Genomic DNA, 230,686 nt, shown 5'->3' with positions numbered 1-230,686 from the left:
GCGTGCCTGCGGAACAGCTTCGCTGGGTTCGATTTCGTCCCGGCAGTGCGGCTACCGACCCCACGTGGTTGGGCTGGTTGGAGGAACCTCGCCGAGCAGATCGCTTGGTCGTCCGCCGCAACGACAAGGCCCTCGACTCCATCGACGGCACGGTGCTGGGGATTGGCAGCGACGCGGTGGATTTCGAGATGCGCGGAAACGCAATTAGCGCCCCGCTGGCAAAATTGGAGGGGATCTTGCTCTCGGGCGCTGACGCCCTTCCTGCTTCCTCGGCGATTCGAATCACCGACACATCGGGATCGGCGTGGCTGGCGGAGTCCATTGAGTTCCCGGCCGGCAGCGACTCCGTCGAGGCCGTTTTGATGGGCGGCAGCAAGCACGCCATCCCGATCGACCAAGTGCTTTCGATCCAGTTCTCAGGCGGGATCCTCGCTTTATCCGATGTCGAGGTCGCCACCGCTTCATACGGTGCTCAAGGCAACCCGGCGACGAGAACTCCCCACTCCGATCGCATGGATAATTGGTTCGCCCCACAGTCCAAAGATGGCAACCTCCACACCAATGCCCCCGGTGAGATCACCTTGCGAATTCCCGACGGTTACCAAAAACTCATTGTCGCGGCCCGGCGTAGTCGTGATGTGAGCCAGTTCACGGCGTTGCAACTCGACGTGATCGTCGACGGAGAATCGCGTTGGACGGCCACGTTGCAAGATCGAGAATCACTCGGATTGGAATTGCCCATTTCGGGTGCCCGGCAAATCACCCTTCGCGCATCACCCATGTCTCCACCGACAGAATCATCCTCGCCCGTTTCGGCCGCCCTCGGCGGCAGGGTCGAATGGTTCTCAGGAAGGTTGCTTAAATGAATCAACGGATTCCGCCCCCCGCGCAGCTTCGCCCCGCTTCGCCCGCGATATCATCACTGTCCAGGCACGTGTCAATCGTCTCGATGTGCCTGGCACTCGCCATGTCGATGACTGCCGCCTCGGCTGAGGCCCCCCCTTCGCTTTGGGATCGAGAGACGCAACGGATCGAATCGATCGAGCGAGCAACCGCCTCGACAGTTTGCGTCTTCGTGCCAGGGGGTGCTGGCGGCGGGTCGGCCGTCCTGATCTCTCCAGACGGATTGGCACTGACGAATTTTCACGTCACCAGCCCCGCGGGCACTTACATGCGCTGCGGGCTCAGCGATGGCAATATCTACGATGCCGTGATCGTCGGCATTGATCCGGTAGGTGACCTGGCATTGATCCAACTACTCGGTCGCGACGACTTCCCCACCGCCGAGTTCGTCCCCAGCCGCCAGGTACAGATCGGCGACGCCTGTTACGCCATCGGCAACCCTTTTCTGTTAGCAACCAATCTGCAGCCCACCGTCACCGCGGGCATCATCAGTGGCACACGGCGATATCAGTATCCATCGGGAACGTTGCTCGAGTATGGCAATTGCTTCCAAACCGACGCCTCGATTAACCCGGGCAATTCGGGGGGCCCGTTGTACGATGCCGCCGGTGACCTGATCGGCATCATTGGTCGCTGCTCCTTTGAAAAACGGGGGCGTGTCAATGTCGGCGTGGGCTATGCGATTTCGGGCGACCAGGCCCAGAACTTTCGCGGATCGCTCGCCAGCGGCCGGATTCTCGACCATGCCACGCTCGGTGCCACCGTGGGCACCGATGAGGACGGTAGCGTCCGGGTGACCAATATCCTGCAATCCAGTGACGCGTTTCGCCGCGGACTGCGATACGGCGATGAAATCCTCGAAGTTGAGAACCGAGTCGTGCAGACGGCCAACGACGTCCAAAACCTGCTGGCTACCTACCCCGCCCAGTGGCGGATACCACTGACCTATCGCCAGGACGGCGAAGTCATCCATACGGTGGTGCGGTTGGCGAGCGTCCATCGCGGCGACGAATTGCTCGAAAAGATGAAGTCGGCATTGCCACCCCCACCTCCCGCGCCCCCGAAAGAGCCGTCACCATCCCCCGATGACGAAACCCCCGGCGATGGCGATCCCGATGCTGCGACGCCGCCCGCCCCGGCTGAAACAGAAGACGTGATGAAGGATGCTGGCGGCGAGCCGATCCCGAGCGAGGCGGTCGCGCGGATTGAGGAACGCAAAGGGTTTGCCAACTATTTCTACAATCGACAACGCCAGGACCAGTTCATTGAGCGACTTCGCAAGCAGTTTGATGGGTTGCCCGCAAAGGAGGATGGTTGGGAAATCCAAGGTACCGCTGAGATCGCTGGTGAACAGGACTCGATGCCGTTCACGCTTGTGGTGAGCGGCGAAGTGTGCGAGTTGACTCTCGGCCAGAGAACCGAACGGCTGACGAGCCCCGATAGGTACATCGACTCAGTCGATCGTGGAACCGCAGGTGGGATCCTGGCCGCCATGCAGCACTGGCAACGGATGATGCAAACGGGCCTGGATCGATTTGGCGAAACCTATGCCTGGGGCACCGCACCGCTGCTCGGACAGCGGCCGTTGCGTGATTGCACGGTCGGCATCCATGGCGGATTGGAATCGCGTTTTTACCAACATCCTGAATCCGGTCGACTCGAGGTGATCGAAGCGTTCGCCGATCGCGATGGAGACCCTGCCGAATTATGGATCGATCCGCCGCAGTGGCTACTGACCACCAATGCAGACAACCTCGCCGATGCCGGTGTCCTGGCCAACTCCAGCGACGCCGAATCCGCAGCCGCCGAATCCGCAGCCGCCGACTCACCGGACGCCCCCGGCGACCTGCCCGAGGTGCTGCATCTACGTTACGGGGTCGAACCGCTGGTCACGCTGAGAATCGAACAGTGGACCGCTGCGACGCAGGATGCGAATGCCCCGAATGCAACGACTCAGGGATTGCCCGAAAGCGAGGATGACGATGCGAAGTAACGTCCCTGGACCGATTCCATTGTTGTGCCGCGTGCTGTCATTGTCGATGATTCTACTGATCGGCAGCCCCGTTCAGGGGCAACCCTCACTCGCCCGCGCCAGTTCCCAGGTGCAAGACCGCGTGGTCAAGATCTATGGCGCCGGGGGCGTCGGCGGACTGGATGCTTATCAAAGTGGATTCATCGTCTCATCGATCGGCCATGTGGCGACGGCATGGAGCAGCGTGCTGGACGTGGATCCGATCGTGGTCCTCAACGATGGGCGGCGGTTCGAGAGCAAGGTGGTTGGTTTCGAACCCTCGCTCGAACTCGCGGTTTTGAAACTCGACGTCTCCGATCTCCCCTATTTCGAGGTTCCCGCAGGAACCACCGAGGCCCCCATCGCTCGCTGGGGGGACCCCGTTCTCGCGGTCAGTAATCTGTTCAATATCGCGACCGGCAATGAGCCTGAGAGCGTGATGCTCGGCCGCATTGCCGCCCGCAGCCAACTCGACGCCCGACGCGGCACCTTCGAGACGGCGTACCAAGGCGAGGTATGGCTACTGGATCTCGTGGCCAACAATCCAGGTGCTGCTGGCGGCGCCCTCGTCGATCTGCAGGGCCGGTTAGTGGGCATGCTCGGCAAAGAACTACGCGATCGCCGCACGGGCGTGTGGTTGAACTACGCGATTCCCTCCGACGTGTTGCGTGCTCCCATCGGTGATATCATCGCAGGACGAAAAACGGTGGCACCGGTGGAGCAGGATCCGCTGCTGGCGCGTGAAAAATCCCACAACGCGAACACTCTCGGGTTTCAACTGATCCCCGATGTTTTAGAAACGACGCCGGTGTACGTCGACACAGTGAGCGTGAATGAGCCCGCCTCGCGAGCGGACCTCCGCCCCGATGACTTGATCCTGCTGGTCAATGGACGGCGGGTGCCGCATCAACGTGCTTTCCGCGATCAGCTCCGCCGAATCGATCGCCGTGACGATGCCATTCTCACCGTCCAGCGTGACAACGAAATCCTTGAACTGACGATTCGCCCATGATGCCGCGACGCTCACTCTTCACCGTCCTGCTAGCCAACTTGATCCTGGTGACAACCGTCCCTGGACTCGTCGCCGACGAAACCGGGGGAGGATCGGCTGCCGTCTCGGCGACTGACTATCAGACCGCCGTTGCGGCGCAGATCCGCCGCGTCACCGATGAGGTGTTGCCATCGGTCGTCAGCATCGAAGTCATCGGTACTTTGCAAAGCGACGGCGAAGTTCGTCAGGACGCCCCCACCTCTGGAATCGTGATCGATACCGACGGCTACGTGCTGGCGTCGTCTTGGGTCACCCGCGTCCCGTCGGCGAGCATCATCGTCACGCTGGGCAGCGGTGAGCGTTTTCCCGCGCGGGTCAGCGCCGAGGACAAGCATCGCGAATTGGCACTGCTCAAGATCGACCCCCAAGAAACCGTGCTGCAACCCATTGAGTTGGAACCGGTCAGCCCGCCAAGCGATAACTCTGGCCGCGAGGCCCCTACCCGCGATGACTCTGGCCACGATGACTCTGGCCGCGGGATGCCTGCCATCGGTTCGACCCTGATCGCGATCGCGCGGTACGGCGAGGCGGGAGTACCGAGAATCAGCACGGGCATTCTGTCGGCCATCGATCGCCTCGATGGCACGGCCGTCCAGACCGATGCACGCGTTTCCCCAGTCTTTTACGGCGGACCACTGGTCGACCTGCATGGGAACTTGGTGGGCGTGTTGATCCCGGCAGTGGGTGAGGCGGGTGCGGACGACCCTACCGAATGGTACGACTCGGGGGTCGCCTTCGCGGTTCCCGGTAGTGTGATCGCGAATAAATTGCCGCGTCTGCGATCCGGTGAAACGATCCGTTCGGGATTGCTCGGCTTGGTTGTCGGCGGTTCGGATCCCTACGGCCCTGGAACGGAACTAGCAACAGTCCGGAAACGCTCGCCAGCGGACCGAGCCGGCCTCCAGTCCGGAGACCGTCTATTGAGCGTAGGCGGGCGAACGGTACGGCGTCGACAAGAGGTCCAGCTCGCCTTGGGCCGCTTTGACGCGGGCGACGATGTTGCGATCGAGTACGAACGCGACGGGCAATCGCAATCAACAACGGCAACCCTCGCCGCTTCCATCGAGCCGCTGCAACCTCAATACCTCGGCATTACTTCGTCCGGACTCCGGGTCACCTCGGTGTTGCCGGGATCACCAGCAGAAGGGATCTTGCAGGTCGGTGACCAATGGCTGTCGCTCGATGCCAAGGCGGTGGAGGATCCTGAGGTGCTGCGACAGCGGATGTGGTCGGCCGATCCAGGCACTCCGCTGGCCATTGAGTTCCAGCGCACCGACGAATCCGGGAATCCGGAAACGATGGCAGAAGAGATTCAACCTGTCCCTTGGGCGGGACCTCTCGATCGCCTGCTGCTCCAACCACCCCGCCAAGAGACCGCTCGCGATGGAAAGTCGACGCCGGTGGATTGGCAGACCACACCGGTGCGGCTACCCGATATCGCGAACGAGGCCTTGCTGTGGCATCCGGTAAGCGACCCGCAGGCCAGCCCACAGGATTCGGCCGAGGCGGCTACCGCACTCGCCGTCTGTTTGATGCCACCGACGCAGCGTGATCTCCCCGCCCAGATGAAACGCTGGAAGGAGATCGCACAGCGTTACCGGGTGGCGATTTTATTGATCGCCAGCGCCGACAATCAACGCTGGCAGCTCGCCGAAATCGATGCGATCAGCAAATTGACGCTGCCTGCGATCCAACAATCTGGAGCTGACCCGAACGCCGTCTCGATCTGCAGCCTCGGGGTGATGGCGTCCGATGACGCTCAAACGGCGAACCCTGCCGATGCAATGGCGTTAGCGGTTTCGCTCTCGACCGATAATATCTTCCATGGTCTGGCCATCCCCACGAACACCCAACCCCCGCCTATCCGGCTCCGCCGCGACGCTCCCATGCGTCTCTTGCGGGTCCTGATGTCGACGGGAGAGAACGGAAAATTGCCCTCGTGGTCGGAAACTCTCGACCGACTTGGCTGCCCCGTGCAATCGACGCCGTCCGTCGATCGAGAGAAACTGCTACAATGGTGCCGGTCGCTGTTGATTTACTAAGCAACACACGATGAATAAGTGTCGGTTTTAGTAGTGGACGAGGCGACGAGTCCCGCGGCTTTGGACTCGTCGCCTCGTCCACTACGACAGAAATCGATCGTGCGTTACTAACCACAGCGTCTTTCCCCCCGCCTCCTTCCCTCCCCCCCATCCCGCCTCCCATGCCTCCCGCACTGCTCGGGCGCGCCTGCCTCCTCCTGTGCGCCCTGATCGCGACTCCCACGTGGGCCCACCCGGCTGACGTGGATGAAGCGTACTTCGAGACCCACATCCGGCCCCTGCTGATCGAGCACTGCTACGATTGTCACTCACAATCGGCGGGAGAGTCGATGGGCGAACTGCGCCTCGATACCGCTCCGGCCATGAAACGCGGTGGGGCCGGCGGCCCGGTTCTTGTTGCAGGCGACGCCGGTGCGAGCCTGTTGATCAAGGCGGTGTCCTATACGGACCTCGACTTGCAGATGCCACCGGAGGGAAAACTCACCGACGAACAGATCGAACATCTGCAGACATGGATTGACGGCGGCGCCCCCGATCCTCGCGATGCCGCGATGGAGGAACACGAGGCGGCCCCCACGCCACTGGACCGTGACCCGAGTACCCATTGGGCGTTCGTGCCACCGCGGCGGCTCAATGGGAATGACTTTGCTTCGCTTGTTCAGTCGGAGCGTGATGCCGCCGGTGACCGGGATCCGATCGATGAGATCGCCCGCCTCAGCGCCGCAGCAGAAAACCTCTCACCCGCCCCCTCGGTAGATCGCCCCACGCTGCACCGGAGATGGAGCGAGGACTTGCACGGTTTACCAGCCACCACCGAAGACATCACCAGCCTCGAGTCTGACCCTCGCCCGGACGCCGAAACGCGTCAAATCGACCGGATGTTGGCTGACCCACGATTCTCTGAAAGATTCACCCGGCATTGGCTCGACGTCGCCCGCTATGCCGATACCGTCGGATACGCACTCGGCGGTAAGGATCGGAATATCAAACAGGCCTACCGCTACCGCGATTGGTTGCTCGCAGCGATCGCTGACGACATGCCATACGATGAGATGATTCGACATCAGATCGCCGGTGACAAAACCGCAGATCCCGACAGCAACGATGCAGACGCGATGGGTTTCCTCACCGTGGGGCGGCGATTCCTCCGTCATGACGACACCATCGACGATCGGATTGATGTCATCACCCGTGGCCTGCTCGGTTTAACCGTGAGCTGCGCCCGCTGCCACGATCACAAATTCGATCCGATTCCAACGATCGATTACTACTCCCTATACAACGTGCTCGACAACAGTGTGCCGCCAAAAGATCTCGAGGCAGCCGCGAGTCCCCTGCTGCTGGTCGATCGTGAGAAGGTCCGCAACACGCGTGTTTTCGTCCGCGGCAATCGCGCGCGACAAGGCGACGTGGCCCCCCGTCGCTACCTGACGGCGTTTCGCGACAACGAGACTGAGGTGTTTTCAGATGGCAGCGGACGACTCGAACTCGCTGAGGTGATCGCTGATCCCACCAATCCGTTGACCGCCCGGGTGATGGTCAATCGCGTCTGGGCTCACCTGCTCGGCCGGCCCTTGGTGGATTCGCCAAGCGATTTTGGATACCGCACCAATGCCCCCGCCCTGCAGAGCGTCCTCGACGAGCTGGCCACCGATTTTGCTAGCCACTGGAGTCTCAAACGGCTCGTCCGCCGCATCGTGCACACGCGTATCTACCGTCAGTCCGCTCGTGCGAGTGAGGAGGCAGCGGTTCAAGATCCCGACAATGCCTTGTGGACCCACGCTCTGCGCAGTCGACTCGATTTCGAATCGATGCGTGACGGTCTGTTAGTGGGCAGTGGCTATCTCGACAACCAAATCGGTGGCCCCTCGGTGGAGGTCACCAATTCTGAATTAACGCCGCGCCGCACCCTCTATGCGCGCATCGATCGACAAAACCTGCCGGGACTTTTTCGCACCTTTGACTTCGCCAGTCCCGATATGCACTCACCGGGCCGGTACTACACTACGGTTCCACAGCAACCCCTGTTTCTGCTCAATCATCCCCAGCTCAGCGAGGCGTCACGCTTGGCGGTGAAACAGGCTCGCCAGGCGACGCCAGGCGGTGAAGATGAAGTGATCATCGGTTCGTTGTTTCAGCAAATTTTGGCCCGTGAGCCAACGCCGGACGAGTGGAAGGACGCAGTCGGCTTTGTCTCCCAGTCGCCGGCGGAGAATGCCCGTGCGGTCGACCCCCGCGATGCCTGGCAATACGGTACCGCGACGTGGGAGAATGAAGCGGTCACGAAGTTCCAGCCACTGCGTGTTTTCAAGAAAAAACGCTGGCAGTTTGAGGATACCTTCCCCAGCCCCGGGCCGATGTCGTACGCCTCGCTGTCCCGCGATAGCGGTCACCCCGCACGAGGGGATACAGGGATCATCGTCCGGCGTTGGACCAGCCATGCCGATGGCAAGGTACAAATCAGCGGCACGGTTGCCAGGCCGAGTGACAAGGGTGACAAAATCATTGCCACGATCCAGGCACAGGGAACGATCCTCTGGCAGCAGTCGATTCCAACCGGGCCACGGAGCTACGATTCGATCGATCTCGACGTCCGTGCCGGCGACACGATCGATTTCATCGTCCACAGTGGCCCCAGTTTGAGCTTCGACGGCTTCCAGTGGCAAACGAAACTGAACCTTGAAACGTCAGCCGGCTCGATCGCGTTTGACTCCTCAGCCGACTTCAGCGGTCCTCATTCACCCGCCTCCATCGAATCGTTAGATCGCTTGGAACAGCTAGCTCAAGTCCTCTTTCTCAGCAACGAATTCTTCTTCGTCGATTAACTGCCATGCCTTTCCACATCAACCGACGCGACGCGCTCCGCCAATCCGGCATCGGACTTGGTGCGATCGCTCTGGGGAACCTACTTCAAGGTGACGCCAACGCCGGATCTCCCGCGACTGGCTTTACAGGGAATGTCCCCACCCACTTCCCACCGACAGCCAAGCGGGTCATCCATCTCTTCATGAATGGCGGGCCAAGCCAGGTCGATTCCTTCGATCATAAACCGGCCCTGGAGCAATTCGACGGCAAAACGGCGGGGTTGGACGAACTCAAGACCGAGCGGCCGACTGGCAACGTGATGCGTTCTCCGTTCGCGTTCCAAAAATATGGCGAGCGAGGCCTCCCCGTCAGCGAACTGTTTCAACGTACCGCTGCTCACGCGGATGATTTGTGCGTGATTCACTCGATGTACGCCGACGTCCCCAATCATGAGCCCTCGCTGCTGCTAATGAATTGTGGCGAAGCCCGATTGATCCGGCCGGCGTTGGGTTCGTGGGTGACCTACGGGCTCGGCTCGGCCAATGAGAATCTACCGGCATTCGTAGCAATGTGCCCTGGGGGCTACCCCATTAAAGAATCCCAAAACTGGCAGAACGGTTTTTTGCCTGGAAAGTATCAAGGCACCCATGTCGACCCACGTCACGCCTCGGTCGAGCGTTTGGTTGAGAACATCCGCGGTCGATCGGTCGCCCCCGCGGACCAACGCGAACAGCTCGACCTGTTGATGAAATGGAACCAAGCCCATGCGCTCGAGCGAGCAGACTCTCCACGACTGGAATCTCGGATCGAGTCCTTTGAACTGGCCTACCGTATGCAAAGCGAAGCATCGGAGGCATTCGATGTATCCCGTGAATCGAAAGAGACGCTGGACCTCTACGGTGAGGGCGAGTTCGCCCGGGGAGCACTGATCGCGCGGCGATTGGTCGAACGAGACGTCCGGTTCGTGCAGCTTTATACCGGTGCTGGCCAACCGTGGGATTCGCATGATGATATCCACATTGCTCACCGCAGGGTGGCTGGCCAGGTCGACCAAGCGATTGCAGCGTTGTTAAGCGACCTTAAACGCACGGGCTTGCTCGAGGACACGCTCGTCATCTGGGGCGGTGAGTTCGGCCGCACACCCGTCGTGGAACTTCCCAAAGAAGGTGCCAACCAAGGCAAAATGAACGGGCGTGACCACAATCACTACGGCTTCACCATGTGGATGGCCGGTGGCGGTGTGGCCGCCGGTACCACGGTCGGTTCAACCGATGAGCTCGGCTTCAAGGCTGTCGAGAACCGTGTGCATGTGCACGACCTGCATGCTACCGTCTTGCGATTGCTCGGATACGACCACCAACGGCTGACGTATCCCTATGCCGGGCGCGACTTCCGGTTAACGGATGTCCATGGCCGAATTATCGAAGAAATGATCGCCTGACCTCGACGATGGCTGGCCTGTATACTGCTGCCACGACCACTTTGTGAATTCCCCACTTCAACGGAGTTATTGAAATATGCTGAATAAGATATGGACCGTCACCGCGATGCTAGTGTGCATGGTGGCAACCTCTGGCCAGACCTTCGCCGCCGAGCGTCCCAACGTGATCCTCGTCTTCATTGACGACATGGGCTGGGGCGACTTTTCTTGTTTCGGTAACCCCGATGCATCCACGCCAAACATCGATGCGATGGCCGCCGAGGGGATCCGATTTGAGCAGTTTTACGTCAATTCACCGATCTGCTCGCCCTCGCGTGTCGCGATCTCGACCGGCCAGTACCCGCAACGGCATCGGATCACCTCGTATTTGAATAACCGGCGGAGCAACCGCCAGCGTGGTGTCGCGGATTGGCTCTCACCGGAAGCTCCGATGCTCGCACGATCGCTCCAGGATGCTGGCTACGCGACGGCGCACTGCGGGAAATGGCACATGGGTGGCCAACGCGACGTCGATGACGCACCACCGATTTCCGACTACGGATTCGATACCTCTCTGACGAACTTTGAAGGCATGGGAGCGAAGTTGCTGCCGTTGACCGAAACACCGACAAAGGATGGTGGTGTCAAGAAAGGGCGAATTTGGGAAGACGCCGAGCGGTTGGGTGAACCAGTGACATGGATGCTCAGGTCCAAGATCACGGGCGGCTTCACCGACAAGGCGATTGAGTTCATCGATCAAGCTCAGGCTGCCGACCAACCGTTCTACATCAATGTTTGGCCCGATGACGTTCACGCTCCGTTTTTCCCGTCCATCGAGGGCTGGAAAGACGGCCGGCGAGGACTCTACCTATCCGTCCTCGAAGAAATGGACGCTCAGTTCGGACGACTCTTCGAGCGAATCAAAGATGACGAGCAACTGCGTGAGAACACCTTGGTTCTGATCTGCTCGGACAATGGCCCCGATCCAGGTGCGGGATCGGCCGGGCCGCTCCGAGGCAATAAAGCCACGTTGTTCGAAGGTGGTGTGCGTTCACCGCTCGTCGTTTGGGGACCGAGTTTGATGGATGCCGACGCGCAAGGCACTCTCAACGATACATCGGTCTTTTCAGCCATCGATCTGGTCCCCTCGCTGTTGACGTTGACGGATGTTGCGCCGCCATCAGGGGTGGAATTTGATGGCGAAGATTTGGCGTCGGTTCTCGTTGGGAAATCAACCGAGTCACGTGAGCAGGCACTGTTCTTCCGCCGACCGCCCGACCGGAAAGCATTTGCCCGGTTCAAGAACCTTCCCGATCTGGCCGTCCGGGATGGTGAGTGGAAACTGTTGTGCGACTACGACGGTGGACGGCAAAGACTATTCAATGTTGAAAAAGATCCCGGCGAATCAACAAACGTCGCCACCGGGCACCCCGAGGTTACCGAGCGACTGACCAAGGCTGTCTTGAGTTGGAATAGCAAGATGCCGGCTGACGCAGGCGATCCGAACTACGTCGCTGCAACAGACGAGCAACGCTAGACGCTGCGGCCATTCTGGGCCGAAATGCCCATCGGTTCACGCCACTCTGCCTATCGGCGGGGTGGCGCCGACACCGAAATCGCCGAAGAGGACCACGAACCAATCCTGGATCGACCAACGTCGACCAAAAAAACGCTCCGGCGCGCCCCCGCCGGACAGCTTTCTGGCCAGGATTGTTTGGTGGTTTTGGATGATCGACTACACTCGGTGATTCTTCACCACGCCAGTAGTCTGCAGATCCTTCTTCCTAGCGAGCTTACAACATGATCTTCTCTTGGTTCTTACTCGGCCTGGCTGTGTACGCTGCCTTTCGGATTTTGCCGGGGTGTCTGTACACCGTGGCGCCTAACCAGCGGGCGGTGAAGACGCGATTTGGAGCGGCTGAGTTGCTGCCGATGGTGGCCGAGTCGCCCGATATCGCCCCCCCGCTCGATCCCTCCCTGAGCGAGGATGAACAGCAGCGATACTCCTACCCGCAAGTACGTGTGATCGGACCGGGCGGCCCCTATTTCAAACTGCCTTGGGAAACCGTCCACCGCGTCGACGTGGCGACTCAAGCCGTCGATCTTTCCTGGGACCCCTCCAAACGCCAGGAAACGATTGAAGCGGTAACGAAAGACAATCTCACCACCGGCGTTAACGGCCAAATCCGCTACCGCGTCAGCGAAAACAATCTCTACCCATTTCTCTTTGGTGTGATGAGCCCGCTCGAGCACGTGATGGGCTTCTTTGTCTCGGTAATGCGAGAACGGATCGCGAACTTTGTCGACCCCAAAGGTGCCAACCTGCTCAGCACCGACGTCGAGGGAGAAGACGATGGCAAGAACAATCCCAAGAGCTCCGAAGACTTATCGGACGGAGTTTCGATCAATGACCTGCGCAAGAACTTGCCCCTACTCAACCAATACATGGAAGAACAGTGTCGTTCGACGACGGGACGCTACGGGATCGAACTCGACGCAGCGCTGATTACCGAGATCGACCCGCCTCAAGAAGTCGATCGGGCTTTGTCGGCGATCAATAGCACACGAAACCAAGTCGCAGCGGACATCAGTACGGCACGCGCCGATTCCGAGCAACAAATCACGATGAGTGCACGGGCCGTTGAGATCGCGACGAACAACGCGCACGCCGAGGTTGCGCCGCTACAGGAACTCGCCGGAACGCTCGCTTCGATCAAAAAAGAGGGTGGGTCGCAGTGCCTCCAATCCTACCTGCGGAACTCCAGGGTGCCGCTGCACGGTCTCGCTACACGCGTGATCCTGAGCAAGCAGCAGAACGCATAGGCTCCTCGTCGCAACCTGATCTATCATCTCTCACTCGGTCATTCTCATGCATATTTTTCTGTTCGTACTCGGTCTCGTCGTCGTCCCGATCCTCCTCTTGCTCGCGCGTGCGTTTGGGATCTACACCTGTGTGCAAGAGTGTGAGGCACAGGTCTTCACCCTCTTCGGGAAAGTCATCGGCACACTCACCCGGCCTGGCCTGCATTTCCCCATTACAACCTTCGGTCCGCGCGCCATGCTGATTCCCTTTTTCGGGAAACGCTACGTCGTCAGCACCGCGCTGCGACAACACTACCTGCGCAGCCAAATGGTCAACTCCGAAGAAGGCACTCCGATGGGCGTCGGTATCTGGTACGAAATGCAGGTCGCCGATCCCGTCTCTTACCTATTCATCAATTCCAACCCCGATGGATCGCTGCAAGCCAACGTGACGAGTTCGACCATTTCGACGCTCAGCAATCTGGAAATGGAGACGATGCTGGAGAATCGGCACAGCCTCAGCCGCACTGTGCGTCAAGCGGTCTCGCCGCTGTCGGAAAAGTGGGGCTATCGCTTGGGATCGGTCTACATTCGCAAGGTCGAGTTCACCGACATGCAAATGGTTCACAACATCACCGAGAAGGTGGTCAAGCGATTGGTGCAGGTCACCAGCGCGATGAAGCAGGATGGCGAGAACCGGGTCGGTTTGATCAAGAGCGAGACGGCATTCAAGGTCAGCCAAAAGATGGCCGAAGCCGCTGCCGCACGACCTGAAATCGTCGGAAAGAAGCTCAACGAGATCGCCAAAAAGGATCCTGAAGTACTCGACACCGTTCTCGAAGTGATGGAGATCAATCAACTCGTCGAATCCGGCGCCTCCGTGGACGTCATCCCAAACTCCGGCAACGTGCTCCTGCAACTCGGAGAAAAGTAGCCAGACGGCTCCGCCCGTCTGAGCTAAATAGAAAGTTGCGAGACGGCTCCGCCCGTCTGAGCTAGCGGCACCCAAATCCCGCAATCCCCCGCCCCCCGCCCACTGCCCAACACATTCCTTCTCCGCCCGCCTACGACAGCAAGCAGATGTGCCTAAACAGTTCGGTGCGCTGGGTGACACCGAATTACTTCCCCCTATCTGCTTAGCATCGCGTGATCAACAAGCACCGCGTGGTCAATAAGTGTCAAATTTTGCGGAAGTTTTTTTGTACTGGACGAGGCGACGAACTGTTCAGCCCCGCAAGTCTTCCTACGCCGGAGGCGTTGAAGAAAATAGCCGTAGGTAACAGCGCCACCTACGGTTGTTCGTTGAAGATGGAACGTCGACCCCAAAGTGGGTCGCAGATCCCGGCATGAATGATCTTCCACCCCGTTCGGGGTTGGCTCTTGAGTCTCGCGTCTAATTCGGTGGTGTTTGCTTACGCTCAAACCACCGGCTATTTTCTATCATCCCTAACGGGATACTTCTCGATATTGCGCAGCTCGTTGGTTCGTCCAATACGACACTTTTTAGTCCCCCGTTCCCTGGCACCGGGTGCACAACAACGCAGGCGTTTCAGAGGGGCGGAAGCTTCCAGGGCAGTTCGAGTACGAACGCGTTGCCATCACGATCAGCGACATGATACAACCGCCCCCTCAAGGACGCGGCCATTCGCTGGCAGAGAGCGAGCCCGAGCCCCACCCCAGGTGCCGAGTTGGCTGCTTCCTGATCTGATTTGCAGAACGGTTGGAACATTCGGCCGCGAACATGCGGTGCCACACCAGGGCCGTGGTCGCGGACTACAATCCGCCAACAACGGGAGTGAGCGGTGATCACGATTTCAATTTGTTCGCTCGTCGATGGAACGCCATGCTTGCACGCGTTGTCGACGAGATTAAACAGAATCTGCTCGACGGTTAGCACTTGTGTGTTGACTTCAGTGAGACCGACCTGTTCGGGGAACTCGACGGCCAACTGCAGGCCTGCAGAGTTTGCCCGATCATTCAATCGATCCGAGAAGCGTGCCATCAAATCTGCGATTGCGATGGTTTCCGTCTCCAATTTGCCGCCCTGTCGTTCGAGTCGAGCGAACTGCAAGACGTTTTCAACCAAGTCAGACAATCGATCCGCTTGGGACTTCAATGTTGAGAGGTAGTGCGATTGTTTTTCAGGCGGCACCATATTCTCAGCCAGCATTTCGGTGTACATCCGGAATGTGGTTAGGGGAGTGCGAAGTTCATGAGTGACCGCGGATGCAAATGTCGCCCTCCGCTCGCTCAACCGCATGACACCTCGCAACAACCATGCGATCGCGAGCACAGCGACTCCCAACCCGCACCACGCCAAAGTCAAGGCGAGAGGCAAACCCGAATGAACGTCTTCTGAGTACTCATTCAGGTCCAATGCAGCGAGCATGCGTTCCTTGTCGAGTGATAACTGAATAGGCAATGTCGTTAGCGCCGCAGAGAGATTGAGATCCGATTCTGAACGCACCGGCTCCAGTACAACGTCAGGCAACAGATCGACAACCTCGTCTCGCAAGGCCACCTGGATTGCCTGCCAGTCCAACCATGAGATTTGGATCTGCAAGCCATCTTGATCTCGGACTCGTCGTGCCAAAACCAGTTCCTGCCCTATCCAAACAGGCTGCATGATGCCGATCTCGCTGGGATGCGACGGTGGCTGATCGTCGGCACCTTTACTCGCCGACAGCGAAATGGAATTCCCATAGTTCATGCCTGCATTGAGCTGGTTTCGCCGCGTAAACTCTTGGACAGAACGATCGAGACCGCGTGATTGCTGGATAGCCAGTTTGCCAGTGGCGGGCAGCGATGGGGGCGAGGAGCGGGAAGGATGTAGCGAGGAATCATCACGTTGGTGTTGCACGGCCGCGATATCACTGACGGCTTGATCGACGATCGGGACTTGATAGTTGTTGCTAGTCGACCCCGTGTCGGCCGGCGGAGTCGTGTCGATGGGAGGCACTCGATCCAGTAGATGGGCAAAGTCAAATGTCTGGTCGGCTACCGCGGCGACTGCACCGCTCGGTTCAGCGGAGGGCATCGTTGTCGACCGCGGTGGGGCGAGCACTTGATTGTTGGAAGCGAGGAAAAAGGATAGTTTGACAAGCGGACTCGGTGGCCGCGAAACATCCAGTCGTGCAGATTGCTGCGCAACCAAGGGCAGCAGCTTCAAGTCCATTCGGTACAGCGAGCTGTTGATCCGTTCCTGGAGTTCGGCTTCCTGCCGCGCCAATTCGGTCTCAGCTCGATCTCGCTGGTGGCGTGCATCGAGTTCGATCGCGTGAAGGCTGAGCCATCCCAATGCCGCTGACGCGGCAGCAACGCAGAGACCAAAAACCAACCAAGTTCGATCCGGCTTCTTCATCGGTTCGACTGCTTCTCGTCATACGAATCGCTTGCTGCCATGGCGGGGCGGGACCACTTATAACCCTTTCCACGCACGGTCTGCACGAGCTGTCTCTGGGAACCGCTATCCCGCAGCTTTTCTCGCAATCGGGCGACGTGCATGTCGATTGTGCGTGTCGTGATACCTTGTGGAGCCAGCCCCCAGACGCCCCGGAGTAGTTCGTCGCGAGACACCGCCCGTCCCTCATTGGCGACCAGGTAACGGATCAGCTCGGTTTCCTTCTCAGAAAGGTCCACGATCTGACCATCGAGGAACTGCAATTCTCGCCGTGCGAGACAAATCGTACCACTGGGGAATTCGATCTCGTGGCCCACACTGGTGCGTTCCGGTGAGCGTCGCAAGACAGCCTGCACCCGGGCAACCAGTTCCTTCACACTGAAGGGCTTGACCACATAGTCGTCAGCCCCCAATCGCAGTCCCGTCACCCGATCGGATTCCTGGCCTTTGGCGGTCAAGATGATGACGGCTTGGCTCGGACGAACCCTGCGCACTTCCCGGAGGATCTCCAGTCCCGGCGTTCCGGGCAGCGCCAGGTCCAGCAAGAGGAGGTCGTAGCGGGTGGTCGTCGCTTTCTTCAATCCGTCGGTTCCATCACTGGACTGAAGCACACGGTAACCGGAGAACTCCAGTGCATCGACGAGCCCACCACGGATCGCAGCATCATCTTCAATCGTCAGGATGGTCAGCGAGTTCATGGGTCAATATGTACGCTCGGCCTGTTGGTTGGATCCGTCGGATGAGCCAGTTAATATCGAAGCCAGAATGCATACTGGACGTTCGGTTGGAAGCACTCGCCCGGTAAGATTTTGGTTCGCCATTTCACTTGGCTGCTGTTGTTGATCGCGTCACCTTTTTGATTGTACCAATCCTCGGCATGGAAGGGCCGCAGCACAATCTTGCCGTCATCCGAGCTCTCCTCGGCCTCCCCGCCGAAACGTAGATTGATTTCGGCATCGACATCAGTCTGTTTCTGATTTTCCAGATCCAGCTTTATCTCGCCGCTGACACGAGCATAGTGACTGCCGCGCCAAACCAGTTTTTGCAGCTCACGCCCTGTCTCGGCATCCTCGGCGCGTCCCTTGAGGTCGATTGCGATCGTAACAGGAACACGGCATACGCTACCGGGTGAAGTGTACGTCAAGAGCTCTTGAGCGAGAGGTTGAATTCCGTCAACGAACATGGCTGCGCCAGTCGTCCAGGGCATTTCTGTGTTGTTGACCAGTTCGATCTGTCGCCACACCTTGTTCTCGGTGAGTAGCAAGGGCGACGTCGTGCTCGTTCCACCAGCCGCATAGGTCTCGGCGTGCGGCAGTTCCACATCCCAGGTGTACACGTCCCGGTAGGGCACCTCGGTGCGAAGGATTGGCATTGTGGCGCGTTCGCCCTTGGCGAGCGACATCGCACCGAGCTTGTATACGAACAGGTCATTGCCGCCGGAGCTCGTCAATTCTTCAGGGATGTCCACATTCGCGGTGGCTGCGTTGATTGATCGCTGCCTGCCGCCTCCATATTCGCTCGCTCGTTGAGTAAACATCGCATTGGATAACTGACTTTGGTTCCCCATGATTTGAGGTGCGGCTTGCGCGAGGGCGTTTCGCATCGTCGACTCCAGCACCATCGGGCTGGGGGTGTTGCGAAAGCGAAAATTCGGCACACCGACGACAAGGTGGAACGGCACATCCACAAAATCCTCGGCCTCGTTGAGCAGTTCCCCTTGCATGAAGATCTCGGCGATCTTCTCAGTTTTATCAGCGACTGACTGCGTCTGGCGTTCTGCCAGTTCGTCAGTGAGGTCGATGCGGTACGTGGGGATCCACCGCACATCAGGGCGAAAGTACATTAGGTTCATCTTCACCGGTTTGTCGGGAGTGCCTGTGTCGATCGTGATGCGTTTGTGAGTGGACTTGCGGTGCACGGTCTGCTCGATCGTGCTCTGCATGCCATCGATCGTGAGGTTTTGCACCGAGGAGATGGGAAGAACCACCTCCCCGGCGCCGGTGGACAAGATGAAGAAAGTCGCGGCGGTGGGAGCGACGGAGATGGTCTCTTGCACCTCCGTCACAGCCACCCCGGGCCTCGAGTGGAGACGACCGTCATTCGCCCGCAACAACTCCTCGTGGCTGGTTTTCGCGTCGCGGTGATGCAGCATCTTGGAAATGGTGCCGCGATAGGCCTGCGAACCGATCGTGAACGAGCAGGGGCGACCAAGATTACTGGCGATGATTTCCGCGAGGTTGGAACAATCGGTTTCGATCTTGGACTGCGTTTCCGAGTGGACCCAGCCTGCGACGAGAGAGCGGATCTTTCCCGATGTAGGGACCGCCCAAAACGAGCCCAGCACCGCAGAGTCGGGAACTTCGTCGGTATAAACGCAACCCGCGGCATCCGTGGTCGCGAGGCCCTCTTTCACGACTAAGCAGTATCCGTCCTTGAACACGACAACTCGCTGGGTCGTTAGCTTGAGGCGCGAAGCGTCCGATTCCGACGCCTCAGTGCTAACGAATGTTTCCATGCGACGGTCAGGCCATTTGGGTATCGGATCACCCGCCGTGGAAACGTCGGTCAATCGGCTCGATCGCAGGGGCCTGGATTCATCTGCCAAACCGTTTCCAGAGAGTGTCGGAACGATCGCTTCACTGGGTTGATTGGTGACCAAGCTCCACAGCAAGGCACAGGCCATTCCAGACACGCAGAGCAGCTTGGGGGAGAAGACAGACATGTTTCGCCTCTGTTTGATTATTGAGTTTCGATCCAAGACACATCAATGCAACGATGTGCCTGCGGATTCACTATAGAAAGTGAATGTAGGGGCGAACGTAACGCGTTGGTAACATTCAATCGCCTCGCCGGTCTTCCCAGCGACCCATCGCGAAGAGCTCCCCGCCACCGAAGAATCAGAACAGGTTGGCAGGTTCAGCCTTGAGAAGTTTGCGCAGTGCCAAAATGCCAGCCGCGTTGCACATCACCAACGACAAGGCGAATACCAAAGCGATTCGCGCCCAAGTCATCTCAATAAGAATCCCCGAGACGGCTGAACTGATCGAGTAGAGAATGAGGGAAGCCAACAGAGCGACGGGGAATGCGAGCAGTGCGAGCAGGGAAGATTGGCTGAGCAACGTCTTGACGAGGAAGCGGTTGCTATAACCCATTGCCTTGAGTGTCGCGTATTCACTCAGGTGCGCCGTCACGTCGGCGGCCAGAACCATGTAGCCGATCACGCCTCCGACCAGTACGGCCAGGGCAACCCCGATACCAAAGATCATCCCGATCGGTGTTTGTGTGTACCACATCTGTTGTTCAGCGATTTTGGCTTGATCGAGCGTGATCGCATCGGCGTGAGCGGCTGGACCGCCGAGAGATCTCAAACGACGGCGGACGGCATCGAGCCCCGCATCGGCCGAGAGGGAATCGGCCAGTTCAATGAGTACGAGCGAAACACGGTCGTTGTGTCCGCCCGGAGTCAGAGCAGCAAAGGTCTCTCGCGATGCCAACAATGCACCGTTGGCGGCGAGCCCCGTGCCCATCGCGAATGTTCCTTTGAGCGTTGCATTGCTACCGGCCACATCGGTGGTCACGCCAACATCGGCCTCGGTGAAGTGATCACCTTGCCGCGGTCCAAAATCCGATGCACTGGCGTCATCGATCAACACCGCCCCGGTGGAGCGGAGCGCGGCCCGCATCGACGGACTCAGCTCGGGCAGATCGAAGGCGGGATTGTCTAAGTCAACGCCCATCAGGGCGATCGCGCGGAAGGAATGATCGCTGGGATTCTGCCACTGGGTCACACCAATATCCAGAGGTATCGTGCGACTCACCTCAGGGAGCCCTGCCAGCCATCCGGGCAGCTCATCGGGCAGCGACGCGGTATCGTACACGTGCAGGTACTCCTTCGACCGCACGAGGAGATCGCCTTGCATGCGCGAGTACACCACCGTGGCGGTATCGCCCACGCTGCCGAGAAACCCGAGTTGCATGAACATCAACAGGATGGCAAAACCGATTCCGCCGAGCGACACCATCGTGCGGACGGGCGTGTCGGCCAAGTTCTGCCACGCCAGCCGAGTGCGTTTCGCGGGCGTCGCTGGGCTATTCTCTGGGCTATGAGGAACCATCATGCGGCTCCTTTTCCGCCTCCATCCAAACTCGCACCTCCACCTGCATCTCGATTCGCTCTGCAGCGGCAGCGGTATCTTCGGGTGCGATTTTGATAATGGCTTTGGCCGTGTAGCGATCCACCGGCGCCATCGGAAAGGGGCTCGGCATGGCTGGCGTGCTGATCATAGGGTCGATCCGCTGCACCGTGCCATGCAGGGTCCTCGCCAGCCCCGGGCTGGAGATCTCGGCGGACTGCCCCGGATGAACGCGGCCGAGATCGGCAACATTGATCTCGGCGATACAGACCATCGTGCTGGTATCGGCCAGGTGCATCAATGGCATCGACGTGGTGGCTTGTCCGGGCATGGTTTCAATGGACAGAATCCGTCCGGCCGTGGGGCTGACCAACTGTGCCGTCTCGACCTTCAATCGCAGCAGATCGATCTGTTTTTCGAGGGAGCCGAGCGCGCCCGATGCTTCTGCGGCAAGCATCGATTTCTCTGCGGCAACGATCTCCTGCTTGGCGGCCGCGACGGACAACTCGGCCGTCTCAATCGCGTCCTGAGCGTCGATGCGAGCGGCTTCGTACTGCGCACGCGTTTCACTGATCTTGAGCGATTCCTCTTCGAGCTTATTTTCGGAAACGAGCCGCGCCGTTGCTGGGTCGTTCGATGCAGACCGCAGCTGGTCGAGTTTTCGTTGGCCGATCTCGGCGGCCCGACGCAGCAAATCGAGGCGGCCACCGGTGCCTTCGGCGATCTTCAACTTCCCCCGCGACTGCTGGACCTCCGTCTGAGCCTGATGCAACTTGGCCTGCGCGACCTGCAACCGGGCCGTCGCTGAGGCTTGCTCGGCTTGCAACTGCGCCCGTCCTTCCTCCAACTTCGTCTCAGCAACGTCGAGCTCAATGCGTTTCGCTCGCAAACTCTCGAGCTCGACCAACAAATCGCCCACCGCTACCGGGGCCCCCTCCTGGACAGCGATCTTGGCGACCCGGTCCCCCGGCGGCGCCATCACCGCCAATACACCATCGTGAGGTGCGAGCTGACCTTGAGCTCCAACAAAAGCCATTCTCGCTTCGTCCCCATTCACCGCGGACCGGTCGTCGGACGTCTTGCCGGAGAAAAAGCGCGAGACTCCGCCATCGCAACCAGCCATCGTTATCGCGGAGAGCAAACTCGCCGATACCACGAAGGACAGCTTGGCTGACCACCAAGAGACAGCTGGCAGTGGAGTGAGAAGAAAGCGAAACCGCATCGAATCATCGTGAATGTGAGGGAATCGAGCAGGACGCAAAAACAGGCCTGCGATAAAAAGCTTGGTCACTTCGAGAGCCAATCGGGAACGTTTGCTTCTCAGCACACGCAACGCATTGCCGGGTCAAAGCCCTCCGCGTCAACCACTCAAACCGTTCCCGCTGGAGTCAACCACGCGGAGGACGTACAATGGTCAAATCACGAGCCTGTCGATGACAATTGGCGTTGACCTGCCCATCGAAGCGGTCCCAGTGTACCGCCGTTTTCAACTTCTTACTGCGCGAAAAAAGTGTGAGCCACGAAAACGCCTCAGCGGACGATGGTGCGAACTCGACGGAGGCCTCTGCGGCGGCATCCGGCAAGCTATTCCAGCGTTTTCGCTCCAAGAGTGTCCAGGCCGATCGCAGTTTCGACGGCTCGGCACTCATCGATGTCAGCGGCGTCAATCATTTTTTCGGATCCGGCGACGCCCGAAAACAAGTGCTTTACGATAACAATCTGCAAGTCCAACCAGGCGAGATTGTGATCATGACCGGCCAAAGTGGGTCTGGCAAAACGACCCTGTTGACCTTGATCGGAACCATTCGCCAAATCCAGCAAGGCGAAATTCACATTCTTGGCCAACCGCTCCGCCAAGCGGCCACCACCGAAATCAATGCGATTCGCAAACGGCTGGGGTTCATCTTCCAAGCCCATAATCTGTTTGGATCGCTGACCGCCCTGCAGAATGTCCGGATGGCGTTGGAACTCCAACCAGCGGGGGTTTCGCGCCGAGAACAAAATCGTCGCTGCGGCGAGATGCTCACCGCCGTCGGTCTCGGTGAGCGGATCCACTACAAACCCAAGAGTCTCTCGGGGGGCCAGAAACAGCGGGTAGCCGTCGCCCGCGGACTCGTCCACCAACCCGAAATCGTGCTCGCCGACGAACCGACTGCCGCACTGGACAAAGATTCCGTGCGGCAAGTCGTGGAATTGTTCCAACGCGAAGCGCGTGAGCGAGGTACCGCTATTGTGATCGTCACGCACGACAACCGCATTCTCGATGTTGCCGACCGGATCGTGAAGATGGACTTCGGAAATATCGCGCAAGATACGAACCTCGACGAGGCAGCCCTGCTCGGTAGGATGCTCAAAGGCTGCGACGTCTTTTCGCTGGTTTCCGTCAGCACGCTGACCACGATCGCCCGTAAGATGAAGCGGGAAGAACACTCCCCGGGCGATCGAATCGTCACCTATGGCGATGTCGGCGATCGGTTTTACCTGATCCGAGAGGGAGAGGTTGCCGTCCGCCAGCCCCACGGCGACACCGATCGGGCTACCGCCGAGTTTCGCGAGGTCGCACGGCTCGGCGAAGGAGATTTCTTTGGCGAAACGGCATTGCTGACCGGCGACACGCGAAACGCTCACGTCGATGCACTCGCCGACACCGTCACCTACAGCCTCGATGCGGCGACGTTCAACGAAGTCATCGCGGGCCAGAAGTCGCTCGAGGAGGAAGTCCGCAGTACCGTGTTTTCAGAGTAGCCACCCGGCTTGACGATCAGCGCCAGATCGTCAGAATGGACGAAAATCGGTGACCGCCGAAAAGGTCGCCGCGAGGAGGATAAGCGAATTGGCAAGCAGGTTGATTCGAAATCAATTGCTCCGTAAGGAGTTGCGGGTTCGAGTCCCGTGTCCTCCGCATTTCATAAAAACACCGCCTGAAACATCCAGTTTTAGGCGGTGTTTTTTTCATCATGAGTCGCCACTGGCAGGCGATGCACAAGTAATCCTGGGAAGGGCGAAGCCGGGCGTCGTCAAAATTCTGTTCTCTACCCGCCTCGACAACCGCTCCGCCAGGGTGAGTTCTTGATTGCGTTGACTAAGCAACACAAGATGAATAAGTGTCGGTTTTAGTAGTGGACGAGGCGACGAGTCCTGCGGCTTTGGACTCGTCGCCTCGTCCATTACGACAAAAACTGATCGTGCGTTGCTAAGGGACGGTCGTCGCTAGCGGCACGCTACTACTGTTTATCGAACAGCCCCCAACGCGTCACAGCGAGCCTGGGCTCTGCTAGCTAGCGAAGGAAATTTGTGCACTGGGTTTAGCCGACGCCGTACCGACTGAGAAACATTTCAACGGTCCGCTCGACGATCAGGTTGCGTTTGCGACGCGAGGGGGTGGGCTCGCCGTGACAAATCGAGGGCCAGAACGCAAACGCGCGCAATAAGCCGACGAATTGCATCGCTGCGAACTCGGGATCCGCTTCGAGAAGGCAGCCCGAAGCCTGGGCCTTGTTCATCCATGTTGTCACTCGCCACATCAAATGTCGCGGGTCGACCTGTTGGCCTACATCCGGCTCGCCCAACACGCGCGACAAGCCGGCACGAGAAAATGCTTGCACCTCTTCCGACGTGAAAAAATCAATTTCCGAGTGCGCAAGCTCCGCCAACTGCTCAGCAAGGTCGCGTGATTCGTCGAACTCGCACGCGGGAAGTTGCTCGATGCGGAACTCCAACTCCTCGATGATCGCATCAAACAGCGCCTCCTTGCTGTCGAAATGGTTATACAGCGTTCGCTTGCTGACCGACGCGGCGTCCGCGATGCCGTTCATGCTGGCAGCGAAATATCCGTATCTCTGAAAAGTCTCTACCGCAGCCTGCACGATCGAGGCGCGCTTGCGATCAGTCAGCCGCTCTCGCGGGCTCGATTCACACATTGCACTCGAGGGTTTACTTTTATTCGCCATGAGCTAAGGTACACCCTTCAGTTTACTTTTCTGCGAGTTTCAGTTTGCGTTTCTGCAAGCTGCGACGAAAGCCATTCTGGCCGACGATCAATGCTACTTACAATACGAGACTTCGGCGCCATTGTCTTGACAATTGGCTCCTTCTGTGGATTCGGCCTTTGCGGTTGCGCGCAGAAACAGGAGGAAAGCGTCCCGCCTGAAAAGCCTGCTCTGCCGGTCACGATGACGACGTTACGAGAGTCCTCACCGACAAACACCCAATTCATAACAGGTTCGGTTGTGCCATGGAAAGCCGAGCAGATTGGATTCGAAGTCGCCGGACGTGTCGCGGAAGTCATCGAGCCCAACGAATCGGTGACGCCTCAAATCGGCGATGCGACCGACGAGCTGCCGACCGGGGCTACCCCGCTGGCCCGACTGGATGACGAGGCATTTAAGATTGCCGCGGAGTCGGCTCACGCCAGCGTCGAAGTCGCGAAGCTCAACCGCGATGCCAACCTTGTGACGATTGAGAGGCAATTGCCCGCTCAGATTGAAACCGCCAGGGCCGAGGCGGACCTAGCCGCTCTCGAGTGGAAACGCGCCCTCAAGCTTTCGAAACAGAATGCGATTTCACGCTCGGAACTCGACGCCGCTCAAACCAGTGCCTCCACGACGAAATCGCGTCTCGCCAGTTCTCAGGCTGAGTTGGCTCAGGCGAAAGCCCGCCAGCTCGCACTCGATGCCCAGGTCCTGCAGGCTAGCCAACAGCTTTCCGAAGCCCAACGGAACCTTCGAAACACGGTTCTCTTCAGCCCCTTTCCCGGTCAGATTTCACAGATTCATGCCGTTCCTGGCACGTACGTTAAGGCAGGCGATCCGGTGGTGACCGTGCAGATGATGGATCCGATGGCCGTTGAATTCGAGGTCACCGCCCGCGCCTCGCGCCGCTACCGTCGCGGCGACATGTTGTCGGTTCAGGTGACCGATGGCAATGGAATGTCGCGGCAACTTAGCGGTATGGTGTACCGGGTCGATACGGTGGCGGACCCTGCCGCGCGAACGTTTACGGTGACGATGCATGTGCGAAACGAGATCGACGAATCGGGGTTCGAGTCGCTAGCCACCGACGATCCGATCGCGTGGACCGATAAGATCACCCCCCTGAACGTCGGCCCGATCATTACCGGCGACCAGCGGCTGTTGGTGGTTCGCGAAGCGGTTCACACGATCGGCGGCGAGACGTTTGTCTGGAAAGTGACCAATCGTCGTTGGGGAAGTCCGTCGCCGCCAGGCGAGCGTCTGCTTTCAGTCACCAAAGTTCCCGTCCGCATCACCAGCGACGTGATCCCCTATCTCGGTCGGTGGAAGTTTGTCGCGATCGAGTTCACTGACCCAAGTGTGGAGATGGATGTCGAGCACGATTTGATTACCGGTGCACTGCACCTCAAACCCCAAGATTCGCAATCGCCCGGCGGCTCCACAAACAAACGTCCAAGTCTGGAAACCTGGAACGGCTCCCAAGTCATGCTCGACGAACAGCGTTGGCTGTTGCGATCGGGAGATGTTGTACAAATTTCGTTGACTTCAAACAAACCGACCGGTGGCTACTACGTCCCGATGAAGGCTGTTCGCCAAGAACGGGGGCTGACCTTTATCCATTTGATCGACAGCACCGAGAGCCAAGCGATCGCGCGGCGTGTCATGGTCGATGTCGCCGACGGAGAGTCGGTCATTGGGGAAAGAGTATTCCTTCGGATCGCGTCGACTTCGCAGGAAGAGCTACACGAGGGAATGCAGGTCGTTATCGAAGGGACTCACTACTTGAACGATGGAGACCGCGTGATGGTTTCCCCGCTCGTCGGAGTGCAGCCATGAGAAACCTTCCCGAATTTGCTGTGCGTCGGCCGACGATTACGATCACGCTGGTGTTACTGCTCGTCGTTTGGGGGTGCGTCAGCTTCTTCACCATGCCGCGTCGCGAAGATCCTGAATTCACGATCAAGATCGCCGTGGTGACCACGCGTTGGCAAGGCGCGTCGGCGGAACAGATCGAAAAACTGGTGACCGATCCGCTGGAGGATGCAATCGACGGATTGGAAGAAGTCCGGTTAATTCGATCGACCTCCAGCAGCGAACAGTCGGTTATCTTCGTCGAACTCGAGGACAGCGTACCAGGTGCCAGGGTAGACGACGCCTGGGATCGCGTCCGCGCCCGGATTCGCAACGTGTCGATGCCTCACGAGAGCATCTCGCCACATCTGTTCGACGAGTTTTCGGATACCAGCGTTTTGCTGTACGCGGTCCACCAGCGACCGCTCGACGGGGATTCAGTCATCGCTCCGAAATATGCCTACTCGCCACGGCAGCTCGATCTTTTTTCTGAACGCATACGCGATTCGCTTCGGCTGCTACCCGGTGTCTCGCTAGTCAGTCGCTTCGGAGTGCAGGAAGAGGCGATCTACATCGAGACAGACGAAGGGAATTGGTCGGCGCTCGAATTGACGACAGATCAAATCGAAGGACTCGCCCAGTCGCAAAATATCGTGGCACCAGGTGGAAAAATCGACGGCGAAGACGGACGTTTTTTTGTCAAGCCCAGCGGTGATGCCAGTGCGGTGGAGGCGTTTGACTCGTTGGTCGTTGGTGTCGTGGCGACCAGAGACGAAGTGGGCGATGCAGCGGTCAATCAAGTGCAGCTCAGAAACATGGGGTTAAACGTTCGGCGTGGCTACATCGACCCGCCCCAGCAGATTTGCCGCTACGGAACACCCGATCTGGAGACGCCCACGATCATCCTTGCTGTATCGATGAAGTCAGGCGCCAACATCATTGACATCTGCGACCGTTCCAAGGAAAGCGTCGCCCAGTTGCAAAGCACCGGGGTGTTGCCACCCGATCTGGCGGTGTCGATCATTTCCGATCAATCGGACAGTGTGAAGCAACGTATTCGCGAAGTTGGCGAGAACATCGCCCAGGCGATTCTGGTTGTGGTTGTCCTGGTGTATCTGGTTGTCGGCTTTCGCACGGCTGCCGTCATGGCGGCCAACATCCCGTTTGTTGTCATCGCGTCGCTGGCGATCATCACCCTTTTTGATGTCCAGCTAGAACAGATGTCATTGGCGTCGATGATCATCTCGCTCGGCTTGTTGGTCGACAATGCGGTTCAGGTATGCGACCAGAGTCGCACGAACCAAATCGCCGGCATGAGTCCTCGCGATGCATCGGTCGCCGGTGCGAAAATGCTTGGCCCGTCGATGCTCAGCGGAACCGCAACGACGGTTGCCGCCTTTATCCCAATGTTGATTGCGATGGATGGTGCCAACCGCGAATTCATCTACAGTCTGCCAATCACATTGTCCATCACCCTGGCTGTCAGCTGGGTACTGGCCATGACCTTTTGCGTCATTCTTGCCGCCTGGTTCATTCGGCCACCGCGTGACCCGTCTCGCCCATCCGCGCCGCTGCCGTGGCTGATGGATAGGCTTGGAACCGCGTGGCGCGGTCTTCGCAGGAAGAAAGCGGGAGCTTCGCCTGTGCAAACGGGAGCAGCTCGCGGCTTCTATCGGATCTACGGCAGCGCAGTCGCTTGGGCGCTGCGCCATCGGCTTGTCACCATCCTTGCCTCCTTCGGCACATTGGTGCTTGCGATTCAGCTTCCCGTTTCGAGCGAGTTTTTTCCACTGACGCAGCGCGACCAATTTGCCGTTGAGATCTATTTGCCCGAATCGGCTTCGATTGAACAAACCAACCGCGTTGCTCGCAAAGTGGAAGAGATGATCCGCGCGCTCAGCCCGCATGTCGATGCCGAAGGAAATTCGCATCAACGATTGCTCAACATGCGTACCATCGTCGGCGGAGGTGGATCGCGCTGGTACCTGACATGGGAACCGGAAGCGCTGAAGCCCAACTACGCCGAAATCCTGATCCACACGACCAAGGGAGAGTTCACCCACGATTTTTCCGAGAAACTGCGTGTCGTTGCGCGGCGGGGAGACGAAGCCTTGGGGCTTTCCCCGATCGCTGGCGCCCGAGTGGTACCGGTCGAGTTGGCTCTAGGCCCACCGGCGGACCCTGTCGTGTTGCGGGTCGTTGGTAACGGACTTGCAGACGCACGCGAACTCCGACGCATCGCCAACCGCGTCAAGTCGATCGTGGATGCCGAACCGGACACCTGGGACGTCAACGATTCGTGGGGCGTCTCTGGCCAGCAGCTGTTCGTCGATGTCGATTCCGATCGAGCGAGCCTTTCAGGAATTCGCAACGCGGAGGTTGCCTCAACGCTCGACGCCTATTACTCGGGAAAACTACTGACGATGTATCGCGAGGGAGACCGGCAAATCCCGGTCTACTTTCGATTGAAACCTGAAAGCCGCCAGTCGCTTGGTGCCGTCAACAACTCTCACATCGAAAGCCGAGTCGGCAAGGTTTCACTGGCAGCGATTGCAAACGTCGAACCGCAATGGCGTTTGGAGACGATCGATCGACGCGACGGAAACCGAACAATCGAAGTCCGATCGCAGATTAACTACGGCGCGTCCGGAAACGACATTACCAATCGAGTCTTCCATTGCGAGGCGATGGAGCAGGTGAAAGCCGAATTGCCTCCCGGATTTCGCATCGAGATCGGCGGCGCTCTCGAAGAGTCGATGAAGGCGCAAGGGAAGATGTTTCGTTCGTTTGGCATGTCATTTATTGCAATCGTTCTGCTATTGATTTTTCAATTCAACAGTCTCTCCCGCACTTCAATCATCATGGTGACCTTGCCGCTCGCCCTTGTGGGATCTTTGTTTGGTCTATGGGTGACCGACAATGCGTTTGGTTTCATGCCGCAGCTTGGCGTGTTGGCATTGTTCGGAATCGTATTGAATTCGGCCATCCTGTTCGTTGAATTTGCTGACATCGTCGTGGAGAAAACATCAGCCGAGACAGCGCGGCCTCTGACACGCAACGAATATCATGCTGCCATCGTCTACGCTGCTCGGCAACGCCTGATGCCGATCTTTCTGACAACCGCGACCACCGTGGGCGGCCTCATTCCCCTCGCCCTTGCCGGCGGCCCGCTGTGGCAAGGTTTAGCTTGGTTGCTCATCTGTGGTCTTACGTTTGCGACCGCACTGACGCTTATTGTCATCCCCGTCCTCTACTCCTTCCAGTCCCCCTCATCTCGGCTTCGCGAGAACAACAATCCTCCTTCAACGTCCACCGGTATGACCGATGACCGGCATCGAATTGCACTCCCATAAGACACCCTGAATTCGGAGCTTGAACTTTGACCACTGCGTTAGCCCACGACTGGCGAACGTTCACCGCAGAATTCAAGCGCACGATGATTCCTATCCCATCTCCGTGATGGAGCATTCCTTCAGGTCTCTGAAACAGGTGTGGGTCAAGGAACGAGGCGTTCGCCGATTTCAATGAAACAGTACCAAGCGTGTTTGAATACATCGGAATGTTCTGCAACACACCACGCATCCACCCAACCCTCAGCTACCAGACGCCCGAGGGGTTCGCAGCCCTTCACGGGAGCAATCCAGCAAGCTAAAAAAGGGGTTCCAGGTATCCGCCAGCCCTGCGCCAACGCAAATCGGAACGAATCAATGTTGAAATCATGTTGCCTATCTCCTGGCTTGTATGCTGCAATGTTGCTCATTGCCATTTCGGGCTCATCGTTCGCCGCAGATCGGCCCAATATCCTGTTCATCGCTGTTGACGATCTGCGTCCCGAACTGGGCTGCTACGGGCACGAAGCGATCACCCCCAATCTTGATCGGCTAGCGGCCAGCGGCATGCGGTTCGACCGCGCGTACTGCAACCAAGCGGTCTGCGGTGCCTCACGTATCTCGCTGATGACCGGTCTGTATCCCGAATCAACCGGCTTGCGAAGCTTTCACGTCAATGGATGGCGAAAAAAACTCGCTGGCGTGACAACGCTCAACGCGCACCTCCGGGAGCACGGCTACCTCACACTCGGCCTCGGAAAGATCTATCACGGGGCTTCCGGTCACGATGCGGTCGATGGCGACAACTGGGATCGATGGTTTGATGTGAAACAAAGAACCCATTGGGTCGCCCCAGAAAACATCGCGATTCAAGATCGCAATGCGAAGGCGCATCAGGAGACGGGCAAGGGACCCAAACGAGGTCCGGTGACCGAATCGATCGACGTTGCCGACGACGCCTACGTCGACGGCAGACGAGCCGACCTTGCCGTCGGGTTGATCAACCAGCTCGGTGGTCGGCCGGAGAGCTCCGCCAAAACACCGCTCGAGGAGAACATGCTTGATGAGCAGAAACCATTCTTTCTCGCCGTTGGCTTTACCAAGCCGCACCTGCCGTTTGTCGCCCCACAGAAATACTGGGATCTGTATCAACGAGAGGATTTTCACATGCCGCCGAACTCTGAAATCCCCCCCGGGTATCCGCGTGGGGCTGCCAACCTGAACCCAGGTGAAATCACTTACTATGGCGGCATCCCGGCCGGCAAGGCTCCAACGGCTTGGCCCGATCCTCTGAATAAGCGACTGCTACACGGATACCATGCCTGCGTGTCCTACACCGACGCCCACATTGGACGCTTGCTCGACGCCTTGGAAAGCAACGGTCTAGCCGACGACACGATCGTCATTCTGTGGGGCGACCATGGCTGGAAACTTGGCGATCATTCCTCGTGGTGCAAGCATACGAATTTCGAAGTCGATACCCGTGTGCCACTCATCATGCGTACTCCAGGGATGGAAAGCTCCCATGGAACGCACACGTCCTCACTCGTCGAGTTGATCGATCTCTATCCCACCCTCTGTGAACTTGTCGACGTTCCACTGCCATCGCATCTCCAAGGAGAATCGTTCGCGAAAACCCTTGGGGATCCTTCTGTCGAAGCCCGCAGTAGCGCTTACTCGTCCTATCCGGCCCGCGTCGACAAGGTCAGTACGATTGGCCATTCGATCCGTACCGCGGATCATCGTTACACGCAGTGGTGGGAAAAGAACGACGCGGGATCCGTGGCCGCAGCGGTTGCAACCAATCTTTCAGAGGACGCTGGCGAAACCACCGCCCTATCGGACGACGACCCATTGCTGGCGGAACTGGCCGAGCAGCTCCGGTCGCGGGTCATGGCTGCACGCGAGTCCTCGGCCCCCATCACCGACTAGGGTTTGCAAGCCGATTTCAACTACGCAGGAAAAGCCAAACGGGCTGGTGAGATGGAATCAGCGATTCGGCTCCTTTCCCCCGATTGCGTTTGACGCAATCAGATTCCCATGACGCGGGTGTTCGATCGCTCCTCGCCTTTGGCAGACAACATCGCAATCCGTTGGCTGACGCGGAGAATCTATTTCTTCTTGAGCGAGATCGACATGCCGCCGCGAACGACGGTATCCAGGTTCGGATTGGTCGTGATCGCTTCCATGAACGGCGGATGAGCCATGCGTGGGTTGATGTTGTGGGCCAAGATAAGTCCACCTGGACGCAGTTTGGGCATCAGCGTGTTGAGGTAGTCGATGTAGCCTTCCTTGTCTGCATCCAGAAACACCATGTCGACGGTTCCTTCGTACGACTTCAAGTTCTCATGAGCATCGCCTTGGACGATCGTGATCACATCACTCAATCCGGCTCGTTCAAAATTATCGCGAGCCTTCGCGGCACGATCCGCGTCAATCTCGTAGGTCGTCAACTTGCCGCCGGTCTCTTTCAGCGCCAATCCGATCCAGATCCCTGAGATGCCGGTTGACGTTCCCAGTTCGACAACGTTTTTGGCTCCCATGGATTGTGCCATGATCCGCAACAGTCGACCGTCGTTCTCAGGAACATTGCGAAAGGGCTGGTTAGCGGCGATGTCGTCGAGCACCTTTAACGCATTCTCTTCAAAGTCATTGTGTGGGACCGGCGGCTTTTCGAGTTCGAGGTCGCCGGAGTTACGATCACCTCGCGGGCCGCCCCCGCGTTGAGCAGAAACGACGGAGGTGGCCAAGCATAGCGTCGCCGTTGCCAGTGCAAGGACGTAGGGACGGTACTGAAGTGACATGCGTTGGATTCCTTTTTGAGGCTTTGGTGGTCAATCGGTTAACCGTGTGGGCAATTCCCGTCGCCATCGCCGAGAAAATACGCAGCGAGGAGCGCGCGGTTCAACGAGTCTTCCTACCAGTATGGTCTCTTCGCACCCGATACACAACGTTGCAGAACCCTGCTGCCGATCAGGAACACAGGAGGTAGGAAGTGCCTCATTTCCGTTCACCCCCCCGCCTGACAGGGCCGAGCGAAGCGAGTGGCGGGGTACGCTGACTTTCTCTGCTTGCCCTCCCCGGCCTGACGCGTGCACAGGCCCTAAATCCCGGTTTCCTTGGCTCATCCGACCGAAGCGTACTTTTTGCGTGTGGGGACTCTTTGGCCTCACGCAGCTTATCCAACCCATTGATGCCTCCTTCCGTCGGAGGGTCCCACCATGTTCGGCCCGGCATCGACCTGGCTGATATCGCCCCCCCGGCAGTGAGAAGCGTCAGTTCTCCAGCCCAAGCGATGCAGTTGGCGGCGATATTCTAAAGGGGCGTATACAACGCCAGCAGCTAGTCCAAGACATAGGCCGCAGCGAATTCTGAAGTTACGCCGTTGGAGTCACATCAGCGTCAACAGCAAAACACGCTTCCTGATGTTGCCCCTATCCCGACTTTGGTTCGAAACTTGCACGCGTAGCTGCGGACTGAGACCAGCTGTGACGTGCTACCGTCGCTTCGACATCTGAAGATTTGGGAAACGGCGAGGACTGCGTCCTGGACTTCCGGCGCCGTCATGACTCTGATTACCCAGATTATGTCGTCGCCATTCCCAGATTTTGGCGTGACAATCTAGAGCAAACTATGTCCATCGGCATAGCATTCTATAAATCCCCGCCAAGCAAACCACCAATAAGGAGTATGATTGACCAGCCCAAACAACTCCGAGTATGCTCGAGTCGATAACTTGCTCCAATCCGCCCGAATGGGCGATGCGACCGCTCTGGGTACGCTTTTCGGGCTCTACCAAAACTACATTCGCTTATTGGCCGCTTCACAGATCCGGGCACGTCTGCGTGTGCGTGCGAGTGAGTCCGACGTAGTCCAGGAAACCCTGCTGAATGCAACTCGCGGTTTCTCCGAATTTCGAGGCACTACCGGAGGCGAGTTTGTGACTTGGCTGAAGGCCATCCTGACGCGAAGGATCCAAACCTTGATCCAGACGCACGTGGATGCTCAGGCTCGTGATGTTCGAAGAGAAGTCTCGCTTGAGACCGTCGGCAAGTGGCTAGACCAGTCCTCGGTCCGTCTCGAGAATTTTCTGATAGCATCTGACCGCTCACCCGGCTCGCAATTGGCCAACCATGAACGTAGCGTTCGCGTCGCCAATGCGCTGGCGCAGTTGAGAGAAGACCATCGCGAAGTACTGATGCTGCGGAGCATCGAAGGCCTGGGCTTCCCTGAAGTCGCGGAGCAGATGGAGCGATCCCACGGTGCAGTGCGGATGTTGTGGTTGCGGGCCATTGAAGCACTGCGTGACATACTCGACGTAGAGAACGAAAGATGATCCTGGACCAAGCCACGACGGATGAAAGGCTGTTAGTCATTCTCGATGAGTATGTGGAGCGTCGTTCGACTGGCTCGATCGCACACGGCGACTTCCTTGCGGACTGTGAGCGTCGTTACCCCGACGGATCGATTGCTGAACGCTTACCTGGATTACTCGCCAGCTTGGACGCCCTTCACGGATTTGCACCCGAAAGCGAGTGTCCGCCCGCCAATGCGAGTTGGGAAAGTCTGGTCGCTAAGAAAATAGGCGACTTTGAAATCCAGCGTGAGATCGGTCGTGGCGGAATGGGAATCGTTTACGAAGCACGACAGATTTCGCTCGAACGAATTGTTGCCTTGAAAGTTCTGCCGACTTCGGCCACGTTGGATCAGCAACAGATCGCACGGTTCATAATCGAAGCACAGGCCGCCGGTGGACTGCACCATCCGAACATCGTGCCAATTTACGGGGCGGGTATCGAAGAGGGAGTTCACTGCTACAGCATGCAGTTGATTCACGGCCGCTCGCTCGATGAGTTCATTTATGACGAACCGCCCGAGATCCCACGTGCGATCCGCTGGACCCTACAGGCTGCCGAGGCGATCGACCATGCACATCGTTGCGGCGTGATCCATCGGGATATCAAACCCTCGAACTTGATCGTTGACCGCGACAGCAAAGTCTGGGTAACCGACTTCGGTTTGGCTCGCTGTCGTCGAACCAGCGGAGGCGATCGAGAAGGGATTACCGGAAGTGGTGCGGTCGTGGGCACACTTCGCTACATGAGCCCAGAACAGGCGATGGGTAACCCCGCGCTCGTTGATCATCGCAGCGACATCTATTCAATTGGCATCACGCTCTGTGAGATGTTGCGGGGAGAACGCTTCAGCGAGGGCGATCACGTCCATGTTCGACGCGTGAATCCACTTGTCTCGCGTGACATCGAAACGGTGCTGATGAAATCAGTGGCGGCCGAACCGGGAGAGCGTTACCTCACCGCGGGCGACCTCGCCGAAGACCTACGCCGTGTACTGGCGGCTCGCCCCATTCTCGCCCGGCGACCGTCGCTCGCTGACCGCATGACGAAATGGACGCTACGGCACCGACGTAGCGTTGCTATTTCCGCTATCACGGTGCTAATCGCTTTGATGACGTCACTGCTGGCGATGACAAAGTTCGCACAGCAGAAGACGGCCCTGCAGGCTGCCTTACTGCAATCTGATCAAAACCTGATTGCTGCGGATCGAAATCTCAAGCAGGCCAATGCCAATTTTCAACAAACACGTGAAGTACTCGACCACTTCGGTTTGATGGCGGCTGAACGACTGCGGGGCGTAGCAGGCGCAGAATCACTTCGTGAAGAACTCGTGCGTGACCTGTTGACGTATTACGAGCGTTTTGCAGACGAAGTCGAATCGGCTGCTGAACTTCAAAATGAACTTGCCCAAACCCATCTTCGAGCAGCAAAGATCATTGAAGAAGTTGGTGCGACTCGGCGAGCCCTGGCCGCCTACGAGCGGGCAGCCACGATCTTAGCTAAGCTGCCTTCGTCCCCGTCGAACGATCACGAGATCGCACTCTGCCAAAACAGCATCGCGATCTTGCACGCCCAGCACGGCAAGACTGCCAAAGCCGAAGCAGTTTATCAGGAGGCGATCAAACGACTCACCGCGATAAATCAGCCCGCAACTTTGGCGACCGTGCGTGGCAACCTCGGTTTGCTGCTCACATCCATGAACCGTGATAAAGAGGCGAGTCGCGAATTTGAACTCGCGACCGAGGAACTCTCGAACGGAAAGGATCGTGGCCCCCTGGAAACACTGACCGCGGCACTGATTTGGAACAACCTGAGTCATCTTCTCCAAGCCGATGATCTTGAACAGTCTCTCGCGTTGAATTACAAGGCGATCGAGGCCCTCCGCGGTCTCACCGTCCAGGTCGCAAACCAGAAACCCATGCAAACTGAAAACACACCTCACGAAAATATGCGCGCCTTGGCGATGAGTCTGAGCAACCAAGCTTCGCTCCTGACGCGTTTGGATCGCCCCGACGATGCGATCGCCGCCTACCAGGAATCAATCACGCATTTTCGTGAACTCATTGAAATCATGCCTATGAACGTTCACTACACCGAGGAACTTGCCATCACCTACAACAACTTTGGTCGCTTGCTGTATCGGCAAGCAGGTAACGAAGAAGCTCGTCACGCCATGACCCAAGCGCGCAACCTAATGCAGTCGCTTGCTCGACGTCGTCCAAGTGAGCCTCGTTATCTGAAGGCTTTGGCGAGCATGCAGCAGAATCTAGAAAGGTTCCCAAAATGAGTCACATACGTATCCTACGTTTCGAGGTGATGGAGCCTCGTATCGCGCTGTCCGCCAACCCGTTCGAACTGCTTGCGCAACTGCAAGCCGACATCGCGGCTAACAAGTTTGACCCACGGCAGGCCGAAGAAATATTGGAGCAAATCGTCCAGTCTCGCGAGGATTCGCTCGTCAGTCTACCGCCAGTTCCCTCGCTGAATAGTTTGGGCGATAGCCAGAACACCGGTGGTCAGATTGACATTCGCGATGTGCAAGGCCAACACGCTGTGGTTGTGCAGGCCGGAGTCGAGTATCTCGCGGATCCCCAAACGAACACCGCCGCCGATGAGCTCGATGCGCACCGGGATAGGGAGATGCCAGAGCGAATCCCCCCATTTCGAGCCAATTTCCCTGCCAAACGACCAACGGTTCCGCCGACGATGGAGTTGAATGATACGCCCATCGTTCGCTTCCGCGTTGACATACGCGACCTGCAGGGCCGGCCTGTCGATGCCGTGGAAGCGGGAGGCACGTACCTTGCCAAGGTTTTCGTGCAAGATCTGCGTGATCCGAAGGCCGTCAATCCAGCCGACAACGGGAAAGGCGGGTTGTACCAAGCCTGGGTGGATCTGGAGTTTAGCGAGAACCTTCACCCGACAGGAAGCGTTCGAGTAAATGAGACTTTTTCTAGCTGGGAATTCGACCCGAAGATTGATGGATCATGCCTACGAAACCTGGGCGGAGTCGCGAGCAGCGGAACCGCATTCGGAGGTGCCGAGCAATTTTTGCTAGAAGCTCCTTTCGTCGTGGACAGCACGGACGCGCCAAGCCGTATCCAGGTCGCGCCGTCCACCTTGCAACATGATCCGGTGTTGCTATTTGGCTCTGGCGACGCGGTCCCCGTTCAAAGCATCCATTCGCCGACATTCGATCTGCCGAGTCCAACAAATGACGATCCGAGTGATAACACAAGCACTCCCGTGATTAATCCATCCAACGACTCAGCTACTGATCCCCCACCTCCTGCACCGCCCGCGACTGTAGTGTCGAATTCGGGAGATGCTTCCCACGAGGCTTCGGGTGAGAATTCCTTTACGCTAGTTTCATACATCCCTTCGTTTCGAGACGACTACCCAGACTCACATTCGAAATGGCGAGATGAGGATGACTGGTGGGGGCCGGAACGGCGTGAAGACGGAGAAAGTTATAGTGACCACTGGAGTGAACTCGACGGACCGAACGAGGACACGAATCCAGTGAACCAAGCAGACTCACTGTCCACCAATGACAGCGAGTCTGAGAAAGAGGAAACAGAAAACGAGCGTCGCAAGCGACAATCAAAGCACGCTGGATTGTTCTACGATGACGCACTGTTCTTGGAAGGCGCGCTCGTGGAAACATTCCAATCAAGGTTTCGGCTGCATCTTCAAGTTATCTCCCCGCAGCGGCACGCAAACGGAGGCACAGCGGAGTCTATTGCCAATGAGCACGCCACACCTCAGCGAGACGGTTTCATCGACATCGCTGAGATCTTGACGCCCAATCACAGTGCAAAACCGTGGCAGGATAACGTTGACGAAGCCATTGCTAGCAACGAGGAAACCTCATCGCCAGAACACCACAGACCGGCTATCGACTGGGGAGCAATTGTTCCCTCGACAGAAAATGCCGCTCCACATCACGAAAGAAAGCAAGCGGAAGCCGACCAGAAACTTCCCGATCAACGGACCCCCTTTGCGATGAACCAATCAGTCGAAAATTCACCAGGGACAGGACTCCCACCGACCGATCGATAGCGGAGCGACACCGAAAACGCGTGGTAGCCCGGTTAGACCACCACGCCTAAAGCTGCCTAATTCCTCAGGGATTCAAGTCGGTTCAGCTCATTGATCACTGCGAGGTAATCAGAATACGTAAGTACTTCATCGCCATCGACATCAACATAACTATCGCTGCACTTTTCAAACACAAGAAAGTCCGTTGGTGGTGGATACCCGCCGTTGGTGTACAATGAAATAAGGTTGTACACGTGTAGAGCATCCAACCCCGATACGTATCCATCACCGTTACAATCAAACCGATTGCCATCGCGTTGGAACAAATTGCGATTTGCTGCGTTGATGATCAGCAATGCATCCAACGCTGTGACGGTTCCGTCACCGTTAACATCTGCCTGCGGATCACTGGTGCCAATCTTCGCAAAGACAGCGTTGACGTCGTCTTGCACGTTGAAAAAGTAATCGCCATCGGCGTCATACCCATGGCCTGGGCCGCAATCAATACCGTCCCCAAACGCTGAACCGCAGCAGACCAGCAATGTCAAAACACAACTAAAAACCTTCATACCTTTACTCCTTTTCTGGGATTGCAAACGATGAGCTAGCTGAACCTCTCAGCCTCTCAAGTAAACTTACTAGTTCGTCACCACGAGTCTCCAACTTATCGATCTCGTGCTTGGTCGCTGCATCGCAGGTTGATGTCAAGCGACGCGTTAATTCTTGCGCTAAAGCGACTGTAGACTGGCCATCCAGCTCCGGAACTGGTACGGGTAACAACGGATCGTTAACCGCGAAATATTCGTTCAAAAAGCGGTTCCGCTCTTCTTCGATGTCCGCACGCTCTTTTTTGGAACAACTGACATGTGACTGAAACGCCGGATCGATAAAAACCTCCGCCCCAAGCAATACAAATTGGATTGCGAGCAGATCGCTTCGAGGTCTTTCTGGAACGATGGATTCCACTTGAATGTCAATCTCTTTCATCCATCCTTCCACAAGTTTCGTGACCGTCAAGACGTCGGCTTCCGTGAGCTCTCGCTGGCGGCCTGACGAACCTCCTGACAGCTGGACTAGTTCTTGGTGTGATTTCTCTTGGAGCATTTTCACCATCTCTGCGAGATGCTCATGAGTTTGCTTGCTGACACCAACAGCGTTGCGAACTTCGTCGAATGCTAGCAGCGACACGCGTCCAATCGTTCCAGGTTGGCACCGAAGCTGCTGCCTGAGCAACAGTTTCCTGACATCCTCAACGGTGACTTCGCGTTCGCCTGCATCCTTTACTGCGGACACCCGCTTTAGGTCCGGGCTACCTGCCGACACGCTGTGCGACAAACATACGACGACAAAGACAACCTGTAATATCTGATGCAACATTGTATTGTGCTCTAGGTAAAAGCCGGGGTAATTCTCAAGTGCGATCTGTCTAAAAGAGGGCTCATCCGACGGAAGCGTGCGGCCGAGGTTTTCAAGGCATGGCTCCAGTATGCAAGGATTTATTTGTGGGATGTGATTATCAATGTTAGACTGGCACTGCCGGGAGAAACGGAGCCGAGCTCTGCAGAGGTGCTGGCTTGGCAAGGGATATCTCGGTCGCCAGCGTTTCCCTGCAAAAGCGGTACGCCAATGGTGTTGTCGGTCCCTGGCGAGAGTTTGTTCGTCAGGGACGCATTTCTGAACGATCATTGGATACGAGAGCCATGCCTCAAAAAACCTTCCGCTGTGTTCTGTGCACGCTTCCGTCGGATGAACCTAAAAGAGCCGGTCCAACCTTTGCTCATCATCTGGATCGCCCTGGTTGGCAAACAAACGATCGACCGACCCCGACGGCAGCACCGGGAAAGTCGCTCTATGAGCGGTGGTGTCTTGCCCTAGTATGTTGATGATCATCAACGCGTCCAACGCCGTAACCTTACCGTCACTGTTGACATCGTTCGCCAGATGGTGCCCTGACAGATCAGCCACCACCTTGAGACCGGACGTGGTACTCGAACTGCTTTCGGCGAGTGAATTGATAACCTGGAGAGCGTCCAAGGCTGTGATTTCCCCATTGCCGTCCACGTCGGCAGAACGCTTGAATCGAGCTGCAGTCGCAACCACTTGAGGAGTAATCTCGCCAGCGTCGCTTTGCAGTCGCCAACTGATGGATGGCTCAAGTCGAATTGCTGGATCACCTTCTGCTATCCTCTCCCACTGTAACTCGCCAATTTTCCCATCCCCTTGACCGTAGACAGAACTACCATTGAGTTCGATCGCAGCTAGCTCCGCACCGGGAACGCTGGGAACCTCTCTGTGTTCGGACAACGTCTCGTATGCATCGCCGATGGTTACCTCAACAAGACGAACGACCGCAGGATCGTATGCGACAGCCAAACTGAAACTATCTGGCGTGTCCGGCTCTGAGATTGCCGAAAAATCAATCACTGTTGTGATTTCGCCATTGAGCTCGCGAGAATCGGTCGACAGATCGCCAAGGACCTTATCATTCACTGATACGTGAATCGACGCGACAAGCAGCCGCCCATCCGTCGCACGGGCGACAATTGAAACCTCATCCGTCCCTGATACGCCCTCAGGACTTCGGTAATAGATACGTTCGTTTTTCGCGTCGCCCTCAATCGTGAGGAGCCGCAATGTCGAACCCAACGAAGACTCACCGCCCAAAATTTCAGCACTTGACCAATGACCACCAAGGGATCGCAGATCAAGACTTGCATTGAACCCGCTGTACTCCATCGAAATCGCGTGACCAGACGCGCCACGCTCCGGAGATTGGATTGCTTTCCAGACGCTAAACTGTTCAGAAAGTGATCTAAGGTACTCAGCGCTCTCCAAGCTAACCGAGTCGTCTGTCGGCCGCAACACCTCGCTGCTCCACCCGTCGGCAGCCAGCAAGACGCGATCACTCAATCGCTCCACACCCAACCCAACCCTTCTTCCTCTCGTCATTTTTTCACCTTTTTCCGGACCCGCAGATTACGAGAAGCCTGCACGCGAACTGAGGGTTCCGCCAAGACGCTGATCAGTTCTTTCCTCTTCACCTAGACAGTCTCCCTGGCAAAACGCAAAGCTTTAACGACAAAACTACGTAAACTCTCAACGGCGATGCAAAGAATCGCGACAAACGACCCTCATCAGTGAGATGACTTCAATACGGCATCGACATCGGCCATTTAGGCCATCGGCTCAATGCACTTGGGTGATCTCATGCTCCGCTCCTAGCGATATAGACGGGGAGACCCCAAAACTGCCACGCAAAAGTCTAAAACTTTTTGTGAGCTGACTGAAAACGCGCTCGTTCCTCGGCCAAAACCGCTACGATTTTTGCAAAATCTAGCGGCAAGTTTGCTAGCTCTGTGCAAGTTTTCGCTCATCCAGGCTACTCACCGGAACTCACCACGTACCCGGCGGGCGTATCCTCGGATTCCAGATACGCCTATTTTGGCGGTGCCCTAGCTTGCGGTAGCCGTTGCGGTTGTCCAAACGATCCCCAACGCAGGAAGGCGGCCGACGCTGCCAACTGTCGCCCACCGCCGAAAGGCAGCCCTTGCTGTCGCGAGCCCCTCTGAACAGCACCTAATCGAAAACCAACAAACGCACGCATTTCACGGTCAGTAGCGTAGACACGGCAAATACCGCCGGAAAAGGACGGTGCGCCGCGTGCTGCAATGCTCACTTCTTCTACAGACTTCAACACTAATCCTCGTCGCTCCGCATGCCGACGCGTCTCTCGTGCACACCACAGACTGCTTACCCCTTGTTCTCACAGGACTGTGGCCGATTGCTATGCCCTGATGCTCGGCCCAACGGAACCTGGTGAACCCAGCAGACTATCACTAGGCAGATTTGTTCTCGACTCCTTGCTCAGCCATATCGGCAACCCAGTCGGCTCGTTGCGATGAGACATGGTCGGTGGAGACAGTCGCGAGTGCAGAATCCTTCACTTTTCGGTACCACGATGTTTTCCGCGTGACACGCAGATCGCGACCATGTCTCTCGAAATAGGAAACTACTCGACGGACGACGCAGGAGAGAACCGAAAAAAGCGACATCGCAATGTAAATCCCCATGAGACCGATCATCGTCATTGACAATCGGTTCCTTAGGCATGAGGCCGTTCGCTTCTCGCCTACATTCACGAACCGTCGGTACTTGATGTATCTGGATACCCTATTGGCATCATCTCTCCAGAACCTAAAGGGACGCTTAAACCCAATGAAGTCAACCCCTGACTGGGACGACGACTCATGCTTTCATCGAGACAAACTTATGATCAATTGTACACGCATCGCTAATGCGGATGTTTTCGGCCTCGATGCACAACACCAGGGCACGAAAAATGAACGGCTCGCCAACTCCATCAATGCAGGGGCGGGGCACCTCTCGCATTATCAAGTTAGCTTGTCCGCCGGACACATTGACTCCAACGCGTCTGAACTGTGCGTACTTGCTAGGCCAGATCATGAGCTCACCACTGGACATGTTGCCTTGAGCGATGGAAACCAATGGGAAAAATGTTCATCGCACGCCGCGCCATCATCACTGTGCCGAGAAGACTCATCACTGACGCATAGCTGTACTACTCGGATGAGTCTAAAGCCGACTCCGAAGAGTTCATGGTTGTGCATCATGCCGCGCTGCTCTGTCCTAATCCTGCTCAGACGAGAAACAATGGGTTTACCCCGAGCACATAGCAAGCGACTGAGCTCCTCCCGTTCAGATCTTTCTGATCTCCAGCAGCGAGCGATCCTCGATCCCGAACTTGGCAAACACGGGAAAAACTTTGCGCTCACCTTAACCTAAACCTCCACACTAGGACGAACTGATTCAGCTAGATCGACAAAAAGAAGGGTATCGGGATGCGAAAGATTGGGGACCTGCTAATGCAACACAAAACATAACAGTGCGCTCCAACATATCGTTGCCTGATTCGCATCAAGCGAGCGTTTCCAGCAGGGCCGAATTTCGATCCGCCTGCTTCATAACCAGCCACCCAATCTTCAGGCCATCATCTGCATGTTTTGTTCCACTGCGTTCTCATTGACAGCTGTCTTCCAGCCATATTGAATCCACCTATTTACTTATTTCGCTCGTATATATTGTCGCCGAAGAATGTTCGGGGACCGATAGTATTCGACATATTCAGTTACGTTTTCTTTGCGTTTCAACACACACCAACTTAACTTCACGAGGAAGTAATGTTTAGATTCTGGTCTTGCTACACCCTTCTCACACTGGCATTTTCAGGGACGGTTACTGGCGAGGTCACCACCTATTTGGGCGAGGCTGACTCGCCAGAAACTGGCCTGCTGCCGTCGGCTGAAATGGAAGGTTCAGCTAAATCGCAGACGGTGGACTCAAGAGTGGCATCGCGGACTGCGTTCGTACCGAAGAAAGCTTCGAAGTCGCAAGCGAACGTCGGCGTCGACGCAGCACTTGCTACGACCGACACCGCAAGGAGCGATGAAGCTTCTTCGCCGGCATCATCTAAGGCGGGACCAATAGCCGGCATAAGCTTGGAGCGGAGCGATCGAGTGATGGAAGGCCTAGACCTCTCCCACACAGATGTACTGATGGATCCAGATCACATTTTAGTTACCGGCGATGAATTCAAATCCAGCACCAGCATTCTAACTGGCGACGAGTTTCTTGATTCACAACAGATTGCAAATCCCGTGTTCTCGCTGTCTGATGCTTTGATTCTTCCTATGAGAGAGTCGACCAAGACAGACAAGCCGAAAACCGCGTCGGCATCACCTGAGGGAGAAGCGGGGAGAATCAATCGGCGTGATATTGTCGACTATAGTGTCGATGAATCGATGCTTGCGAGCGATTCCATATACTTCGATCTGTCACGAGCCGAGAGCTCTGATCTGGGATTTCGTAGTGGACCTGGCTCGAGTGACACATCCTCCAATCTCGTTCGTGACGAGTCGCTAGCCAATCCTTCCTCGTTCGGTCTCCTTGGAGCATCGAGGCGATGGATTTCTATTGCAGGTTTTGCGTTGATTTTCACAGTGACAACTGCTGGCGCAGTTTTCCTAATCTCACGCGCCCCCATTTTGGAGTTCGACGATCCGCTAAGCTATAGCGTCGAGGGTCCTGGGCCAACCAAGCTCGATCGTGGATCTGAGAGCAGGCGCCACCACTCGGAACACCGACAGAAAACACGCAGAGATACCCGTGAACACGTGCAAGTTGTAAACCAGGGTGCCGAACTTCTGCCCAGCGATCAACTGGAAACGATTGAGGATGCCGCCTATTATCTGGTGAGCGGACTGACAGAGGCCGAGCGTGATCTATTGAGAGACGCTCCTGACGACATGCTGTGCGCCGGAATAAGAATAGGAATCCGTCAAAACTGGCAAGTATGCAATCCAAAGTCTTCAGTTTGCGTTGACGCGGCGGATAACTACAGCGTGTACGTCGCCGACGAGGTCTGCGATGCTATCATTGAAACTGCCCAGGAATTGATCAGCATCAAATCGAGCAGCGACAGATAGAAACCTCACCCTTACAGGTTCTTTGCGGATTCTGGTCGCTGGAGTCCAAGATGTTGGGTTTTGCAGGCATCTACTCCGGCGTCTATTGAGCAAAAAGGAATTTCTCGACGAGAGTATTCCCTTCGAGAACTGGTTCTTCTCGGAATTTAGTGGCAGGCATCCAGGATGTTGGATTTTTGAGGCATAGGCTCCTGCGTCCAGTGAGCGAAAAACGGATGCCCGGCAAGCGTGAACTTGCCGAGCATCAACCGCACCGCTGGCGCGCTATCGACCGAAATATCCCTTCCCCGGCCCGCGTCCCCACAATTGCCCAAGTCCGTTTGTCTCTGCGTAAGTCAATGTATCGTCTACTCTCAGATGATGCCAAAACACCATAGGACGCAGGAGTAAATGCCTCGAAAATCCACCACACTGTGGAGGTCATTCAGGAATCAAACAGCGCGTTCGGCGCCACTAAATCCCGAGAAGAAACATCCGGTTTTTGAGAGTTATGCTTTCGAACCCTCCCGTCCGCGTTATCTCTGGACCGACTCAACCGCTTGACTCGGTACTGAGTATCTCGATCAGGTTCTGCTGGGCTCTACGCTTCGTGGGGATAGGTTCCATAAGACTTCAGCACGCGGGTTAATTTCTTGGGTTCGATTTCGCCGACGACCACAACGACGTTTTGATCAATCATCGAAGAGACCATGCGACTTCCACCTTCGACCTGCTCGCTCACGTGGCCTTGATTCAACTTTTTACGTTGCTTCGGAAACACCGCCAGGCTTTCGCGAGGCAATACGAATATCGAGACCGGAGAATCGTCGACCGAACCGACAACGTAGGCGGCCGGTTGGCCCGCGAACTGACATAGGCCCGCTCCACCGACGGCGAAGCCCGAATCTTTGCGTGGCGGGCAACGTACAGGAAACGAGACGCGAGCGACCAAGTATTGATCGACCGCGATATCTGAATCGCTTTCAAAATCAGGACGCAATCCACCGCTGGCGACGTGTCCATGTACTTCGGCTGAAAGACGGGCTAGATCAGGAACATCGCGCAGAATCGCACCCGGACCATCCGCATTGGGCAGATATAAGCTGATGAGCAACAGGACGCTGGCGGCCAACGCGGCGACAGTCGAGCCGAGCACCAACCACGCGCGCGATGACTTGTTCGGAACGGCTTCGACCTGAGATAGGATCGCTGGCCAGTCAACTGGCGTTGTACCATTGTCCGGATCGGGAGGGATGGTCGCTAGGCCATCAGCGCTCTTGAGACGCTGTTGGATGAGCGACTCAAGACGAGATTGTTGCCCGAACCATTGTCGACAGGACGCGCATTGATCCAAGTGCTCGTTCAACCGCAGATGCAGTTCTGGGTCGCCTTCGGAGTCATGGTAGAGATCCCAATGCCGGCGTGTTTCTTGGCAATTCATGCTCGCTCACCTCGGTTGAATAGTCCGTTCTGCCTGGCGTATTCCATCAAATGCTCTCGCAATTGGATTCTCGCTCTGGAAAGTAATCCCATCACGGTGCCCATGGGAATGTTGAGCATCTCAGCGATCTCGCGATACTTGAAGTCACCGATTGCCCGCAGCAGGAAAATTTCACGCTGCTGCTGCGGCAATTCATTGACGCCTTGCATGACCAACGAATCGCAATGATCCAAGACCGTGGTTGGAGCGTCCAACAATCGGCTCAGGTCAAACTGATCGATCAGCAGCGTTTCGACCGAAACTTGGTGCGGAGGATCGTGGTCGCGCAGTTCCAGCGGTGATCGGTCAAAGGCTCGGTTGCGATTGAGCGTTTCGAGTGTCACGTAGCGATACATCCAGGCACGAAAATTGGTTCCCTCGGCGTACTTATCGAAGTCGCGAAACGCAACCGCTACCGCCGATTGCAGGACATCGGACGCCTCGTCAGGTTGGCGCAGCAGGCGACGACAGTACACCGTCAACTGCTGTTGAATCGGTACCAAATGCTCGATGAATCGGTCGGCTTTTCGCTGTTTCGGGTCACTCAAGGGAAATGGTCCCGTGCCAAAGGCGAGTCTCCATGAGGGGAAGTTGTCCACTGACACTCGTAAATGTCCCCACGGACGCATTCTATTACAAGCAAACGAACAAATACGAAAAAGAAACTTTTCTCTCAACGGCTGTAATAGATCTGGCCAGTGGGAACATTCACAGAGTAGCCACTACCTCATGCTCGCACCGACTGGGCAGCGAGCGAGCCCAATCATTTTGACTAACTCAACGTCCGATATCGACCAACGGAATGACTCTCGTGCGAAACGATATTCCTTCGACCACTCCACGCCCTTCAGTCCGCCGAGCGAGATTCCACCCGTCGGTTCCGCTTCGCGGCGCACAGGCAGTGCGAGCCTCGGTGCTGTCGATGCTACTGGGATGTCTATGGATCTCGACACCTGGTTTGGCGCAAGAGCGACTGGTCGATCACTTTCCCGAGGCTGCCAAATCGGGGTGCATGACCTGTCACGGAGAGATCGAACCGATTCGCGAGATTGGTTCGGAAATGCTTAACCAAATCATGGCTCGCGGGGAATCGATGGGCGATCCAGCGGGCTGCATTGTTTGCCACAATGGCGACGCAACGGAGACGGAAGATAAAGCGATCGCTCACGGCGGCGACGACTTTTATCCCGATCCGGGCAGTCCTTGGGTGAACGACGAAACCTGTGGGCAATGCCACCAGGAACAGGTCAAGATTCAGTGGCAGAGTTTGATGATGACCGAAGCCGGCAAAATCCAAGGCACGTGCTGGTCCTTTGGAGCGATGACCGGTTACGAACACAAGTATGGAAACTACGCCGTCGAAAACCCCAAGGATCCGAAGGAGCGACTGGGAACCGACACGTATCTCGCCTACATGCAGCGACTGCGTGAGCTTGAACCCAACGTCTTCGTCGACCGACACGAGCCACTGCCCGAAGCGGTCGGCTTCGATGAACTCGACAAACTGCAGGACAATCCTGAACTGGCCGCCTTCACCTACATCCGCCAAGAATGCAATCGCTGCCACCATGCCGTCAAAGGACGTTCCAAGCGGGGTGACTTTCGCGGCATGGGCTGTTCCTCATGCCACATCCCGTACAGCAACGAAGGCTTCTACGAAGGCAACGACCCGTCGATCCCGACCGATGAACCGACGCACCCGCTGACGCACCAAATCCAAGGGACTCGCGGAGCGACCGTGACGATTCATGAGACCAGCTATCACGGCCTGTCCGTCGAAACCTGTACCACGTGTCACAACCGTGGCAAACGCGTGGGCGTGTCGTTTCAGGGTTTGATGGAGAGTCCCTACACATCGCCCTCGACCGAGTCCGGCGGTGAGCAACCCAGCCTGCACTCGAAACACTACATCGCCATGGAACAGGACATTCACTATCAGAAAGGAATGAAGTGCCAGGATTGCCATACGTCGATCGACGTTCATGGCGATGGATTCCTCAACCCCACCACGTTGGCCGCCGTGCAAATTGAATGCTCCGATTGCCACGGCACACCCGACAAATATCCGTGGGAACTGCCGATCGGGTTTATGGATGAGTTTGAGATGACGCCAGCCAGCGGCGAGCCACGCGGTGTTACCGACCAACAACTTCCGCACACCTGGGCCGGTTACCAGCACGACAAGAAAGACGGATTTCTACTGACCGCACGGGGAAACCCGTACGAGAACACCGTGCGAGACGGCGACGAGGTGATTGTCTACACGGCCGAAGGAAAAGACCTGCGACTGACGCCGCTGAAGAAACTCATCGAAGAAGACAAGGTCAGCACGCGTGGCTTGGTCGCAATGCAAGGCGTTTCCAAACATTTGGATCGCATGGAATGCTATACCTGTCACTCCAGTTGGACACCGCAATGCTACGGCTGTCATGTCAAAGTGGATTACAGCCAAAAGGATCAGTGCCCCCAGTGCGACGAATCACAGACCGGTTTCGACTGGATTGCCGCCGGGCGCAAGCACATGCAAGATGAGTTTCGCACGACCGACGGCGAGGAACAGTTCGACACGGTGATTCCCGGTAAAGTCACTGAAAGCCGAAGTTATCTGCGTTGGGAGGAGCCGATGATGGGCGTCAACGGCGAAGGGCGAGTGACACCGCTTGCGCCCGGTTGCCAGCCCTCGGTGACGATTGTCGGTGCGGATGGAAAAACGATCCTGACGAACCACATTTTCAAAACGCCGGCGGGCATCGAAGGCAGCGGCGAAGGCGGTCAATTGGCGATCGACATGAGCCCGACACAGCCGCACACGATGACGAAAAACGCGCGGAGCTGCGAATCGTGTCACTCCTCCGACAAGGCGCTCGGGTTAGGAATCTCAGGCACGCGGCCCTGGAACGAGACTCACTTTGCCGACATCGAGACCACCGACGGCACGATTCTTTCCAAACGCGCCCAACCGCAGCAGCCGGCGATCGAAAACCTGGATCACGATTGGTCCCAAATCGTCGATCGCGACGGTAACCAACTCGCCACGGTGGGCCATCACTGGAAGCTCTCGCGAGCATTCAATAAAGAGGAAATCGACCACATGCAGCGAGAAGGAACCTGTATCGCCTGCCATCGAGAGATCCCACAGAATTCCATGGCGATCAATCTGTTGCATCATGTTGCCAAGTATACCGGGCAGCTTCCCAAGACCAATGAGCAGCACATGGGACTTGTTAACAAGATCGTGTTGTTGTCTGCATGGGTGCAAGTGGCTGCCGCCGGCGGCGGTGCGATCGCCGGCATCGCGGGCGTGTTCTGGTGGCGACGCAAACGAGCGATTGGCCGAACTGAGTCGTCTGGACTGTGATTCACTTCGGTGCGGGCGAGACGCCCGCGAACCAGCGTGCGGGTGTCCCGCCCGTAGACGCTGTATGCACGCCTATTGATCCTTCGATCAAAACGCATCGATCGGGTCGAGAGGGAGTTCGGCTCCGGGCTCGTCTTGATAGATGACGTTTTTGGCCAAGGGGAACTGGTGCGAGCGACTTTCGAGAAAGTGCATTAGATAGCCAGCCGTATTGGGGAAGACGACCAAGTCCCCCCGCTGGATGCCGTTGGGAAAATGCAGGCGGCGTAGCGACAACAGCTCCGATTCCGTGCAATAGGCGCCCACCAGATAGCCGCTCATCGGCTCACCTCCAGCATCCCTCGTGGGCACGACGATCGGATCGACTAAAAAGTCGTCACTGGAGGTTCGGCACTGCGTGCGGTTCATCGACAGACCAATCAACCAATCGCCGTTGGCGGATCGTTTTCGGAATTCAACGCGAGCGGCAGTGACGCCGCATCCGTCCATCAGACTCCGGCCCGGTTCGCATCGAAGCTGCAAGCCGGCGGTACGAATTTTCTGTGCGATCGACGTTCCATCCACTTCGGCATCCAGGATCGCGGCGAACCATTCGTCGCGAACGGGTGATTGAAAATAGGGATAGCTCTTCGGGCTGCCATGAACGGTACCGTCGACAACGATTCGTCCCAGACCATGGTTTCGATAGGTGATCGGGTCGCGTTTGCCGCGCAATGCGAGTTCATGCTCATGCCAAAAATCCGTCCACTCTTGCTCGCTCTCGAGATAGCTGATTGGGAATCCTCCTCCCATGTCGATGAACGTCGGCGACTGACCACTGCGCCTCAACCGTTCGATCCAGTCGCATGCGGTACGGATTCCAGTCACACGCTGCGCCGCGTCGTAGCCGTCGAGGTGAAAATGGATCCCGTCGATTCTCAGCGACGATTCCGAAAAACGATCCACGATACCGCGGTCACGATCGACATCGAAGCCGAAGCGGGTTACGAGCTTTGCCCCCTCATGCTCAAACCCGCCGATCCGCAGTGCGATGGAGGCCACGCATCCCAACCGATCCGCTTCATATTCCACCAACGACAATTCATCCTCGTTGTCGATGCAAATACAGACGCCATGACGCAGACAATTGTGGATGAGCGATTCACTCTTCACCGCTGCCGTGCAGATGATTCGGTGAGGATCCATGCCGCAGTCGATGCACTGCTGAACTTCGTTCTGGCTGGCCGTATCAATTCCCGCGCCGCACTGTGCCGCTTGATCGACAAAGGTCAGACACCTGTTCGATTTCCTAGCAAAGAACACTTGAAAATCGACGTCTCGGTCCTTCGCGACCTGGGTCAACTGCGAGATGTTCTGGCCCATCGGTAACGGATTGACGATGTTCAGCGGCGATCCGTGCAAACGGATCAAATCGTCGAGTTCAGCGTTGACCAGAAGCTGTTGCATCCATGGCTCGATTCGAGCGCGAAGCGGGGGTTCCCCAACGCATCGTTGTCGCTGCTCGACCGGATCGGGCTGCAGCGTGGTTGCGAAAGGGGAACGAATTGCTTGAAGAGGCTTGTTCAAGGATCTGCCTTATCACTCTTGAGTTGATCGGATGGGCTCTAAATCAGCGATTGCGATTCGGACGGTTTCTGCCCAATTTTCGATATGGTTGTGCAGAGTCCGCGTCAACGTGTCGTTGCCAACGATCCACCCCTCGGTAGCACGGCCGAAAACTGCCAGTCCTCTCGCTGCACCGATCGCAGTGCCATTCTCATCTACTTTCACCCCACCACTGTCGGGGTCAATCTGTACGTCACCCGATTGAATCAGAGAACGGAGCGGCCCATGCTCGAAATGTTCGTGAGGCCCGGCAATGACAGCGTTAATGACGGCATCGAATTGTGACTGGTCTTCGTGTTGCGTGCCGATCGTTAACACTCCATCACGCATCAAAGTGAGCATTCGCCCCACACTTTCCGCTGGCGGGCCAAAGGCAATTCGCTCCATTTCTCTTGCCGTCGTCGCGAAGGAGTTCCAGGAAGCTGCGGCCAATCCCCCATGACTGATCAGCCGCACCAGCTCGGGATACAGACTTCGCCAAGCATCACCGAGCGCGAACGCGATATCGATCGGACGCTCGCCGACCGCAACAGCATAGGACCGCAACATCGCTTGCACTGCGGATTGCGAGTCCATCTTGCCGCGAGACCAAGAGCGGAAAAACGCCTGGACCTCTCGCTGCGATGATGGGCAGCCGCTCTGAATCAACCTTTCAGCGGCTGCGCCGGTAATGAACGGCCAGATGTCCTCGCGAAAGTGCAGATCGCCATGGCGTTTTAGCTTCTCGAGCATTCGTTCTCGGAAAGCATCCCAAAACGAGTTGCAAATGGGTTCCATCGCGGATGTCGGTTTTGCCAGCATGGGGCGACCTGATCGCGACTGGATCTCAATCCTCCGGGGCTCCTCAAGACTGTGGATATAGCACGGCAAGAAACGATCGCTGACGAACCTACCACCCCGGCTCTCGGTAAGAGACAGTACCGTATCGATCGCCGTCAATCCAAACCCATGAACCAGGACGCGGCTCTTCGCGGGCACAGCTGCGACGGAGAGATTGGCATTGGACGGCAACGCGGGGATGATTGTATCGTTCGCCGGCACAGTGGCGGAACTCCGCAATCCCTCGTGCCCGGTAGTGACAACCACTCGATCGAAGGCAAGACAGCTCGAACGCGTGTTGACGCGAAACTCCGTTTGTTCGCGAACGATGCTGAAAACGTGCTCAGGCTGGACAGCCCATTCACTGCTGCCGATGAAGCGTTCTCGCACCTCGGCGAAACAGTCACGAAGATACTCACCGAGAACGGCGCGTGGGATGTATTGATTTGTCTGTGCTAGATCCGGGTACCGCGTTGCCAGCCAACCCAGCAGCGAGGTCGCGCGGGAAGTCTGCTGGTCACGTGTCGACTTCCAGAAATCGATATGCTGTGTGGCAAAGTTCATCCGCAAACATTGCGATTGGCAGGGATCGTAAACGCTCCCCGCGCCGAGCGTTTCGGCGGGCTCGTAGACGGTGACCTGCAACCGGGATAGCTGGTCGTCGTCCAAACGCCTTGAGAGAGCTTCTAAGCACTGCATCCCCCGCGGCCCGCAACCGACGACGGCGAGGCGAAGGCGCCCGGATCGACCGGCAGTGAGAGCATCGTCATGGTCTGATCTCGCTCGGTCAACCACTTTCATGCTTGCGGCTCCACGAGCGGTTGCTCAAAACCTCGCTGGACCAATTCAGCCAAATGGGTCTGGCTACAACCGAGCACCGAGTCAACCCAGTCGTCATTGAAGATGGTATCGAGGTACCGCTTCCCCGAGTCGTGAAGCACTGCGACACAACGCTTTCCCGAGAGAACATTTCGTCTCTGACTGACCGTCATCAGCACACCGCCGGCCGACCCACCGACCAAAATGGCTTCCCGTTCTGCGGCGCGGCGGCAACCGACCACACATTCCAGATCGGTGACTCGAGCGACCGAATCGAATGACTGCCCCGCCGCCAGATCAGGTTCTTTGCCGGCACCCAAGCCCGGGATCATGCGTGGGCCAGCGACCCCGCCGAACAGCACGCTACCCACCGAATCCACAGCGACCACCTCGACGTCGCGGCCCCGTGAGCGAAGGTAGTCGCGACATCCTTGCGCGGTTCCCGTGCTGCTCGTCGCGACGAACAAGACATCAAAGTCGCCATCGAGCGCGTCGTCGATTTCACGGATCGTGCCCTGGAAGTGAGCGCGTGGATTGTCAAGATTGGCATATTGATTCGGCCAGTAGCTTTCCGGTGTGCAGGCGAGCAATTGGCGAACTCTGTTAATTCGAGCGGCGAGGAAGTCGCCTTGGATCGGCTCATCAACCAACTCGATCTGGCCACCGAGGGCTGCGATGATGGCGAGATTCTGTGGCTGGGCGCGGGGATCGACGACACAGACGAACTTCAGTCCGTGATACCGGCAAACCTGAGCCAGCCCGATGCCCATATTCCCAGACGACGATTCAATGATTGTCGACCCACCGTGGATATCACCACGTTTCAGGGCAGCCTCGAGCATCTGTTTCGCGGGCCGATCCTTCGCAGATCCACCAGGGTTCGCAGACTCGAGCTTGACGAGTAGCTCGATCGAATCATCATCGAGAAAACGGCTCAGCCGAATGAGCGGCGTGCGACCAATCGACTGCAACACCCCATCGGCGACAGGGCATGCAAAGTCGGCAACGGATGGCAGTGTCTTCATGGGTGCGGCTCAGGAGTGATGAGAAATCTCTCCCGACCCAGAGCAATTGATGTGCCACTGGGCGGCACGGATCTCCGATCCCCGATGTTTGAGCGATCGGTGAGACCGTCCCAACGATTGCGGCTACTCGATGGCCGAGCGAAGCAGTTGGCTCATGTGATCAGCGACCTCTGGCTTCTCCAACGCGAGATTCGTCGTCTCGCCGGGATCGGATTCTAAATCGAACAATTGGCCCGGCGCGCTCGGCGCGGTATTGGGCAGGGCATACTCTTTGAGCATGGGGTGCGTTTCGTAGTTGTTGCCACCGGACCCTTGATGGGCCAAGTACTTCCATTTGCCCTGACGGATGGCGAGCCATTTTTTGCCCGCGAAACCTTGCATCAGTAGATAGGGACGAATGGGGGTGTCGTCGTCGCTGCCCGTCATCGCCGGCCACATGCTGTAGCTATCTTCGGCATCGCCTGACGGGACCGTCGCGCCGGTAATCTCGGCGACCGTTGCCACCACATCAGTCAACGACGTGAGCTGATCCGAAGTGGAACCGGCAGCGATTTTTCCTGGCCACCGTGCGATCAACGGAACTCGGTGCCCACCTTCGTAGTTGTCACGCTTGACTCCCCGCCAGGGCCGAGCTCCATCGTGCCCGTGGTCATGTCGCATGTGGTAGACGGCAGGGACTTCCGGCCCATTGTCGCTTGAGAACATGACGATCGTGTTGTCGTCAACGCCGAGTTCCTCAAGCGTTTTCAAGAGTTCGCCGACGACATAGTCCAATTCAAAGATGAAATCGCCGTGCGGCCCCGACTGCGTCGCCCCCTTGAATTTTCGGCCGGGGAAGGAGGGCAGGTGGACCGCTTGGGTGGAATGCAACAGAAAGAATGGCTGATCGGGCGATTCTTTCACTTGCGTCCGCAGGAACTGTTGGCTTTTCTCCAAGAATTTGATATCGACCTCTTCCAAATCGAAGTCGGGGGCGACTTCGCCGGGCCGGTTGTCGTTGGCATAGGGATGCTTGGGCAACGTCGACTTGTCCAGTGTTCCGGTCGGCGGCACGGGAATTTGCTTGCCGTCCATGTAGGCGTACAACCAATCCGTGGTCGGGCAACATGCGGTACCGAAGAACTCGTCGAAACCACAATCGAGCGGCCCACCATCGATATCGCGTGAATAGTCGATTCGCGAAACCCCGTCCGGGCCGCCCTTGTGAATCGGTTCGCCATCAGCGTCATAGAACGTTAAACCAATGTGCCACTTGCCGAAGCACGCCGTTTTGTAGCCTTGATCACGGAGCATTCCCGGCAGCGTGAATTTGTCCGGCGCGATCAGCGACGGACCGCCTGCGCCACTGAAGACGCGTCCGCCATTGGGAACACGAAACGCCATCTGGCCCGTCATCAGACTGAACCGGGTCGGCGTGCAAACGGTGCAGGGGCTGTGGGCGTCGGTGAAGCGGATGCCTTCCGCTGCCATCCGATCGAGATTGGGTGTTGGGATCTCGGATTCAGGGTTATAGCAAGCGAGATCGCCGTAACCGAGATCGTCAGCGAGGATAAAGACGATGTTTGGTTGCCCGGCCGTCGCCAGGTTGCCTGCGAGCAAGCCAAGACACACGGCGGCTGCGCAAAGGGTCAAGATTTTCTTCATGCTGAGTATTCGAAAGCCTGGGTAACTTCCGCATTGCAAATGGGTATCGTTCACGGTCGGTTTTCTCTCGATGGAAGCCGACCGTAAGACTTGGAAAAGGTGGAATGACAAGAGCATACTTGCGGTCAGTCGTCAAGCGACGACATTCCTGCGGACCGCCCTTCCGGAGGGATCTCTGCTCGCATCACAAGGGGCGCGATCGTGAGTTCATTGGCCGGTTCCCCACTGTTTATTGGGCTGCGGGCCCAGACTCAGTTCGAGCACGCCGCCAGCGATGAGTTCACTATGCGGGAGGAGAGATGAGTGCAGTGGTTTGCCGTCCCACGTCGCCGACTGGATATAGACGTTCTCGGGAGCTTGGTTCTTCGCGATGATCGTCAAGACATTCCCACCGTAGTACTCTTCACTCAGTTGAATCTCCACCTTGTCGAAAACGGGGGCGGTGATGTCGTAGCTCGAGTCCAATCCCGAGCCGCCGTCGAACTGAAAGAGTCCCATCGCCATCAGCGCGCTGACGGATCCCATCTGCCCCTGGTCTTCGTCCCCGTTGTATCCGCTATACGGATCGGTGCCACCGAACGCAGCGTCTTGCACCGCTCGCACCCATTTCTGGCTGAGCCAGGGGAAACCGATTCGGTTGAAGTAGTGTGCGGCCCCTGTGCCGTCCTGGTTGGCGTAGTCGATCCACGCGGCTCCATGTTCGCGTCCTTTGAGGTGAAACTTATCTTTCACGGCGGCTTGAAACTGCTCATTGAGTTTCTCCGCAGCGGCCTCCGGCCCGTCCAACATCTCGGCTAACCCCATCGGATCATGCGGCACGAAAAACGTTGAGACCGAAGCACTTGTTTCGCAAAATCCTTCCTGCTCAAACGCTTTTTCATTCGGCTGAAAATCGTCCATCCAGCCACCGTCGGCCGTCCGCACCCACGCCGACTGTTTCTCAGGCCAGATGACGTTCTGATAGTTTGCAGCGCCACTGACGAACCGCTTGTAGATCTCATCGTCTCCCAAACCTTTCGCCATCTGGGCAATGCACCAGTCATGGTAGGCGTTGTAGAGCGTTAGGCTAGTAACGGCCTTGCCGTGCCCACCGGAAAGTCGATTGCCTTGCGAGACGTATCCTTTCTCATGATATTCATCGTAAACGGCTGGGGTCGCTGATTTAGCATATCCACCGTAGTAGCGTCCCCCGTCCCTCTGCGTATTTCGGACAAGTCCTTCGAGGGCCTTTTCGAGGTCGAAATCTCGGATCCCCTTCGCATAGGCTGCCGTGAGCGCCGGAGCTGCGGTATCTCCGATCATGACAAACGTGTAGTTGCCCCCCGAGGGCCCGCGGGGAATGAGCCCACCGTGTTGGTACATTTCAACCGACGTGTTGCAGATGTCACTGTATTGTTCCGGGCACAGCAATGGCCAGAGAATATTGAGACTCCAGTGGCTTCCCCACCAGCTGTCGAAGTTATGGACCGCGAATTTCGGTTGGCCGTTTTCGCCGCGGGGTACGTGGCGGATGACCTGTTTCTCTCCCGTCATGTCGCTATAGGCACCGTCTGCGTCACTGACGATGCGGCGTCCCAGCATCGACCGCCACAAATCCGTATAGAACTTCGTCTTCTGAGCATCGCTCCCACCTTCGACCGCGATACGGGAGAGGCGATCGTTCCAATCCTGTTTGGATTCCTGAACCACTCGATCGAAATCCCAGTCGGGCAATTCGGTCTCCAGGTTACGACGCGCCCCTTCGATCGAGGTGTAGCTGACACCGACCTTCATCAGTACGGGTGTTTGTGCGGTCGTCTGCAAACGAACATAGGCCCCACTGTCTTCTCCCTCGATCCGTGTGGACGAGTCCAAGAGCTGCCCATCTCGCCAACCACCAAAGTCGGTCACGGGCTGGCTGAACTGGGCCACAAAGTAAACCGGCGTTCGTTTTCGACGTCTCCCGGTTTTCTCCTGCAGGCTCATGCCCTCGATTTCCGTATCGCTTACCTTGTGGACCATTGCGTTGGCCATGGGGCCATGCCCCAGATACGCCCCCACATCGAAAAGGATGTACGCATCTTTGGTTTCAGGGTAGGTATAGCGATGAAAACCGGTCCTGACGGTCGAGGTCAATTCAGCCGTGATGCCGTACTTCTTCAGCCGCACCTTGTGGTAGCCTGGCTGAACGGTCTCATCCTCGTGGGAGAACCTGGACTGATACGCGTCCATCCCCTGATGGCCGGTCATCTCACCGACAATGGGCATCACGGGAATGCCTGAGAGCTGCCAGGCGTGGATATGGCTGAAACAGCGTATATGCTCGGAGTCGTACAGATACCCTGAATCCCAGGTACCATCGGTGTTCGTATCTGGGCTGAGGTTGACCAGTCCAAAGGGTCTCGAAGCTGAGTTGAAGTAAAACCACCGCGACGCATGGGTGTCGATCAGCGGGTTGACCCACTCCACAGGTGATTGCCCATGGAGGCCGCCCGAGGCCATCGCCAGCGACAAGCCGATGATAAAAACGAAAGAGTGCAGGAACTTCATGATGTATCTCTCACTTTCTTCAGCGTCGCGACCCACGCTGGTCAGGGTATTTTAGAAGAGGACGCGTCCTCCCAGCCAACATCAGCCGGCGGAGGGGCAGTCGACGATCAGTGTAAGCCCCCGTAGCGGCGCACACAAATGTACCAGCTTGTAGCGAAGCGACGCCAACGACGCAGCATCGAGCTACATTGAGGCGGTATCGATCATTTTTCAAGCAGAGACAGCATTTCACTTCGAGACATTTCGTGACCCACCACTTACTGCTTGTCGAGGACGACCTCTCTCTGGCGAAGATGGTCCGTGATTTCCTCATAGAACACGACTTTGAAATCACGACCGAGTCCAATGGAGTCGCGGCGATCACTCGAATAACGCAAGGATCGTACGACGCCGTGATCCTCGATATCGGTTTGCCCGGAGCGGATGGTTTTCAGGTCTGCCGCACGGTCCGGCCGAACTACCCTGGGCCGATCATTGTCTTGACGGCGCGCGGCGGAGAAGTCGACGAGGTCATCGCCCTGGAGGCGGGAGCGGACGACTTCATGGCGAAACCAGTCCGTCCGCGAGCGCTTCTGGCGAGGCTGAAAGTCCATCTCAAACGCGGCGATGCGACCCCGGCCTCGAGTAGCCCGCCCATCGTCATTGGTGACCTGCAGGTCGATGAGTCCAGCCGCAACGTCTCGATTGCAGGGTCCAGGGTCGAATTGACAACCGCCGAATTCGAGCTACTCGTCTATCTTGCCAAGCGAGCTGGAACGGTGGTACCGAGAAAGGATGTCTACATCGATCTGTTGGAGCTACCCTACGATGGGCTGGACCGATCGATCGATCTACGGGTTTCGAGATTGCGCAGAAAACTCAACGACGATCCCGCTCAGCCAACACGTATCAAATCGGTGCGCGGTGTCGGCTACCTGATGGCGAAAACAAAATGACGCGACTGTTCCTTCGCTTTTATATCGGCGTGATCTTGATCATGTTCATTGCTTGGTGCATCCAGGTATACGTTTATCGCAGGGCAACGGAATCAGAGAACATCGCGGTGATTGAAGATGCACTGAGTGGCGGAACACTCTTGGCACGCGACGAGCTCCTTGACGGCGGAACAGAACATTTCGGAGAAACGCTCGGCTCACTTCAAAAACGTTTCAACTATCCCGTCAGCACGATGGAACGATCAGCACGCTCCCTGTCGACAATGCAAACCGGGCGTCTTGATAGCGGTGAAGCGATTCTGCATGGCGGTGCGATGGTAGCATCGATCACCGGCACAGACCTGTTGGTCCAACTCGGGCCGTTGCCGCAGTTCGTGGGTCCGAGCCGCCGCAACGTGCTCCTAGGCCTTGGCAGTATTTTTCTGTTAGCCGCTGCTGCCATCACCATCTTGCTGCGGCCCATCGTGAAGCAGTTTCGCACCGTTGAGCAGACCGCTCTGGCGATCGCCGACGGAGATCTGTCGGCGAGAATTGCTGGCGGCGAAAACCGGCGATCGCTACCGATCGCCGACGCCTTCAACGCGATGGCCGATCGGGTCGAGTCATTGCTACGAAATCAGAAGGAACTTTTACAAGCTGTCTCGCACGAGCTTCGCACACCGCTATCTCGAATCCAATTCGCAACCGAATTGGTTCGCTCAGCCAGTAGCGAGGAGAAACGCAACCAACGCATTGATTCCATCGATGACGCAACCAACCAACTCGATGATTTGGTGGGTGAGCTACTGGACTACACACGCCACGATGCCGGATGCGAAACAGCGCCCTATGAAACGGTGATGCTGCAGGAACTTATCGAAGACGCTGTCGAGCCCCAGGCTCTGATACACCCTCGCATCCACTTTCATATCACCCAGGCCGAACCTCAGCTGCGTCTGAATACCTACCGAGCAGGCCTGCAGCGAGCGATTGGCAACCTCGTCAGCAATGCCGCCAAGTACGCTCGGTCTCGAGTCAGCATCGGTGTTCACGAGCACGCAGACGGGATCGTGATTGCCGTTGAAGATGACGGACTGGGAATCGCCGCGGCAGACCGAGACGTGATCTTCGAGCCGTTCAAGCGTTTGGAGGCGGCAGCGCAGCCGGGAACGGGCCTGGGTCTCGCTCTCGTTCGCCGGATCTGCCAGAGACTCGGCGGCGATGTTACTGTCAGCACCAGTTCACTTGGAGGCGCAAAGTTTGCCATGAGTGTGCCCCATGCGGTCAATGACGCTGATTGATCCAGTGCAACCTTGATAGACCCAACGTCTTCAGACCGGCAGAGCGAAAGAGGTCGCGGCAATGGCATGCCGAGAACGGGTGTGACACCCGGTGGCTAGGAGTCGAGGATCCGCCGCAGATCCACGAGTTCAACCGGTTTGACGAGATGGTGATCAAAACCAGCTTCTTGAGTTTTCCGTTTATCGTCCTCCTGCCCCCATCCGGTCAACGCGACGAGTGTCATCTGCTGTCCCCACGGTTGTTGCCGGATATGCCGCGCCGCCTCGAACCCATTCAGCTGAGGCATCCCGATATCCATCAGCACCGTCTCGGGGCGGAATACGGAGGCAATCTCGACACCCTCCTGTCCATTGCAGGCTACGCGGACGTCGTGGCCGAGGGTCTTAACGACGATCCGGAGCATGTCTGCGGCCGCCTGGTTGTCATCGACAATCAAGACACGGCACTTCGCCAACGAGCCCGTTTCCTCCGTAGGCGTTTCGGGCGCTGGCGAAACCGGATTAGCAGGACCAAGAGGCAACCGCACCAGAAACTCACATCCTTGGCCCGTTGGATTGCTACGCACTTCGATGCTTCCAGCGTGCAGTTCGACCAGCGATTTCACCAATGTCAAGCCGATGCCGAGACCGGAGTACTCGGCATCGAGGGGATGTTTGATCTGAGCAAACATTTCAAAGACACGCTCGATCTTGTCAGGTGGGATGCCCATCCCATTGTCTTTCACGCTTACGATCACCTCGCTCTCTTGCCGCTCTACTGCAAGTGAGATGCGGCCTCCGTCGGGCGTGTACTTCGCCGCATTGTTGAGCAGATTGGAAAAAACTTGGGTCAACCGATTGGGGTCGGCCTCCAGCTCGATCCCGCGAGAGGGGAGCGTGACACTGAGCTCATGACCGACTTCGTCCATCAACGGACGAGTGGCCTCGACGGCGCTGCGGACCACGTCAGCGAGCATCACGCGGCATTTCCGCAGCTCCAACTTCCCTTGCGTGATCCGGGACATCTCCAACAGGTCATCAATCAGTCGCACCATCTGTTGAGCCTGTCGCTCCATCGTCTCTCGGATCTCCTCCATTTGGTCAGGGTCGTCCTGAAGCAGTTTCATGGCCGAAAGTCCAGTGCGAATCGGCGCCAGCGGATTGCGAAGTTCGTGAGCCAGAGTCGCCAAAAACTCGTCTTTGCGGCGATCCGCTTCCGAAAGTTCCGTGGCGATTCGGCGAAGCTCGTCCTCCATCTGCTTTTGCTTCGTTTGATCCCGCATGACCTTCATGAATCCCAGCAGGTTCCCTGATTCGTCCTGCAACCCGGTGGTCACACCAGCCGCCCAAAACGGTGTACCATCTTTGCGTTTCATCCATCGGTCGTTGCTGGCGCTGCCTGACTCGGCCGCTTCGGCCAATTCCGCCTGGGGCACTCCTTTCGCCACGTCGGAACTGCGGAAGATCGACCGCACGATGTCTTTCCCAACGAACTCTGCTTCTTCAAAGCCCAGTACCCGCAACACGCCTTCGTTCCAACTGGTCGCACGCCCCGCGGTATCGGTCACGAAGATCGCGTAGTCCTCTACCTGCTCGACAAAGGTGCGGAACCGCTGCTCATGCTCACGCAAAACCTCCTGCGTGCGTTTGCGCTCACTGATGTCCCTGGCGATCTTGGAAGCGCCAATGATTTGCCCTTCTGCGTTCTTAATCGGTGAGATCGTCAGCGAAACGAAGACCAATCTCCCGTCACTACGCAGACGCACCGTTTCAAAATGCTCCACACGCTCGCCAGCGCGAATGCGGGCGATAATGTGGTCCTCTTCCTCGATCCGTTCCGCCGGAATGAGCATGCTAATGTGACGCCCGATAGCTTGCTCTTCGGTGTATCCAAAGATTCGCTCCGCAGCCGCATTCCAACTCCGGATCGTCCCGTCGAGCGACTTGCTGATAATGGCGTCGTCGGAGGAGGTGACGATTGCGCCCAGGAGCCGCGCATGGTGATCACCCTCGGCGTGATCGCGTTCAAGTTGGCGTCGTTTGGTCACATCGCGAAATACCAGAACGCACCCGGTCACCTCGCCATTATCCGAACGGATGGGCGCAGCACTGCTGTCGATTGATCGCTCGGTTCCATCGCTGGCAATCAGGATCGTGTGGCCTGCTGGCTCGACGATGGCGCCGTCTCGGAGCGTCTGGGCTGCCGGACATTCAACTCGCTCGCCGCTCTGCTCACTGACCGCCTGGAATACTTTTTCAAACGGTTCACCCATCGCGGTTGACTTGGTCCAACCTGTCAGATTCTCCGCGATTTCATTGAGTGTCGTGACCCTGCCCTGCAGGTCTGTCGCGATGACGGCATCGCCGATGCTGGCGAGGGCAACACAAAGAAGTTCAGCGCGTTCGTTTGCGGCGGGCGGTGAGGGCGTGGACTTTGTTGACTTGGGCATACGCTCGATAGCACCTCGGTGTCGATTTGCGGCTGATCAAACTGAGAGAGTTTCAGTGGGGAGATGGATCGCGGGCGAGTGGACCCTCTAGGCTGTACGGGCAACCGCCCAAAATGGCAGCGACGCTCTCGTATGTCACCTAGGCAAGCATACCTCCCTGGCAGACGTTTGCACACTGGCCCTGACCCTGTTTCGGCTGCCCCGGGGCCGCGTCTTGCTTGCTTCGGTAGGTGCTTCGGTACGCGTTTCTCGGCGCGTTCGCCCGCAGGAGCAACAGCACCAGCGAGACTCGCGGCAACCCGACCAAACAGACGACTGCACGCTTGATCAGTGCTGTGTGTCGATCCAGTTCGCGTAGACGCGGGCGACGTCTGCCATGTAGTGCGTCAACTCGGATTGGGACGCTTTCCTGAGATGCTCGCTCGCTACCTCGGCATTTCCTTCCGCATCAGCAATCAGCCCAATGTAGAGATTGCCGTAGAACTCCGCCGACGCGTAGGATGGTGTGCCGCGATTCTTCTCAACGGCTGCATCGATCGCCTCAAAATCTCCTCCCTGCAGTCGCTGCAAAACCGCTTTCATGGGGGCACGGGAATCGCCGGGTGCCGGCAACAAAATCTCCCGAGCCTTCGAGACAGAATCTGCTTTGGCGACGCAGACGAAATGCCACGCCGCGTTCTCGACGTCGTGCGGATTGACGACTCGATGCTTTTCAAACAGCGAGCGAGCCTCGTCGTAACGGCCAGCAAAGAACAGGGCGATACCGTATTGCCACAAATACGGTTCGGACTGAGGATCTCGCTCAATCGCGCGCTCGAAACTGGTGACGGCTTCGTCATATTGACCGCCCCGCAGCAACGCATCGGCCAAGCCAACCAAAGAACCCGCTGGAGGCGCCGGCTGTCCAGCGACCAAGGCCCGCGCTGTTTGGATCGCGGCGCGATGACGCTCTTGGTGCAGATCGGTCTCCTCCGCCCAAACGGGGAAACAGAACACTCCGCTGAGCAAGAGAAATGCATAGAACTGCAGTGTTGTGAAGGGAGCTTGCGCGGCGTTCATGATCGTGTTCCGTCCTGAGTCCATGATGGAGATGTCTGCTGTGATTGTACCGGATTCGCTCCAGTTCCTTTTCGGGTACGGGGGAGCGTGATCGATTGGCTTAAGGGCTCGTCGCCTCGTGCACTACAGAAAAGATCTCGCAGAAATCGCTACTTAATGATCACGCGATGCTAACTATTTTCCGAGGCACCCTCTTAGCCGTGAGAACCTGGTACACTCGGAACCACTGCTAATGGACTGCCGCCCCTCCGCATCCCGACGCGGATCCCACCCCCGATGATGCCGCCTCTGATGATACTGATTTTCAACCGTCGACAGATGTGTCACCCAGGGCCCGACGGCTCTCGCAGGTGGGCTGTCCGGCTCTTGGCCTTGCTGCTGGGAGCATTCTTGTCCGGAAACAATCGACTCTCGGGGTCAGACGCGGGTTCTGAACAGGACGCCGCACCGACGATTCAAAACGTCTTGCTGATCGTCTCGGACGACCTGCGGGCCAGCGCCCTGGGGTGCTATGGAGATCCAATCTGCAAGACACCCAACATCGATAAGCTGGCGGGCCAGGGATTGCTCTTTACCCACAGCTACTGCCAGGGGACCTGGTGCGCTCCCTCGCGTACCTCATTCATGTTCAGTCGCTATCAAGGTCGCGGCAAGCGCACGCTCGGCGAACATTTCCAAAACCATGGGCTATACTCCGCCCGAGTCGGCAAGATATTTCACATGCGCGTCCCCGGCGACATCATTGCTGGAACCGACGGTCAAGATGTCCCCGAGTGCTGGACGGAACGATTCAATTCGCAAGGTGACGAAGCGCACACCCCCGGGGACTACGCCTGCCTGAATCTCAATATCTTCACCGACGATTTGGAAGGTCGACAATCCACGAAGATGCCCCACCGCATGTTCGTCTCGGTGAGTATCGACGGCGACGGGTCTGATCAACCAGACCATAAAACCGCCAGCAAAACGATTGAGTTGCTACAAGAGCACCGAGACGAGCGTTTTTTCATTGCTGCAGGATTCGTCCGCCCCCATTACCCAATGGTCGCTCCACGAGAGTATTTTGAGCCCTACCCGTGGCAGGACATGTCATTGCCACCGCAGGTCCAGAACGATCTCGCAGACATCCCGAAACTGGGGCAATCCCCAAGCCGCTCGGCAAAGAACGGGATCGACGAGTACCCCGACAACCAACGGCGGATGTGGACAGCCTACTATGCGTCGATCTCGTTCATGGATGCCCAGGTTGGCCGCATCCTAGAAGAGCTCGATCGACTCGGTCTGCGTGAGAGCACGGCTGTGGTTTTCACCAGCGACCACGGCTATCATCTAGGCGACCACACCTTTTGGCAAAAATCCAATGTCCACGTGGAAGTCACCCGTGTGCCGCTGATTATTTCGGCTCCCGGATACGAATCCGGCCGAACCGACTCGATCGTCGAACTCGTCGATCTGTACCCAACGGTCTCGGAGCTCGCCGGATTGCCGATCCCTGAGCAGGTTCAGGGCCTCAGCCTCGTACCTGTTTTGGAAGATCCCAGCGTGGGGATCAAAGACGGGGCTCTGTCATTCTCCAACGGACATTCCTGGCGAACCAAAAACTGGGCTTACATGCGGTACAATGACGGTTCCGCAGAACTCTATGACATGCGCCGAGACCCTGGGCAAATCACCAACCTCGCCGACGATCCACAGTACAATGCCACCTTGAAACGCATGCATGCCGGGCTCTCCGCTCGACTGGAGAGCACAGGGCTCACCATCGCCCAGCCAAAATCAATCGCCCCCACCCCCGCTCCCTGATGAACCGGCACGGACGCCATTCTGCTTGACACGACAACCTTCTTTTCAAACCCGCACCGATGATTATGCTCGCCAACCGAATACTCCCTCTGCTGTTGCTCCTCACGCCTCACTTCGCGACAGCCCCAACCGCCATTGCTGACGAGCAACGCCCTAATATTGTCTTCCTCTTCAGCGATGACTTAACGACCCAAGCCATCTCGGCTTACCAATACGGTTTGGATCTGCCTCCGACCCCCAACTTCGATCGCTTGGCCAAAGAGGGCATGCTGTTCGAGAACAGTTTCTGCGGGAACAGTATCTGCACGCCGTCGCGGGCAACCGTGATGACGGGGCTGCACAGCCACAAGAATGGGATCGTCCATCTCCGCGGAGCCCTCGACCCCCAGCGTCCCACATGGCCTAAGAAGCTCCACCAGAGCGGCTATGCGACTGCCGTATTTGGAAAATGGCATATGAAAACCAAACCAAACGGTTTCGATGACTGGGAGGTTTTCGGTGGCCAGGGGAGCTACTACAACCCGGACCTCTATGGTCCTGAGGGCAAGCGGCGTGTGGAAGGACACTCAACTGATATTGTGACCGATATCGCGTTGGATTGGCTCGACAACCGAGACCAGAACAAGCCCTTCGCTCTATTGATTCAGCACAAAGCGCCGCACCGAAACTGGAAGCCAAGCATCCAGGAACTGGAGCTTTACAGGGACATCACATTCTCCGAACCGCCTTCCCTGTTTGACAATTACGAGAGTCGCGTTGCCGCATCGAACCACAAGATGGGAATCGATGAGCACATGACCATGGCGTCGGACCTGATGCTGTTCCAAGGCGACGAAGATAAACAAATCAACCGGGTTCTAGGTCGCCTCACGCCTGACCAACGCAAAGCCTATCTCGCTGCTTTTGAGAGCGAAAACGCAGCATTCATCGCCGATCCACCGACGGGCAAAGATCTCGTCCGCTGGAAATACCAGCGTTACATGCAGAACTATCTCCGGTGTGTCGCGGGTGTCGACCGCAACGTAGGCAAGGTCCTCGACAGGCTAGACGCACTGAATCTGAGCGAGAACACCATTGTGGTTTACTGCGCCGACCAGGGCTTCTATCTCGGAGAACATGGCTGGTTCGACAAGCGGTGGGCCTATGAAGAATCACTCAAAATGCCCCTGATCGTTCGTTGGCCCGGGAAGGTCGAACCCGGTACTCGGTCCCAGGCGATGGTGCAAAACATTGACTACGCACCGACACTCCTCGATGCCGCCGGCGTGAAGACGGACTGGGACGTCGATGGGATCAGCCTGATGCCACTACTGAGCAACGGTGGCGCCACGCCCGACGACTGGCGGAAAACGATCTACTACCGTTACATCGATGGAGGCCATGGCGTCGCGCAGCACAGTGCTATCCGAACCAACACTCACAAACTTCTCCACTTCGATCAGCCACGAAATGAGGCTGAGAAGGCGAGCATCTGGGAACTCTACGACCTCCAGAATGACCCTCAAGAGATGACAAATCTCGCTGGGGATCCCGCTCACGCAGAGAAGCTCGAATCCATGAAGAAACTTTTTTGGCAGACGCGGAAGTATTATGATGACACGGACGAAGAGGTTTGGACCAACCAGACAACAGAGCGTTATGCACCGGAGGACTACATTCGGTAGTCGAGCAAGACTCGCCCCCATCGTGCGAATGAAAGTTGTCGTTTGTATTCTCCTCTTCGCGGCCCTCGCTGCCGCCCAAGAGCGTCCAAATGTGCTGTTTATCGTGGCCGATGATCTCAACTGCGCGATCGGCCCCTACGGCGACGATGCTGCGATCACACCCAATCTGGACCAACTCGCTCAGCGGGGACTCGTGTTCGATAAAGCCTACTGCCAACAGGCGGTGTGCAATCCATCGCGATCCTCCTTCTTAACCGGGCTGCGTCCGGACACGGTTGGAGTAGACGACCTGCGCAAAGGTTTCCGCGACACGACCGATGGCGGTTCGACATTGGTCACACTGCCGCAGCACTTCAAGAATCACGGGTACTTCTGCCAGGACATCGGCAAGATCTTTCACAACATGGGTGAAACACAGGATCGCCAGTCCTGGTCAATCGATGAGGTCCTCTACAAGGGAACGCATGGCAGTGACACGGTATACAACAATACGCCGCCGAAGCTGCGGCAAACCAGCGTGAAGAAGGCGCCTGTTACCGAAGCTCACGATGTACCCGACACAGCCTATCGCGATGGACAGATCGCCAATCTCGCGGCGATGATGCTGCATGATCACCCCGCCGACGGACAACCCTTTTTCCTAGCGGTTGGATTCTGGCGTCCCCATCTGCCGTTTGTGGCACCGAAGAAATACTGGGACATGTACGCGCCCGATCAGATCCCGCTACCAGACCCTGCGGAACCACCGATCGATGCGCCATCGATCGCCATGCATGATTCACGGGAAATCCGTAGTTACGGTGGCACACCCAAGGACCGAGCTTTTTCAGAACAAGAGGTCCGTCATTTCCGGCATGGCTACTATGCATCGATCAGTTTCATGGATTCGCAAATTGGCGAGATTCTCAACGCTCTCGAAAAGGCAGGACATGCTGACGACACGATCGTCGTCTTCCTATCCGATCACGGATTTCACATTGGCGAGCAATCCTTATGGGGCAAAACAACGAACTTCGAACTCGACGCCCGCGTGCCGTTGATCGTGGCCGATCCCGCCCGAGAGGCGGGGCATGGCGAACACACAGCCGCCCTCGCTGAGCTAGTCGATCTCTATCCCACGCTCGCGTCGCTGGCGGGGATCGACCGCGATCTTAGCGAGCGACTCGAAGGCGTCGATCTATCATCCGTCATCGACGACCCTGCTCGTTCTGTGAAAGACGCTGCCTTCACCCAACACCAACAGCCGTTCTACGGTGCACCGAAGAACTGGGAGGCTTGGGGCTACTCGGTTCGCACTGCCCAATGGCGCTACACCCAGTGGCATGCCATCGATGGCGGTGAGATCATCGCTCGAGAGCTTTACGACCACGCCAACGACCCGCGGGAATCTCGCAACGTTGTCGAGGCGCACCCGACTGTGGTCGAGACACACGCCAAGTTACTCACCGCACAATTTCAGCTGTGAATCCAATGCCATCGAATTCCATTTTTCAGTTCCTATTGCTGATCTTGCTGATCACGTCGACGACCTGCCTGGTCGCGGACGCGGCGAAACCCCAAGCCCCCAATGTGATCTTGGTGCTTGCGGACGATCTCGCGATCGGTGATTTTTCCTGTGTCAATGGTGGGATTTCGCGGACACCTCGCCTGGACCAGCTCCGGCAAGAAAGCATTTACTTTGAGCATGCGTATTCAGGGTCGCCCGTCTGCGCGCCTTCACGCGCCGCACTGCTGACCGGACGGTATCCACATCGCACGGGTTCGGTGACGCTCAATCAGCGTAAGTACCCCGATCTCACGCGTCTTCATTCGGACGAAATTACAATCGCCGATCGGTTCTCCGCGAGCGGCTACGCGACCGGCCTGGTCGGCAAATGGCATTCGGGCAAAGGTGTTGACTATCACCCGCTCAAACGCGGCTTCGACGAGTTCACTGGCTTCCTCGACAGCCAGGACGTGCCCAGCTATTACCGGTACCAACTCGACGTCCAAGGCGAGTACCAGGACTTTGAAGAAACCTATTTGACCGATGAGTTGACCGACCGGGCGATTGATTTTGTGCGGCGTCACCAACGCGAACCATTTTTCTTGCATTTGGCGCACTACGCGCCGCATCGCCCGTTGGGAGCCCCACCGGAATTGGTCGCCCGCTACACTGCCGCGGGACTCGACGCGAAAACCGCCAAGGTTTATGCCATGATCGAAGTGATGGATGCTGGCGTTGGTGCGTTACTGGACGAACTCGACGAGTTAGAGATTGCCGAGAACACGATCGTCATTTTCGCTAGCGACAATGGGCCCGACCCCGTCGTTGGCACGCGTTTCAACGGTGAGAATCGCGGGACAAAGTATATGGTCAACGAGGGCGGCATCCACGTTCCGTTCATGATCCGCTGGAAAGGCGTGCTGGAACCGGCCCACCGAGAGGAAATCATTCACTTCACCGATGCCGTTCCCACGCTAATCGAACTCTGCCAACTCAAGGCTCCTCAAGCGGACAAGCCACTCGACGGTGCGAGCTTTGCGGGTTTGCTTTCGCAACGTTTCGCGACACCGGAATTGCCTGAGCAGCGGTTTTGGCAGTGGAATCGAATCACACCGCTCTACACTCACAACGCAGCGGTTCGCGATGGTGATTGGAAACTGGTTCGCCCCTTCGTGACCCGCAATGTCCCCAAAGGAGAATCGAATGCCGCTCCACGTCTCTATGACCTTAGCAAGGACCGTCTAGAGAGCGTGGATCTCGCCGACGAACATCCCGCGATCCGCGACCGGCTCACCGAAGACCTCAATCGCTGGTCGAAAGAGGTCGAGCAAGATCGCGTGCGTTGAAGGAAGAGCATGAAACGTGAACAGTTTCATCCGAACCAGCAGCTGTTATCAACCTGAATAAAGATGGCTCAAGGCAGGGGCGTGAGCGGCGGAAACCTCCATCGCCAACCCGAACTGCAGGTGGAAGCATCCTGGAAATCCTGGACGCGGAACTGCAATTTTTGGCTCATCCGACGGCAGCGTGTGCCCGAGGTTTTCAAGGCATGGCTCCCGTATCGAAGGATTTATTTGTGGGATGTGATTATCAATGTTAGACTGGCACTGCCGGGAGAAACGGAGCCGAGCTTTGCAGAGGTGCTGGCTTGGCAAGGGATATCTCGGTCGCCAGCGTTTCCCTGCAAAAGCGGTACGCCAATGGTGTTGCCGGTCCCTGGCGAGCGTTTGTTCATCAGGGACGCATTTTTGAACGATCATTGGATACGAGAGCCATGCCTCAAAAAAACTTCCGCTGTGCTCTGCGCACGCTTCCGTCGGATGAACCCAATTTTTCCACCCAGAGAAGATTTGGGTGCCGCACCGGGTTCCTGAACATTGTCGTTGGACACGTCGGCGCCGCGAATGATACAATGCCACGATGTCCAATTCAATGAAATTCAGTCGGCGTCGCTTTGTTCTACAGTCCGTGGGTGGTTCGCTCGCTCTGCCTGGATTGCCATCGCTCATGGCCGCTTCGGTCGGTAGCAGATCGGCCGTCCAGGCTACCAGTGGGGCCGGCGTCGGTGCTCGCCGGTTCGTCGCGGTCGGAAACTTGCTCGGCTTTCAGCAAAAGCATTTTTTCCCGGAGACGACTGGCCGTGATTTCGAGGAGACGACGCTCCTCAAGCCGCTGGCTGCCAACCGCGACCAATTGACGATTTACCGCGGCCTCGACCATGGGTTGCGAGGCGGACACTTCGCCGTCCACACGTTTCTCTCGGGAGTCCTCCACCACGAATCCAAGAACCGACGCAATGGCAATGTGACCATTGACCAGTTCATCGCAGACGAGGTCGGGACCCAGACCCGTTTCCCATCCCTGACCGTTGGCTCCGAAGGAGGCATTCACGGGGGCTGCCAGATGTCGTGGACCAAGTCGGGTGTCCGCGTGCCGCCGATCACCGGCCCCGCCGAGTTGTTCGAGAGACTCTTTGTGACCGAGTCAAAAGAGCGACAGGCCCAGCGAGCCAAAGATAACTCGCTGCACGCTTCCGTTCTCGACTCGATGCTGGAAGAAGCGAAGTCGCTGTCGGCACGGGTCAACCATGAGGATCGGGACAAGCTAGACGAGTACTTCACTTCGATCCGCGACGTGGAAAAAAGACTCGAAGTCCGTCGACGTTGGGCCGATCAACCCAAACCAGAACCCCCGTTTGAGAAACCCGCCGATACCAATACAGTCGATGACCTGCCGATGCTCTACGAGCTTATCGCGTTGGCGTTGCAAACAGACTCGACAAGGGTCGCCACCCTTGAAATCGGCGGTAGCTTCTTGCCGCAGAACCTCGGGATCGACAAGTCCTATCACAGCCTCTCGCATCACGGCAACGATGAGGAGGCGATCGGGAACCTGCTCACGCTCGAGTCCTACCAGCTGGAACAGTTTGGGAAGTTCCTCACGCGGCTCGCGGGAGTCCAGGATGGCGAGCAAACCCTGCTCGATTCGACGTCGGTGCTCTTCGGTAGCGGGATGGGCAACGGTAGTTCACACACCAACAGTGACCTGCCGATCCTGGTAGCGGGCGGCGGGTACGGTCGGGGTGAGTTCAAGAAGGTCAACTCGAAGCGTTCCGGCAGTGTACCGCTTTGCAACCTGTTCGTTGACATCGCTCAACGGATGGGAGTCGAGAAGGATTCGTTTGGAACGAGCACGGGCACTTTCTCCTAGTCACCACTGCCATGCATCTGAGAAGGTATTTTTCGTTGAAAGCATTTCCTGCAGCCTGGGTTTTTGGCTTCTTTCTAGGAACAGCTTCGGTCGTCGTTGCTGAGGAACACGATCCCCAATCTCCATCGACAGCGGCTGCGTTTGTTCAGGCGTACTGCATCGAGTGTCATGGCTCCGATTCGGCCGAGGGAGAACGTGAGTTTGACTCTTTTTCTCTTCCTCTGACAACCGAGCAACAGCTGATCTCGGCCGACGAAATGATCGACCAGGTGACACTGAAGATCATGCCGCCAGAGGACGCCGAGCAACCGACCGACGAAGAACGCGTGGATTTTGTCAGTCAACTACGGCAGGAGATCGAGCACACTCGTGACAGGTTTGAAAGTTCGGGTGGCAGGACGGTGATGCGTCGTCTTTCCAATCGGGAATACGAAAACACCTTGGCGACGCTTTTCGACCGTCGTGTCGATACCTTAGGTCTGACCGCCGATTTTCCCAAGGACACCACCAGTCACCACATGGATACGATCGGTGAGTCACTCGTGACGTCCGGCTTCCTCCTGGACCAGCACTTTCAAGCCGCATCCCGGCTCGTCGAAGCACGCCTGGGCAAACCGGCGGTGGAGCCGCAGTCGTGGCACTTCACCGATAACTTCCGACAGTACGAAGAGCTGACTGGCGCTCACCGAACCGTTTTCAAATTCGAGTTCCTCTGTCTCTACGAGCAGCCCAATACGGACACCCGGCAAGGGGGCTACGGACACATTGAAGACTTCCTAGAAGGTGTGCCTGTGTCGGGTCTCTACGATATCGAGGTCAACGCGCAGGCAATGCACCGCGACACGCACTACGCGGCCGAGATCTTTCGCATCGATTTCTCTGAGCCTTTCCAGCTCGCCGTCGTGCCAGGCGACGCGACCAAGGGGCACATCCATTACCCGCAAGCAATTGAACCGATCCTGGGAACCGCGATCGTGCCCGATGACCAACCCGAGTGGTTGAGTTTTCGTGTGTGGTTGGAAGCCGGCCAGACGCCTCGGTTCATCTTCCCGAATGGTCCCTACGAATCACGGGCTTCGGTGATCGAGACCAATCGGAAATACAAGGATGAATTCGAGAACCCCAAGGTCGGCGTGAGTCGAACATCGCTACTTCGTGAAGGCGAACTGCCCCATATTAAAATCGGCGAGATCAAAGTCCGCGGCCCGCTCGCTGAACCGGGCGGCAGCAAAGAGGAGGTTGCCGTTTTCGGTAAGGATGGGTTTCAGGAAGACAATGCACTCGAACAGCTCTTTGCGTTTGGTCAACGAGCCTTCCGGCGGCCTCTCAACGACGCCGATCGTGCGCGGATCGAGGCAATCTATCAAACGCGTCTATCCGAGCAAGCTGCGCCGCGTCAGGCCGCCTTGGATACGCTCAAGATGATGCTTTGCTCTCCCTCGTTTCTGTACCTGAGCGAGATCACCGCCGAGGACGATCATGAATTGTTGCCGTACGATCTTGCCGCACGCCTTTCCTATGCTCTGTGGGCAGCTCCTCCCGACGAGAGGCTTGTCGAAGCCGCTGAGTCAGGTCGCTTGACGGATCCCGCTGAATTGAGATCGCAGATTCAGCGGCTCCTCGCCGATGAACGATCGAGTGAGTTCGTCAACGGATTTCTCGACAGTTGGCTGAACCTACGCGACATCGGTAACTTGCCTCCTCCTCGCAAAGCGGCTTCCGAATACTATGCCGAGAATCTGCCCGAGTCGATGAAGGAAGAAACCCGGCTCTTCTTTCGAGACCTGCTCCGAGAGAACGGATCGGCAACGAATTTTCTCGACTCCGATTACACCTTCGTCGACAAGAAGCTAGCCAAACTCTATCAACTGCCCGAACGTGATAGCTTGCGTTTGGCTGATGGATTCCAGCGCGTCAGCTTGACCGATAACAAACAACGAGGTGGTTTGCTGGGGATGGCGAGCGTGTTGACAGTCAGCGCCAACGGCGTGGATACCTCGCCGGTGACTCGCGGTGTGTGGGTCCTCGAAAACGTGCTTGGGATCACACCTCCCCCGCCGCCTGATGAAGTACCGGCGCTCGACAGCAATGTAAGCGGGGCGAAAACGATCCGAGAAAAGCTCGAGAAGCACCGCGAAGACAAGACATGTGCTGTCTGTCATCGAAACATTGATCCACTCGGCTTCGCTCTCGAAACGTTTGACCCCATCGGACGCTGGCGAACAAAATATCCCAAATCGAAATTCAAAAACGTGGCGGCCAAGGTTGACCCGTCCGGGAGCCTTCCATCAGGAGAAACCTACCAAGATTTCTCGGGCTTCAAGGCAGTGTTGTTCGAGAACCGTCGAGAGCCGTTTGTTCGCAATTTGATCGAGACGCTGCTCACGTACGCGACCGGGCGCCACATGGAACCACTCGATCAAAGTGAAATTGATCGCATTTTGGATCGAGTCAAAGCGGACGATTACGGGCTGCAAAGCATCGTCGAGGAGGTTCTCGCCAGCGATATTTTCCGGTCTCGCTAGACGCATCGACCGAGATATCCCTTGCCAAGCCAGCACCTCTGCAGAGCTCGGCTCCGTTTCTCCCGGCAGCTCCAGTCTAACATCCACTATCACCTCCGACAAATCAATCATTGGATACTGGAGCCATGACTCCAAAACCTCCAGCGCACGCTTCCGTCGGATGAGCCAGTTTTTTAGCCCTAGCTCCGGCGCACCCTTCCCTCGGGCGTGCCGGTTGCGCAGCTCGCCCTTTTCCCCGGCTGAGATGTGGTTGCCGACCGCGACCTTCACTTGCTTTGTGCTTGTTTCAACATCGCTTGCACACGCTGCTGTTCCTTCGCCAAAGCGGCTGGAGGAATCGCCATGGGAGTGAAATCGGCAGACGGCTGGAGAGACTCCCCGTTTGGAATTTCTCGCCATCGCAGGTTTCGATACCAAACGGGTTGGCCGTGATCCTGCAACCACAGCCTGCCGCCGCGGCCGCTGAGATCACCGCCTCGGATTGTTAGTAGCTTCACCATCTCAGCCCACTTGGGATCCGTGTAGTCAAAGTCGAGTACCTTCTCGCCATTGAGCCAGTGTTGGGTGACGGTTCCTTTGCAGACGACCCTGCCGGTGTTCCATTGGCCCACTCGACGCGTTGCGTCTTTCGATGGTGCCATGCAGAAGAACAGGGACGCAGCTGATTGCCGGGGATTCTCGCCATAGGGACTGTTCACGTTGTCGAGGACCTGATATTCGACCTGCCCCGGTCGATAGTACACGCCGCTGTTGCAGCCCTTGGAGACCTTCCACTCAAAGCGGAGTTCAAAGTCATCGGGAATGGTTTTTCGTTGGTAGGTGAGCGGTCCCCCATCGGCGAAGCGAAAGAACGCGTTCTCCTCAATTCGCCAATTGCCGTTCTGTTCCCAACCGTCGAAGGTGTCGCCATCAAAAAGTTCGACGAAGCCTCGGCGACTTTCAGCTTCAGTCATCTTCGCGGTCTTATCGGCGAGCGGACGACTGATCAACATGCGGAGTTTGGCGGGCTCGCTGACGATTTTTTTGGCCAACACATCCTGTTCCCGAAACCGAGCCATTAAGATCTCACCATCCGTAGCCCGGTTGCGGTCATAGGAAATAAAGATCGTACCATCCTCTGACTGGAAGCCGTCGGGATAGCTAATTCCCCTGCGGTCGTCCAAGACCAAGCCTCCGGTCCATGTTTCTCCCTCGTCTTCGGACAGCCAGGCACTCAGCTGCACGCGGCCGTGGTGAGAATCGATTTCGTCGCCGTGTTTAATCAGCAGGATACGTCCCGAGGCCAACCGACGAACGAAAAAACGCGCATTGGGTTGACGGATATTCGCAGGCTGTGTTGGCGTGGCCCAAGAGCGACCGCCGTCCGTTGAAGTGGTCTGCATGATCCCTTTCCGGGTACGGGCGAGCATCCATAGCGACCCATCGGTCCGCTCGACGATCATGTGTTCGTGCCAGTCCGGGCTGGAAAACCGAGCAGCTCCGCGACGTTGCCAGGTAGTGCCTTGATCGGTGCTCACGTGGACGCTCGCGCCTCGCAACGGATCGAGTTCGGTAAAACAACCACGAAAAGGACCAAAACCGCTTCGCTGGTCCAGCGAGATGGGCAGCATCCACTCACCACTGGATAGCACAGTTGGCTTGTTCAGCATCACGCCATCGGCGATACGCTGCGGGGACGACCACGTCGGTTCGTCGGCGTCAGGATGATCACAACGCGTGGCCCACACGCCTGCGCGGCCGTCAAACATGTCCATCGACTGATCGAAAAACAGCCACAAACGGCCCAGCGGGTCGGTCCAGAGATTCCCAACCAAGATACTGCGGGGGCGGGGCAGGTCTTTGTCATGCGAATCAACGACCAAGCGTGGTGGCGACCACGATTCCCCCTCATCATCGCTGGTCGCCAACACGAAGAATGCTTCTGGGCTGTCGCCACCGGCTACCCAGCAAGCCCAGAGGCGACCCTTCGGCGTGCGTTCGATACCAATCGTCATTCCGTAGTCGAGTTGGTCGTAGTCGTATTGCGGCAGCGGTGAAGTGTTGAGAACCGGCGGGACAAGAGCATGGTCAGCGATCTTCTCCATCTTCTTGATTCGCGCCGCAGCCTGCTGCGGTGTTTCGGCTTGCGCTGTAATTCCGGCGATGCTAAGCAACGAGCAGGCGAAAATGCCTCCCGCGCAGAGTAGTGAATGAACAGACATCTGTGATCGATGAAATGAGGTAGGAAACGACACGGCAAAACCGAAGCTGTCATGGAGCCTGGGCTGCCGAGGAGGGGAAACGAGTTTGCGTACCATCCTAAGCGACAGAGAAGCCGGAAGGGAAACATCTCATGCAAAAAGGCGTGGTAACCAACGCAAACCTTCCATTCGCCCTGTATTTCGAGTCGCATGGGTGGACGTGGACGGACGACGCGATCTGGCTTAGAGTGGACGAGTCTTCTTCCAGAAATCTCGGTTCTCAGATCTCGTTTTATTCCTAACGCCATTTCGAATACCATGAAGTCCCAAGTTTTAACTTTGATTTTCGCGATCCTGCCGTTGTTCAGCAACGGCGTTCACGCTGAGGACGGACCCGTGGTGCTAGGCCACGGCGAAGGCCTGTTTCGTGTGGGAAGCCTGCTGGCAGAGGACGATTTTGAGAACTTGGACCGTTGGGATGTGCAGATTCAACAGCGGTCCGGGTACCCACCAGCAAAAGTCGTGACCCGTGAGAATTCACTCGACTGCCTGGTTCCTGGGCGCGGCTGTACTGCGTGGTTCAAGCAAAAGTTCGATACGCGTGTGGTGATTACCTACGAGGTAATCTGCCCGACGCCCCAGCCGGAGATGAAGGGAGTTCAACCACGCGACATCAACAACTTCTGGATGGCGACCGATCCGAGTAACGTCGCGACGGGATTGTTTGACGCCGATCGGTATACGGGAAAGTTCTCATCCTACGACAAGATCCATGGCTACTACGCCAGCACAGGTGGTGGAGGAGCGATCGCGAATCGAACGACCCGTATGCGACGTTATCCGCGTGAAGTCGAGGGCAAACCCGAAGCACATCTGGCGCTCAAAGATAAAGACGAGCGGCCTGGCTATCTCATCACACCCGACAAAGTGATGAAGATCCAGCTCGTCGCCTATGATGATGTCGTGCAGTACATCGTCGATGGCAAGCTCGTTTACGAGATCGCCCAGGGGGATCTCATTCGGGTCGAGGGCACCGACGACGATGGCGATTCCGTCGTGCGTGAATCGACCTACGACCTCGATCGCTTCCCTGTCTACCGAGAAGGTTTTTTTGGATTCCGGATGGTCGGTACCCATCATATCTACACAAACTTCCGAGCTTACGCGCTGGAACCGGTCCAAGACAACGAAGCTGACAGCGATGATGACAACGCGAGTGCGGAGGGCAGCATCGAGGTGTCGACTCTCGCCGATCTACGAAACGTGATGCAGCAGAGCAACCAAAACATCACGATGAAACCGGGGCGTTATCTGCTCACCGATCTCCCCGAGGAAGATCGCAAGCTTTCCTGCTCGGGGTCCAATAACACCATCGATCTATCCGGCGTCCATATCGTTGCACCGGTGGGATCTGCGAACAGAGGCTACTTCAACATTTCGGGGTCCGACAATGTCCTGCATGATGGCACCTTGGAAGACGTCTATGAAAGCGGACTGCAGGAAGTCGCGGACTTCAGCACCTACAACCGGAATCGATCCACTTTGGCCAAGGGGCTGCGTGGTGATGCCGTCTTGTCAGTCACGGGAGATGACAACGTCGTTCGCGACACCAAGTTGACGATCCGAGGATCGTTTCCCTACGGCTACGGCAGTCTCTATGGCATCGGGTCCGACAATGTCTACGGATTGGACAAGCGGTGTGGAATCCTGATCCGGGGCAAACGGAATATCATCGACGGCTGCGAAGTCCAGCAGAAGGCGTTTGGGCATGGAATCTACATGCAAAAACCGGCTGACCAGACGGTTATCAAGAACTGTCTCGTCGCAGGGATCATGCGTCCTAGCAATGACCTGTACCTGGAAACAGACCCGAGCGATTTACCTGTTCGATCCGAATACAAGATCCCGCAAAAACGAAGCCGTGGCCGGAGCCAGCGACGAGATCGACGGCGAGGGCGGGACCGGGACCGAACCAGAAATGCCACAGTGAACAGGGAAGTGGACGAAAATCCGCCTGCGCCCCTTCCACGCGATACCATGCTGCCGCTTTCCGAAGATGGAATCCGAGTGTACAGCGGTGGCGGCAGTGTCACGGTGGAGAACTGTACCGTCAAACGGATGCGCGGCGGGATCCGGCTCTATCTCGCCAGTCACGCGGCGGTGACCAATTCGACTGCGATCGATTGTGGGCACACCAATTTCAATATGCCCAAGGGCGGAACGATCACGGGCTCGAAAGGAAATTTTGCCTACGCCCCACTGAGTGATTTCAGGCTATCGAAATCGAATCAAAAGATCGAGCTAACGATCATGCCATCGCCGCACGCTGTCGGCCCCCATCATCTCGCTGATGTCTTGGGCAACAACCACCACATCATTCTCCATCGCACCCCTGGTCCACTCGACACCAGTCCACGCCCGATCGTGATTGCCGGCTCCGGCTCGACGATCAGAAATGAAACGGAGTATCCCGTCAAACTGTTGCCGTCATCGAGTGGAAACACTGTTGTCAGCGCGGGTCCAGTCACGGATCAGGGCAGCAATAACACCGTCTCGCAGCGATCGCTCGATTAGAACCTCGCCGAAAACCCTTTTGGATTTAACCGTAGCAATACCACACAAAGTGAAAAAAAACGGGTGCGGTAAAGATCAAACTATCGATGCGGTCGAGCACGCCTCCATGCCCTGGCAACGTCGCTCCGGCATCCTTCACGCCAAGATCGCGTTTGATCGCCGAGATATTCAAATCGCCGAGCAGTCCGGTCACGCCGACGATCAGTCCCGCGATCATCGATCGGGGAAAATCCAACATCGTCAGCCACGGGCCGAGAATAAGCGCTAACACAATCGTTGTGCCGAGGCCCCCTATGAAACCGACCCACGTCTTTCCAGGGCTAACCGAAGGGATCAGCTTTTTTCGCCCCAAGGATTTGCCCCAGAAGTATTGGCCAACGTCATTGCACTGCGTCAGCACGAGCAAGAGCAACAGCAAGCCCGGGCCGGGGTGTCTCTCCGCATCGGCACTGCTCCAGATCGGTTCGACACGTGGGTTCGCCGCAATCTCGACGACGAGTAAGTAGGCAGCATGTGAGAGGAAGAAAAGAGTCCCCATGACGCCCCACTGCACCGTCGCGACGGCGCGCAAAAATCCTTTTGTGTCGCCGGTCATGATCAACCGTGTCGGCAAGAACAAGAATAGGTAGACCGGGATGAAGACAATGAACATTCCATACCAATGTTGGGCCACCCACGCGTATTGAACTGGGATTGCCGCATACGCCCAAAACATGACTCGACGGTCGGTGCGACGCGACGGGATCAGCGAAAAGAACTCTTTGAGCGCCAGGAAACTGACCAGAGCAAAGAACCACACCGCCGCGGAGGGTGACAACAATAGACTGCCTGCCACCAAACCCGCGATCACCCACCAGGTCCGAATCCGGGCCCGCAATTCGCGCCAATCTCGATCCGGTTTAGTCCATGCCAACGCAATCGACACGACGCTGGCGATCAGCAGAGCGGCGAACACGGCCAGTAAAACGACACGGACTTCGTGGGACAAATGGGTTGCGGACATCACGTGTTCTCAGGGGTTGCCGGTGGAGCCTCATGGCGAGTCCGGAGGAAGCTCCCCGCAACACTCAAACGTCGAGCCACCGTCACGACACAACCTAGCGTGATCAGCCACAACGCGATCTCTACCAAGCCGACGGGCCAATCCCCAACATTCCAAACCAACCAATCCGAAGGCAGCAACACACCCGCAATCGCCACTGCAGTCAAAACAGCCATACGTTGCGGTTTCGCCATCGGTCCGAGGAATAGCTGTCCGACCCCAACACTCGCAGCGATGGCACGGACGTAAGCAACCATTAACGCGGCGGAGGCCGCGGCCCAGCCCGCTGTCGGATTCGAGGCGATCGCGTACCCGGCGGCCACCAACAGAATGGGATCACTGATCCGGTCGGGCACCTCGTTGTAAAGCGGCCCCGTCGCGGAAGCCCGACCACCTTCCACCGCGACCATGCCGTCGAGCAGATTCGCGATCAGACGCAGCTGAATGCCGACAGCCGCCATAAACCAAGCTGCCCGAACAGCCCAGCTCGACTCGAACCAAGCCGTCAATACGAAGCCAACCGCTCCCGCCACAGCGAAGAGAATGCTCGATACCGAGATCGCGTTGGGACTGACCCCCGATCGCGCCAACCACGCCGCGATGCGTTGAAAAACCGACCATGAACGAGTCTTCAGCGGACGACGGTCCTCGGCGAGAGAATCATCCCGTGCATCAGGTATCTCTGTATTGCTACTCAACATGTTTGCCAACCGCCTCCTCGACTCCCGATTCGTCATGCGCCGGTGCGACGTCCGGACCGACGGTCGCTGCGTTCGCAGTCTGCCATCCCATCAAGCACATCCCACCAATCAACAACAGCCATCCGAGCACGTGGATTGGCAAGATCGGCTGCCCATATGCGAACTTTGCGATGATGGCTGCAAAAATGAATGTGCTGGCATAGACCGGATACAATACGGCCATCGATCCTCCTACTTTGAAGGCAGCCACAAAGAGCACCATCACCGCGACGTAGCACAGCACTCCTAACAGCAGGCGAGGATTCCAGAGATACCCCGCAACCCCACCGTTCGCAGCATCAGCACCGGATTTATAAAAAAACTGACCGACAGCACCGAGGATCGCCGCAACGAGAAAAAGTCCGATCGAGAGCGGAGGCGTCGGCGTCATCGGGCAACCTCACTCGGATTGGGATCGGTGGAGCATGAGAGTGACATGCATTGTAGCAGATCGCGTTCACAATGCCGGACTGGTCCGCGATCAGCAGTGGTTCAGGGACTCGCTGCCTCCTGTCCTCTACCCGCGAACTGTTGTACGCCAACGACGTTGAAGAAAGTAGCCGGTGGTCGAGCGCAGCGAACACCACCGGAAACGCCGAGAAACACGCTTGCCAACCCCAAATGGAGTGGAAGATCATTTACTGCGAGGTCCGCGCCCCACTCCGGGGTCGACGCTCCATCTTCAATTCCCGGTGAGTAACTGAGGGCTGATTTTCGTGGCTCATCCGACGGAAGCGTGCGCCCGAGGTTTTCAAGGCATGGCTCCAGTATCCAAGGATTTATTTGTGGGATGTGATTATCGATGTTAGACTGGCGCTGCCGGGAGAAACGGAGCCGAGCTCTGCAGAGGTGCTGGCTTGGCAAGGGATATCTCGGTCGCCAGCGTTTCCCTGCGAAAGCGGTACGCCAATGGTGTCGTCGGTCCCTGGCGGACATTCGTTCGTCGGGCACCCATTTTTGTAAGATTATTGGAAACTAGAGCCATGCCTAGAAAAACCTTTCTCCTGTGCTCCGCGCACGCTTCCGTCGGACGAACCGAAAAACTTCGCTTTGCGAGTTTTCGAGTCGAAAAGGCAGCAGAGGGAGTTGAAGTTCCCGAGGTCAAATGCAAGAATTCTCATCGATCGTCTGATCCACGTGTTTGGTGGGTGGAGTGAATGTGACCGGCAGCCGCACGCTGCCGTGATCACGGGTTTGAGTCGCCAGTTTTTTAACGAATAGCTCCCACCCGTCAAACCTTGGACTTACATGGATTCTTTATGCCCCAAAGAGAGCAGTTCTCAGATGACGTTTTGGACGCTCTTCGCAGATCAAGCACTGGCCTTGGCGGCGGCGATCGAAGAGGGCGATGCACACTCCCTATCTGGCATTGTCGATCAACTCGCAACCAAACTTGTCGCTGAGCACCCTGAACTGAACCTCAACATCGGGGGCGATCCACCACGCCTCTCGATACTCTCACTTCCCGGCGCTGAAACTTTGGCTGAAAAGTTCGTCGAGGATGCGCCGGAAATATCGGGCTGGCTCATCGCGACGCAGCTTCCTTCATACGACCCGCTTGAGTCCGTGCACGTTTCAGATGATTCAGGCGGCGCATTAGACGTTCGATACGCCGATCTGGACGCAACCGTCTTGCCACTCAGGGACGATGGTGTGACAGTCGTTCTGTCGCTGGATTCGCACTTCGACCCGGTCGGCCCGGAATCCCACTTATATTACGCGGTCGCTGAGAATGTCGTGTTCACAATTCTCGGCGGTTGGCCGCACGCTCTGTCCAAAGTTGTTTTGTTGCCACGGAGTCAGACAGGTAAACTTAGACCGCTTGATACACTTCGTCACCAATGGGTCGAAGTCGTCGGCCCAACGCGTTCGGCATAACAATGCGTTGCACACGGAGCCGCGGGGCCGCGCGGATTCCGAATTCCAATTCGTTCGCCGCGGCCCTCGGTGAACGCGGTCATTCTGTGCATGGAGTAGTGCATGCGCAAGCCGACGGTTCGCTACTTTCTGTTTGCAACTGGAGTGTTAGCTGTCTGTATCGCGGTACATCAAATCCCGTTCCCACCGGCAACCGTCGTCTATGCAAACGATGCCGATCCGAAGATTCCGCCCTTCCGATGGCATTACGTGTTGTCTTGGTGGCCTGTCCAAGCATTGACCTTGGTTGTCGGTGTTGCAACGCTGATGCACGTGCTGACCTCGCTTGCGGGGCTCTATGGATGGCGACAATGGTTGGCGGCGATCCTTGTGCCAACGCTTAGTTTCACCGCTTGGCATTGGTTTTCAGTTAACTTCTTAGGTTATCACCCTGGCTCAACGGACGAGTGGGGCTGCATCCAGGGTGGGCTTGTGGGATTCACAATCGGGTTTGCTATAGTATCGTGGGTGGTTGCGTTGCCGGAACTCCTCGCAAACGCACGCACTGGCGAGACGGAGGAAAACACACAACCATGAATTGCACGGGAGAACGGATGGTCCGTCTTCTCGTCTGCTTGCAAGTCGTTCGCCTGTTCCCCATGATTTCCATCGTTACCCGATATTTTGGGTTCATCCGAGGGAAGCGTGCGCAGAGCACAACGAAAGGTTTTTTGAGTACTGTCATATCCAGAACGAAAATTTGCAGTGCGCGCGTACGCTCAGCGGCACCACCAATAGGGTAGCTTTTTCGACACTCAAAGTCCACTGTTTGTCGGCCAGCCAGCACGGCTCGGTTAGCTTTGGTGGTTCAGTCTCGCCACCCTGGTAGATATCCGAAGCTCTGAGAGCCCCACACTGTCTCATCCGGCGTTTGAACCGCTAACAGAGCATCTCACTCGAGCACGGGCTTGCTCAGCAGAGCTACGCTCCACCGATACCCTCGGCATGCGACGACGTTGTTAGTGTGCTTGGCAGCACGACAATTCAGCCTAAGGCTTCAGAGCTTCGGACGGTTTCGATTCTACAGTGTTTTCCTGGTTCACTCCAAGACGAATTAGTAAGCCGATCAGCAAGTCGCCGATCGATTGAGGGCCTCGACGCTTCTTGACAGCGAGAAGCTGCGAATGGCGTGGACTTAGGGCGAATCTGGCGTGAAACAATTTTGAGCTAGCGAAGAACGGCATCCTTGTTGCATCGTGGTTTTTCTTCACAAAAATCTCAACACAAGCAAGGATGCCGTCGATGATTCTGCCACCTCGTGGAACCCCTGTCGATACCAATCGCAGATCCGAATTGCGTCAGGCACTCAATCCGCAGGAGGTGGTCCAGCGGATTGATAAGCTGATTGACCGGGAGCAAGTGCGGCTTACCGAAATCTTCAGTGACGATGATGTCCATCAACTATGTGATGAACTCGATATCGAATTTCGCGAGCGTGACTTCACGCCAGCGATTACCCTCGGCCTGTTCGTCTCACAGTGCCTCAGTCGTGGCGATGCCTGCTCGACGGTCGTTACCAAGTTCAATCGTGAGCGAAAACGACGAGGCCAGCAGCCATGCAGTGAGGATGCCTCGGCCTACTGCAAGGCAAGGGCAAAGCTCTCCATCGAGTTGATTGATCGACTTGGCAAACGCATTGTTGATCTGCTACGCACCAAAGCGCAGTCACAATGGAAATGGCATGGACTGAACGTCTACTTGGTCGATGGCTTGGTATTCCGCGCACCTGACACGCAGGCCAATCAAGAAGTCTACCCACAGCCTTCGACTCAGAAAGAAGGTCTCGGGTTTCCTCAGGTGCGCTGCGTGGTAACGACTTGCTTGGCTACCGGTTGTATCGTCAACTACAACACCGCTGCGATGAAAGGAAAGTTGACCGGTGAAGTCAGTCTTTTCCGCGAAAAGCACGGTGATTTCGTCGCGGGTGATGTTGTCGTTGCTGATAGCAACTTTGAATCTTTTTATGATTCAGTGCTGTTAAATCGTCGGGGAGTTGAACTGGTTTGCGGGATCAAGGGTTGCCGGAATTCGCCATTTGAAGGCGTGTGCGAAGTACTCGACGAGAAGATTATCACACTGGAGAAACCCAAGAACAACAAAAACCGATTTACACCCGAGCAGTGGCAGCAACTACCTGAGTCGATACAGTATCGCTGTATTCGCTATCGAATCACTGGACGATCCGAAGTGCTCACGATCGTTACCACTCTGATCGACACGAAACGATTTTCGGCTGAAGAGATCGCAGAGCTATACGGCTTGCGATGGGATGTTGAAACGGACATTGCCTGCTGGAAAACGACGATGGGTTTTTGTGATCTCCGCTGTCATACTCCCGAGAATCTGAAACGCGAAATCGCTGTCGGAGTGTTGGCCTACAACTTGGTTCGCTCGCTCATGAATGATGCCGCAGCGGTGTTGGAAATCCACCCGCGCGAAATCAGTTTTTCACGCTCGCGAGATGCCTGGATCTACTTCAGTGACGAGCTTGAAACGTCCAACGATTTAATGTGGATCGTGCTGTCGGCAACTTCCCGGCTGGTCCGAGATCGCCCCGGTCGCCAGGAACCTCGCGAGCTCAAACGCCGAAATCAATCAAAATATCCCAAGCTGAAAAAGCCTCGACCCAGTCGAGCCAAGCGGATCACGGTCGAGCCCGTGAAACCACCAGATTCGCCCTAAGTCCACGCCATTAGAGCCGAGCTCTGCAGAGGTGCTGGCTTGGCAAGGGATATCTCGGTCGCCAGCGTTTCCCTGCAAAAGCGGTACGCCAATGGTGTTGTCGGTCCCTGGCGAGCGTTTGTTCGTCAGGGACGCATTTTTGAACGATCATTGGATACGAGAGCCATGTCTCAAAAAACCTTCCGCGGTGCTCTGCGCACGCTTCCGTCGGATGAACCAGAAAGGTTTCCTCTTGACCCGATCGTAAGAAGGAGGAAGGATAGGGACGTGTGTCATCGATAGGGGACTGCCTCTCTCCAGACCGGTTCCACACGCCCGTCGGACATGTTTCATAGGATAGTGAATCGGTGATTGTCCAGTTTCTCCAACGCTTGACGCTGATCGCGTTCACCGCTCATGCGGTGTTGGGTTGCTGCTGGCATCACGGTCATGTTCTCGGTGAGGACACCTGTCACCGACACACTCATTCGGTGGAATCCGGGCAGGCCCAGCATCACCCCAGTTCTCCGCACCACCACGACACGCAGTGCGGTTCAGGGGCAACTCGCTCCTGCCAGCACGATGTGACCTCGACCGACGAGTCGTCGCAGCGTGGCGAAACTGCGTTAGCTTCCACATGGCGTGACGCTCCCTGTGAACATACGCACGGATGCGACGAGGGATCTTGTCACTACGTGCCTCGCCAAGCCGACCCGCTGACCGAGGACTTCGCTGCACACGCCATCGACTTAGTGCCCAACACTGGCGGACTGCTGACCTGGACCGGCAACCGTTGCCGCTGGCTCCATCCTGAACGCACTGACGGGCTCCCCGTCGATTCTGCGCCGCAGCGCTGCATCCATCTGCAATCGTGGCAGATCTGAGCTTCTTTCGCATTTCTTTCGCGAATTAACGTGTCTGCGGTTAATCGATCCGCCGTTTCCTCAGAAACGGCGTCTTAGAAGATCGTCCAACGACACTGCCATGACTCCCCGACGGGGTGGTTGCTGCGCCGAGATTGAGCTCGGGCGGCGGCCCCACCGCGCCGCTCCTTCGTTTCAGTTGAGTTTCAGTGATGCATTCTCACCCATCCAATTTACCCTGGCCAGCGATCCGGATCGCGAGCGGCCTGATTGTAGTTGTCGCTGCGATGGCGACGTTCTCGATGTGGTGGCCGTCGCTCTCCCGCTGGGTCGATGCGACGCTCGCTTCGCAGCGAGGGGCCGACACGAGCGACCATGCGGAAGCCGATGCGCATGCGGGTCATGACGACGACGCCGCCTCTCTCGTGCTGTCGCCTCAAGCTCAGAGAAACCTGGGCCTGAGCGACGAGTTTCTGCGTCCCATCGAGCTTTCAGACTACCGGCGGTCGATAACCGTTCCCGCCATCATCGTGCCCAAACCGGGGCGATCCTCGATCATCGTCTCGTCACCACTCAACGGCGTCGTCACGCACGTCCACGCCGTTACCGGGGAAGCCGTGATGCCCGGAGACCTGCTCTTCGAGGTGCGATTGACGTATGAGGACCTCGTCGAAACGCAGACAGCTTATTTAAAAACGATGAGTGAGATCGCCGTTGAGGACCGCGAGATCGAACGGCTCGAGGAGGTGACCCGTTCGGGGGCTGTTTCCGGGAAGCTGTTGCTCGAGCGCCGCTACGCCAAAGAGAAACTCGAAGCGTTTGCCAAATCGCAGCGGGAGGCCCTGCGGATGCACGGGCTCTCCGACCGCCAAGTCCAAGAGATTGGTGAGAACGGAAAGCTACTGCATAACCTGAAGATCGTCGCCCCCGACGTGGACACCCACGAACACGACGATGAGCTCCAGCTCACCCAAATATCCACCCGCCAAGTTTCTTTCGCCCAGCCCGCCCCCACCACTTCGCAACCTGCTAGCGATCTCGGCGTGAACCACGATCCGCTCGTCATCGACGACCTGCGAATTCATAAGGGCCAGGCCATCACGGCGGGCGAGACACTCTGCGCTCTGTCGGACTACAGCCAATTGTTCATTGAGGGCAAGGCGTTCGAGAACGATGCTGCGGCAATCTCCAACGCCACCCAACAGGGCTGGAGAGTCGACGCGGTATTGAGCAACACCTCGCCCCGGGAGGTCGTGCGTGACCTGAAACTCGTGTTCGTTTCCAATTCGATCGACCCTCAGTCACGGACACTCTCTCTTTTTGTCGAACTGCCCAACGAAGTCATCCGGGATGAAACGAATCGCGACGGACAGCGTTTTTTGGCGTGGAAATATCGAGTCGGACAACGTCTCGAACTCCGTGTACCAGTTGAACAGTGGGAACAACAGATCGTGTTACCGGTCGATGCCGTCGTCGAGTCAGGCGCCGATTGGTTTGTGTTCCTGCAGAATGGACGCAATTTCACCCGGGTGCCCGTCCATGTGCGCTACCGCGGTCAGAACTCCGTGGTCATCGCGAATGACGGCTCCATCTACCCCGGCGATGTCGTGGCGATGAAGTCCGCTCACCGAATGCAAATGGCCATCACCAATCAATCCGGTGGCGCCGTCGATCCTCATGCTGGGCACAATCACTAATGCTTGATGCAATTATCCGCTTCGCGCTGCGACAACGTTTACTCGTCATCGCCCTCGCCCTGTTCCTCATCGCCGCCGGGACTTGGCAAGCGATGGTGATGCCAATCGATGTCTTTCCAGACCTGAACCGACCGCGCGTCGTGATCATGACCGAAGCACCGGGGATGGCTCCCGAGGAAGTCGAGTCGCTGATCACGTTCCCGATCGAAACCACCATGAACGGGGCCAACGGTGTCGCTGCAGTGCGGAGTTCGTCCGGGGTCGGCATTTCCGTGATTTACGTCGAGTTCGAGTACGGCACCGATGTCTATACCGACCGGCAGATCGTCGCCGAACGAATGCAAATGGTCCAAGACCGAATCCCCGAGGGTATCACACCTCAGCTGGCGCCGATCTCGTCGATCATGGGACAAATCTTGATGCTCGGTATGTGGAGCGAAGATCCTGAGGTCAGCCCGATGGAAGTCCGTACCGCCGCCGATTGGGTCGTGCGCCAGCGATTGTTGACGATACCCGGGGTCTCGCAGGTGTTCACGATGGGCGGCGAGCGAAAACAATTTCAAGTCTTGGTCGACCCGGACGCAATGCTGCGATTCGGTGTTACGTTGGATGAAATCGAGACCGCCGTCGCGGGCAGCAACGAGAATGGAACCGGCGGCTATCTCGACCGCCAAGGCCCCAATGAGCTGCTCGTTCGGGCTCTCGGACGAATCCAAAGCATCGACGATCTCAAGAAGGTACCGGTCATCATCCGCAATGGCCGCCCGGTTCTGCTCTCCCAAGTGGCCGACGTTGTCGAAGGGACACAGGTCAAACGCGGCGACTCCTCCGCGTTCGTCCGCATCGATCCCCCCGCACCGGGCTCCTCGTCTGCCGATGGGCCGCCTGCCGATGGGCCGCCTGCTGACACGTCGTCTGCCAACGGGTCATGGACCGGCGGCCCAGCCGTGGTGCTGACGGTCAACAAGCAACCAGGCGCCGACACCCGCGCCGTCACCGACGAAGTCCTCCGCGCGATCGAAGAGTTGCGCCCCACACTCCCCGCAGGAACGCAGCTGTCGACGGTCTATTCGCAAGACGCGTTCATCAACCGAGCCATCGAGAACGTGATCGAGGCGCTGCGTGATGGCGGCATTCTCGTGGTGATTGTGCTTTTCCTCTTCCTATTGAATATCCGCACCACGTTCATCACGCTCACGGCGATCCCACTCTCTCTGGTGATGACGTCAGTCGTCTTCGCGGCCTTCGGACTCTCCATTAACACCATGACCCTCGGTGGGATCGCCGTTGCGATGGGGGAACTGGTCGATGACGCAATCGTCGATGTGGAGAATATTTTCCGGCGATTGAAGGAGAACCGGGCCGCCGCCGAACCGCTCGATCCACTGCTGGTGGTCTACCGAGCGAGTACCGAGGTTCGCCGCTCGATTGTGTTCGGCACCATGATCGTCATCCTGGCGTTTCTGCCCTTGTTCGCACTTGGCGGGATGGAAGGCAAGCTGTTCGCACCGATGGGGGTGGCATACATCGTTTCCATTCTCTCGTCGTTGCTCGTATCGCTCACGGTCACCCCCGTGCTGTCGTACTGGTTGCTCGGCTTGAGCAAGCGTGGCGGACACGAACAGGATGGCCGTGTGCTAGGCGGCTTGAAACGAGTCGCTGACAAGATCATCCGCTTCAGTCTCGCTTTCCCTCGGTTCAATCTCGGCGTGACGCTGGGCATGGTCGCGATCGCAGCCATTTTCGCGATGCGATTGGAAAGAGACTTCCTGCCTCCCTTCAACGAAGGCACGATCCAACTCAACGTCGTCCTGCCGCCGGGCACGTCCTTGGCTCAGTCGGAACGAATCGCCACCACCGTCGAAGAATCACTGATGCGGATCGAGGATGTGCAACGGTTCGCGCGGCGAACCGGACGCGCTGAACTCGACGAACACGCCGAAGGTGTGAACATGTCCGAAATCATCATTGAACTCGATCCCACGTCGCCTCGGTCGCGTGAAGAACAGCTCGCCGAGATACGCGATTCAATGAGTGAGATCCCTGATATCGTGACGGCAGTCGAACAGCCTATCGCGCACTTGATTTCTCACATGCTCTCGGGCGTCAAAGCGCAAGTCGGCATCAAAATCTACGGTGATGATCTCGATCTGCTGCGTCAGAAAGCAGATCAGGTGAAAAGGAAAATGAGCCAGGTGCCCGGTGTGACCGATGCATTGCTCGAACCCCAAGCACTCGTGCCACAACTTCGTATCGAGTGGGACCGCAATCAATTGCTGCGGTACGGCCTGAGCACTTCCGAACTGAATGAGTATGTCCAAACGGCGATGAATGGCCGCGTCGTCTCGCAGGTTCTCGATGGAATGCGTACGTTCGACTTGGTCGTCCGCATGAACGAGGATTACCGCGAAGACATCGAGCAACTCAAGCGGTTATCGATTCAACTGCCCGAAGGCGGCACACAGCCACTGTCGGGACTCGCCCGAGTCTATCAAGCTCGCGGGCCGAACGCAGTCAAACGCGAGGACGTCCGCCGCCGAGTGGTGATCCAGTGCAATGTGGCCGACCGCGGTGTGGTCGATGTCGTCAATGACATCCAAACGGCGATCCAGCCCATCGTTGCCGAATTGCCAGCGGGGTATTTTGTTGAGTACGGGGGCCAGTTCCAAAGCCAGAAATCCGCCAGCCGTGTGATTTCGGCACTGTTCGTCGTATCGATGGTAGGCGTGTTTTTGGTTCTGTTCACCCTCTTCCGTAGCGTGAACCTGTCTTTGCAGGTCATGGCGGCGCTCCCCATGGCATTCATCGGTTCCGTCGCGGCCCTCGTGCTGACCGGCCAAACCCTGACGATCGCCGCCATGGTCGGGTTTATCTCGCTCGCGGGAATCGCCTCGCGAAATGGGATCCTCCTGCTGCAGCACTACCTGCATTTGGTGCAGCACGAAGGCGAGCAGTTCACGACCTCCATGATCATCCGAGCAGGATTGGAGCGACTCGCACCTGTACTGATGACGGCGCTGACATCCGGCATCGGATTGGTGCCGCTGGTACTCTCCTCGGGCGAAGCAGGAAAGGAAATCCTGTACCCCGTGGCGACCGTGATCCTCGGGGGACTGATCAGCTCGACAGCACTGGACTTCTTCGTCCACCCAGCACTGTTTTACCTATACGGCATGAAGTCAGCCGCGGGTGTCGTGAAGGAGTCCACCCACGCGGTCTCACTCGACGATTGATTTGGCTTCGTCCAGCCTGTATCCGTTCCATTTCCTCGAGGAGCCAGTCCATGTAGCGACGCAACTTCACTTCCACATTTCCGCACTGTTGTCCACTCAGAAACCTATTCCTCCAAGCCAAATTCCATGCGTATTTTCCAGTTTACGATCACTGCTTTGCTGACCATTTGCACCATCTCATTCACCGGATGCGGCTCTCGACCGACCGCCGACTCGACCTCCGAATCCGCTCCCGGGTCGAGTGATCCCCACGACCATGACCACCCGAGCGAAGGACCACATCACGGCACACTCGTTGAACTCGGCGACGAAGAGTACCACGCTGAAGTCGTCCACGATGCGGACTCCGTCACGATCTACATGCTCGGAGCGTCCGCGAAAGCAGCAGTGCCCATCGCTGCCCCGGAACTGACGATCAACCTGGTCCATGACGGCACACCGGAGCAGTTCACTCTCAGCGCCCGCCCGCAAGAGAACGAGCCAGAAGGAAAATCATCTCGCTTCACGATCGAGGATGCTGAACTCGTCAGCCACTTGGATGACGAGTCGGCAGCGCCCAGGCTGAGCGTGACGATCGAAGGCACGTCATTTCAAGGTGCGATCGAGCATGATCATGACCACGCCGGTCACGATCACGCGCACTGACGCCGGCTTCATCCTGGACAGGGTTCCGCTGCGGCATGTGACGGCCTCGAAACCCGCTCAGTGGTGATGACGACCGAGAATATGCACACCGTTGATGTCCAAGTGCACTCCGCTTCGGTTTCCGTAGGAAGGGTAGTGACCATGGTGACGCGACGGACGGTAGCCGTAGGGCCGCGAACTATACCCAGAGCGGTAGCGATAGTTGCTCGAGTACGGCCGGATGACGACTGGGCGATAGCGGCTTCCGAAACCGTATCTGCCATGGTAGGAATTGCCGTGATGGCGTTGGTGAGTTTGGTGACCGTGGCCACGGCGAGAATGGTCCGAAGCGGAAGCCGAGGAGGCTGGGATCAAGAAACTCAGTGTTGCCGCGACAGCAGCGATTGCAATAAGGCGTTTCATCAGTTTGTCCTGCGGGGGGAAAAGAAACGATCGGCGAAAGTTTAACGCCGAACGAAGTGACTTTAATGCATGTCCCGTGCCAAACAGAAAAGCTCCGTGTTTCACGACTTGCGACCACACTTTACGATATCACATCGACGACACTCGCGCAGTCGAATCGACTACACATTGCAATTTACAGTGCAGCCGCAGTGGGTGGTGGCGGCGGAATCCCAACTTCAACGGAAGCTCAACCCTGATGGAAACGATTCAGCTCGCGTTCAACTCGGCCGTGCCGGTAACCCCTGATCTTGGCTCGACCTGTTTCGCGTCGCTGGAGCGATCCGGTGAGGCGACCACGGTCCACCGAGCGAGTTCGGACCAGGGGTCAGGCAGCGGGTGGGACTCCGGGTGCTGTTCCGGCAATCATCATGGTGGCGTTTTCGGGCCTCGCAGTGAGTTGATCTTCGCGATCCTCTGCGGCATCTTCTTGATCGTGGGTTGGCTGACGAAAACGTTCACCGACAGCCCCGATTGGGTTTCGTTGGGATGCTATCTCGCGGCGTATTTCTTTGGTGGCTACTACACGATCAGCGAAGCCATTGAGAAGGTTCGGGAGGGCAGGTTAGAGATTGATTTCTTGATGATCGTGGCGGCAGCTGGCGCGGCGTCGCTGGGGGCTTGGGCGGAAGGAGCGCTGCTGCTGTTCCTCTTTAGCATCGGTCATTCGCTCGAAGGGTACGCGATGGGCCGCGCCAAACGGGCAATCGAAGCGCTCTCGGAAATGACTCCGACCACAGCGCGACTTCGCCGCGACGGGACCGAGCGACATGTAAGCGTGGACGAACTCGTCGTCGGCGATATTGTGATTGTGGCGCCTGATGAGCGTGTTGCCGCTGACGGCTTTGTGGTCGCCGGCGAGACCAGCATCGACCAAGCCCCGATCACGGGCGAGAGCGTGCCGGTGGACAAACGGCCTGTTGAAGATGTCGAGGCGGCCGCGGCAGCCCCCGAATCGCTCGACGCGGACCACCGCGTCTTCGCCGGTACGCTCAATCAATCGGGGGCGATCGAGATCCAGGTCACCAAGATCGCTGCGGACAATACTTTGGCGAGAGTCGTCACGATGGTCCGAGAAGCAGAAACACGGATTTCGCCAACTCAAAAGTTCACGAAGAAGTTTGAGCGGTACTTTGTCCCGGCCGTGGTCGCGACTGTGGTGCTGCTGCTATTCGCGCCGCTCGTTCGCGATGAACCTTTCCACGCTTCGTTCTACCGAGCGATGGCGGTTCTCGTCTCGGCGAGCCCTTGTGCCCTCGCGATTGCGACACCGAGCGCCGTCCTCAGTGGCATCGCGCGAGCTGCCCGCGGCGGCATCCTGATCAAGGGCGGCGGGCCACTGGAAAGCCTCGGCGGCCTGAACTCGATTGCCTTTGACAAGACCGGCACACTGACGACGGGGCACCCGAAGGTTACCGACATTCGGGTCGCAGACGGGGTGGATGAACGCGAGCTGCTGCGATTTGCGGTGGCGGTGGAAAGCCTCAGCAATCACCCGCTCGCCCAAGCGGTCACCCGCGATGCCCAGGAACGCTTGGACGCGATTGCCGACGAAGACGCCAGCGTGCGTTCCCCGGCGACAGATTTGAACAGCATCACCGGTCGGGGCGTGCGAGCGACGGTCCAGGGCGATCTCGTGTACATCGGCAATGCCAAGTTATTCACCGAAGTCGATGGCCCATCGCTGCCCGAGACAATCCAAGCGGACGACGAGTCTCTGCAACGCGATGGTCGCACGACGATGATCGTGCGAGCGGCGGATCGCTACCTCGGCGTGATCGGACTGATGGATACGGCCCGCCCCGCGTCTGCCAAAACAATCTCCAAACTACGAGAACTGGGTATCACCGAAATGATCATGATTTCGGGTGACAACCAAAGGGTAGCCGATGCCATCGCGGCCGAAGTGGGACTCGACGTGGCACGCGGTGGACTAATGCCGGAGGACAAGGTCCGGGAGATTGAGAAACGCCGCAGCGAGGGAGGCATCGCGATGGTCGGCGATGGCGTCAACGATGCACCCGCGATGGCAGCGGCGTCGGTGGGGATCGCGATGGGGGCGGCGGGCAGCGCCGTGGCACTGGAGACCGCCGATGTCGCATTGATGTCCGATGAGCTGGCGAATCTTCCGCTGGCGATCGGCCTGAGTCGCGCCACCCGCCGGATCATTCGCCAGAACGTCTGGATCAGTTTGGGGATGGTTGTCTTCCTCGTTCCCGCTACCATTCTAGGGCTAAACATTGGCCCTGCTGTTATCCTGCATGAAGGCAGCACGTTGGTGGTCGTCTTCAATGCGCTACGGTTGCTGGCATATCAAGAATGAGACTGTCACGATCTGAAAACCTGCTCCTGATTGCCGGGATCCTAGCGGTGGCCGTCAACCTCCGGCCCGCATTAGCGAGCGTTGGCCCCTTGATCGACGACATCCGATTGACCACGGGGCTGTCCAATTCCACGCTGGGGCTGTTGACGACATTGCCGTTGATCGCTTTCGGGGTTATCTCGACATTGACTCCGCTGCTGACCCGTCGCTTTGGAATCGGCGGCACTCTGCTCGGCGCGATGGCGTTGCTGGCAACGGGCGCAGCGATGCGCGCGATCGCATCGGTCCCTGCTCTCTATCTCGGTACGCTCTTGATAGGGATTGCGATTGCATTGGGGAACGTATTGTTACCCAGCCTTGCTAAACGCAACTTTGCGGCGCATTCGGGATGGATCACCAGCCTTTACTCGGGCGCCATGGGTTTGGGTGCGTCTTTGGCAGCCGGCTTGAGTGTGCCCTTGGCCGATCATTTCCAACTTGGCTGGCGTGGCGCCCTGGGATTCTGGGCCATCCCAGCCGTGTTGGCATGCCTCGTTTGGCTGCCCCAATTGAGTCGCTTAAAAAGATCTGAGCCGAAGCGTAGTTTCCAGAAGGCGCTCCATGACTTGGGCAGGTCGGCGCTGGCGTGGAAGGTCGCGCTGTTCATGGGGCTGCAGTCGCTCACCTTCTATGTGGTCCTGGCGTGGTTGCCTGCGATCTTGATCGACCGCGCGCACGATGCAGAGTTCTCCGGATGGATGCTCTCGCTGTCGCAGGCCACTGGGATCGCGGGGTCCTTGATCGTGCCAGTCCTAGCGGGAAAGCAAACAGATCAGCGAGCTGTCGTGCTGACCCTTGGAGTTCTCGAATTGATCGGATTGGCTGGTCTCCTATTCGCGCCAGAGTCCTGGATCGCACTCTGGGTGTCGCTCATCGGCTTTGTCCTGGGCGGTTCGTTTGGGCTGGCGCTGCTGTTTCTCGTGGTCCGCTCCCGCGAAGCCGAAACCGCAGTCGAACTCTCAGGCATGGCCCAGTCGATCGGGTATCTCGTCGCGGCGACGGGCCCGATCGTCTTCGGCAGCCTCTTTGATCTAACGGGAGGTTGGACGGTTTCACTTGTATTTCTGTTCGCGGTTTCACTCCTCAAACTCACCGTCGGGCTCGGTGCCGGAGCTCCCGCAACGGTGGATTAGCCCCTCGACTGGGCTACGCAAATCCCCAGATTTGCCCCATCGATACTGACTTGATTGCCCTCCCAAATGTCAATGTCAGTTGACGCTGGTCTCCGCCAGTTGGCGGTGGCAGCCCCCCAGGCCAAAAACGCCAAAATAGTTATTTCCCCGCAAATCACGGGGTAAAAACGCGCGAGCGAGTCCTCCGGGACGCCATGGCATAGCGGTTGCTTTCTCAGATGACATGCAATCCACGGATGAGGTCACTGTCTTGTCTCCTTGAAAGGAACCCAGTCATGTTGATGCGAAATATCGATTACCCAGCCGATGTCGAAACCGAACAAGAACTCCAACTGGCGAGCTCAGTCTACTCGTCGCGTGAAGTCCTACTCGGTCAAATCGCCGTATTGTTGTTACTCGTGATCGGCGTGTTGTTACGCTGGCATGGTAGCTAAGCAACGCATCCATTGTTCTTGGTGGTCCCGCCGAACACCTGTGCTCGAAATCCGTTTCTCCGTCACTGAGGTTTTCGTTTCGTGAACCTTTCCAACCTGAGTCCAAACTCTCCAATGACCACTCGTATCATTGCCGTTACTCGTACCGACCTTCAGCGACTCGAACAGTTCCTTGATAGCGAACTGATGCTTGTCATGGGCGGCCAACGCCCCCACTTGAAGGCGCTCCGTGAGAAGCTGCAGCGTGCCACCGTTGTCGAGTCCCCGGAGATGCTACCGGACATCGTGACGATGAACTCAACGATCTATTTGCACGACCTCGACCGAGGCGAACCCGACATCTACACGCTCGTCTATCCTGATGAAGCATGTATCGCCGAAGGCAAACTTTCGATTTTCTCTCCATTGGGAGCGGAAATCTTTGGCCGCCGGGTCGGGGAGACGTTGCAGTTTCAAGTTGGTGAGCGAGATTCGCACAAACGAATCGACAAGCTATCGTTCCAGCCCGAGCGAGTCGGCGCGTTCAATCTCTAATAGCGCGTTCGATCTCAAAAAGAACGAGCGGTTTGGGCGTTAGCACCAGGTGATCCGTAACTGCTGCGGATACTCGCTGTCAGACGCGTTACGGGTTGTCGATTTATTCGTTGTCAGTGAATTAGCGTGAAAGTCATAACCCGGCGATTCAACGAGGGATCACATCGAACCCCTCGCTAAGCAACGCACGATCAATTTCTGTCGCAGTGGACGAGGCGACGAGTCCAAAGCCGCAGGACTCGTCGTCTCGTCCACTACGAAAACCGACACTGATTCATCGTGTGTTGCTAACTCGTCGGGTTATCCAATTGACAGCCCGGTACGCGGCTGGGTGAATGGCTATACCCGGTGACCTCGGACACTTGGCTCACCATTGCGGCGCCGACGTCGATTCAAGGCAGCCCACGATCGCCGAAACGGCTGACAGAAACGCTTAACAGCGTTGTCCGCAGGGGCGGAAGAAAACCTGTTTCTCGGCCCGGCTCGCTCGACAGGGAGCCGAGCCGGCAGACTCCGCCAATGCGTATCAGGCATCTGGAGGCGCTGCGTCCGTTTCGGGTGTTTGCTTCGGCAGCGTCCATAACAGCAAGCTAATCCCGGCAACGGCGCTGACGGCTGACCCCACTAACACACCCGTCTTGGCTGTGTCGGGCCCGTCGGCGCCGAATGCCAATCCCTCAATGAACAATGCCATCGTGAAACCGATCCCTGCCAAGCAACTGCCTGAGAAGAGCACAGGCCAACTGATTCTGGCGGGCAACTGAGCGACGCCGGCTCGAACCACCAGCCAACTGAACAGCACAATGCCGAGCGGCTTGCCCACCACTAATCCGAGCATGACCGCGACAGCGACTGAGTCGATCAGGTTGGCTGGTTCAATCAACACGCCTGCGTTCGCAAGCGCGAAGACCGGCATGATGACGTAGGCCGTCCAGGGATGCAGCGTCACTTCCAAGTACTCTAGTGGCGAAACAGTTTCACGCGAGAGCCGTTGAACTTCCTTGATGACCTCGGCACGATGGCTTCGCGTCGTCCACCGCTGGTCTTGGAACTCACCCTGTTTCTCGAGCAGATAGTCTCCAAACCGCTCGGGGACCAAAGTCGACTTAGCGGGAGTCATCAGACCTAAGATCACACCGATCAAAGTGGCGTGAATCCCCGATTCATGCAAGGCGACCCAAGCAACCGCACCCACCGCGATATAGGGAAGAAAGCGACGAACGCCGATTCGCGAAAACAGGTGGACGACTGCAATCGCACACGCCGCCAATGCCAGATACCGGCCGTCCAAAGAATCGGTATACCCGATGGCGATGACCAAGATGGCACCGATGTCATCGACAATGGCCAATGAAAGGAGCAAGATTCGCAGACTATGTGGCACGCGTGAGCCAAGGACTGCCAAACAGCCGACGACGAACGCAATATCCGTCGCCATCGGGATACCCCAGCCGCGCATTCCAGGTTCGCCATACTGGATGGAGAGATAGAGCCCAGCAGGAACAATCATCCCACCAATCGCGGCAGCAATCGGGAGCGAGGCCTGCTTAAAATTAGACAGTGAACCATGCGCTAATTCGCGTTTGACCTCCAATCCAATCACAAAGAAGAAGATCGCCATCAGCCCGTCGTTGATGACGTGGTGCAGAGAATGACTAAAGACAAACTCGCCGAAGCCGAGCGTGACATTCGTCTGCCAAAACGAGAGGTAGGATGCGGACCAAGGAGAATTCGCCGCAATCAATGCGATCGCCGCGCAGAACATCAGCAGGATTCCGCTGGTGGCCTCAATATGCAAGAACCGAGCCAGGGGCCGCAGCCATCGGTCGATAGGTTGGACAGGCAGCAGGGTTTGGGATTCAGGATGTTTCATCGGACCTCGAGAATTCTGGTAGACCGCTCACCCTCGTCGATAGAAAGTGAGAAACGACGCCGTGCACTGTCGCACCACGGTAGGCTCCCCATCGGTTGGCAGCGAACGCTTTACCGTGGGGAGCGAGAGCAGGCAAACCAACGCAAGGGATGGGCCAATCAGGCAATCCACGCCTGGTGAAGCCACGACACCACAATCTCACGCCCAGAGCGTCAATGTCAATGCCACCGCGCCAACTCAAGTTGACGATGCGTGATAGAAATCGCTGGCAATTCTTGAGTGAGATACGCGCATTCGGCCCAGCATCAGCGGCCGATCGACCTTCGCAGGCATCGCATTGCCTCACTCGTCGGTCCGGAGTTTGCGGTAACGTTTGACGTGCCATTCCGACGTGAAAAAGTTTTATGAGTCTCACACGGAGGTGCCCTAACGCGACGGGAATGCCATTCTGGTTAAAATGAACTCTATGAAATCAGCCTCCAAATCTACGCCCCAGCGCGGCGACCCGATCCCCGAGCGTTTCTTCCGTATGATCGGCGAATTCACGTTCGACTGGGAGAGTTGGTTTTCGTGCGACGGCGAGGTTCTCTGGGTCAATCAAGCCGTCGAGCGATTCACGGGCTACACGCCCCGCGAATGCGTGGCAATGGCCGACTACCCCTTGAAGCTGATCGCACCAGAAGACCGTGACAGGATGGCTCGCTGTTTCGAAGAAGGACGCACCGGAAGCACAGCAAACAATGTCGAATTTCGCGCTTTACACCGTGATCAATCGCAATGCTGGTGCGCTGTTTCCTGGCAACCGATGATGGATGCGACGGGCCGCTCGCTAGGGTTTCGGGCCAGCGTCCGTGACGTTTCGGAGAAGCGTCAACTGAGAGAGCAACTGCGTTTGCACAATGAACATCTCGAACAACTCGTCCAGGAACGCACCGCTCAGATCGCCAAGCTTGAGAAGCATCGGCTTCAAGTCGAGAAACTTGCCGCACTGGGTGAACTTGCCGCCGGGGTCGCTCATGAGATCAACAATCCCTTGGCGGGCATCCGCAATGCATTTGCGCTGCTCAAACGACACCTCCCTCAAGATGTCAAACACTATGACAAATTGGAGTTGATCGATGGCGAGATTGAACGCATCAGCGGTATCACCCACCAGATGTATCAGCTCTATCGACCGAGCCAGCAGAACGTGGCTCCGTTTTCCGTCCGGCAGGCGGTCGCCGAGGTCATTGCGCTCACCCTTCCGTTATCACGCAAGACGAATGTAGAGGTGGTGTCTGAGTTTCAAGCTCTCCAGCCATCAGGGTCTCTCGGCGACGACGAGGTGATACTGCGTTCGGGTGAAGTCAAGCAGGTGTTACTGAACCTCGTTCGCAATGCGATCCAGGCGTCGCAACCGGGACAACAGGTCACGATTATCGTTTCCACCGACCGCGACGGCGTCACCATCACGGTCGCCGATCAGGGGCACGGCATCGCCGCCTCGGTGATCAGCAAGGTTTTCGATCCATTCTTCAGCACCAAGACAGAAGCCATCGGCCAAGGAATGGGACTGGGGCTATCGGTCTCCCATGGCATCGTTGAGGCGATGGAAGGAACGATTAACGCAACGAGCACGCCGGGGGAGGACACGAAGTTCACCGTGAGACTCCCCCGACGCCTACAGTCGCTCGAAAAAGGGGGATGAGCCTCCAATGGCGTGGACTTAGCAACGCACGATCAATTTCTGTCGCAATGGGCGAGGCGACGAGTCCAAAGCCGCAGGACTCGTCGCCTCGTCCACTACGAAAACCGACACGTATTCATCGTATTCTGCTTAGTGAGCCGACGGCGCTAGCCGCGGGTTCTTCATACCGCTATTTCTTAACACCCCTATCGATTGACTCGCCTTCCATGGGCCCGCCCCTTGATGGCAGGCCTTTCTTCCAGGCCCTTCCCAATTCTTCTTATGAATCAACCACGACGCATCCTGATCGCCGACGACGAACCGCTCTATCGCAACACGACCGCTGAACTACTGCGAGATGAAGGCTTTGAATGCGTCTGCGTTGAGGACGCAGCCGACGCCATCAGTGTGCTCAATGAACATCATTTCGACCTGATTCTTTCCGACCTCAATATGCCGGGCAATCTCAAGCTCGAACTGCTCCGAGAGGGCCGAGCGAAGCATTCGCATGTTCCGATGATCGTTGTTACGGGCGTCCCGTCCATTCCATCGGCCATCGAAAGTGTCCGGCTTGGGATCGCCGACTATTTGCTCAAACCGGTCAGGTTCGAAGAATTACTGGCGTCGGTGCAGCGAGCCTTGCAGCATCCACCGACTCCAGCTCAGACCGCCCCGGAGCCTTCTCCCAACGTTCGCTTGCATGAAACGTTTCCCGAGATCATTGGTGAGAGCCCAGCAATGCTCGAACTACTCGACATTGTCGAGCGGGTCGCATCGAGCAATACCAATGTCCTGATCACGGGCGAGAGCGGAACAGGCAAAGAGGTGATTGCCCGAGCAATCCATCACCACAGCCCACGTCGCGATTGTGCAATACAGGTAATTGACTGCACCTCCATCCCTGAACCACTGTTTGAATCCGTGCTCTTTGGCCATATCAAAGGTTCATTCACCGGAGCAATTAAAGACCAGATAGGGTTGCTCCGGGCCTGCGATGGCGGCACTGCGTTCTTTGATGAATTGGGAGAACTGCCTGCTGCATCTCAAGCGAAGCTTCTGCGAGTTATCCAAGAGCAAACCTTCACCCCCGTCGGTGACCACAAACCCATCAAGGTAGACACTCGATTCATTTGCGCTACCAACCTGGATTTACAAGCCGAGGTCGATGCGGGGCGTTTCCGTCAAGACTTGTTCTACCGCCTCGCTGTCATCCATATTGAATTGCCGCCGCTGCGCGATCGAGGAGACGATGTGATCCTCTTGGCCGAAGCTTTTCGAAAACACTTGCGACCAACCAATTCCACGATCAGCGGTTTCTCGCCCGAGGCCCTTGAGTGTTTTCGGCAGTACCGATGGCCGGGCAATATTCGCGAAATGCGAAACGTGATCGAGCGGGCGTTTACTTTGGCGCGTGGAGACACGATCGAGCCCGCGGACCTGCCCGCACCGCTCTGCGACCCCACCATGAAGCCCGATGCGGAGCGACCGGGACTGGCAGATGCTTCTCGCGACGAGGCTCTTGATACTGCCGACCGAGCATACCTCACCGAGCTGCTCGAAAAACACCAAGGAGTGATCGCCAGTGCCGCGCGCCAAGCAGGTCTCTCAAGGCAGGGCATGAACAAACTGCTCAAACGCCATGGCATCCATGCAGATGACTACCGATAGATGAGTCGCCCCAGAAACTTCAGGCCGCTGGTGGCGCGCTGCGATATTGGCTCAGCTTGTTCAAAGACCCTGTGCACCGGAAATCCTGGTCCATCAGGAATTATTGTGGGTTTCGCTGCGGTGAGCCGAGTGAGCGGGATTTCCAAGGCATGGCTCCCGTATCGAAGGATTTATTTGTGGGATGTGATTATCAATGTTAGACTGGCACTGCCGGGAGAAACGGAGCCGAGCTCTGCAGAGATGCTGGCTTGGCAAGGGATATCTCGGTCGCCAGCGTTTCCCTGCAAAAGCGGTACGCCAATGGTGTTGTCGGTCCCTGGCGTGCGTTTGTTCGTCAGGGACGCATTTTTGAACGATCATGGGATACGAGAGCCATGCCTAGAAAAACCTTCCCCCTGGGCTCCGCGCACGCTTCCGTCGGATGAGCCATTAAAAGGCGCTCGGGTTCCAAGCAACGTAGAGTAGCATCAAGAAAGCGGGCAAGATAAGGACGAACAGCATGAACAATACAAGCTTGATTATGTACCTGTCCTCCTCAACCCGGGCACTATCAACATCATTCGTCCCCCCCCGTCGGGATCGATCGCCCTGGGACGATCTCGATACCTTCGAGGCCGGTCGGTAGGGCGTTCTCGGTTGCCGGAGCTCGACCGTCTCGTTGCGAAATAAAGCGGTGGGTGTCGTCTTCAACGAGAGCATGCCGAGTATCTCCGATTATACCGAAAACGCCGAGAATGAGGCTGGAATCCCAAGCGGGTATTCTGAGCGACTGCCTTCTCGACTGAGTAAGTTGGGACAACTCAATAATCAATGCAACGCTCGCGCCAATCGTGTAGAGTACGTGTTTTGAGGTTTTTCAGCCTCATTTCAATGTGATGGCGTCACCACCGATTGCCTTCCGTCAACTCAAGTTGACACATCGTCATCTATTCCTGATCAAAGAATCCATATGCTCCCGCCCCTTGCTAGAACGCCAAGTCACAACCCATGCCGGGCCAATGATTGCTGGATGTCTTCACATTCCCGGATGCGAGGGCTCGTGACATTCACCCTTCTAATCTGCACTGTAGTTATCCTACCAATCCGCAATGCAGCTTCCGTGCATGCAGCGGACAATGATCGTCCAAACGTGGTAGTGATCCTAGCAGACGACTTGGGGTGGAATAGTGTGGGGTACCACAACAAGCAATTCCGAACGCCTCACATCGATCAACTGGTGCGCGAAGGCGTCGAGCTGGACCGATTCTATGTCGCGCCGATGTGTTCACCGACACGGGCGGGATTGATGACGGGACGTTATCCCATTCGCTTTGGTGCCGCCCGGGCGGTCATCCCACCGTACCGCGATTTCGGTCTTCCAAACAACGAACTGACGCTGCCGGAGCGTCTGGCTGAACTGGGTTATTCGCGTCGCGGTGTCTTTGGCAAATGGCATCTCGGACACCGACGTTCGAAATGGCATCCCTTGAACCACGGGTTCACACATTTTCATGGGCATTTCAACGGCGCGATCGACTATTTTGAATTGACTCGCGATGAGGTCCGAGATTGGCACGTTGATGCCGAGCCCTCGGACGAGCAAGGCTATTCGACTCACCTCATCGCTGCTGCTGCTGCCCAATGGATCACTGACTCGGCAGCCTCAGACGCACCGTATTTTTGCTATGTCCCGTTCAATGCCCCACACTCTCCCTTTCAAGCGCCCGAGGAAACTGTTGCCCGGTTCACGAACGACAAGACCAAGAACGAACAAGGGCGAAAGCGAGTAAAGGCGAAAAACCGAGCGACCCTCCACGCCATGATCTGGGAAATGGACCAGGGCATCGGGCAGATTCTCCAGTCGATCGCTGACTCAGGCGAGGCGGACAATACCATTGTTTGGTTTTTCAGCGACAACGGTGGCATTGGATCGCTACCGCGGCTGAATTCACCGCTGCGGGGCAGCAAGCTATCGGTGTACGAGGGAGGCATCCGCGTACCTGCGTGCGTCCGCTGGCCGAACCGATTGCCCGCAGGAACGAAGAACCAACGGATATGCGGATACATCGACGTACTACCGACAATTGTCGAAGCCGCCGGCGGGGTGGTTGCCGTTGAAAACGACCGACCCATCGACGGTATCTCACTGCTAAGCGGACTGGCAAGCGAAACATCGGCCACATCCGGCTCGACAACCGACGCCGCGGCAACATCCCTCGACAGTGATCAGGCTGCATCGTCCGCGCGGTCGAATCAACGCCCATGGTTTTCCTATCACGGACAATCCGGAATCGACAATGAACATCTTGCGGTCCTGCACAATGGTTGGAAATTGAAAGTGAACGGCCCTCGACTGATGTCGAAAAAGCAGCTCACCGACGCCAACCATCGCATCGAACTGTTCCACTTGAGCGTGGATCCCAATGAAACAACTAACCTCGCCGACAAGCACCCCAGCCGGGTCAATCAACTCGGCCAGATGCTGTTGGATTATCGCAAACTGCAACCCCACGACGCGGTACCTCCCTATTCCGTTGGCAGAGATGGATTTATCCCACCGCCTCAATGGCGAGTCGATCTCGACGAACCCGATGCATTGATTGGCACCTATGCCGATGAAGCCAACCAAGAATAGTTCGATATGCATCGCATCGGCTGCTCATTGACAGCGTGCGCCGTGATCGCGCACATTGCCCTGGGGGTCGATTACAAACTTTGACTCATCATCGAGTCGAAAGATCGCTCGCTGCTGATAATCCGTCGCCATCTGCAAGACCTCCTGTTCTGCCAGCCCCGCTACGAGGAAACTATCCTCCTTCCAATCACCGCAAGGCGACTGCCCCACCACCGCTCGGATTTGATCGGTTTGATCTTGCAGACGGTTCCACAATTCCTCATTGCGAGCAAGATTGTCCGCTTCACCGGTTGGCTCGGACATGGGATTCCAAGCCGTGATCACAAAGCACGGAGCTCGAAAGGGCAAATCGTCGGCGTGCGGCCCCGCGTACACCCGTTCCATCCGCTCGTCGACAATCAACGACTCGCCATAGGTACGCCAAAGAGATTTGGGAGTGAGGTCCATCCCTGATGAGTGATGCGGATTGGGAAGCGTAGACATAGGACGCGGAACAGGTTTAACGGAAAGGTTCAATCGTTGGGATCGCTGAGCATGGTTTGCAGTGCGTGATACCCGAGGCCTGACGGCCTACGGCTCAAGGTTGGGGACGATTTCAAAATGCTTGGCGGTCGCTTGGAACTGGGATATCTGTTGGTCTTGCCAGGCCTGGTCACGGCCGAGTTCATCGGCCATCAGACGAGCAACTTCCGGGGCAATGGACTTGGCGGCTTCGATATGGAGGAACATCGCTCGGGTGCGACGGGCGAGGACGTCTTCGACTGTCAGCGCCATCTCGTGGCGGACGGCCCAGACGACGTCAGCAGGGCGAATCGAGAGCTCGCGGTGGAGTGGCTCCCCCAGCTCCGGTGTGACGGCGATCAGTTGATCGATGAGATCGGCGTCCGTGCCGTAAACCGAATCGCTCGGCGTTTGGGTCGCCGCGTGCAGCCGTAGCTCCTTTGTCGACTTGCCATTGGTTTTCAAATCCGTCTGCTCGACGGCGCGGTCGATGCAATCTTCCGCCATCTGACGAACCGTGGTCCATTTCCCTCCCGTGATCGTGATCATGCCACTCTTGGACGTCAGGATGGTATGGTCCCTCGAAATAGATTTGGTATCTCCTCGGGTACCACTCCCGCGACTTGGGGGACGGACCAACGGGCGGATTCCGACGAAGACGCTCAGGCAATCCTCGCGCGTCGGCGTGCGGGTCAGGTAGTCGCCAGCGGTGCGGAGCAGGAAGTCAATTTCCTCCTGTTGGGCGGTGGGCTCCAACGTCGCTTGCTCGATCGGCGTATCGGTCGTGCCCACGACAACATGGCCGTGCCACGGGATCAAGAACAAGACACGGCCATCGGATGTTTTAGGGACAATGATCGCTGTCTCGTCGGGCAAGAATTCCCGTGGCAATACGACGTGAACGCCCTGGCTCGGAGCGATGATCGGTTCAGCGGTCGCATCGTCGTTGCGGCGAAGCTCGTCACAGAAGGGCCCCGTCGCATTGATCACGCACCGTGCCTGGACATCGTGCCGTGCTTGCGTGAGCTGGTCTTCCACGGTCACTCCACAAACCTGGCCGTCCTCGCCATGGAGCAAATCCACCGCCTTAGCAGCATTGAGCACACAGGCGCCGTGCTCCGCCGCGGTCATGGCCATGTGAATGAGCAGGCGTGCGTCGTCAAACTGGCCGTCGTGATAGACAACGCCACCCCAGTGCACTCGCCGCGACTGGATCGTGCTGGCCGCCTGTTTGGCCCGCTCGGGCGAAGCGCCGTATGCGCGTGGAAAATGGCTTTTGCCTGCGAGCAAATCGTAGAGCACGAATCCAACTCGCATCATGAACCGCTGCCAGAGTGATTCACAGGGCACGAGAAACGGCAGGGGATGCACCAGGTGTGGAGCATTGGCCTGCAACCGTGCCCGCTCGCGCAACGATTCCCGCACCAAGGAAACATTGCCTTGCTGTAGGTACCGCACGCCCCCATGGATCAGTTTCGTGCTGCGGCTCGATGTGCCTTTGCCAAAATCGCTCTGCTCGATCAAAAGGACGGACAGCCCGCGGACCGCGCCGTCCAAGGCAACTCCCACACCCGTCGCACCGCCACCAATAACGACAAGATCAAAGGGATCGCGTTGGCCGCGAACCTGATTGAGATAACTTTCGCGATTCATGATGTCTGCCATCCCATGCTTCGTTTCACAGCTTCCTGCCATCGGGCTCGACGTTGCTGTACTTCGGCGAGCGGCATAGAGGGTTCGAAAACGCGTTCACTTTTGCGAATGGATTCCACTTCGCCAAGGTTCTTCCAAAAACCGACAGCCAGCCCCGCGAGGAAGGCCGCGCCGAGGGCAGTGGTTTCAATCACTCGCGGTCTTTCGACAGGGACCTGCAAGATATCAGCTTGAAATTGCATCAGAAAATCATTCGCACTGGCGCCACCGTCGACCCGCAACTCTTTCACAGCGATGCCCGTATCCGCATTCATGGCATCGAGTACATCGGCAACCTGAAATGCGATACTTTCGATCGCTGCGCGAGCCAGGTGCGCCGATGTGGTGCCACGAGAGATACCAACGATCGTTCCTCGAGCGTACGGGTCCCAGTGAGGCGCACCGAGTCCGGCGAAGGCGGGCACGAGGTAACAATCTCCACTGTCAGGGACGGTCGAAGCAAGATCAGCGACTCCACAGGTCGTTTCCGCTATGCGAAGTTCGTCCCTCAGCCACTGCACCACCGCACCGCCGATGAAGATACTGCCTTCGAGTGCGAACTCCGGACGATCGCCTCCGGTGCACGCGATCGTGGTTAGTAATTTGCATTTAGACGCGAGAGGTTCGGTCCCGATGTTCATCAAAACGAAGCAGCCCGTTCCATAGGTACACTTCGCCATCGCATTCTCGGTGCAATTCTGTCCGAACAACGCGGCGTGCTGGTCTCCGGCGCAACCTGCGATGGGGATCGGTTGCCCTAGGAAGTCCGAAGTCGATTGGGTGTACGTTTCACTGGAGGGACGCACCTCCGGCAAGACTGCTCGGGGGATGTCGAGGAGGTCGAGCAGCGCTGGATCCCAGTCGAGTGTTTCCAAGTTCAACAACATCGTTCGGGCCGCGTTGCTGACGTCGGTCACATGTGTTTGGCCACCACTGAGATTCCACAGCAACCAACTGTCGACTGTGCCAAACGCCAGCTCACCACGTTCGGCTCGGCGTCGGGCATCGGGAACGTGATCGAGCAGCCATCGCAGCTTTGTGCCGCTGAAATACGGGTCGATCACGAGACCTGTTTTCTCGGCGATAGTTTCCGCATGGCCGTCCCGACGCAACCCATCGCAGAAATCGGCTGTCCGTCGATCTTGCCAAACGATTGCCTTGTGCAGCGGTTGTCCCGTCTGGCGATCCCATAGCACCACCGTTTCGCGTTGGTTAGTGATTCCGATCGCGGCGATGTCGGTCGCTGCGATCTCATTGCTGCGCAACACCTCGCGAGCGACGTCGCGTTGCGACTCCCAAATCTCGGTGGCATCGTGTTCGACCCAGCCTGATTGCGGGTAGTGCTGGGTCAGTTCCTGGGATTGGATGCCACAAATTTCTCCTTCGCGATCGAATAGGATCGCCCGCGAACTGGTTGTGCCTTGATCAAGCGCCAAGATGTATTTCATGAGGTTGTCTCCGGGAGCCGCGGTGGGTCGCAATCGCGATCCGGCGGCCGATATTCTGGGTTTGGTTTACTGGGTGATGCTAATAGCTGAGCGACGTTAGACGTTATTGCTGGGCCTGTTCGTGGTCGCAGTTCGGGTCCAGCGGCACGGCGTCGCCGACTCGATCGACGTCGTGGGTGAAAAGGTACTTCCAAACGGATTCATGAATAAGCTCGCCGCTTTTTTTGTCTTTGATGGCCGATCGCCCAGGTTGGACGCTACCGTGGGCACGCCCGGGATTGCCACCCACGTCTGCGTCTGTGATCAGCCGGCGGGTGTTTTTGTAGGGAGGTGCGACTTGGTCGACGTTGACGATGGGGCCGAACTCATTCAATCCGAGCATCTCCCAGCTGCGGCAATAATGATCCTCGGTCCAGCCTTGGTCGAGGACGTGTGAGAACGCAAAGTAGCGGTTAGCGGGCGTTGCCGAGGGGAGGGCCTGCCACGTTTGGTGTTGATCTCGCGGGCCGCACAACGCGACGACGCGGGCCACCTTCTGCTGCTTCGCAAACCGCGCCGCAGTCGTGCTGCCGTGCGACGCGCCCGCCACGATCACTTTGTCCCAATCCAAGTCGGTACTGTCGGAATTCAAGAACTGCCCCCAATTACCGGGCGTTTTCTGATCAGCAAGCCACTTGACCAACCGAAAGGCGCGCTCGTTCATCGCATCGGGTTTCGCGATTGCCACCTCGTCGCTGGCGTCGATTCCCGTCGACGCTTCGAGCCGCATGTTGCCACGGCATTCCGGACCAACGGGCCGTTCTTGGCAACACTTGGAAAACCATTGGCGTGCGTACTGGACGTGGATGGCATGCAGCCCATAACTGGTCAGACGCTCGAACAGGGCTGGGTTGTGGCCCATCAACCAAATCACCACGCGTCCCCGCTCGGGGACGTTGGGGTCGAACCAGGCGTGCTCGACGTCGGCAGGTTTCCCATCTGGAGTCTCTACCAGATAGCCGATCTCGGGGTAAGATTTCACTCGTGGATCGACTTCACTGGCACGAACCTCTACCTCGACTCTCGTTGCGTTAGCTGATCCCGGTGGATCTTCCGCCGACGCGGGTGACACCGTCAGGCAAACGGCGAGAGAGAGCAACAACCAAGAGTGAGCCAGGGGAGCTAATGTCATGTGTAACGATGGAGAGGTGGGGAGGGAATTCAATTCGCTGCAAAGCAGACGAATATCTTACCCGACCACACCGGGCCCGTGGGCGATCTGGACTTCTGCCTGTGAAGCCAGCCAATCGTTCAACCGCGCTAAGAAGTGATGCGGATCGATGCCAACCGTCTCGACTCGAACGTCGCCGCACGAGAGGACTTTCATCAGATCGGCCGTGCTTGTCGCGAGACACTGCATCACCCGGGTCTGCTCCTCGCTGCCGAGTGGCTGCTGGGTATGGCTCATCGGTCCCGCCTGATCACTCGAACGGACCAGACGCACCAATCGCCGTGCTTCGGCGGCCAACTTCTGACCGTCGAGAAAAACACGGCGCAGCTCCCCGGCCGTGTTGAACTGAAAGACCGGGTCCGCCCCGTCGAACAAACTGATCGCGGTATCGTTTCGCCAACCGACGACCCATTGATGATCGTCCGACGTGCGTGAAACGCGTCCTCGCTGGGGAAGATTGACACCCTCGGCCAACAAATCCTCGCGATCGGAAACATCCCGTGCCATCGGTTAACCGCATTGCGATCCGCCTCGCGACTTGAGGGGCTTCTTCTTGCCAGCGGTGCTGCGAGACTTGCTTACACCTTTAGTCGTTTTGCTTGGCGCTTGCTGCGGCGTGCGACTGACCCTGTACTCCAGGCCGTGAACAGTTTGAACCAAGGAGGGGACATCGGCGGGAACGAACATCGAAAAATCTCGCTGGGTGGTGGAAGTGCGATTAATTGTGAGCAGCGTGTCTGATCATTAGTGATTTCGACGCTTCTGGTATTTCAACGCAACTTCGATGCCAGTAGTTCGCACAAACCGCCTGACCATGGTCCGATTATAGCGAATAATTCCCAGCAGCGTCCCCAGAGGGCACCCCACCACTTCCTAAAGCGACAATCTGTACCTTTACCGATCAAGATCTTCTGGATCCGCCAGCAGCCGATCCGCACTCCGGACCGCATCGGCATAATCCTGCATAGCGGCTGCTACTCGAGTGAGCGTCGGTGCCAAATGATTGAGCGATTCCTGCTCAAACTTGCGTGCGGGTTCGTCACGCCAACTGGCACGTGTCTGCTGCCACTGCTGAGCGAACTCGAGAAAATCCTGGTGAACTCTTGTCTGGCTCTCCAGGAGCGGTCCGAGGGGGAACGGATTCATGCGTTGATCAGATGCCTTGCGGGTTGAAGGTCCGCAACATCTTTCGGCCTTTGTAGAGATGGAAAAGGTCTGCAGGCGTCGCCGGTCGCATCCGGCCCGCCGTAGGCAAATCCATGATTTCGAGTCCATCGGTGACCGCGACGCAGGCGACACCGGCCCGGGAGGCGGTGAACACCGCGGCGGTTTCTTCGAGGAAGAACCCCAATAGCGCGGCTTTGACGTCTTCGTAATCATGGCGCTGCAGAAACGACTGCAGCGGTTCGATCAATCGTCGCTGGGCTTCGTTGAGCTCACTCGCTGGCACGGTAAAGATGTCCTCATGTTCCGCGTGCCACCCAGCATAGATCGCATAGATGTCTTCGGGCGGCAGATCGGCTACATCGGCGCTGAGGGAAAAGACAGTGGGGCCGGCAATGCCAATGTTGCTATAGCTGCGGTCACCGAAATCGTACTGATAGCGGACTAGGAACACATCAACAGGATCATGAAAACTAGGCCACAGTAGCCGGCGGGAGTCCACGACCTCGACGGATGTGGGCGGCACCCCCATCTGTTGAGGCTGGGATAGCCACAAGGCCATTTCGGCTTGAGCGGTCGCCTCGGGGCTGCGGTGGGAGACATCGATTTGATCACCAATGCCGAGTTCGTCGGCGTAAGCGATCGCGCGCAATCGTGCCGATGGCTCTTGCGCCAGCGCGATGAGTTGTTCTACGCCAGCGGGATTGCCAAAACGCGCCAGCGCGCCGGCCGCTTCACATTGCACGCGGCGATGTCGCAGATGGCCGGCTTTGTTGAGTGGGGCAATGGAACTTTCGTCGCCGATCAAACCCACCGCATCGCAGAGAGACACCGCCAGCGCCACAGCTTCACTCAGGATTGCTTGGACCTGTTCGACATCACTTCCAAAGCTACGTGGGTCCTCTTCAAATTTGGCCAGCCGATCGGAGACTTGGCTGAGCAAAGCGTTGAGCGCGGTGATCCGTTCGGCCGCGGGATGTTGGGGTTCACAATCGCGGTCTTGGGTTCGCCCACTGCGGACCAAATGCCCGGCGAGATCGAGGATGGGGGCGGCCATCGAGGGTTCCCCCAGACAATCGAGCAATCCCGGAAAGACACGGTCGATTGGCCAATCGTCGTGCTGCATCAAGGGGCTCAGAATTTGTCCGGCCGCCATCCAGCCGCGCGGCGGCGAATCCGATAATGTCTGCACGAGCGCAGTCAATGACTCCGGGGTCCTCATCAGCGCCAGTAGCTGTAACAACAGGTGCCGGTTGGCGACCTCCGGCGACAACGCCGTCAGGATTCGGACCAAGGAATCGACAGGCAATCCAGAGAGTTGCTTGTCGTCACCAGCGGCCTGGGCATGCAGTACGCGGGTATGAATCAAACGCAACAAACCCCCGAGCACGGCGGGATCAGCATCGGGCAGCCGATCCGCCGCTGCCGCCAGGAGGGAGACCAAACGAGGGCCGGTCATCGTCGCGTCGTCAACAAGCTGTTTCAACGCCAACCCCGCCTCGACATCGTCCGCATCGGGAACGAGCATCCCGTCGAGCCGCTCGTCAGACTGCTGCTCGGCTGCTGCAGCGGCCAGCGTTTCGGCTGGCGGAGTGGACAGAGTCAGGGAAGCATCGATTTGGGCCGACCATCCCAACGCAGCGACGTCATCGCCAGTCGCCCAGCGACTGTGCTCGGGGTCAAATAACGGCTGGCCGCTGACCGGGCTCTGCGGCGACTCAGCATCGGGATAGACATGGGCACTGCGAAGGTCCGGTTGAGTCCAGATCGCGTCGCATTCATCGCACACGACCAAACCATGAGTTAATTGGCCCTGCTCATTCAAGTAAACGCGGACCGCACACAGACCGTCGTGGCAGATCGGACATTTCCCAACACACAGGCGAGTGGCCTCGCCGGCCTGGGAAGATGACGCCTCGGGGACGGAGCTGTCGGAGTCGGGTCGAAGTCGTGTCACGTCAGTGGGATCCTGGAAAGATGGATTTTTGGGGAGAACCGCGTCGCTGGCGTCGTCGCCAGCGTGACCTGAGAGCAGCACCAGATCAATGGACCGATTCTCTAGCGTGGGAAAGCGGTGATAACCCGATTGCCTTCGAGCACGATCTGGACGCGGCGGGCCATGGGTTTGTGTCTCTGATTCCCTTCTCGCCCACCGACGTACCCGACCCGGCGGCCCATGTCGGAGGTATAAATCGTGCGGTCACGATCGGTCCGTTTCGTGGTACGTTTGCCAATCTTCGCATTCTCGTAGGCTTGGTCAATCGTCTTCAACGCCCCCTCCATCCCGCCATCGAAGACCCCGTGACTGCCGGGCCGGTTGGGTTGGTCTTCAGTATGACGGCGAAGGTGCTCGAGCCGGTGACCTTCGGCACTGCCGGGCGTGTAGAGCAGGCCCGCAGGAGAGACGTATCGCTCAGTCCCAATCTCTTTGAGCAGGCCATACTTCAGCGACGGGTCCGCTACCGAGCCGGCATCCGTCGGGCTGGGGTTCGCTGTGGGATCGACCCGAGGATCGTCCGTATTCGCTGGAGAGGACGGTGCTCTCGCCCCCGGGACTGCTGCGGGAACATCGGTCCCCGACGCCGACTGGAGCGAGTCCGACTTTGGCGGAGCAGAGCGATGCTGGGCAGAGGGATCCGTCGTCCCGTTGGACTCGCTTTGGCTCGGCGCAGACGAACTCTGCGACTGCGCGATCGCTGGCAGACTCCACCCGGTCGCATCATTGATGCTAGGGCGAACCAGGCTGTACAACGCAATCAAGATCGCGATCGCGACACCCGCCGCCGTCGTTTTCTTTTTGCCGGAAGAGTAGGAAAGGGCCATGACGGGTGATGTCAGCGGAAGCGGTCGTGAAGAGATCGATGCACTACCAAAGTAGCACTTTCGGATGCCGCAAGCCAACCCGCGAGGATTCCACGCCCGACCTAGCCAGAAAAACGACTCGCTGCCTAAAATGCCAGGCCATTGACGAGTTGCACTCTTCGAGAATCCCCAGAACGTTTTGAATCAGAAACCCCGTAGTCCCGAACTCACATCGCCGCTCCCCCCCGGTCCGGAAGCCCCGGCGCGGGCGAAACGCAGCGATCGCGATCCGGTCACACTCGATTTTCCCGATGACCTGCCGATCTCGGAGCATCGCGATCAGATCGTATCGCTGCTCCGCGAGCACCAAGCCCTCGTCATCTGCGGCGAAACCGGTAGCGGCAAGAGCACGCAGCTCCCCAAGATGTGCTTGGAGGCGGGATTTGGTCGCGATCGGATGATCGGCCATACCCAGCCCCGGCGTCTGGCCGCCCGCAGCATCGCGGCCCGGTTGGCGGAGGAAACCGGCACCGTGCTCGGCAATGAGATCGGCTACCAGGTTCGCTTTGGTGATAAGACGAGCGAACGCACGCAGATCAAACTCATGACCGACGGGATCCTGTTAGCCGAAACCGGATCGGACCCGGACCTCAATGCCTACGATGTGATCATCATCGATGAGGCGCACGAACGCTCCCTCAACATCGACTTTCTGCTCGGACTGTTGCGGCGGATGATGGACCGCCGCCCCGAACTGCGGATCATCATCACGTCGGCAACGATCGATGCAGAGCGATTTGCAGAGCACTTCGGGAACACCGACGCCGACTCCGGGGAGCTCGTCCCAGCACCCATCCTACGCGTAGAGGGCCGGGGTTATCCCGTGGAACTGCGGTACTTGCCGTGGGAAGATGTCGATACCGGTGCGACGCGTGGTTACGATCTAGCAGCCCACGTGGTCTCGGCAATCGAGTCGCTGCGCCGTGACGGGACAGGCGACACGCTGGTGTTCCTGCCGACCGAACGTGACATCCGTGATGTCTCGCACCAAGTCGGCGGCCATTTCAAACGACTTGGGATCGAGAACCGTGTGGAATTGCTACCGCTCTATGCGCGGTTGCCGCAATCGGCTCAGCAAGCGATTTTCCATCCCAGTGGCGGAAAACAACGCATCATCTTCGCGACCAATGTCGCAGAATCTTCGTTGACAGTCCCCGGCATTCGCTATGTAATCGATTCGGGGACCGCCCGGATCAGTCGCTACAGCGTCCGCAGCAAGGTGCAGCGACTGCCGATCGAACCGGTCAGCCGCGCCAGCGCAAACCAACGCAGCGGCCGGTGCGGTCGTATCGGTCCAGGGATCGCCGTGCGATTGTACGATGCGGAGGATTTTGAAAGCCGCGATGCGTTCACCACCCCAGAAATTCGCCGCACGAACCTGGCCAGTGTCGTCCTGCAAAGCAAGATCCTGCGATTAGGCAAGATCGAAGATTTTCCACTGATCGATCCGCCGCGAATCGAAGCGGTTCGCGAAGGCTTCCGAACACTGAGAGAACTCGGCGCCGTCGATGAGGATGGAGACCTAACCGAGATTGGCTGGCAACTCGGCCGAATGCCCGTCGACCCGCGTGTCGGACGTATCCTGATCGGGGCTGCCGAGCACGGCGTCTTGCCCGAAGTCCTGCCGATCGCGGCGGCCATGGAGATCCCTGATCCGCGCGACCGGCCGCCTGAGAAACGTGCCGCAGCGGACCAAGCCCACGCGCCTTTCACCGACCCGGAAAGCGACTTCCTGAGCCTGCTGCGGTTGTGGCGTTTCTACGACGAGATGAGCTCCAAGTACGGCCGGGGGAAAATGACCCGCGTGCTGCGGCAAAACTTTCTATCGCCCACACGGATGCGAGAGTGGTCCGACGTCTATCGCCAACTCAAGGAACTCGCCGCGAGCAGTTTGGGAAACTCGGATCCCGATGCCAACCACCGTCGCTCCGCCAAACGCTCCCGCCGATCGAAACAACGAGTGTCTATCGGACCGATTCGGTACAGCGATGCGGCGCCGGAACGAAACGATAAGATCGCCCCGATCGTTGACAGCGATCGGTACGCGTCGATCCACCAGGCGCTGCTTACCGGGTTGCTGTCCGGGGTCGCGATGGCAGGCGACAAGAACGAGTACACCGGAGCGGGAGGACTGAAGCTGTTCCTGTGGCCCGGCAGTGGCGTGTTCGAATCCAAACCCAAGTGGATTGTAGCGGCCGAGCTCGTCGAAACGACTCGCCAATACGCGCGAAACGTGGCTAAGATTCAACCGGGATGGATCGAAGCGGCTGGCGATCACATGCTCAAGTCGTCCTTCAGCGATCCGCACTGGAGCCGCAAAGCGGGTGGCGCGTTCTGCTATGAGCGGCGTTCTCTCTTCGGGCTGCCCGTCGTCCTTCGACGACGCGTGCCGCTGGCCCCGATCGACCCCGTCGAAGCTCGCAATCTGATGATCGGCAATGGATTGATCGACGGTGAACTGCCCACGACGGCCAAGTTCGTACGTCACAACCGCCAACTGCTCGAGTCGATCGAAAAACTAGCAGCAAAAACTCGGCGGCGAGATCTGGTCGTCGATGACTATGCCCTGCAGGCGTTCTATCATTCTCGGCTGCCCGATGAGGTATGCGACCGAGCTCGATTGGAGAAGTTCGACCGCAACTGCGAAACACCACCCTGGGCCAACCAACTGCGCGACGACGTGGACCTCGCTGCCTGGCTCGCCGACCCACCGAGTTCGCCCAGCGGAGCTGAAGTTCCAAACCGTGAGCAGGAGATCGACACTCCCTACCTGCGACCAGAAGATCTGCTCGAAACCTCCGCAGCAGATATCGGACAAGAGGCGTTCCCCGATGAATTGATCGCAGGTGCCACACGACTGCCGCTTGAGTACCATTTCCGACCGGGGACCGATGAAGATGGGATCCATCTGACGATCCACCGCGCGGCACTTCCTCAGGTCAGCGACGGTGCACTCGAGTGGTTAGTTCCGGGACAACTCGAAACCAAGGTGACAGCATTGATTAAGTCGCTTCCCAAGCGACTGCGACGACTGCTTGTACCGGCCGCCGATGTGGCGAGAACCGTGACACAAGAGATTGCCGCTCGCCGGGGGGAAGCCGCGTTCATGCCGACGCTATGCGAATCGCTAACGCGGCACGCCGAAACGCCAATCCGCGCCGATGACTTCCAGAACGACAAGCTGGAATCAAACGTGCGTTTTCTCATCCGCGTCGTCGACGACGAAGGCAATACGCTGGCCACCGACCGCAGTGTCGATGCGATCAAGCATTCGCTCGGAGCGGCGGCGGCCGAGGAGGACGCCCCTCAGGACACGGCGGCGGACACCGAGGATTGGTCTCGCCAACGGATGACTGAGTGGGACATCGAACAATTCCCGACCGAGGTCATCCGGCGGCGAGGGGGCGTCCAGGTGGCGCAGTACCCCGGCTTGGTCGATCAGGGTGAATTCGTTTCGACACGGTTGTTTTCCGAACCCGCAGCGGCGGACGCCAGCAGCCGGATGGGACTGGCGAGGCTATTCGCAATTGCCTGCCGCAAGGACCTGCGGTCCCAAGTCCGCCACCTGCCCGCGATCGCAGAAGCGAAGATGAAGCTCAGTCCGATCCTGTCGGCAAGTGTGATCGAATCGTCATTGGCGGAATTGCTGATTCGCCTCGCTGTCGTGGAAAAACGCGAGATCGTTCGCACGCCCGATGAATTCGCCTCCCGGGTAGCGCAAGCCCCGGCCCGGATCGGCGAAGCAACTCAAGACGTCGCCACCTGGCTGACGAAGTTCACCGCCGCCTATCACGCGATGCGAATCGCCCGCGAGGAAACGTCCTCCGCTAAATTCGCTGCCGCAACCGCCGATGTCGACGAACAATTGGCCTGGCTCTTCAGTGACGGGTTCATCTCGTGGACGCCGTGGCAGCATCTCCAACACGTACCTCGCTATCTGCAGGCGATTGCTTACCGGCTCGATAAGCTCCGAGCTGGCGCCGAAGAGCGTGATGCCCAATCACGACAATTGATCGAGTCTCTTTGGGATCGTTGGCTGGCAGCTAAGCATGAAGAGGAGCGGGGACCGCGTGAAAACGCGGACTCCGAATTCCGCTGGATGATCGAAGAACTGCGGGTCAGCCAGTTCGCACAACCGCTCGGTACCGCTGTGAAGGTTTCCCCCAAACGATGTGAGAAGTTGCTGTCATGACAGAATCTCCGAAAACGATCGTCATTGGCGTCATCGGCCCGCCCTGCAGCGGCAAGTCGACAGTCGCAAGGATCATCGAATCCAACGGCGGCGTCTGGATCGATGCCGACGCCATCGCCAAAGATCAGCTCACAGACCCTGCTGTCATCGACGAGCTTGTCGAACACTTAGGCAGTGGAATCCTTTCCGCCGAGGGCGCGATCTCGCGGCCCGATCTCGCCGATTTGGTGTTCGGTGATGACGGCGAATCACAAGGACGACTCAAACAACTTGAATCCGTCATCCATCCTCGCACCCATGCGGTCATCCAGTCCCAAATCCAACAGGCTGCTGCCGAACGCGTGCCCTTCGTGATCCTCGACGTTCCCCTGTTGCTCGAGAGCGGCTGGGAGAGTCAATGCGACCAGGTGTGGTGCTTGCAGGTTTCCGCCGATCGACACGAGCAACTGCTGGCCGCTCGCGGCTGGGACGCGGCCGAATTAGCCCGTCGAGAGCGACGTCAACTCTCCTGGTCAGAAAAACGCCGGCGCAGTTCCTGGGTCATCCAAAATAACGGAGACGTCAACGATCTGCGTGAACAGATCGTCGACATGCTCAGTCAACTCCAACCGGAGTCAAATTCTCGCCATAGTTGAGCACCATTTCCTTGACCGTGTCGCGGAGCATTCCCGCATGACCCGCATTGAAAGCATCATCGATAATGCGGCGGTTGGCCTCTTTGGTGAAAGGCTCGAGATGCTCGATGACGTCGCCCGCTAGATCCGCGTTGATGTCGAGACAGAGCAGTTCGGCTCCCTCATTGAAATCTAAATCGGTGAACTCGATCCAGCGTCGTTTCGGTGCGGCGCGAGTGGCAAAATTCACTCGCATCGCTTCGGGTTGATAGACCAAGCTCCACTGCGTGTGATCCTGAGCGACCTTGTTCAGCCCCGCGAATGCGTAGTCAACAAGATCGACATCGTCGGGCTGCTTCCCCGCGTTGGTGACTAAATAGGAAGAGCGCATGAACCGCTGTTCGCTACTGTTGCTCGCATGGTCTGCTGCGATAGCGCGGCTGGAGTCTTCCCAGGTGGAATTGGCGAGGGCGCAAACGCCCTCGCCTCCCCGGTGGACGTGTAGCTTTCCATCGAGGTATTCAATGACCGCGACATCGCCGCTGGTATCGGTCACGAAATAATGCACTTTCTCGAGCATCGCGAGAAACGGCATCGGGTTGATCTGGTCCAGACTGACGACGACGTCGGCGACCGTGGCCGCGGTATCGAGTTGGTACTGCACCCACTGCACTGCATTGACCGTAGGCTTGCCCGCATCAGCGGCGGGGAACGCCGCCGCGCGGAGCTGGAGCAAGTCCACAGTCAGCCCTCTCTCATTCATGCCGGCGAAGGAGAGTTCACGACCGAACTGAGCAAACGAGACGCTGCCGTACTGGGACACCCATCGATGCGGCTGGACGGGTGAGATCGCGGTTTTGTCGATTCCACGCGGATTGACGATCAGCAATCCACCGTCGGTACCCCAATCATGGTTCCGCGCGATGACCACGTCCTCACCTCGCTGCAGCCGCATCACCGTGCAGGCAGCGAGGGGGTCGCTTACGACGAGCGAACAGGCCAGGCCGAGGATCGCCCCCAGCATGCTGAAATGATTCGTCATAAAATCTCGCTCATTCAATGGATCGATGAGAAAACCACTGCAGTCCGATCGCGCGCAGCCCATAGATGAAGCATCACCATTCCGCAGGGTTCATCTACAATTCTCGGTTCAGCTCAGGAATCGATCTCGACACGTTCGCCGTGGCTGTCGCGGCAATCGACTTCGAGATGTTCGGGGAACAAACCTTCGCTGCCGAGAATTTGAACTGTCATGCCACCGGCGTCTTCCATCGCCGAGACGGCGCGACGTTTCTTGTTGTTCAAGAATGCAGCAACGGAATCGTTGACGCGTACGGTGACACGCACAATGTGCTTGTTCTTGACCGCGAGGGCGAGCGTACGAACGACTTCGATCGACATGCTTTCGGGTGTCTTGACGAGTCCGCGGCCTTTGCAGCATGGGCAATCCTGGTAGATGCTCCGCTTCAGACTCGGCCGAATTCGCTGCCGGGTCATTTCGATCAGGCCGAACGGGCTGGTCCGGAGGATCTTGGTGCGGGCGCGATCCTTGGCCATCGCATCGCGGAGAACCCGTTCAACCTTACGTCGATAGCTCTCTTTCCGCATATCGATGAAGTCGTTGACGATCACACCACCGAGGTCACGCAGGCGAAGTTGCCGGGCGATCTCTTTGGCAGCGGACAGGTTCAAGCGAAATGCATTTTCATCCGCGGATGCCTTGCCCCGAAAATTCCCGCTGTTGACGTCGATCGCCACCAACGCTTCGGTGGGATCGATCACGATCGAACCACCGTCTTTGAGCTGGACCTGACGCTGGTTGATTTTGACGATCTCTTCTTCGAGATTGTATTTGTGAAACAGCGGCACTTCACCGTCATAAAGTTTCAAGCGATCGACGACGCGCGGCATCACGCTTTTGAGAAAGTCGCGAGCCTTGTTATAGGATTCCTCTTCATCGATCAGGATATGATCGATGTCGTCGCTGTAGATGTCCCGGATGGTGCGAATGATCAGGTCACTCTCTTCGTAGATTTCACCCGGCTGAGTGGTGGATTCAATGCGGCGGGCGATCGCCTTCCATAAACGCAGCAGGTAATCCATGTCGCGGTGCAGTTCGTCCTCGCTACGGCCAGCACCGGCCGTGCGGACGATGAAACCGAGTCCCTTGGGCGGGTTGCAAGCGTGCAACGCCTTCTTCAGTCGTTTGCGATCGTCTTCGTCTTCGATCTTGCGGCTGACGCCGACCCGCGAGAGTGCGGGCATGAGCACGAGATAGCGGCCTGGAATGGAGATGTACGTGGAGAGCGTGGGGCCCTTGTTGCCGATGCCTTCCTTGATGACCTGGACGAGGACTTCATCGCCGCGTTTGAAGATTTCCTGGATCGGTGGTTTGATACGCGGTCGTCCACCCTTGAAGACGCGCGAGCTACCACGGCCGCTCTCGCGGTTCCGGGCAGCCGAGGCGGCAGCCATTTCGTCGGACTCCCGCATGATTTCCTCGGGGTCGTATCCACCTTGACGAAAGTACTGGGGTTCGACGTCACTGATGTGGAGGAAACCGTTACGGCCGACGCCAAAATCGACAAAAGCCGCTTGGATACTCGGTTCGAGATTAACGATTTTGCCACGGTAGATATTGCCAGCGAATGCCTCGACGCTCTTACGTTCGACGTAGAGTTCCTCGAGCGTATTGTCCTCCACAACCGCAATGCGGCATTCTTCTGGTTGGAGGACATTGATTAGCATTTCACGTTTCATGATAGTTCACCATAAATGGGATATTAAAAATCGGCTGGATGCGGACGAACCCTCCAAGGGAAGCCGCATGGACGCCGAAGTTACGAATGTTCGAGTTCGCCCTTGAGGGTCATGCCGGTGCGAATCAACGTCGCACCTCTTTCGGGCCAATCGCTCAAACCGAGCAGATCGAGGATGTCTTGGATTTTCAAAGACGCCCCGTCCGCGGTCACGATGCGAGCGACGAGTTGATCGGGTTGGAGATCGAGAACGGGGATATGGGTCGCCACGTGGGCGGTGACGGTCTTCCCCTTCCGCTCGATCGAAACGATGTCTTGTTTGCTGAGAGTCTCAATCGCAGCGGCGGTGCGGCTGGCCTCGGCGTCATCCCATGGCTCGGGCAAGGTGACGCGGTAGTCCATCGCGGCGAGCTGTGCCTTGCCATCGGCTAGATCGACTTGCCGGACGCTCTGGATGGTCAACCCAGGTTGATCGTCCTGCTGTAAGCGTTCGAGCAATTGATCCGCTGGCCATTCTTCGCTGAGCTCGAGGTCGAGCACTTCATCGAGACTTTCGACCCCGAGCGAGAGAGCGGAGGGAAACTGCATACGCGGTTTGGGATGAAACCCTTCGGTCATCGAAAAGGGCAATTCAGCGCGGCGGCCGATCCGCTCCCAGAGATTTGCTAGGTCCCGATGGCTGATCCAACGCAGCAGCCCGGTCTTGGCGAAGCGGACCCGGTAGCGAAAGCGAGGCGTCCCCACCGGTTGCAGGTTAGGGGAAGTGTTGCTGTTAGATCTGGGATGCCGCCGCGTTCGGTTCATTGCATCACCAATTCAGGCGCCAAATCGGCGAGTCGGTCCATCAGATACAGATCCACATCGCGAGCGGACTCCAGCTTGCAAATTCGCTCGGCAATCTCTTCACATTGCTTGATCGAGACGCTCCGAATCGCTTTCTTGACGCGTGGCAGCGCCGACGGCGGGACGCTGAGATTCCGCACTCCCATGCCGAGCAGCAACAAAGCACGAGCCGGGTTACTACTCATCTCACCGCAAACGCTTAGCGGCGTTTGGGTGAGTTCAGCCACGTCGATACTGGCCTGGATCAGCCGCAGAACGGCCGGGTCGCTGGATTGATACAGGTCCGCCACCGACTCATTGGAGCGGTCCACGGCGAGGGTGTACTGAGCCAAATCGTTGGTGCCGATACTGAAAAAATCGACTTCCGCAGCAAACCGTTCCAACGTGATGACCGCAGCGGGCACCTCGACCATCATCCCCACTGGCAGATCGCTGCGGTAGGGCACCCCAGATTCCTTTAAATCTTCGGCGACGACATTGAGCAGCATGCGGGCTTGACGCAGCTCTCCGATCGTCGTCACGAGCGGGAACATGACGCGCACGTCACCGAGGGCCGCGGCCCGGAGAACGGCCCGGAGCTGAGGTCGAAAAAGATCGAGATTGCGGAGCGACAAGCGGATACTGCGCAGCCCTAGGAAGGGATTGTTCTCCGCTTGGGCGCGTTTGCCATGCCCCATCTTGTCGGCGCCCAAATCGAGCGTGCGGATGACCACGGGCCGGCCACCCATCTGGGAAATGACCTCCGCATAGGCTTCGTAATGGTCCTCTTCGGTGGGTTCTTCCTCCGAGGACAGGTACAAAAACTCAGTTCGATAAAGTCCGATCCCATCAGCACCTCGCTGCAAACAGGAGCCGGTTTCATGCGGGAACTCAATATTAGCATTGAGCGAGATCCGCACATTGTCGGTCGTCTCGGCAGGCAATTGACTCTGCTCAGCCAACCGCAACGCGAGCGTGCGTCGGTACTCCGCTCGCTGCCGATAGCTATCGAGGACTTCGTCCGTCGGGTCGATGATCAGCCGGCCGCGATCCCCATCGACGATCACGCAGTCAGCACCTGCGATTACCGGCAAAAACTCACCGATGCCGACCACCGCGGGAATCTCCAGCCCTTTGGCGACGATCGCGGTATGCCCGCCGGGGCCACCGACCTCGGTGCAGAACCCTTTGACGAACTCACGATTGAGCCCGGCTGTTTCGGTCGGCGTGAGCATTCGTGAAAGCACAATCACCGACTCGTTCAACTCCATCAACGGCTGGCGAGTGACGGCGCCGAGCTGCATGAGCAGTTGCCGCTCGATATCGAGCACGTCCTGAGCCCGATCGGCGAGGAAGGGATTCTCCAGTCGCTGCAGAGCGGTGGCGTAGTTGTGCAACACGCTGCTGACAGCGAAAGCGGCCGACTGATGGTCTTCGCGTATGCGTTTTTGCAGTTCGCTGTGCAGCCGAGGATCGTGCAGCATCTGCAACTGGGCAGCGAAGATATCCCCGGTTTTGCTACCTGCGGTCGCGGTCGTCTCGAGCCTGCTCTGCTCGAGCTTCTGGGCCACTTCATCAACCGCGTCTTGCAGACGCGCGAACTCGCCCTCGACGTCCGACGCGGGGACGATGCACCGTGGGATTCGATAGCCATCGGGGTCGAGCACCAAGGCCGACGCAATGGCCACGCCCGGTGAAACGGGAATGCCTTGTAGTTCCAGCATCGCGGTGGATGCTTGTCTATTTCCACTTGGATACCGAGATCCAACCGCTCTGAAAAATGAGCAACTGGAGGTGGTGGCATCCACAACGAGTCATTCGTCTTTTCGCTCACCATGCGCACTCATGGCATGACCGATCTGTCACGCACATCGACGCCCACGCAGCGATCAACCAGGGTCATCCCCTGCGAACGGTCCTGTTGCACGCGGAAACAAACAGCATCATCTGATCTCTTGAAATGTAAGTTGGTATGGAACGCTGCCACGCAGCGAATGGGCTCGCCATCGACGACTCAGCGAAAAGGCTCAGATCGTCTGGAGAGAGTGGTATTTTGTTAAAATGGGCGGCAAGCGGCTCGGTTATTTATGGAGACGGTTGACCGTTTTCGTGAAATCCCTGTTCGAACAGTTCGCAGATGGCCGCTAGTGCATTTTCGGCATCGTGGCCCTGAACGGTTAGCTTCAATTCGGTTCCCTCGGTCGCGCCGAGAGTCAGCAACGATAAAATACTGCGGCAATCGACCTGCTCGGACCCTTTCTGGATCATGATCGTCGACTCAAAGCCGTCAGCGCATCGAACGAGCAGATCCGCTGGACGGGCATGCAAGCCCTGCGGATTAATCACGTGCACGATGCGTTCGAGCGGGGGCGGATTATTGAGCGGCGGTTGGTTCATGGGTTCCGATGGAAGGGTTCATCGAGAATGGCTACGCAGAGATCGCCAATAAGTTCAACCGGCGGCAAATTGATTGTCGTCAGCTTCCTGCAGCAACTGCTGAATGTCGTCAGCCGACTTGCTTTGCTTGAGAAAACGACAGAAAGATTCATCGCGGAGCTGCCGAGAGATATTCTCGAGGGCTCGCAGGTGATCACCAGGCCGTTCGGGGGGGCTGATCAGGAGAAAGAAAAGCTGAACGCGTTCACCGTCGAGAGAATCGAAGTCCACGCCTGCTTCGCTCACGCCGACCGTGCCGACGAGCTCCGAGACGCTGGGATGCTTCGTATGGGGGACCGCGACTCCGCGACCGATTCCGGTACTGCCGAGTTCTTCCCGCTTCATGATCGCCGCGATGATGTCGTCACGTTGATCGGCGGCGATTTCACCGGACTCTAACAATGAGTCAACGAGTTCATTGATGACAGCCTCTTTCGTAGTGGACTGCAGGTTGGCGCGGATCGCACCTTTCTTGACAAAGTCAGAAAACTTCATGGCAACGGTATGTCTGGAATGGGTGGTATAAATTTCGTGAAAAAGTGAGCCTAATCGTAACCGGCTTCACTCGTCTTCGCTCGTTGGAGCGGCTTCGACGTGTTTGTGGGCCGCCGAGCGGTTCCCGGTCTTGCGGTCTTTGAGCCGACGCAACTGCTGCTCCACTTTGGGGATCGCATTGTCCAAAGCCGCGATGACGTTGCTCGCCTCGGCGCGGGCGATGGAGTCTTCGGCGTGCTCCGCAGAAACTTTGAGTTCGACGACGGGCTTGTCCAACTGCTTCAGATCGATAGTGACCTCGATCGCATTGATTCGGTCATAGAGTCGTCGAAGTTTGATTGCCTTTTCCTCGATCAGATCCTGGTCTCCAGGCTGAAGAGTGCCGTGGCGGGCTGAAACATTCACTTGCATGTTCAAACTCGTATTGGGTAGAGAAGCCGCTCGTCTTGGTTCCAGCTAGGTTCCTACTGACCGTTTCCGGTAGCAGATCTCGCTAGCCGCAGTTCCCGCCAGCCATGGGGCTAACATTCCCGCTGGCCGACGTGCTCCGCCTAGTCGATGCGCTCCGCTTAGGTCGGTACGCTCCGCTTATGCCGACTCGGTAGGAATTCTTGAAACCATTTCACCGCGAGTGGGAATGTACAGCCTAGCCGAATCGGACGCTGCCGAATAGCGATCCTTTGACTCATTTTTTGAGACTGCCAGACAATTCCCCAACCGCTCGCAACCGCCCATCCAACGCCCGTCTCACTTTTCTAAACTGCGTCCCCATGACAGATCCCGCCCAACGCGATAATCTTATCTGAGCAATTTTCGTCCCAGCCCCGTGGTTTTCTCTAAAAATCACTCCCCCTCTAACCCCTACAGCTGAGATTTATGGCTCGGAAGGTCGTCAATCGGCAGGAAAAAGCAGCCGAAGCAGATGCTGCTGAAAAGCTGGCAGCCGAGGTCAAACGCAAGAAAACCTCGAAGCGCAAAACAAAAAAAGCTGCCGCCGATGTGCGCCTGCGGCTCTATTGGGGCGTTTTTAGCCAGAATCTGAAACGGGTCTCCGTTTATGAATTTGACCAGCGTGACGAAGCCGTCAAGCGGGCCGACGAACTGAGCAAGGGCGGCAAATCACCGCACTTTGTCCAGAAAGTCAAAGAAGAGATCAAACCTGAGTGAGTCTCAGTCGACGTTTTCCTGCCCAGTGGGAACCGTGCGAAACCGTGTGGCTGGCCTGGCCACATAATCAGGAGACGTGGCCAGGACACTTTGACGGAATCCCCGAAGCTTTCGCAGCCTTCGCCCTCGCGATTGCCGAAACCACGCCAGTCCGGATTTTGGCCAGCAAGGAACTGGCCGATTCCTGCCGAAACTCGCTCGCCCGGGCCAGCGAACTGCTTGGCGGCGACACCAGCACGGCCAACGAGATCAAGATCCTCGAGATCCCGACCAACGATTGCTGGATCCGCGACTTTGGCCCCACCTTTGTCCACGACGGTGACGGGCTCCTCGCGGTGAATTGGCACTTCAACGCGTGGGGAGGCAAGTACTCTCCTCACGATCTCGACCAGGCCGCTGGCCGAGAAATCGCGCGAGCCGCTGGGCTCCGCTGCCTGCACGCTGACCTGACCCTCGAAGGCGGCGCGTTAGAAACCGACGGAGCAGGCCGACTGATCGTGCATTCGGCCTGTGTCGTCGATCCAGCACGAAACCCCAACCTGACTCAACAAGAGATCGCCCAGAGGTTGCACCAGTATCTTGGCGTCGATGAAATTGCCTGGATCGACGGCGGCCTGATGCCCGGTGACGACACCGACGGCCATATCGACCAGCTCGCCCGGTTCGTCGATCGCGAGAACATCGTCGCCGCCGTGGCCGACAGCGAAGATGCCCCACTCGCCGCCGCGCTGCAGGCCAATTTCAATCAACTGAGGCTATGGGGGCAGCAAACCAGCCCCGCGGTGCAGGTTCATCGCCTGCCCGTTCCGCCGCCGCGGAGCATCGATGGCCAGCCGGTCCCGCAGAGCTACTGCAATTTCCTGAGACTCGGCCCAAACCGTATCCTAGTCCCCACTTTCGCCCAACCCGATCACGACGATCAAGCGATCAAGATCCTGACGGACCTGTGCCCGGGTGTTTCGATCGAAGGCGTGCCCTGCGAGAAAATTGCGTGGGGACTCGGGGCACTGCACTGCGCGAGCTGTCACCAGCCCCAAACGCTGCCATCCCAGCCCTCGGCTTAGCGACACACGATGAATAAATGTCGGTTTTAGCAGTGGGCGAGGCGACGAGTCCTGCGGCTTTGGACTCGTCGCCTCCGCCCACTACGACAGAAATTGATCGAACGCTGCTTAGCGATTCGCGGGGGAGCGGAAAGGCCTCTCAACTCTGGCCTCGCAGGTCATTACAGGACTTCACCCGCCCGCCGCCGAAGGAGACTGCTGAAACAGTCGCTATTCCAGGTGTTCCTGCCGCAGCACAAGCCCGAAACGCTAGCGAGTGGAGTCAGATCAACGCTCGCGCGCCGGCTTGTATTTCAGCAGTCTTCAAAGTTCGAGGGAAGGGCGCACGCTGGTTTGGGAGCTCCCGTTGCGCTTTCGGCCCTCCCCGAAAAACTCGCGAAAGGCTCGTTTCCCGACCCTCCCAGCTTCGCCGGGAGGGTGAAGTAAATCCTGCTATCACGAACGCGTGATTACGGGCAGTTTCCGCCAACACAACCGGCACCGGTTTGCATCACGGGAGTTCCCTGGCTGACGACGCCACCGGAGGGGTAGCTGCTGACCGTCGTGTACGACGCGCTGCCTGAGCCCCCGCATCCGCCGGAATAGACGGGAGTGCTCGAATAGGTCGAACCACACGAACTGCGGGGCTGGCTGTAGCTGACCACGGATCGACGCGAGGAGTGGCAGCGACGCTTTGACGAACCGCAATGCCGCTTCGACGAGTAACCTGAGCAGGAGCTACCCACCGAGGCGTGACTGGCCGTGCTGCCACCGCAACACGACGTGGCAGGATAGCTCTGAGTGGAAACAGGTTGGCTGTACTGAGTCGTCGCTGCGGAGCCGTAGACAGGAGCCGACGACACCACAGGCGCACTGGTGCCACAGTTTGTGCAGCCGCTACCCGTCGCCATCTGGGCCTGTGCGGCCGAGCTAAGCGAAACGCCGCAGGCGACGGCAACTGTCATGGCGAGTGACCGCGTGAGAAATCGTGAGCTGATAGTTTTCGAAGACATCAAGGGTTGATCCATTGGGAGGAGTCGGAAGAGAGTTCAGCAATCGTCGGATTGCGTGTATGGGAGTCTCAATGGACGTCGAATACTGCCGTCCGCCACGACTTGAGCGAAAAATCGGAAAATTCGGAGAAATCCATTTCACCTCTGCCGACACGCTATTCAACTGTTCAGACCTCGCACCCAGGCCGATGGCATCCGTTCGCCTCCAGTCCTTTGCGTGCCCATTGGAATCGGTAAACTCAATCGCTATGAGCACGCAAAGCCCTCCCGCCGCCCAGTTCGATCTGCACCAGCCCTTCGCACCCTCGGGAGACCAGCCCGCTGCGATTGAGAAGCTGACTGCGGGCTTTCAGGCTGGCCGTACCGCCCAAACGCTGCTCGGTGCAACGGGGACAGGCAAGACCTACACGATGGCCAATGTCATCGCGAACCTGGGCCGACCGGCATTGATCCTCAGTCACAACAAAACGCTCGCGGCCCAGCTCTACGGGGAGTTCAAAGAGTTCTTTCCCAACAACGCCGTCCACTACTTCGTGAGCTATTACGACTACTACCAACCCGAAGCCTACATCCCCCAACGGGATGTCTACATCGAGAAAGACTCCTCGATCAACGAAGAAATCGATCGCTTGCGACTCGCGACCACCAGCTCTCTGGTCAGCCGCCGGGATGTAGTCATCGTGGCGTCGGTGAGCAGTATCTACGGCCTGGGGTCGCCCCAGGACTACAAAGAACTCGTGATCGACATTCACCGTGGCGAACAAACCCGCCGCGATCACCTGTTGCTCAAACTTGTCGACGTCCAATACGACCGCAACGACTTTGCCTTTGAACGCGGCAAGTTCCGGGTCCGAGGCGACTCCATCGAGATCTGGCCGACGTACGAGGAGTTCGCCTATCGCATTGAAATGTGGGGTGACGAGATCGAGCGGATCTCGTTGATCAAACCTCTCTCCGGTGAAACGATTCGTACAGTAGACGACCTCTACATCTACCCAGCCAAGCACTTCGTGATGCCCGAGGACCGGATTCAAGCGGCGCTGAAATCACTGCGTGAAGAACTCGCTGAACAGCTCGAGGTATTCCAGAGCCGCGGCAAGTTGCTGGAGGCTCAGCGGTTGTCGGCACGAACGAAGTTTGACTTGGAAATGCTCGCCGAAGTTGGCCATTGCCCAGGGATTGAGAACTACTCACGACCGCTCTCGGGAAAAGAACCCGGGGCCACGCCAGACACGCTCTATGACTTCTTTCCCGAAGACATGGTCACGTTCGTCGATGAGTCCCACGTTACCGTGCCGCAGGTCCGGGCCATGTATGCGGGTGACCGGAGCCGTAAAACGACGCTCGTCGAACACGGGTTTCGCTTGCCCAGCGCCCTGGACAACCGCCCTTTGAAATTCGATGAATGGGAAGATCGCACTGGACAAATTTGCTACGTCAGCGCCACACCGAGCAACTATGAACTCGAACGCACCGGTGGAGAGGTGATCGAACAGATCATTCGCCCCACCGGCCTGCTCGATCCTGTGGTGGAAGTCGTCTCGGCGCGCGGACAGGTCAACCACCTGCTCGAAGAAGTACGGCTCCGCGCCGCTCGCAATGAACGCGTGCTCGTGACGGCATTGACGAAGCGGTTGGCTGAAGATCTCTCCAACTATTTCCAAGAGCAAGCTGTGCGATGTCGCTGGCTGCATAGCGAGCTCAACGCTTTCGAACGTGTCGACCTGCTGCAAGAACTGCGCACCGGTCAATACGATTGCCTCGTCGGCGTGAACCTCTTGCGAGAAGGCCTCGATCTGCCCGAGGTGTCTTTGGTCGCCATTCTCGATGCCGACAAGGAAGGTTTCCTGCGGAGCGAGACGAGTTTGATTCAAACGATCGGCCGGGCCGCTCGGAATGCGAACTCACGCGTGTTTTTGTACGCCGACAAAATGACCGACTCGATGCAGATGGCGATCGATGAAACCGAGCGACGGCGTGCGATCCAGCAGGCGTACAATGAAAAGCACGGGATCGTGCCCAAGACGGTCTTCAAATCCGTGCGAGCTGGCATCGAATCCGACGCGGCAAAGCACCGGGCGGCCGAACGCGAGGCCACTGCCGAAAGCGAGATCACTTACATCACGCTGGAGTATGTCGAGGCGCTCGAGCGAGAGATGATGTCCGCAGCCGAAGACCTCGAGTTCGAACGCGCCGCGCGGCTTCGCGATCGGGTCGGCCAGCTTCGCGAGCACATCGGCAAGCCACTGTCAGAAGTCGAACTCCCTGAAAAAAGCGACAGCTCCGGCGGCCGAGGAAAAGGCCGCCGAGCGGGCAAAAAACAAAAGGGCATCAACCCTTCACTCGCCAAAATCCCCCGCCCAAAACGCGGGTAAGGTCTTCTAGGCCGCAGACCGACACGGCTTGACGTTGGCTGACGCCAACGGCAGGGGATGTGTCGGCCTCCGGCCTGAAAACACGGAACAAACGGAACCCCCGGCGTTGCCCAACGGGGCGTCGTCATCAACTCGCGTCAGGATTGGAGATCACTGAGTCGTATCCGGTGGTGTTCGCTTGCGTTCAAACCACCGGCTATTTTCTAAAACGCCTTCGGCGTGGGCGAACTTGGGTTACTCCGACGGAAGCGTGCGCAGAGCACAGCGGAAGGTTTTTTGAGGCATGGCTCTAGTGGTCTGTCACAGTTAAAAGTTAGGATTGATCGTAGTGGACGAGGCGACGAGCTGGTCATTACCCACAAAACCAGATCCCCTGTCAGCTTGTCTGACAGGAATCACCGTTTTGTGATTAGATCAAGATGGAGCATTCACCCCGCTCCCATGCGGGCTTGCCCCGCATGACAGCAAAGTTTATCGACTTGGTTTCCTGTCAGACAAGCTGACAGGGGAACGTGTGTCGATACCGCGGTTTTCTAATTTCAAAACGTCGCTTCCCGTGTGACAAGCACACGGGGGAGCAAACTAATGGGTAATCAACAGGAGGCGACGAGTCCTTGGATTTGACGCCAGTTCAGGACTCGTCGCCTCGTCCACTACCCTAAGAATAAGTCGTGACAGACCACTAGTATCCAATGATCGTTCAAAAATGCGTCCCTGACGAACAAACGCTCGCCAGGGACCGACAACACCATTGGCGTACCGCTTTTGCAGGGAAACGCTGGCGACCGAGATATCCCTTGCCAAGCCAGCACCTCTGCAGAGCTCGGCTCCGTTTCTCCCGGCAGTGCCAGTCTAACATTGATAATCACATCCCAAAAATAAATCCTTCGATACGGGAGCCATGCCTTGAAAACCTCGGGCGCTCGCTTCCGTCGGATGAGCCCAAACTTGTGGGTAATCCACAGGGACTCCGCACGTCGATCGCTACCCCTTCCGCAGCATCGCGATCAGTTCATCGTTGTCCAGCTTCGCTGCCGCGGCGGTGCCTTCCATCACTCCAGCAACCAGATCGCGTTTGGTCTCGTGGAGCGCAAAAATCTCTTCTTCGATCGTGCCGCGGGCGATGATCCGGTACACCATCACCGGCTTGTCCTGCCCGATCCGGTGAGCCCGGTCGGTCGCCTGATCCTCGACGGCGGGGTTCCACCAAGGATCCATGTGAATCACGTAATCCGCCGCGGTCAAATTCAAACCCGTGCCGCCCGCTTTGAGGGAGATCAGGAACACGTCAGCGGAGCCGTTCTGAAACGCATCAACACGCTCCTGGCGGGCCTGAGCGGGCGTCGACCCATCGAGATACTCGTAGCTGAATCCAGACTCTTCGAGCTCACTGCGGATCAACGCCAGGTGCTGAGTGAATTGGCTGAAGATCAACGCGCGATGGCCCTCCTCTTTGAGGTTGCTGAGCGTTTCACGGAGCTGCACCAACTTGGCGGCATCGCCGGTGTAGGAAGCATTGACGAGCTTGGGATGGCAACTGATCTGACGCAATCGGGTCAACAACGCCAAGATCCGGAAGCGTTGGTCCTGTGTCGTCACCGTGGCTTCCAACTGGTCGACCTCGCCGATCGCCTCAAGCCGCACACGCTCATATTCAGCACGCTCTTCCTTGGATAGATCCACGTACAGGTTCATCTCCGATCGCGGTGGGAGATCCTTGAGAACTTCAGACTTCTTACGGCGGAGCACGAAGGGTTTCAGCCGATCGGCCAGTCCCTGCCGGGCGGCTTCGTCGTTATTCTTTTCGATCGGCAGCGCGAATCGCTTGCGGAACTGTTCCCATCCTCCGAAAACGCCGGGCGAGACAATATGGAAAAGGCTCCATAGCTCACCGAGATGATTCTCAACCGGTGTCCCCGTCAGCGCCACCGTCCAGGCGGCGGGGATGTCGGCAATCGCTCGAGACGTCTTGCTGCGACTGTTCTTGATCGCCTGGGCTTCGTCGAGCACCATCGTGCCCCACTCCACATCGGCGAGCGCATCCTTATCACGCAGAGCCAGGCCGTAGCTGCAAACGACGACATCGCCCCGTCCCACCTGCGGCAGGAACTCCGCGCGTTCGGTTTCGCGGTAGAGGTGTACGGTCAGCCCCGGTGTGAACCGCTCGGTCTCACGCACCCAGTTGAACGCCACGCTGGTCGGCGCGATGACCAGTGCAGGCCCCTCGTTCTTGCGGTCGAGCATGACGGCGAGCGTTTGCAGGGTCTTGCCCAAACCCATGTCATCGGCCAGCACACCGCCGACGCCCCATTCGGCGAGCCGCCGCAGCCATCGGTACCCTTCGACTTGGTAATCACGCAACTCGGCATCGAGTCCTTCAGGCAATTTTGGGTCGAGCGATTCGGCGCGAGCCAAACGCTCAACACACTTCTGCCAGGCCTTGACCGCTTTGAACTCGATCTCTCCATCATCGAGAAAATCTCGGATCGCTGGCGCCGCGGTGGCGTCGAGCTTCATCGTCTTGCGATCCGCATGAGTCGCATCGCGCAGTTGCCGCAATCGCCGACGTAACTTTTCGCCGATACGTGCCCACTGGCCGTCCTTGAGCCGAATGAAATCGCCCCGGATCGCATCCGCGTCGGCGCCCGCGAGGTTCTCTAAGAGCGTGCCGAGGTCGAGCTTGTGTTCGCCCACCTCGCACTGGCCCGAAATCCCAAACCAATCCCGTTTGCGATTGATCTCAACCTTCACGTTCTGGCTGGAGATACTGCCGAGCACAGAGACCGGTTTTTCGCTATTGCGATCCCAGAGCACTTCCGGCGCGGGCATCTCCGAAGCGTCCACGCTATCGGCGCCAGCGGTCTCGGCGTCGCCGGACCAGGACTGCAAACGATCGATCAAGTTCAGAGCGTCGCTAAAGTCGGTGATATGAGCCGCAAAGCGTTCATCCTGCAACGATTCATCGGGTTCGCAAAACCGGAAACCGAGTGTTTCAGCCAGCCGCTCGGCGTGCTCGATCTCGCCAGCCGTATCCCGCCGCATTTGAACCGGTTTCCCATCCTCTTGCGCGACGCTGATCGCCGGTGGGCTGCCCGGACGGAGAATTCGCCCTCCGCTATCGCGAACCCGCAGAGCAACGTCGAGGGATCCGTCGGCGTTACTACGCAACAATACCACCGGATGAGCGGGGGCATCGACGATGGGTCCGAGCAGCTCCTCGGGCAAACGAATGGTGAACCGCGACTGGAGGCTCTGCAGGCGTTTGACGAGCTCCTCGCCATGCTCGGCAGCAACCCCCGGAAAAAACAGGAACTGTTTGACCAAGGGAACTTCCGACTCCGCCACTGAAATGATTGAGATCAAGCAGCGGGCGGCATCGAAACGCAAAAAGGCACCGTTATCAGCTGTCGCCATCTGCACTGCGCCATCGGCGGTACTTGTCCCGCCACTCGCCCGGTAGGCCGCTACGGCGGCGTCGCGCGTCTGCTGCTTTCGCTCCGCATCATCCGCCGCTAGCAGGACGATAACGATGTAAACTTCATCGACGAGCGCGACCTCAAATTCAAAGTCATCTCGGCGGACCGTGACCGAATCTTTGTCGAAGTACACATTCGGTGCATCGATGAGTGTTTCCAGGGCCTTCATCAGATCGAGCTCGTATTCGCTGCGGTAGCTGTAGTAGCTCTCGTTGACGCTGACGTGACCGAGCACCCGCCGGTCCTGAGCACTGCGCCGTAGATGTTTGTCGTGCAGCGCGGAATCGAATTTGATCCGCCGCCCTTTCGTATAACCCTTGCCTCGTTTCTTAGGCTGTTGGCTGATCGGGTAGACATCGATCCACTCGGGGTCAACGTCCACCCGCCAGGCCAGGCGGGTGTCCAGGTCCACCTCTCGCCGCTCGAGCGTATCGGCCTGGATTAGAGATTGTTCGCTCGTGTCGCCGATGCTCTGGATCGCTGCATCAAACTGCTGGAACAGAATCTCAGTGAAATTCGGCTCAAAGCGGTTGTAGTTGGGCTCGCCGCGTGAAAACCGTTCCGCTGCAACGCGTTTAGCGAGCGGAGACGATTCTTCGTAGAGTTGGTCGACTAAGTACTCGACAAAAGCAACCGCGTGGATGCAGAGGTACTTGCCCCGCGACGTGGGACATCCACAGGCGACTGGCGGGTCACTAGCGAGCGCCCGGGCAAAGACGGGGAAAACATCATTGCCCGCGTGGCAGGTCCCATGGATCTCGGCCTGCGAATAGACTTCCGTCACCTCGTAGGTGAACGGGGCTTCGGCGTCCACCAACGCATCGGGTGCCGACTCGTACACGAGCGAAAACTGATTGGCCCACCGCTCGGGGCGCGTGACCACATCGTCATCAGCAAATCCAAACAGATCCTGATCCGCATCGTCGATCTCCATCTCACTGTACATGGCTTCGATCTCGCGTTGGGATATCTGCGGCGGTGAAAATGGATGGGAACGGCGTGAAGTCATCTATCACTTCCTTGCTAAAACGAAACGACGAAGAGAAGGCATGCCCCTCTCGGATCCACTCAAATCCAACCGATCAGCCGGATGGCGGCGATCGCGGTGAACCCCAGTAGAATCAAATTAAACCATTTCTGCGACACCCGTCCTACGAGCCAGCGACCGGCGAGCATCCCCAGCGGGATGGCGGGAACCAGGATCGCCCCGATCAGCAGCGTCGAACCGGTGATCAAGCCGAGATTGAAACTCAACGGGAGTTTCAGCACGTTGAGAACCAAAAACAGCCATGCACTCGTGCCGATGAGCTCCCATTTCGGCAACGCCACCGCGAGCATGTACAGCGCCACGACCGGCCCCGCCGCATTGGCGAGCATCGTCGTCACCCCCGCCAAGAGCCCCAGCACCACAGCAAACCACGTTTGATGAGGCACATGACCAAACCAATCCGGACGGTAGGTCCGCACGAACTGGACCACACACAGCGATAAAATAATGCCGCCGACGATCCATTTGAATTGGTCCGAATCCAACCGATCCATCATCATCCAACCGATCAAAATACCGCCGATCGTCGGCGGCAGCAGACGACGAACATGCCGCCAATTCGCTTCGCGACCAAAAAAATGAATCGCACAGCAATCCCCCACCACCAGCATCGGCAGTAGCACGCCCGTCGAAGGCATGGCCCCGAACACGAACGCAAACAACACCACATGCAGCATGCTGACCCCGGGAAACCCCGCTTTCGAAAACCCAATCCCAGCAGCCCCCAGTACCAAGCACGCCCATTGCAGAGGGGTGATGAGCGTCAACATCGAGATATCCAGCGGGCCAGCCTTGTTCTGTTGGGCGTGTTCGAAACGAGCGGCCCCCGTTATGACGACAAACCCTCTCCAAGACAACTCATCGACAGGCGATCCGCCAGCCGAGACGGGCGGAGCCGTCTGGCTACAATAGATTCACAGGGTCGATATCGATGAGGAATTCGACTTCGTCTTTGGGGTCGGTCTTAAAATCCGCCAAGGCGCGGCGGATCGTCTCGCCGACCACGGCCGCCTCGGTCGCTTGCAGCAGCAGATGGAAGCGGTACTTGCCCCGCAAACGGACGATCGGTGGCGGGGCAGGGCCGAGGATCCGGACTTCGCTCTGGAGCAGGTCTCGAGCCGACTCCAACCTCGCCAAGATCGCGTCGGCTACCGCTTCCGTTTTGTCTTCCACTGGCCCGCGGATAATGATCCTCGCGACGCTGCCCAATGGCGGGTAATTGAATTTCCGCCGGTTGACCATCTCGTCCTCGACGAACTGCATGTAGTCGTGCCGCGAGGCAGCTTGGATCGCCGGGTGTTCTGGCGTGAAGGTCTGCACGATCACCCGTCCGCCCCGGTCTCCGCGGCCTGTCCGACCAGCGACCTGCGTGACGAGCTGGAACGTCCGCTCGGCGGCCCGAAAATCGGGAAAGTGCAGTGCTGAATCGGCATTGATCACCCCGACCAACAACACATTGGGAAAGTCGAGTCCTTTGGCAATCATCTGCGTTCCCAGCAGAATGTCGATCTCACCGCTGCGAAATTCCGATAGCACACGCTGGTGGCTGCCGGGCCGCTTCATCGTGTCGCTGTCCATCCGGGCAATGTTCGCGTTGGGAAACTTTGCCTTCGTTTCGACTTCGAGTTTCTGTGTCCCGAGCCCCCCGTAGCGAATCCCATCAAACCGACAGGATGGGCACCAGGGCGGTGTAGCGATCGTGTAGTCACAGTAGTGGCACATCGCTTTGCCGCCGTCGCGATGATGCGTCAGCGGCATGTCACAGTCGGGGCAGGCCACGACGTGCCCGCACGCCGGGCACTGGATCGTCGTGGCAAACCCGCGTCGATTGAGCAGCAGAATCGCTTGCCCGCCCTCACGCAGCGTATCATCGACGGCTTGCTTGAGCGGCCGACTGATCGCACCGCCACCACCGCGTTCATCTCGCACCCGCAGATCGACGAGCTGGACGTCGGGCATCGGTCGATTGGCCACCCGGTTGGGCATCGAGATCAGCTCCGCGTGACCGGTTTGAGCGGCATGCCAGGCCTCCATCGACGGCGTGGCCGATCCGAGCAGCAGCGGTACGCCCAAGGACATGGCCCGGGCATGGGCGACCTTCCGCGCGTGGTAGCGCGGCTGCGTATCCTGTTTGAACGAGGTGTCGTGCTCCTCATCGAGCACGATCAAACCGAGGTTGGGCAGCGGCGCGAACACGGCGCTGCGCGGCCCGATGACCACCTGAACCTCACCACGACGAATCCGCTGCCAATGAAAATGACGCTCCGACGGAGACATCTGGGAATGCAGCACCGCGACGGATTCGAATCGACTCTCAAAGCGGCCACGGGTCTGCGGGGTCAAGCTGATCTCGGGCACCATCACGATCGCCGATCCCGCCTGCGAGACGACATGCTCGATCGCCTTGATGTAAACCTCCGTTTTGCCGCTGCCGGTGACCCCATGCAACAACAGCGTCCGCCCCCGGCCGCTATCGACCGCCGTTTGGATGCGATCGAGCGCAGCGGATTGTTGCTCGGTGAGTTCGTGGCTACGGTCGACCTCACCATCATTCTGTTGGGCGAGAATCCGGATTCCCGAATGCATCTCACGCCGTACCTCAGGGACGATGGCGCCCTTTTTCTTCAGCCGCCGAATCGGATCCTCGGTGCATTTGGCGCCCACGGCGAGTTCGGCCGCCGTCATCGCTCGGGCCGACGAGATCAATAACCGCATGGCGGCCTGCTGCTTGGCGGGCAGTTTCTCGATCTCCGCGTCCGACATATCTTTCGCAGGCGTGAAATAGGTCGTTTTTTTTGTGCCCGCACCCGCCCGCACGCTCGCGGGAATCAGCGTGTCGAACACCTGCCCCGCAGGGACTTGGTAGTAATGACTCATCCACATCACCAGGCGTACGAGAGCCGAATCGCACAGCGGCGAATCATCGAGGCACTCGGTAACGTCACGCAGCTTGCGATGCAGTGCCGTGCCCTGCTTGACCGCCACGCACCAACCCGGCGTCGGTTTCTTGCGGTGACCCAGCGGCACGGCGACCCGCATTCCCGGCTTGAGTTCCTCGAGCAGCGGATCAGGGATGCGATAGTCATACGGCCCATGCGGCGAACGGGCGAAGACGATCGACGCGAGCATCACGTCGTCCTGGACAGCGAGCTCCCAGGGCGGCGGGTCGGTCTCAAACAACTCCGATTGCGACGGCTCTTGGCGCGAACTCTCGCTCCGTTTCGACTTTTCCAACGCCGCGAGCTCAGGCAGCAGCTCGCCGAGGTCATCGACCTCGCCGAGATCATCGAGCGAACTGTGCTCATCAGGCTCGTCGGTGGGTTCAGAGGGTGGCAGGGGCGGCGACACGGGCGATCCAGGATTGCGGCGGGTAGCCAGCGGAGACAAATCAAGCGGCTCGATACCCAAATCATCCAGCAGGACAGGCAGTGAATCAAGTGTTGGCATGTCAGAACTCCGCGAAACATGGAAATGTAGGCACCCATGCACTATCGCCACCGAGCGTGACACGTTTGGTCACGCTTGCCGGCAGCCGGGAGCGACCAGCGGCGAGCTGATTCCCATGGCCGCCCCCGATTTCTTCGCCACGATCGACCAGTGACCGATTCGGCGCCCAGAAATTGGGCAGGGCGTTTCCAACCTGACGCAGGCAGATGGCTCCGAGCACGCGTTCGATGGCGATACCAGGCAAGACGTCCCAAAACAAGGATACGCCGCCCCCACTGCTCGCTAACGGCGACACCCGACCCGTAACGCCATGAGTGCGGAGATACCGCTCGAAAACGAACACCCTTTACCTGCACCGGAGAACCGGCTTCGAGCACACCAAGGCTGGGGAGGTTCAGTAGCCCCATTGAGAGTGCAAGTGCTTCCAATCGAGGCAGTGTTGGTAGCTCTTATGTGCACCGCGAAGCAATTTCACTTGCGGGAAGGCCGGAGAGTTTCCCTCGTGAGTTTGCCCTCCGTGAAAACCCAAAAAACGACAAATTCTCTGTGGATCCCAGTTCGGCTGCTGGCGTTGATGACGGAACTTCATCTCCCCATAAGCCTTTTATGACTAACGCGCGTTTCGAGGGTAGCTCAAGCCACGTTGCAAGTTGGCTCGTTTGTTGCTGACGCCTTTTTCAAGGTGGGGCACCATCGACATGGCCGCCCTGTTGCTATTGGTTTGTCCTGTCCACGATGACGATAAGGTTAGAATGTCCGCTCATAAAGATTTGTCCGGTGCCCGCAAGGCCGGATTCACGCTCGTCGAACTACTGGTGGTGATCGCAATCATCGGTGTTCTTGTTGGCTTGTTACTGCCGGCTGTGCAAGCTGCCCGCGAGGCCGCTCGACGGATGAGCTGCAGTAACAACATGAAACAGCTTGGCTTGGCCATGCACAACTATCACTCCGCGTACAACGCGATTCCTAAACATGGCACCGGCTGCTCGGATCCCGGTGCAGGGATGCAAACATGGTCGTCGAGCACGAACTCGCTAATGATGTTGAGCTGTTTCGTCGGCATGACACCGTTCTTTGAACAACAGGCGTTATGGCAAGAGATCAGCAACCCATCGACTTTCCAGGTCTCCAATCCGACGGCACTGCGCAACCCACCCTGGCCAGCGATGGGGCCGGCGCCGGAAGAGACTGCGATTGGGTATAACTATCGCCCATGGATGACACAGATGAAAACCCTTCGCTGCCCCAGTGACCCCGGTGAAGGGCTGCCAGCGATGGGGCGTTGTAACTACTCAGCATGCCTAGGGGATTCCAGTACGTGGTTGGCACTGTACGGCAACATGGGCGATGGTTTCAAAGTGGAAAACACCGCCTCGACAAGGATCAACGCCGTCGCCCGCGGTTTCTTCAAGCCTCGTGTGCAGACCCGCTTCCGCGATGTAACCGATGGCCTTTCCAATACAATCGCGTTTGGCGAACACATCTCGTCACTATTTGATCAAGATGTACGGGGCCAAACCGCCTACGATATCTCCACTGCCTACGACAGCCCCCGAGGGTGCGACGCCTACGTCAGTCCGGAGCGACCAGGGTTTTGGTCCAATGGGGCTGACGGCGGGAGTGCACCGCCAAACGTAATGGGTGGCAGCGCTTGGTTCGCAGCGAACTGGGGACGGGGTTGTGCATGGGCCCACTTTGGATCGGTGGATACCGGAATGCTGACCCAGGCGCCACCGAACAGCCCCACGTGCAACGCTTGGTGGAGCAAACTGCAGCCCGGAAATATGCCGCCAAGTAGCCAGCACCCCGGTGGATGTCACGTCGTCATGGGCGACGGGGCCATCAAGTTCATCACGGATTCGATTGAATCGGGCAACCAAGACTCCAACAGCCCCGGCTATGACAACAACGACAACGTTCTGACGGGGAATCTGTCGCCTGGTTCAGCCAGCCCGTACGGCGTTTGGGGAGCACTCGGCACACGCGCGGGAAGAGAAATACTCGAATCGGATTTCTGAAGCATGCGACGAAGTCCTCGCCTCTCCCCAAACCGCGCCTATCCTCTGCTCTTCGACGCAGCTACCAAAGGTTTTTGAATGAACAAATCTATCTCCCTCGTTGTGCTACTCACGTCGATGCTCGTCGTCGTCGGATGTAGTGAGCCCGAGAGCTCTCTCGTCACACCGGACGCTGAATTCTATGAGAAGGGCATCGAAGCGGCAAAAAATGGCCCGCCCCCGGGGGCCTCTGGCCCGCAAACGGGCAGGTTCAAGGCGGAACCTCCCCGCTCGGCCGCGGTGGATGGAGGCTGAGCCAGAGCAGACCGCTAAAATGATCGCCCGACGCGCACGCGAGGAGCCACAGCTGGTTCCTCGCTCACGCTTCGGGCTGCGGTTTGCCCACCACTTTCTCTTAACGGATGATTCTCCCAACCAACGAATCTCCCAACCAACGAGAGTTGCGACGTCGGTATGCCTAACGACGACAAAGCTCTCGCGTTGAGGGATGAGTGAATCGAGCAGCGATCGTTGCCCCTGGACCTGCGATTGCCCATGGATCTGCGATTGACTGACCGGTGCCTCACTCAATGAGACCGGCAACCGTCTGGTCAGGCGGCAGTGGGAGGACTCGCGACGGGCGGAGCCGTCGGTCGACAATGCCGCCGGGCGGACGTGTTGCCAGCTAAGAATGCCGTACAGCCCGGCGTAAGAAGGTCCTGAAAATTCACGGGTTGCCAGAAACAGGGTTCGCAGATCATACTCCCGACCCAATCTGGTAAAATCCAATTCCTCCCATTTCCCACGCACGCCCGCATTTCGATGGCAAAAAGCAAGAAAAAAGCCGAGACCGTATTCCTGGTCTGTGAAGAAACCGGCCACTACAACTACACCCTCCAACGCAAACCGGGCGGTGAAAAACTGCGGTTGAAGAAATACAACCCGCACGTCCGCAAACACACCTGGCACCTCGAAAAGAAGAAATAGGCTGCCCGAATGAAGCGGCAATGGCGGATCACCCCGCACGACGCACCGTTGGTCGAGCAATTGATTCGCACCTCGGGACTCGCTCCTGTTGTCGCTCAATTGCTGGTCAGCCGCGGCGTGTACTCGTCCGACGATGCCGCTGCGTTTCTCGAGACGAAGCTCACCAACCTCCGCGATCCCCAAGAACTACCGGGTATCCCAGAGGCGACCAGGCTGCTGCTCGCCGCGATCGAAAATCAAACTCCGGTCGTGATCTACGGGGATTACGATGCCGATGGCATGACCGCCTCGGCCATCATGGTCAACGCCCTGCGTCTGCTCGGAGCGGACGTGAGCTACTACGTGCCCAACCGGCTCGAGGAAGGCTATGGGCTCAATGAAGAGGCGATCCGCACGCTGCAATCGCGAGGCAAGAAAATCATCGTCTCGGTCGATTGTGGGATCGCGAGCATCGCTTGCGCACGCCTGTGCCGCGAACTCGATCTCACCCTAATCGTCACCGACCATCACCAGATGGGCGACGAACTGCCCGATGCCGCCGCGATCGTCCATCCCCGCTTGCCCGGCACCACCTACCCTTTCGGCGAACTCTGCGGGGCGGGCGTGGCTTTCAAATTGGCGTGGTCGCTGTGCCAAGCCAAAGCGGGCCAGAAAAAAGTCACGCCGCCGATGAAGCGATTGCTGATGCAATCTCTCGCTCTGGCCGCGATCGGTACTATCGCCGATGTGGTCCCGCTGATCGACGAAAATCGCGTCTTGGTCAATCACGGCTTGCGAACCCTGCAAACCGATCCGCTGCCCGGTTTGGCGGAATTGATGAAGCGGACGAAACTCGATCAAGTCTCCGAGCTGACCACCGAGAGCGTCTCCTTCACACTCGCCCCCCGGCTCAATGCGGCCGGTCGGCTCGGCCAAGCCCCGCTGGCAATCGAGCTGATGACGATCGAGGCCGGCGAACGGGCCGGCATGCTGGCGGAGTACATCGACGGGCTCAACGGCACCCGGGACACGCTGCAGCGGAGCGTCCAGCTGGCGGCGCAGAAACAGCTCAAGGAGCAATTCGATGCCGAATCCGACGCGGCCCTGGTCCTCGGCGGCGTCGGTTGGCACGCCGGCGTGATCGGTGTCGTCGCCGGGAGGCTGGCCGAACAATACGCCAAACCCGTGATCATTTTGTCGCTCGACCAAGCCGGGAAAGCCGATGCAGTCGGCTCCGGCCGCGTCGGTGGAACGGGGGTCAACCTGTTTGCGGCGCTGCAGGAATGCGAGAATCGCCTGGTTCGATTCGGTGGCCACCCCGCCGCGGGCGGATTGACGATCAGCGAATCGGAGATCGAAGCCTTCCGCGGTGACTTCTGCGAAGCCGTTGCCCGGCAGTGGGCCGAACAGGAGATCGAGCCAACGATCCAAATCGATGCCGAGGCCCCGCTGGGGCAATTGAATCTGCACATCATGAAACAGATCGAGACCATGGCCCCGTTCGGTGCGGGCAACCCGCGGCCGATCCTGATGGGCCGCGGCGTGGAGCTGGCCGAGCCAGCCAAAAAGATGGGCAAGAGCGAGCGGCACCTCACCGTGAGGCTAAAACAGGGCGACAAAGTCATCCGCGGCGTGGCCTTCGGCGCCGCCGATTGGTGCGACCCACTCAACGACTGCGCCGGCCCCCTCGAAATTGCCTACCGACCCGTGATCAACGAGTTCCGCGGCTACAAAAGCGTCGAAATCCATCTCGTCGACTGGCGCGAACAAGCCGTCGCCCCCGCCTGATCTGGCGAAATAGTAGCCAGACGGCTCCGCCCGTCTAAGCTAACACAATAGCAGCCAACCGGCTCCGCCCGTCTGAGCTAGCACCGATTCGCAATTCGGACAAAATTTGTCGGTGGAATAGGCCAACGGCGCGAGCCCCCTTGGTTACCAGCAAGTATCCCGACAGGGATGATAGAAAATAGCCGGTGGTTTGAGCGTAAGCGAACACCACCGGATACGCACCGCGGCAAATTACGTGGCGGCCGAGTACGGACGTGGAGCAATCATCGGGACATAGCACTTTGTCAACCATTTCGACTGGCGGCCTCCAGCCAGTAACAGCCGCGGCGCACCTCGTGCGCGTCGCTCGTCCACTTCGCTCTCCGGAAGAACCAACGCCTGGGCGGCTTCGTGCCGCAGGTGTCGCGGACGATCGTGTCCGCCAACGACAAACGGCAGCCTATCGGCTACCGCTCCAACGTCGCTTCGCTCCTTTGCAGAGGTTTGCCCATACCCTAATCGGTACCGGACACCCTAATCTTTTTCAAGCGTGCCGAGAACTGGCGATGGGGATCACTGTGGCGATGGTTGCAGAGCCCAGAACCCAACCCTCAATTACTTTCGGCATGGCCCATACCGAGACTTCCGCGGTGGGTTCAGCGAGTCAACGAACCTCTTGATCAACACGAACTCGCGGCGGTGCAGTTGTCAGCCCAGCGCGGACGTCCGTTCGGAGAAGAAGGGTGGGTGGAGACGATCGCAAGAAGGCTCAATCTGGAATCCACCATGCGACCGCGAGGAAGACAAAAAGTCCGAGTCGACCAGCCAGAGCAAATCAAAGAGGCCTGACCCATTTGGCTTCGTTCCAAGTCTCCGAGCTGACCACCGAGAGCGTCTCCTTCACGCTCGCCCCCCGGCTCAACGCGGCCGGTCGGCTCGGCCAAGCCCCGCTGGCAATCGAGCTGATGACGATCGAGGCCGGCGAACGGGCCGGGATGCTGGCGGAGTACATCGATGGGCTCAACGGTACCCGGGACACGCTGCAGCGGAGCGTCCAGCTGGCGGCGCAGAAACAGATCAAGGAGCAATTCGATGCTGAGTCCGACGCGGCCCTGGTCCTCGGCGGCGTCGGTTGGCACGCCGGCGTGATCGGTGTCGTCGCCGGGCGGCTAGCCGAACAATACGCCAAACCCGTGATCATTCTGTCGCTCGACCAAGCCGGGAAAGCCGATGCGGTCGGCTCCGGCCGCGTCGGTGGAACGGGGGTCAACCTGTTTGAGGCACTCCAGGAATGCGAGAATCGGCTCGTTCGATTCGGTGGTCACCCCGCCGCGGGCGGTTTGACGATCAGCGAATCGGAGATCGAAGCCTTCCGAGGTGACTTCTGCGAAGCCGTTGCCCGGCAGTGGGCCGAGCAGGAGATCGAGCCAACGATCCAAATCGATGCCGAAGCCCCGCTGGGGCAACTGAATCTGCACATCATGAAACAGATCGAGACCATGGCCCCGTTCGGTGCGGGCAACCCGCGGCCGATCCTGATGGGCCGCGGCGTGGAGCTGGCCGAGCCAGCCAAAAAGATGGGCAAGAGCGAGCGGCACCTCACCGTGAGGCTAAAACAGGGCGACAAAGTCATCCGCGGCGTGGCTTTCGGCGCCGCCGATTGGTGCGACCCACTCAACGACTGCGCCGGCCCCCTCGAAATTGCCTACCGCCCCGTGATCAACGAGTTCCGTGGCTACAAAAGCGTCGAAATCCATCTCGTCGACTGGCGCGAACAAGCCGTCGCCCCCGCCTGACCTGGCGCAATAGTAGCCAGACGGCTCCGCCCGTCTAAGCTAACACAATAGCAGCCAACCGGCTCCGCCCGCCTGAGCTAACACAATAGTAGCCAGACGGCTCCGACCGTCTGAGCTAACACAATAGCAGCCAGACGGCTCCGACCGTCTAAGCTAACACAATAGCAGCCAGACGGCTCCGCCCGTCTAAGCTAACACAATAGCAGCCAACCGGCTCCGACCGTCTGAGCTAACACAATAGTAGCCAGACGGCTCCGCCCGTCTGAGCTAGCACCGATTCGCAATTCGGACAAAATTTGTCGATGGAATATGCCAACGGCGCGAGCCCCCTTGGTTACCAGCAAGTATCCCGACAGGGATGATCGAAAATAGCCGGTGGTTTGAGCGTAAGCGAACACCACCGGATCAGACGCGAGACGCAAGAGCCAACCCCGAATAGCGTTGAAGATCATTCATGCCGGGATCTGCGACCCACGTCGGGGTCGCCGCTCCACGACCAACGAGACACCGCAGGTGGCGCTGAGCTGACCTACGACTATTCTCTTCAACGCCTCCGGCGCAGGAAGACTTGCGGGGCTCAACAGCTCGTCGCCTCCTGTTGGTTACCCACAACCAGATCCCCTGTCAGCTTGTCTGACAGGAATCCTCGTTTTGTGATTAGAAAAATTGAGCGTTCACCGCACTCGCGTGTAGGCTTGCCCCGCATGACAGTAAAGACTGTCGGCTTGGTTTCCTGTCAGACAAGCTGACAGGGGAACGCGTGTCGACGTCACGGGCTTCTAATTTCAGGTTCATCGGCAGAATCTGTGGGTGAAATCGACTCGCTGACCGTGCAGGCACGCCGCGCTCTGCAAATCCCATCCAGGACGTTGGATTTTGAGAGGCCTGGGCTCCTGCGTCCAATAATTTTGGTTTTCACATGACATTGCGTTCCAATCGTATTGCCGGGAGAAACGGACTGGAGCAAGAATGGCGTGGACTCAAGCAGGTTGACTCGAGTTTCACGGGCATCTGTTTTCGCTTCCGTCCGGCTTGTCCGGGCGGAGCGGCAACTGCAAGCTACCTGCAAAACGCCCTCGCCAGATCGATCTCCGCTCCGGACTTGTCCCGGCGGAATCAGCGAAGCAAGTCGTGTGACCGCCGGGACAAGCCCGAAACGGAGCACCGTTTCTACTTCGCATTTTTTCGGTAGCTGCCAGTTGATTCCTCCGCCGAGACAAGCTCGACGGAAGGATGTCTCACAGGCGGCAATCGCTTAAGTCCACGCCATTCGAGCCGAGCTCTGCAGCGGTGCTGGCTTGGCAAGGGATATCTCGGTCGCCAGCGTTTCCCTGCAATAGCGGTACGCCAATGGTGTTGTCGGTCCCTGGCGAGCGTTTGTTCGTCAGGGACGCATTTTTGAACGATCATTGGATACGAGAGCCATGCCTCAAAAAGAACCTTCCGCTGTGCTCTGCGCACGCTTCCGCCGGATGAACCCAAAATAAGATTCTCAGGTGGTAGTTCTTGAACGAACGAAACCGCCGGACGGCGGATTTGATCGACTGAATCTTGCTGTTGAATCCTTCTGAAAGAGCATTTGTGACGCCGTGATTGAAGTGAGTTTTCTGCGTTCCTAACCAAAAGAGGTGCTTGGGACGACGAAGAAGTGGCTCGTCGCTGGTGGATGCCGTTGCTCTGCCAGCGATCAGTCACAGGCATCCGTCGTAGCGAAACCACGCCAGGAGCGTCGTGATTCGTTCTTGTCACCGGTCGCCATTGACGAGCTACTCGATCCGAGCGGTCCCTGCGCGAGTGAATCGGAGCAGCGTTGCAGTGATAAGGGATTCCTGGCCATGCCACTGGAACGTTACTTGGAATTGTTGGATTGGACGGCCCCGGCAATCCGCTCCTGGCAAGCGAGGCAAAACACCGGTGAGCGTCCGGACGCTGTGGACGCGATGCGAATTCATCGCACTCATCGTCGCTACCACTTGCGTCGTCGAGCCCGAGAGATCTTCGCAATCGCTGATTAGGATCGGCGATTTCTCAGTCAGTATCTCATCGGCGTCACGCGAACGCGGCAGCGACGCCGATAACGGAGAAGGCGCGCTTTGTGGCGAGAAACAGCGGCAAACGCGATCAATTCCCAACCAACGCGTAAGAAGGACGCCGTGAAGAGAAGGCCCCCTCAGCCACAGTATTCGCCAACCCGCCGACAAAGTGCTCTGTCCCGCCGTTCTTCCCTGTCCGCCCGTTCTTCCCGTTCTGTCTCGGCCTCGAACAACATGCGGGAACATTGCAGGGTCGTTTCGCGATTGACAGCCAATTCGTTTACCAGGCCCTGGGGGAACGTCATCGCATACCGCCGCAGCCACTTCGGGAACCAAAACCCGGTCGCTCTCCCCCACGCCATCGGCAGACGCCACCGCGATCTCAAGCTTCCAAAGTGTCATCAGAATGATCCTTCGAGTTAGCGAGGTTGCTTTTGCGGCCCGAGAAGACTACCATCAACTACCACCACAGCGGCCTGCGGGGTATGGGGCAAACACCCCCACTCACCCAGGTCGTATTGGCAAAATTCACGAATACGACCCTACTGACAAGGGTTGAAGCTATTGTTCTGGCACAAAGTGGCCATCGTGCTCGTGCTCAGTGAAACGGTGCTCGTGCTCGTAATCGAAATGGCGCAACCATGACCGAACCAATCTTCGACCACGATCGACTCGACGTCTACCGTTTGTCAATCGGATACGTCGCTGCTGCATTCGACGTTTCGAAATCGCTGAGCGGTTTGCATCGCCACGCTCGTGATCAATGGCTTCGCGCTGCTCAATCGATTCCGCTGAACATCGCCGAGGGTAACGGCAAGCGCAGCTTGAAAGATCGTGCTCGATTTTTCGACATTGCTCGCGGATCTGCGTTTGAATGTGCTGCGATTCAAGATGTTCTGGTTGCGACGGACGGTTTGGAGGACGTGGCGAGTCGAGAACTGAAACGGATGCTCAAACGAATTGTCTCGATGCTAACTCGAATGGCGATGAAGTTTGACGGCGTTAGGGAGCCGTCGGTAGACTATGAGCTGGGGAACGATTACGAGCACGAGCACGAGCGCCGCGATGCTGAGCACGAGCACGAAAGAAAGCCAGAACCAAGCCGTGCACCTAAGGACGGCTTGCGAGATTATACCAATGGAAAATCAATCGTCCGTCCTAGGTGACGGCAACCGTTATTTGATTGAGGATGGTGTGAATCCCTACACGGAACCGGTGTCAGCGCAAGACGAACCTTCGCCATCAAGCTTGGTCAACCCTGCAAAGCCATTGCTGCTCTTGATTGGTGGCGTCTACGTCGCCTTCGCGCCGCTCGCGTTTCTCTCGGGTTTGCAAGCTGGGCTTCACGTAATGGCCGGAGCCGTTTGCATGCTTACTCTCGGTGCGGCCACAATATGGTTGGCGTGTGTTGACTTCACTCGATTCGCCAAATGGGCAACGATCATATGGGGTTCGATTCTCGGCGCGTTTTTTGTCTATCTCACAATCTCAACCTTTGATTCAACTGAAATAGCTGGATCGGTGTTTTTCGCGATTGCATCCTTTGTTACAATTTCTATTCCGTTGCTCGCACTATTCGGAACCTATCGCGGCGAATAACAATGCCGTGAACCGGAGTCGCGTGTCAAGCGTTTTGGCAATGGCAAAAAGTTTTTCGACGCGACCCGGTTACGGCTAGCGTTACCCCAATCTGAGACGACTCAGCTTGAATGTCACATATAGACATCACCAATATTGATACGCTCGCGATTCCGTTTTCGGAAGACGACGAGTTTGAGTTCAAATCTAGCGCGACGCCACACAAAGAGCTTGGTAAGAAGATTGCCTGCGCCGTTTCCGGCTTCGCAAATGCAGGCGGCGGCGTCTTCATTGCGGGGGTTGACGCGAACGGCGACCCTGATGGTGGTTTTGCGCCGCAGGTTGGGCGACAAGATTTGCGAGATTGGGTCGATCAGATCGTTCATCAAGTTACGCCCACGCCGAGCTATGAAATCAAGTTGTTAGATGACGCCCAAGGCAGGGGCACGCTAAATAGCGGATGTAGCGTAGTTGCGATCGCGATCGAAGAGAGTTTCCTCGGCCCGCACATGGCGTCAGACAACAAGTACTACATTCGCGCAGGCGCTCACACGGTTCCTGCACGACATTTCATCGTTGAAGCCATTTGGGCAAAACGACATTACGCGAAGCCACGCCTGACGCATTTGTTCCGGACAAAACCGACCAACTCTCAGTCTGTGCAACTTGGGATTCTCGCCTTGACGTCGTCGCCAGCTGTAGACATCAAGATCAATCTTGCGCCGTTGGGCGAGTTGCTCGCTCGGCTAGAGCAGTATTTCCCGCTTCGAGTACCGGTTATTGACAGTGAGCATCCGTTCTTTTTCGATGTCTCTACTTGGACGATGATGAAGGATCGTTTTGGCGAAAACGTGGAACTCGACGTGAACTACCACGACTTGATGGGCAATTCCTATCAGTACAAAACGGTCTTGGACATTGAAGCGTCATTTGGACCAATGCGTCTTGACGCGGATGCAGCAGAGAAGGTAGCGAAATCCCTCGAATCTATCGACAAGTCACTCAAATCTCGTAAATAGAATGGGGTAACCAAGCGATGCAACGGAGCCGGGCTTGCGAGGTTTCACGAATGGACAACCAACTCTCCCGGCCCGCTGATCGCCACCGTTCGTCCTTGTGAGATACAGATTGGCTATCGCGTTTCCTTCCACGCTTCCAAAAGACGATGCGGTTACTCTGTGGTCGCTGCAACAACAACTGCTTTCAGAAGCCGAGTCACAATTTGGACAACGAGACGAAACCAAGCATATCTATCAGCCCATTTTTCGTGAGCAAGATTAAGGGGTGCGATCCGCGTAGTGCGCCTGTGATCCGGCGAGATTGGTATTCATGAAAAGAGGCTTCCTCCTGCAAAATGTTGGTGCTCAAACTAACACCGCAGGAAAGGAAGCCTCATGGATGTCAAAGGTATCGTCGGAAGCCTCACTCAAGCAATCGCAGATTCTGAAATTCAATCCCCAATCGTCTCATCTCCCGCGTCCGACGTCGTTGCCAAAGAACCAAACGCAAGGCAAAACCAGGAACAATGGAGTTGCTCGCCGACCCAAACCTCCTCGAGTACTGCTTAACTTGATGCCTATGAGGTCAGCGCAGCGCCACCTGCGGTGTCACTTTGTGAGGGGAGAATCGAGCGTTTCGCGTTAGAGGAACAAAAATGCGATAGAGAAACAGGGCGTCAACCCCGGCCTTTTCGCAGCCCAGCACTAGGGTGCCACGAATCGACGAGCTCGTTTATCATGCTCGCTTTCTTTATTCTTTCGCTCCCTCGATCCCCTTCGGACTGAAATGCCATCACCGCGTACTGCTCGTGATCCATCTCGCACCAACGTCGCCATCATTGGCATGGGAACAGTCGGTGCCGGCGTCGCCCGGCTGTTGATTGACCATGGGGACCGCACCGCACGACATGCGGGCAAGACGATTTGGTTGTCCAAGGCCGTCGTTCGCGATCTCAACAAGCCGCGCGGCATCGATTTGCCTGCGGGGATCCTGACGGACTCGATCGACGAAGTCATCGACGATCCTGAGATCGACGTCATCGTCCAATTGATTGGCGGTCTCAGCCCGGCCCGAGAGGTGATGCTGCGGGCGATGGAAGCGGGCAAGGACATCGTGACCGCCAACAAGGCGTTGCTGGCCGAGCATGGTGGCGAACTCTTCACGCGGGCGCAGCAACTCGGACGCAGCATCGCGTTTGAAGCTGCCGTGGCCGGGGGTGTCCCGATCGTCTCGAACATCAGCCAGTGTTTGTCGGCCAACCAGGTGCTCTCGATGGAGGGGATTCTCAACGGCACGAGCAATTTCATCGTCTCGCAGATGGAAGAGAAGCATGCTGGGTACGAGCCAACGGTCAAGCTCGCCCAGGAACTCGGTTATGCCGAAGCCGACCCCGCGATGGACGTCGACGGCACCGATGCGGCTCAGAAGCTCGCGATTTTGTCGCATCTCGCCTTCGGCGCAACCGTGGATTGGCGAGACATCCCCCGGGACGGCATCGATCGTCTCGATCCGGTCGACCTGCAGTACGCGGCGCAGCTGGGTTATCGAATCAAACTACTCGCCTCGGCGCGGCTGATCGACGGCGAGCTTGAACTGTCGGTGGCCCCCACCCTGGTACGCAAGGGCACGCCGATGGCCGAGGTGCGTGACGCCTACAATGCGATTCGCGTCGTTGGTGATGCCGTCGGCCCCGTCTTCTATCATGGGCTCGGGGCGGGCCAGATGCCGACCGCGTCGGCGGTGGTTGCCGATTTGATCGATACCGCTGTGGGGCGAACCCAGCTCACCTTTCAAACGCTCGAGTATTTCGCCGAAGGCCGTCCGGCCCGGACGGTCCAGCGGGATGTTGGCAAGCTGCGTGGCCGCTATTACCTCCGCCTGCACGTCTCCAATCACCCCGGAACCCTGGCCACGATTGCCGGAGTGCTCGCCGAGCACGAGATGTCCATCGCCTCTGTGATCCAGCACGAAGAGCGGCGCGGCGCGTCCGAGGCCACAGGCAGCTCGGGCAGCGAGGCGTTTGTTCCGTTAGTGATCATGACTCACGAAGCGAGCGAGGGGGCTGCGAGCGAGGCCACCCAGCGAATCGCTGCATTGCCATCGGTCGAAGGCCGAGCCGTGCGGATGCCCGTACGAGAATAATCGCTGGCCTCAACGTTTTGCTGAGGTTGCCAGTCTGCGGGCGGTTCGCTAAACTCGCCCACCAGACGGTCGCATCGTCTCCTAACATATCCCTCCAACTCTGTTTTCAGATTCGCCGCCATGACCATGGATCGTAGCCTCAAGGTGCAAGCCGGGGCCATTAAAAGCCGCAACGTACTCACCCGCGCCGAACGGGTCGCACGTCTGAAAGAACTTGACCGCTTCGACGAGAGTGCCGGCATCATCGGCATGGCCAAGACGCGGGTCCAGAAGATCTCGTTGAAGAAGAAGAAGAAGGTCAAGAAGGCCGAAGAAAAATAAGCGCGGCGTCAATCTCAGGATTGACGTATCCAAGTTTCTCAAACTGCGTAGCGGATCCGCCGGCGCAGGAATTCTCGCGGCCCCGATTAGAAATGATCGGCTTAAGCCGATGGGCGATCGGCCCCGACTGTCGATTCAATCGACGTGGTCGCCACCATAGTGAGCCGAGTGGCTGCCGAATTGTTAATTCATTCGATGTTGGCCCCGCAATGTTGAGCCGAGGGCCTTACGGCCAATGCCATTTGCTTTCGACCGCGAAGCGGCCTTGGTAACCCGACGCGTCAGCGAGGCGACGAGCCCTGCGTCCCAAGGACTCGTCGCCTCCTGTCGATTACCCTCAAGTATCCCGAAAGGGATGATAGAAAATATCCGTACGTCAGCGCAGCGCCACCTACGGTTGTTCGTTGAAGATGGAGCGTCGACCCCGAAGTGGGTCGCGGACCTCGTCGTGAATGATCTTCCACCCCATTCGGGGTTGGCACGCGCGTTTCGCGGAGTTTCCGGTGGTGTTCGCTTGCGCTCAAACCACCGGCTATTTTCTAAAACGCCTTCGGCGTACGAAGACTTGTGGGTAATAACCAGCTCGTCGCCTCGTCCGCTACGACAGAAATTGATTGTGCGTTGCTTACGCGTCTCCGCTCAATTGATCGACGAACCGGTAGGGGCCCGAGTATCTCCGCCTTCCCGGTCGCTGATCACGCGATCGATTTAGTTCGTCGACAGCGAAATAGCGTGAGATCATCAGCGAGGGATCACATCGAATTCCTCGCTCACACTTCGGGCTATCAAATCGACAGCCCGGTCAGTCGCCTGGCAAATTTCTCGACGTGATCCCAAGTGGATCACTCGCCCGAGGCTGGCCCGTCTTGCTCAGCGGCTAGCTTCGCTGCTTTTTTCTCGGCGCGTTTGGCAACATGCTCGGTGGCGATCTGTTCCATTGTTTTGACTTCATCGGGAGCCTTCTTGTCGAATTGGCGCTCGTAAAGCATCTCGATGAACTCGACCAGTGGCAGTTTCCACGGCTGTTTGTCGCGATTCGCGTAGCTGCCAAACTTTTTCGGGCTGAGGCCGAGTTCTCGCGCCATTTGAATATGGGTGTGGGACAGGTGAAACTTCCTTCTCGCGTCGATCCAAGGTTGGAATTTGTGGGGGATGCGTTTCTTTTGGGCCATGGCAAAATGATTTGGAAGGAGTGCGCGTCAACGGTGATTTCCCCTGACTCGTGTTAGGTTACAATACCAGCCGTTTTTCCGCACGCCGCACAACACGAGAATGGAACCACATTATGCCGACACTCTGCCATCGATGGATGCTACTGGGATGCCTCAGCGCGTTATTGCCGATGCCCGGCATCGTCGTCGCCGACGATCCAAGCGGCGCGGCGGCTGCCTCGGCCGACTCGGAAGCGGTCTTCCACGACGACTTTGAGTCGGGTCTCGACCGGTGGGAAATATTGGATCCCGCCACTTGGAAGCTTTCTGAGCGAGACGGCAATCACACGATCGAAATCACCGCCCGCCAGTCCGCATACGCACCGCCGGTCCGCAGCCCGCTGCACGTCGCGTTGATCAAGGATTTGGAACTGAGCGATTTTGAGATCACGTTCCGTGTTCGCAGCACGAAGGATACCGGCAATCACCGCGATTGCTGTGTTTTCTTTGACTACCAGGACGACCAGCATTTTTATTACGTGCACCTCGGCGCCCGCCCAGACCCGCATAGCGGGCAGATTATGGTCGTCGAAGAAGCCCCGCGTTTGGCGTTGACGAAGAACGAGAAGCCCACGCCTTGGGACAGCGATTGGCACCAGGTCAAAGTGGTTCGCGATGCCGAGAGCGGTAAGATCCAGGTGTATTTTGACGACATGGAAACGCCGCACATGGAAACCACCGACAAGCGTTTTCAGAGCGGCAGGATCGGCATTGGTTCCTTCGACGACATGAACGAATTCGACGACGTGACCGTACGCGGTCACTAAAACACCGAGGCATGCCGCTCAGGCATGTTTTCGAGTTTCTTGATTCTCAGCGGTGCGCAGCGGTCCCACGCTCCGCACCCTTCCGCCAGCCCCAATCATCTGTGACGCTCCCTGCTGTGCCCTTTCCACCCCGTGCCCCCTTCCCCGCCACTCGACTGCGACGCGTCCGAGCCCATGATTGGACCCGCCGTTTGACAAGAGAGAACTCGCTCAGCGCGAGCGATCTGATCTGGCCCCTGTTCGTGTTTGATGGCTCCGGGTCGCAGCCCGTCGCTAGTCTTCCCGGCGTGTCTCGGTTGGGGATACGCGAGGCTGTGGCAGCGGCCCGGCGTGCGGTGGACCTGGGGATTCCGGCGATCGCGCTGTTTCCAGCTACCGATCCGAGTCGGAAGTCAGACGATGCTCGGGAGGCATTCAATCCGGACAATCTCGTCTGCCGGGTGACACGTGAAATCAAAGATGCCGTGGGTGATGCCGTGGGCGTGATTCTCGACGTGGCACTGGATCCCTATAGCAGCCATGGGCAGGATGGCCTGGTTCGCGATGGCCGAGTGATCAACGATGAAACCATCGACGTCTTGTGCCAGCAAAGTGTTGTGCAGGCAGACGCCGGATGCGATGTGATCGCGCCGAGCGACATGATGGACGGACGGATTGGACGCATTCGTAGCGCACTCGATGCGGCCGGGCATGGTGATACACAAATCATGTCCTACGCCGCCAAGTATGCCAGCGCATTCTATGGCCCGTTCCGTGATGCAGTCGGCTCGGCATCGAACCTGGGGGCAGCGGACAAGAAAACCTATCAACAATCCCCGTCGCAGTCCGATGAGGCGATCCACGAGGTTGCTTTGGATCTGAGCGAGGGCGCCGACAGTGTGATGGTCAAACCAGGGATGCCTTATCTCGACATCGTCGCGCGAGTGAAGCAGACCTTTGGTGTTCCGACATTCGCGTATCAGGTCAGCGGTGAATACGCGATGTTGCAAGCGGCGGGCGATGCAGGTTACTTAGACCGCGATGCGGTGATGATGGAGAGTTTGCTGGCATTCAAACGCGCCGGCGCCGACGGGATTTTGACATACTTTGCTGAAGCGGCTGCGGAGCGATTGCCATGACCACCGAAACCACGAACCGGCCACTCGGATTCCCGTGGCATTGGGAGGACACGTTGATCGCGGGTCGAATTCGGCCACTCGCGGCGGCTTCGGATCCCGACGGGATGTTGCTCGACGCCTGCCGCCGTCAGGATGACGGCGAAGAAGGTGTCATCGATCCGTTCTGGGCCACGACCTGGCGGGCCGCTTCGGGGCTCGATCGATATCTCGACCGTGTCGACATTCATGGTCAACGCGTGCTCGAGGTCGGCTGTGGCACCGGTCATGCTGGCATCGCGGCAATCCTGAGAGGGGCGCAGGTGACAATGACTGATGGGGTCGAAGATCCTCTGCACCTGGTGCGTTTGAGCCTATCGCGTCTGGGGCTCAAAGCGGATGTGCGAGTGCTGCGGTTGGGCCAAGATCAGATCATCGAGAGCGATCACGCGGAGTCTGCGACTACGAAATTCCCGTTCATTTTAGGCAGCGACGTGACCTATTTGCGTGAGCTATGGCCGGCTCTATTGATCACCGCCGAGGACCATTTGAGCCCGGGGGGGCAATTATTGCTCAGCGATCCCAATCGCGTGATCGGTAACGAGTTTCGCGAGTGGCTTCGGAGCGAGGCCCCGGCCTGGGATTATCGCCAGGAATCCGTCACACTCGAGGATGACGCGGAGCATCCCATTCGAATTATGTGTCTGAGCAGGAGAGCTAGATGATACGTGCGGCAGTCGTTGGTGTTGGTTTTATGGGCTGGATTCATGCCCTGGCGTATCGTCGCAGCGAGGCGGCTGAGATGGCGGGGTTCGCCAGTCGCAGTGCGACCAAGCGAGCGGGTGATTGGCGGGGGATTCAAGGTAACTTCGGCCCGCCGGGTGAACAGTTCGATGTCTCGGACATGATCGTCCGCGAAGACCTCGATGGATTGCTCGCTGATGATTCGATCGACCTCATCGACATCTGCCTGCCACCGCATTTGCACGTCGACGCCGTACTCGCGGCGCTGGCCGCCGGCAAACACGTGCTCTGCGAGAAACCGCTGGCGTTGACCGCGAGCGAGGCCGAGCGATTGACTTCGGAAGCGGCTCCTGGGCAACTGATGGTTGGCCACATCCTGCCGCTGATGCCTGAGTTCGCCTTGCTAGCTCGATTGAAGGCTGACGGCCGATTGGGACGTGTGGTCAGCGGTCGTTTCCAGCGCACGATCGGCCCCCCGGACTGGATCCCTGATTTTTACGACCTGAGTCGCGTTGGCGGACCGCTGCTCGATCTTCAGGTTCACGACGCGCACTTGATTCGGCTGCTCTTCGGCATGCCATCGGCAGTGCATACGGCATCGCACGACCGCGACGGCGTGCCGAAACGATACGAAACGGTACTGGATTACGACGATGCGGTGGTTAGCATTGGCGGTGGCGTCATCGATTCGCCCGCCCGCCCGTTCACGCACGGGTACGAGGTTTCGTTTGAACAGGCGACGGTGCGATTCGAGTTCGCCGCCTATTCCGATGGCACCACCGATTCGATCTCGCCAGTGATCTTGCACAACGACGGCCGGATCGAGCGACCGGAGCTCGGCGGTGGGGATCCGATCGATGCCTTTACTACCGAAGTGGACCTCGCGGCTTCCGTGGTCGGCGGCGCACCATTGCCCCCCGTCCTCGACCCGCAGATCGCTACCGACGCACTCAAAATCTGCGAAATGCAGATGCGAAAGTAATCGCCCATGAACATCGGCTGCTCTTCGTCGCAGGACAATGACATTGCGGAACGACTCATCGATTCGATCGGATCGATGGGCAATGTCGTGATCGCATTCTCAGGGGGCGTCGACAGTAGCGTGGTGGCCGCGGCAGCGACCCGTGCGATGAACCGACCGGGGCGAGGGAGCTGTCTGGCGGTGACCGCCCGCTCCCCTTCGTTGGCGAGCTGGCAGGCAGAGCTGGCGAGCCGGGTGGCTGGCGAGATCGGGATCGCGCACGATTTCGTCGCGACAGATGAGATCGAACGCGACGGCTACGTACAGAACGGAGCGGACCGTTGTTTTTATTGCAAACAGACGCTCTATGAGTTCCTGCAACCGATCGCGGTGGAGCGAAACGCCGTGATCCTGTCGGGGACAAATCTTGACGACCTCGGTGATCACCGGCCGGGTTTAGTGGCGGGAAATCTCGCTGATGTCCGCACGCCTTTGGCGGATCTCGGGATCGATAAACAAACCGTCCGCGGGATCGCGGACTGGTTCGGGCTCAGCAATGCGGACTTGCCTGCCTCGCCATGTTTGGCGAGCCGGATCGCCTACAACGTGGAGGTGACGAGCGATCGTTTGGCACGGATTGATGCGGCTGAAACCTGGTTGCGAGAACGTGGCGTCGGGGATCTGCGAGTGCGTTTACATGCCGGGGAACTCGCACGCATCGAAGTGATGCCCGAGAGATTGATGGACGTCGTCGAACTCCAGCAGCAGGATTCGCTCGTGGCGGCATTCACTGAGATGGGATTCCGCAACGTGACGCTGGATCTACGGGGCCTGCGAAGCGGCAGCATGAATGAAGCGTTGGTGACCCTATCGAGCATGCAGGTGAACCGATGAGCGATTTGGTCGGGTGTCGAATCGGTGATTTTCAAGTCCTGCGGCGGCTTGGTAGCGGTGGGATGGCCGATGTCTATGCCGCTCGCCAACTCGCTCTCGGGCGCGACGTGGCTTTGAAGGTACTCCGATCGGTTGCCGAGAATGATGACGATCACCTCAAGCGATTCCGGCGTGAAGCCCAGGCGGCGGCAAGGTTGAACCACCCGTCCATCGTGCAAATTTATGAATTTGGCGAGATCGATGGCGTGCATTTCATTGCCCAAGAACTGGTCGATGGCATCAACCTCAAACAAGCGGTCGACCGAGAGGGACCGTTCTCAGCCGACCAAGCTGTCAAGGTACTGCGCAGTGTTGGAAACGCCCTCCAAGTCGCCCATGCCGGCGGCGTGACGCACCGCGACATCAAGCCAGAAAACATCATGCGGGGCGCCCATGATGTCATCAAAGTCACTGATTTTGGCCTGGCGCGAATGCTGACCCAGGCCGACTCGAGCACCGCGAACCTGACCCGCGCCGGGTTGACTCTTGGCACGCCCCGCTACATGAGCCCTGAACAGATCCAAGGCGGCAAGGTGGACGCCCGCAGCGACCTGTATTCGCTCGGTGTCACCATGTATCACCTGTTGACTGGCTCGGCTCCGTTTGATGGCGATGAAGCTCTCGCTTTGGCGGTGAAGCACTTGCATGACACGCCACGGCCAATCGATCACGTCCGCGGGAAGGCGGACCTGCCCGCGTGGTTGGTATCGCTCGTGATGCGCTGCCTGCAAAAAGCGCCTGAGGCGCGCGTCCAATCGGCGACCGAACTACTGCAAATCGTGCAGACGCACTCTCCGGAAAGCTCGTCGAGCATTGAGATGCCGGCAGCGAGGCCCCGCTCCCGGGAAGCTCAGGGGAAGGGAGGGCCATCCGAGCCGATGGCCGAAACGACGCAGTCTCCCGCGATCACGTCCCAGACGGCTGCCGTGACGACGCAGTCGGATGCTGCGACGACGGCATCGAGCGGCACAGTGAGCTCAGCGACCATTGAGCTGCAGCGTGTCGTCGACTCAGCTCGCCAGAACCAATCGCGGCAGCAGTCCCGCCATCGGCTGACCTTGGTAGCGGTTGTCCTGGCGAGCCTGGTCAGCGGCGTCGGCGGCTGGATGGCGGCCCAGGCCTCTCGGCCGCGATCGATCGCAAGTGAACTCCGCGGTCCCATCGTGGCCGTCGCCGACACGATTGAGCAGCAGTACCTCACCGCCCTGACACGCAATGACGCACCGGCGTGGCAAGCGGTACTGGATTTCCCGATCCCACCGGATTCGCCTCAATCGGACTATCACGATAAGGCCAAATTGCAGCTGGCGAGGTTGTATATCGAGCAAGGTGATTACCCGGCTGCATCCCGGATCCTCGACGAACTGCAGCAGTCGACGTCGGTGAAGCGGCTGTATCTGCTGCTGGCCAAGGTCGAGCGGCACACGATCGCCATGATCACAGGTGACCAGGGTAGAGCGTCTCGTTTGAAGACGCAGATCAACGACAACTTTGCGGAGCTCTCAGTTGCCAACCCGGCCGCGGCCCAGCAATTTCGCCGGATCGTGCCCGAGTCCGAGCGGCTCAACCTGGGCTTGGTCGAAGGCGTCAACTGAGAGCCGGAAGTCTGCTGTTTTGTAGGGGATGCTCTCGCCAGAGGACTGGGCTTGGTCTGTCCGATGCGATATTCTGCTGCGCGTGAATATCTCAGATTTTGCTAACGAATCGTCGTCGTCTCCCATCCGCACAGTCGCTGTGATCGGGCTGGGGTTGCTCGGTGGGAGCGTCGCGAAATCGCTGCGAAGATCCGTCGGCGAAGCCAGTCCTCGCGTGATCGGTTGGGGGCGGCGGCCCGAAACCCGCGAATTTGCGATCAATCATGACTTGGTCGATGCGGTCTCGGACGATTTCGTCGAGGCCTCGAGGCTGGCGGACCTGGTAGTCATTGCCACCCCAGTGGACCGGATTGCTCAGTACGCGATCGAAGTCGCCAAGGAGTGCCCCAACGTGTTGATCACGGACGTCGGCAGCACCAAGCGTGGTATTGTCGACGCGGTGGCAGCGGCCCCGCGTGCGGCGACCCGGTTTGTCGCGGCGCATCCGATCGCCGGCAGTGAGAAAACGGGGATCGAGTTTGCTCGTGACGACCTGTTCGATCAAAAATCGATCGTGATCACCCCGTCGGGCCACGAGGTCGCAGGCGCGGTCGACGCCGTCGATCAGTTTTGGAGATCGACCGGAGGCCGGACACGCCGTTTGTCTCCACAACAGCACGACGAGATGATGGCAGTGACGTCGCACGCCCCCCACCTGATTTCAGCCATGGTGGCCCGGCAGGTTCCTGACGAGGCGATCGCGTTGGTTGGCCGCGGTTGGCTCGATACCACGCGGATTGCCGCGGGCGACGAAGGCTTGTGGACCTCGATCGTGACTGAAAATCGAGCCGCTATCCTTGCAGCAATGCAGGCGGCGGCACAAGATTTGTCGCGGTTAGTCGAGATCATCGAAACCGCCGACGACGAGGCCCTGACCGAGTACCTCCGAGCAGCCCGCCAGCAACGCGAATCGGCCCGGCCGCCGCGGAACCCATCCGCTCCAGCAAAGGCCGTCAAAACCGTCCCGCCCCCGAACATCCATCCTCCACGTTAAAACTCTCCTTTCTTCTCCCAAAATCGAGTTCCAGACATGCCGCTTTGGCAAATCGACATTCATCCGGCACCGCAACAGCTCGACCGGATGGGACTGCATACTGCAGACGAAATCTACCAGCTCGGTTTGGGCAGCGACCTGACCGTTGCTGCGGCTCGAGGTTTTCTCGTCGAGGGCGAGATCAGTGAGCAGCAGGCCCGTTCGATCGCAGCGACGCTGTTGGCCGACACGGTGACCGAGCGGATTGTCGTGGGACAAATCAGCGAGAATGAACCCGGGGACAGCGATCTGTTGTCCGAACCGCCAGAGTCGATGATGGAGAACCTCGCCGAACGCGGTGTGGAAGACCAACCGCACCTGGTCCATGTGATGAGCAAGCCGGGGGTGATGGATCCGGTCGCCGCGAGCACCCAGAACGCTCTCGCCGACAGCGGCCTCGATGCGGAGGCGGTCAAGACCTTCCGCAAGTACTGGATTTCGGGAGTCGACCAGAGCGGGCTCGATGCGATTTGTCGCCGGGCACTTTCCAATGACTCGATCGAAACCTTCGTGGTCGGCCCGTTGCGGATGAACGAGCTCGGCGTGGGGTCGCAGGGGCAATTCGAATTGGTGCGGGTCCCCATCCGCAGTCTCGATGACGCGGGGCTCGAAAAGCTGTCCAAAGAAGGGCAACTGTATCTGACACTTGTCGAAATGCAGACGATCCGCGACCACTTCGCATCGCTCGACCGGGATCCGACCGACATTGAGCTAGAAACGATCGCGCAGACTTGGTCCGAACACTGCAGTCACAAAACGCTGGCCGGTCGCATCCATTATCGTGGTCCAGCAACTGATGGCACCGCTGACGGTGACGAGCGTCAATACGACAACATGCTCAAGGAAACGATCTTTGCTGCGACGCAGTCGATTCGCCGCACGCTCGGCGACGACGATTGGTGCGTGAGCGTGTTCAAGGACAACGCCGGCATCGTCACCTTCGATGAAGATGACCATGTTTGTTTCAAGGTCGAAACGCACAACCACCCCTCGGCGCTCGAACCCTATGGCGGTGCCAATACGGGGATCGGCGGCGTGATCCGCGATCCGATGGGCACGGGCATGGGTGCCAAGCCGATCTGCAACACCGACGTGTTCTGTTTCGCGCCACCGGACGTGACGCCTGATGAGCTGCCGCCGGGAGTTTTGCATCCGCGCCGCGTGATTCAGGGCGTGGTCTCGGGAGTCCGCGATTATGGCAACCGAATGGGCATCCCGACGGTCAACGGCGCCGTCTATTTCGATCGTCGTTATCTCGGCAATCCGTTGGTGTACTGCGGCAACGTCGGCATCATCCCGGTGGGAATGGAGGACAAAGAGGTCAAGCCGAACGATTTGATCGTGGCGGTTGGCGGGCGGACCGGCCGCGATGGAATTCACGGGGCCACGTTCAGTAGCGCCGAATTGACGAGTGAATCGGAAACGCTGTCCGGCGGCGCCGTTCAGATCGGCAACGCGATCACGGAAAAGATGGTCCTCGATGTGTTGCTGCAAGCCCGTGACCGGGGGCTCTACAACGCGGTCACCGATTGTGGGGCGGGCGGGTTCAGTAGCGCCGTCGGCGAGATGGGCGAGGAGCTTGGAGCCGAGGTGTGGCTGGAGAAAGCGCCGCTGAAATACGATGGCCTGACCTACACGGAAATCTGGATCTCCGAAGCCCAGGAGCGGATGGTCTTTGCCGTACCCGAATCGAAGTGGGATGAACTGCGGGAGCTGTGCGAGAGCGAAGGCGTGGAGGCGGCGGCGATCGGTCGCTTCGTACCGACAGGCCGACTGCAGTTGACCTATCAGGGCGAGATGGTTGGTGACGTGGCCATGGAATTTCTGCACGATGGACGTCCTCCCGTCATCCGTGACGCCGTCTATCATCCTCCACAGGTAACCCCGCTAGGTATCGAGAGCCGCGATGCCGCCACTAACACGCAAACACTGCTATCGATCCTGGGCAGTTACAACGTGGCGAGCAAGCACTGGGTGATCCGGCAGTACGATCACGAAGTGCAAGCGGGCAGCGTTGTCAAACCGCTCGTCGGCCCGCAGTGCGATGGCCCGGGCGATGCCGCCGTCGTGCGTCCTAAGCTCAACAGCCAACGCGGGTTGGTGATCTCGTGCGGAATGAACCCCCACTACGGCGATTTTGATACCTATCACATGGCGACGTCCGCGATCGATGAGGCGATGCGAAACGCCGTCGCCGTGGGTGCCGATCCAGCCAAGATTGCGATCCTCGATAATTTCTGTTGGGGTTACACCGATCGGGCGGAAACCCTCGGCTCACTCGTCCGCAGTGCAATCGCATGCCAGGACATGGCTGTGGTGCTTCAAACCCCATTCGTCAGCGGCAAGGACAGTCTCAATAACGAGTTCAGTTACTTCGGTGACGACGGTCAAAAGCAGACGATCGCGATCCCGCCGAGCCTTTTGATCAGCGCGATGGGCCAGATCGCCGACGTCAGCAAGGCGATCACCATGGACCTCAAGGAGACCGGCAATGTGCTGATGCTCGTTGGACGGACGCGGCGGGAACTCGGAGGATCGCATTTCGGTCTCGTTGAGAACGTGAGCGGCGGCGACGTGCCGCGAGTCGACGCGGTCTATGCCAAGGAAGTATTCGCAACCGTCCACGCGGCAATCATGAACAGTGAAATCCGCTCCTGTCACGATTTGAGCGAGGGCGGTTTGGCCGTCGCGGCCGTCGAGATGTCTCTCGCGGGCGGGCTCGGTCTGGAGCTTTCGCTCGCCGATGTCTCACGTACCGACGGCGAGGGTGACCCACTGACAAGCAGCGAAATTCTCTTCAGTGAATCCAACACCCGGTTCTTGATCGAGGTCGCGCCCGACCAGGTCGCTGCAGTGAGCGAGCGAATGAGCGGGGCGGGTGTGCCGCTGACGCGACTCGGCGAAGTGACGTCCGGAACGACTGTGCAGATCGAAGATGGCGATGACGTGGTCCTCGACGTTGAGATCGCGGCTGCGAAATCGGCATGGCAAGCACCTCTGGATTGGCACTGAATCGCATGAAATCAAATTCTCGAACCAAACCCAAAGGGACGGCGAAGCCCAAGGCCACGAAGCTGCGGATTATCGGCGGCGACATGGGCGGCCGGACGGTGACGTACCACGGCGAGGAGTTCACGCGGCCGATGCGTGATAGCGTGCGGGAGAACCTGTTCAATATTCTTGGCCGGGGTATCCGAGGGACCACCGCCTTTGACCTGTTCGCTGGGACGGGTGTGTTGGCGTTTGAGGCGATCAGTCGCGGAGCGGTCCGAGCGGTTGCCGTCGAACCGGTCCGCAAGGCGGCTGAGCAGATCCGCAAGACCGTCGATCACCTCGATTTGGAAAGCAAATTCACGCTCGTCCAGGGCGATGCGTTCGCCGTTGCCAATCGGTTGCTGCAGTGCAGTGGCGAAGACGACACCCCGTGGGTGGTCTTCCTCAGCCCGCCGTATCGATTCTGGACGGACCCTGAGATGTTTCCCAAACTCTCGGCGATCATCCGGCGGGTGCAAAGTCACGCGCCACCGGGCAGCATTTTGGTTGCTGAGACGGACCATACCTTCGACACTGACCGCTTGCCTCCCGGTGACTGGGACGTCCGCGTGTACGGGATCACCCGCCTCGCTTTCATCGAGCCCGGCAACCACTGTGGGTTGAACCTGCCCGATTCGCTAGAGATTTAAAGCCCCCTCCTAGGAAACATCATGCAACTACTCGATACGATCTCCCGCATCGTCCACATCGCCACAGCGATCACGTTGGTTGGCGGCAGTGTGTTCACGCTGTGCGTGCTGTTGCCCTCGCTGAAAACGCTTTCAGACGATGCTCGGACGCAGTTCGCCGCGGCGATCAATGGTCGCTGGAAGCGGTTCATTCACGGTGGCATTTTGCTGTTTTTGGTCAGTGGGTTCTACAACTACTTCCGTGCCATGCCGGATCACAAGGGCGATGGGCTGTACCACGGCTTGCTAGGGACGAAGATGCTCATCGCTTTCGCGATCTTCTTCTTCGCATCGGTGCTGGTGGGCCGCAGCGCGGCGACGGAAGGGATGCGAGCGAACCGGAAGAAATGGCTCAGCGTGATTGTGATTCTCGCGGCGATCATTGTCGCGATCTCAGGGTTCTTGAAGGTACGCGGCGTCGCGATTTGAAGGTCGGCGGCAGGCAGTGGACCTGAGGCCGTGAACTCTGCTTCGATTTCTCATAAAACGCATGCGGCGAATTGACCGCCTCCCCCCACGGCGAAAAACGTTCTGCTAGAATACGGAAATTGTTCAGCGAGCTTAATCGCGGCCCCGTTTCAAGGCGTCTTCTGGGACGCTTCTATTCGTTTCGACACCGAGGAAAAAAATGGCGACAGTGACGTCGACCGATGTCCCGCAGGGCGGATCTGGCGATAGCCATGCTGCGACTGATGCGGGCCGCATGGAACAATTCTCCTATGACGATTCGATTGTGCGGATGTTTGCTGCCGCCACGATCGTGTGGGGGTTGGTGGCCACATTCGTTGGTCTGACCGTTGCCGTGCTCTTGGTCTTGCCGGGTATTTCGAGCGGTTTGGAGTGGATTAATTTTGCCCGACTGCGACCGCTGCACACCAACGCCGCGATTTTTGCATTCGCGGGCAATGCCATTTTCGCCGCTGTCTATTACAGCACACAGCGTCTATGCAAGGCGCGGATGTGGAGCGATGCCCTCAGTCGTATCCACTTTTGGGGCTGGCAGCTGATCATCGTGTTGGCCGCGATCACGCTGCCGCTGGGGATCACGCAGAGTAAAGAGTACGCGGAACTCGAGTGGCCGATCGACATTTTGATCGCCGTTATCTGGTTGTTCGTCTTCGGCGGTAACTTCTTGATGACCCTGATTCATCGCCGGGAACGCCACATGTACGTGGCTCTGTGGTTTTACATCGCCACCATCGTGACGGTTGCGCTGCTGCACATTTTCAATAATCTGGTAGTGCCGATCGGAACTTGGGCGAGCATTCCCATCTATGCCGGTGTGCAAGACGCGTTCATGCAGTGGTGGTACGGCCACAACGCGGTGGCGTTTTTCTTAACAACGCCGTTCCTGGGGTTGATGTATTACTTCCTACCGAAGGCTGCTGAGCGACCGGTGTTCAGTTACCGGTTGAGTATCATCCACTTCTGGTCGTTGGTGTTCATCTACATTTGGGCTGGCCCACACCACCTGCACTTCACGTCGTTGCCCGAATGGGCCAGCACGCTGGGGATGCTCTTCAGCGTGATGCTGTGGATGCCGAGTTGGGGGGGGATGCTCAACGGTCTGCTGACACTTCGGGGGGCGTGGCATAAGGTGGCTACCGACCCGGTGCTGAAGTTCTACGTTGTCGGTGTCACGTTCTACGGCATGGCCACGTTTGAAGGCCCGGCTCTGTCGGTTAAATCGATCAACGCGTTTACGCACTACACGGACTGGACGATCGCTCACGTGCATGCTGGTGCCTTGGGATGGAACGGGTTCATGGCGTTCGGCATGCTGTATTGGCTGATGCCTCGGATTTTCCAGACGAAGATTTGGAACGAGAAACTTGTCAGCCTCCATTTCTGGATCGGCACGCTGGGCATTCTCTTGTATATCGTCCCCATCTATGCCGCTGGCTTGATGCAGGGCTGGATGTGGCGTGCGATGGACGACACCGGGCACCTGATGTATCCGGACTTCATCGAAACGACTCAATCGATCGTGCCGCTGTGGTGGTTGCGCGTTGTCGGTGGATTGATGTATTTCAGCGGTGTGGTGATGCTCGGTGTCAACGCGCTGATGACTTGGTTGCATCGTCCTTCGGAGTACGAGGTGCCCGTGATCTCGGCGCCGCGTTTGAGCGACGAGTACCACGCACCGGGCAAGCCGCGTCAGAGCCCACTTGAGGGCGTGGCAGTGCTGGAGATGAGCAAGAAAATTGAATCGTTTGCCTGGATGGGTTGGCACCGGCGATGGGAGCGGCTGCCGGTGAAGTTCACGGTGCTGGTCACGTTGGCGGTTATCGTGGCGACGCTTTTCGAAGCGATCCCAGCCTTCTTGATCCGCAATAATGTGCCCACGATTGCCACGGTCAAACCGTACACACCGCTGGAACTCGCGGGACGGCATATCTATGTCTCCGAGGGCTGTTACAACTGTCATTCCCAACAGATTCGCCCGATGGTTTCTGAGACGAAACGCTATGGTGAATACAGCAAACCAGGCGAGGGTATCTACGACCGACCGTTCCAGTGGGGCAGTCGGCGGATCGGTCCTGACTTGGCGCGGGAGGGGGGCAAGCAGAGTAGTTTTTGGCACTGGACCCACTTCGAAAACCCCGAGAACGTTTCGCCGGGATCGGTCATGCCGAGTTACGTGCACCTGTTGACCGAGGACATGAAATACGACGCGATCGCGCCCCATGTCCAGGCGGCAGCGTATCTTGGAGCTGAGTATACCGACGAAGATCTCAACGACACCGCCGCCGTAGCAATGCGTCAGGCGGAGCGGATCGCCGCAGAGATTGTCGAGCAGGGTGGCCCAGCCAAGACGTACGAGAAACAAGCGGTGGCGTTGATCGCTTATCTGCAGCGGGTCGGCATCGATTTGTTTGCAGAGGAAACGCCGGAGACGGCAGCGGAGGGAACCGCGTCTGAGGCGGACTCCGAAGAACAGACTGCGATGGGGGCGGGCGATACCGCTGACGATCAATCGTAGCGAGAAGCGGACGGTTCCGGCCGATCGCCACGGCGATCGCGTTCAGGCCGGGGCCGCCAACCCATGATAGACTCACTCACAGACAACGGCGGCGCGTGCCACCGACTCACTTGGAAGGATCAAGACGAATGATCAAAGATTTAGTATGTGCGTTGGACTATTCGGTTTGCGCCGAATGGGCTTTGGCGTTGTTCGTGGTGGCGTTTGCAACGATCACGTACGGCACCCTCCGGCTGAGCCAGGATGCCTCGGATCGTTTTGCCTCGATCCCACTTTCCGATGACGTGGAGGATCCCCGTTCATGAATACGACGACTCCCGACCCAACGCATGATGCCGACGATGAGCACACCACCGGACACGTCTACGACGGCATCGAGGAATTTGACAATCCCTTGCCCGGTTGGTGGAAGTGGATCTTTGTAGCCTCGATCGCATTCTGCCCTCCGTACTGGATTTATTACCACGGCGGTACGCCTGGCCGTTCGATTGAAGAGACCTACTCAGTCGCATTGGCTGACAACACGCGACTGCAGTTCGAAGAGATTGGTGAACTGCAACCGACCGCGGAAACCATCGTGAAGTATATGTACGAGGACAGTTGGCGCCGGGTGGGCAGTATCGTCTTCCAGACGCACTGTGTCTCCTGTCATGGCCGCGACGGCGAGGGCAAAGTCGGCCCGAACCTGACGGATGATGTATACAAAAACGTCACGCATATTGAAGACATCGCCAGCGTCATCAACAACGGTGCTGCAGCGGGAGCGATGCCGAAATGGTCCAATCGATTGCATCCCAATGAGGTCGTGTTGGTCTCCGCCTACGTCGCGAGTCTGCGAGGCATGGATTTAGATGGGCCCCGCGGTCCCGAGGGAAAAACGATCCCACCATGGCCTGAACTAACCGTGAGCGACGAGGACGCCCCCGCCGACGATTCTTAGCAAGCTGGCGAGATTCCCATGAGCAACCACCAAACCGATTCGATTCACGAGGAGTGGGCTGCTGCCGCCGACGATGTGCTCAGCACGATGGAGGCCGATGGCAGCCGCCGTTGGTTGCGACCCCGGCTCTCGATGGGCCAGTGGTGGAAGAAGCGTCGTGTGGTCGCTTATCTGTTGATGGTGGTTTTTGTCTTGATTCCCCATCTGCGGATCGGTGGCAAACCCGTCGTACTGATGGACCTGGTTTCCCGCCAATTGACGGTCTTGGGGAAAACTTTCTATCCCACCGATAGTTTGATTCTCGCCTTTGGGATGCTGGCGGTTTTCATTTCCATTGTGCTGGTCACGGCGATCGCGGGCCGGGCATGGTGCGGATGGGCGTGTCCACAGACGGTCTACATGGAGTTCCTGTTCCGGCCGATTGATCGTTTTTTTGAGGGCACGGTCGGCCGCGGTGGTAAGCCGAAGGCAGACATGGGTGGGTTGCGTAGTATCGGGCGGATCATCGTCTATCTCTTGCTCTGCATGTTTCTGGCCCATACGTTTCTAGCGTATTTTGTCGGTACCGACCGCTTGGCGGAGTGGGTGCGGACATCACCGCTGGAGAACCCATCGGCATTTCTTGTCATGGCAGGCGTGACGGCATTGATGATGTTTGACTTTCTGTATTTTCGCGAACAGATGTGTACGCTGGCATGCCCCTATGGTCGTTTTCAGTCGGTCATGCTGGACGAACAGTCCAAGATCGTTGCCTACGATCCCGTCCGCGGCGAGCCGCGTGCCAAGGGCAAACGACCTGCAGCCAATCCGGCAGGTGACTGCGTCGACTGCCACCAATGTGTCGTCGTCTGCCCGACAGGGATCGACATCCGCGACGGGCTGCAGATGGAATGCGTCAACTGCACCCAGTGTATCGACGCGTGTGACAACGTGATGGAGCGTGTGGGGCTGCCCAAGGGCTTGATCCGTTACAGCTCGCAAGACGAAATTGCTCGCAAGCCGAGGCAATTGTTCCGCGCCCGGACAATTGCCTATCCGCTGCTATTGTTGGCGGTGCTGAGCGGGTTCGCCTGGGCAATCGGCAGCAAGGTGGGTTTTGACGCCCGATTGTTGCGAGGAAATGGGGCACCATTTTCGATCACGGCCACGGGCCAGGTCAACAACTCGTTTAAGTTGCGATTGGTCAATCGCAGCAGCGAGCCGCAGCAATACACTCTGACGGTATCCAAGCCGGAGGGCGTGACGCTCGATGTTCTGGAGGAGCAGCTGCTCAGCCTGGACCCGGGCGGCAACGTGCTCGTGCCGCTCAATATGGAGTTCGCACCGATCGTGACCCGGGGCAGCGGTAGCGGCAGCAAGTCGGCGACGCTCGTCGTCGAGGACGGCCAAGAGCGGCGGCACGAACTCGCCTTCACCCTGCTCGGCCCACGCTAGCGGCATTGGGAGGGCGCCCGTCGGGCGAGAATCGCAAAAAGCCCCCTCTCAAGTGCTGTTTGCGACCTAGGATGAATTAAGATGCACCGAGGTGCAGCCCGCTGCGCGGACATTTTGAAAGATTCTGCGCCTCGCTTGCCGCTGCGATCCGCCCTGTATGCTTGCCGCCCCCCCCCACTGTCTGACTTCTTGAACTCAAGGGATGTCCCCATGCTCTCCGCGATTCTCACTGATTCCTACGCGACCGATGGAGCGATTGTCCTGATCGTCGGAATCCTGCTGGCGTTGCTGTTCCTGATCGTCCTGATGAAGCACTACTACATCAAGGTAGGGCCGGATCAAGCGATCGTGAAATCGGGACGGGGCGGGGTCGAGGCCGTTTGTGGGCAGGGGATGTTGATCATCCCGCTGATCCACCAGTACGAATTCATGGATTTGACGCTCAAAAGCTTTGAAATCCATCGTGAGGGCAGTGCCGGGTTGATCTGCCGCGACAACATTCGCGCCGATATCAAGGTCGCATTCTTTATTCGTGTGGCGAACTCTCCGGCCGAGATGAAAGAGGTCGCCGAAGCGATCGGAGCGAAACGCTGCAGCCAGATCGAGACGCTCCGAGAGCTATTCGATGCGAAATTCAGCGAGGCGCTCAAGACCGTCGGCAAGCACTTTGATTTCATCGATCTGTATGACCAGCGTGACAAGTTCAAAGATCAGATCCTCAAGGTCATCGGCACGGACCTCAATGGATACCGGCTCGACGATGCCGCCATCGACTATCTTGAGCAAACGCCGCTGGACATGCTCAGCCCGAGCAACATTCTCGATGCGGAGGGGATCAAGAAGATCACCGAGTTGACATCGACAGAGAAAGTCAAAGAGAACCAATTCACTCGCGATCGCGAGAAGACGCTCAAGAAGCAAGACGTTGAGGCTCAGGAAACGATTCTGTCGCTCGAACGGCAACGTGTCGAAGCTGTCGAAAAGCAGAATCGCGAGATTGCGGAAATCACCGCTCGCGAGCAGGCCGCAGCGACCAAGGTGCAACAGGAACAGCGGCTCGAAGCCGAGCGAGCTCGCATCCTCACTGAAGAAGAAATTGGTATCGCCGAGGAGAACAAAGCGCGGCAAGTCTTGGTTGCTCAACGCAACAAGGAAAAAACGGACGCGGTCGAACAAGAACGAGTGACCCGTGACCGCGATCTCGAAGCGACCGAGCGGTTGCGTGTCGTCGGCGTGGCTGAGGTAGAGAAAGAGAAAGCGATCGAAGTCGAGCAGCGAAATATCCAAGAGGTGATCCGCGAGCGAGTCGCTGTCGAACGATCGGTCGTTGAAGAACAGCAACGAATCAAGGACACCGAAGAGTTTGCGACCGCCGATCGTGCTAAACAGGTGCAGATCACGGCTGCCGAAATGAAGGCGGAAGAGGAACGCATCCGACAAACCAAGCTGGCTCAGGCCGAGAAAGAATCGAGCGAGTTGCTGGCCGAGAAGATTCGCATCGAAGCCGAAGCGGACCGCGACGCTGCCGAGAAGAAGACGGCAGCGACGAAAATGCTCGCCGAAGCGGAAACGGCTCAGTCGGCTGCAACCGGTCTGGCCGAAGCTCAGGTCCAAGAGGCCAAAGCGATATCACTCGAGAAGGAAGGCCTCGCCGAAGCCAAGGTGTCTCGCGAGAAGTACAGTTCCGAGGCCACCGGCATCACCGAGAAGGCCGAGGCGATGAAGAAGCTCGATGGTGTGGGCAAGGAACACGAAGAATTCAAATTGGCGTTGGCCAAAGAGAAGGACGTCGAGATCGCCGCGATCGATGCTCAACGCGGGATCGCGGAGAGCCAAGCCGGTGTGATCGGAGACGCTCTCCAGGCTGCTCGCATCGACATTGTCGGTGGCGACGGCGAGTTCTTTGAACAGATCACCTCGGCGGTCAAGGGAGGCAAGGCGATCGATCGCTTCGTCTACAACAGTAAAGTCGCTACTGATATCAAAGACACGTTCTTCGATGGGAATGCCGATTACTTCCGCAGCCAAGTGGAGGATTTGATCGGCCAGTTCGGACTTGATACCGACGGTGTGAAGGACCTGTCGATCGCCGCACTGATCGCCAAGATGCTGGGGATGGCGTCGACCGACGACATGCGAACTCAATTGACGAGTTTGTTGAGCGTCGCGGCTACCGCCAACGTCGCTGACCAGAAGGCGGGACGCCTGCTGGCTCGCCCTTCCCAAAACGGAGGCGGCCAAGGTGGGAGCACCGTTGCGGCCAAACAGGTCAAGAAGGTCAAACCGAATCCCAAAGCTTGATCGATAGGACATCCCCATGAGTGACACACAACTCGCCGGTGGTACCTACGAGATCCTCCGCAACCGCCTGAACGAATCCGCGGGCGAATTGCGGAAGCGGTTGGGCCAACTCAATGCCGATCGCAGTGAGGTTTTCGGCAATATTGAAACGCGATTGATCGCGACTCAACGGATCACGACCGAGCACAACTGTATCGCCCGCGATATCGTTTCGATCGGCGACCATTTCGTGTTCGGCTACAACGTCCAGTTCGGATTGAAGACCGAGATCCATCTTCCCGATGTGTTCGCTATCTACCGAATGGTCGATCATGAATTCCATCGCGAGTCGCTCGACCTGATCAGCGATCCGTCCTTCGTTCACGACTTTGAGGAACTCTATCGGTTCTACAAGGGCACCACCTTCCTGCGGTTCTTTGTTGCCGGGCCGATCCTGCACATGGTGTTTCAGATCGGACGAACCGCTAGCGATATCAAGTCGTTTAAATGGCGGATCACGGATGGGACGATCGAGTACATCGATAACCGTAGCGATCATGAAGTGAAACGTCCGGCCCAGCATGCGTTTGCCTGGAAACGGGCAACGCGCGACATGCATCACTATGGGGAACACCCTCACATTTCGATCGAGGACAAGGTGTTCGTCGAAACTGTTGGTGGCGACCTCACGATCAAAGTTGAGAACAACACCAGCAGCGGAGAGGGGATCTATGACGAACCGGTCGACAACCCCGACCAAAAACTCGACGACGCCGAGACTTACTTTGCCGTTGTCGGCAACCTCGTGTTGCTGAAGATCAAACCCTATCAAGAGAACGCCTTTCGCTACATTGTCTTCAGCGGCAAGGTCAATCAAGCCGTGCGGCTCGACGAGATTCAGCATTCCTGCGTGATGCTGCCGGGTGACCAGGGCCTGATTTTTCCAGGCGGGTACTACTTGCAATCGGGCGAGTTCAAACGGTTCGATCATGGCCTCGCTGACATGCGTTACGAACGCACAATCGCCTCGCCCAACGGCGAGGATTATCTGTACCTGTTTAGCAATCTCGAGCAGGGTACCTACGTGCAGCTGAGATATAACCAGATCCGCCAGAGCGTCGACACACCGCTGGTCTGCCATGGCCAGACGTTTTTCGAAGCCGGTGAAATGGTTTGTTTCAAGGGCAACCAAGCACCTCAGAAGCACCACCCTATTCAGATCTGGCAAACACCGTTCGTCGGTCAAGACTTCTTACCGCCCCATCAAACCGATTCGCTGCTGTTCAAGATTGGCAACAAAGACCTCGTCGGCGGGATGGCGGAATGCAGCGAGGTCCTGCAGCTGATCGAGAAGGACGACAGCTATGACGGCTTGTACCAGGATCTCGTCAAGAAATCGGGAGATATCCTCGACAGCTTCTTTTGGATCGATAAACCCGAAACTCATCATCTCAACGAGCCGCTCGGTGAAATTCGCAATACCGCGACCGCAGCGATCGAAGAGTTTGAGAAGGTCACCCGGGTCCGCAGCGAAACGAGGAAGCAAACAGCGCGCGTTGAATCGGCGATCGAAGAGACCCTCAAAGAGGTGGAACGCTCGCGGTTTGAATCGATCAACGACTTCGTTGCCTCCTTGGCGAAGTTGCGTGAGCACCGCGGTCATGCGATCACCCTGCGTGATCTCAAGTTCGCCGATCTATCGCTCGCTGAATCGCTCGAAACTCAACTAACCGAAGCGACCACGCGGCTGAGCCGCCGCTGCGTCGACTTTCTATTAACTGCCGATTCTCTCGCACCCTATCACGCAGCGATCACGGCGGCCGAGGCCAAGATTCCAGAGGTCGACAGTGTTGCCAACGCAAAGGAACTCGAAACGGAGATCGATACAGCGGCCTCGGAGCTCGAACTGCTCACCGAAACGGTCAGCAACCTGCAGATCGATGACGCGACCCAGCGAACGGAGATCATTGACGCGATCGGCGATGTTTTTGCCACGGTAAATCGTGTTCGCAGCGCCCTGAAGAATCGCCGTCGTGAGCTGATTGGGATCGAAGGGCGCGCCGAGTTCGCTTCCCAGATGAAACTGCTGCAGCAATCCACAGCCGGCTACCTCGATGTTTGTGATACGCCGGCACGCTGCGACGAATACATGACCAAGGTGATGGTCAGCCTGGAAGAATTGGAAGGTCGATTTGCTGAATTCGACGAGTTTATCGAAACGCTCGCGGAGCGACGCGAAGAGATTTACACCGCGTTTGAATCGCGGAAGGTCGCTTTGTTGGAGAAACGCAACCAACGCGCCGAATCTCTGGCCTCGGCAGCCGACCGAATTCTAAAAGGCATCTCCGCCCGTGTCACCGCGATGGAGTCGAGCGACGCGATCGCTGCCTACTTCGCCGGCGATTTGATGGTCGGCAAAATCCGCAGCTTGATCGAGGAACTCGATGAGCTCGGCGATGCCGTTCGTGTGGGGGACCTGCAAGGCCGTTTGAAAGTCGTCCGTGAGGATGCCGTCAGAGGGCTCAAGGATCGACAGGACTTGTTCGAGGATGGGGGCGACGTGATCCGATTGGGTGAGCGAAAGTTCGCCGTCAACACACAGCCGCTCGACCTGACCACGGTGTACCGCGGCGGTGAACTTTGTCTTCACTTGACCGGGACCCAGTTCTTTGAGCCGATGAGCGACCCACGGCTCGAGGCGTCGCGTGAATTGTGGGACCAGCCGCTGGTTAGTGAGAACCGAGAGATCTACCGCGCCGAGTATCTGGCGATGGATCTGTTTCACACGGTACAACAGTCCCCACGCTCACAGCCCGTCGAGCTAGCGTGGGTCAGCCAGCAGATGAACGGCCGTTTTGACGAAGGCTATGCCAAGGGCGTGCACGACGTCGACGCCACCGCGATCTTGAATACCATCCTGCAAATCGACGATCAACTCAGCCTGCTTTGCTACGAACCCACGCTGCGTGCTTGCTCGCAATTCTGGTGGCATTTACTGCTCGACGAACGACGCCGTGGCGAGATGAGCGATTGGATCGCGGGATTTGCCAAGCTTGCCCGGGCGTTCCCCAACGCCCAGCCTGCCATTGAATTCCGCGAGCGATTGAGCCAACTCGCAACATCGGACGCCGCGATCTGGAGGCCGCTCTTTGGCGAACACCTTGCCGCGGATCGAATCGCTCAATACCTTTTCGACGAACAGCTTGTGTCGCCATCCAAGACGACGCTCAGCGGCCGAGCAGCGGAGCTTTTTGAAGAGTTCCGAAATGCACTGCCCGCGTCGGACCGGAAGAAATGGTTGATCGCGGGACTGCGTAACAACGCAGAAGATCCTTCGCGCCTCTATGTGCTCGCCCGCAACTGGGTCGATGCATTCTTGTCCAAACGCCCGGTGCCGAGTGACGGCGACGTCGATCCGGCGGCCGGGTACCGCGACGAACTCGCCTGGTTCGTGCTCCGCGATATCGTCGGCGAGTCGCAGTCCGAATCCATGGCCATGCAGCCACCGATGGATGCTGACGATAACGCCTCTCGGCAAGATCGAATCAGCGTTGTCGAGGTCCCCGTTGCTGCCGTGGTGGATTCTCTCGTGGGCAGTCATGAGCGGATCCACCAGGGCGAGATGCCGATTCATTACCACGAGTTCATGCATCGCCTGGGCGGCTATCGAGCTTCGGTTGTGCCGCGTTATCGGGCCCTGCACGATGCCAAAGCGGAATTGGTCCAGGAAGCTCGGGACTCGATGCGATTAGATGAGTTCAAACCGAAGGTGCTCAGTAGCTTCGTTCGCAATCAATTGCTCGACGAGGTCTATTTGCCACTGATCGGTGATAACCTTGCCAAGCAGATGGGCGTGGCCGGGGCGGACAAACGCACCGATCGAATGGGATTGCTGTTGCTGATCTCGCCTCCCGGATACGGCAAGACGACGTTGATGGAGTACGTTGCCAACCGTCTCGGGTTGGTCTTCATGAAGATCAACGGTCCGGCAATTGGCCACGGCGTGACTTCGCTCGACCCTGCCGAGGCTCCCAACGCGGCCGCTCGCGAGGAAGTCGAGCGGTTGAACCTGGCCCTCGAGATGGGGGACAACGTGATGCTGTATCTCGATGATATCCAGCACACGCATCCCGAGCTCCTGCAGAAGTTCATCTCGCTTTGTGATGCCACCCGCAAGATCGAGGGTGTGCGTCATGGCAAGACACGCACCTATGATCTGCGTGGCCGGCGTGTGGCGGTGGTGATGGCGGGTAACCCTTACACCGAGAGTGGCGACCGATTCCAAGTCCCCGACATGCTCTCCAACCGCGCTGATGTTTACAATCTCGGCGAGATCATCGGTGACAAGGCCGACGCGTTCGAGATGAGCTATATCGAGAACTGTTTGTCCAGCAACACGACACTCGCCGCTCTGGCGTCGGCGCCCCCTGTCGATGCGCGACGGATCGCGATGGCGGCCCAGCGTGATTCGATGGAAGGTATCGAACTAGAAAGCAACCTGTCACTTGACCAAACCCGTGACATGTTCGAAGTCATGCGGAAACTACTCCGCGTCCGCGACGTGGTGCTCAAGGTCAATCGCGCCTACATTCGCTCGGCCGCGCAAGCCGACTCCCATCGAACCGAACCGCCCTTCAAGTTACAGGGAAGTTATCGGAACATGAACCGGATCGCCGAACGCGTTGCTCCGGTGATGAACGATGCCGAGTTGCAGACGTTGATCGTGAGCAATTACGAGCAAGACGCACAGACGTTGACAACGGACAACGAAGCCAACGTGCTCAAGTTCAAAGAGCTGATGGGGATCATGACGCCTGAGGAAACTCAGCGTTGGGACGCGATCAAGTACGCCTTTGTCGAGAGCGTCCGGATGGCGGGAATGGACAGTGAGGATCAAGTTGGCCAGGTGCTGCGTCAACTTGCTTCGATGCGTGACGGGCTCGAATCGATTCGCCAGGTCCTTGCCAAGGCTATCGCGATGACGGACCATTCCGGCGAGGAACGGATGGATGCCCGCATCGACACATTGCGGCAGTCACTGCTCGCGATCGGCGACTCGCTCAGTCATCAAATGGAATCGACCGGGAGCCAGATCGAAAATTTAGCTCGCCAGAACGCTGCTACGCCGATTGAGCAGAAGGTGCTTGTCCAGCATAAGGTGCCGCGGGTAATGGCCGAGCTGATCAAGGGGCAATTTCACTTGATGCAGGAATGGATGCGTCCTCTGTTGACCGAATCCATCGACAATGGCCGCGATATCGATCGTCTGCTGAAACAGCTCGACCAGATGATGCAGACCTACCGGGACGTCGAGGATGTACTCGACCCCGGTCCCGAGCAGGAATAATCGCATCGGGAAAGTCGTATTGGACGAACCAACGAGCTGCTCAATATCCAGAAGTATCCCGTCAGGGATGATAGAAAATAGCCGGTGGTTTGAGCGCAAGCGAACACCACCGGATACCACAGAAAAGCTCTCGCTAAATCCGCCAGTTATTGATCACGGGTTGCTAGGTTGGTAACCCGACGCGTCAGCGAGGAAAACGCAGTGCGCTGCGTGGTCAAGAGATCATCCTCGCTGACGCCTCGGGTTACCAAGACCGCCTCGCAAACTAGAGTAAGTGCCATTCGGCCAGCGCCGTCGGCTCATTCCACCGCAAAACTTCATCGGACCAGCTTCTGGCGCGCGGCTGAGGCTCCAACGTGACTTGGCCTCGCCGATGCGATAGACTGGCGATTCTAGCCTGCCCACCGTCCTGCTTCGGATCCTGCCACCATGCGACTTGCCGATTTATTTCGCGCCCGCGATGTATCTCGCATCGAGTCGTTGCGTTTGGCCGCCCGCCAGGCCGTCGAAGGGCTAGCGGTTGGCAGGCATCGCTCGCCGCACAAGGGGTCGAGCGTTGAGTTTAAAGAGCACCGGCCCTATGTGCCGGGTGATGAACTGAAGAATATCGACTGGAAAGCGTTCGGGAAGAGCGATCGTTTATACGTTCGCGAGTTCGAAGAGGAGACCAACCTGCGCTGCATGTTGCTGGTCGATCAGAGCGGCAGCATGGCTTATGGAGGCGAGCGAGCGAGATCGCTTAGCCGCGAAGCCCAGACCTCTGCTGCGGGAGCGTCGGATTCGGCCGCCCCCTGGTGGAATGGGACGAAGCAAGAGTATGCGATGGGGCTCGCTGCGGCGTTGTCCTACTTGATGCTTTCCAATCAAGACTCGGTGGGCGTGATGACATTCGACGCCAAGGTGCGAGACGTGGTCCCACCCCGGATGCTGCCGTCTCATCTCAACGTCATTTTGAACGCGCTCGTTCAGGATCATCGCGGTGGCGAGACCGACCTGGGCACGGTGCTGCGTCAAGCATCCGTGAAGCTGCCGCGGCGCGGTTTGGTGGTGCTGATATCGGATGGATTTGGTGATGTGGAATCGCTCGGCCGCTCATTGACGTTGTTGCGGGGCGGTCGACAAGACGTGGTGTTTCTCCAAGTCGTCGATCCTGACGAGTTGGACTTCCCCTTTGAAGAACGCGTTGACTTCCGTGATCTCGAGGCGACCGATCGGCACGAGATCATTGACGCCCGCCAGATTCGCGACCGCTATTTGGAATCGCTCAAGAGACACAACGACATGATCGCTGCGGCATGCCGGCGGAACCATGTCGACCACCTGTTGATACGCACCGATCTGTCCCTGGTGGACTGTTTGTCTCGGTTTGTCAGGATGCGGCAAGCGGGACCGGTTTCCGGGGCGGCCCATGAGGCGATTCAAGGCGGGCCGTCGGTGGAGGTCGGCCCATGAGTTTAGTCAACGGTGTGATGGCGTTGGGAGCGGCGGCATTTGTCGTCCCGTTAGCGATACATTTGTTGTTTCGTAGTCGCTTTCGCAGACTCGATTGGGGAGCGATGTTCCTGTTGCAGGATATTGTCAACGCGAACCGCCGGCGAATGCAGTGGCACCAGTGGATCCTCTTGCTGCTACGCTGTGCGATCCCGATCCTGCTAGCGTTCGCGATGGCGCGGCCCTTGCTATCATCGATCGGTCCGCTCGGAGGCGAAGCGATCGCGGGCGAGAGCCCGGTCTCGTTGATTCTGTTGGTGGACGAGAGTCGTTCCATGTCTGCGGGGGCACGTTCGGCCCACGCGATCGAGTCCATCAACGAACTGCTCGATTCGATGCCTCGACGCGATGAGGTTATCCTGATTTCGAGCAGCCGGTTGTCGGCACCGCCATCGCGGGGTGGTCCTCGTGACGCCCGCGAGACCCTGCGTGAACTTCGCTTTGACGGAGCGCCCTTCGATATGGCGGCGGCGCTCCAGGCGGGGGTCAATGCGTGTCGCGACGCCACTCATCCCTACCGCCGGATCATCGTTGTATCGGATTTTCAAGAGAACGCGTTTGCGAACCCAGACGAAACGGCGGGCTCATCCTTCCTCGCATCGCTCGAGCCGATTCAGGATCGTTTATCGGGATTCCAACCGAGACCGCAACTGGATTTTCTCGACGTCACCGATACCAACGCGGATGCCAGTTCCCTCGCCAATGTGGTTGTCGAATCGGTCCAGATCGATGCCACTGCGATTCTCGTCGATCGTCCGGTGTCGATATCGGCCACGGTTCGCAATGATTCCGATTTGCCAGTTGTGAACGTCCGCGCGGGCTGGATGATCGATGGCCGGGTGTTCGATACCGAGACGATTTCGCTCGAACCGCGTGGCACAGTGCATTTGAGTTGGCAGACGACTTTCGACGCCGCCGGTGGAGCGAGTGTGGGGTTGACGCTTGAGCACGCCGATGCGATTCCCGCCGATAATCGTCGCGAGTTGGCCGTCGAGGTTCTCAGTCCCATCCGCGTTTGGTTGGTCGACGGGCAACCCTCACAGGAACCGCTGCAGGGGGAAACCGATTTTCTCCGGATCGCGCTGAGCCCGTATGCGTTTCGAGCATCCGGTCGGCTGGCCAATGCAACGTCCGCGAACGGGGCCCATCCCACGGAGCCTCGCGATCTCGTCTCCACCAAGGTAATGTCGCAGCGGGGCCTCATCAAACAACTCGCCCCGCTCGTTGCGGATGATCCGGCCCGGGGGCGATCCTCTGAGGCCGCCGAGGGACCGCTGCCCGATTTAATCGTGCTCGCCAACGTGGAGCGTCCTCCGAGGGCTGAGGATCAGGATCCGCTATCGCGGTACCTGTCGGCGGGAGGTCATGTGTTGTTCTTTGATGGCGATCAAGTCGACCCGGCGGCGTGGGCCGATTGCGAGTGGTTGCCGGCTCAGATTCAATCCACGATCGAGAGCCAAGATTCTCCCTTTCGGATCGTACCGCCGGGGGCCAGGTTATCGGTTTGGCAGTCGCTCGGTGATGCCGATGAGTCGCTATTCGACCCGGTGGAGATTTCGCAGTTGCGATCGCTCTCACCCGAACCATCCTCGTCCTCGGTCTGGCTCCGCACAGAATCAGGAGAGCCCTTGGTCGTCACCGGGGCGGATCAGCTGCGGGCCGCCACCGCTCCAGGCGATCAGACGGAAGAGGGAAACAGGGATCAGGGGGGACTGGGACGCGTGATGCAGTTCGCGATTGCATGTGATACGTCTTGGTCCAATTTGCCGCTGCGTCCGGTATACCTGCCGATGATGCAGGAACTGGTATTGGAAATGGTCGGGAAGGACTTCCCCAGCAGCCAGTTGCCGGGGACGCCGATGGTGATTCCTCCAATCTCTCCGCCCGGCGATCAGGACGCTGCTGCCTGGCGGGTCACTGCGTCCGGCGGAGCGTTGCAAAACCTGCCGGTTTCATCTGGATCGCCTCTGGTATTCCATGAAACTTCGATCGTGGGCGCCTACCGATTCGGGAATGTGAGTGATCTTGCCACAGACGGTGATTCGGTTCCGCAGGCGGTGGCGGTGCGGGTGGTAGACGTGCCGGCGTCGGAGTCGACGCTACGCAGCGTTGCACCGGAGCTGATGGAGGAATGCATCGAGCGACTCGGTGCCGATCGCTACCGGGAGGCTGGTTCCCTCGTCGAGGCGACACAGCGTGATCGGTTTGGGAGAGAACTTTGGCGTCCACTCTTGTGTCTGTTGATCGCAGTGATGATTGGCGAGGTTCTCTGGCAGCAGCGGGGCGTGCTGCGCGCGGCGAATCCGTTCACTCGGCCGCGTCCGGAAGCGATGTGATGCCAGAGTTGTTAGCTAGTTTGCGATTTTCATCCGACTTGCCGGTTTGGCTGATCTGCCTGGGTTCGCTCACGGCAGGACTCGTCGTGATGGTGCTGTATCTGCGGGAAACGGCGAAGCTTGACGCCCCCTGGTCATGGCTGTTGCCCGCGATGCGTGGGACGGCCATCGTTCTGGCCTGCCTCCTCTTGGCTGGGCCCGTCTGGCATCATCGTCAAGTCATCGGCAATCCAGCTCGCATCGTGTGGGCGGTCGATCGCTCGCAGAGCATGGCTGAGCGAGATTCTCAGACTCAAACCTCCCCCGACCGGCTGCGTCGGGCCACGGACTTATTGTTCGGCCAGTCCGGCCACGACGGATGGATCGAACAACTGCGCCCGACGCACGAGATGGATGTGGTGACGTTCGCTGACCTTGCACACCTCGCCTGGAGTTCATCATCGGACACAGCCACCGAGATGATCGGTGGAGACAACCGGGCTGATTCGTCCCGGCAATCCGATCAGGAGACGACTGCGTCGATGGAGCAGGCCAGTGGGACGAGGACGGATTTGAGCGCGCCGCTGCGGATTCTGGCTGACGATGCGGGGGCCGACGCCAGTTCGGGCGACGCAGAAGACGCTCCCTCTCGGGCGGTCGTGATGTTTTCCGATGGACGGGACTCGGCCGGGCGAGCCGATGCGAGCGATGTCGCTGCGAGGTTGGCGGATGTGGGCTGGAAAGTACACACGATCGCCATGGGCAGCGTGGACGAGCCTGCTGATATCGGTGTCGTCGACGTCGACGCACCGGCGCGAGTCGCCGATGATGGGCGTGCCGCAGGACAGGTTTGGATCAAGCATTTTGGAAACGAAGGACGAACCGTTCGAGTCGATATCCGAAGCGGCGAGCGATCGGTATGGTCGGAAACTGTGCTGATTTCTGAGGACGGTCAAACGCCCGTCGATTTTGATTTCCCGGTCGAGCCGTTGCTCGAGCATGCCAACCAAAGAGACATTCGCGGCGTCGATCGCGATACGGTGGCGTTGCCATTAACGGCCCATGTTACCCTGCTCGATAACCGTGATCGCGAGGATAATACGACCGACCGTCGGGCTGCCTTTGACCTGATGGATACGTCGTCGGCGAACGACTCACTCGATTTTCGCATTGCCGCGGCGAGTCGTGATCGACGACTGTTGATCCTCGATGGTTCCTCGCGTTGGGAGACGCGATATCTCCGAAATTTATTTACCCGGGACCCCGCCTGGTCGGTCGATACGCTGTTGTTCGGCCGTGGCACGGACAGTCGGCGGGTGCGACGTGGTAACGCCGCAGGTGAACTGCCCGACTCGTCGCGAGCCTGGGCGAAGTACGATGCCGTGATTCTCGGCGAAGTTCCTCCGGATCAGTGGACCGATCAGGACGCCCAGGGGCTCTCAGACTTCGTCGCCAGCGGCGGTGGTCTGATCGTGGTCGACGGACGCTACGGACGGATCGCTGAGCTGGCTGAGGATAGCATCATGGCGGGATTGATTCCGGTCCGTTTCGATCCCAATGCGAGCATGGTCAGTAACATCGAATCGATCGAGCCCACCGATGTGGGACGCTCCCACCCCGTGATGATGCTCGACGTGGGCGACGAGCAATCATCGAGCCGAGTCAACGAGGTTTGGTCCCTCGTCGCTGCACCGACGTCGACGCAAGCGGTTACGGCGCAGGTGGATGCTGAGGTTTGGGCGGAAGTGATCGACGACCGGGCCAACCCCAGCCCATGGTTGGTGACCCGGATGTTTGGCGCGGGACGCGTGTTCTATCTGGCTTCGGACCAGACTTGGCGATGGCGTTATCGGGTGGAGAGTCGGCTACAAGGACGTTTTTGGAACCAATTGATGACTGCTGCGATGCAGCCGCCCTATGCTGTTCGGGACGCGTTCGTGGCGATCGGAACAGACAAAATCGACTATCGAGTGGGCCAGGCTGCAACGATCCGAGCACGTTTGCTCAACCGGGATCAACACACCCGTGAGTCCGCCACCGCCGCGGCCGTGGACGCGATTCTGCTGCGGGATGGTCAGCCGATAGCGACGGTACCATTGCATCTCGATGATGCTGGGCGAGGGACCTACGTTGGAGAAACGGGAGCCTTGTCAGCGGGTGAGTATCGCGTGCGGATTCGGGCCAGTGGTTTTGATTCGGCGGCGCTAAAGGCCTCGACGCCGATTTGGGTGGAACCGCCACGTTCGAATGAACTCGATCGCGTTTCTATCGACGCTGCTGCCTTGCAGAGGATTGCCCAAGCCGGGGGCGGCTCGGCCGTTCACGAATCGTCCGCCAACGAGATTCTCACGTCGCTCGAATCGCTCTCGGGAGGCCGCATCATCGAGTCCGACACGCTGCTGTGGCAGACCTGGTGGATCTTCGCCATCATCATCGCCCTGCTCGCAACAGAGTGGTGGTTTCGCAAGAAAGTGGGTTTACTATGAGTTCAACAGGAGCATCGACGTCCAGCGGCAATAGCATGTTGTTGACGCCTGAGGATCGTTCGGCGAGGGCCGGTGCAGCCATGAGTCCACCGGCATCGAGTGAGATGTTGCCGCCGACCCGGTCGGCAATTGAACGCTTTGCCAGCCGCCGAGCGAGACTGCAGTTTTGCCGAGGCGTCGCGATTGGGATCGTTTGCTTTTTAGCTGGCATGTTCCTGCTGATGACCATCGACTATTTCTGGTCGCTCTCGATACCGCTGCGAACGATGGGGGCATTGTTAGTCGACATCACCGCATTGGCAATCGCTTGGCGGTGCGGGATCCGTGAATCACGCCAGCGAGATTGGGCGGCGATTGCTCGGAGCATGGAGGCCGCCACACCGCCGCTGCGTGAGCGGTTGCTATCGGCCGTCGAACTCGAGGATCCACGCCACGCCAACGGATCGGTTGCCTTCCGCTCATCGCTGCAATCGGGCGTCGCTGGCCAACTCTCGTCGCTCGACATTCGCGAGATGTTGCCATGGCGTTTGGTGCGAACCTCACTGGCCGTGGCTGCTGGATTGATCGCTGCCATCGCTCTGTTAAGCCTCATTCCCTCTCTGCAACTGCCGCGGCGGTTCGCCCGTGCGTTCGTGCCAATGGCCCCGATCCAGCGGGCATCGATCACGCAACTCGAAATCACAGCACCCCGTCCCGCGTCGAAGTCCGTTGCCGAAGGTGACCTGATTGCTGTCGCGGCGGAGGTGAGAAAGCGAGGACGGGGCGAGGTGCAGTTGCAATGGCAGAGCGACGATGGCCGCAGTGGGAGGCTGCCGATGTCGCCTCGCGCTAATTGGTCAACTGAGCATGCGCCCCCGCCCGAAACCGAGACCGAGAGAGAGGAGTCTGCGGCGGCCGAGTTTTATGCCGTCAATCTCCAAGTCGATCAGAGCGTCGTGCACTATCGGGTACTCGCCGGCGATGCCGAGACAAGGTGGCATCGACTGACTCCCATGCCCCGCCCACGCGTCGTCTCCTACACCAAACGCTATCGCTTCCCAACCTATGCGAAGTTACCTGACGCCGAATCGACCGAGGAGTATGGCGACCTCGAAGCATTGATCGGCACGAGCGCTGAAGTCATCGTCGAATTCGACCAGCCTGTTCGGAACGCCCAGGTTTACTTCGGAGAACACGGGCAAGACACCGGGATCGCCATGCAGAGCGTCCAAGACGACCCCACACGTTTTCGTTTCGAAGTTGCCATTCAAACCCCTGGCAGTTTCCGTGTCGATGCCGTGAGTCTCCACAGTGAATTGAGCAATCCGTTCCTGCCTCGCTGCGCCATCGATCCGGTGGCCGATCGATCGCCCACCGCACTTTGGTCAGCGTCGATCCCCAAACGTCAGATCGCTTCTTCTGCCGCCGTGCTGGTATTGCCCGGCCGAATTGATGATGACTTGCCGATGGACCGCTATGTGGTTGAATCGATCATTGATAGCGGCCCCATCCGTGAACAGGTCATTGCCCTCGACCCCGCCTCCACCGAGCAGGAAACGCAATGGGACCTCGACCTGATGAAAATAGGCGGCAACGGAGGCGACGGCCAAGCACTCCCGACTGGGACGCTGGTGCGGGCAAGGCTGGTCGCTCTGGACCGAGCAGGCAAACGGGGTGAGTCAGATTGGCGGTTTATCTATGTCGCTGATGAGCAGTTCGATCCCAATCGGCATACGTCACTGTACGTCTGGCAGGGGATCGCGACGAAACTCACTTCATGGTTCACCGATCTCCAGGAATTCAGCCGACGGATGAAATCCGCCGTCGACGAAGCCAAGGAGGTTGAGGATGCGGGAAGTGAGGCGTATGCGCCCGCCCCAGAATGGATGGAGGAGCTCGCCGGTCTGGAACAGCGATGGCATGACATTGCCGGTGAGATGGACCCCGCAGTCCTGCAAGCATTCGCGAGGCAACTCGGGCCGGACGATATGCCGGTTGAGCCCCGCACGCTCGCCGAACTGATCGTCCGCAGTACGGACTCCGTCGCCGTCGACCAACTGTCGTTGATGGACCGTCTGGCAACCAATGTCCTCGGCGACCTGCAAAACGCGGTTGCCGCATGGCGTTTGGCTGCCGACATCGGTGATCCGCTGATCGAATATGACCAGAAACACGTCGTCAGTGAGGTCGCTGCGGCGATTCGAAAAGCGGAGAGTCCAGGCAGTCGCGTCAGAGAACTGCCATCCCGATTGCTGGCCGTGGATCTGGCGGAAGCCCTGGCGGTGGATTGGCATGCCATCGGACGCCAAGCCGAGATGCTGGCTGACCCGGACTCGGCCGTCCCGATCGAGCGTTTGCCGGGCCAAGCGGACTTGCTCGCCGAGCGTCTCCGGCAAGTGGAAGCGATGATCGCGCGAGTCGAGAAGGATCTGCCTGAGGAAACGATCCGGCACCTGCGCAATTTCCGAAGTTTCCTAGCCGAATCGACCTTTCGCATTGAGCAAGCCGTCGAAAAACTGCAGCTCGATCGAAACCCAAATGTAGAGCAGGACTTTCGCGAATCCATTGGCAAACTTTCGCACGACATACGACAACACCACGTCGGTTCGTTCGCACACGGTAGCACCTTTAGCCAGATTGCCGCAGCCGTTCGCGACCTGGGACGTGATGACCAGCAAGCCCGGGAGGCAGTCAAGCAACTCGGCCGGGATGGCCGCGAGTGGCAGGTATCGCAATCCCGGATAGACCGGGCCCAGAACCAACCGGACAGCGATGAGATCCTACCGATCGCTGCCCAGGAGAAGTTGCGGCGTTTTGTATTCACGACACAGCTCGATGAGTTGATCGCGCGGTACGATCGAGCGGAGTCGCGTGAACGCATCCGCGCCGATATGCAAGTCGCCACCGCGACCGATCTTCGATTGGTCCGCCGCGTCGCCGAACAGGTAACGAAAGACGGCTTGGCAACGGCGAGCAAGGAATCGCTGGGCGATCTCTTTTCTCTGATCGAAGATGCAGCCATGACGCTGGAATCCGGCAACCAGATCATGCGTTTGACGGGGCAGTTGCAGAACATTGCCGACCGCGAACGATATGGCGACGATCGGGCCGATCATGCCGTTGTTCAGGGCGTGAGGTTGGAACACTACCAAGTGTTCTCGGAGCTGCCGTTGAAGCAGTTGGGTGACGCTGGCATCGATCGTTCCCTGATCCAGGACTTGCAAGACACGCGGAGGGGAACGGAGTTCTCTCAAGCCCGTGAGTGGATGACGAGGCGGCGATATGACCCGCCCCCATTCGTTTCCGCTGCTGCCCCGGTGCAGTCTCTGGTCTCACGTTTGCGTGAGGCGATCCCCGTCATCGAGGACGCGATGGTCGATGCACGACAAACACTGAGAGACCTGCTGCCGACGACGAGCGAACTCGCCAGCGAAGCGGCCGAAGCCGCCGAGCGTCAGCAAGGCGGTTCTCAGGAGGACGCAGCGGCGAGCGACACGCAGTCAGCCGAATCCGAAGGGGAAGAAAACGCCTCACCACCGAGCCTGGAGGATCTGCAGGCAAAGGTTGACCGGTTAGCCGAGGATTTGGTCGAGCGAGCCGACCAAGCTAACCTCGCTGAGACCGCCGAGCGAGACCTCGCCCACGACGCAGACGCGGCTCTGCAGAAAATCCAGCAGCAGATGGAAGCAGTGGCGGCGCCACAGGGGCAGCCTGAAACACAGCCCGCACGGGCTCAAAAGAACGAGAGTCTGCAACAACTCGCTGAAACGCTTAACACAACCGCCGCCCACTTTGCCGCGGCCGATGCGGGGGAGGACGTGTCGCAAACACGCCAGGAGTTGCGAGAGAATCTGCCATCGGACGCGCTGCAGGACTCGCGTGAGCAAGCGTCGAGTTCCAGCGAATTGGCGCAGGCCAGTCCCGAGGAATTGTTGCGAAGACTCGAGCAAAAGCTCCAACGCGATCCGCCGATGCAAGCCGATCTGTCCGAAATCTCCCGGCGCACCGTGGCGGATGTCGAGCAGGCTGTCCGCGCCGCTGCGGAGCAGGAGGAACGGTTGCAACGCGACCTCGAGAAGGCAGGCCCCGCCCTCCTCGAACAGAAGAAGCGGCTGCGAGATCAACTCCGATCGCTCACTGATCAATCCCGGAGCGTCGCCAAGTTTTGGCTCGATGCAGCCGAACGAGCCAGTGCTCAGAGCGATCATCAGTCAGCTCGCGAAGCCATCAGTGACCTACGCCGGGAACTCGGCGAGTCGGCTGACCAAGCCGATCGAGTCCAGAATGATGACGCACTGCTCAAGGAGATCCAAGCTGCATCGGAGCAGTTGCGGGATTCTTTGCAACACGTCGCCGAAGAGTCACGTGAATTGAGCGAGGAAGCCGAGACCATGAGATCGCAGGAGAGCCATCCCAACGAGAGGGCACGTCGTGGACGCGCCAAGCAGCTCGAGGCTTCCCAACGACGCGCGCAGAACGAATGGATCAAGTCGCTCGACCGCCAAACCCCGCGGTGGCGCCAGCGGCGCGATGAGGCCGACCGGCGAGTCCATCAAGCCGAGCAACAGGAACGCGAGGCTGAAGAACAACTGCAGCAAGCCGAACAGAGAGTAAAGCAGAAACCCGATCAAGAATGGTTGCAGGACAAGGTCGACGAAACCCGCCAACGAGTCGCCGAAGCTGCCAACGCCGCTGAGGCTGCGAAAGAAACGCGTGAAGCTGCTGATCGCGCCGAACAGCAGGCAGCGAGCTTCACCGATGCCACCAAGAAACAGTCTGTCGAAGAGATCACAGCCAAGAATCCCAATGCGGAGCTACTCGCCCGCGCCAGCGAGATCTCGCGGCGGGAACTGCAGCGGCTGGCGGCGGAAGCGAAGCAACTCGTCGAACGGTCCCAGGCCGCTGAGCGGCCACAGCCTCGGCAGTCGTCTGCCCAATGGTTGGCCAAGACTCAAGCGGACACCGGCCGCGCCGCCAGCCAGGCCGCCGAAGACCTCCAGAGAGCCGCTCGGCACGAGCAACGATTGGGGAACGCGGAAGGGGCGGAGCAACTCGCTGCCGCCGCTGAGAGCCTGCAGGAAACCGTGGATTCGGTGGTCGAGCAAGCCCAGTTGGAACTCGATCGCGCCGCTCAGGCGGAGTCCCCAGAGTCCCGACGCGAACCCGCCGGAGAAGCGCATCAGAACCTCGGCGTAGCAGCCGACCAGTTAAAGGATCATGCCGCCGGCCTCTCCGGGTTGTCCAGTTCCATCCCTGCGGTGAATGCCGATCCGGACGGTGCTCCAGAGCGGTCGCCGACCGGTGGGGTGAGCGAGAAGACGGGTACGGCTGCGGACGCCAATCGGTCCGAAAAGCTCGCTCGCGTCCTCGATGAACTCGATCGCGCTGTCTTCGGTTCCACTGCTTCTGAGGCCAGTGCTTCTGACGGCAGTGCTCCCGATGGGGGTGCGTCTGAGGAACAGGGCTCAGGTGAATCAGGCTCCGCTGAACAGAGCTCGGGTGGATCTGGCGGCGAGTCCTCGAGCGGTGGCTCCGGGAAGCCATCATCGTCTCCCGCCGCCGCTTCGCCGACACTCGCCGAGGCGGCCCAGCAAGCGGCCCGTCGACTCGCTGCGGAGCGTCAACAACGTCTTCGCCAGATCGCTGCGTCCGGGAAACCGGGAGCCCAAGATGGTGACCAACCCAGCGGCGACCAGCCCGGACGCCCCGGTTCCCAATCCGGAGACTCTTTTGTGATGCCATCGGGAGGGTTGCTGAGCATCGATGGAGAGCCCCGCAGCGATGGCCAATGGGGCGCGTTGAGAGAGCGGGCCAGCGAGGACATGATCCAGGATCGCAAGACGAGCGTGCCTCTGTCCTATCGCGGAGCCATCGACGCCTATTTCCAGACTATCGCGGGAGAAGCCGCCCGGGCTGGCGGTCGCGCCCCCGAATCGCGTTCTAACCCAGCCGAGGGTGGGCCATGAAGAACCAATTTTCGCGACGCTGGATGCTCTCGCTGATTGCATCCGGTAGCGCCGCCGCAGCGGCGGCCCCGTTTCGCTCGACCGTTGGCACCGCCGAGGAGCTGGCCGATCTGTTGGTCCCCGATGCTGTTGACCATGCCGTCGATCGAGGCGTCGAGGCGCTCCTGCGTCAGCAGAGTGATGATGGTTCGATCGCCGATCGCAGCAACGCAACGGCGATCACCTCACTGGCAATCATGGCGTTGTCTTGCGTCGGCGCCGTGGCCGGTGACGGGACGGATCGCGGTCGGGCGCTCGACCGGGCACTCGAGTACGTGCTGTTGCCGCGCAACCGAACCGGTGGATACTTTGGCCGGCAGGATGGTTCGCGGATGTACGGTCACGGTATCACCACACTGATGCTGACTGAAGTGCTCGGCATGGGATCGTCCATCGATCAGAATGAGCGAATCCACGCAGCGCTCGCTGGTGCGATCGAACTCATTCTCAAGTCTCAAGCGGTGGCCAAACCAAGAAACATGCAAGGAGGTTGGCGGTACACGCCCGAGGCGCGTGACTCCGACCTCTCGGTATCGATCTGGCAAGTCATGGCGTTGCGTTCGGCCAAGAACGATGGTCTGCGTGTGCCTGCCGACGCGATTGAGAAAGCGATCTCCTACTTGGAGAATTCGTTTACTTCGCCGGTCAACAGTGAGGGCATCCCGCGCGAGCCAGTCAATGGATTTGCGTACATGCCCGGCACCTATTCGCCCACCTTCACCATGACGGCCGCCGGCATGCTCGCCATGCAAACGTGCGGCCGCTACGATTCGCCCCTCGTCGCCGGGGCCGCGAAGTGGTTGCTCGATCATCCACCGAGAAACAACGATCGGTTTTTCTTCTATGGGATGTATTACTACGCACAAGGGATGCATCAGGCAGGGGGCGAAGCGGCGGAGACGGCGACGCGGTTGACCCGAGAATTATTGCTGCGCATCCAGACCCGTGCCGGACACTGGGTGAGCGAAGATGGCGAAGAGCGGAATTTTGGGATCGTCTACGCCACCTCACTCGCGATCCTCAGTCTCGGGGTCCGATATCATTACCTCCCGATTTACCAGCGATAACGGGATGGTCGATCCCAGGCGGGAAACGCCGTGGAGCATTCTTGGCTTGAAAAAACGTGTTTTCGACCAGAGCGGACGGGACACCCGCCTACACATTGAAAAATGCATCGCAGCGCTGCCCGGTACGGTGACGAACAGCCCCGCCCCACCCCATGCCCGTCAGCGTTTTCGGTTTCATGATCTTCCCGATTGGCACTGCGCCAGAACGCTCTATACTGAGGCTGCCAGTTTGACTGGTCTGATCCAGCGACGATGAAGCGATCCCCTCCCCAACAACCATTCGAACTATCCATGACCCTGGCCGACCAATACAACTCCGATGGCTGCGCCATTTCGTTTGAATTGTTCCCACCGAAAACCGATGCGGGTATCGAATCGTTGTGTGAGAACGTCGAGCGTTTACTGCAGTTCCAGCCACGCTTTTTCACATGCACCTACGGTGCTGGGGGATCGAGTCAGGGGACGACCCTCGAGGTGTTGCAACGAGTCAAACAGATCACCAAGCTGCCCGTCGCATCACACCTAACCTGCGTGGGGTTGAACACCGAACAACTCTCTGATTACCTCAGACGCGCCACTGAAATTGGCGTGGATTACATTGTGGCGCTGCGTGGAGACCCGCCCAAGGGCACGACGGAGTTCTCCGTCACCGAGGGTGGTTTGCGATATGCCAATGAATTGGTGGGTTTGATTCGCGAGCAGTTCCAGGATCTGGGTATCGCGGTCGCGGGATACCCCGAAGTGCACCAGGAAGCGAGCGATGCTCAAACGGACCTCGACAATCTAAAACGCAAAGTCGACGCGGGTGCGGACATCGTGATCACGCAACTGTTTTACGACAACGCCGATTTCTATCGATTTCGTGACGACTGTGTCCGCGCTGGGATTACCGTCCCGATCGTACCGGGGATCTTGCCCGTGACAAATTTCAAGCAAGCTCAACGGATTGCGGGAATGTGCAAAGCCGCGATCCCGATCTCGCTCGCCGACGCGATGACGACGGATGATTCGCCCGAGCATCAATTTCGGGTCGGCGTCGACCACGCGCGCCAGCAAACAATCGACTTGATCGAGCACGGTGTCCCCGGCATACACTATTACGTCCTCAACCGCTCGGCCGCCGCCGCCGAACTACTCGACGGTCTGCAGTTGGCAGGACAAGCCTAAAGGGCTCGTCGCCTCGTCCACGACGATGCGGGTAAGGATGGGCTGCTAAAAAAGGGTTCATCCGACGGAAGCATGCGCAGAGCACAGCGGAAGGTTTTTTGAGGCATGGCTCTCGTATCCAATGATCGTTCCAAAATGCGTCCCTGACGAACAAACGCTCGCCAGGGACCGACAACACCATTGGCGTACCGCTTTTGCAGGGAAACGCTGGCGACCGAGATATCCCTTGCCAAGCCAGCACCTCTGCAGAGCTCGGCTCCGTTTCTCCCGGCAGTGCCAGTCTAACATTGATAATCACATCCCACAAATAAATCCTTCGATACGGGAGCCATGCCTTGAAAACCTCGGGCGCACGCTTCCGTCGGATGAGCCGAAAAAAGTCTGTGTCAGCACCAATTTCGTCGCTGTCGCTATTGTTCCGCGATTTCAGGCCGGAGGCTGACACATCCCTTGCCGGTGGCGTCATGCATCCAAACGGGCAGCCTCCTTTTCGGATCGGCTTTTAGATGACGGTGTAGCCGCGTTGGGTCAGTTCCGCAGTCAGAGTTCGCTTGGGGCCGTAGTCACCGTGGACCAATCGAATTTCGCCCGGTGGGGTCTTCATGTCTTCGACGAACCGAATCAGATCGGCTTGGTCTCCGTGGGCGGAATAACCCGTCAGCCGATGCACCTTGGCGGCGATGTCAAACTTGCGGCCGTCCAGCCTCACCCAGTCGCTGCCGCGCGAGATATAGTTACCCGGCGTCCCGCCCGCTTGATAGCCTGCGAAGACGATATCGGTGCGGTGGTCGCCGATGAAGCGTTTGAGATAGTTCATCACGCGACCGCCCGTGCACATGCCACTGCCAGCGATCACGACAGCGGGCAGTTCGTGTTCTTCAACCATATCAAGCGTCTTCATGTGCTCGCTATGGCTGCCCACGGTAGTCAGATTCTCAAAGACGAGCGGTTGATCGTCAGTTTCGAGCACGACTTGCGCCTCCTCGCCCCAGTAACCTTTCATTTCCTTGTAGAGGGCGGTGAAACGCGAGGCCAGCGGTGAGTCGACGATGACATCGACGCCTCGCATCAGCGTTTGGTTTTCGGTTTTCTGCACGCGTTCAAAGATCCCGTTGAGCTCATACAGCAGTGCTTGCGTCCGCCCCAACGAGAAGGCTGGGATGATCGTCACTCCTCCGTCGGCGAGCGTTCGCCGAATGATCTTTTCGAGTTCGGCCTGACGATCCGTTTTTTCGGGATGCAAACGATCCCCGTAGGTGCTTTCGAGCACCAACAGGTCGGCTTTCTCGGGACTCTCGGGAGGGTTCAGCAACGGATTGGTACCCGCCCCCACATCACCGCTGAACACGACCCGTTGGCCATCGGGAAGCTCGACTTCGAAAATGGTCGAACCGAGTACGTGACCGGCTGGCAACAGTCGCACCTGGGCGCCGCCGGGCAGGTCATGCCATTGGTGAAAGGGCAGCGGGCGGAGGAGTCGCCCGATTTTCTGATTGAACTTTTTGATCAGTCGCTTCGACCGCGTGAAGCCAATCTTGAGCGAATCCTCCATTACCATCGGCAACAGTTTCGCCGTCGGGGGACTGCAGAAAATGGGTTTGTCAAAATCAGCCGCCAAGAGGTACGGCAGCCGACCGGCATGGTCGATGTGCACGTGGGTGAGCAAGAGACATTCAATGCCCCGCAATGAAAACTCGATCTCAGGATTGGGGTGCTTCTTGGCATCACTGCCTTGAAAGATGCCACAATCGACCAGCAAACTCGATTTTTTGCCGTTCCAGAACAATTGATGGCAGGAGCCGGTGACGCCGTCGTAGGCGCCGTGGTGTACGAGCATAGGGGAGGCCGGAAAAGACAAGTGGCAGTGGGAGGCAAGAGAGAACGATGCTGGGGGACACCTTCAAAGATTGTAACATGCAGGGGTGTTTCACGCTGAATCAGAGGCCTTGGGGCGAGTCCGGAACGTCGCGTGTTCGCGAGCCACTTACGCTCTTCCTCTGAGAGAGTTGGATGTCCCCCACCGGCCTCCCCCACCGGCCGCGTCTGGATGTGAAATGCGTTTTCGCTGCGATCATACGGGCCGGGATCGGACGCACTTGCCATCTCAACAGGAAAAGTTGAGAGAAAGCTCGCCTCTCCCCCCCACTCGCTTGCTATGATGGGGCCGTAGCCGACATCATGTCCATGTTAACGGGGGTTTGATTTCCCTATCAGTAGCTGGTCCGGGCGGATCTCGATCGCCAGTTGATGTTCCTTCGACCTTCAAGTGGAGTAGAGAACGTGCTTCGTCTTTTCTTGGCCGTTGGCCTTGGGGCCACCTGCTCGCTCGCACAGGCAGCGCTCGTGACGTGGGTGCGAACCGATACAGACGGTTCCACGCAAAATGGGATCACCGCGAATTTGACGGTAGCCGGAGAGCAGGTGGGGACAGCCACCATCGTACGACGCGATGCGCTCAGATTTTCAAACACCAATATGCTCACCACTTCGGGCGCCGGCGTGCATGTCAAGGAACTTGGATCGGGGAATCGCCTCCTGAACCAGGTTACCTACGACCTCAGCATCGATAGTCTGGCTCCCGGATGGCAATTCGACGGATTCGGTGTGCGGCAGGGACCACCCGCTGACAACAGCGATGTGGCTCCGCTGCTTGCCAACCCGAGGTACACCGTCTCATCGCCCGACGTCCCTTTCGGCACATTGGGAACGGTCAGTGATATCAATGTCAACTACTTCACAAACTACGCCAATAATCAAATATTCGGATCAGAGGCCACGCTCAACGCAAACCGAGACCTTGGTCCGAATCGCTACAACGCCGCAAATCCAGCTGCGACAAGAGACTACAGTAGTATCTCCCGAGCGAATGCCAGGCACTGGTCTTTATCGCTGGTGCCCGAAGCGACAACCTTTTCGTTGACTTACGCCACAGGGTTTGCTGGGACCCGTGATCGAGACGCCGAAGTCAACGGCGAAAGCGTTTATTTCTTTGCCTCAGCGAGCCGTGTTAGTTCGGTCCCCGAGCCGTCTTCGGTCGCCTTGATTACTGGAGTGGTTCTGGTGTGGACGATCCGTCGGCGTGCTAAGAAAGGGAACGGACGGTCGTCGACGAGATGAGGTGAAACCACACAAGCGATTCGTCCTTAGTTCCTGGTTGGTTTGCTTGACGGCAAAATGGGCGGGCGAGGCGGCAGGCTCCCCGAGAAACTCTCGGACGGGAACACCCTAAACGATACTGGCGGTGTCTCCTACGAAGCGCCCATCCGCTGAGGCTCAGGACCGGCGGAACCGTCGATCGACAATGCTATCTGGGCAGCGTTCCTTGAAAACCTTTCATCTTGCCTGCCACTGGTATACGATGGGTGGCTGTCAACCCCCGATAATCGTAAAGCTTGCGTTATTATCTGGATGATCTGCTGGAGATACCGGAGTTAGGTTTGATGAGTGCGGATTGGTATTACATGAGCAGCGGGTGGTTTCACAAAGCGAAACGTGTGGGACCGCTAACCGACCAGGATCTGCTAGAGCGGATCGACCGGGGGAAGATCCAACCCGAGACACTCGTCCAGAGCCACAAGACCCGCAAGCGATGGGTCCCCATGAGCACCGTCGGCCCCGCGATGGCGCGGTGGCGTAAGGCGAACCCGGATGCCGATCCGCCCAGCGTCTGATTTGCTCGCCCGCGGGGTCCGGCCAGCAGAAGCAACCTGCTGCTCATCTTCTTCTGCTCCGCCGCCGAATTCGAGGCTTTGGCACCGAAATCGCGTTACTAACGCACTGGAACGCTCCCCGGGAGTGAATGCAGCGGGTCGCTGCGGCATTTCGCAACAGGTGTTGCAAAATCATACACCTCACAACCCGACCTTTTCTGTGCTCACCCGGCGATAACTAGCGTTTTTTCGTGGAATCTCCGTTTTTAAGAAATAAACTGAGAGTAGCGAGTCTTACACCTCTGTCCTCTTCTCCATCTCGAGCCACTGATGAAGATGCTATCAGCCTTTTCTCCTCCCCTACCCATTCGGTTGGCGACTCAGTCGCCCCTGTCACCTCGTAGCGTGATCCGCTGCGTGCCTAAGGTCGCCCTGTTGACCGGTTCACTGTTCACGGGAGTCCTGTTCACGGGCACGGTGCTGACTGGATTCTCAGCGGCCCCTGCGATGACGTATGCAGCGAGTCCCGAATCGGGAGCATCCCAACTGCAAGCGGAGACATCGGCGCGGATTGCTAGCTTTTCAGCGGATTCGGACACCACATCGATCGCCGTTTCGGTCCAACCCAGTGCCGACGATTCGATTTTGGCAGCCGTTTCGGACGTGCCTGCTGACGTGGTCGTGATCGTCGACACGTCGGCGAGCCAGGTGGGTGAGTTTCGCACCGATTCGATGACAGCGGTAAAAATGCTGTTGCGTCGGCTCGAGAGCGACAACACCCGCGTGCGGCTGTTCGCTGGCGATGTGGAGGCGGTTGCGTTGACCGACGACTTCACTCCGGCCTTGGCCCCCGAGATCATTGCAGCCGTTAAGCAACTCGATCGCCGGCTGCCACTGGGCAACACGAATCTGGCCGCGTTGCTCGACCGCGCCGCTTCGTCGTTCTCACCTGAGAGCGATGATCGGGCTCGCTCAATCATCTACATCGGCGACGGCACGTCGCTGGATTCCACACAGAACGCATCGCGTTTTGAACGTTTGGTCGATACGCTGCGAGGGGCTCACGTCAGCGTTCATTCGATCGTGATTGGACCGTCGAAAAATCTCGCCAATGTTGGAATTCTCGCTAACCAGACCGGTGGTGTCATCGGTGTCGTTGGCAGCGATTCCGAACAGGGCGCCCCTGCTGTGATCGCCCGTGGCGTGGCCGAATCGGCCCACATGGCACCGATCTGGGTAGAGAGCGTCGCGGTGGAAGACGAGTCGGCAAACGACGACCTGGTCAGCTGGGTGCACGGCGATCGTTTCCCGCCGCTCCGCATCGATCGCGATTCGATCTTGCTCGGCAGCCTCGCCGCATCCTCCAAAGAACTATCGATCACGCTCTCCGGTCAAACCGGGGCGCATCCGATCACGCTGCGAGTCGACGGCGAGGTGGAATCGAGTAACCCGGACATGGCGTTCCTGCCAGGCTTGATCGCCGACCACGCTGCTGAGGACGGGCTAATGCTCCCCACAGCGGGATCGCCGATGTTGCGTCAGACCGCTTCGATGTTGACCGATCGCGCCGCGTCGCTGAGCGACGCCGCCAGCATGGCGTTGCAGCAAGGCAATCTCCGGGGTGCCCGGGCGATCGCAGAGAAAGCGTTGCGGGACGATCCAAACAACCCAGAAGCCAAGGCTCTGTTGAAACTGTCGGACCCTTCTCAACAAACGCTCATCGTCCAAAATCCGGGCGATGAGGGAGCGATGGACGATCTATTCGGAGGTGATGCTGAGAATCCCTTCGGCGACGGCGGTGGCGATCCATTCAGCGACGCTGCCGAAGGTCCCGCCGACGCGGGCGATCCCTTCGCCGACGATGCAGCGGCTCCCGCAGCGGCTGATTCACCAGCGGCCGATAGCGCCCCTGGCATGGCCAGCGACGATCCGTTCAGTGATCCTGCCCCCAGCGAACAACCGGCTCCCAGCGAGCAACCCGCTGGCGATGGTGCTCCCGCAGATGATCCCTTCGGTGCAGCCGAGCCAGCGGCTCCGGCTGCTGAAGCTCAGCCCGCGGCTCCTGCGGACGATCCCTTCGGCGCCGGAGATGGCCCCGTTGCGGCTCCTCCACGGGGTAACGTGGGGCCCGCGGCGAGGCCGCAGGCCGGCAATGCCGCTGCGGGCAATTTCGGTGGTGGCAATTTCGGTGGCGGCAATTTCGGTGGCGGCATGATGGGCCTTCCGGCGGGCGACGATGAGCTCCTCGATCAGGGTGGGGCACTGCTCGACCAGGTCGAGAACCTGCGTTCGCGAGAAGAAGGCCGTTTGCGAGCCGAGGTCCGTGCCCAGCTCCGCGAGGCAACCCGGCTGATTCGACAAGATCCCGTCGGTGTTGCCGGGCGGCTCAAGAGCTTGCTCGCCCGCGTTCAATCGACGCCCGACATCGATCCTCAACTCCGCCGCGAATTGGTTGGTGAAGTTCGATCGGCGATTCAGATCGCTTCGGCTCGAGAAGCTCAATTCCTCGAGCAGCAAGTCAATTTGGAGGCCCGCTCGGCTGCGGCGACATCGCAGGCTCGATTGCTCGATGAAACCTTCCGCCGCGAAGCACGTCTGAAGACGCTCACCGCTCAAATGAACGCGTTGATCGATGAAGGTCGTTACACCGAGGCCGATGGTGGTGTGTCGCTTGAAATCGCTCGTCTCGCCGGCGATACGATCACGTTTGACAGTGTGTTGGGACGCCATGTGACCGACCAGACGCTGGCTCTGCAGACCTACGCTCGGGATCGACGCTATCGCGAGCTACGGGAACGGAACTTCATCGATGCGATGTCGCTTGTCTTGAAGTCAGCGATTCCATTTGTCGACGATCCACCGATTGTGTACCCCGACGCCGATGTGTGGCAGCGTCTGAGCCGTCGCCGCATCGAGCGTTATGGGGCGATTGAATTGGTGGGTGATAGTGAAACGGAGCGTCGCATCGAGTCTTCGCTCGACGACGAAACCTCACAGCGATTCCCCGACACGCCGCTCAACGAAGCTGTCCGCGTGTTGGCGGAATCCCACGATATCCCGATCTTGATCAACCGGGCCGCCTTGGAAGGAATTGGACTGACCGAGGACACGCCGGTGAACATTTCGCTCGACAACGTATCCTTGCGTTCGTTCCTGCGTCTGATGCTTCGCGATCTCGAATTGACGTACATGATTCAAGATGAAGTGCTCAATATCACCACGCTTGACGATGCCGATACGAATCTCGTGACGAAGGTCTATCCCGTTGGTGACCTTGTCGTTCCCATTATCAACATGGGCGGTGGCATGGGCGGCGGCATGGGTGGCGGCATGGGTGGCGGCATGGGTGGCGGCATGGGCGGCGGCATGGGTGGCGGCATGGGCGGCGGCATGGGCGGCATGGGCGGCGGCATGGGAGGAGGCATGGGCGGCGGTATGGGCGGCGGCATGTTCGTCATCCCGGACGAGCACACCCTCCAGAACAAAGCCAACCAGGCAGCCAACGCAACCGTTCCTGGAACGTCGCAGACGACGAAACTGGCCATTGATGAAGGCGAGGAATCCAAGCCGATCTCTCGCGACCCCAACGATTACAAGCCGATTCGCTTGACCGCCCAAGACGGTCAATCTGTCGACGACTTGTGGCGTCAATACTTCGCGGGCCTGAACGTCAGCTCCGTGGAGCAATTGACAGTGCTCGATCGCCGTGTCAAAGCCACCGTGGGTGAACTCAACCTCAAGGCCGCCTCGCTCGAGGCAGACGGGGACGACGCCGGTGCTCGCAAGAAGTTTGATGAGATCCGGGCCGTCATCGCCGGTGCTATCTCGGCCGGTCAGATCCAACCCTGGATGTACCAGGCCTATGCGATTGCCTTGGTGGCGATTGACGCCCCCGACGCCGAAGTCGAGCGTGCTTTGCTGTCGGCAGTCGATTTCGCCGAGACGCCCGATGACATCCTCAACGTGATCGGACGGCTCGAATCGATCCGCCATGACGCTGTCGCCATGAAGCTGTGTCGGCAATTGTCGGCTATCGATCCGGATCGACGCGAACCCTACGTGACCGGCCTGCGATTGGCCAAACGCCTCGACAGCCCCAGCGACTTGGCCTGGGCCTGCGAAGGGGTGCTGGGACAAGCCTGGGCCGAACAGATGCAACCCATCGTCGAAGAGGCCCGGCTGCTCGCTCGTGCAACCCATCAGGAGCTCCTCGAGCAGGGCGATACCGAGGCGGCGTCGATGTTTAGCGAAGCCCTTCGTCGGGCGGCTGCTCACGACGTGATCGTACGGGTCTGCTGGACCGGTGATGCCGACGTGGACCTGGCTGTCGAAGAGCCTGCCGGAACGGTCTGCTCACTTGAGACGCCTGTCAGTGCCGGTGGAGGCACCCTGTTGGGTGACGCCTTCCCGGGTACCGAGGACGATCCCACCGGCCAAATCTGCGAAACCTATCTGTGCCCGCGTGGATTCAGCGGCGAATATCACCTCACCCTCAATCGGATTTGGGGTAACGTGGCCACTGGGAAAGTGACTGTCGACATCCTGACCGATGTCGGCCGCCCCACCCAGCGAGTGATCCGTCAACAAATCCCGTTGATGGAAAAGAACGCCCGCGTGGTCTTCGAGGTGAAATCGGGACAGCGGAAGGAAGAACTGGCCCAAGCCCAACTGACGCACTTGGCCGACTTCGGTCGCAAGGCTGAACGGGACGTGCTCGGACAGTTCGCAGGACCGGCAACAGGCCGCGGTAATAACGAGGCAATGCAGCAATTCCTGCAGGATTTCCCTGCCCTGGCCGCTTCGTCGTCCAGTTCCTCGTCCTATTCGCCCTATCCGTTGGGGACGGGGCCGTACGGCGGGGGTGAATTCGGCATGGGGCCGGGTGGCTTCTTCCCACGCGGTGCGGTGGGGTATCAACCTCAGATCACGACGATCCCCGAAGGTGCCATGCTGATGGCATTGGCGATCATTTCAGCCGATCGACGCTACGTGCGAATTAGCCCGTCACCATTCTTCAGCCAGATCGGTGAAATCAACACGTTCAACTTCGTGGACGGGGAAACCGGCACAGATACCCAAGGTGGCGGTGCTGCCGGAGGCGCAACCGGCGGTGCTGCTGGTGCTGCCGGTGGTTTGGGAGGAGGGGGAGTCTTTTAAGCAGTCAGGCTACTCCTGTTCCTGGTGCTACTCCTGTACCTGGCAACGTCGCTGGGCAGCCAGCGTTCCGTGGCAAACTCTTCGCCCCCGTCGAACTGTGTTCGGCGGGGGTGTTTTCTTGCTATCAAGCGACTTCGGAGAAGAAATTCAGACGAAATTCCGGAATTATCCGCAAGACCGGCACAGTTTGACACGATACAGGTAGTACGCAAGCGAACTACATGAGTTGTTCCTCACAACGGGCTCTCCTGTCAGCCGCACGCTTTTTTATACATGACGAAACCACGGAAGGTTGCTCGGATGACCCGCATAATCAACTCCACACTGACCCGCTTTAGTCTCTGGTCAGCGGCATTGCTCACTTTGGCATGCAGCGGTTGCTATGGTCTCGGTGGAAACAACATTAGCCTCGGTTTTCTGGAGTATCCCATTCCGGTTAGCCCGTACTACCAGTTTCTGCAGGAACAGAAGTTTCACAACAAGGAGCGTTATGATCGGGTGCCGATCTTGGGCCCGACCACCTCGGGTGGTCCCCCAGTTGCCTTGGATCCACCTAGCGACGATGAAGTCATGGTGGCACTCGAAGAAGCACGCCCCGTGCAGGGCGGCATCCCACTGATCTGGGAGAAACAACGCAACGATGTGAGAATCATCAAAGAGAAGATCGCCGATTACGTCGATCCGCCACGTTTCTATCCGCTGATCGGCCCAGCCCAGTTGCACCACGCTCACTACAAGTGCACGATCTACTTCGACGAACGCACCACAGTTGGCTATCCCGTGCCTCACACCCTGCATGACCGCGAAGCGATTGAGTGTGTCTACATTGACCACAATCACTTCCACATGGTCGGCGATGTCGATCCCTACACCACACCCAACCTGTAGGCGTCTACTCGGATCGGTTCTTCCACTGTTTGGGGACGATCAAACGAGCACCGCGGGCAAAGGTCACATAGGACCATGCCCAGGAGAGGAAAACGAAGAAACGGTTGCGAAATCCATTCAAATAAAGAATGTGAATGAACAGCCAACCTAACCAGGCCAGCGAGCCTGTGAGCCGGAATCGTCCGCTCTGCATCACCGCTCGGCGGCGACCAATCGTCGCCACCTGCCCTTTGTCGCGATAGCGGAAAGGGGCTCTCGGTGCGGTCGATTTGCCCGCCGATTCCCGGCGGATGAGTTTGGCCACGTAACGGCCCTGCTGGATTGCCACAGGGGCCAACCCCGGCAAGGCATTGCCCTCTTGATCCTTGGCACTGGCCAGGTCACCGACGACAAACACCTCCGGGTGTCCAGCAATGCTGAGGTCGTTGCCGACGATCACTTGACCGGCTCGATCCATTTCGGCGCCGAGTGATTTGCCGATCGGATTGGCTTTGACTCCCGCAGCCCAAATCACCGTTCGCGCGGCAATGAAATCATCGCCGATCTGCACGCCGTCGGCTGTGATGTCGGTCACCCGGTCACCCAAGCGAACCTGGACTCCGAGTGATTCGAGAGCCTCTTTGCTGTACTTCGACAACGGTTCGGGAAACTGTTTGAGAATTCGATCGCCTCCCTGCACCAGGATCACTTTGGCGTGGGTAGCGTCGATCGTTCTGAAGTCTTGCTTGAGCGTGTTGTGCGCCATCTCAGCGATCGCCCCGGCGAGCTCGACCCCGGTCGGACCGCCACCGACCAGGACAAATGTCATGCATTTGGTCTGCTCGTCGAGATCATAGGTGCGTTCGGCGGACTCAAACGCCATCAGAACGCGGCGGCGGATTTCCGTCGCCTGGGGAATTGTTTTCAGCCCCGGAGCGAACTCCTCCCACCGGTCATTGCCGAAATAATCGTGGCTTGCGCCACAGGCCACAATTAGGTAATCGTATTCCCGTTCGCCGAAATCGGTCACCACCAAACGACGATCCACATCGATGTCTTTCGCTGCGGCCAACAACGTGAACATATTGTCGTAGCGATGGAGCATCGAGCGGATGGGCGAGGCGATGTCCGACGGATTCAATCCCGCCATCGCGACTTGGTAGAGCAGCGGCTGGAAGAGATGGTGATTGCCGCGATCGATCACCGTCACTTGGCAGTTGCGGTCACCACTGAGCACTTTTGCGGCGTTGATCCCGGCGAAACCACCTCCCAAAATGACAACTTTTTTATGAGTCATGATTGCACTGAATTGGAGTCACGTTGGATGGAAACAGCCGACTCGAGGAGCGGTCTGGCCCGTTGCAGGAGAGCCTTCCGCGGGGACCTTTCACCGTCTCGGAAGAGAGGGTGAGTCCTCGTTTCGGATCCGCTGTTCAAACGTCCTCTCACTCGGCGCCGGTTCGCGGGATCGGCACCGTATGGTAGCAACCGCTGTCGATTCGCCACAGCCACAGACATTCGTGAGTTCGGTTGAGAATTGCCCCGCCATTTTGGTTATGATAGCGGAGCGATTTCGCAGCGACGGATCTCTCTCAATGAGATGCCGCTCGCTCCTGCACCTTTAGCCCACCGAGTACCGCCATGCCCATTGCCCGTTTCCGGTTCGCATCCTGTCTGTTGTCGATTGCGATCGGTTTAACTATTTCCGCTGCGGCCACGCACGCCGAAGTGCGACTCCCGTCCGTATTCAGCGACCACATGGTCCTGCAACAGAAGCAGGAAATCCGCATTTGGGGATGGGCTGAGCAAGGAGAGTCGGTGGAGGTTCGCTTCGCCGACCAAACGGCCACCACGCAGGCCGGCGAGAAAGGTCGTTGGGAGGTCAAACTTCCCGCCATGGACGCCAATGCAGAACCGCAGTCCCTGTTCGTCAAAGGCAAGAACTCAGTCGAAGTCAGCGACGTGTTAGTGGGCGAAGTATGGCTTTGCTCGGGACAATCCAACATGGCCTGGACTGTGCAGCGATCCAGCGATGCAGAGCAAGAGATTGCAGCAGCCGATTACCCCCTGATCCGGCATATCGCCATCCCGAGAACCTCAAGTTTCCTACCCGTCGATGATGTCCCCGCCGATTGGCAGGTCTGTTCACCGGAGACGGTCGCGAATTTCACGGCCTGTGGCTATTTCATGGCTCGGCACCTGCACCAAGAACTCGATGTTCCCATCGGCTTGGTGAATTCCTCCTGGGGCGGGACTCGCGTGGAGCCCTGGACTCCGCCGGTTGGATTCCAGCAAGTTCCCGCGTTGCAGAATATCTATGACTCCATCACCACTCGCTCACCGGGAACCGACGCCTACAAAACGCGTCTTGGCGAGCATATCGAAGCGACAAGCGACTGGGTCGAAACCGCCAAAGCGTCGATGAAGAGCAATGCCCTGCTCTCACCGAGTCCCGGCTACCCCGCCGAACTGCTGCCCTTCAGCAGCCATCAAGACCCGACGATGCTCTACAACGGAATGATCCACCCGATACTTGGATTTTCGATCCGCGGTGCCATCTGGTACCAAGGCGAATCCAATCATGTTGAAGGGATGCTTTACCTGGAAAAGAAAAAGGCGCTAATCGGCGGCTGGAGAGAACTTTGGAATCAGGGCGACTTTCCGTTCTACTACGTTCAGATCGCCCCGTATCAATACGGTAACGAAGACGTTGAGATCCTGCCGCGATTCTGGGAAGCGCAGGCCGGGGTGCAACAAGAAGTCCCGGCAACCGGTATGGTCGTCATCAATGATCTCGCTACGATCAACGATATCCATCCGCCTGCCAAGCAAGAGGTGGGACGGCGACTCGCTCGCTTGGCATTAAAAAATGACTATGGACACGAAGATGTCGTCGCCCGCAGCCCCGAAATGCAATCCCACGAGATCGCAGGCGATCAACTCAAAATTCAGTTCCAGCACACCGGCGGTGGACTGAAGACTCGTGACGACAAATCGCCGACGGATTTCGAAATCATCGGTTCAAGTTCAGGTGGATTTCAGCCTGCGACCGCAAAGATCGACGGCGACACGATCCTCCTGAGCTCCGACAAGGTCAAGAACCCGGTGGCCTTCCGGTTCGCATGGCACAAAACCGCCGAACCGAATCTGATGGGTGGCACCGGGCTGCCCGTGGGCGCCTTCCGCGGCGGCGAGATGCCCGATTTCGTGGACACACTGCCTATCAGTGACGGATATCAACTCGTCTACGACCTCGATCTCACCCGACTCGGCCGCGAAATCCAGTACGATGTCGACAACAGTGAAAAGATCGAAGCGTTTGACCGGATTGGCTATCTCGTGGAACTGGCCCGTGGTGATGAAGAGAAACAGGTGATCTTCGTTTCGATGGACGCCTTCACCGATGACGTTCAAAAGATCGGCATTCCCACGCAAGCGTCCGGAGCCCATTTTCAACAGCGGGTTGAATCGCTCGATATCTACACGAACGTCGAGGGCATCAAAACGGGCACCGGTGTGGCGAAAGGCAACCTCGAATTCTGGCCCAACAACTACGGTGCCAACAACGAAGGCAAGGTCCCCGGTGCAAACAACAGCATCTATGACTTCGGTGACTCACCAAGCGACCCTGTCAACGGATACGGAAGCATGCAGGTTCACCATTTCGGTGCCAAGCAAACTTTGTTCGCGATCAACAAGTGGAACGCGGGCTCGGAAGCTGATCTCGGCATCGGCAACAGCGACGGGGAAACTCGCGATTGGACCTTCACTGGGAACGCGGATACGTACTCGAGCAAACGTTTGCGGGTCTATGTGCACGTGAAATAGCGACCGCGTGGTTCATTCGCCGCGATTAACCTCCGCTGTGAGTTTCTCGCGGAAAATCTTGCTGTTGTGCCGGATGTCCACCGGCAGCGGTGTGCCGCGGATCACAAACTCAGTGATCCGCTGGGTCAGAGGATTCCGCGTCGCTACCTGCTGCAATCGCTCGATCAACTGATCGCGTCGCACGGGATCCTGTGCGACCGCGAGATCGGTCGGTTGAACCACGATCACGGGTGTCTGCTGCCCCGCCCGGCCACGGCCGACCAACGCGCATTTCTCCACCTCATCGTGGACGTTGAAGACGGCTTCGCAAGGGACGGTAAAGAATGTACGGTCCGTCGTCAGAACCCGGTGTCCCTTGCGTCCACAAAACCAAAAGCGGTCGTCGGCATCGAGGTATCCAACGTCTCCCATTCGGTGCCAAACGGTGTCGCCGTCGTGGACCTTGTGCAGGCGATTCTGGTCCCTTCGCGTCACGTACTCGCGAGTGACCATCGGCCCCGTGACGAGGAGCTCGCCGATTTTTCCGGGTGGCAATTCCGTGCAATCTGACAGTTCGCGGATCTCATCATCGTCGATCTCGATGACTCTCCACTGCACTCCGGTGAAACGAGTGCCGACGCAGACGCCTTTTCCCTTGTTCGCGGCCGGCCCCGTTTCGGTGATCACTTGCCGCGACTCGATCGACGCGATCGGCAAGGCTTCGGTTGCTCCGTAAGGCGTTTCGATATTCGCGTCCTCGTTGACAAACCGGCGGAGGCTCGCCAGCGTGGCTGCGGGAACGGGAGCCCCGGCGGAGAGGACGCGGCAAAGTGTTGGGAAGGGACGTCCCACGGCATGTTCCTCGCACCAACGGGTGACCGTTTTCCAAAGTGCGGGAGACCCGAATGCTTGATCCACTTCCCACTGCCGAGCCGCGGCAATGAGTTTGGTCGGGTCGACATCAGCGGGCCGGGTGGGGTCCATGTCAGGGATGATCGTGGTCACGCCCATCACCGCATCAAACAAGCCAAACAAGGGAAAACAAGCGAGGTCACGTGAACCCTGCTGGATGTTGTACCGCTCGGCAATCCGGTCGATCTGGGCATGAAAGGTGCCGTGCGTGTAGGACACGCCTTTGGGCGGTCCTGTACTACCTGTCGTGAAGATCACTGCGGCTTCGTCCTCATGATCGATCTCAGGGAGCGACGTCTTCTCGCGCTGCCCCATTTCCACGATCTGTGCCAGCGTTTTGCCACCCCAAAAATACCGTCTGCCGACCGTGACATTCCAGCGTGCGGACGGGAAACGGTGCCGCAATAGCGTTCGGATCGCCTGGGCTTTTGGGATCCCCACAAACCCATCGGGATTGATTTCCTGCAAACAATTGACGAGGTGTTTGCGGTCCATGCCGGGGTCGATCAATACCACACTCACGCCGGCCTTCATCAACGCGAAAACCAACTCAATGAATTGGGCGCCGAACGGGACGAGGCTGACCAGTCGCATGCCGGGTTGGACACCCCATGCAGCCAATCCGAGAGCAATCTCGGTGCTCCGTTGGTCCAACGTTTTGAACGTGGTCAACGCGTAGTCACGGTCGTGACCGTGCTTAGCCGGCGGCCCAGCAGGCTCGGCGATCGCGATCGCACCAGGCAGCAATCGCGAGATGCGCGTCAATCGGTCGGCGACATTCCCGCCGGCCAAACCGCTCGGGATGCGATCCGCACACGAGGACTCAGGTGAAGTCGGGCGATCCGAGGCGTCGTCGGGCTCATGGCCGTCTGCAGCAAAATTCATAGGATGTTGTCTTTCAAGACGGAAACAATTTGTTCGGCCAAGCAGACGGAGATCGTCCGCTGCGCGCTCTTCCAACCAGGAATCGCATTAACCTCGACGAGCCGGTAGTCGTTCCCAGCGGTCGTCTCGAGTAGATCGATTGCGGCCAGGGTCAATCCAAATTCGCTGCAGACCCGGCAGGCCAAGTCGCGCCAATGATCGCACAGTTCAACAGCCTCGGCGGTACCGCCTGCTCGGACATTCGTGCGAAAACCGTCTGGGCAGGTCCGCCGGATCGCGTGCACGTGAGGGCCGATGACGAGCAGTCGCAAGTCACGCCCCCCCGGTGCAACGAACTGCTGCACGTAGAGAACCGCTCCGAGTTGTTGTAGCGTCGAGAAGGTTGTCCAGGCCAGCTCCGGATCTTGGATTCGCATCACGCCGCGGCCCTCGCCGCCGAAGATCGGTTTGACAACCACATCGCCGCCGAATTGGTGAAACAATTCCATCGCTTCGGCGCGGGACTGGGCAATGCCTGTCGCAGGCGTCGCAATGCCCATCCGGGCAACTCTCGCGAGCGTGGCGTACTTGTCGATCGCGAGCTCGATAGCCGCCGGTGGATTGACGATGCTCGCCGCATTGTCGCTCTTGGCCCGACACCCGTATTCATCGTGCAAGACTGCCAGCCGAAAGAGGATCTGTTCCATGGAGCCCGGAGGCATCGTACGTGTCAAAATCCCATCGAACTGGTCAAGCGGCCATCCGCATCGATGGCCCGTATCCGGGGCTTCGCCCATCACGTTCGAGCTCGCCCCGGCCCGATCCACTCTCGCCACGATGGATTCATAATCCGCGAAGCAGACGTCCACGCCCGATCGCGTTCCGGCCGCTCGCAGCTCATTGAGATGCCAACCCAGCGGTGTCGTGGTAGCTCGATTAGCCGGCCGGCCACCGAGGACGAGCATGCGTGGTGAACTCACCGGTGCGGTCTCTCGCTCACGAGTCCATTCCGAACGACGCCTGGAGCAAGTCCGGGGCGAGCTTGCCGCTGCGCCATGTCCGTCCGCTTTGCAGCGAATGAATCGTTACCACTGCGGGACTGAATAGCATCGGATCCACTTTGTAGAAATCGTAATCGTACTGTTGGAACAGGGTGGCAAAGGGTTGCCCATAGTCCGACGACGAATGGCTGGGGATCTTGTCGGCGACTGCATCGATGGCAGCGTCGGGAGCATCGATCCACAGGGTGACTTTGGCGCCATAGAGCATCGCATCATTGGTGCGACCAATCCCACCCACACTGTCACCCCGTTTGGCTCCCGGCGGTAGCGGTGCGATGCCCGTCGCCGAGACCACCGTATGAACGTCAAAGTTGAGGGCGTGCAGTTTGTGCAGCGCTGTTTCGACACTCCGCGAGACAACTTGCACACAGCCGGCGATTGAGGTTACCGAGGCGACTCCGAGACAAACGCGTTCGGCGGGAACGCCGCATGCGTCCGCGATTTCGGCGATCACGTCGGCCCCGGGCAGGCGATCGGATTCGAGCACGCCCACGGCATGAGTATGTGCTTCGGCGGGAGTGTTCAAGCCGAGTTGCTGAAGCATCTCTTCGCGGCCGCGCAGCATCCGCATCGGACCGCTCGCCATCGCGAAGAACGAGTCCACCGAAAGCGGCCAACCCGCGTACTGGCCCCCCAGACACGCGGCGATGGGACGGTCGGTCGAAACCGTCACCGCCATGTCCGTTACCATGTCGTTTTCTGCGGGCGCAAGTCCAACCTCGGCATGATCGCCGAGGCACAGCTTCGCCAATACCAGGCCTAGTTGTAAGGATCCTAGTTCGTCGACACCGCAGTCGAGAACGCGAGCCCCGCCAATCTCATGGGCGGAGCAGCGAAGGTCAGCCGGTCGAGCCAGCGATTCGGCGAAGAGATCGCGGCTGCGTTCGTGCAAACGGTCGAGGGCAAAAGCGGTATTTTCAGAATTCATCCGCGTATCTTGAACGCGGACGCAGGGATTGTCCAGCTAGGACCACAGCAAGACAAGAATCAGCGCAGTCAGCAGTACGACGAAGACCAACCCCAGCATGACACTGAGGGTTAGCCGTTTTCGCGAGACGCGGTTTTTATTGGTGTCGAGCACCTTGCCGCCGGTCAGCAGTGGCGCCTCGGATTCAGCTCGCGAGCCGGGGGCCGCCGCCGCGGGCGCTTTCCGAGACGTCGCAGCAGCGGGGATTCTTCCAGGCAAATTTCCAGACGCTCTTCCAGACGTTGCTGCCGGCGTTCTTGCCGGTGACGCAGCTGCGGGCGCTCTCGCAGGCGACGCCGGGGCTGGGGCCGGGGCCGGGGCCGGGGCTCGGGCTGGCGATGGCGAGGTCAGCGGCTCTGCCGGCGCTGGGGCGGCATCCTGCTTCGGCGGCAACACGTCCCGCGCCACCTGCCACTCCGGCCACCCATCGCGCCACAGCATCGCCGAGTCAGCGACCCTGCCCTCTTCAATCCACTGGCCGAGCGTGGGACCGTCGGCCGGTCCGAACTGTCCGCCGCTCGAGGGACGCACGTACCATGTCGCCGACGCCCCACCCAATAGCTCATCGAGCAGCGATTGCCTGGAAGCGACGTGCTCACGATTCGCGGCCGATGAGTTGGACACCGGACTGCTGGCACTCGTTGCGGCCGCTGGAGATGCCGTGGCCGCAGGTTGGTTGTTTCGCGAGTCCGGCGGCGACCCCGCAGCTGCCTGGGAACCTGAATCTGACTGGGCGTTTGATTCTGACTGGGATGCAAACTCTGACGAGGCTCCCACAGGCGATTTTTGACTCGCGGTTGCCCCCGGTGCGTTCGGAGCTTCGCTGGCGTGGATCGGCGTGGAGGTTTCCGTGTCGTGTGCTGGTATGCGAAAACGCACTGAGCACGCCGGGCATATTCCGCGGCGTCCAGCTAGCTCTGATTTGATGTTCAGTCGCTTGCCACAAGCATGACAAGCAAAACGAACTCCCATGTTCTCTACCTTCCCCTCGAGGTGATGCCAGCCCCGTCAGACGGGATGGTCCAAAAACTTCTCTACCCAGTATACTTCGCTCGGCATGTTCAGTTCGGCGGCATCAATTCCAAGACCCCTGACGTCATGGCGCCAATGGAGACGCGCAGCGTTTGCTCGGCATCAGGATAGTAGACGGCCGAATGCAACGAGGCGGGGGGGATGCCAAGTTTTTCAAATCGATCGAGTCTCGCTTGGCTGACCGAACCGACCTTGTACATCAAAATTGGCACGCCTTCGATCCCATATCGACTGAAATCCTCGCCACCCATCGAGGGTTCATTCTCGACGACATTGTCATCGCCGAGTAGTTCGCTGAAAACAGTCCTCATTCTGCCGGCGAGTTCCGCATCGTTTTTCAACGAGGGTGTCCCTTCGCTGAGCACGACATCGGGTTCGGGGGCGGCGTGGGTCGCGGCGATTCCGAAGGCCCGGCGGCGGATCGCTTTGAGCAATTGATCGCGGACATCGGGGCTGTAGCTTCGCACGGTCAGTTGCAGCGTGCAGTCGTTCCCGATCACGTTGTGTTTCGTTCCGCCGTGGATGGACCCGACCGTGACGACAGCGGGTTCGATCGGCGCGATCTCTCGACTGACGATCATCTGCAGCGAGATCACCAACTCGGCGGCTTGCACGACGGGATCAATCGTCGTGTGAGGTGCCGATCCATGCCCCCCGCGACCCTTCATCGTGATATCGACACTATCCACATTCGCTTGCGAGAAACCCGGTCGTATACTGATCTGGCCCGTCGGCGTGTCGCTGCCAACGTGCATTGCCAAGGCATAGTCGGGCCGTGGGAAACGCTCGAACAGTCCGTCTTCGAGCATCGCTTTGGCTCCCGCGCCGTGTTCCTCAGCGGGCTGGCCGATGGCGAGAAGCGTTCCCGACCAAGCGTCCCGATGTTCCGCGAGCCACTGCAATACCGTCGTTAGGTTTGTCATGTGGATGTCATGGCCACAGGCGTGCATCACCCCGGTGCTGCTACCATCTTCGCGCGTGACCGTTTGCTTCGAGGCATAGGGGACCGGCGTCTGCTCGGTAACGGGTAGCGCGTCGAGGTCCGTCCGGAGCATCACGGTCGGCCCCTCGCCATTTTTCAATACGCCCACGATACCAAAACCGCCGACATTCTCGGTGACATCGAATCCCGCTTCACGCCACAGCCCGGCGAGTTTGGCAGCGGTCTCCTTCTCTTCAAAGGAAACCTCCGGGTGAGCGTGCAGCCATGCGTAGAGCTGGAGAACTTCCGGGAGTTGCTGGTCAAGCCACTGGGAAACATTGTGCTGATTGGCGACCGCACCGGGGCTAGCGACCGCGGTCGGATCATCCGCCCGCAGCGGCGTGCCAAACGACCCGATGATGCACCAAGCCAAGGCGAAAACGGCTGCTGCTGAAATCCCGACCCAGCGGAATCGAGGCGAATGCGACTGGAACGAGACAGGAGGATTCGGGTGCATGGCTAAGATTTTCCCTCGGTAGCAGAGGCTCGCGATTGGTTTTTGTGAGGCGCCGTCGTTGTATCTGCGGCCCTGACGTTCCCATGATAGAGCACCACGTGGCTGTCGTGTTGCCCACGACATCGACTCGAGTGATGCCGAATGGCCGCTGCGATCCACCTTTTGCATCACGTTGCGAATAGCGAACAACTCGGGAACATTCGCAAAACGAGCTGGCTACTATCCACGAGTTGTTGTTCGCCGACGGCGTTGAAGAGAATAGCCGGCCGTTGGAGCGTAAGCGAACACCATCGCAGATGTCTTGTGACCAGCCTTCTCAGGCCGGTCTACTCGTCGTCCTCGTCCTCGTCCTCGTCCTCGTCGCCGCCGTCCTCTTCATTCTCATCGGATTCGTCATCCTCTTCGCTCTCGCTGTCGGCACCGTCTCGGTAGTAGGTCCGTTGAGATTTCGGTAGTGGATCGAAGGCGAGCTGGTCGACGAGCATGCCTTGCTCCTTGGCCATCCGCAGGGTGGCGATGGCGTCGCCGTAGACGCCACCGACCTCGGTAATCCCGCGAATCAAGCTGGCGACGTTGGCATCGACCTCGGCAAACGCGTCGGGCTTGCCGGGTCGGAAGCGACTGATTCGGAGCCGCGTGCTGTCGGTGTTCGTGTTCGTATCCTCAAGGGGTCGAATCACGATTCCATCCGGGCCGATCATGGACATCGAGTGCGGAAGCGGGGTGAGGTCGCCCATCAGCACAATCTCATGTTTGCGAATCAGTGAAACGATCACCGCGGGGGGGCCAGCGGATTCGATTTCATACAAGCGGAACTGGCCCTGCAGGTTTTCCCCACGCAGTGTCACGCGGCCATCTTCACGGTCACGCAGCGCGGCCATCGCGCCGTAGCGGGCCTCGAGGCTGGCTTCGTCCAACAATCCCTTCAAGGCTGCCACGGCCGAGGTTTGGTCGATGCCTTGGAGGGCGATCAAGGCGGGGGCACGGAAGGCCGGTTCTGCCCGTATGCTATCAATCAAGGGCTCGATCGCTTCAACACGATCCAGATACGCCAACGCCTCGGCGGCATAGAATCGCAGTTCCGGATTCTCTAGCTTCGTCGCTTCGACCAGCGTCGGCACGGCGCCTTCACCGATCGCCTCGAGTTGCAGAGCCGCATCGGCCGCCGTCGTCGGCGTCCGCAGTTTCTTGCCGAGCTCAACCAATCGGGTTTGCGTGCTGCTCGATTCTGCCGCGAGCGTGAGGGCACGAACCACGGTCATCAATCGCTCTTCACGCTCGTGATAGCGAGGGTGCACATCGATCTCGATGAAATCGTCCTCGGTCGCCTTGGCGATCCCGCGGCGGGTCGATCCATCGAAGAAGTAGAAGCGGCTGTTGATCGCCTTGGCGATCGCTTTGGACACCTCGACGTGCTGGAATTGAGGGCGTACCACTAACCCAAGTTTGCGGTCCGATTGCACGACACCACCAGACAAAATTCGGCCGGTCACCTGCAGGGTGGGGTCCTCGGTCCCGTCGTAATCGGCGCGTGTCAGCATCCGGCCCGTCCCGATCGCGAGCACATCGCTGCTGCGGACGGTGTTCTGTAGCAATTGTTGATGCCGCAATCGAGTGTCGAGCAACCATCCGCCGTGGAGGTCGGTCGCCTCGGTTTTGGGCGGTGTGAGGATTTGCAGATCAATGACGTCGCCGCGGCGAGCGCCGGGGCGAATCAGCCCACGGACCTGCACGAGCGCATTGCTGTCACGTTCGAGGAACTCGTTGGGCTCGGGAATCTCATTGAGTTTCATCTCTTCGAGTAAACGCTCGCGGAACCCTGAAGGCAGGGCAGGGCCGCCCGTGCCCGGCAATTGGTTGACAACAGCCACGCCATTGACGCGAATCTCCTGCATCCCGTTGGGAATCGCAGCCTCGCGAATGAGATCAGGAAGCGCGGGCACACGAAGCAGTTTCTGCAGATGCTCTCTGTCTTCGTCGTTGGAGTTTCGTCCGAACCAGCTCGCGCAGCCCATCGGCACGATGACCCAGGCAGCTAAGACAGCTGTACAGAAAAGGCGATGATGCAAACGGGACATGGCTGGATTGTGGTGGCGAGGGGGACGGAGCGTTTGGCAGGCACGCATCGACAGAGCGGTTCAGGCCATCACCAACTCGTTGTTCGAAACGGGGTGGTCGACTACCTCACAAACGATTCGATTGCATGAAACAACTGTCCGTTAGCGACCGCTTGCGACAAATCGGCAACCGAGGGGCAAGTGTTTCAACCGCAGAGCTAGCCCATTGGGGGCCTCCAACACAAGATCAAGCTGGGAATTCGGGGCGCTCGGGTTCACAATTTGAAGCCCCCGGCATCACAAACCTGCTCGGTGGGTTAAACTGCGAGGACTCTTTGACTGAAACCGACCCTTTCGAGACCGTCTGAATGAACCAACCCCCTGTCAGTGAATCCGACGTGGGCTTGCTACATGCCGCCCGTGAGCGGGTATTGGCCCAACTCGGCAAGATCATCGTCGGCCAAGAACACGTGATCGACGAGATCTTGATTTGCCTGTTCAGCCGCGGACACGTGTTGCTCGAAGGCGTTCCCGGGCTCGCGAAAACGCTGATGATCAGCACGCTCGCGAAAACGCTCGATCTCTCGTTCAGCCGCATTCAGTTCACCCCCGACCTGATGCCTGCCGATGTGACCGGGACCGAGATCATCGAGGAGGACCGCGCCACAGGGCACCGCGAACTGCGGTTCATGCAGGGGCCGCTGTTCGCCAATATTGTTTTGGCCGATGAGATCAACCGCACGCCGCCCAAAACCCAGGCCTCGCTGCTCGAGGCGATGCAGGAGCGACAGGTCACCGCCGGCCGAGAACGGCACGTGCTCGACGACCCATTCTTCGTCCTGGCGACGCAAAACCCAATCGAACAGGATGGTACCTACCCCCTGCCGGAAGCGCAGCAGGACCGATTTATGTTCAAAATCTTCGTCGACTACCCGAGTTTCGACGAGGAGTTTGAAGTTGCCCGCCGCACCACGGGCACGTCGGATGAAGTTGCCGAACCCGTCCTCACCGCGGAGGAGATCCTGAGGTTACAGCACCTCGTTCGCCAGGTTCCCGTCAGCGATCATGTGATCCGCTACGCCCTTTCGCTCGTCCGTCAAACTCGGGTGGGCGGCGACGGAGTCCCCGACTTTGTCGATGATCTCGTCGGCTGGGGGGCTGGCCCCCGGGCGGTTCAATTCTTGATCCTCGGTGGCAAGGCCAGAGCGTTATTGCAAGGGCGACACCACGTGCAGGTCGACGACATCGCCGCCCTCGCCCCCCCCGTCCTGCGCCACCGCATGGTCGTCAACTTCACGGCCGAGAGCGAAGGCATCACGAGCGATGACGTGATCGAGCGAATCATTGGAGCGACCCCTACGACCGAAGACGAATTGTCACGCGATGCCCGATTCCAAAAAATATTTGCGACCTGAGGTCACTGCTCGCGTTCGCCGATTGGAACTGACGGCCCGCCGGGTCGTCGAGGGGTTTCTGTCGGGGATGCACCGCAGTCCGTACTTCGGCCAGTCGATCGAGTTCCTGCAGCATCGCCCCTACGTGGCCGGTGATGAGTTGCGGCATATCGATTGGAAGGTGTATGCGCGCCAAGATCGCTTGACGATCAAACAGTACGAAGAGGAAACCAACCTCCGCTTGCACCTGCTCGTCGATTGCAGTGGCAGCATGGGCTACGGTCAAGGCGATCGCAATAAGTTCCACTACGCCTCGTCGATTGCGGCCTCGTTGGCTTACCTCGCCCTCCGGCAAAAGGACGCCGCTGGCCTGTTCACGTTCGATACCGAGGTTCGCGACAGTGTCCCCGCACGCAGCAACCAGCACCAACTCCACCGGATGCTGCGGGCGCTGGCGTCATCGGCGACCGACGGAGAAACGCAGCTCCCCAAAGTCACCCGGCAGGTCGCCGCTGCGATCCCACGAGGTGGCTTGGTGTGCGTGATCTCGGACTTGCTCGGCGTGGAATCGCTCACCGAAGGCCTCCGTCTGCTGCGGGCCCAGGGACACGATGTCGCCCTGTTTCAGGTTCTCCACGATGATGAAATCGACTTCGAGTTCACCGGTGCGACGCGTTTTGAAGGCCTTGAAGACCCCGCGTTTCTCAACTGCAACCCAGCCGCTTTGAGAGAGGGGTATCTCGAAGCCCTCGATCAATTCTTAGAGCAGGTACGTCGCACGTGCGGCCGTTTGAAGATCGACGCCATGCAGGTCCGCACCTCCGACCCGCTCGACGCCGTCCTGGCCAAATTCCTATCCGCCCGCCAAAAGGCTTAACCTTCTTGAGAGCCTCGAGAGCTACGGCTCTGTCGCTCCGATCGTCTCGCCCAGTCCGAAGCTTCCATTCGCACCCTCTCTTTCAATCCTTTCGCACCCTTGTTCCTTTACCCCACCCTCGCCGTTGGTTTCCTGTTTGTCGGTGTTCCGCTATTGGTTCACCTGATCAACCTGTTGCGCCACCGTCGTACAAAGTGGGCGGCGATGGATTTCTTGCTGGCGAGCTACCGCAAGCAACGGCGCTGGATCGTACTGCGTCAACTCTTGCTGTTGCTCACACGCTTGGCGGTGGCGGCGCTATTGATCGCGGTTCTGGCAGGCTTGATCGGGGGCAAGCGGTTCATTGGGGCAATCGGTGGCCAGACAACGCATCATGTAATCGTGCTCGATGACAGTTACTCCATGCGTCAACGTGCCGGCGGTGGGGCTGAGGGTGGCGCCGTTAGCGATAGTGGCCGCGACACGATTGCCTATGATCGGGCGTTGAGCGCGGTGGCGACCTTGGTCCGCCGTCTCAGCGCCGATGAGGGCGTGCATCAACTCACCGTGATGCGGGCCAGCCGGGCCGCAGTGCTGAATGATTCCAACAATGGAACCGCCGACGCGGCTGCAGACATCGCCGCTCAAACGCTCACCGACGACGCGCGCCAGATCGAGCGATTGATGAGCACGCAGGCCTCCACGCTGAGAACCGACCTGGTGCCCGCGATCGACTTGGCCGGCGATCTGCTCCGTGCCAATCCCTCCGACGAGCGGCGACTGTATGTGATCAGTGATTTTTCGCGTCGCGATTGGCAGTCTCCTCGTCGATTGGCCGCGTCACTGGAGAAGGCTCATGAGAGCGGTGCTGAAATTCGCTTGGTCGACTGCATGGAAAACAACGATCCGGCACCGCCACGCAACCTCGCGATTACCGACCTGACGCCCGAGCCAGACGTGTGGGTGGCGGGCGTGCCCGTGATGGTCAATGTGACGATCAAGAATCACGCCGATACCGCGGTCAAGAATGTTGCCCTCTCTGCTGCGGTGATCACGTACGGGGAGGACGTCAAAATCGCCGATCCCACATCGGCGCTCAGTGGCACGACGCAGAGCCTACCGGCGATCATGGTCGAGGCCATTCCAGCAGGCCAGCAGCTGACCAAATCGTTCCAAATTTATATTGATCGCCCCGGCACGCACGTCGTGCGAGTGGGCTTGCCCGACGATGCTTTGGCGATTGACAACACACGGGTTTGCACGATTCCACTGGCCGACGCGCAGCGGGTGTTGATCGTCGACGGCGATGCCGATGGTCTCGGCGCCTACCATATCTCATCCGTGTTGGATCCGGGCAGCCAGGTCCGTATCGGAGCCATTCCCGAAGTGCGTCCCACGTCGATGCTCCGTGACGCGTCGCTGGAAACGCTACAGCGATATCGAGCGATCTACTTGGTCGACATTCCCGAAATCAGCGATCGACTCGCCCAGACACTCCGCCAATATGTGCGCGATGGGGGAGGCATCGCATGGTTTCTAGGAGCCGATGTTTCTGCCGATAGTTACAACCGTGTGCTGGCGGGCGACGACCGCCGTTTACTGCCCTTTCCGCTCGATCGGGTGGAGGCCAGCGACGAGCAGAATCCGCTGAGCGATGAGCCGGTGCCCGCGAGCCAATCCGGTCGCGGTGAATTGGTGTTCGGCAAAGACGGAGATCTACTCGGCCCGATCTCGCGAGCGGGCAACGGTGTGTTCGGGCTCGTCAACATCGAGCGTGCTTGGAGCCCTGAGATAGATGACGACTCGGACCGATTCAGCCCGATTCTGGATGGCGCCGAGACGGCCGAGTCCAGTGAAAACGCGGTCGAGTCGACAACAGACGCTGGCATCGACACCCGCATACTGCTCTCGCGAGCCGCTGGCCAGCCGATTGCGGTCCGACATGGTCTCGGCCGTGGCCGCATCGTGACGGTGATGACCGGTCTCGACGGTGCTTGGAATAATTGGCCGGGTGACCCCAGTTTCGTGGTGTTCCTCCTGCAAACCAATGCGATGTTATTTAGCGGTGCCGCACCGCCGACATCGCGACTGATCGACCAACCCGCCGTGCTGCCTGTTCCCGGTGACACGTATCTCCCCTCTGCAACACTCCTGCTACCCGCCCCGGAGCCACCCCGCATGTCGATCGAGTTGGAAGCCGACGACCAATCGCCGCAGATCGAAGTGTCGCCGACCGAGATGTTGATCGCCGACGAAGCAGGGCTCGATGATTTTTTGATGCCAGGTGTGGATGAATGGCAGCGCACCGGTACGGACGGGCAAACCAGTGTGCTGCCGATGGCCGCTGCCCTGCGGCTAGGCGAATCGGACCTGGCCAGAATGCCCCATGCAGAGATCCTACGTGACATGCCGGGAATGGGTATCGAGTTCATTTCGGCGTCGACCTGGAACAACGATGCGAACGTGGGTGGGATGTCCACGTTCTTGTTGATCTTATTGGCGCTCTTGGCAATTCTCTTGGCGGTTGAGCAAGCGTTGGCGGCATGGGCTTCTTACCACGTCAAGCCGTCGGCCGGCGATCAGGGTGGTCGCAGCTTCCTCCGCCGCTCGACGTCCTTGACCCAACCCCATTCCACGGGCGAGACGCGGTCGCGTTCTCGGCGTCGCCGAGCGAGCACCGCTACGCAGCCTCAAGAAACAGGTAGTCGGGAGGCGTCACAATGATCGTTTATGAATTTGCCCGCGCTGCGGCGATTGATGGCTGGTGGCTCTGGGCCGCCGTCGTGGCTGGCATTATCGCGATTGTTGGGCTCTGCCTGTTCTACTATCGCCGCGATGCTGCTGAGTTGCCGCGCCCGGTGCGTTGGACGTTAATGGGGCTACGCCTGGTCGCCGTCCTCTCGCTCGTGTTTCTGTTCTTCGACTTGGTCCGCCGCACCGAACGCAGCGTTACGCGTCCGAGTGAGGTGGTCGTGATGGTCGACACCAGCCAATCCATGTCGCTGCCCGCCGGCGACCAGTCCGATGCAGCCTCGCGGACCCAGGCCGCAGTCGAACTGCTCGACAGGTCAGAACTACTCGACACCTTCGACCAAGATCATCGCACCAGCGTCTATGCGTTGGGTGGAGCGGGTGGGCCGCGACTGATTTCAACCACAACGCCACCCTCGGCCGACGAGGAATCGAGCGACACCCCAGATGGTCAGGCGGGGCGATCCGATGGCAGCCCGGGGGATGAAGGCAGTTCAGCGACCAGTCCCTTTTCCTTGTTTGGTCTGTTTTGCTTGGCTATTTTTGCGATCGCGAGTGCGTTGGCTTTGATCACAGGAGCCACCGCTTCCCTCCGGCCCGCCAAGCTGGAAACGGAGGATCAGAATCGCGCGAGCCAATCGGTAGCGGGGAATGAAACAATCGGGTGGATGCTATGGGTGGCTGCGATCACCATGATCGCTGGCATCATTTCGTTAGGCAGTGTTTACGCGGTCCGCACGGATCAGTCCTTCCTCTCGGTGCTAGGGATCTCCGATTCGGGGATCTCCGGATCAGACGATGGTTCTGAAGATCCTTCGACAGATTCGACCGAACCCGGTGCAGGTTCGCCAGCAGATGACACAGACGAGCCCTCGCTGCAGGCTCCCGAGGCGACAGCGATTGACTGGGAGACTCAGCTCGCCGCCAGCGACCCGCAGAGCCCCATCGGCGATGCGTTGCGATCGATACTCGTCGACCACGATGCGACAACCTTAGCCGGCGTGGTCCTGATCACCGATGGTCAAAACAATGGTCCCACGCCGCTTTCTTCCGCCCGGGCGTTGGCCCGGCGGGATGAGGTTTCACTTTATCCAGTCGGTTTGGGCAGTAGCCAACCGCCGACGAATGTTCGCGTGGTCGACCTTGAGGCACCCCGCCGCGTCTATCCCGGTGACAAATTTGTTGTCGCAAGTGTTCTGCAAGCGACGGGCAAGTCCCCTGTCGAGGTCGACGTGGAGTTGATTGACGCCCTGGATGATGGGGGTGAAGACACAGACAGTGGAAACCCGAGTGCCGTCACTGGTAATGACGGCGAAGAGGTGTCAACGACGCTGCCGGGCGGGCAGGTCCTCGAGAGTCAACGCGTGCGGTTGGAACCCGACGCCAGCCTCACGGATGTTCGCTTTGAAATTGAACCGCAAACGGTCGGCCGGCGACGACTCGCTGTTCGTATCGTGGCGCCTGCGGACGACCACAACCGTGTCGACGATATGCAATCGGCTCGCTATGAAGTCGTGGCGCGGAAGTTAAAAGTGCTCGCTATCGCTGGTGGTCCGACGCGGGACTATCGTTTTGTCCGCAACCTTCTGTTTCGTGACGAATCGGTCCAGCTCGACGTGTGGTTGCAGACCGGGCAACTCGGTATGAGCCAAGACGCCGACGGACTGTTGACGACGTTCCCGGAAACGGCAGAAGAACTCTTCGAGTACGACGCGATTGTGATGTTCGATCCGGACTGGTCTGCGATCGGTACGGCGTCGCTCGATCTCATCGATCGTTTTCTCACCCAGCAAGCCGGTGGGTTGGTATTGGTGGGCGGGCCCGTCTATCACCCCAAAATCACCACCAACCGCGGCGATGCTCGCACGAACCAGATCCGCGGCTTCTTCCCCGTGAATCTCGCCACGCGCGGGCCGTTGCTTGGCGGCGGGCGGCAGGGTGGACGCAGCGCTTGGCCGCTGCAGTTCACTTCCGAAGCGGCCAGTGCCGAGTTTCTGTGGATAGCCGATACGCCGCAGGAGAGCTTCGATTTATGGCAGGATGTGGGCAGCGTCTACGACTTCGTCGGCGTCAAAAGTGCGAAACCGGGTGCGAAGGTGTACGCGTATTTCTCCGACCCCACGACCGAAATCAGTGGCAGCTTGCCGATCTTTTTAGCGAGCCAGTTTTACGGTGCCGGGCGTGTCTATTTTCAAGGCAGCGGCGAGATGTGGCGGCTCCGAGCGGCGGGCGACCAGTATTTCGACAACTACTACACGAAACTGATCCGCTGGGTGAGCGAGGGCCGGTTGCTCCGCGATAGCAACCGCGGTGTGTTGCTGGTCGATGCCACCCGCGCGATGGTCGGGCAGACCGTCACACTCCGCGCTGTGCTCGTCGATGCGCAGTACCAACCGCTCAGCGAGCCGTTTGTGACCGCGAAGCTGCTCTCTCCCGACGGGCGGTTTCGAGATCTGCGTCTGACACCTTCGAATGATTCGCCGCGGGGCGGTACCTACACGGGTAACTTTGTGGCGACCAAGAGTGGTAGCTACGAGATCCAGCTGACCGTGGGCGATGCCCTCGACCAAGAAGTTCTGCGGCAGAGTGTGCAGGTGCGTTTGCCGACGAGCGAATTGGAGAGGCCGCGCAGGGCCGATGACGAACTCATGCAGCTGGCCATGGCAACCCGCGGTAAATATTTTCCGGTCAATGAAGGTGAGACGCCCTCGATGGTCGCCGCCAAACTCACCTCCGAGATCGCGCCGCAGCCCCAGGTGACCGTGCTCGCAGGCACTCCGGATCGGTTATTCGGTGAACGCCGCAATGCGGTCTTGATGTGGTTGATCGCCTCGGTGCTCACGTTTGAATGGATCACCCGCCGGCTGCATCGACTCGCGTAAAGGACTGCCTCTGGGAAGCGTTTTTTACTTGGCTGCCACTTCGCATAGCGAGCTGGTATCATGGTCCGATGGTGGCCTTACCCTTTTTCCACTCCTCGTCTAAGCGTCTGAATTCACGATGCATCCGAAGCTGCAAACACTGTTATCGCGACTGCGACATCGGGTGCGCCGGTACATCGTGTGGGACTCCATGCTAGCGATTGCAGCGGCAGTCCTGGCGGCCTTCTGGATCGCGTTCTTGATCGACTACTTGCCCGTGCGGATTGGCGGCAGCGAGATGCCGCGATCGGCGAGAACTGTCGTTTTGATCGCGACGCTGGCCATGACCGCCGTGCTGCTCTGGCGTTTCTTCATCTCGAGAATGCAGCGTGAACTCCCCGACGATTCGCTGGCGCTGTTGATCGAACGGCAGCACCCGCAGTTCGGTGGGCGATTGGTGACTGCCGTCCAGCTCGGCGAGACGCCGCGGGAGGGCGATGCTCACAGCGAGACGTTTATGAAAGAGGTCTACGAGGAAGCCGAACAGCAGGTCTCGCACGTGGACTTGAGCCGGGTTTTTCGCACCGAGCCGATCCGGCGGAAACTCATGATCGTCGTCCCGCTGCTGCTCGCCGCAGTCGTGATGGCGGTTGCGAGCCCCAACACGTTTGCCCGCGCCGTCGGCCGGCTGACGTTGTGGTCGGACTCACCGTGGCCGCGGCGGGCCGCACTGGAGATGGTTGGTGTGGAAGTTCCGATCATCGCTGCGACGCAGGATGAGGAGGGGATGACGCAGATGGTTGAGTTCGACAACGGCGTCGTGCGTCTGGCACGAGGCAGCAACGCGTCCCTCCGCATTCGCGCCGCGGGCCAAGATCATGGCCACGAAGTCCCTTCGCTCTGCACGGTCTCCTACGTCGACGAGGACGGAAATCGCGGGCAGAGCAATCTCCGCCGCGTCGGTCGATTGGTCGATGGCTATCAATCCTTCGTGCTCGACGGGCCTCCCCTGGCGTCGCTCGCCGGGTCGGTTTCATTGACGATTCGTGGGCTCGATGACCGCTTGAGCGACTACCGCATCGAAGCGGTCGATCCACCGGCGATCGCGGGCATGCAGATGCGGGTTCGCTATCCCGATTACCTCCGAGTTTTCTCCATCGATGACAACGGTGGGCAAAATAGCGAGGGGAGCCCCAGCGAGAATTTCGATCAACAACTCGACTACCAAGCGGGTGTGCGGATTCGAGAAGGTAGTTCGCTCACGCTGGTGGGCCAGACCAGTTCGCCTGTAGGAGAGGTCGATGTGGTAGTCACTGGTGAAGACTTCGATGCTCGGCTGCGGGCGGAGGAGCGAGCCGCAGGAGTGGAGGTCAGCCCAGCGGCCGATCCGGGCGGCGTGGAAGTCATGCCGGCAAAGATTGCCCCCGACGCGATGAGCTTTTCACTCCAGCTCGACGATGTCCGCGGCGCCACCTCGATTCGTATCGTGCCCCGTGATAATGAGGGCATTTCGGCGCAAGCCGCCTATCGGTATTTCATTGGCGTTGTGCGTGACGAGCCCCCCGAGACGAGCATGAAACTATCCGGGATCGGATCATCGATCACGCCGATTGCGATCCTGCCCATCACGGCAGCGGCCACAGATGACTATGGCGTCGACGAAATGTCGATCACGATGCGCGTGCGAAACCAGGCTGCGCTGGACGGCGGTGCGGAGGCGATACCTGAACCGTCATCAACTGGGCAGATCCATGCGCTCTCCCCTGATCTCGATCGTCAGGGCGAAGCCGAATTGACGATGGACCTGCGTGACTTGGTCGATCGAGAAATGCTCAAGCCGATCGAGCCCGGTGCGACGGTGACGATCGGCACCACAGCGCGAGACCGTTTCGATCTCGACAGCCAGCACGTGACCGAGGGCGAGTTGATCCGGCTGCAGGTTGTGACGCCCGAGGTGCTCCTGGCGACCCTCGAACGCAGAGAGCTCGAGTTTCGTTCGCGGCTCGAACAAGCGATCGACGAGACGCGGCGGCTGCGCCAGAGCCTGACTGCGATCGAAGGTGAAGCAACCGATGTCTTGGGGCAAATCGCTGGTGGTGACGAGTCTTCGCCTCCGGCGGCAGGGCAAGACGAACCCGCTGAGGCTGGCAATCCCAGCGTCACGTCGCAACAGAGCGAAATCGATCAAGACGCGCTGCGTGATCGCCAGCGAGTGCAATTGCGGATCCGCCAAGCCGGGCTGCAGGCATCGAAATCTACCGAGGAACTCGCTGGAATTGTCGCGGGTTTAGACGATCTCGTGCTCGAAATGGTCAACAATCGCATCGATTCGGTCGACCGCCGAGAACGTCTCCAACAAGGTGTCCGGGAACCCTTGGCCGCTGTCGTGCAGGAACCTTTTCCGCTGTTGGGACGTCAAATAGTGGAGTTGGAACGGATTTTGATGTCGACAGCGGATTCCGAGGACGACGAAAATGCCGAGCCAGCGACGGTGCAAGACATGCAGCAGGCGGTGCAGCAAGCCGTCGCGACCAACGACGAGATTTTGCTGCAACTCTCCGCGGTCCTCGAAAAAATGCTGGACCTGGAGAGCTTCAATGAGATATTGGACCTAATGCGCGGGTTAATCGACGACCAAAAAAGTTTGTTGGAAGAAACGGAGGAAGAACAGCAGAATCGGGTGCTGGATCTGTTTCAATAAGAGGCTCCGGATCCTCCCGAATCACCGTCGTCCCCGGGCAGCATCAAATCAGAGACACTGCACCAGCTCGCGTGAGGGGTTTGAATTACCACATTGGCCAGCGAAAATACGCTCAATCGGCTTTCTAACGTGGAACACAGCCGGTTTTCGCATCAATTTTCCGTTCACATCCTGCTAAGATAAGACGAGCCTCGATCCCAATCCCGATCACCGATTTCAATATGCGCGGCATCGAATCCATCGCACAACCCATTTCGATCTCTGCCAGCCGCTGCTGGCTCGGGATGGTGATCACCCTGTGCCTCGTTTCGCTTGGCATGCTGACATCGCCCGCAACAGGGCAAGACAGCACCGGTCCGAATGCGGCGGCCGAGGCCGACCCGTTGGTGGCCCGACAATCGAGTGTCGCATCCCGGTACGCTCGTCTTGAGGAGCTACTGCTGCGATTGGCGGACGTTGAATCCCGAGAGAATCCGGAGCGAGCTGCACTGCTCAAGCGGGTGGCCCGCCAATCACGCGAGCGATTTGTGCTGGAGAAACTACGCGGTTCCAGCACGCTGATCGCCAGCGGCCAGCTGTCGAAAGCTCTCGAGGAACAGGAAACGGCCACCGGAGAGCTCGAGGGTTTGCTGAAGCTGCTGCTCACCGAAGATCGTAGCTCGCGCATTCGCGACGAGAAAAAACGCATTGCTGAAATGATCAAGCAACTGCGATTGACCGAGCGAAACGAACGCAGTGTGCGGGCAAGGACCGAAAATGGCGTCGAGATGGAGGAGGTTTTGAAGGAGCAGGAGGAAATCTCCAAACGAGCCGAGGCACTTCAAGAGGAGTTTCGCCAAGACGATCCCGAGGAAGAGGAGCAGGCGAGCGAGGAAGCTGCCCAGAGCGAGGAAGCTGCCCAGAGCCGGGGAAACTCCCAGAGCGAGATGAGTCCTCCCCAACAGGGAGGCGACCCCCAGGAGTCGACCGAGGCTGAGGATCCGGCCCAGCCGAAAGACTCGCCGAGCTCCAGCGAACCAGATGACGCCGAGAAAGCCGACGACAAAGATCCAGCTGCCGAGAACGAATCCGAGGGGCAGGAGGGCGATCCGAAGGAGAGTCAATCCGGCGAGTCCCAGGAGTCCGACGGACAACAGCCAGACGGCGAGAGCGAGAACTCGTCGGAGCAGCAGTCTCCCTCCGAGTCGCAGCAATCTCAGTCTCCCTCAGGGCAGAGCGAGCCGTCCCAGAGCGGGCAACAGGCGGCTCCCCAGCAGCCCAAATCGCCCGAACAGGATGCCCAGGACCAGCTGCAGAAAGCCATTGAGCGAATGCAGCAGGCCCAAGAAAAACTCGCTCAGAAAGATCGCAGTGGGGCAACCGAGGAACAGCGTCAAGCGGAGGAGGAGCTTCGCAAAGCCATCGACCGGCTGGAGAAAATCCTGCGGCAGCTACGCGAAGAAGAGATCCAGCGCGAACTCGCCAAGCTCGAGGCACGGCTTCGTAAGATGGCTGCGATGCAGTCCGCGGTCCTCGACGAAACCGAACAGGTCGCCAAGACACCCCCGACGCAGCGAGACCGAACCACCGACTTGAAGGCAGGCGATCTCGCCTTCGAGGAACAAAAGATCACCCTCGAAGCCGACCGGGCCATGCTCTTGCTGCGTGAAGAGGGATCGAGTGTCGCCTTCCCCGAAGTCATTCAACAACTCCGAGAGGATACCCAGCGGGTCACCACGCGACTCGGACAGAGCAAAATTGACTTGGTCACTCAAGGCATCCAGAGCGATATTTTGGCGGCTCTCGAAGAGATGATCGCGGCCCTCGCTCAAGCCCAACGCGACAATGAACAGAAGCAACAACAGCAACAGCAACAACAGGGGCAGCCCAGCAGCCAGGGGGCTGGCGAAGAACCGCTCGTGCAGGTGCTCGCCGAACTGAAACTGTTGCGGACGATGCAGACCCGAATCCATGGGACCACCGATCGCTATGGCGATCTGTTGGAACAGAATCAGGCGGACGAGGCCAATGCCACCGGCGAAGAAATCCTGCCGCTCTTAAAGGATCTCGCCCAAAGACAAGATCGGCTGTACCAGATCACCCGCGATCTGGTCACCAAACGCAACCAATGAACTCGTTTGCCGAGAATTTGATTTCATGCCAACCACGATAACATCCACGGCCAAGGTCGCGCGACACAGCCGGTTTGAGAACTCGGTCCGACCGTGGCTGCCCCATTGGGCCGCTGCCCTGAGCGTGATGTCTTTCTCAGCCATCGCGGCGTCGAGCACTCTGACGGCGGCGCCGACACCCGCGGGGTTCGTCGATGCGACCTGGGTGGCCGATCAAGCGGTCCCCAGTGACGAAGTGCCCAGCGAAACGGTTCCTAAACAAAATGTTCCCGAATCGGGTCGCGACGATGAGCCGCCGCTCGAACCCGAATTTCCTCCGGAGTCCTTGATTCCTGAGCACGAAGCGACACCGATCGATGACCAGAGTTTGGTGCCGTCGACCGATGCGGAAGCTGGCGGCGCTCTGCGCGCCAATGCCGATTGGCAGCCGCGAGACGCCGTCGCCATGTCAGAACTGCTCCGCCGCTCCCTCGACACGATCGGCACACCTCCCGAGCAGATCGGTCGCTCGAATGAACAGTTCCTGACTGATGTTCGCCAGGATGACACGGAACCGCTGACCGCGTGGGTGCAGGCAGTCGCCTTGCAGATCACGGCAGTCAACGAGATGTTCGCTCGCGGTCAGGACCGGCTGCTCGAACTGCCGTCTCGGCTCGACCCGAGTGGTCCCGACTACGCAGCCATGGAATCATTGCCACCGGAGATCCGTGCGGCACTGCGAACGTGGATCGGCCGCGAACTCGTTCGCGCCCGGTACTACGATGAAGCCTTGCCGATTTTTGCAGAAGTCGATCCGGCGAGTTCGCCCGATGCCGCCTCGTTGCTGTTCTATCGGGGCGTCTGCTATCACTCGCTGCTCAAGACCCAAGAGGCGCTCGCGGATCTGCGAACGCTGCTCCAGCATGAAGACGACATCCCCGTTCGGTTTTCACGCACCGCGGAAATGATGATCGCTGACATTGAGCCGCTCGAAGAGGACTCGCTCGACGAGATTTCGCGGCTGATGACCGATGTGACACGCAGACTCGATTTGGGACGGGCGGATGAACCGACCCAGCAGCGGGAACAGGAGATCATTGACAAACTGACCAAGCTGATCGACAAGGTGGAAGAACAGCAGCAACAACAGCAACAGCAACAGCAACAACAACAGGGTGGCCAACAGGGCGGCAGCCCGAGTGGTGGGCAAGCTCAACCGATGCAGGACAGCCAGATCGCGGGCGCCAGTGGTCAGGGCGATGCCGATCGCAAGGACAACGGCGACAAGAGCGGCTGGGGCAACCTGCCCCCCGCCGAGCGTCAAGAATCACTGCAACAAATCAGTCGCGACCTCCCGACCCACTACCGCGAAGCCATCGAAGCCTATTTCCGAAAACTGGCCACGCAGCAAAAGTAAACTCAGCTGCCCGCCAGTCGCGGGCCGATGCTCGAGCTAACTGCTAAGCGTCCAAGCGTTCCGGGAACGCTGGTTCTTCTCGGGTTTGACTGGCACTTGGAAATTCCACCACGTTGGAACGGTCTGAGCAATCGGTTGCGAGCCACTAGATTCCGTGAGCAACCCTACGCCGACGTCGTTTTAGATATTAGCCGGTGGGCGTTAGCCCCGGTTTTCTGCGGGCAAACGCGAAGCGTTCAAGGAACCGAGGCTAACGCCCACCGGCTACTAAACCGAAACAACTCCCCCGACCTGCTTAGGCCCGCTCGCACGTCTGAAACCGCTCGGCATCGGCGCAGCTTTACCGAGTCGATGTTTCGCTTGTCAGCAGCCCAGGTCAATGCGTTCGTCTCAAATTTCTCACTAAATTATGCTTGCTCCCCGAATCCAGGCCCCTCATACTCAAGCGGCGCCAACCGGCGATAAGACTCCCTCGAACCGGCGATAACACTTCCCGTGTCACCGAGGGAACCGAAGGTCCAACCGGCGATAACACCCCCGAGGATCAGCTTATCACCCCCACAACCGGCGATAATTACCTCGTTCTGCCACAAAGTGGCCATCGTGCTCGTGCTCAGTGAAACGGTGCTCGTGCTCGTAATCGAAATGGCGCAACCATGACCGAACCAATCTTCGACCACGATCGACTCGACGTCTACCGTTTGTCAATCGGATACGTCGCTGCTGCATTCGACGTTTCGAAATCGCTGAGCGGTTTGCATCGCCACGCTCGTGATCAATGGCTTCGCGCTGCTCAATCGATTCCGCTGAACATCGCCGAGGGTAACGGCAAGCGCAGCTTGAAAGATCGTGCTCGATTTTTCGACATTGCTCGCGGATCTGCGTTTGAATGTGCTGCGATTCAAGATGTTCTGGTTGCGACGGACGGTTTGGAGGACGTGGCGAGTCGAGAACTGAAACGGATGCTCAAACGAATTGTCTCGATGCTAACTCGAATGGCGATGAAGTTTGACGGCGTTAGGGAGCCGTCGGTAGACTATGAGCTGGGGAACGATTACGAGCACGAGCACCGCGATGCTGAGCACGAGCACGAAAGAAAGCCAGAACCAAGCCGTGCACCTAAGGACGGCTTGCGCGATTATACCAATGGAAAATCAATCGTCCGTCCTAGGTGACGGCAACCGTTATCCGACTGAAATCACACTACGCCCCTTGCGTTGCCCCTACCAAGCCCATCTGGCGGAGCCGAAACTTGCCCAAACGCACCAATAGCTTCCAGCAATCCATTAGGTTTATTTACGAGGCAATCGCTGAACAAGGGTTTGTGGTGCTGGAGTCGGAAGAGTTGACTGACTCGGACGGTTCTACGCTACGCGAAGTTGACCTGCTCATTCGAGGCTCAGTTGCAGGGCACGCGGTGAGCATCGCGATTGAGTGCCGTGACCGATCAAGGAAGGACACGGTAGAGTGGATTGACCAACTAATTGGAAAATATACTGCAATTCCGGTACAGAAAGTCGTCGCAGTTTCTGCGACTGGATTTTCCAGGTCGGCAACCGACAAAGCAAAAAAGCACCAGATTGAAACGCTAACGCTAGCACAGGCAGAGGAAGCCGACTGGGCAGGGTTTGTTAAGCTTGGGGCAGTCGTGACGCACTCGCCAAAGTTTGAGCTATTGAGTGTAGAACCGCTGACGGAAGACCCTGATTTCCCACCACTGAGGCAAATCCTGGACTGGACGGCTTTCAACGATCGCTGTCAGTACGGTTCGTTCCGAGAGTTCCTCGGTAGATACTTTCGGGAACGACTGGTCGAAGAGTGCCTGGAACTCTATAACGCTGAATTCGGCACAGCTAACAAAACGCTTGAAGATCTTAAGTCAGCAAAAACATTCTTGGTCGAATCTAGCATAGAAATGTCACTGGTGGACGAGGCCGGCGAGATCGTTACATTGCCTAGCCTCCGGTTCATGGTTAAGGCGGTGACCCAGGTGACGACCCTTGATGTAAATCATCGAATATTAAATGGGACAATGTTGAGCGAATCGACGTTTAACGATTCTCGCGGAGAATTCACATTTCGAGCGGCCCAACAAAGCGAGTCCAAAAACATAGTCTACAAGCATGAGATACACCCCGGCGGATAACCATGGCATGCACCGGAGTCCGTGTGCCACTCCGCTACGGCGGTTGGCTTCGCCATTTTACCGCCTCCGCTCCGCGTCACCCGGCCCCGGTGATGCCGGGCGTTATCCCATGCCAATGTCGTGAACGCGTCTGACATGCCACACCTGACGTTCTCGGCCAGCCGATGGCGTTTCTTCACTGCTACCACGCTCAGCAGCTTGTCCATCGGTATTACAATCTACTGCCTCACTCGATGGCTTGGAATTCCGTACGGATGGGCAGTGCTTCTCGTCGTGATTCGTGCAGCCTTCTGGGCTTGCACCATCGATATTCGGAAATTCGATGTGACTGTAGACGGGCGGATGCTATCTGGGCCAAGCTTGATTTTCAGCTCCCAAGCGGTATCCATCGATTTGGACGACGTAGATCCGGAATTTGTCAACGAGTGGCTCGGTGTTTTCTCCATACACGATTCTGCTGGAAACGAAGTTATGGCACACTATCAATACTACATGCCAGAAGATCGTGTCGTCCTTCGCGCCCTCATCGAGCGTCTTCGTCGGCCGCGATAGGGCTATTGCATTTTGGATTGACAAGCCATTCACACTGCCTACACTCAACGCACGCTTCATATCCGTGACCAAGGTCGGCGGAATGCGTTCGGCGTAGCTTGTTTCTATCTTTTCTCGTTTGGAGATACATGTTATGCCTTTCTCACTTGGCGGATACGAACTTCTCGCAATCTTAGGACACGTTCGGAAACAACTTCGGCAATCGTGTAAACTCAGCGATTCCCGGCGGCGTTAAAAACGCCGTGTTTTGCGGGGTCGGCATTTGCTAGCACTTCGCCATGATTGTGGCGAGTCGTGGACTGCCAAAATCTTGCTGGTTTTCTATCATGAGAGGGTCCAGAATCCTTCGGCGTTGAGCACCCTCATCATGACAGACCAAACGCTTTCCCCCAGAACCCGTCGGTTCCTTTCAGCCGATGCACTCTTCAAGCTACTGCGGACTCGATTCCAGTGCGTCCAAGACGATCGAAAGCAAGCCAATCTCACCTACCCCATGGTCGATGTGCTGATGAGCGCTCTGGCCATGTTCGTCTTCAAGGATCCTTCCCTGCTCGCATTCGAAGAGCGAAAAGACGATCAGTCACTCAAAAGGATCTTCAAGATCAA

151 protein-coding genes, 1 tRNA gene and 1 pseudogene (1 of these 153 only partly in view) are annotated in these 230,686 nt (G+C 58.3%); 96 read left to right on the top strand and 57 right to left on the bottom strand.

Features of this window, described 5'->3' with window-relative positions; translation table 11 throughout:
- The 9 genes from CA85_RS10695 to CA85_RS10655 all read left to right on the top strand — a co-directional run.
- Positions 1-866, top strand: the 3' portion of a protein-coding gene (locus CA85_RS10695; RefSeq protein WP_146391305.1) for a glycosyl hydrolase family 98. The gene continues 400 nt to the left of window position 1, outside the view; 866 of the gene's 1,266 nt are visible here — the last part of the coding sequence; its start codon lies beyond the left edge, outside the window; it ends in the stop codon at positions 864-866.
- A 101-nt stretch (positions 867-967) separates the two neighbouring features.
- Positions 968-2,896: a S1C family serine protease gene (locus CA85_RS10690; RefSeq protein ID WP_246112705.1), complete on the top strand. Its 1,929-nt coding sequence runs from the start codon at positions 968-970 to the stop codon at positions 2,894-2,896.
- Positions 2,880-3,926, top strand: coding sequence for a S1C family serine protease (locus CA85_RS10685; RefSeq protein ID WP_246112681.1), 1,047 nt, complete (start codon positions 2,880-2,882; stop codon positions 3,924-3,926). Before CA85_RS10690 ends, CA85_RS10685 begins: the two co-directional genes overlap by 17 nt.
- Positions 3,923-6,007 (top strand): PDZ domain-containing protein, encoded by a 2,085-nt coding sequence (locus CA85_RS10680; RefSeq protein WP_246112680.1) that lies wholly within the window; start codon positions 3,923-3,925, stop codon positions 6,005-6,007. Before CA85_RS10685 ends, CA85_RS10680 begins: the two co-directional genes overlap by 4 nt.
- Before the next feature lie 161 nt (positions 6,008-6,168).
- Positions 6,169-8,832 (top strand): PSD1 and planctomycete cytochrome C domain-containing protein, encoded by a 2,664-nt coding sequence (locus CA85_RS10675; RefSeq protein ID WP_146391303.1) that lies wholly within the window; start codon positions 6,169-6,171, stop codon positions 8,830-8,832.
- A 5-nt stretch (positions 8,833-8,837) separates the two neighbouring features.
- Positions 8,838-10,253, top strand: a complete 1,416-nt coding sequence (locus CA85_RS10670) for a DUF1501 domain-containing protein (protein WP_146391302.1) — start codon at positions 8,838-8,840, stop codon at positions 10,251-10,253.
- Positions 10,254-10,329: 76 nt separating this feature from the next.
- Positions 10,330-11,769 (top strand): sulfatase-like hydrolase/transferase, encoded by a 1,440-nt coding sequence (locus CA85_RS10665; RefSeq protein WP_146391301.1) that lies wholly within the window; start codon positions 10,330-10,332, stop codon positions 11,767-11,769.
- Positions 11,770-12,032: 263 nt separating this feature from the next.
- Positions 12,033-13,055, top strand: coding sequence for an SPFH domain-containing protein (locus CA85_RS10660; protein WP_146391300.1), 1,023 nt, complete (start codon positions 12,033-12,035; stop codon positions 13,053-13,055).
- A 46-nt stretch (positions 13,056-13,101) separates the two neighbouring features.
- Positions 13,102-13,968, top strand: coding sequence for an SPFH domain-containing protein (locus CA85_RS10655; RefSeq protein WP_146391299.1), 867 nt, complete (start codon positions 13,102-13,104; stop codon positions 13,966-13,968).
- A gap of 615 nt (positions 13,969-14,583) precedes the next feature.
- Here the strand turns inward: CA85_RS10655 and CA85_RS10650 are convergent.
- The 5 genes from CA85_RS10650 to CA85_RS10630 form a co-directional block, all read right to left on the bottom strand.
- Complete coding sequence (locus CA85_RS10650) at positions 14,584-16,395, bottom strand: sensor histidine kinase (protein ID WP_146391298.1); 1,812 nt, start codon at positions 16,393-16,395, stop codon at positions 14,584-14,586.
- Positions 16,392-17,132 carry a response regulator transcription factor gene (locus tag CA85_RS10645; protein WP_146391297.1) on the bottom strand — a complete coding sequence of 247 codons (741 nt, stop codon included), beginning with the start codon at positions 17,130-17,132 and terminating at the stop codon, positions 16,392-16,394. Before CA85_RS10645 ends, CA85_RS10650 begins: the two co-directional genes overlap by 4 nt.
- Positions 17,133-17,182: 50 nt before the next feature.
- Positions 17,183-19,156 (bottom strand): hypothetical protein, encoded by a 1,974-nt coding sequence (locus CA85_RS10640; protein WP_146391296.1) that lies wholly within the window; start codon positions 19,154-19,156, stop codon positions 17,183-17,185.
- Between the two features lie 175 nt (positions 19,157-19,331).
- A complete protein-coding gene (locus CA85_RS10635; RefSeq protein WP_146391295.1) occupies positions 19,332-20,552 on the bottom strand; it encodes an FtsX-like permease family protein in 1,221 nt (406 codons plus the stop codon).
- Positions 20,536-21,858, bottom strand: a complete 1,323-nt coding sequence (locus CA85_RS10630) for an HlyD family efflux transporter periplasmic adaptor subunit (RefSeq protein WP_246112679.1) — start codon at positions 21,856-21,858, stop codon at positions 20,536-20,538. Before CA85_RS10630 ends, CA85_RS10635 begins: the two co-directional genes overlap by 17 nt.
- Positions 21,859-22,079: 221 nt before the next feature.
- On the opposite strand from CA85_RS10630, the gene CA85_RS10625 reads away from it, so the two are divergent.
- Both CA85_RS10625 and CA85_RS10620 read left to right on the top strand, forming a co-directional pair.
- Positions 22,080-23,312, top strand: coding sequence for an ATP-binding cassette domain-containing protein (locus CA85_RS10625; RefSeq protein WP_146391294.1), 1,233 nt, complete (start codon positions 22,080-22,082; stop codon positions 23,310-23,312).
- A 74-nt stretch (positions 23,313-23,386) separates the two neighbouring features.
- Positions 23,387-23,469: transfer RNA gene (locus tag CA85_RS10620), tRNA-Ser, on the top strand.
- Positions 23,470-23,872: 403 nt separating this feature from the next.
- Here the strand turns inward: CA85_RS10620 and CA85_RS10615 are convergent.
- Positions 23,873-24,487, bottom strand: coding sequence for a TetR/AcrR family transcriptional regulator (locus tag CA85_RS10615; protein WP_146391293.1), 615 nt, complete (start codon positions 24,485-24,487; stop codon positions 23,873-23,875).
- 252 nt (positions 24,488-24,739) lie between these two features.
- On the opposite strand from CA85_RS10615, the gene CA85_RS10610 reads away from it, so the two are divergent.
- From CA85_RS10610 to CA85_RS10595, 4 genes and pseudogenes are all read left to right on the top strand, one after another.
- On the top strand, positions 24,740-26,374 hold the full coding sequence (locus CA85_RS10610) for an HlyD family secretion protein (protein WP_246112678.1): 1,635 nt from the start codon (positions 24,740-24,742) through the stop codon (positions 26,372-26,374).
- On the top strand, positions 26,371-29,742 hold the full coding sequence (locus tag CA85_RS10605) for an efflux RND transporter permease subunit (RefSeq protein WP_146391291.1): 3,372 nt from the start codon (positions 26,371-26,373) through the stop codon (positions 29,740-29,742). The genes CA85_RS10610 and CA85_RS10605 overlap by 4 nt, the downstream gene beginning before the upstream one ends.
- Before the next feature lie 161 nt (positions 29,743-29,903).
- A pseudogene (locus CA85_RS26110) lies at positions 29,904-30,041 on the top strand (hypothetical protein); the annotation flags it as partial.
- Between the two features lie 55 nt (positions 30,042-30,096).
- Positions 30,097-31,650 (top strand): sulfatase, encoded by a 1,554-nt coding sequence (locus CA85_RS10595; RefSeq protein WP_246112677.1) that lies wholly within the window; start codon positions 30,097-30,099, stop codon positions 31,648-31,650.
- A gap of 179 nt (positions 31,651-31,829) precedes the next feature.
- Here the strand turns inward: CA85_RS10595 and CA85_RS10590 are convergent, their stop codons facing one another.
- Complete coding sequence (locus tag CA85_RS10590; protein ID WP_146391288.1) at positions 31,830-32,522, bottom strand: O-methyltransferase; 693 nt, start codon at positions 32,520-32,522, stop codon at positions 31,830-31,832.
- Positions 32,523-33,412: 890 nt separating this feature from the next.
- Here CA85_RS10590 and CA85_RS10585 point away from each other — a divergent pair.
- The 3 genes from CA85_RS10585 to CA85_RS10575 are packed head-to-tail and all read left to right on the top strand — an operon-like array spanning position 33,413 to position 38,135.
- A complete protein-coding gene (locus CA85_RS10585) occupies positions 33,413-34,054 on the top strand; it encodes a sigma-70 family RNA polymerase sigma factor (protein WP_146391287.1) in 642 nt (213 codons plus the stop codon).
- A complete protein-coding gene (locus tag CA85_RS10580) occupies positions 34,051-36,360 on the top strand; it encodes a serine/threonine-protein kinase (RefSeq protein ID WP_146391286.1) in 2,310 nt (769 codons plus the stop codon). The genes CA85_RS10585 and CA85_RS10580 overlap by 4 nt, the downstream gene beginning before the upstream one ends.
- Positions 36,357-38,135 (top strand): hypothetical protein, encoded by a 1,779-nt coding sequence (locus CA85_RS10575; RefSeq protein WP_146391285.1) that lies wholly within the window; start codon positions 36,357-36,359, stop codon positions 38,133-38,135. Before CA85_RS10580 ends, CA85_RS10575 begins: the two co-directional genes overlap by 4 nt.
- Before the next feature lie 56 nt (positions 38,136-38,191).
- On the opposite strand, the gene CA85_RS10565 is transcribed toward CA85_RS10575, so the two are convergent.
- From CA85_RS10565 to CA85_RS24850, 3 genes are all read right to left on the bottom strand, one after another.
- Entirely contained in the window at positions 38,192-38,683 is a 492-nt protein-coding gene (locus tag CA85_RS10565; RefSeq protein ID WP_146391284.1) for a dockerin type I domain-containing protein, read from the bottom strand.
- A gap of 4 nt (positions 38,684-38,687) precedes the next feature.
- The gene (locus CA85_RS10560; protein WP_146391283.1) at positions 38,688-39,491 is read right to left on the bottom strand and encodes a hypothetical protein; all 804 of its coding nucleotides are present in this window, start codon (positions 39,489-39,491) and stop codon (positions 38,688-38,690) included.
- A gap of 375 nt (positions 39,492-39,866) precedes the next feature.
- Positions 39,867-40,604, bottom strand: coding sequence for a dockerin type I domain-containing protein (locus tag CA85_RS24850; RefSeq protein ID WP_186774861.1), 738 nt, complete (start codon positions 40,602-40,604; stop codon positions 39,867-39,869).
- 2,708 nt (positions 40,605-43,312) lie between these two features.
- Between CA85_RS24850 and CA85_RS10545 the strand changes: the two genes are divergently transcribed.
- Positions 43,313-44,617, top strand: a complete 1,305-nt coding sequence (locus CA85_RS10545; protein WP_146391280.1) for a hypothetical protein — start codon at positions 43,313-43,315, stop codon at positions 44,615-44,617.
- Between the two features lie 580 nt (positions 44,618-45,197).
- Here the strand turns inward: CA85_RS10545 and CA85_RS10540 are convergent.
- Together CA85_RS10540 and CA85_RS10535 are read right to left on the bottom strand one after the other, a co-directional pair.
- Positions 45,198-46,037, bottom strand: coding sequence for an anti-sigma factor family protein (locus CA85_RS10540; RefSeq protein ID WP_146391279.1), 840 nt, complete (start codon positions 46,035-46,037; stop codon positions 45,198-45,200).
- Positions 46,034-46,624, bottom strand: coding sequence for a sigma-70 family RNA polymerase sigma factor (locus CA85_RS10535; protein ID WP_186774860.1), 591 nt, complete (start codon positions 46,622-46,624; stop codon positions 46,034-46,036). The genes CA85_RS10540 and CA85_RS10535 overlap by 4 nt, the downstream gene beginning before the upstream one ends.
- Positions 46,625-46,887: 263 nt before the next feature.
- On the opposite strand from CA85_RS10535, the gene CA85_RS10530 reads away from it, so the two are divergent.
- Positions 46,888-49,434: a cytochrome c3 family protein gene (locus tag CA85_RS10530; RefSeq protein WP_246112676.1), complete on the top strand. Its 2,547-nt coding sequence runs from the start codon at positions 46,888-46,890 to the stop codon at positions 49,432-49,434.
- 87 nt (positions 49,435-49,521) lie between these two features.
- On the opposite strand, the gene CA85_RS10525 is transcribed toward CA85_RS10530, so the two are convergent.
- From CA85_RS10525 to CA85_RS10505, 5 genes are all read right to left on the bottom strand, one after another.
- On the bottom strand, positions 49,522-50,880 hold the full coding sequence (locus tag CA85_RS10525) for a Y4yA family PLP-dependent enzyme (protein ID WP_146391277.1): 1,359 nt from the start codon (positions 50,878-50,880) through the stop codon (positions 49,522-49,524).
- Between the two features lie 132 nt (positions 50,881-51,012).
- Positions 51,013-52,659 (bottom strand): FAD/NAD(P)-binding protein, encoded by a 1,647-nt coding sequence (locus CA85_RS10520; RefSeq protein WP_146391276.1) that lies wholly within the window; start codon positions 52,657-52,659, stop codon positions 51,013-51,015.
- Positions 52,656-53,702, bottom strand: coding sequence for a 2,3-diaminopropionate biosynthesis protein SbnA (gene sbnA / locus CA85_RS10515; RefSeq protein ID WP_146391275.1), 1,047 nt, complete (start codon positions 53,700-53,702; stop codon positions 52,656-52,658). The genes CA85_RS10520 and sbnA overlap by 4 nt, the downstream gene beginning before the upstream one ends.
- 123 nt (positions 53,703-53,825) lie before the next feature.
- The gene (locus tag CA85_RS10510; RefSeq protein ID WP_146391274.1) at positions 53,826-55,346 is read right to left on the bottom strand and encodes a sulfatase family protein; all 1,521 of its coding nucleotides are present in this window, start codon (positions 55,344-55,346) and stop codon (positions 53,826-53,828) included.
- 207 nt (positions 55,347-55,553) lie between these two features.
- Positions 55,554-57,875: a GH92 family glycosyl hydrolase gene (locus CA85_RS10505; protein WP_146391273.1), complete on the bottom strand. Its 2,322-nt coding sequence runs from the start codon at positions 57,873-57,875 to the stop codon at positions 55,554-55,556.
- A 245-nt stretch (positions 57,876-58,120) separates the two neighbouring features.
- Here CA85_RS10505 and CA85_RS10500 point away from each other — a divergent pair, with 245 nt between their 5' ends.
- Together CA85_RS10500 and CA85_RS10495 are read left to right on the top strand one after the other, a co-directional pair.
- Positions 58,121-58,810 (top strand): response regulator transcription factor, encoded by a 690-nt coding sequence (locus CA85_RS10500; RefSeq protein ID WP_146391272.1) that lies wholly within the window; start codon positions 58,121-58,123, stop codon positions 58,808-58,810.
- Positions 58,807-60,090 (top strand): ATP-binding protein, encoded by a 1,284-nt coding sequence (locus tag CA85_RS10495; RefSeq protein WP_146391271.1) that lies wholly within the window; start codon positions 58,807-58,809, stop codon positions 60,088-60,090. Before CA85_RS10500 ends, CA85_RS10495 begins: the two co-directional genes overlap by 4 nt.
- A gap of 95 nt (positions 60,091-60,185) precedes the next feature.
- On the opposite strand, the gene CA85_RS10490 is transcribed toward CA85_RS10495, so the two are convergent.
- Positions 60,186-62,519, bottom strand: a complete 2,334-nt coding sequence (locus CA85_RS10490) for a PAS domain-containing hybrid sensor histidine kinase/response regulator (protein ID WP_146391270.1) — start codon at positions 62,517-62,519, stop codon at positions 60,186-60,188.
- A gap of 327 nt (positions 62,520-62,846) precedes the next feature.
- Positions 62,847-63,578: a tetratricopeptide repeat protein gene (locus CA85_RS10485; protein WP_146391269.1), complete on the bottom strand. Its 732-nt coding sequence runs from the start codon at positions 63,576-63,578 to the stop codon at positions 62,847-62,849.
- A 390-nt stretch (positions 63,579-63,968) separates the two neighbouring features.
- On the opposite strand from CA85_RS10485, the gene CA85_RS10480 reads away from it, so the two are divergent.
- The 6 genes from CA85_RS10480 (at position 63,969) to CA85_RS10455 (ending at position 74,266) form a co-directional block, all read left to right on the top strand.
- On the top strand, positions 63,969-65,381 hold the full coding sequence (locus CA85_RS10480) for a sulfatase (RefSeq protein ID WP_222435428.1): 1,413 nt from the start codon (positions 63,969-63,971) through the stop codon (positions 65,379-65,381).
- A gap of 59 nt (positions 65,382-65,440) precedes the next feature.
- Positions 65,441-67,045 (top strand): sulfatase family protein, encoded by a 1,605-nt coding sequence (locus CA85_RS10475; RefSeq protein ID WP_146391268.1) that lies wholly within the window; start codon positions 65,441-65,443, stop codon positions 67,043-67,045.
- A gap of 28 nt (positions 67,046-67,073) precedes the next feature.
- The gene (locus tag CA85_RS10470) at positions 67,074-68,510 is read left to right on the top strand and encodes a sulfatase (RefSeq protein WP_246112675.1); all 1,437 of its coding nucleotides are present in this window, start codon (positions 67,074-67,076) and stop codon (positions 68,508-68,510) included.
- Between the two features lie 5 nt (positions 68,511-68,515).
- Positions 68,516-69,877: a sulfatase-like hydrolase/transferase gene (locus CA85_RS10465; RefSeq protein WP_146391266.1), complete on the top strand. Its 1,362-nt coding sequence runs from the start codon at positions 68,516-68,518 to the stop codon at positions 69,875-69,877.
- A 574-nt stretch (positions 69,878-70,451) separates the two neighbouring features.
- The gene (locus tag CA85_RS10460; protein WP_146391265.1) at positions 70,452-71,741 is read left to right on the top strand and encodes a DUF1552 domain-containing protein; all 1,290 of its coding nucleotides are present in this window, start codon (positions 70,452-70,454) and stop codon (positions 71,739-71,741) included.
- 35 nt (positions 71,742-71,776) lie between these two features.
- Entirely contained in the window at positions 71,777-74,266 is a 2,490-nt protein-coding gene (locus CA85_RS10455) for a DUF1592 domain-containing protein (RefSeq protein WP_246112674.1), read from the top strand.
- A 266-nt stretch (positions 74,267-74,532) separates the two neighbouring features.
- On the opposite strand, the gene CA85_RS25650 is transcribed toward CA85_RS10455, so the two are convergent.
- Positions 74,533-76,467 (bottom strand): family 16 glycoside hydrolase, encoded by a 1,935-nt coding sequence (locus CA85_RS25650; RefSeq protein WP_246112673.1) that lies wholly within the window; start codon positions 76,465-76,467, stop codon positions 74,533-74,535.
- Between the two features lie 297 nt (positions 76,468-76,764).
- Here CA85_RS25650 and CA85_RS10445 point away from each other — a divergent pair, with 297 nt between their 5' ends.
- Positions 76,765-79,020, top strand: a complete 2,256-nt coding sequence (locus CA85_RS10445; RefSeq protein WP_186774859.1) for a DUF6250 domain-containing protein — start codon at positions 76,765-76,767, stop codon at positions 79,018-79,020.
- A 25-nt stretch (positions 79,021-79,045) separates the two neighbouring features.
- Here the strand turns inward: CA85_RS10445 and CA85_RS10440 are convergent, their stop codons facing one another.
- Genes CA85_RS10440 through CA85_RS10430 form a run of 3 tightly spaced genes read right to left on the bottom strand, consistent with a single transcriptional unit; the run spans position 79,046 to position 81,193 of the window.
- The gene (locus CA85_RS10440; RefSeq protein ID WP_146391262.1) at positions 79,046-80,023 is read right to left on the bottom strand and encodes a phosphatidate cytidylyltransferase; all 978 of its coding nucleotides are present in this window, start codon (positions 80,021-80,023) and stop codon (positions 79,046-79,048) included.
- Positions 80,023-80,772 carry a CDP-alcohol phosphatidyltransferase family protein gene (locus CA85_RS10435; RefSeq protein ID WP_222435427.1) on the bottom strand — a complete coding sequence of 250 codons (750 nt, stop codon included), beginning with the start codon at positions 80,770-80,772 and terminating at the stop codon, positions 80,023-80,025. Before CA85_RS10435 ends, CA85_RS10440 begins: the two co-directional genes overlap by 1 nt.
- Positions 80,753-81,193 carry a hypothetical protein gene (locus tag CA85_RS10430; protein WP_186774857.1) on the bottom strand — a complete coding sequence of 147 codons (441 nt, stop codon included), beginning with the start codon at positions 81,191-81,193 and terminating at the stop codon, positions 80,753-80,755. The genes CA85_RS10435 and CA85_RS10430 overlap by 20 nt, the downstream gene beginning before the upstream one ends.
- 857 nt (positions 81,194-82,050) lie before the next feature.
- Here CA85_RS10430 and CA85_RS10425 point away from each other — a divergent pair.
- The 7 genes from CA85_RS10425 to CA85_RS10395 all read left to right on the top strand — a co-directional run bounded on the left by CA85_RS10425 (position 82,051) and on the right by CA85_RS10395 (position 91,818).
- Positions 82,051-82,680 (top strand): hypothetical protein, encoded by a 630-nt coding sequence (locus tag CA85_RS10425; protein ID WP_146391261.1) that lies wholly within the window; start codon positions 82,051-82,053, stop codon positions 82,678-82,680.
- Between the two features lie 102 nt (positions 82,681-82,782).
- Entirely contained in the window at positions 82,783-83,256 is a 474-nt protein-coding gene (locus tag CA85_RS10420; RefSeq protein ID WP_146391260.1) for a hypothetical protein, read from the top strand.
- 705 nt (positions 83,257-83,961) lie between these two features.
- Complete coding sequence (locus CA85_RS10415) at positions 83,962-85,401, top strand: IS4 family transposase (RefSeq protein ID WP_186774856.1); 1,440 nt, start codon at positions 83,962-83,964, stop codon at positions 85,399-85,401.
- A 347-nt stretch (positions 85,402-85,748) separates the two neighbouring features.
- Entirely contained in the window at positions 85,749-86,264 is a 516-nt protein-coding gene (locus tag CA85_RS10410) for a hypothetical protein (protein WP_146391258.1), read from the top strand.
- Positions 86,265-86,455: 191 nt separating this feature from the next.
- Entirely contained in the window at positions 86,456-87,940 is a 1,485-nt protein-coding gene (locus tag CA85_RS10405; RefSeq protein WP_146391257.1) for an efflux RND transporter periplasmic adaptor subunit, read from the top strand.
- Positions 87,940-91,173, top strand: coding sequence for an efflux RND transporter permease subunit (locus CA85_RS10400; protein WP_146391256.1), 3,234 nt, complete (start codon positions 87,940-87,942; stop codon positions 91,171-91,173). Before CA85_RS10405 ends, CA85_RS10400 begins: the two co-directional genes overlap by 1 nt.
- A 126-nt stretch (positions 91,174-91,299) precedes the next feature.
- Positions 91,300-91,818: a hypothetical protein gene (locus tag CA85_RS10395; RefSeq protein ID WP_146391255.1), complete on the top strand. Its 519-nt coding sequence runs from the start codon at positions 91,300-91,302 to the stop codon at positions 91,816-91,818.
- A 57-nt stretch (positions 91,819-91,875) separates the two neighbouring features.
- On the opposite strand, the gene CA85_RS10390 is transcribed toward CA85_RS10395, so the two are convergent.
- Positions 91,876-92,220: a hypothetical protein gene (locus tag CA85_RS10390; RefSeq protein ID WP_146391254.1), complete on the bottom strand. Its 345-nt coding sequence runs from the start codon at positions 92,218-92,220 to the stop codon at positions 91,876-91,878.
- A 238-nt stretch (positions 92,221-92,458) separates the two neighbouring features.
- Here CA85_RS10390 and CA85_RS10385 point away from each other — a divergent pair, with 238 nt between their 5' ends.
- The 4 genes from CA85_RS10385 to CA85_RS10375 all read left to right on the top strand — a co-directional run bounded on the left by CA85_RS10385 (position 92,459) and on the right by CA85_RS10375 (position 96,722).
- Positions 92,459-94,582, top strand: a complete 2,124-nt coding sequence (locus tag CA85_RS10385; protein WP_146391253.1) for a heavy metal translocating P-type ATPase — start codon at positions 92,459-92,461, stop codon at positions 94,580-94,582.
- Positions 94,579-95,754, top strand: coding sequence for a CynX/NimT family MFS transporter (locus CA85_RS10380; protein WP_146391252.1), 1,176 nt, complete (start codon positions 94,579-94,581; stop codon positions 95,752-95,754). Before CA85_RS10385 ends, CA85_RS10380 begins: the two co-directional genes overlap by 4 nt.
- Before the next feature lie 275 nt (positions 95,755-96,029).
- A complete protein-coding gene (locus CA85_RS24845) occupies positions 96,030-96,188 on the top strand; it encodes a hypothetical protein (protein WP_186774855.1) in 159 nt (52 codons plus the stop codon).
- A 114-nt stretch (positions 96,189-96,302) separates the two neighbouring features.
- Complete coding sequence (locus CA85_RS10375; protein ID WP_146391251.1) at positions 96,303-96,722, top strand: GreA/GreB family elongation factor; 420 nt, start codon at positions 96,303-96,305, stop codon at positions 96,720-96,722.
- A gap of 526 nt (positions 96,723-97,248) precedes the next feature.
- Here the strand turns inward: CA85_RS10375 and nhaA are convergent.
- Entirely contained in the window at positions 97,249-98,595 is a 1,347-nt protein-coding gene (gene nhaA / locus CA85_RS10370) for a Na+/H+ antiporter NhaA (RefSeq protein ID WP_146391250.1), read from the bottom strand.
- 457 nt (positions 98,596-99,052) lie between these two features.
- Between nhaA and CA85_RS10365 the strand changes: the two genes are divergently transcribed.
- The 3 genes from CA85_RS10365 to CA85_RS10355 all read left to right on the top strand — a co-directional run bounded on the left by CA85_RS10365 (position 99,053) and on the right by CA85_RS10355 (position 104,543).
- Positions 99,053-100,282 carry a two-component system sensor histidine kinase NtrB gene (locus tag CA85_RS10365; protein ID WP_146391249.1) on the top strand — a complete coding sequence of 410 codons (1,230 nt, stop codon included), beginning with the start codon at positions 99,053-99,055 and terminating at the stop codon, positions 100,280-100,282.
- A 261-nt stretch (positions 100,283-100,543) separates the two neighbouring features.
- The gene (locus tag CA85_RS10360; protein ID WP_146391248.1) at positions 100,544-101,929 is read left to right on the top strand and encodes a sigma-54-dependent transcriptional regulator; all 1,386 of its coding nucleotides are present in this window, start codon (positions 100,544-100,546) and stop codon (positions 101,927-101,929) included.
- Between the two features lie 1,009 nt (positions 101,930-102,938).
- On the top strand, positions 102,939-104,543 hold the full coding sequence (locus tag CA85_RS10355) for a sulfatase-like hydrolase/transferase (protein WP_246112671.1): 1,605 nt from the start codon (positions 102,939-102,941) through the stop codon (positions 104,541-104,543).
- Positions 104,544-104,567: 24 nt separating this feature from the next.
- On the opposite strand, the gene CA85_RS10350 is transcribed toward CA85_RS10355, so the two are convergent.
- From CA85_RS10350 to CA85_RS10310, 8 genes are all read right to left on the bottom strand, one after another.
- Entirely contained in the window at positions 104,568-105,026 is a 459-nt protein-coding gene (locus CA85_RS10350; protein ID WP_146391247.1) for a DUF3293 domain-containing protein, read from the bottom strand.
- A gap of 87 nt (positions 105,027-105,113) precedes the next feature.
- Positions 105,114-106,697 carry a glycerol-3-phosphate dehydrogenase/oxidase gene (locus tag CA85_RS10345; protein WP_146391246.1) on the bottom strand — a complete coding sequence of 528 codons (1,584 nt, stop codon included), beginning with the start codon at positions 106,695-106,697 and terminating at the stop codon, positions 105,114-105,116.
- Entirely contained in the window at positions 106,694-108,184 is a 1,491-nt protein-coding gene (gene glpK / locus CA85_RS10340) for a glycerol kinase GlpK (RefSeq protein ID WP_146391245.1), read from the bottom strand. Before glpK ends, CA85_RS10345 begins: the two co-directional genes overlap by 4 nt.
- Positions 108,185-108,287: 103 nt before the next feature.
- Positions 108,288-109,355 (bottom strand): BPSS1187 family protein, encoded by a 1,068-nt coding sequence (locus CA85_RS10335; protein ID WP_146391244.1) that lies wholly within the window; start codon positions 109,353-109,355, stop codon positions 108,288-108,290.
- 57 nt (positions 109,356-109,412) lie between these two features.
- Positions 109,413-109,901, bottom strand: coding sequence for a hypothetical protein (locus CA85_RS10330; RefSeq protein WP_146391243.1), 489 nt, complete (start codon positions 109,899-109,901; stop codon positions 109,413-109,415).
- Between the two features lie 387 nt (positions 109,902-110,288).
- A complete protein-coding gene (locus CA85_RS10325) occupies positions 110,289-110,540 on the bottom strand; it encodes a hypothetical protein (RefSeq protein WP_146391242.1) in 252 nt (83 codons plus the stop codon).
- A 7-nt stretch (positions 110,541-110,547) separates the two neighbouring features.
- Complete coding sequence (locus CA85_RS10320; RefSeq protein WP_246112670.1) at positions 110,548-112,515, bottom strand: HEAT repeat domain-containing protein; 1,968 nt, start codon at positions 112,513-112,515, stop codon at positions 110,548-110,550.
- Positions 112,516-112,616: 101 nt separating this feature from the next.
- Positions 112,617-113,381 (bottom strand): hypothetical protein, encoded by a 765-nt coding sequence (locus tag CA85_RS10310; protein WP_146391241.1) that lies wholly within the window; start codon positions 113,379-113,381, stop codon positions 112,617-112,619.
- A 178-nt stretch (positions 113,382-113,559) separates the two neighbouring features.
- Between CA85_RS10310 and hrpA the strand changes: the two genes are divergently transcribed.
- Both hrpA and coaE read left to right on the top strand, forming a co-directional pair.
- Entirely contained in the window at positions 113,560-117,612 is a 4,053-nt protein-coding gene (hrpA, locus tag CA85_RS10305) for an ATP-dependent RNA helicase HrpA (RefSeq protein WP_146391240.1), read from the top strand.
- Positions 117,609-118,247, top strand: a complete 639-nt coding sequence (gene coaE, locus CA85_RS10300; RefSeq protein ID WP_146391239.1) for a dephospho-CoA kinase — start codon at positions 117,609-117,611, stop codon at positions 118,245-118,247. Before hrpA ends, coaE begins: the two co-directional genes overlap by 4 nt.
- Here coaE and CA85_RS10295 read toward each other — a convergent pair.
- From CA85_RS10295 to hpf, 7 genes are all read right to left on the bottom strand, one after another.
- On the bottom strand, positions 118,207-119,268 hold the full coding sequence (locus CA85_RS10295) for a linear amide C-N hydrolase (RefSeq protein WP_146391238.1): 1,062 nt from the start codon (positions 119,266-119,268) through the stop codon (positions 118,207-118,209). The two genes, coaE and CA85_RS10295, sit on opposite strands and share 41 nt — an antisense overlap.
- Before the next feature lie 113 nt (positions 119,269-119,381).
- Entirely contained in the window at positions 119,382-120,986 is a 1,605-nt protein-coding gene (locus CA85_RS10290) for an Rne/Rng family ribonuclease (RefSeq protein ID WP_146391237.1), read from the bottom strand.
- Positions 120,987-121,066: 80 nt separating this feature from the next.
- Positions 121,067-121,789 carry a TIGR03936 family radical SAM-associated protein gene (locus tag CA85_RS10285; RefSeq protein WP_146391236.1) on the bottom strand — a complete coding sequence of 241 codons (723 nt, stop codon included), beginning with the start codon at positions 121,787-121,789 and terminating at the stop codon, positions 121,067-121,069.
- The gene (gene ptsP / locus CA85_RS10280) at positions 121,786-123,531 is read right to left on the bottom strand and encodes a phosphoenolpyruvate--protein phosphotransferase (protein ID WP_146391235.1); all 1,746 of its coding nucleotides are present in this window, start codon (positions 123,529-123,531) and stop codon (positions 121,786-121,788) included. The genes CA85_RS10285 and ptsP overlap by 4 nt, the downstream gene beginning before the upstream one ends.
- Before the next feature lie 361 nt (positions 123,532-123,892).
- Positions 123,893-124,204: an HPr family phosphocarrier protein gene (locus CA85_RS10275; RefSeq protein WP_146391234.1), complete on the bottom strand. Its 312-nt coding sequence runs from the start codon at positions 124,202-124,204 to the stop codon at positions 123,893-123,895.
- 54 nt (positions 124,205-124,258) lie between these two features.
- A complete protein-coding gene (locus CA85_RS10270; RefSeq protein ID WP_146391233.1) occupies positions 124,259-124,738 on the bottom strand; it encodes a PTS sugar transporter subunit IIA in 480 nt (159 codons plus the stop codon).
- A gap of 66 nt (positions 124,739-124,804) precedes the next feature.
- Positions 124,805-125,149 (bottom strand): ribosome hibernation-promoting factor, HPF/YfiA family, encoded by a 345-nt coding sequence (gene hpf / locus CA85_RS10265; RefSeq protein ID WP_146391232.1) that lies wholly within the window; start codon positions 125,147-125,149, stop codon positions 124,805-124,807.
- A 465-nt stretch (positions 125,150-125,614) separates the two neighbouring features.
- Here hpf and CA85_RS10260 point away from each other — a divergent pair, with 465 nt between their 5' ends.
- The gene (locus CA85_RS10260; RefSeq protein ID WP_146391231.1) at positions 125,615-125,905 is read left to right on the top strand and encodes a hypothetical protein; all 291 of its coding nucleotides are present in this window, start codon (positions 125,615-125,617) and stop codon (positions 125,903-125,905) included.
- Positions 125,902-126,969 (top strand): agmatine deiminase family protein, encoded by a 1,068-nt coding sequence (locus tag CA85_RS10255; RefSeq protein ID WP_146391230.1) that lies wholly within the window; start codon positions 125,902-125,904, stop codon positions 126,967-126,969. Before CA85_RS10260 ends, CA85_RS10255 begins: the two co-directional genes overlap by 4 nt.
- Before the next feature lie 449 nt (positions 126,970-127,418).
- Here CA85_RS10255 and CA85_RS10250 read toward each other — a convergent pair whose 3' ends face one another.
- Positions 127,419-127,961: a hypothetical protein gene (locus CA85_RS10250; RefSeq protein WP_146391229.1), complete on the bottom strand. Its 543-nt coding sequence runs from the start codon at positions 127,959-127,961 to the stop codon at positions 127,419-127,421.
- Between the two features lie 248 nt (positions 127,962-128,209).
- Here CA85_RS10250 and uvrB point away from each other — a divergent pair, with 248 nt between their 5' ends.
- Positions 128,210-130,336: an excinuclease ABC subunit UvrB gene (gene uvrB / locus CA85_RS10245; protein ID WP_146391228.1), complete on the top strand. Its 2,127-nt coding sequence runs from the start codon at positions 128,210-128,212 to the stop codon at positions 130,334-130,336.
- A 984-nt stretch (positions 130,337-131,320) separates the two neighbouring features.
- On the opposite strand, the gene CA85_RS10240 is transcribed toward uvrB, so the two are convergent.
- The 4 genes from CA85_RS10240 to CA85_RS10225 form a co-directional block, all read right to left on the bottom strand.
- Positions 131,321-134,821, bottom strand: a complete 3,501-nt coding sequence (locus tag CA85_RS10240; RefSeq protein WP_146391227.1) for a DEAD/DEAH box helicase — start codon at positions 134,819-134,821, stop codon at positions 131,321-131,323.
- Between the two features lie 59 nt (positions 134,822-134,880).
- Positions 134,881-135,630, bottom strand: a complete 750-nt coding sequence (locus tag CA85_RS10235; RefSeq protein WP_146391226.1) for a sulfite exporter TauE/SafE family protein — start codon at positions 135,628-135,630, stop codon at positions 134,881-134,883.
- Positions 135,631-135,763: 133 nt separating this feature from the next.
- Entirely contained in the window at positions 135,764-138,307 is a 2,544-nt protein-coding gene (priA, locus tag CA85_RS10230) for a replication restart helicase PriA (protein WP_246112669.1), read from the bottom strand.
- 1 nt (position 138,308) lies between these two features.
- Positions 138,309-138,602 (bottom strand): hypothetical protein, encoded by a 294-nt coding sequence (locus CA85_RS10225; RefSeq protein WP_186774854.1) that lies wholly within the window; start codon positions 138,600-138,602, stop codon positions 138,309-138,311.
- A gap of 457 nt (positions 138,603-139,059) precedes the next feature.
- Here CA85_RS10225 and CA85_RS10220 point away from each other — a divergent pair, with 457 nt between their 5' ends.
- The 5 genes from CA85_RS10220 (at position 139,060) to CA85_RS10200 (ending at position 144,833) form a co-directional block, all read left to right on the top strand.
- Complete coding sequence (locus CA85_RS10220; protein ID WP_146391224.1) at positions 139,060-140,325, top strand: DUF1559 domain-containing protein; 1,266 nt, start codon at positions 139,060-139,062, stop codon at positions 140,323-140,325.
- A 78-nt stretch (positions 140,326-140,403) separates the two neighbouring features.
- On the top strand, positions 140,404-140,619 hold the full coding sequence (locus CA85_RS10215; RefSeq protein ID WP_146391223.1) for a hypothetical protein: 216 nt from the start codon (positions 140,404-140,406) through the stop codon (positions 140,617-140,619).
- A gap of 507 nt (positions 140,620-141,126) precedes the next feature.
- On the top strand, positions 141,127-141,291 hold the full coding sequence (gene rpmG, locus CA85_RS10210) for a 50S ribosomal protein L33 (RefSeq protein ID WP_146391222.1): 165 nt from the start codon (positions 141,127-141,129) through the stop codon (positions 141,289-141,291).
- A 9-nt stretch (positions 141,292-141,300) separates the two neighbouring features.
- Positions 141,301-143,058: a single-stranded-DNA-specific exonuclease RecJ gene (gene recJ / locus CA85_RS10205; protein WP_146391221.1), complete on the top strand. Its 1,758-nt coding sequence runs from the start codon at positions 141,301-141,303 to the stop codon at positions 143,056-143,058.
- 833 nt (positions 143,059-143,891) lie between these two features.
- Positions 143,892-144,833 carry a single-stranded-DNA-specific exonuclease RecJ gene (locus CA85_RS10200; protein WP_246112668.1) on the top strand — a complete coding sequence of 314 codons (942 nt, stop codon included), beginning with the start codon at positions 143,892-143,894 and terminating at the stop codon, positions 144,831-144,833.
- Positions 144,834-146,239: 1,406 nt separating this feature from the next.
- Here the strand turns inward: CA85_RS10200 and CA85_RS26105 are convergent.
- Complete coding sequence (locus CA85_RS26105; protein WP_391564856.1) at positions 146,240-146,521, bottom strand: transposase; 282 nt, start codon at positions 146,519-146,521, stop codon at positions 146,240-146,242.
- Between CA85_RS26105 and CA85_RS10190 the strand changes: the two genes are divergently transcribed.
- From CA85_RS10190 to CA85_RS10165, 6 genes are all read left to right on the top strand, one after another.
- Positions 146,462-146,848, top strand: a complete 387-nt coding sequence (locus CA85_RS10190) for a hypothetical protein (RefSeq protein ID WP_246112667.1) — start codon at positions 146,462-146,464, stop codon at positions 146,846-146,848. The two genes, CA85_RS26105 and CA85_RS10190, sit on opposite strands and share 60 nt — an antisense overlap.
- Before the next feature lie 659 nt (positions 146,849-147,507).
- Positions 147,508-148,032 (top strand): four helix bundle protein, encoded by a 525-nt coding sequence (locus CA85_RS10185; protein WP_146391220.1) that lies wholly within the window; start codon positions 147,508-147,510, stop codon positions 148,030-148,032.
- The gene (locus CA85_RS10180; protein ID WP_146391219.1) at positions 148,004-148,465 is read left to right on the top strand and encodes a hypothetical protein; all 462 of its coding nucleotides are present in this window, start codon (positions 148,004-148,006) and stop codon (positions 148,463-148,465) included. Before CA85_RS10185 ends, CA85_RS10180 begins: the two co-directional genes overlap by 29 nt.
- Positions 148,466-148,575: 110 nt before the next feature.
- Positions 148,576-149,463 carry an AlbA family DNA-binding domain-containing protein gene (locus CA85_RS10175; RefSeq protein ID WP_146391218.1) on the top strand — a complete coding sequence of 296 codons (888 nt, stop codon included), beginning with the start codon at positions 148,576-148,578 and terminating at the stop codon, positions 149,461-149,463.
- A gap of 766 nt (positions 149,464-150,229) precedes the next feature.
- Positions 150,230-151,585, top strand: coding sequence for a homoserine dehydrogenase (locus tag CA85_RS10170; RefSeq protein ID WP_146391217.1), 1,356 nt, complete (start codon positions 150,230-150,232; stop codon positions 151,583-151,585).
- Positions 151,586-151,705: 120 nt separating this feature from the next.
- Entirely contained in the window at positions 151,706-151,906 is a 201-nt protein-coding gene (locus CA85_RS10165; RefSeq protein ID WP_146391216.1) for a small basic protein, read from the top strand.
- A gap of 842 nt (positions 151,907-152,748) precedes the next feature.
- On the opposite strand, the gene CA85_RS10160 is transcribed toward CA85_RS10165, so the two are convergent.
- Complete coding sequence (locus CA85_RS10160) at positions 152,749-153,078, bottom strand: hypothetical protein (RefSeq protein WP_246112666.1); 330 nt, start codon at positions 153,076-153,078, stop codon at positions 152,749-152,751.
- A gap of 113 nt (positions 153,079-153,191) precedes the next feature.
- Here CA85_RS10160 and CA85_RS10155 point away from each other — a divergent pair, with 113 nt between their 5' ends.
- From CA85_RS10155 to CA85_RS10085, 16 genes are all read left to right on the top strand, one after another.
- A complete protein-coding gene (locus CA85_RS10155; protein ID WP_391564851.1) occupies positions 153,192-153,884 on the top strand; it encodes a family 16 glycoside hydrolase in 693 nt (230 codons plus the stop codon).
- A 116-nt stretch (positions 153,885-154,000) separates the two neighbouring features.
- The gene (gene hemB / locus CA85_RS10150; protein WP_261344710.1) at positions 154,001-155,002 is read left to right on the top strand and encodes a porphobilinogen synthase; all 1,002 of its coding nucleotides are present in this window, start codon (positions 154,001-154,003) and stop codon (positions 155,000-155,002) included.
- Positions 154,999-155,703 (top strand): class I SAM-dependent methyltransferase, encoded by a 705-nt coding sequence (locus CA85_RS10145; RefSeq protein ID WP_146391214.1) that lies wholly within the window; start codon positions 154,999-155,001, stop codon positions 155,701-155,703. Before hemB ends, CA85_RS10145 begins: the two co-directional genes overlap by 4 nt.
- On the top strand, positions 155,700-156,704 hold the full coding sequence (locus CA85_RS10140) for a Gfo/Idh/MocA family protein (protein ID WP_146391213.1): 1,005 nt from the start codon (positions 155,700-155,702) through the stop codon (positions 156,702-156,704). The genes CA85_RS10145 and CA85_RS10140 overlap by 4 nt, the downstream gene beginning before the upstream one ends.
- Before the next feature lie 6 nt (positions 156,705-156,710).
- Positions 156,711-157,577, top strand: coding sequence for an ATP-dependent sacrificial sulfur transferase LarE (gene larE / locus CA85_RS10135; protein ID WP_146391212.1), 867 nt, complete (start codon positions 156,711-156,713; stop codon positions 157,575-157,577).
- Complete coding sequence (locus CA85_RS10130) at positions 157,574-159,211, top strand: serine/threonine protein kinase (protein ID WP_146391211.1); 1,638 nt, start codon at positions 157,574-157,576, stop codon at positions 159,209-159,211. Before larE ends, CA85_RS10130 begins: the two co-directional genes overlap by 4 nt.
- Before the next feature lie 82 nt (positions 159,212-159,293).
- The gene (locus tag CA85_RS10125) at positions 159,294-160,244 is read left to right on the top strand and encodes a prephenate dehydrogenase (protein WP_246112665.1); all 951 of its coding nucleotides are present in this window, start codon (positions 159,294-159,296) and stop codon (positions 160,242-160,244) included.
- 36 nt (positions 160,245-160,280) lie between these two features.
- Positions 160,281-163,295 carry a phosphoribosylformylglycinamidine synthase subunit PurL gene (gene purL, locus CA85_RS10120; RefSeq protein WP_146391209.1) on the top strand — a complete coding sequence of 1,005 codons (3,015 nt, stop codon included), beginning with the start codon at positions 160,281-160,283 and terminating at the stop codon, positions 163,293-163,295.
- 5 nt (positions 163,296-163,300) lie between these two features.
- On the top strand, positions 163,301-163,966 hold the full coding sequence (locus CA85_RS10115) for an RsmD family RNA methyltransferase (protein ID WP_146391208.1): 666 nt from the start codon (positions 163,301-163,303) through the stop codon (positions 163,964-163,966).
- Between the two features lie 21 nt (positions 163,967-163,987).
- Positions 163,988-164,434, top strand: a complete 447-nt coding sequence (locus CA85_RS10110) for a hypothetical protein (protein ID WP_146391207.1) — start codon at positions 163,988-163,990, stop codon at positions 164,432-164,434.
- 199 nt (positions 164,435-164,633) lie between these two features.
- On the top strand, positions 164,634-166,988 hold the full coding sequence (ccoN, locus tag CA85_RS10105) for a cytochrome-c oxidase, cbb3-type subunit I (RefSeq protein ID WP_146391206.1): 2,355 nt from the start codon (positions 164,634-164,636) through the stop codon (positions 166,986-166,988).
- A gap of 128 nt (positions 166,989-167,116) precedes the next feature.
- Positions 167,117-167,293, top strand: a complete 177-nt coding sequence (locus CA85_RS24840) for a hypothetical protein (protein WP_186774852.1) — start codon at positions 167,117-167,119, stop codon at positions 167,291-167,293.
- Positions 167,290-167,928: a cbb3-type cytochrome c oxidase N-terminal domain-containing protein gene (locus tag CA85_RS10100; RefSeq protein WP_146391205.1), complete on the top strand. Its 639-nt coding sequence runs from the start codon at positions 167,290-167,292 to the stop codon at positions 167,926-167,928. Before CA85_RS24840 ends, CA85_RS10100 begins: the two co-directional genes overlap by 4 nt.
- 18 nt (positions 167,929-167,946) lie before the next feature.
- On the top strand, positions 167,947-169,362 hold the full coding sequence (gene ccoG, locus CA85_RS10095) for a cytochrome c oxidase accessory protein CcoG (RefSeq protein WP_146391204.1): 1,416 nt from the start codon (positions 167,947-167,949) through the stop codon (positions 169,360-169,362).
- A 210-nt stretch (positions 169,363-169,572) separates the two neighbouring features.
- Positions 169,573-171,663 carry a flotillin family protein gene (locus tag CA85_RS10090; RefSeq protein ID WP_146391203.1) on the top strand — a complete coding sequence of 697 codons (2,091 nt, stop codon included), beginning with the start codon at positions 169,573-169,575 and terminating at the stop codon, positions 171,661-171,663.
- Between the two features lie 16 nt (positions 171,664-171,679).
- Positions 171,680-176,989 (top strand): DNA repair ATPase, encoded by a 5,310-nt coding sequence (locus CA85_RS10085; protein ID WP_146391202.1) that lies wholly within the window; start codon positions 171,680-171,682, stop codon positions 176,987-176,989.
- 146 nt (positions 176,990-177,135) lie between these two features.
- Here the strand turns inward: CA85_RS10085 and CA85_RS25960 are convergent, their stop codons facing one another.
- Positions 177,136-177,270, bottom strand: a complete 135-nt coding sequence (locus CA85_RS25960; RefSeq protein WP_261344709.1) for a hypothetical protein — start codon at positions 177,268-177,270, stop codon at positions 177,136-177,138.
- 148 nt (positions 177,271-177,418) lie between these two features.
- Between CA85_RS25960 and CA85_RS10080 the strand changes: the two genes are divergently transcribed.
- The 6 genes from CA85_RS10080 to metF all read left to right on the top strand — a co-directional run bounded on the left by CA85_RS10080 (position 177,419) and on the right by metF (position 191,499).
- Positions 177,419-178,441 (top strand): DUF58 domain-containing protein, encoded by a 1,023-nt coding sequence (locus tag CA85_RS10080; protein ID WP_146391201.1) that lies wholly within the window; start codon positions 177,419-177,421, stop codon positions 178,439-178,441.
- Positions 178,438-180,816: a BatA domain-containing protein gene (locus CA85_RS10075; RefSeq protein WP_146391200.1), complete on the top strand. Its 2,379-nt coding sequence runs from the start codon at positions 178,438-178,440 to the stop codon at positions 180,814-180,816. Before CA85_RS10080 ends, CA85_RS10075 begins: the two co-directional genes overlap by 4 nt.
- Positions 180,816-183,281: a VWA domain-containing protein gene (locus CA85_RS10070; protein WP_146391199.1), complete on the top strand. Its 2,466-nt coding sequence runs from the start codon at positions 180,816-180,818 to the stop codon at positions 183,279-183,281. The genes CA85_RS10075 and CA85_RS10070 overlap by 1 nt, the downstream gene beginning before the upstream one ends.
- A complete protein-coding gene (locus CA85_RS10065) occupies positions 183,278-189,226 on the top strand; it encodes a hypothetical protein (protein WP_146391198.1) in 5,949 nt (1,982 codons plus the stop codon). The genes CA85_RS10070 and CA85_RS10065 overlap by 4 nt, the downstream gene beginning before the upstream one ends.
- Complete coding sequence (locus tag CA85_RS10060) at positions 189,223-190,332, top strand: terpene cyclase/mutase family protein (protein ID WP_146391197.1); 1,110 nt, start codon at positions 189,223-189,225, stop codon at positions 190,330-190,332. The genes CA85_RS10065 and CA85_RS10060 overlap by 4 nt, the downstream gene beginning before the upstream one ends.
- Positions 190,333-190,623: 291 nt before the next feature.
- Positions 190,624-191,499 carry a methylenetetrahydrofolate reductase [NAD(P)H] gene (metF, locus tag CA85_RS10055; protein ID WP_146391451.1) on the top strand — a complete coding sequence of 292 codons (876 nt, stop codon included), beginning with the start codon at positions 190,624-190,626 and terminating at the stop codon, positions 191,497-191,499.
- A 502-nt stretch (positions 191,500-192,001) separates the two neighbouring features.
- Here metF and CA85_RS10050 read toward each other — a convergent pair.
- Positions 192,002-193,336 carry an MBL fold metallo-hydrolase gene (locus CA85_RS10050; RefSeq protein WP_146391196.1) on the bottom strand — a complete coding sequence of 445 codons (1,335 nt, stop codon included), beginning with the start codon at positions 193,334-193,336 and terminating at the stop codon, positions 192,002-192,004.
- A 638-nt stretch (positions 193,337-193,974) separates the two neighbouring features.
- On the opposite strand from CA85_RS10050, the gene CA85_RS10045 reads away from it, so the two are divergent.
- The 4 genes from CA85_RS10045 (at position 193,975) to CA85_RS10030 (ending at position 201,194) form a co-directional block, all read left to right on the top strand.
- Complete coding sequence (locus tag CA85_RS10045; protein ID WP_186774851.1) at positions 193,975-194,616, top strand: PEP-CTERM sorting domain-containing protein; 642 nt, start codon at positions 193,975-193,977, stop codon at positions 194,614-194,616.
- 275 nt (positions 194,617-194,891) lie between these two features.
- Positions 194,892-195,170 carry a GYF domain-containing protein gene (locus tag CA85_RS10040; RefSeq protein WP_246112663.1) on the top strand — a complete coding sequence of 93 codons (279 nt, stop codon included), beginning with the start codon at positions 194,892-194,894 and terminating at the stop codon, positions 195,168-195,170.
- Positions 195,171-195,479: 309 nt separating this feature from the next.
- Positions 195,480-200,306 carry a VWA domain-containing protein gene (locus tag CA85_RS10035; protein ID WP_246112662.1) on the top strand — a complete coding sequence of 1,609 codons (4,827 nt, stop codon included), beginning with the start codon at positions 195,480-195,482 and terminating at the stop codon, positions 200,304-200,306.
- A 300-nt stretch (positions 200,307-200,606) separates the two neighbouring features.
- A complete protein-coding gene (locus CA85_RS10030; protein ID WP_186774850.1) occupies positions 200,607-201,194 on the top strand; it encodes a hypothetical protein in 588 nt (195 codons plus the stop codon).
- A 4-nt stretch (positions 201,195-201,198) separates the two neighbouring features.
- Here CA85_RS10030 and CA85_RS10025 read toward each other — a convergent pair whose 3' ends face one another.
- Positions 201,199-202,470, bottom strand: coding sequence for an NAD(P)/FAD-dependent oxidoreductase (locus tag CA85_RS10025; RefSeq protein WP_146391193.1), 1,272 nt, complete (start codon positions 202,468-202,470; stop codon positions 201,199-201,201).
- 344 nt (positions 202,471-202,814) lie between these two features.
- On the opposite strand from CA85_RS10025, the gene CA85_RS10020 reads away from it, so the two are divergent.
- The gene (locus tag CA85_RS10020; protein WP_146391192.1) at positions 202,815-205,001 is read left to right on the top strand and encodes a sialate O-acetylesterase; all 2,187 of its coding nucleotides are present in this window, start codon (positions 202,815-202,817) and stop codon (positions 204,999-205,001) included.
- A gap of 12 nt (positions 205,002-205,013) precedes the next feature.
- Here CA85_RS10020 and CA85_RS10015 read toward each other — a convergent pair whose 3' ends face one another.
- From CA85_RS10015 to CA85_RS09990, 6 genes are all read right to left on the bottom strand, one after another.
- A complete protein-coding gene (locus CA85_RS10015) occupies positions 205,014-206,777 on the bottom strand; it encodes a fatty acid CoA ligase family protein (RefSeq protein WP_146391191.1) in 1,764 nt (587 codons plus the stop codon).
- Positions 206,774-207,736 carry an ATP-grasp domain-containing protein gene (locus tag CA85_RS10010; RefSeq protein WP_246112661.1) on the bottom strand — a complete coding sequence of 321 codons (963 nt, stop codon included), beginning with the start codon at positions 207,734-207,736 and terminating at the stop codon, positions 206,774-206,776. The genes CA85_RS10015 and CA85_RS10010 overlap by 4 nt, the downstream gene beginning before the upstream one ends.
- A gap of 16 nt (positions 207,737-207,752) precedes the next feature.
- Entirely contained in the window at positions 207,753-208,745 is a 993-nt protein-coding gene (gene mch, locus CA85_RS10005; protein WP_146391190.1) for a methenyltetrahydromethanopterin cyclohydrolase, read from the bottom strand.
- A gap of 36 nt (positions 208,746-208,781) precedes the next feature.
- Positions 208,782-209,756, bottom strand: coding sequence for a DUF4339 domain-containing protein (locus tag CA85_RS10000; RefSeq protein ID WP_186774849.1), 975 nt, complete (start codon positions 209,754-209,756; stop codon positions 208,782-208,784).
- Between the two features lie 89 nt (positions 209,757-209,845).
- A complete protein-coding gene (locus CA85_RS09995) occupies positions 209,846-211,255 on the bottom strand; it encodes a M20 metallopeptidase family protein (protein ID WP_146391188.1) in 1,410 nt (469 codons plus the stop codon).
- 326 nt (positions 211,256-211,581) lie between these two features.
- Positions 211,582-213,333, bottom strand: coding sequence for a HEAT repeat domain-containing protein (locus CA85_RS09990; RefSeq protein WP_186774848.1), 1,752 nt, complete (start codon positions 213,331-213,333; stop codon positions 211,582-211,584).
- 347 nt (positions 213,334-213,680) lie between these two features.
- Here CA85_RS09990 and CA85_RS09985 point away from each other — a divergent pair, with 347 nt between their 5' ends.
- The 7 genes from CA85_RS09985 to CA85_RS09955 all read left to right on the top strand — a co-directional run bounded on the left by CA85_RS09985 (position 213,681) and on the right by CA85_RS09955 (position 227,382).
- Positions 213,681-214,727 carry an AAA family ATPase gene (locus tag CA85_RS09985; RefSeq protein ID WP_146391187.1) on the top strand — a complete coding sequence of 349 codons (1,047 nt, stop codon included), beginning with the start codon at positions 213,681-213,683 and terminating at the stop codon, positions 214,725-214,727.
- Positions 214,717-215,583: a DUF58 domain-containing protein gene (locus tag CA85_RS09980; protein ID WP_146391446.1), complete on the top strand. Its 867-nt coding sequence runs from the start codon at positions 214,717-214,719 to the stop codon at positions 215,581-215,583. The genes CA85_RS09985 and CA85_RS09980 overlap by 11 nt, the downstream gene beginning before the upstream one ends.
- 99 nt (positions 215,584-215,682) lie before the next feature.
- Positions 215,683-218,286 (top strand): BatA domain-containing protein, encoded by a 2,604-nt coding sequence (locus CA85_RS09975; protein ID WP_146391186.1) that lies wholly within the window; start codon positions 215,683-215,685, stop codon positions 218,284-218,286.
- A complete protein-coding gene (locus CA85_RS09970; RefSeq protein WP_146391185.1) occupies positions 218,283-221,195 on the top strand; it encodes a VWA domain-containing protein in 2,913 nt (970 codons plus the stop codon). The genes CA85_RS09975 and CA85_RS09970 overlap by 4 nt, the downstream gene beginning before the upstream one ends.
- A 118-nt stretch (positions 221,196-221,313) precedes the next feature.
- Positions 221,314-223,875, top strand: coding sequence for a polyketide synthase (locus CA85_RS09965; protein ID WP_146391184.1), 2,562 nt, complete (start codon positions 221,314-221,316; stop codon positions 223,873-223,875).
- 221 nt (positions 223,876-224,096) lie between these two features.
- Positions 224,097-225,986: a coiled-coil domain-containing protein gene (locus tag CA85_RS09960; protein WP_146391183.1), complete on the top strand. Its 1,890-nt coding sequence runs from the start codon at positions 224,097-224,099 to the stop codon at positions 225,984-225,986.
- Between the two features lie 25 nt (positions 225,987-226,011).
- Complete coding sequence (locus tag CA85_RS09955; RefSeq protein ID WP_246112660.1) at positions 226,012-227,382, top strand: tetratricopeptide repeat protein; 1,371 nt, start codon at positions 226,012-226,014, stop codon at positions 227,380-227,382.
- Positions 227,383-227,789: 407 nt separating this feature from the next.
- Here the strand turns inward: CA85_RS09955 and CA85_RS09950 are convergent, their stop codons facing one another.
- Positions 227,790-227,984 carry a hypothetical protein gene (locus CA85_RS09950; RefSeq protein ID WP_146391182.1) on the bottom strand — a complete coding sequence of 65 codons (195 nt, stop codon included), beginning with the start codon at positions 227,982-227,984 and terminating at the stop codon, positions 227,790-227,792.
- A 54-nt stretch (positions 227,985-228,038) separates the two neighbouring features.
- Between CA85_RS09950 and CA85_RS09945 the strand changes: the two genes are divergently transcribed.
- The 3 genes from CA85_RS09945 to CA85_RS24835 form a co-directional block, all read left to right on the top strand.
- Positions 228,039-228,557 (top strand): four helix bundle protein, encoded by a 519-nt coding sequence (locus CA85_RS09945; protein ID WP_146390591.1) that lies wholly within the window; start codon positions 228,039-228,041, stop codon positions 228,555-228,557.
- Between the two features lie 77 nt (positions 228,558-228,634).
- Positions 228,635-229,528: a restriction endonuclease gene (locus CA85_RS09940; RefSeq protein WP_186774847.1), complete on the top strand. Its 894-nt coding sequence runs from the start codon at positions 228,635-228,637 to the stop codon at positions 229,526-229,528.
- Between the two features lie 919 nt (positions 229,529-230,447).
- On the top strand, positions 230,448-230,686 hold a 239-nt coding region (locus CA85_RS24835; protein ID WP_222435426.1), incomplete at its 3' end, for a hypothetical protein.

Source organism: Allorhodopirellula solitaria (assembly GCF_007859855.1).
Lineage (GTDB): Bacteria > Planctomycetota > Planctomycetia > Pirellulales > Pirellulaceae > Rhodopirellula > Rhodopirellula solitaria.
Note: the sequence above shows the minus strand (reverse complement) of the source record. Positions and strands in the feature narration are given on the sequence as shown.

What these genes read in the sequence shown, in the direction of transcription:
- CA85_RS10690 (WP_246112705.1), top strand. Translation starts at nt 968, where the DNA reads ATGTCGATGACTGCCGCCTCGGCTGAGGCCCCCCCTTCGCTTTGGGAT.
- CA85_RS10685 (WP_246112681.1), top strand. Translation starts at nt 2,880, where the DNA reads ATGACGATGCGAAGTAACGTCCCTGGACCGATTCCATTGTTGTGCCGC.
- CA85_RS10680 (WP_246112680.1), top strand. Translation starts at nt 3,923, where the DNA reads ATGATGCCGCGACGCTCACTCTTCACCGTCCTGCTAGCCAACTTGATC.
- CA85_RS10675 (WP_146391303.1), top strand. Translation starts at nt 6,169, where the DNA reads ATGCCTCCCGCACTGCTCGGGCGCGCCTGCCTCCTCCTGTGCGCCCTG.
- CA85_RS10670 (WP_146391302.1), top strand. Translation starts at nt 8,838, where the DNA reads ATGCCTTTCCACATCAACCGACGCGACGCGCTCCGCCAATCCGGCATC.
- CA85_RS10665 (WP_146391301.1), top strand. Translation starts at nt 10,330, where the DNA reads ATGCTGAATAAGATATGGACCGTCACCGCGATGCTAGTGTGCATGGTG.
- CA85_RS10660 (WP_146391300.1), top strand. Translation starts at nt 12,033, where the DNA reads ATGATCTTCTCTTGGTTCTTACTCGGCCTGGCTGTGTACGCTGCCTTT.
- CA85_RS10655 (WP_146391299.1), top strand. Translation starts at nt 13,102, where the DNA reads ATGCATATTTTTCTGTTCGTACTCGGTCTCGTCGTCGTCCCGATCCTC.
- CA85_RS10650 (WP_146391298.1), bottom strand. Translation starts at nt 16,395, where the DNA reads ATGAAGAAGCCGGATCGAACTTGGTTGGTTTTTGGTCTCTGCGTTGCT.
- CA85_RS10645 (WP_146391297.1), bottom strand. Translation starts at nt 17,132, where the DNA reads ATGAACTCGCTGACCATCCTGACGATTGAAGATGATGCTGCGATCCGT.
- CA85_RS10640 (WP_146391296.1), bottom strand. Translation starts at nt 19,156, where the DNA reads ATGTCTGTCTTCTCCCCCAAGCTGCTCTGCGTGTCTGGAATGGCCTGT.
- CA85_RS10635 (WP_146391295.1), bottom strand. Translation starts at nt 20,552, where the DNA reads ATGATGGTTCCTCATAGCCCAGAGAATAGCCCAGCGACGCCCGCGAAA.
- CA85_RS10615 (WP_146391293.1), bottom strand. Translation starts at nt 24,487, where the DNA reads ATGTGTGAATCGAGCCCGCGAGAGCGGCTGACTGATCGCAAGCGCGCC.
- CA85_RS10610 (WP_246112678.1), top strand. Translation starts at nt 24,740, where the DNA reads ATGACGACGTTACGAGAGTCCTCACCGACAAACACCCAATTCATAACA.
- CA85_RS10605 (WP_146391291.1), top strand. Translation starts at nt 26,371, where the DNA reads ATGAGAAACCTTCCCGAATTTGCTGTGCGTCGGCCGACGATTACGATC.
- CA85_RS10595 (WP_246112677.1), top strand. Translation starts at nt 30,097, where the DNA reads ATGTTGAAATCATGTTGCCTATCTCCTGGCTTGTATGCTGCAATGTTG.
- CA85_RS10590 (WP_146391288.1), bottom strand. Translation starts at nt 32,522, where the DNA reads ATGTCACTTCAGTACCGTCCCTACGTCCTTGCACTGGCAACGGCGACG.
- CA85_RS10580 (WP_146391286.1), top strand. Translation starts at nt 34,051, where the DNA reads ATGATCCTGGACCAAGCCACGACGGATGAAAGGCTGTTAGTCATTCTC.
- CA85_RS10575 (WP_146391285.1), top strand. Translation starts at nt 36,357, where the DNA reads ATGAGTCACATACGTATCCTACGTTTCGAGGTGATGGAGCCTCGTATC.
- CA85_RS10565 (WP_146391284.1), bottom strand. Translation starts at nt 38,683, where the DNA reads ATGAAGGTTTTTAGTTGTGTTTTGACATTGCTGGTCTGCTGCGGTTCA.
- CA85_RS10560 (WP_146391283.1), bottom strand. Translation starts at nt 39,491, where the DNA reads ATGTTGCATCAGATATTACAGGTTGTCTTTGTCGTCGTATGTTTGTCG.
- CA85_RS10545 (WP_146391280.1), top strand. Translation starts at nt 43,313, where the DNA reads ATGTTTAGATTCTGGTCTTGCTACACCCTTCTCACACTGGCATTTTCA.
- CA85_RS10540 (WP_146391279.1), bottom strand. Translation starts at nt 46,037, where the DNA reads ATGAATTGCCAAGAAACACGCCGGCATTGGGATCTCTACCATGACTCC.
- CA85_RS10525 (WP_146391277.1), bottom strand. Translation starts at nt 50,880, where the DNA reads ATGCAACAGCTTCTGGTCAACGCTGAACTCGACGATTTGATCCGTTTG.
- CA85_RS10520 (WP_146391276.1), bottom strand. Translation starts at nt 52,659, where the DNA reads ATGAAAGTGGTTGACCGAGCGAGATCAGACCATGACGATGCTCTCACT.
- sbnA (WP_146391275.1), bottom strand. Translation starts at nt 53,702, where the DNA reads ATGAAGACACTGCCATCCGTTGCCGACTTTGCATGCCCTGTCGCCGAT.
- CA85_RS10510 (WP_146391274.1), bottom strand. Translation starts at nt 55,346, where the DNA reads ATGAAGAAAATCTTGACCCTTTGCGCAGCCGCCGTGTGTCTTGGCTTG.
- CA85_RS10505 (WP_146391273.1), bottom strand. Translation starts at nt 57,875, where the DNA reads ATGAAGTTCCTGCACTCTTTCGTTTTTATCATCGGCTTGTCGCTGGCG.
- CA85_RS10495 (WP_146391271.1), top strand. Translation starts at nt 58,807, where the DNA reads ATGACGCGACTGTTCCTTCGCTTTTATATCGGCGTGATCTTGATCATG.
- CA85_RS10490 (WP_146391270.1), bottom strand. Translation starts at nt 62,519, where the DNA reads ATGCCCAAGTCAACAAAGTCCACGCCCTCACCGCCCGCCGCAAACGAA.
- CA85_RS10485 (WP_146391269.1), bottom strand. Translation starts at nt 63,578, where the DNA reads ATGAACGCCGCGCAAGCTCCCTTCACAACACTGCAGTTCTATGCATTT.
- CA85_RS10475 (WP_146391268.1), top strand. Translation starts at nt 65,441, where the DNA reads ATGATTATGCTCGCCAACCGAATACTCCCTCTGCTGTTGCTCCTCACG.
- CA85_RS10470 (WP_246112675.1), top strand. Translation starts at nt 67,074, where the DNA reads ATGAAAGTTGTCGTTTGTATTCTCCTCTTCGCGGCCCTCGCTGCCGCC.
- CA85_RS10465 (WP_146391266.1), top strand. Translation starts at nt 68,516, where the DNA reads ATGCCATCGAATTCCATTTTTCAGTTCCTATTGCTGATCTTGCTGATC.
- CA85_RS10460 (WP_146391265.1), top strand. Translation starts at nt 70,452, where the DNA reads ATGTCCAATTCAATGAAATTCAGTCGGCGTCGCTTTGTTCTACAGTCC.
- CA85_RS25650 (WP_246112673.1), bottom strand. Translation starts at nt 76,467, where the DNA reads ATGTCTGTTCATTCACTACTCTGCGCGGGAGGCATTTTCGCCTGCTCG.
- CA85_RS10445 (WP_186774859.1), top strand. Translation starts at nt 76,765, where the DNA reads ATGAAGTCCCAAGTTTTAACTTTGATTTTCGCGATCCTGCCGTTGTTC.
- CA85_RS10440 (WP_146391262.1), bottom strand. Translation starts at nt 80,023, where the DNA reads ATGTCCGCAACCCATTTGTCCCACGAAGTCCGTGTCGTTTTACTGGCC.
- CA85_RS10430 (WP_186774857.1), bottom strand. Translation starts at nt 81,193, where the DNA reads ATGACGCCGACGCCTCCGCTCTCGATCGGACTTTTTCTCGTTGCGGCG.
- CA85_RS10425 (WP_146391261.1), top strand. Translation starts at nt 82,051, where the DNA reads ATGGATTCTTTATGCCCCAAAGAGAGCAGTTCTCAGATGACGTTTTGG.
- CA85_RS10420 (WP_146391260.1), top strand. Translation starts at nt 82,783, where the DNA reads ATGCGCAAGCCGACGGTTCGCTACTTTCTGTTTGCAACTGGAGTGTTA.
- CA85_RS10415 (WP_186774856.1), top strand. Translation starts at nt 83,962, where the DNA reads ATGATTCTGCCACCTCGTGGAACCCCTGTCGATACCAATCGCAGATCC.
- CA85_RS10405 (WP_146391257.1), top strand. Translation starts at nt 86,456, where the DNA reads ATGCATTCTCACCCATCCAATTTACCCTGGCCAGCGATCCGGATCGCG.
- CA85_RS10400 (WP_146391256.1), top strand. Translation starts at nt 87,940, where the DNA reads ATGCTTGATGCAATTATCCGCTTCGCGCTGCGACAACGTTTACTCGTC.
- CA85_RS10395 (WP_146391255.1), top strand. Translation starts at nt 91,300, where the DNA reads ATGCGTATTTTCCAGTTTACGATCACTGCTTTGCTGACCATTTGCACC.
- CA85_RS10390 (WP_146391254.1), bottom strand. Translation starts at nt 92,220, where the DNA reads ATGAAACGCCTTATTGCAATCGCTGCTGTCGCGGCAACACTGAGTTTC.
- CA85_RS10385 (WP_146391253.1), top strand. Translation starts at nt 92,459, where the DNA reads ATGGAAACGATTCAGCTCGCGTTCAACTCGGCCGTGCCGGTAACCCCT.
- CA85_RS10380 (WP_146391252.1), top strand. Translation starts at nt 94,579, where the DNA reads ATGAGACTGTCACGATCTGAAAACCTGCTCCTGATTGCCGGGATCCTA.
- CA85_RS24845 (WP_186774855.1), top strand. Translation starts at nt 96,030, where the DNA reads ATGTTGATGCGAAATATCGATTACCCAGCCGATGTCGAAACCGAACAA.
- CA85_RS10375 (WP_146391251.1), top strand. Translation starts at nt 96,303, where the DNA reads ATGACCACTCGTATCATTGCCGTTACTCGTACCGACCTTCAGCGACTC.
- nhaA (WP_146391250.1), bottom strand. Translation starts at nt 98,595, where the DNA reads ATGAAACATCCTGAATCCCAAACCCTGCTGCCTGTCCAACCTATCGAC.
- CA85_RS10365 (WP_146391249.1), top strand. Translation starts at nt 99,053, where the DNA reads ATGAACTCTATGAAATCAGCCTCCAAATCTACGCCCCAGCGCGGCGAC.
- CA85_RS10360 (WP_146391248.1), top strand. Translation starts at nt 100,544, where the DNA reads ATGAATCAACCACGACGCATCCTGATCGCCGACGACGAACCGCTCTAT.
- CA85_RS10355 (WP_246112671.1), top strand. Translation starts at nt 102,939, where the DNA reads ATGTCTTCACATTCCCGGATGCGAGGGCTCGTGACATTCACCCTTCTA.
- CA85_RS10350 (WP_146391247.1), bottom strand. Translation starts at nt 105,026, where the DNA reads ATGTCTACGCTTCCCAATCCGCATCACTCATCAGGGATGGACCTCACT.
- CA85_RS10345 (WP_146391246.1), bottom strand. Translation starts at nt 106,697, where the DNA reads ATGAATCGCGAAAGTTATCTCAATCAGGTTCGCGGCCAACGCGATCCC.
- glpK (WP_146391245.1), bottom strand. Translation starts at nt 108,184, where the DNA reads ATGAAATACATCTTGGCGCTTGATCAAGGCACAACCAGTTCGCGGGCG.
- CA85_RS10335 (WP_146391244.1), bottom strand. Translation starts at nt 109,355, where the DNA reads ATGACATTAGCTCCCCTGGCTCACTCTTGGTTGTTGCTCTCTCTCGCC.
- CA85_RS10330 (WP_146391243.1), bottom strand. Translation starts at nt 109,901, where the DNA reads ATGGCACGGGATGTTTCCGATCGCGAGGATTTGTTGGCCGAGGGTGTC.
- CA85_RS10325 (WP_146391242.1), bottom strand. Translation starts at nt 110,540, where the DNA reads ATGAATCCGTTCCCCCTCGGACCGCTCCTGGAGAGCCAGACAAGAGTT.
- CA85_RS10310 (WP_146391241.1), bottom strand. Translation starts at nt 113,381, where the DNA reads ATGGCCCTTTCCTACTCTTCCGGCAAAAAGAAAACGACGGCGGCGGGT.
- coaE (WP_146391239.1), top strand. Translation starts at nt 117,609, where the DNA reads ATGACAGAATCTCCGAAAACGATCGTCATTGGCGTCATCGGCCCGCCC.
- CA85_RS10295 (WP_146391238.1), bottom strand. Translation starts at nt 119,268, where the DNA reads ATGACGAATCATTTCAGCATGCTGGGGGCGATCCTCGGCCTGGCCTGT.
- CA85_RS10290 (WP_146391237.1), bottom strand. Translation starts at nt 120,986, where the DNA reads ATGAAACGTGAAATGCTAATCAATGTCCTCCAACCAGAAGAATGCCGC.
- CA85_RS10285 (WP_146391236.1), bottom strand. Translation starts at nt 121,789, where the DNA reads ATGAACCGAACGCGGCGGCATCCCAGATCTAACAGCAACACTTCCCCT.
- ptsP (WP_146391235.1), bottom strand. Translation starts at nt 123,531, where the DNA reads ATGCTGGAACTACAAGGCATTCCCGTTTCACCGGGCGTGGCCATTGCG.
- CA85_RS10275 (WP_146391234.1), bottom strand. Translation starts at nt 124,204, where the DNA reads ATGAACCAACCGCCGCTCAATAATCCGCCCCCGCTCGAACGCATCGTG.
- CA85_RS10270 (WP_146391233.1), bottom strand. Translation starts at nt 124,738, where the DNA reads ATGAAGTTTTCTGACTTTGTCAAGAAAGGTGCGATCCGCGCCAACCTG.
- hpf (WP_146391232.1), bottom strand. Translation starts at nt 125,149, where the DNA reads ATGCAAGTGAATGTTTCAGCCCGCCACGGCACTCTTCAGCCTGGAGAC.
- CA85_RS10260 (WP_146391231.1), top strand. Translation starts at nt 125,615, where the DNA reads ATGGCTCGGAAGGTCGTCAATCGGCAGGAAAAAGCAGCCGAAGCAGAT.
- CA85_RS10250 (WP_146391229.1), bottom strand. Translation starts at nt 127,961, where the DNA reads ATGTCTTCGAAAACTATCAGCTCACGATTTCTCACGCGGTCACTCGCC.
- uvrB (WP_146391228.1), top strand. Translation starts at nt 128,210, where the DNA reads ATGAGCACGCAAAGCCCTCCCGCCGCCCAGTTCGATCTGCACCAGCCC.
- CA85_RS10240 (WP_146391227.1), bottom strand. Translation starts at nt 134,821, where the DNA reads ATGACTTCACGCCGTTCCCATCCATTTTCACCGCCGCAGATATCCCAA.
- CA85_RS10235 (WP_146391226.1), bottom strand. Translation starts at nt 135,630, where the DNA reads ATGTTGACGCTCATCACCCCTCTGCAATGGGCGTGCTTGGTACTGGGG.
- priA (WP_246112669.1), bottom strand. Translation starts at nt 138,307, where the DNA reads ATGCCAACACTTGATTCACTGCCTGTCCTGCTGGATGATTTGGGTATC.
- CA85_RS10220 (WP_146391224.1), top strand. Translation starts at nt 139,060, where the DNA reads ATGTCCGCTCATAAAGATTTGTCCGGTGCCCGCAAGGCCGGATTCACG.
- CA85_RS10215 (WP_146391223.1), top strand. Translation starts at nt 140,404, where the DNA reads ATGAACAAATCTATCTCCCTCGTTGTGCTACTCACGTCGATGCTCGTC.
- rpmG (WP_146391222.1), top strand. Translation starts at nt 141,127, where the DNA reads ATGGCAAAAAGCAAGAAAAAAGCCGAGACCGTATTCCTGGTCTGTGAA.
- recJ (WP_146391221.1), top strand. Translation starts at nt 141,301, where the DNA reads ATGAAGCGGCAATGGCGGATCACCCCGCACGACGCACCGTTGGTCGAG.
- CA85_RS10185 (WP_146391220.1), top strand. Translation starts at nt 147,508, where the DNA reads ATGACCGAACCAATCTTCGACCACGATCGACTCGACGTCTACCGTTTG.
- CA85_RS10180 (WP_146391219.1), top strand. Translation starts at nt 148,004, where the DNA reads ATGGAAAATCAATCGTCCGTCCTAGGTGACGGCAACCGTTATTTGATT.
- CA85_RS10175 (WP_146391218.1), top strand. Translation starts at nt 148,576, where the DNA reads ATGTCACATATAGACATCACCAATATTGATACGCTCGCGATTCCGTTT.
- CA85_RS10170 (WP_146391217.1), top strand. Translation starts at nt 150,230, where the DNA reads ATGCCATCACCGCGTACTGCTCGTGATCCATCTCGCACCAACGTCGCC.
- CA85_RS10165 (WP_146391216.1), top strand. Translation starts at nt 151,706, where the DNA reads ATGACCATGGATCGTAGCCTCAAGGTGCAAGCCGGGGCCATTAAAAGC.
- CA85_RS10160 (WP_246112666.1), bottom strand. Translation starts at nt 153,078, where the DNA reads ATGGCCCAAAAGAAACGCATCCCCCACAAATTCCAACCTTGGATCGAC.
- CA85_RS10155 (WP_391564851.1), top strand. Translation starts at nt 153,192, where the DNA reads ATGCCGACACTCTGCCATCGATGGATGCTACTGGGATGCCTCAGCGCG.
- CA85_RS10145 (WP_146391214.1), top strand. Translation starts at nt 154,999, where the DNA reads ATGACCACCGAAACCACGAACCGGCCACTCGGATTCCCGTGGCATTGG.
- CA85_RS10140 (WP_146391213.1), top strand. Translation starts at nt 155,700, where the DNA reads ATGATACGTGCGGCAGTCGTTGGTGTTGGTTTTATGGGCTGGATTCAT.
- larE (WP_146391212.1), top strand. Translation starts at nt 156,711, where the DNA reads ATGAACATCGGCTGCTCTTCGTCGCAGGACAATGACATTGCGGAACGA.
- CA85_RS10130 (WP_146391211.1), top strand. Translation starts at nt 157,574, where the DNA reads ATGAGCGATTTGGTCGGGTGTCGAATCGGTGATTTTCAAGTCCTGCGG.
- purL (WP_146391209.1), top strand. Translation starts at nt 160,281, where the DNA reads ATGCCGCTTTGGCAAATCGACATTCATCCGGCACCGCAACAGCTCGAC.
- CA85_RS10115 (WP_146391208.1), top strand. Translation starts at nt 163,301, where the DNA reads ATGAAATCAAATTCTCGAACCAAACCCAAAGGGACGGCGAAGCCCAAG.
- CA85_RS10110 (WP_146391207.1), top strand. Translation starts at nt 163,988, where the DNA reads ATGCAACTACTCGATACGATCTCCCGCATCGTCCACATCGCCACAGCG.
- ccoN (WP_146391206.1), top strand. Translation starts at nt 164,634, where the DNA reads ATGGCGACAGTGACGTCGACCGATGTCCCGCAGGGCGGATCTGGCGAT.
- CA85_RS24840 (WP_186774852.1), top strand. Translation starts at nt 167,117, where the DNA reads ATGATCAAAGATTTAGTATGTGCGTTGGACTATTCGGTTTGCGCCGAA.
- CA85_RS10100 (WP_146391205.1), top strand. Translation starts at nt 167,290, where the DNA reads ATGAATACGACGACTCCCGACCCAACGCATGATGCCGACGATGAGCAC.
- ccoG (WP_146391204.1), top strand. Translation starts at nt 167,947, where the DNA reads ATGAGCAACCACCAAACCGATTCGATTCACGAGGAGTGGGCTGCTGCC.
- CA85_RS10090 (WP_146391203.1), top strand. Translation starts at nt 169,573, where the DNA reads ATGCTCTCCGCGATTCTCACTGATTCCTACGCGACCGATGGAGCGATT.
- CA85_RS10085 (WP_146391202.1), top strand. Translation starts at nt 171,680, where the DNA reads ATGAGTGACACACAACTCGCCGGTGGTACCTACGAGATCCTCCGCAAC.
- CA85_RS25960 (WP_261344709.1), bottom strand. Translation starts at nt 177,270, where the DNA reads ATGGCACTTACTCTAGTTTGCGAGGCGGTCTTGGTAACCCGAGGCGTC.
- CA85_RS10080 (WP_146391201.1), top strand. Translation starts at nt 177,419, where the DNA reads ATGCGACTTGCCGATTTATTTCGCGCCCGCGATGTATCTCGCATCGAG.
- CA85_RS10075 (WP_146391200.1), top strand. Translation starts at nt 178,438, where the DNA reads ATGAGTTTAGTCAACGGTGTGATGGCGTTGGGAGCGGCGGCATTTGTC.
- CA85_RS10070 (WP_146391199.1), top strand. Translation starts at nt 180,816, where the DNA reads ATGCCAGAGTTGTTAGCTAGTTTGCGATTTTCATCCGACTTGCCGGTT.
- CA85_RS10065 (WP_146391198.1), top strand. Translation starts at nt 183,278, where the DNA reads ATGAGTTCAACAGGAGCATCGACGTCCAGCGGCAATAGCATGTTGTTG.
- CA85_RS10060 (WP_146391197.1), top strand. Translation starts at nt 189,223, where the DNA reads ATGAAGAACCAATTTTCGCGACGCTGGATGCTCTCGCTGATTGCATCC.
- metF (WP_146391451.1), top strand. Translation starts at nt 190,624, where the DNA reads ATGACCCTGGCCGACCAATACAACTCCGATGGCTGCGCCATTTCGTTT.
- CA85_RS10050 (WP_146391196.1), bottom strand. Translation starts at nt 193,336, where the DNA reads ATGCTCGTACACCACGGCGCCTACGACGGCGTCACCGGCTCCTGCCAT.
- CA85_RS10045 (WP_186774851.1), top strand. Translation starts at nt 193,975, where the DNA reads ATGCTCACCACTTCGGGCGCCGGCGTGCATGTCAAGGAACTTGGATCG.
- CA85_RS10035 (WP_246112662.1), top strand. Translation starts at nt 195,480, where the DNA reads ATGAAGATGCTATCAGCCTTTTCTCCTCCCCTACCCATTCGGTTGGCG.
- CA85_RS10030 (WP_186774850.1), top strand. Translation starts at nt 200,607, where the DNA reads ATGACCCGCATAATCAACTCCACACTGACCCGCTTTAGTCTCTGGTCA.
- CA85_RS10025 (WP_146391193.1), bottom strand. Translation starts at nt 202,470, where the DNA reads ATGACTCATAAAAAAGTTGTCATTTTGGGAGGTGGTTTCGCCGGGATC.
- CA85_RS10020 (WP_146391192.1), top strand. Translation starts at nt 202,815, where the DNA reads ATGCCCATTGCCCGTTTCCGGTTCGCATCCTGTCTGTTGTCGATTGCG.
- CA85_RS10015 (WP_146391191.1), bottom strand. Translation starts at nt 206,777, where the DNA reads ATGAATTTTGCTGCAGACGGCCATGAGCCCGACGACGCCTCGGATCGC.
- mch (WP_146391190.1), bottom strand. Translation starts at nt 208,745, where the DNA reads ATGAATTCTGAAAATACCGCTTTTGCCCTCGACCGTTTGCACGAACGC.
- CA85_RS10000 (WP_186774849.1), bottom strand. Translation starts at nt 209,756, where the DNA reads ATGGGAGTTCGTTTTGCTTGTCATGCTTGTGGCAAGCGACTGAACATC.
- CA85_RS09995 (WP_146391188.1), bottom strand. Translation starts at nt 211,255, where the DNA reads ATGCACCCGAATCCTCCTGTCTCGTTCCAGTCGCATTCGCCTCGATTC.
- CA85_RS09990 (WP_186774848.1), bottom strand. Translation starts at nt 213,333, where the DNA reads ATGTCCCGTTTGCATCATCGCCTTTTCTGTACAGCTGTCTTAGCTGCC.
- CA85_RS09985 (WP_146391187.1), top strand. Translation starts at nt 213,681, where the DNA reads ATGAACCAACCCCCTGTCAGTGAATCCGACGTGGGCTTGCTACATGCC.
- CA85_RS09970 (WP_146391185.1), top strand. Translation starts at nt 218,283, where the DNA reads ATGATCGTTTATGAATTTGCCCGCGCTGCGGCGATTGATGGCTGGTGG.
- CA85_RS09965 (WP_146391184.1), top strand. Translation starts at nt 221,314, where the DNA reads ATGCATCCGAAGCTGCAAACACTGTTATCGCGACTGCGACATCGGGTG.
- CA85_RS09960 (WP_146391183.1), top strand. Translation starts at nt 224,097, where the DNA reads ATGCGCGGCATCGAATCCATCGCACAACCCATTTCGATCTCTGCCAGC.
- CA85_RS09955 (WP_246112660.1), top strand. Translation starts at nt 226,012, where the DNA reads ATGCCAACCACGATAACATCCACGGCCAAGGTCGCGCGACACAGCCGG.
- CA85_RS09950 (WP_146391182.1), bottom strand. Translation starts at nt 227,984, where the DNA reads ATGGCCACTTTGTGGCAGAACGAGGTAATTATCGCCGGTTGTGGGGGT.
- CA85_RS09945 (WP_146390591.1), top strand. Translation starts at nt 228,039, where the DNA reads ATGACCGAACCAATCTTCGACCACGATCGACTCGACGTCTACCGTTTG.